The following is a 230686-nucleotide window of genomic DNA, read 5'->3' on the forward strand; positions in this document are numbered from 1 at the left end:
ACGCCCGGCCACCGGCTTCCACACCACCCGGTAACGCCAGCCGTCCACCACCGACCGCTCACGCACCTGCCGCCGCCACGCCGACAACGCCGGCACGACCTCACTCAACGGCTGCTCGGCACCAACCTCCAACTCCGAAGCCAGCGACTGCACATCCCCCAGCTCCACCGCCTCCCAGAAACGCGCGTCCACCGAACCGGCTTCGACCGCAGCTGCGGAGTTGACAGCAGGAACGGCCGGAATCTCCAGCCAGAACCGCTCCCGCTGAAACGCGTACGTCGGCAACTCCACCCGACGCGCACCCGTCCCCGCGAAATACGCCGCCCAGTCGACTCCGAAGCCCCTGACCTGAACCTGGGCAACAGCCGAAACAAACGCTTCCGCCTCAGGACGGCTCCTGCGCAGCACGGGCACGAACACATACCCGGCCCCACTCACACAGTCCTGAGCCATCGCCGACAGCACACCGTCCGGACCCAGCTCGACAAACGCCGTAACGCCCACGGCCTCCAGCACCCGGACACCGTCCAGGAACCGCACAGCCTCCCGCACATGCCGCACCCAGAACTCCGGCGCACAGATCTCCTCGACACCCACCACGGAACCGGTGAGGTTCGAGACGAGCGGAATGCGGGGAGCCTGGAACTCAAGGACCTGCGCGATGCGCCGGAACTCCGCGAGCATGTCGTCCATGTGCGGCGAGTGGAACGCGTGACTGACCGTCAGGCGCTTGATCTTCCGGCCCTGCGCCTCGAAGCGGCCCGCGATCTCCAGTACCGCGTCCTCGTCACCCGCGACCACCACAGACGCCGGACCGTTGACCGCCGCGATGCTCACCGCGTCCGTCAGATACGGCACCACCTCGTCCTCGGCAGCCTGCACCGCCACCATCGCACCACCGGACGGCAACTCCTGCATCAAACGGCCACGCGCCGCCACCAGCGTGCACGCGTCCTCCAGCGACAGCACACCCGCACAATGCGCCGCAGCGATCTCACCGATCGAATGACCGGACACGAAGTCCGGGCGCACACCCCACGATTCGAGGAGCCGGAACAGCGCCACCTCCACCGCGAACAACGCAGGCTGCGTATACGCGGTGTCGTCGATCAGCCCGGCGTCGGACGAGCCCGGCTCGGCGAACAGTACGTCGCCCAGGGGGCGTTCGAGCTGCTCGTCCAGGTACCACAGCGCGTCGTCCAGCGCGTCGGCGAAGACCGGGTACTCCTCGTACAGCTCCCGGCCCATCCCCAGCCGCTGGCTGCCCTGCCCGGTGAACAGGAACGCCAGCTTGCCGCCGACGCGTGATCCCCTGATCGTGCCGGCGGACGAGTCGGCACTCGCCAGGGCGCTCAGCTGCCGCAGGAACTCGTCGCGGTCACCGGCGACCAGCACCGCCCGCTCGTCGAAGGCGGCACGACCGGTGGCGAGGGAGTAACCCACGTCGACGAGGTCCACGTCCTCGTCGGCCAGCAGTTGTGCGCGCAGACGGGCAGCCTGGTCCCGCAGCGCGTCCGCGTCCTTGGCGGACAGCACCCACGGCACGACCGAGGGGACACGGGCCGACGGGGTCTCGCCCCGCTCCGCCTCGGCGATCGCCGGCGGCTCCTCGAGGATGGTGTGGGCGTTGGTGCCGCTCATTCCGAAGGAGGACACGCCCGCCCGGCGCGGGCGGCCGGACTCCGGCCAGTCCTGGGCCTCGGTCAGCAGCTCGACCGCGCCCGCCGACCAGTCCACATGCGGCGTCGGCTCGTCGACGTGCAGCGTGCCCGGCAGTACGCCGTGCCGCATCGCCATCACCATCTTGATCACGCCGGCCACACCGGCGGCCGCCTGCGTGTGACCGATGTTCGACTTGATCGAGCCCAGCAGCAGCGGCCGGTCCTCGGGGCGCTCCTGGCCGTAGGTGGCCAGCAGCGCCTGCGCCTCGATCGGGTCGCCGAGCCGGGTGCCCGTTCCGTGGGCCTCGACCACGTCGACGTCCGCCGCGGAGAGCCCGGCGTTGGCCAGGGCCTGGCGGATGACGCGCTGCTGGGAGGGACCGTTGGGGGCGGTCAGGCCGTTGCTGGCGCCGTCCTGGTTGATGGCCGATCCGCGGACGACCGCCAGCACGGGGTGGCCGTTGCGGCGGGCGTCGGAGAGCCGCTCGACCAGGAGCATGCCGACGCCTTCGCCCCAGGCGGTGCCGTCGGCCGCCGCGGCGAAGGGCTTGCAGCGGCCGTCGGGGGCGAGGCCGCGCTGCCGGCTGAAGGCGATGAAGGAGCCGGGGTTGGCCATGACGGCCACGCCGCCGGCGAGGGCGATGGAGCATTCGCCGCTGCGCAGCGCCTGGACGGCGAGGTGCAGGGCGGCCAGGGAGGAGGAGCAGGCGGTGTCGACGGTGACGGTGGGACCCTCGAAACCGAAGGTGTAGGCGATGCGGCCGGAGGCGACGCTCGCCGCGTTGCCGGTGACCAGATAGCCTTCGATGCCTTCTTCGGCCTCGTGGAGGCGGGGGCCGTAATCCTGGTTCTCCGCGCCGACGAAGACACCTGCCTGATGGCCGCGGAATTCACCGGGGTCGATTCCGGCGCGTTCGAACGCCTCCCAGGAGGTTTCCAGCAGCAGTCGCTGCTGGGGGTCCATTGCGAGTGCCTCGCGCGGGGAGATCCCGAAGAATGCGGGGTCGAACCGGTCGGCGTCGTGCAGGAATCCGCCTTCGCGGGCATAGCTGGTGCCGGGGTTGTCGGGGTCGGGGTCGTACAGGCCGGAAATATCCCAGCCGCGTCCGGCGGGGAATTCGGAAATCGCGTCGGTGCCGGAGAGTGCCAGCCGCCACAGGTCCTCGGGCGAGTGCACGTTTCCGGGATAGCGGCAGCCGATTCCCACGATGGCGACGGGCTCGTCGTCCGCGGCGCCGGCGGCGTGGATGCCGGCGCCGGCGGGCTGCGGGGTCAGGCCGAGGATCTCGGTGCGCAGCAGGCGGGCCAGGGCCGCCGGTGTGGGGTGGTCGAATGCGAGGGTGACCGGCAGCTTCAGGCCGGTGGCCGCGGTGAGCCTGCTGTGCAGGTCGACGGCGGCGAGCGAGTCGAAGCCGAGGTCGAGGAAGGGGCGGTGGGGGTCGAGGGCCTGCGGGGCGTTGTCCCGCAGGGCGGCCCGCACCAGGGTGACGACCCAGTCGGTCAGCTGCTGTTCCTGCTCGGCCTCGGCCAGACCGGTGAGCCGCTCCCGCCAGGACGGCCGGTTCTCGCTCGTCCGGTCCGGCGCGTCGTTCGGACCCAGGTCCTTCACGTCGCTGTGCTCGGGCGTGAAATCCTCGGATCCACTCATCAACGCGCTCCATTACCCTGACAGACAGAATCCAACGACCATTTCACAGCCTGCCATGGGTGGGGTGCGCGAGAAACCCCTCCAAACCCCCTATGAACCCCTATCTTCGGGTGCCGGACAAGGGTTCTGCGTCGGTGCGCAACGGGAGTTCCCTGCGTTTCGCGACGATCACCGAGGGGGGTGTTCCGGAGGTATTTCCGTTGCCTTGACGGCTTCCCGGCACCCCGTCGAGAATGCGCTCGACAAGGACGAAAAGTCAAGAATACGACTGCAATTCACCAGTCAGAAGGGAGCGCGTGCTCATGCGCGTCCTGTTCGTCGCCTATCCGGCCATCGGCCATGTCTTCCCGACGGTTCCGCTTGCCTGGGCCCTGCGTGCGGCCGGTCACGAGGTGCTGGTCGCGACCGGGTGCACCGGTCTGGAAGCGGCCAACGCCGGTCTGCACGTGGCGGATGTCGCCCCGGGCCTGGACATGGAGAGCTTCTTCCAGGAAACCGTTCCGGACCTGCTGACGCGGGTGCGGAACCCGGAGGGTCCGGATCCGATCGCCGGCATCCAGCTGTTCGCCCACCTCAACGACCATCTGACCGACGCGATCGTACGCACCGCGGAGGACTTCCGCCCCGATCTGGTGGTCTACGAGCAGATCTTCGTCTCGGCGCTGATCGCCGCTCGCAAGCTGGGCGTGCCCGCCGTGCAGCACAACTTCGGTTTCGCGCGCGGGGCGGACATCCGTGCGATGACCGTCGCCCAGCTCGGTGAGACCATGCGTCGGCACGGTGTGGAGGGGGTGCCCGAGCGGGTCACGACCCTCGACATCGCGCCGCCGAGCATGGTGGAACCCGAGTTGGACGGCTGGTCGATGCGGCCGGTGCCGTACAACAGCGGTGCGGTGCTGCCGGACTGGGTGCTGCGGCGGCCGGAGCGGCCGCGCATCGGTGTCACTCTCGGCACGGCGTCGGTCCATGTCACAGGGCTGGGTCCGGTCCAGCGGCTGCTGGCCGCGGCCGAGTCGGTGGACGCGGAGTTCGTGCTGGCCCTCGGTGACGTCGACACCACTGCGCTCGGTGAACAGCCCGCGAACGTGCGGGTGGTGGGCTGGGTGCCGCTGACGATGCTGCTGCGCACCTGTGTCGGCGCGGTGCACCACGGCGGTTCGGGGACCACGCTGGCGGCGCTGAACGCCGGTGTGCCGCAGATCGTCCTGCCGGACGGCGCGGACCGTTTCGTCAACGCGGCCGCGGTGCACGAGCGCGGCGCGGGCATCAGTGCCCGGGCCGAGGACATCGACGCGCAGTTGCTGCGGCAGCTGGTGGCGGACGACAAGATGCGCGCGGTCGCGGCGGAGGTGCGGGAGGAGATCGAGGGCATGCCCACTCCCGCGCTCGTGGTGCCGCGGCTGGAGGAACTGGCCGCCGGCTGAGTCCTGCGGGCACCGGAAGCGGAGGGGCGACGGGGGAGTCGCCCCTCCGGTTCCCGGGGGAGGGACAGATGGTCTGTGGGGTCAGCGGCGCCGGTGGCCGCGCCGGGGGGCGGGCTGTCGCTCCAGGAAGGGCGCGAGCAGTCCGGGTACGGCCTCTTCGGCCAGGGTCAGCCCGTCCGGCACGGCCACGTCGCGGACCTTGTAGCAGTGGTCGCCTGCCGCCGTGGCGGCTCCCAGGGTGAGCAGGCCGGCGCGCCGCTGGAAGAAGGACCGCGACACGCTCCAGCCGATGATCGCCTCGCGCTGCAGAGCGACCGTGCGGTGCGAGAAGGTGCCGTAACGGGTCACCAGGTAGCGGCCGTGCAGACCGTGGCCGAGGGTGCGGTAGGCGTCGCGGGCGAGCGTTACGGTGACCGGGAGGAGCAGCACCGCGCAGGCGGCGGCCACGTAGAGCAGCGGTGTCCACAGCAGCGCGCCGAGCACGGCGGGGACGGCGGTGATCAGCGCCGTGACGGTCAGCCCGCGATTGACGCGGCGGCGCAGGGCGACGCGCGGATGCGGCCGGAGGCGGGTGACCGTGGTGGGCGACTCGTTCTCGCCGAGTACGTCGGCGGCGACCCGGAGTGCCTCGGCGCGCGGTGCGGGGGGTGTGAGCATCCGCCGTTTGCGGTTCTCGTCCCGGTCGCCCAGGCCGCTGGCGACGGCGTTGAGCCGGGCGCCGCCCGCCCAGCGCAGCAGCATGGTCTCGCTGAGCTCCACTCCGCGCAACCGGCGTTCCTCGATGGTGACGGACCGGGTGACGAGCAGTCCGCGCAGCACTCGGAGGGTGCCGGGGTCCTCCCGCTCGAGGCGGTATCCGTACCAGCCCTCGGTGAAGGTGGCGGTGGAGCCGATCATGCCGAGGACGACGAGGATCAGCACGGTGACCAGGATTCCGAACCACAACGGGACGGACCCGTAGCGGTGCTCGATGCCCTTGACGAAGCCGAGTTCGAGCGGGTCGATGCGCATCTCGTGCAGCGTGCGGTAGACGGTGCCGACGCCGAGCAGGACACCGCCGACGCCCCAGATGGTCAGGGGCGCGTAGCGGATCCAGGACCAGTCCAGGTCGGCGATGGTCGCGTCGTGTTCGTCGGCGACGTGTCCGCGCACCGCGTCACGGCGGCTGAGCAGCCGTTGCCTCAGTTCGGCGCCCTGTGCCCGGCTGACGCCGTCGAGGGAGAGCCGTCGGCTGGAGGCGGAGGTCTGGTCGCCGGTGCCGATACGGACCGAGGTGAGTCCGAACAGGCGGTGGACCGGGTTGGCGGTCAGGTCGACGCCGCGGATCCGGTCGAGCCGGACGGAGCGGTGGCTGCGGAAGAGCAGTCCCGAGCGCAGTTCGATCTTCTCGTCGGTGATGCGGTAACGGGTCGTCAGGAACCGCATCAGACCGATGCCGGTGATCACCAGGGCGGTGATCGCCAGGGAGCCGAGAGTGATCAGTGCTTGCAGGTTCAAGGTCCCGCCGGAGACCAGCAGGGTGCCGGCGCAGGACGCGACCGGCGCGGCCAGGACGCTCAGGTGGACCAGGATCAGGCGGGCGTTGAGCCGCTGCCAGGAGTCGGCCGGTTCCATGGCCGCCGTGCGGTCCACCGCGGTCTGCTGGGTCATGTGGCGTCTCCGGGCGCGGCCTGCGCGTACTTGGTGAGGTGCTCGACGACGTCGGTGGCGACCCGCTGGTCGAGCCCCTTGATCTTCACCGCTCCGGCGCTGGAGGCGGTGGTCACCGTCACGCCGGACAGTCCGAACATCTGCTGGATCGGTCCGCGCAGGATGTCGACGGTCTGGACCCGGGCGAGCGGGACCACGCGCCAGCGCTGCCACAGCCAGCCCGAGGCCGCGTAGACGGCTTCGTCGGTGGTCTCCCAGCGGTGCACCCGGTAGCGCCAGGCCGGCATGATCGCCATGTAGGCCAGGCCGGGGACCAGCGTCGCCGCCAGGCACCAGCCGAACCAGGTGCGGGCCGGCGGGATGAAGAGGTAGAGCACCGCGAACACGATCGGCAGGGGCAGTGCGAAGATCGACGACTGCGTGGTCCACCAGGCGATGGCTCGGCGCTCGACGCGATTGCGCGGCGGCCGGAGCCTCACGTCATCCATGTCTTTCTGCTTCCAGTCCGGGAGGGGCGGCCGGCCGTTGGGCGGCGGTCACCGCGTGGCGGTGTCGGCGCGCTGTTCGGGCCGGCTGGGGACGGTGGTTTCGGCGCCCTCTGCGTTCAGCCGGCGGCGACGGGCCAGCAGGACTCCGGTGCGGGCCAGCACCATGGCGAGCGACATGAACACGAAGGCGTTGGCGTAGACGTCCTGCCCGCTGAGCTTGTAGTCGATGCTGAACTTGATGATGCCCTGGGGGAACCAGTGTTCCGTGCCGTAGGCGAACAGCACGCGGCTGCTGGACAAGACGATCCAGAGCACAGCGTATCCGATGCCTCCGCGGGTGTAGATCTCGCCCGAGGCCTCACGGTGAGCGGGGAGGAGTGCTCCGGCGATCAGGCCGCAGATGGCGCCCACTCCGATACCGGCGAGCTGCAGCGACACGTCGTTCCCGGCCGTCGGCAGCGAGTGCACGAACAGCGCGATGACGATGGCGACCGCGAGGAGCGAGCGCAGCATGCGCATGTTGGTGACTTTCCTGCGCCCCAGGTCGGTGGCGAGAATGATGGTGAGGATCGTCGCGCTGGCGATGAGCGCAGTGAGGAACGGGCTCATGTGAGGTGTGGCCTTTCGTGGTGGCGCTCGTCTGCCTGCGCCGTTGCATCCAACGTAGGCCGGGGTGGTGCGTCGCCGGGACGACCGACCGGTTGAACCGGCTGTCCGCCGACCGGTGGACACGGCGGGGGGCCGCAGGTGGTACGACTTGTGCTGTGCGCACTCACACCCAGGTGAACGTGGCGGAGCGACGTGGCGGCCGGCCGCCCGAGGCGGGCAACCGGTGGTTCGCCCTGTGGGACGGCTACTTCGCCATCAGCTACGCCGTGACCACCGTGCTGCTGTTCGCCACCAGCGGTGACCAGGCCTACCGGGCCATGGCGATCGGCGCCCTGACGCTGGGCGTGCCGTGGTACGCGGCGCTCGGCCGTGGCCTGATGGTGCACAACACGGGCCACCGGAGCTTCGGCCCGCGCAATGTGGTCTTCGGGGTCGGTCTGTTCCTGCTGTTCACGGTCGCCACCGCGTGCGACATCGCCGCGTCGTTCGCGTTGTTCGCCGTGGTGCCCATGCTGATGATGGCGCTGTCCACCACCCCGGCGATCGCGGTGGTGCTGCTGGCCAACCTGGTGCCGGTGACGGTGGTGTGGCTGACCGGCGGGCAGATCGGCGCGGTGCTGCCCATCTCGCTGCTGGGCATCGCGCTGTCGGTGTTGCAGGGGCTGTGGATCACCCGGGTGGTGCGGCAGAGCAGGGAACGCGCCGAGCTGATCGAGGAGTTGCGGCAAAGCCGCGAGCAGTTGGCTCAGCTGTCCCGCGAGGCGGGGATCGCCGCGGAGCGCGAGCGGCTGGCCCGGGAGATCCACGACACGCTGGCTCAGGGGCTGACCAGCATCATCAGTCTGGTGCAGGCCGCGGAGTCGGAGGTGGCCGAGTTGCCCGAGCTGGCCTGCAGGCACCTGGAGTTGGCCGGGCGGGTGGCGAAGGACAGTCTGGTGGAGGCGAGGGAGTTCGTCGCCGCGCTGACGCCTCCCTCGCTGCGCGAGAGTTCGCTGGCGCAGGCGGTCCAGCGGCAGGCGGACAACCTGGTGGCGCAGACCGGGCTGACGGTGCGGTGCCGTGTGGAGGGTCCGGAGGTGCCTCTGCCGATGGCGGTCGGCGTGGTCCTGCTGCGCACGGTGCAGGAGGCCTTCGCGAATGTGCGCAAGCACGCCTCGCGGGCCCGGTGCGTGGACGTGGTGCTGAGCTATGCGCCGGACAGGGTGGGGCTGCTGGTCCGTGACGACGGTGAGGGTTTCGAAGTGCGCCTGGACGACAAGGGTTTCGGGCTGAGCGGCATGCGGGCACGGGTGCAGGAGATCAACGGGGAGGCCACCGTCAGGAGCCGGCCCGGCCGGGGCACGGCCATCGAGGTGACGGTCCCGTTGGCGGCTGCCGGGGAGCTCGCCGATGAGCGATGAGAAGGCGGACGGCAAGAAGATGACGAAGCACACCGAGCCGGCGGCCGGGGACGGCCTGCGGGTCCTGCTCGCCGACGACCATCCGGTGGTACGGGAGGGACTGTGCGCCATCCTGGAATCCGCGGACGGCATCAGCGTCGTCGGTCAGGCCGGCTCCGGGGAGGAGGCGGTCGCGCTCACGGCCCGGCTGGAACCCGACATCGTGCTGCTGGACCTGCGGATGGGCGGCATGGACGGGGTGGCCGCCACCGGGCACATCCTGCGCCAGTGCCCGCGCACCAAGGTCGTCATCGTCACCACGTACGAGAGTGACGCGGACATCCTGCGCGCGGTGGAGGCGGGTGCCGCCGGGTATCTGCTCAAGGGCAGCAGCCGGGCGGAGCTGATCAACGCGGTGCTGGCCGCCGCCCGGGGTGAGACCGTGCTGACGCCGTCGCTGGCGGGCAAGCTGGTCCGGGCCCGGACGGTGGACGTCCCGCAACTGTCGGAGCGCGAGTGCGAGGTGCTGCGCCTGGTCAGCCAGGGACTGACGAACGCGGAGATCGGGCGGAAGCTGTTCATCGGCGAGGCGACCGTGAAGACCCACCTGCTGCGGGCCTACCGGAAGCTGGACGTGACCGACCGGACCGCCGCCGCCGTCACCGCGTTCGAGCGCGGGCTGTTGTGACGGCGGCGAGGTCCTGGAACGGCCGGCCCCGGCGGTGGGCCGCGTGGCCCGGGCGGGGGTCAGGCGATACCGGCGAGACTGCTGTCGGAGAGCTTGGACGGCAGATCACGGCGCCGTTTTACGTTCAACTTCCGGTAGATGCGGGTCAGATGCTGCTCCACGGTACTCACCGTGACGTAGAGCTTGGTGGCGATCTCCCGGTTGGTGTGCCCGTGTGCGGCGAGGACGGCGACGCGCGACTCGGCCTCGGTGAGGGCCTCGGCCTCGCGCGAGATGTCACCGTCGCGGCCGCCGGCCGGATCGGCGTCGGCGTCGCCCGGCATCAGCTCCTGGCACAGCGGTTCCGCGCCGCATGCCTTGGCCACGTGCCACGCCTTGCGGACCAGCAGCCGGGCCCGGTTGAAGTCGCCGAGCGACCGGTAGCTGTTGCCCAGTTCGCCCAGGGCAGCGGCCAGGTGCAGCCGGTCGTCGCTGTTCTCCAGGATCTCCACGGACTCGTTGAGCAGCTGCAGCCGGCGCTTGACCTCCACGGTGCGGGCCAGGACGAGGAGCTGGGCGCCGCGGGTACGGCTGGGGGCCGCACCGCCGCGGCGAGGCTGCCGTTCGGCCAGGGCACGGGCTCGCTCCGGCTCGCCGAGGGCCAGCCACGCCTCGGCGGCGTCGACGCGCCAGGGCACGAGTTCCGGGGCGTCGAGTCCCCACTTCTCCATCAGCCTGCCGCAGGTCAGGAAGTTCTCCACGGCGGCGTGGTAGCGGCCGGTGGCCAGATGGCAGCGGCCCCTGGCGCGGATGTACTGCAGGCCCAGCAGGGTGTCGAACAGCGCTTCGGGCACGGGCTGCTCCAGCAGGACCACGGCCTCGTCGTGCCGGCCCATGCCGACTTCCGCCTGGATCAGCGTGCTGAGCGGGAGCGCGATGCCAATGCCCCAGCTCTGCAGCGAGATCAGCGACAGGGCGGCGCGGGCGTGGTGCGCGGCGCCGGGGAGGTCGCCCTGGCGCAGCGCGATGTCGCCCCGTACCGCGGACAGCAGCGCCTGCCAGCCGGGCGCGCGCCGCGTGGAGCACTCGCCGAGCAGCCGCTCGCACCAGGCCAGCGCCAGGTCGGCCCGGTCGGCGTAGATGAGCGCCAGGAGCGAGAAGACCAGCGGCTGCAGGGAGTTGTCGCTGATGCGGTGCCGCTGCAGCAGGCGCTGGGCCTCGGCGACAGCGTTGTCGCCGAGGGTGCCGGTCAGTGCGGCGGAGATGGCCGAGGCGGCCAGAGCGTGGGCGTCATCGACGGTGCCGCGGCCGCCGGGGCCCCGGTCCCGGCGCGGTTCGGCTTCCGGGAGAACCGGTTCCAGCGAGGGGCTGATCATCGTCAGCCAGCGGCGCGCGGACTCCAGGGCGGCCGCCTGGTGCGCGGGCGGCTGCTCCGGGCCCTGGGACAGGGCGTGCACCACGTCACTCGCCTGGCCGAGCCGTCCGGACCATCCGAGGTAGGACACCGACGTGGCGAGGTCGCCTCCGGGCAGCCGCTCCGGGTCGAGTTCGGCCGTCAGCTGCGGCAGATGGGCCTCGGCGGCTGCGGGGTTGAGCCGCCACACCAGGCTGACGAGCCGGGCCTTGATCGCCGTCCGCGTCACGCGGTCCCGGCAGGCCTGGTGGGCCAGTTCCAGACAGCGCAGCGCCACCTCGATGTCGTCGTCGATCAGCGCGTACTCGGCCGCCTCCTGCAGGACGGGGATCATGCCGGGGTCGACGTCCTGCCGACCGCACAGCAGGTGCTGGGCCACCTCCAGGGCCGAGGCGCCGTCGCGGTGCAGGAGGGCCGCGGCCCGCTGGTGCAGCGACGCGAGGGTCTGGGGCGGCGTGACCTCCAGAACGGCGGCGCGGGCCGACGGATCGCGGAAGGCTCCGCCGTGGAGCACCGCGCACCGGACGAGGTCCTGCACACCCTGCTCCGCCTGCTGGGCCTGGATGCCGAGGACCTGGCCGAGCAGGGTGGGCGAGCCGGCGTCGCCGAGCACGGCGACGCCCCGGGCGACGATCAGCATGTCCGGCTCGCCGCGGTGCAGACAGTCCCGCACGGCCTGGGCGTACTTGTCGGCCGGTACGACGCGCTGGAAGGGTTCGTTGCGATCGGCGGTGCCCTGGCAGTCCTCGAGCAGCGCACGCAGCAGCAGCGGGTTGCCGCCGGTCATGGCGTGGAACTCCGGGGCCAGCCGGGCGGCCAGCGCGGGAACGAAGTGGCCGGCGATGACGCCCGCGGTGCCCTGCGGGGACAGCATGCCGACGTGGATGCGGCTGCAGTGCGGCTGGCGCAGTAGTTCGGCGTGGAACACGAGCTGTTCCTGGCGCAGCCGGGTGGCCTCGGTGAGCACGATCAGGATGTGCGCCTGCCGTATTCGCCGGGCCAGATAGAGGAGAAATTGCAAAGATTCTTCGTCGGAGCAGTGGACATCGTCGATCGCGATGACGATCGGATGTTCATGGGCGAGTTGCAGAAGGGCCCAGGCGGCATAGGGCATGGGCCGCATTCGGTCACGCTGGCTCGTTTCGTGCGCGGCCTCGTCCATCAGTCGCAGCGCCTCGGCGCGGACTTCGGGGGCCATTGACGTGTGGTCAAAAATCTTTCTCAGGATGCCGAAGGGCAAAGCGCTTTCGGCGCGAGAAGCAGTCGCGTCGAGCAGTATCGCGCCCTCGTCGATCGCCTGCTCGGTAAAGGCTTGCAGTAGTTCGGTCTTGCCACTGGCGACCGGGCCGCTGAGCAGGGCGACGCGGCCCCGTCCGGTGCCGGCGCTGAGCAACTGCTCGTTCAGTGCGCTCAGGTGGCTCTCTCGTTCGACCAACTTCGATGACAAGGTCATTTTTATCCCCCGAAAACCGCTGTCCGCCCGAATCACTGAGTGGGGCAGGACGCGGCGGTGGTGTGCTGAAGAGCGGTGACTTCTGGGGCGGCGGAATGCATGCGAATCGGGCATCGCGGGCCTGATCGCAGCCGGGGACCGCTGGTCAGCGCGGTCCCCCGGGGTCAGGTAAGGGAAGCGCCCGCGCTGGGAAGGGAGGTGCTGAGCGTTTCCGAGACGATCTTCAGGATCTCTTCCTGGTGGTTCGCCAGGAAGAAGTGACCGCCCGAGAACACACGCAGGTCGAAGGCCCCGGTGGTGTGACCGCGCCACGCCTCGGCTTCCTCCAGGCTGGTCCTGGGGTCGTTGTCGCCGGTCAGCACGGTGATTGGGGCGCTCACCGTGAGCCCGGGAGCGGCGCGGTAGTTCTCGATCGCGGTGTAGTCGCTGCGGATCGCGGGCAGCACCATCCGCAGGATCTCCTCGTCGCCGAGGATCTGGGCGTCCGTTCCGCTCAGCAGCCGCATCTCCTCGACGATTCCGTCGTCGTCACGCCGGTGGACGTTTTCGTCACGGTACCGTGAAGGGGCCCGGCGGCCCGAGGCGAACACGGCGAGAGGCACGAGGCCGAGGTCCCGTTCCAGACGCCTGGTCACCTCGAAAGCAAGCACTGCTCCCATGCTGTGCCCGAACAGCGCCACCGGGCGGTCCAGCCACGGCTTCAGCTCGGCCGCGATCGCGTCCGCGTATTCACCGATGTCCTCGACGGCCGGATCCATGCGGCGATCCTGTCGTCCCGGGTACTGCACCGAGACGACATCCACCTCGGGAGACAGCGCACGTGACATCGGGAAGTAGAAGGGTGCCGACCCGCCGGCGTGCGGGAGGCATACGAGACGCACTCCGCTCTCCGCAGCGGGGTGGAAACGGCGTATCCATCGGCTGGGGTCCTGGAATTCACCCACTGCACCAAAACTCTTTCCTGAGATTGTCTGTCAGCGACAAGGACGACCCTCCTGTGCCGGTCTCGAACACGGTCATCGCTGCCGAATCTTTTCCGGCACTTCCTGCCGTCGCCTCGACCAATCCATGTCTAGCAGAGGGCTTGATCTAGGGGGTACCCCTAGGTTTGGGGCCGCGCTCCGCGGGAACCGACCGGGGCACTGGGGCTACTGGTGGTTCCATTTGGCGACCCGTGTTCGATGTAGCGTTACTCACACCCCTGTCGGCTCGATGCACGCCTGCCGGACGAGCGCGGTGACGCGTTCCAGCGTCGGTTCCCGGAGAATTTCGGGCAGCCTGGCCATGAAGGCCTCCTCGGCGGCGGTGTCGAGCAGTTCGCGGCCCACGCCGGCGAGCATCGCCAGGAACGACAACGAGTCACCGCCCAGTCGGTGGAAGTCGGACTGCCCGTCCAGCCGGGACCGTTCGACCCCGAGCGTGCGCGCCCATGTCTCGGCCACCGCCTCCGCGACCGGGTCGGCGGGGAAGGCCGCGTGCGGGGCGTGCACGCTGCCGTCGGGTTCGCCCCCGTGCGGGTCCGGCAGAGCCCGTACGTCCACCTTGCCGCTGACCGTGTATGGCAGTTCGGGCACCACGACCAGGGCGGCGGGAATCATGTGGGCCGGCAGCCGCTCGGCCAGGTACCCCCTCAACTCCCCAGCACCGACCGCTTCGTTCACCAGCAGGTAGCCGTACAGTGCCTTGCCCGTGTGGCCCGCCGCTGCTCGCGCAACCACCACGGCCCGGTCCACCGCCGGGTGCTCCTCCAGCGCCCGCGCCACCTCGGCCGGCTCCACCCGATGACCACGTATCTTGACCTGGTCGTCGATGCGCCCGACGAACTGCAGCTCTCCTGACGGCAGGACGCGGGCCAGATCGCCGGTGCGGTAGACGCGGGTGCCGTCGGCCAGGCTGGGGAAGCGTTCCCGGTCGAGGTCGGGCCGGCCGAGGTAACCGCGGGCCAGCTGGGCACCGCCGAGATACATCTCGCCCACCTCGCCGGGTGCGACGAACCGCCGCTCGGCGTCGAGCAGGAACACCGTGGTGTTGTCCGCGGGCAGGCCGATGGGTACGACCGTCCCCTCGAGGTCGGTCTCCTCGTCGTAGGTGTGCGCGGTGCAACCGATGGTGGCCTCGGTCGGCCCGTACAGGTTGATGATCCGGCACTTCGGCCCGAACATCTCCTGGGCCCGGGCGGCGACCTCCACGCGCAGTTGCTCACCCACCACGACCACGCTGCGGTAACCGTCCGGCGCGATGTCCAGCCCGCCGATCAGGTCGAGGTGGGAGGGGGTCAGGTTCAGCATGTTGGCCCGCGTCCCGGTCAACAGGCGGCGCAGCGACAGGTGATGGGGGTCGTCCCGCATCAGCACCACCTCGCCGCCCGTCAGCAGCGGCAGGAAGACGGAGGTGCCGGAGACGTCGAAGGAGGGGGAGGTGAGCAGCGGCAGGCAGGTGTCGGCGTCGACGCCGAACTCGCGGGTGGCCCAGTGCACGTAGTTGAGCAGATGGCGGTGCTCGATCTGCACCCCCTTGGGCCGGCCGGTCGACCCGGAGGTGTAGATGACGTAGGCAAGGTCGCCGGGGTGGGTCTCCGCGTCATCCGGCCGCGGGTCGTCCGCCGGGGCACCGCCTGCGGCGAGGGCGTCCAGCGGCAGCGTGCGGCAGCCGACCGGGAAGCAGTTGCGCTCCTGATAGGGGGCCTCGGCCAGGCACAGGGTGCTGCCCGCGTCCGTCAGCAGCTCGGACAGGCGCCTGTCCGGGTGTCGCACGTCCAGCGGGAGATAGCAGGCGCCCGCCCTCAGGACGCCCCACAGGCCGGCGATCGACGCCACCGTGCGGCCGGCGAGCAGTCCGACCACCGTGCCGGGCCCCGCGCCCAGGCGGCGCAGCTCGGCCGCGACCGCGTCGGCGCGGCGGCTGAGTTCCAGGTAACTCACCTCGCCCTCCGGGCCGCTCAGTGCGGTGCGGTACGGCGTGCGCTCGACCTGCTCGCGGAAGAGCCGTACCACCGAATCCTCGCCGGGCAGCGGCTGTTGCGGGCGGTTGCCGGCCCAACGGCGGTGCGCCCGGGGCGAGAGCGCCTCCTCGACGGTGTCCAGCAGCGCGTCGGCCCGGGCCGCGACGTCAGGACCGTCGTACCAGCTCACGGTGATCTCCGTGCGTCCGGGAAGTTCCACGAGGCCGATCTCGGGCGGGCCGCCGGGAGTCATGCCGCCCAGCGCGTAGACCGCGGTGGCCCGGAATCCGTCGGCGCTGAAGTCGTCGGGGTCGACGGCGCCCAGGTGCGAGACGCAGGCCCGACCGCTGTACCGGTCCGCGTCGGCGGCGGCGCGGTCGAGGTGAGCGATGCCCTCGCGCAGCACCGGCAGCGGCAGCTCCATGATCGCCGGATCGGTTCCGCCCGCCAGGTCCCGGTGGTCCGCCAGGGCGGCCAGCAGCCGGCTCTGCACCTGCTCCCAGCCGTCACCCGCACCCACCTCCAGGTCGACGGCGTGAGAGAGGACGGCGGTGGACCGCAGGTCCGGCAGGTGACGGCGCAGATCCACCGGGATGTGGAACCGGCCCGGGCCATGGGCGGCCGCGACGGCCGCCGCCACCTTGGAAGTGGCCGCGAGATGGGTGCCGTCAACGGTGCGGCGGCGCCACAACAGGCCCCCGTGCTCCCGCGGTCGGGGACCGAGCGGCGAGCGGAACGACAGTGCGCGGTCGGTGGCGCGGGGCGGTTCGCCGTCCGGGTGCAACCGCCGCAGCAACTCCTCGACGCCGTCGTCGGCAGCACCCATCGGGTCCTCGCCGCGCAGCGCACGGAAGACGTCGCGCGCCCACATCAGCAGGCCGCGGCCGTCCATCACGGCGTGGTCGGCACGGAACACCACGGTGGCCGGGCTGCCGGGCACCAACAGCACCTCGCCGGTCGCGGTCAGCTCGTCGAAGGGCTCTCGCAGCGCCGGAGCGTCGAGCCGTGCCGGGTCGAGGGAGCCGGCCTCCAGCACGCGTACGGCGGGGGCCACGCCGCCGTCCACCCAGCGATCTTCGTGCCGGACCAGCCGGACCCCGCGATGCACGCGGGCCGCCGCGGCGACAGCCGCCGTCAGCCGCCTCGGCGAGATCGTCCCGTCGCCCTCGACGAGGTGATGCATCACCCTCAGCTCGGGCTCGATGCCGAGAAAGGCCCACTCCAGCGGAGCCACTTTCCTCACGAAAGATGCCAACTCAATCACTTCTCCCCCATTCGACGGCGCCGGATGCGCACGGCGAAGGCGCCCCGCCCGCCCAGGACAGACGCGAGCGGTTCTCCATACATCCACGTCTAGGCCATCACCGCAGCCACGACAGCCCCTAGCGCCCGCCGTTTCCCGCACCTGCCACCCCTGTGATCCCCTGTGGAGGCGCCTCACACCCGAACGCAGCCTTCGGCGCCACTTCCCCCTGCCGGTCCCCCTTCCCGGGGGCGGCTGCAGCCCGTTGACAGCCGCTCACCCCGTTCCTACAATCCGCCTGGCCGTGCCCTCCGCCGGGGTCATCGCCACCGCCACGTACGGCAGCGGCAAGGCGTCGGCCGAGCGGATCCTGCGCACCGGCCGGCTCGACGGCCCGGCCCGGCGCGAGCGGCACGCGGCCCGGCGCCGACCGTGCCCCGAAAGCGACCGCCTCCGCCGCCGCCCTGGCCGGCACCGCACAGCCCGGCGCCTACACCGGCAAGGGCTTCGACACATGCGCCGCCCCGAGCACCTCCACGATGAACGCCTGGGGAGCCTCCCCCTACCGGGCCGTGAGCGTGTACATCGGCGGCAACACCCGCGCCTGCGACCAGCCTTCTCTCACCTCGTCATGAGAGAGCACCGTGACCGGCAACGGCTGGCACCTGATCCCGACGTACGTCGGCTCGCAGGCGCCCTGCACCTCTTTCGGCCACACGGCCTCCACCGATCCGGCCACCGCCCGCAGCCAGGGCACCGCGGAGGCCGACGACGCCGTCGCCCAGGCGCAGGCGCTCGGGATCCCGGCCGACAGCGTCCTCTACAACGACATGGAGGGCTACGGCAACACCAACTCCTCCTGCAGCACCGGCGTCCTGAACTAGCTCTCCGCCTGGACTGGCGAACTGCACGCGCGCGGCTACCGCTCCGGTTCCTACTCCAGCGCCGGCTCCGGCATGCGCTACCTGGCCGCCCAGTACACCATCGGCGCCTACACCCTGCCGGACCACCTCTGGTTCGCCTGGTGGAACGGCGTCGCCGACACCGACGCCGGCACCTACGTGCCCGCCGCCGACTGGGCCGGCCACCAGCGCATCCACCAGTACTTCGGCGGGACCGACGAGACCTGGGGCGGCGTCACCGTCAACATCGACGGCGACTGCCTCGACGTCGACGGCGGAGGCAGCGTTCCCCCGTAGTCGGCCAAGTCCTGAGTGGGCACCTTCGCCACCGCGCCGGTGTATGCCTCGCCGACCGGCACCGCCCGGACCGGCACCCTGAACGCGGGCACCAACCACGTCTACTGCAAGATGTGGGGCCGTCGGATCGGTGAAGCCACGAGCTACGACCACTGGTGGCTCAAGACCGACCCCGGCGCCGGACCGGCGGCCCAGTACGTCGCCGCCTACTACCTCACCCGCTGGGGCAACGACGAGGCCAAGGACAACAACGGCACCTTCATCCCCGACTGCTGACCACCGCCTGCTCCGGCGGTCCACCAGTGCCCGCCGGAGCAGGCGGAAGAGTGATATCCATCACAGCGGTCTCGGCATCTAGGCATCCTGCATAGTAGATGCGGCTTCGATGACATAGGGGATTTGTCCGGCTTGCCGTCGGCGCGAACGGTTCGTCGGGCCAGGATGCGACGCCCGCTCGGCGCCTCCCCCTATCCGCCCGATCTGCCTCTTTTCTGACGGGGCGCCAGACATCAGCAAACGTCGCGGAAGCGAACCCGACATCTCTTCGCTCGGCTGACAAGAGCCCTCTGGGCCTACTAGGCGCGGTAGTGGAAGCCGCCCTTTGCGCTCCTTGTGAAGCCCTCCCGAAAATGAGCGCCCCGGCATCCACGAACGAGGTTGACGAATGGCCAAGCATCGCAAGACGCAGCACTACCGGCGCATAGTCGTCGCCGCCGTCGCCATCGGAGCCGTGGGCGTGCCCTCCGTCGCCCTGGCCTGCTCCGACTGGCCGCACGGCGGAACGGACCAGGCGGACGTCGCGGCGACGAGCACGTCCCCGCAGCCGGAGCACCACGGTCACCGGCACCACCACCATCACCACCGCAACGGCCACCACCACACCGGCACCCCGCAGGCCACCGCGTCCCCCACGCACCGGCCCACCGCGCAGCCGAGCAGCAGCACGCACAAGCCCCAGCCGACCGCTGCGCCCAGCACCCCCGCGGCCCCCAAGCCCACCGCCACGCCGAGCACCCCGAAGGCCACCCCCACCGCCTCCTCGGCCACCGCGCGCGTCGTGCAGCTCGTCAACGCCGAGCGCGCCAAGGTCGGTTGCCATCCCCTGACCGTGAACGCGGAGCTGACCAAGGCGGCGCAGGCCCACAGCGCGGACATGGCGGCCCACCAGAACATGTCGCACACCGGGTCCGACGGATCGTCCCCCGGTGACCGCATCACGCGGGCCGGCTACAGCTGGAGCGCCTACGGCGAGAACGTCGCCTACGGGTACGCCACCCCGGAGCAGGTCATGACGGGCTGGATGAACAGCCCCGGACACCGGGCCAACATCCTCAACTGCTCGTACAAGGAGATCGGAGTCGGTCTCGCCCAGCCGGGCAGCTACTGGACGCAGGACTTCGGCACCGCCCGGTAGCCCCATCGCCCGATAGCCCCATCGCCCGGTAGGCCCACCGCAGGTCAGCCGCCCGCCAGCGGGTTCGGCAGCGGCAGGTAGCGGGCGTCCGCGCCGTCCGCGCCGGTCCAGCGCAGCAGCAGGTTGGTCTTGCCGGGCAGCGTGGGCGAGCCGAGCAGCGCGGGGATCTCGGGCAGATCGTGCCGGGCGAACTCGCGGCGGACGGCGGGCCAGGGGTCGAGTGCGGGACGGTGTTCGGCGAGGGCGGCGGCGATCTCGGTGAGATGGTTGACGACCAGGCAGTACACCAGCCGCTCCCAGCCCGCCGCCCGGGTCACGTCCGGCAGCAGCTTGGCACCCTCGGCGTCCCGGTACAGCACCTGGACGGGCATACCGGCCGCGTCCACGGCGACGAGGGTGTTCTGCAGATGGGCCTCCAGGACGACCCCGTGGTCGTCGAACGCCGTGAGGGCGGGCGGCACGACCTGGCGCAGATAGGCCTCCCACCAGGCCGCCGGGTCGGCCGCGGTGGCCGGCGGACTGCCGTCGAAGCCCTCGGCGAGCCCGGCGGCGAGCAGCGGGGTGGTGCCCGGCAGCAGATGGCCGCGCAGGCCGTCCCGGACCAGGACGGCGAGCTCCTCGAAGGCGAAGGAGGCCGTGCGGTAGCCGCGGTCGCTCAGCCAGGCGGCGGGCGGTCCCATGGCCGCGAAGGCGTGCCGGGCGGCCATGTCCGTGCGGCGCAGTCTTCGCAGGTCGTGGCGCCACAGCCGGCGGATGTCGTTGGTGATGCGGACGTCCAGGCTGAACTTCAGGAACAGGTCGCGCCGGGGCTCGTACACCGTGCGGATCGCCGCCGTCGGCCAGGTGTCGAAGGCGGTCGTGCCGAGACGGAGCAGGCGGCCGTCGGCGAAGGCCTCCGTCAGCTCGCTGCCCACCAGGTCCAGCTGCCAGGGGTGGGCCGGCAGCATCCGGTAGCCGGGCGGGACCGGGCCGAGCGCGTCCAGGGCGCTGGTGTCGCCCTCCTCGGCCACCTGGTCCTCGCGGACGCCGAGCAGCACCAGTGGGAAGCGGGCGTGCGTCTCGGGGGCGTACGGCAGCCAGGAGGCGACCGGGCCGCCCCCGCGCGCCTTGGGCGCCGGGTGGTACGGGTGGCCGGTGATCAGGGACTGCTCGGAGCGCAGATACGGGTCCGCGGGCGCCGTGGCCCGGGCGCGGGCGGTGAGCAGGGCCGCGACCGCGTCCCGGCTGTCGATCATCTCGGCGGGCAGGTCGCCGCCCGGCAGCCCGGTGTGCCGGCGCAGCTCCTCGGCGACCAGTTTGACCAGCTCGGTGTGGCCGACCCGGTGCCAGGTCCCGGCCGCGCACACCTCCGGGTCTGCGGGGCGCCGGCCGGCCCGCACGCGCAGCAGCCGCCCACTCGGCAGCCGGTGGACCCGTGGGTCACCGGGGTGGCCGAGCGGCTCGGCCACCTCGCGCAGCAGGCAGTTCAGCAGGGGCGCGGCCGCGTAGGCGTCGGCCAGGCGGCCGACGGATCCGGTGGGGTCTGTGAGGTCCACGCGATCCATTCGTTTCGTCCGGGGTGGTCGCGATCAGCCGGGGTGGTCGCGATCAGTATGTCTGTCGTCGCCGACAATCATCCTCCGTGCCGCGTGTACCCGAGGAGCCGACCGTGCACCGTCCCCCCACCGCCGAGACCCGGGTCGCCGAGGAGCTGGCCGCCGTCCGGCCCGGTCTGCTACCCCGGTACACGGCGGAGCTGCCGGGCGCCCGGGCCGCGGTGCTGACCCGGCTGTGGCGGGCGCTGGCCCATGAGCCGCTGCCGTGGGTCACCGGCCGGGTGCACGGCGCCCACAGCCTCGCGCTGCGGCTCGCCGACGGCCGGACGCTGTACGGGCCGCACGCGGACCCGTACGCCACGAGCGCGTACGTCACCGGCGTCCGCCTGGACCGGGAGCGCCAGGTGGATCCGGCCGGGCTGATGACCGCCCTCGGGGTGCCGCACGGTGCCGCGTTCGCGGCCGAACTGGACAGCAGCGTCGCCTCGTTGGCGCTGTCACGGGCCGACGCGGATCACCCGAAGGAGTGGCCGGTGGGGGTCCCCCCGGCCGCAGGGTGGGGGAGGGACTGGGAGTGGGAGCAGCGGGTGACCGACGGGCATCCGTACCACCCGGGCTGCCGTTCCCGGCCCGGTTTCTCGGTGGCGGACGAGCTGGCGTACGGCCCGGAGCACCGGCCCGTCGTGGGGCTCGGGACGGTGCCGGTGCCGGCGGACGGGTGCCTGGTGACCGGCAACTGGCCGCAGGAACTGCGGGACGGCGAACGGCTGCTGCTGCCGGTGCACCCGTGGCAGGCGGACCACGTCATCAAGCGGTCGCACACCCCCTGGCGCCCGGCCCGCCCCCTGCTCTCCCTGCGCACCCTCGCGCTGCCGGACGGCGCGCATGTGAAGACCGCGCTCAGCGCCCGGCTGACGTCCTCCGTGCGGGACATCTCCCGCTATTCGATCGAGGCCGCCGCGCCCCTGTCCGCACTCGGCGAGGAGCTGGCCGCCCGCACCGACGGCCTGCTGCACATCACCCGCACGCTGGCCGCGGTCTCGGCCCACTCCCCCGACCTGGCCGCGCTGCTGCGGGAGTCGCCCGAGGTGTACGCCGGTCCGGGCGAGCGGGTGGTCCCCGTGGCCGCGCTCGCCACGACCGACCTGCCCGGCTCCCCCTGCTGGCTGGCCGCGTTCACCCGGCTGGCGCTGACCGTGGGGCTGCGCCTCCTCGACCTCGGCGTGGCCCTGGAGGCGCACGGCCAGAACCTGCTGGTGATCCTGGCGGCCGACGGCACCCCGCTACGGCTCGTCTACCGCGACCTGGCCGACATCCGGATCAGCCCGGCCCGCCTGGCCCGGCACGGCATCACCCCGCCGCCGCTCACCGGCCGGCTGATCACCGACGACGAAACGGCCCTGCGCCGCAAGCTGTTCGGCTCCCTGGTGGCGGGCGCCCTGGCCGGTACGGCGGGTTCGGGCCCGGCGCTGGGAGCGGCCCTGTCGGCCGCCGTACCGGACCTGCCGGACACCCCCGATCTGCGCGCCCTGCGCGAAGGGCCGCTGCCGGCGAAGGCGCTGACCCTGATGCGGCTGTCCCCGCAGACCCCGGGCGACCAGTGGACCTCCCTGCCGAACCCGCTCGTTTTGGAGCCCGGCGCGTCTGATCAATAGGATCCGGCGATGATCACAAGACAACGGCTGGCGGCGGGCGTCTGTGCTCTCCTCGCCGCCCTGGCGGCCGGGATCGCGTTCCCCGGCGGAGCCGTCGCCGATGAGACGGAGCAGCCCGCTCCCAAGGTCGAACTGGTGCTGGACGTCAGCGGTTCCATGCGGACGCGGGACATCGACGGCGACTCGCGGATGGCCGCGGCGAAGCAGGCGTTCAACGACGTGCTGGACGCCACCCCGCAGGAGGTCCAGCTCGGCATCCGCACCCTGGGCGCCAACTACCGCGGCAACGACCGCAAGGAGGGCTGCAAGGACACCGCGCAGCTCTACCCGGTCGGCCCGCTGAACCGGACCGACGCCAAGACGGCGGTGGCCACGCTGCAGCCCACCGGCTGGACGCCGATCGGGCCCGCGCTGCTGAAGGCGGCGGACGACCTGAACGGCGGTACCGGCACCCGCCGTATCGTCCTGATCAGCGACGGCGAGGACACCTGCCAGCCGCTCGACCCCTGCGAGGTCGCCCGCGAGATAGCGGCCAAGGGCATCGGTCTGACCATCGACACCCTCGGTCTGGTGCCGGACGCCAAGACCCGCGACCAGCTCAGCTGCATCGCGGACGCGACCGGCGGCACGTACACCGACGTACGGCACAAGCAGCAACTGTCCAGCCGGGTCGGGCAGTTGGTGGACCGAGCGGCCGATCCGGTCGTGACGCCGGTGGCCACCCAGGGGGCCGCGCAGTGCGCGGCGGCGCCGACGCTGAAGTCCGGGCTGTACACGGACCGTGAGGAGTTCGGGCAGCAGCGCTGGTACAAGGTCGACGTCGACCCGGGCAAGGAGCTGCGCGCCTCGGTGAGCGTGGCCGACGACCGCGCCGTGAACCCGGACTACGGGGTGCTGTTGCGGGCGGTGACCGTGCACGGACGGGAGATCGTGCGCGGCGAGGCCGCGGGTGACGGCCGTACGGACGTGATCTCGACGGGTCTGCGGTACCCGAAGCCGGAGAGCGACGACGACACGGCGACGGCGGAGACGGTGTGCCTCCAGGTCACCAACTCCTTCTCGGCCGCGGCGGGCGTGAAGACCACGCCCGGCCTGCCGCTGGAACTGACCGTCGATGTCGTGGACGGGCCGTCGGGGCACCATGACGTGGCCTCCTTCGGCCTCGGGCGCGGCTGGTGGCTGCTGGGCGCGCTGGTGCTGGTCGGCTTCCTCGCCGGTCTGTTGTGGGGCTGGCTGTCGCGCTGGCGGGTCTCGGTCTGGAGGACGAACTGATGCGGATCACACATGTGCTGGGTGCCGCGCTGCTGGCACTCGGGATGGCGGCCGGGCCGGCCGCGGCCGACTCCTCCCCGTCTCCCAGTGCCTCCGCCGACGGGACGGCACCCACCCAGGCGGGCACGTCCTTCCGCACGGCGACGGAGATCGAGCAGGGGCAGCGGGCCACGGCGTCCGGTTCGACGGGTGACTACCTGTACTGGTCGTTCCCCGCGGACACCGGGCAGCGGCCCACCGTCAAGGCGACGGTCAAGCTGCCCGCCACGCACGGGGCGCAGACCTGGCAGATCGACGTGTACGACGGGCTGCGGCGCCGGCAGGCCTGTCAGTACGGCGCGGCGAGCCGTACGGCCGAGCAGGACGCGTCCTCCGTCGAGCTGGCCTGCGTCCTGCGGACCGTGCGCGGCTGGTCGGAGCCCTGGGCCAACGACCCGCTGCCGGGCACGTACTACATCCGGCTGACCGTGGTGGACCTCGGCTCCGCCGACCTGGGCAAGCCGGTCGGCGTCGAGGTCCGCGCCAACGCCGAGGACATCGGCGGCGCGGCGGCGGTGGACGGCTCGCTGGGCAAGCCGCTGGTTCCCGGCATCGCCGTCAAGTCGCAGCACAGCGGGGGCGGTTCGAAGGCCGCGGTGCTCTCCAGCTTCGGTTCCGGCGACGGCTGGTCCTCCGGCTGGTGGTCCGACCGATGGGTGTGGACCGCGATCGGGGGCGTGCTCGCGGCTCTCGCCGGTATCGGCGGGTATGCGTTGACGCGGGGGTCCGGTCGGCCGTCGCGAGTGCCGACCGACGTGTGACCCGATGTGCACGAAGGCCCGCCTCCGGCGGGCCTTCGCCTTTCCGTGCTCAGATCTCCCGCAGCGCCTTGGCCAGTGTGCCGTCCCCCGTCACCGTCACGCGTCGCGCCCGTACGGCGTCGGCAAGACCCAACTCCCCCCCGGCCACGGCCTCGCAGGTGGCCGCGTCCATGGTGAGGCGGGCGTCGGGCTCGCCGGGCGCGGGCCCGTCGCCGTACACCGGCCCCTCCTCCGCGCCGACGCGCAGATGGAAGTCCCCTTCCTCCAGCCGGACTTCGACCAGGCCCTCGCCGTGCAGACCCCGCAGCAGCGGCAAGGCGAACCAGTGGGCGCGGACCGCGTCGGTCGGCCGCCGCTCTCCCAGGTCTGCCTCGCCCCATCGCCCGAGCGCCTGGAGCACCGGCAGCAACTCGCGTCCGCGTCCCGTGAGTTCGTACACGTAGGCCGCGCCGGGCGGAGGCAGCTTCCGGCGGGTCGTGAGGCCGTCGCGCTCCATGTCCTTCAGCCGGGAGGCGAGTACGTCCGTGCTCACGCCGGGCAGGTCCGCGTGCAGGTCCGTGTAGCGGCGGGGGCCGGCCAGCAGTTCGCGGACGATCAGCAGGGTCCAGCGGTCGCCGACGAGATCGAGGGCGCGGGCTGCGGAGCAGTACTGGTCGTAGCTTCGGCGTGGTGACATGCGACGCAGTCTAGACAAGATGTTGGACTTTCCAAGCGCCTACTTGGTAAAACCAAGCAACACCAGTTTCCGGAGGGGCGCATGGAGTTCCGGCAGTCGAACAAGCTCAGCGAGGTCTGTTACGAGATCCGCGGCCCGGTGATCGAGCACGCCAACGCGCTGGAGGAGGCGGGGCACAGCGTGCTGCGCCTGAACACCGGCAACCCCGCGGCCTTCGGCTTCGAGGCGCCGGAGGAGATCCTCCAGGACATGATCCGGATGCTGCCGCAGGCGCACGGCTACACCGACTCCCGCGGCATCCTCTCCGCCCGCCGGGCGGTCGCCCAGCGCTATCAGAACCTGGGACTGGAGGTCGGGGTCGACGACGTGTTCCTCGGCAACGGCGTCTCGGAGCTGGTCTCCATGGCCGTACAGGCACTGGTCGAGGACGGCGACGAAATCCTCATCCCCGCACCGGACTTCCCGCTCTGGACCGCCGTGACCACCCTCGCCGGCGGCAAGGCGGTGCACTACCTGTGCGACGAACAGGCCGACTGGAACCCGGACCTGGCCGACATGGCGTCGAAGATCACGGACCGCACGAAGGCCGTGGTCATCATCAACCCCAACAACCCCACGGGCGCGGTGTATCCGAAGGAGGTCGTCGAGGGCATCCTGGACCTCGCCCGCCGACACGGCCTGATGGTGTTCGCGGACGAGATCTACGACCAGATCCTGTACGACGACGCGGTCCACCACTCGGCCGCGGCCCTCGCCCCCGACCTGGTCGTCCTCACCTTCTGCGGCCTGTCGAAAACGTACCGGGTGGCCGGGTTCCGTTCCGGCTGGCTTGTGGTGACGGGCCCCAGGCAGCACGCGAAGGACTATCTGGAGGGCCTGACCATGCTGGCCTCCATGCGTCTGTGCGCCAACGCCCCGGCCCAGTACGCCATCCAGGCCGCGCTCGGCGGCCGCCAGTCCATCCGTGAGCTCACGCTTCCCGGCGGCCGGTTGTACGAGCAGCGCAACACCGCCTGGGAGAAGCTCAACGAGATCCCGGGCGTGTCCTGCGTACGGCCCAAGGGCGCGCTGTACGCGTTCCCGCGCATCGACCCCAAGGTGCACAAGATCCACGACGACGAGAAGTTCGTCCTCGATCTGCTGCTGCGCGAGAAGATCCAGGTGGTCCAGGGCACCGGCTTCAACTGGCCCTCCCCCGACCACTTCCGCATCCTCACCCTGCCGCACGCGGAGGACCTGGAGGCGGCGATCGGGCGGATCGGCCGGTTCCTCGCCGGGTACCGGCAGCATTAGCCCGTCCGGTCGCGCCTGTGCGAAGATCACCCGGCATGATCAGGGGGATCCGGCACGGGGGGGCGGGTGCACCGGCCTTCGGGTGCGCGTCTGACCAGCGCCGCGCCGCTGTTCTCCCTGTCCGGGTTCCATATATGACCAGGGGGAGCAGGATCTTGTCGTACCGAATACGTTGGACGGCCGTCGCCGTGGCCATGGTGTGCGGGGCGGCGGCCGGGCTCGCGACGCCGGCCGCGCAGGCGGCGTCGCCCTCGCCGCCGGGGCCGGCCGCCGGGCAGGAGGCCCGGCAGGCCGCGCGGTTCTGGACCGCACAGCGCATGGCGGCCGCCCGGCCACTGGACGCGGCGCGGGTGCGGCCGAGCGGGCCGGGGCAGTCGGCCGCGGCGGCCGGCCGGCCGCAGGGCACGATGTTCGGCGGGAGCCGCCTCGTCGGAACCTTCTTCGGTTCCGACGGTCCCGGTGGCACCACCTGGCACTGCACCGGCAGTGTGATCGACACCCCGGCGCGCGACGTCGTCCTCACCGCGGCCCACTGCGCCCTGAGCATGAAGGGCGACTATGTCTTCGTCCCGAAGTTCGTGAAGGGCGCGGGACCGGACCAACAGCCGTACGGCATCTTCCACATCCAGCGGATCTTCATCGATCCCCGGTACGTGCCCGACAAGGGGTCGTCGACCACGAAGAACCCGGTGTCGGACCTGGACACCGCGTTCGCCAGGGTCTCGGCCAACCAGCGCGGCCAGAGCCTCCAGGACGCGGTCGGCGGCGGACTGACCTTCACCCGCGCGAACGGCTACACGCACAAGAACGTGACCGTCGTCGGCTACCCCTCCTACGGGCACAACAGCGCGGGAAGCGCCATCAAGTGCACGGTGCCGACCAGCCAGCTTCCCGGTTACCGGCAGATGTCGATGACCTGCGGCGGCTACTACGGCGGCGTGTCCGGCAGCCCGTGGATCACCGACTACCAGGACGACGCGGGCACCGGCCATGTCATCGGCGACCTCGGCGGCTACAACGGCGGCGGCAACGACGCGGACGTCGACTACATCAGCTACGCCCCGGCGTTCGGCGACGACGCCGCGAACCTCCTCGCCGAGGCCGTGGCGAACCAGGATCCGCCCGCGGACCTGCCGCCGTACCAGGGCCTGCAGCTGCCCGGTGGCGCGGCCCGCTGGCAGAAGGCCGCGCTGCTGGCCTCGGCCGACTACACCGGCGACCACCTCGGCGATCTGCTCGTCGTCTGGTCCGACGGCGGGGTCACGCTGTATCCCGGGGACGGACAGGGCGGGTTCGGCTCCGAGCAGCGGCTGCTGAAGGCCAACTCGACCTGGACGCACGCCCGGAGCATCACCGGCGGGACGTTCGGCGGCGGCAGCCGACCGGGCCTGCTGGTGCGCTGGTCCGACGGCGAGGTCACCCTGTACCCGGACCTCGGCGCCTCGGGGGTGGGCCGCGAGGTCCAGATGGCGAAGCCCAACTCCGACTGGAAGAACGTCGTCCAGCTCACCGCCGGGCAGTTCCACGGCGCCCAGGGTGCGACCGATCTGCTGGCGCGCCGGTCCGACGGCAGCCTGATGCTCTACACCGGTATCCGCTCCGGCTCCTTCGGCACCGGCAAGCGGATCCTCGCGGCGAACGGCACCTGGACCAAGGCCGCGCTGCTGACCGGCGGCGCCCTCAGGGGCACGGCCGGCGCGGACCTGCTCGTGCGCTGGTCCGACGGCTCGCTCGACGGCTACACCGGCGTCTCGGCCGCCGGGCTCGGCACCCGCTCCCGGCTGATCGGCCCGAACGGCACCTGGCAGCACGCCCAGGTCATGACCGCTGGCGACCTCACCGCCGACCACACCGGCAACGACCTCGTCGTGCGCTGGTCCGACGGCGAGACCTCGCTGTACGCCGACACCGGTGCCAAGGCCCTCGGCACCGAGAACACACTGGTCCCACCCGGCACCTGATCGAGCCCGCGGGCTCGTGCACCGATCCGGGAATGCCCGGCGACGACCGTCTGTTGACGGTCTCCGCCGGCCATCACCGAACAGGGGGAACGACACATGCCGATCGACGTGCACGGAACGGTCGCGGAGGGATTCGAGGGCGTACGCGAGGAGTTCGCGGCGGTGCTCGCCGAGGAGCGGGACGACCCGGGCGCACAGCTCGTGGTGTACCGGCACGGGCGCCGGGTGGTGGACCTGTGGGGCGGCGACGGCATCGACGGGGACTCACTGACGAACCTGTACTCCATCGCCAAGGGTGCCGCGCATCTGGTCGTCGCCCTGCTGGTGCAGGACGGGGTGCTCGACCTGGATCGAAAAGTCGCCGCGTACTGGCCGGAGTTCGGGGCCCACGGCAAGGACCGGCTGACGCTGGGCGAGCTGCTGGAGCACCGCGCCGGACTCGTCAGCGACCCCGAACGGGCCTTCACCGTCGAGGAGTTGGCCGACGACCGGATCACCGCCGCGCGGCTTGCGGGACGCGCGCCGCTGTGGCAGCCGGGCACCGCCTGGGGCTACCACGCCTTCGTCATCGGCGCCCTCACCGGCGAGGTGGTGCGCCGGGTGACCGGCCGGTCCATCCAGGAACTGTACGAGGGGCGGATCCGGGCGCCGTACGGCCTCGACTACTACCTGGGTCTGCCGGCTCGGGCGGAGCCGCGCTGGGTGGACGTGCAGCCGCTGGTGCCGACCCCGGAGGAGGCCGTACTGCTGAAGGAGCGGGTGGCGGCCCCGGACAGCATCAGGGGCATCGCCTTCAACGCGCACGGGCCGGAGCCGACCGACCTGGTGGCCTTCGGCAATCACCCCCGGGTGAAGGCGCTCGGGCCGGCCTCCTCGGGCGGCGTGGGCAACGCGCGCGGGGTCGCCGGGATGTTCGCGGCCGCCATCAGCACCGTCGACGGCAGGCCGCCGCTGCTCACGCCCGCGACCGCGGCCCTGTTCGGCGCGCTGCGCACCCCGGGCGGCCCGGACCTGGTCACCGGCAGCGAGAACCACTTCGCGCGCGGCTTCGAGTACATCCCCGCGCTCTATCCGTTCCTCGACGCCGGCACCTTCGGGCACAGCGGCGCGACCGGCTCGCTTGGCTTCGCCGACCCGGCGAACGGCATCGCGTACGCCTACACCCGGCGCCGGTTCGCCTTCCCCTCCGGGGTGGGCGCCGCTCCGGAGAACGGCCGTCTGGCCGAGTCCGTCCTGCGGGCGGCCGGATCCCTGTGACACCGTGCTGACAGGCGAGCGGGAAGGGCGCTGACGTGGGTGACCTCTTTCTCGTCCGGCACGGTGAGACCGAGTGGTCGCGGTCCGGACGGCACACCGGCTGGACCGATGTACCCCTCACCGAGCACGGGCGGATGGAGGCGCGCCGGCTGCTGCCGCTGATCCGCTCGCAGCGGATCGGGGCCGCGTTCGTCAGCCCCCTCCAGCGGGCCCGGGAGACCGCCGAGCTGATCGGGATCCCGGACGCGCGGGTCGACGCCGACCTGCGCGAGTGGGACTACGGCGGGTACGAGGGCGTGACCACCGTGGAGATCCAGCGGAGCCGGCCGGGCTGGTTCCTGTTCACGGACGGGGTCGCGCCGGGCCCGCCGGACCATCCGGGCGAGACCCCGGAGCAGGTCGGCGAGCGCGCCGACCGGGTGCTGGGCAAGGTCGACGCCGCCCTCGCCGACGCCGAGGGCGTCGTCGTGCTGATCGCCCACGGCCACTTCCTCCGTGTCCTCACCGCCCGCCGCCTCGGCCTGCGGCCCCAGCACGGGGCGCTGTTCCAGCTGGCGACGGGGACGCTGTGCCGGCTGGGCACCGAGCACGAGCGGCCGGTGGTGGCGGGGTGGAACATCCGGCCGCCGGAGTAGGCCCCGACAGGCCCCGGGTACGAGGCCCGATGCGGGCTGCGGCCGCGTTGTCGGACCCGGGTCGTACTCTGCGAAATGGGCCGTCCGGCGAGCGGCCCCGGACAGGGACGGGACCGGAAGGAGCGCGCTGTGAGCCGACCGCCGACCGCCGCGCAGCGGCGGGTGATCGAGGCCGCCGATCCGGTCACCGGGCGGCTGCGCGGTACGGAGGCGCAGCTGGCGGCGCTGGTGAAGCGGGGGCTGGCCTTCCGGCATCCGCGGCCGCCGCACGAGCACTTTCTCACCCGGGCGGGACATCGCCTGCGCGAGGCGGTGCCCGAGGCGCCACAGGAGTCTGCGCAGCCCGGCCCGGACGCGGGGGTGTTCGCGGCGCGGGTCGGCGGCGAGGAGGAGCCGCCCGCGGACGGTCCGGCGCGGTTGCGTGAGGTGCACAGCGCCTGGCAGGGGCTGCTGGAGCTGCGTCGGATGACCAACCCCGGCGGCGCGGCGGACCGGCCGTGCGGCTGGGAGCGGGCGCATCTGGTGCGGGCGGCGGCCCTGGCCCTGGAGGCGGCCGGGCACCCTCCGGCGAGCGGGAGCGCGGACGGTTACCGGGTGCGGGCGACCCCGCAGCCGGAGGCGGTCGCCGTGTACGCGCCGGACAAGGAGCACCTGGCGGCCTGCGCGGCCACGCTGGAGCGCGCGGGCTGGCAGGCCGGCGAGTACACCGAGCCGCGTACGAGGGTGCGCTATCTGCTGGCCTCGCCGCGCCGGGTGTGAGCGGCGTGCCAAGATCGATCGACCCGAGATTCGAACGCGAGAAGGGCAAGCAGTGTCCGAACCGTTTTCCGTCCGTGTGACCGTCCGCGGCTATGAGACCGACACCCAGGGACACCTCAATCAGTCCGTGTACCTCAACTACGCGGAGCACGCCCGCTGGTCGCTGCTCCAGGCGGCCGGCATCAGCCAGGCCCGGCTGGTGGGCCGGGGGGTCGGTCCGGTGGCGCTGGAGACGACCATCCGTTTCCGGCGCGAACTGCTCGCCGGTGACGAGGTCGATGTGACCTGTGAGTTCGAGTGGGGCGGCGGCAAGACCTTCCGGATCGTGCAGGAGATACGCAAGGCCGACGGCACCCTGGCGGCCGAGGTCAGCGCGGTGGGCGGTCTGCTGGACCTCAAGGAGCGCAAGCTGGTCGCCGACCCGCGGGAGGTGTTCAAGCAGCTGACGACGGACCTCGCCCTGTTCGGCTTGTAGGCCGGTTCAGACCTCGCCGAAGGCCTCCTTGTGCTCCTCGGCGGGGTAGGCCATGCCGGTCAGGACTCCTTCCACCCGAGCCCTGTCGATGCTCCACGCGGTGCGGAGGAAGTCGCGGGTCTCGTCCGGGGACAGGTTCCGGACCGTGACCGGGCGGCCGAGGACCGCGGCGAGGACGGCCGCCTGGTCCGGGACACTGATCGCCTCGGGGCCTGTCAGGGTGTAGGTCCGGCCCGCCGGCCCCACGTCGAGCAGGGCCCGCACCGCCACCTCGGCGACGTCGCGCGGGTCGATCACGCCGGACGCCGGGCGGAGTTGCCGGCGAACCTCATGGCGCGGCCCGGTCCGGGTTCTGACGTGTCGGTACCGCGATCTGGTTGAAGCCGTAGTACAGGGCGAGCAGACCGTGCGCGGCGAGGGTGAGGGGCGCGGAGACGAAGGCGAGAGCCACGGTCAGGGGGTAGCCGAGGGAACCGAGGGCGAAGCGGGCCCGGGTGGCCCGGGCCGCCGCGGTGTCCACGCGCGCGTCGAAGAGGTGGCCGGTGCGGGTGAGGTGCCACCACAGGGCCTGGAAGGTGAGGGCCATGGCGACCATGACCAGGCTGTAGACCGCGGCGGCCGCGTGCGAGGCGGCGCCCTCGCGCAGGTACTCGGCGAGCATGGCGGTCGGCCAGGGCACGGCGGCCACGACCATCAGCACCAGCAGGTTCAGGAACATCAGCGGCCGGTCGACCTTGGCGACGTAGCTGAACAACTGGTGGTGGTTGACCCACATGATGCCGATGACCAGGAAGCTGACCACATAGGCGGCGTACGACGGCCACTGCGCGCCGATCGCGTGCCACAGGCCGCCGTGGTCACCCGTCGTCGGCACCTTGATGTCCAGGATGAGCAGGGTGATGGCGATGGCGAACACGCCGTCGCTGAAGGCCTCGACCCGGCCGGACTCGTTCATGGCCCAAGACTGCCGCACACATCCGTGCGGGGCACGGCGATCGCCGTGCCCCGCACGGATGTTCAGCGGGTGTTCAGTGGGTGGGCGTGAGTTCCTGCCCCGCCTCCATCGGGTGCGTGACGTCCTCCGCCTCCTTGCCCTTGCCGATGTGGTTGAAGAGGAGGTTGAGGACGACGGCCGACACACAGCCGGTGGAGATGCCGGAGTCCAGCACGATCTTCGCGGTGTCGGGGAAGGCATGGTAGAAGTCCGGTGCGGTGATCGGGACGATGCCGACCGCGAGGGAGACGGCGACGATGAGGACGTTGTTGTCCTTCTCCAGGCCGGCCCGGACCAGGGTCTGGATGCCGCTCGCGGCGACCGAGCCGAACAGGACGACGCCGGCGCCGCCGAGGACCGGGCGGGGCACGACCGCGATGAGGGAGGCGGCCATCGGGCACAGGCCCATCAGGACGAGGAAGCCGCCGCCGACGGCGACGACGAAGCGGCTGCGGATCCTCGTCATGGCGACGAGGCCGATGTTCTGCGCGAAGGCGCTGCACATGAAGCCGTTGAACAGCGGGCTGAGGGCGGAGCCGAGGGTGTCGGCGCGCAGGCCGGCCGCGATGGTCTTCTCGTCCGCGGGGCGTTCGACGATCTCACCGAGCGCCAGCATGTCGGCGGTGGACTCCGTCATGGAGACGACCATCACCACGCACATCGACAGGATCGCCGCGATGTGGAAGGTGGGGGTGCCGAAGTGGAAGGGGGTCGGGAAGCCCACGACGGCGGCGTGGGCGACCGGGCTGAAGTCGGTCACGCCGAAGGGGATCGCGATGAGTGTGCCGAGGACCAGGCCGAGCAGGACCGCGATCTGTTTGACGAAGCCGCGGGTGAACCGGCGCACCAGCAACACGATGAGGAGGGTGATGCCGGCCAGGGAGAGGTTGGTCATCGAGCCGTAGTCGTGCGCGGCCGAGTTCGGTCCCTGGGCCCAGCCGAACGCGACCGGGAGCAGGGAGACGCCGATCAGGGTGATGACCGAGCCGGTGACGACGGGCGGGAAGAAGCGGATCGCCTTGCTGAAGAAGGGGGCCGCTATGAAGCCGAGGAGGCCGGCCACGATGACCGCGCCGAAGATCATCGGCAGGGCGTAGGACTTGTCCTTGGCGGACGCCACGATCGCCGTCATGGGGGCGACACCGGCGAAGGTGACGCCGTTGACGAAGGGCAGACGGGCGCCGATCTTCCAGAAACCTAGGGTCTGCAGGAAGGTGGCGAGCCCGGCGGTGAACAGACAGGCTCCGGTGAGGAAGGTGAGGTCTTTGCCGGACAGCCCTACGGCCGCGCCGACGATCAGGGGTGGGGCGACGACTCCCGCGTACATGGCGGCCACGTGCTGCAGGCCGCTGGTCGCCATTTTGAGGGCGGGGAGTTTCTCGTCAACAGGATGGGCGGCCACGGCGGCTCCTCCGAGCGGCTAACACGTCTTTGTCGACGTGGGTTTCATGGAGGTGGTGCGAGTGGTCGTGCGGGACCAGGACGGGGTCGAGCGGTGACCGTCTCCGGGGCGCGTGCGTCCACACGCACCCCGGAGACGGCTGCCGTGGACCCCGCTCGGGTCCACGGACCCCGGTCGAGAGCCGTCCCTCCCGACCGGAGCGTCCCGGCGATCCGCCCACAGGGGCGACCACCGCGTCTTCAGGCGGGCCACCCCGCGAGAGGTGACCGCCGTGGTGTCCGGCAGACCGGCCGCATGACCCGGTCCGCCGAGATCCCCGGCAAGCCGCCCGTGTGGGGCGACCTGCCAAGTCCTCCAGCACACCGCCCGTGTGGGCGACTAGCGAAGTCCTCCGGCGAGCGCCCCTACGAGGCGACCGCCAAGCCTTCCGGCGGGCCACCCCGCGAGAGGTGACCGCCGTGGTGTCCGGCAGACCGGCCGCATGACCCGGTCCGCCGAGATCCCCGGCAAGCCGCCCGTGTGGGGCGACCTGCCAAGTCCTCCAGCACACCGCCCGTGTGGGCGACTAGCGAAGTCCTCCGGCGAGCGCCCCTACGAGGCGACCGCCAAGCCTTCCGGCGGGCCACCCCGCGAGAGGTGACCGCCGTGGTGTCCGGCAGACCGGCCGCAGGTCCGGTCCGCCGAGGGTGGTGGCGCGTCGGCTGTGGGGCCGCCGGCCGGGGGCCTCGGCGGACCGCCCGTACGGGGCGACCGCCAGGTTTGTCGGCGGGCCGCTGGGGGCGGTCGCCGAAGGTGTGCGGTGGGCCGGGCGTAGGCGGGGCCGGCCCACCGGCGTATGGGTGGGGATCAGGGCTGGGCCGCGATCCGGGCGAGGCGCTGGGCCTCCTCGCGGGTGCTGCGGGCGATGGCGTCCTCGTCGACGGTGGTCAGGCGGCCGTCCGTGACGATCTGCCGACCATTGACGAAGGACGCGGTGACCGGCGCCGCCGCGCCGAAGACCAGTGCGGTCACCGGGTCGGCGATGGACGCGTGGGCCAGGGTGTCCATCTTCCACAGCACCACGTCGGCCAGCTTGCCCGGCTCCAGCGAGCCGATCTGGTCGGCCCGGCCTAGGACCTGCGCGCCGCCGTAGGTGCCGAGCCTGAGCGCCTGGCGGGCGTTCAGCGCGGCCTCGCGGTGGGCACCGAGCCGGTTGATCAGCAGGGCGTTGCGCAGCTCGGTGTGGAGTTCGCCGGACTCGTTGGAGGCGGTGCCGTCGACGCCGAGGCCGACCGGGACGCCGGCGGCCAGCATGTCGGGGACACGGGCGATGCCGGCCGCGAGGCGGGCGTTGGAGGACGGGCAGTGGGCCACACCGGTCCTCGTCCGGGCGAACGCGGCGATGTCGGAGTCGTTCATGTGGACGCAGTGCGCCATCCACACGTCCGCACCGAGCCAGCCCGTGGACTCGAAGTAGTCCGTCGGGCCCATGCCGAACAGCTCGTGGCAGAACTTCTCCTCCTCCACGGTCTCCGAGCCATGGGTGTGCAGCCGTACACCCAGCCGACGCGCCAACTCCGCACCCTGCTTGAGGAGTTCGGTCGACACCGAGAACGGCGAGCAGGGGGCCACGGCCACCTGGGTCATGGCGTCGAAGGAGGCGTCGTGGTGCTCGCGCACCGTCTCCTCGGTCGCCGCGAGCGCGCCCTCCAGCGTCTCCACGGCGAAGTCCGGCGGCAGGCCGCCGTCCTTCACGCTGCGGTCCATCGAGCCGCGGGCCAGCGTGAAGCGGACGCCCATCTCGGCGGCGGCCCGGATGATCGAGCCGGACAGGTCGCCGGAGCCGTGCGGGAAGACGTAGTGGTGGTCCATCGCGGTGGTGACACCGCCGCGGGCCATCATGGCGAGGGAACCCTGTGCGGCCGCGTACGTCATCTGCTCGTCGATGCGTGCCCAGGTGGGGTACAGCGCGACCAGCCAGTTGAACAGGTTGTGGTCGGTGGCGAGGCCGCGGGTGATCCACTGGTAGAAGTGGTGGTGGGTGTTGACCAGACCGGGCGTGGCCAGATGGCCGCGTCCGTCGATCCGGCGCACCACGTTCTCAAGGCCCTCGGGGGCCTGGCCCGCGCCGACCGACTCGATGCGGTTGCCGGCGAGGACCAGGTGCCCGGAGGCGTATTCGGTGTCGCCCGTGTCCACGGTCGCGATCGCGCAGTTCTCGATGACGATCCGCTGGGCTGCCGATGGTGCCATCGTGCTTCCTTGTCTGTCAGTGGCGGTCCGTGGGCGGAGAGGTGTCCACGGGGAGGGCACGGCAGGACCCTAGGAGGATTTGAGTGCCGGGGCCGGATGGCGGCTCCGGGTGCCGAGATGGTGCAAGAACAGGTTGAGCAGGACCGCGACGAGCGCGCCGGCGCTGATGCCGGAGCCGAGCACGGTCTGCGCCCAGGCCGGGAAGCCGGCGTGGAAGGTCGGTGCGGTCACCGGGCGCACGGACCCGACCGTGTCCTCGGTGTGCACCGGCGGGGTGGAACAAAGAGCGTGGGCCGGCCCCTTCGCAGGCTGTGCCATGGTGTTCCCTCCGGTGTGGCGTGCCCCCGGCCGGCGGACCGGGGACACGCGTCCCGCGTCAGAGGTTGGTCATGTCGACCGGGATCCTCGGCTCACAGCCGTCCCGGAGGATGGTCGCCTCGATCAGGCCGTAGGGCCGGTCGGCGGCGAAGTAGACCTCGTTGTCGTTCTTGAGCCCGAAGGGCTCCAGGTCGACCAGGAAGTGGTGCTTGTTCGGCAGCGAGAAGCGGACCTCGTCGATCTCGCTGCGGTTGTTGATGATGCGCGCACCCATCTGGTACAGCGTCTGCTGCAGGGAGAGGGAGTAGGTCTCGGCGAAGGCCTGGAGCATGTGCTTCTTGACCTGCTCGTAGGACTTCTCCCAGTTGGGCATCTTCTGCTCGTCGTCGGTCCAGTTGAACCGCCAGCGGCCGGAGACCGAGGTCGCCAGGATCCGGTCGTACGCCTCCTGCAGGGTGGTGTACCTGTCCTTGACGTAGCCCCAGAATTCAGAGTTCGTCGAGTTCATGACCGTCAGGTCCTTCAGGCCGGAGACGACCTCCCACTTCTCACCGTCGTAGGTGACCTGGGTGAGCCGGGTCTCCTGGCCCTTCTTCACGAACGAGTGCTTGACCTCGTCCGCGCCGATGAACCTGGAGTTGGCGTCGGAGGTCTCGATCCGCTCCCAGGCGTACTCCTCGATGCGGATCCGGGCGCGGTGGATCGGCTCCTGCGAGGTGACGAAGTGGCGGGCGAGGTGGATGCCGAACTGCTCGGCGGACTCGATGCCGTACTCCTTGGCGAACGCGAACACCGTGTTCTTGGTGGTGTCGGTCGGCAGGACGTTGGCGTTGGAGCCGGAGTAGTGGACCTCGTCCATGTCACCGCTCAGGGCGACGGAGACGTTGAGGTCCTTGATGTGGTGGGTGGCGCCGTCCCGCGTGATCTTTACGACTCGGTTCTCGGCCTTGCCGTACTGGTTCTGACCCAGGATCGTGGGCATTTCTGCTAGCTCCCTCGGTAAACGGAGTAGCCGAACGGGTTGAGCAGCAGCGGTACGTGGTAGTGCTCGCCCGGTACGACGGCGAACGTGATCGCCACCTCCGGGAAGAACACGGCCGGTCCGCTGTCCCGATTCGCGGGGGCGTCCTGCTGCGCATCGGCTTGCTTCTTCTCGAAATACGGCTCCACAGCGAAGTCGAGCCGTACGTGTGTGGTCCCCTCCGGCAGTGCCGGCAGGTCCTTGCACCGGCCGTCGGCGTCGGTCGCGGAGCCGCCGAGCGCCTGCCAGTCCGCGCCGCGCCCGGCGCGGGCGGAGAGCTGGACGGCGACGCCCTCGGCGGGGCGGCCGATCGAGGTGTCCAGGATGTGGGTGGACACGGAGGCGGTGGTGCTGGTGCTCATGGTGTCAGGCGTCCTCTTCGACGAGTCGGGCCAGTCGGATGCGGTTGATCTTGCCCAGCTCGGTGCGTACGATCTCCCGCTCCTGCTCCGGTGCGTTGCCGATCCGCTCCTTGACCGCGTCGCGCATCTGCTCACCGGTGCGGCCGGTGGCGCAGATCAGGAACACATGGCCGAACTTCTCCTGGTAGGCCAGGTTGAGTTCGAGCATCTCGGCCTTGAGGTCCTCGGACGCGCCGGCCATGCCGCGCTGTTCGCGGGCGGAGGTCGGGTCCCCGGGCCTGGGGCGCCCGATCGGCGGGTGCCCGGCCATCGCCTCCTCCAGGTCCGCGGTGCCGAGCGCGGCCATGGCGGCGTCACTGGCGGCGTAGAGCGCGTCGGGGGTGGCGTAGGGGCGGGCGGCGAGCAGTCGCCGGGCCCACTCGGTGGAGGCACACGCCTCGTGGAGGGCGGCGAGGGCCGCGCGCTCCTCCAGGTCGTTGAACCGGGCCAGGCCCGGGGGCGTGGAAGTCGAAGTCACGGGAGCCTCCGTGGCCGGTTTCGGCCTTCGTGCTGAACGGGCTGCGAACAGCTAACGCCCTCCGAAACACGGCGTCAACACTTTGTTGAAAATTCGGCCGCGCCGCTACGGAGCCCGTGGCGCCGGCTCAGTCGCCCTTCTCCCGGTTGAGGTAGTTGTAGACCGTGAAGCGGCTGACCCCGAGCGCGCTCGCCACGGTTTCCACACCGTGCCGCACGGCGAAGGCGCCGCGCGCCTCCAGTACCCGTACGACCTCCTGTTTCGCCTTGCGGTCCAGGTCGGCCAGCGGCCGGCCCCGTCTGCGCTCCATGGCGGCCAGGATGTGGTCGAGGGAGTCGGCGAGCTGGGGCAGGCGTACGGCGACGACGTCGACGCCCTCCCAGGCGAGGACGACGTCCTCGGCGCCGGCCTCGTCGGGCGGGATCATCTCCCCGCCCATGGCGTCGACCAGCGGTTTCACGGCCGCGATGAAGGGCTCGTCGCCGGTGCCGGTCATTCGCCCGCTCCGATCACGTTGACCTGCAGCGAGATCCGGGTGGCACCGGCTTCCAGGGACTTGCGCAGCAGCGCCGACACGGCGGTCAGCACCGCGTCGGCGCCGCCCTCCGCCGTGTTGCCGAAGGGACCGACATCCACCGCGTCCAGCTCTGCCGCCTCGATCACCTCGCGGGCCGCCAGCGCATGCGCGGGCGCCTCGTCCAGGTCGAAGGGCTCGGTCGTGAACTCCACTCTCAATCGCATTAAGCCCCCAAAGCACCCGTCTGACCTGCGCCTTTACCCCGAGCTACGCCGCAACCACGATGCACCGCAGGCCGATCGATTTCACGGCGACGGAGCCGGTTCGCCCGTCACGAGGCGACCATAACCGACCAGCGCACGCCTCCGCGCTCAACAAGGAGATCCGCCGGCCGCAACCGGCCGAGCAGAACGACGACCGAGTCGGAAACCTGACCGCCCCGGCGCAGGGGGTGCGTCGGGGCGGTCCGTGATCGTGGTTGGTCAGCCGAGTGAGGTGAGGAGGGTGTTGAGTGCCTTGACCTCGGTGGCCTTGTCGGGGTTCGGGGCGCGCAGCGCCTTCAGGACCTGGTCGATCTCGCTGTCGAGGAAGTGCCAGGACTGCTCGCTCTTCGGCTCGAGGGTGGGCTGGCCGTCGTCCCAGGCGGTCTCGAGGTCGGTCACGCGGGTGGTCGCGGCGGACTGGTTGCCCGCATTGAGCTTTGCCAGGGTGTCGGCCGTGATCGTGCGGAACTTCGCGATCTCAGCCGGAGGGAACGGTGACGTCGCCTGCTTCGGGGTGAGGTGGGCGGTCACAGGTGCGGGGCTGTCGGCCTCGCTGGCCGCGGCCGCGTGGGGCTGCTGGTGTGCCCAGATGAGAAGCGCCGCGGTGGCGACCGCTACGACGCCGTAGTAACCGAGCATGATCCGCTCGCGCGCCGGGTTCGGCGTCCGTGGGGTGTGGGTCATGTCCTGGGTCTCGATGACATCGCTGCGGCTGAGCGTGAGGTACACGACGGTGGCGAGGATCGCGGCCAGGAAGATCACGCTGGTCACGGCGGTGCCGAGGCCCAGGCCGCCGTCGCCGCTGGGCGAGCCGAGCCAGTCGCCGAGGTTGGCGCCGAGCGGGCGGGTGAGGATGTAGGCCAGCCAGAAGGAGAGCACCGCGTTGGCGCCGAGGCGCCATGCGAGGACGATCGCGACGATCAGCCCGAGAGGCAGGAGCACGGAGACGCCCGGGGTCCAGCCGGTCAGGTCCAGGGTCCAGTCGCCGGTCGCGGTGCCGAGGGCAAAGGTGACCAGGACCGCGAGCCAGTAGAAGAGTTCACGCGGACGGGTGGTGATGGTGTGGACCGACAGGGTCCGCTCGCGGGCGTACCAGATCCCGAAGACCACGGCGAGGACGACGGCGAACACGCTGCTGCTCAGCGCGAGGGGAACGCCCTGGCTGTCGGTGAGGATGTCGGTGTAGAGGGTACCGGTCACGCTCACCACCACGACGGTGAGCCAGTACACGAACGGGATGTAGCGCTTGGTGGTGAGCTGCCAGCCCAGGACGCCCGCCAGAACGACGGTGAAGATCAATGCGGTGTTGATCAGGCCGACGCCGAGGTTCATATTGATCCAGTCGGCGAAGCTCTCGCCGACCGTGGTGCACAGGATCTTGATGATCCAGAACCAGATCGTGACCTCGGGAACCTTGTTCAGCATGTGCCTGGCAGGCGTCCGAAGACTCTCGGGCGTCGTCGCAGTTGTCATGTATCCCTCACATAGAACGAGCGGCAGCACGGAGGGACACCCCTCGCATCTGCGGAACGGTAACTGTCTACAAAGGCGTAGACAACCTAGTCACCGGGTCATGCTTCCCGACTGTGCCAGCGGGAACCTGAACACATCCTGACTGCGACCATGTATCACTCGCCCCACTCGTGCAGCATGAGCAGCATGGCTCGAGTCACCCGGGAGCGAGGGTGCCTGTCACGACCGCACGAACAGGAGCAGAGTTGTCCAGCGCGCAAGACGGGGCGGTTACGGTGGTGGTCATCGCCTACAACGACGCGGAGCACGTCGCGGAGGCGGTGGCCTCGGCTCTCGCCCAGGGCGATCCGGTCGGCGAGGTCGTCGTCGTGGACGACGCTTCCACCGACGACACACCTCACGTACTGGAACGGCTCGCGGCCACCGAGCCGCGCGTGCGCGTCGTACGCCGCGCGGTCAACAGCGGCGGCTGCGGCACCCCGCGCAACGACGGTATCGACGCGGCCCGCCACCCGTGGCTCGTCTTCCTCGACAGCGACGACGTGCTTCCGCCGAAGGCCGTGGACACGCTGCTCGCCGTCGCACGCCGGCATGGCGCCGATGTGACGGCGGGCCTGTGCGTTCGGCGCGAGCTGCCCGGCGGACGTGAGATCCCCTGGCAGGAGCGGTTGTTCACGACGGAGTCGGTGCACGAGGGGGTGGCCGGGCGCCCGCAGACGCTGTGGGACACGCTGTCGGTGAACAAGATCTACCGCCGTGACTTCCTGCTGTCCCGGCGGATCCGTTTCCCCGACGGCGCGGCACACTACGAGGACTTCGTGTTCACCGCCCGTGTCTACGCGGCCGGCCCGCGTTTCGCCGTCACTCCCGAAACCGTCTACGTCTGGCATGTGCGCTATGGCACCGGCCGGGCCTCGATCTCGCTGCGCCGGGACCGGATCCAGAACTGGCAGGACCGGGTCACCGCCCATCAGCAGGTGCTGGAGATCATGCGGGACAGCGGCGACCAGGATCTGCTGATCGCCGCGCAGACGAAATTCCTCGAGTTCGATCTCGCCGTCTACCTGAGCGAACTGCCGCAGCGTACGCCGGAGTACCAGGACCTCTGGTGGCGGATCGCCCGCGAGCACGTGGGCGCCTTCGACGCGGAGGCCGTGCGCCGGGCCACTCCCGCTGCCCGTTGGCGCACTGGGGTGCTGCTCGGACGCGAGCGGGAGGCCGTGGACATCGGGCGGCTGGCCGAGCTGGCGGCCGACCCGCCGCGGCTGACGCCGCCGTACGCCGGTGACGCGCGGCGACCGCTGTGGGACGAGGCGGATTCCGCCCCCGGGGGACCGGACGCGATCGTGCTCGACGGTCTCGACGACGCCCCTGTCGCACTGCTGCCCTTCCACGTCGTCGGGAACGTGGGTACGGGTCGCCGGCTCGTGCTCGAACTGCGACTGGCCGACCTCTACGGCAGGACCGCGCACGCCGGCCCGGTGCGGGCGACCGTCGAGTTGCGGCACCGGGTGACGGGCGCGGCACACCGGTACGAGGCCGAGTGGGAAGCCGAGCCGGGCGGAGAGGGCTGGCGTGCCGTCGTCGCCGCGGACGTGGCGGCGCTCTGTGCAGGCGGCGCGATCACCACCTGGGATGCCTGGGTGACCCTGACCTTCCGGGACGGCGAGTCCGCCACGAGGCCGCTTCGCGCGGGATCCGGCCTCAGACGGCTGGTGCGGATGGGGCGTCGGGGACGGGTGCTGCTGCTCCAGCCGTACGCCACCAACAGCGGCTGCCTCGCCGTGCGCGTCGCGGACGGCCTTTCCGGGGTGCGCCGCGTGGTCGCGGGACGGGTCGCCCGCCGCGTGCGGAGCTGAGCGGCGACGAGGTCAACTGCCCGCCTTTGCCGGCTCGTTCTTGTCGGCCCGCTCGCCCAGGAAGACACGGCGCACCACGCGTTCGGCCGCGTGCCCGTCGTCGTGGGGGCAGAAGCGTGCCCGGAATCCGGAGCGCCGCTCGGCGATGTGCGGCCCCGTGTACTCGCCGCTGAGGAAGATCTCGGCGAGTTGCTCCTGCGTGGTGGCGACCACTCCGGGCGACTCGGCGAGGAGGTCGAAGTAGACGCCTCGTGCGCGGCGGTACGTCTCCCAGTCGGGCGCGTAGATCACGATCGGCCGGTCCAGGGCGGCGTAGTCGAACATCACTGACGAGTAGTCGGTGATCAGCGCGTCGGCAGCGAGGCACAGGTCTTCGATCGACGGGTGGGACGAGACGTCCAGGACGCCCCGCGGGGGGACGGCCCGAGGGGCGTCGAAGTAGTGCGCACGCACCAGCAGGACATGGTCGTCACCGAGCTGGTCGGCGAACCGCCGCACGTCGAGCAGGGGTGCCGCCTGGTCCTGGTGGTCGCGGTGGGTGGGCGCATAGAGCACGGCGGTCTGCCCAGGGGTGATGCCCAGTTCGGCCCGGACACGGTTCACCTCGTCGAGCGAGGCGTTGACCAGCCGGTCGACGCGCGGATAGCCCGTCTCGAGCACCTCGTAGGTGCCGGGGTAGACCCTGGTGAACACCTCGGTGGTGTGCGGGTTCGGCGAGACCAGGAAGTCCCATCGCCCGCACTGCTCCACCAGCCGGCCGAAGTTCATGCCGCGTGCGGCCGCTGGGTGGTCCCGCAGGTCGGTGCCCATCTTCTTGAGGGGGGTGCCGTGCTGTGTCTGCACCAGCACCGTGCCGCGCCGCTTGGGCAGCTCATAGGGGAAGTTGACGTTGTTGACCAGGTACTTGGCCCGCGCCATGGTGCGCAGGCAGCGTGCCGAGCCGTCCACCACGTACTCCACCCCTGGCGGGATGGATCCCGTTCTGTCCTTGGCGACCACCCACACCCCGCGGACGCCCGGCGCGAGCTCGCGGGCCTTCTCGAAGACGGCCGCGGGGTTGCAGGCGTAACCGCGGTTCCAGTAGGCGGCGTAGACGGCAAGGCCGTCGTCGACGGGGAGCAGCAGACAAGCGCGGTAGTAGGCCCGCCGCAGCGCGGTTGCCACGAGCCGGGGTGCCCGCCGTGCCGTACGGCGGGCGCGGCCGAGGGCGGTACGAAGTGCGAGACGAAGCCGGTTCACCGGTTCCAGGGCCGCGTACGCGGAGTAGGCGCCCCGCTCCACCAGCCGGTACTGCAGGCCGCGCAGCCCGGACGGGTGGGCGTAGTCACGTGGCCGGAATCTCCGGAAGTGCTCCGACGCCTGCCGGAAGAAGTCGCGCCGCATGGCCTCCGGCACGAGCCCGGGGGTGGCGAGCACCGTCGTCGCGTGGCGTACGGTCCGGTCGAACACCGCCCTGCGGAAGGGCTCGGCGATCTCGGCCTCGCGGTCGATGAACGCGAAGATCCGCTCGTACTGGCCGAAGAGATCGAAGTGTTTCGGGCTGGAGGTGTTGGTGATCGCTCCCGCGCGCCCGCGCCGGTAGTGGTAGCAGATCCGGTCGAGCACGCTGAGCCGGCGCGCTGCGAGCAGGACGGGGTAGGTGACGGAGATGTCCTCGTAGTACCCGTGCCCGAACTCCAGGTTCAGGCCCAGCAGGAAGTCGCGGCGCACCACCCTGCTCCACGCGGTCATGATGAGGTCCAGGGTGCTGGGACGCTCCGCGAGCGTGAACGTCCCGGGGGCGTCCCGGAACAGATGCGCACGCGTATTGCGCTCCATGCCTCCCTCCGGGTCGAGGAGGGCGTGGTCGACGAGAAGCACGTCGGGCTCGGTTCGCTTCAGCCGCTCCGCGACCGCGGCGAGTGCCCCGTCGGCCAGCCGGTCGTCGCTGTCGACGAACCACACGTACTCGCCCCTGGCCCGGGCCAGTCCCTCGCCGCGGGCTCGGCCGAGGCCGACGTTCTGCGGCAGGTGGACCACGCGCAGCCGCTGGTCCTGGGTCGCGTACTCGTCGAGCAGGGCACCGCTGGCGTCAGGGGAACAGTCGTCCACGGCCACGACCTCGATACCCCGAAGGGACCGCGACGCCCCGAGGATCGAGTCGAGGCACTCCGGCAGATACTCCTGCACCTGGTAGACGGGCAGGACGATACTGATGAGTACCTCTTCGGACGGTTGCATGGCCCGTGTGTCGGTCGTCACCACATGGTCTCCAGTCAGGTGTCGGTGTGTATGTGTTCCATGCTCGGACCCCGGTCAGCGGATGTCGGGGTGCTCCGGTTCGGCGGCATCCCTGCGGGTGACGGGGAGGTGGACGACCAGTCCGAGGATGACCGCCAGGAACAGAGTGCCGGTCACGACGGTGCCCAGGGCGAGGCCGCCGTCGCCGGTGGGCTGGGAGAGATAATCGCCGAACGACGCGCCCAGCGGGCTGGTCAGGACGTAGGCGATCCAGAAGCTCCACACCGCGTCCAGGTCCAGCGCGCAGTGCGCGATGGCCACCGCGGCGATGGCCGCCGCGAACAGGACGGCGGACAGCCCGTGGCCGAGGGCCATGCGCTCGGACACCAGGTCACCGGCCGCGGTGCCGAGGGCGAAGGTGAACAGGACCGCCGGCCAGTAGAAGGACTCGCGGCCGGTGGTGTCGATGTGGTGGATGGACAGGGTCCGCTCGCGCCGGTACCAGACGACGAACACGACCGCGAGGACGATGGCGAAGACCGCGGTGCTCGTCACCAGCGGCACGCCCATGTCGTCGGTGAGGTTGTCGCTGATCAGCGTGCCGACGACGCTGACCAGCGCCACCGCGAGCCAGTACACGCCCGGCCGGTGGGCACCGGAGCGGAACTGGACCACCAGGACGACGGCCAGCAGGGCACTCATCAGCACCGACGCACCGGTGAGCCCGAGACCCGCCTTCTCGTCCAGCAGGTCCGCCGCGCTCTCGCCGACCGTCGTGCACAGCACCTTGATGATCCAGAAGTGGACGGTGACCTCGGGCACCTTGTTCCGACGCAGGCCGCTCCGAGCAGCGAGGGCGCGACCGGCCCCCGGAACCGCCTGGCTCACAGACACTCCATAGGTCACACTGCCCGACTATGCCACCGGGCACCTGAACGCATCCTGACTGCCGGCGCGCTTCGCCCGACCCCGCCCGAGGCTGGTACGGCGGGATCAGCGCGCCGCACCTCTGCGGATGCCGGCCTGGGCCGGTGGGCTGGTCGTGGGCGCGGGGGTGGGTGAGGTGCCACCACCGGTGGTGCCGCCGAGCAGCCCGCCGTCACCCGCACCGCCGGTGGTGCCGCCGGTCGTGGTGCCGGAGGTGTCGGTCGGACTCGGGGTGACGCAATGCTTCTTCTGCCCGTGACACGGTCCGGTGCTGCGGCTCGGTGTGACCGGTGCGGTCGGGGTGGCCGCGGGCGTGCTCCGGGTGACGGTGACCGAAGGGGTGGGTGAGGGTGCGCCGTGTTCGTCGGTGCTCTGGCCCGGTTGGGGAGCGGGCGGGAACTGCCGTACGGGCTGTCCTTCGAGGGCCGCGGTCATGTAACCCGTCCACACCTCGGTGGGCATGTCGGCGCCGAAGACCTTGGAGTAGCCGCCGACGCCCTGCATCGACTGCAGGCCCGCCTTCTTCGGGTCCTCCTTGAACATGCTGACGGCCGTGGTCAGCTGCGGGGTGTAGCCGATGAACCAGGCGGACTTGTAGTCGTCGGTCGTACCGGTCTTGCCGGCCGTCGGGCGGCCCAGGGCCTGGGCGTTCGTGCCGGTTCCGCTCTTCACGACCCCTTGCAGGACGTCGGTGACGGTGTCGGCGGTGGACGCGGGCATGGCGGTGGTGCCCTTGGGTGCGTCGAATCCGGGCAGCTCCCGGCCGTCGGCGACGACCTTGGTCACCGAGTACGGCTCGTGCTGGACACCTTCGTCGTCGAAGGTGGCGTACGCGTCGGCCATGCGGATCGCCGAGGGGGTGGAGGTGCCGATGTAGAAGCCGGGGGTGTCGTACTGAAGGCTCTTGCGCAGCAGACCCGCCTTGAGGGCCTCGGCCTCCACGTTGCTGTAGCCGACGTACTCGCCGAGCTGGACGTAGGGGGTGTTGACCGACTGCTCCATCGCCTTGCGCAGGGTGATGTAACCCCACTTCGTGGGCACGTCGTTGCGCTGGTGGAGGAGTCCGGTGGGGTCGCCGGGGTCCGGCATTTCCTGGCCCTGCTGGTTCTTGATGGTGATGCCGTCGTCACCGTTGAACTTGGAGTCCGGGGTGATCGGTGAGGCGGGCTGCCCGGGTGAGAGGACGGCGCCGTGATCGAGGGCGGCGGCCAGGTCGATGGGCTTGAAGGTGGAGCCGACCGGCACACCGGTGGCGTCGGCGTTGTCCGTCCAGTGGCCCTTGTCCCAGCCCGCGCCGCCGTACAGCGCCACGACCGCGCCCGTGGAGGGATCGATGGACGCCGCGCCGACCTGGACGTCCTTGTCGGCCGAGCGGTGTCGCGGGTCGAGGTGCTTGTGCTCCATCGCCGCGACGGACGCCGACAGCGCGTTCACCCTCTTCTTGTCGAAGGTGGTGTAGATCTGGTACCCGCCGTGGCCCAACTGCTGGTCGGTGAGGGACGTGTGGGCCTCGACGTACTTCTCCGCCGTCTGCACCAGGTAGCCGGTCTGCCCGGACATCCCCGCCGACGGCGTGTAGGGCTTGGGCGTGGGGAACCCGGCGGCGAGGTACTGCTGCTCCTGGGCGCTGGTGATCTTGTTGATCTTGACCATGCGGTCCAGCACGTACTTCCAGCGCGCCGTGGCCTGGGCCTTGGCCTGCGGGTCGGTGTCGGCGTGCATCAACAGGCTCGGTTCGTTGACCGTGGCGGCGATGAAGGCGCCCTGGCTGACGGTCAGCTGGGAGACGGGCTCGTGGTAGTAGGTGCGCGCCGCGGCCTCGATGCCGTACGCGTCGCGGCCGTAGTAGCAGCTGTTGAGATACCCCTGGAGTATCTGCTGCTTGGACATCTGGCCACCGATCTTCAGGGAGATCATGATCTCCCTGAGCTTGCGGGTGACCGACTGGTCCTGGCTGAGGTAGGTGTTCTTCACGAACTGCTGGGTGATGGTGGACCCGGACTGCACCTCGCCGCCCGTCGCCATGTGGTAGACGGCGCGGAGCATGCCCTGCATGTCGACACCGGGGTCGGTGTAGAAGGTGGCGTTCTCCGCGGCCAGGAAGTCCCACTGGACCAGCTTCGGGACCTGGGCGAGGTCGACGTTCTGCCGGTTGGTCGACCCCTGCGTGGTCATCACCGAGCCGTCCGACCAGTAGTACGTGTTGCTCTGCGCCTGGGTGCTGGGGTTCGCGCTGGGGATCGTGGTCGTGGCGTAGGCGTAGCCGAAGAGGCCCAGCAGGCCGGCCAGGAACAGCAGGAAGGTACCGGTCACCAGCTTCCACGACGGCAGCCACCGCCGCGGGCCACGCTTGCCCGCCCGCGGGTAGTCGATGAGACCGCGCCGGGCGGAGTTCCCGGCCTGCGCACGACGCATCTCCGCCCGGCCGGAGCGTCTGGCGTCCGCAGGTCGCGCGTCCGCCGCGCGGCGGCCCCGCCCGTCCCCGGCCCGGGCAGCCCTGCGCGCCGCTGCCCGGCCGCCGTGCGGCATGCCGTCCGAGCCGGACGGTCCGGTCCTCCCCGACGATCGGCGCCGGTGTTCACTCATACTCGCCACTCCTCGGCCAGGCACACGGGCTGACGCTCCTGGCAACTCCTACAAGTTGTAAGAGTAAGCCGGGTGCGCAATACGCCGGCGACCGCCCCCGCCCCGAAAACTCACGGCGGAGAATCGCGCGGGACGCGAGTGCGGGGGCCTGCCGGACGCCGACCGCACCCGACCTGAGCCCGATGCCGCCGATCCGGTCGAAGTGCCCGCCTTCAGGCTCTCGGACCGCACCGCCTGAGGCGGTGGCGAACCGCGCCGGGCCCGCGACGGTACTACCGGGGAGCCGTGCACCGGGTTGCGTGGTGCACAGGAGGGCGTGACACACTCGGCGGCACGCTGACGTCTACACGGACTGTAGACAATGAGGGGAGGGAAACCAACCCGTGAGTTCCGGGTGGCGACCATGCTGTCCCATGCTCGACCAGGGAGTGCCGGCTGGAGGAGCGGCGATGTGGCGGCGACCGTGATGCCCGACAGTGCAAGGGCCGCAAGGTCGCGAGCAAGGCGGTCACGGCAGTCCACGCCGGGAGCTGAAGCAACGCCTCGGAGAATGAGTTTGACGACCAACCATATTCACTGGGCTCTGCGTCTCACGGGCCCGATGCGGAGAATTCCCTCACCGAAGTTGATGGTCGTCGACCGGCCGACACCGCGCCCGGCGGTGTGGATGGCCGGGGCCGGTATCGCACTCTTCGCGCTGGTCGGCGCGAGCGCGCCCAACCACAACACGCTCAGGGCACCGATCCCGTGGCTCCGGCTGCCCGCCATGTCCGACACCGTCTCCCAGACGGCCACGATCGCGGCGATCGTCCTGTCCTGCTGCGGTTCGCTGGGCATGCTCAAGGCCCATGAGCAGGGCTGGAGACCTGATGCCCGGCTCCTGTTCCGGCTCGGCGCGCTGACCGCGCTCGCCGTCGCCAACCTCACCCCGGTCGGCTCCTCCGACATGGCCAGCTATGCCGCGTACGGCCGTATCGCCGCGCTCGGCGGTGACCCGTACGTGACGACTCCGGCCCGGCTGGGGGGCGCGTACGCCCACCTGGTGAGCAAGGCGTGGCGGGACACACCTTCCGTGTACGGGCCGGTGGCGACGTGGTGGCAGGGCGCCGCGGCATTCATCGGCCAGGAGCGGCCGTGGCTGACGATATGGGCGCTGATGCTCGCGAACGCCGCCGTCTTCGTGGCCACCGGGTACCTGTTGCTGCGTACCGCCGACGATCCGGTCCGCGCGGGCCTGCTGTGGAGCGTCAACCCGCTGCTGATCACCGTGCTGGTCGCGGGCGGGCACCTCGACACCCTCGTCGCGGGCCTGGCCGTCTGCGCGATCCACCTCGCCCGCAGGACGACCCGGTGGCACCACGACCTGTTCGTGGGCATGCTGGTCGGCCTTGCCTGCGGCGCGAAGATCAGTGCCTGTCTGCTGGGTGCCGGGCTGGTCTGGCCGCTGCTGCGTTCAGGCACCTGGCGACCGGCCGCCCGGCAGGCGTGCGCGGCCGCACTGACCCTGGCCGCGCTCTACGCGGTCTACGGCGCGCACGCGCTGACCCCGCTCTCAGCGGCCTCCCGACTGGTCTCCACACCGTCCTTGTGGGCGGTATTCGACCAGTTCGGCACCGCGGTCCTGGGCCCACGCGCGACTGCGTCGATCGTCAGCGTGCTGTGGCCGGTGGTGATGCTCGCGGTGGCATGGGCACTCCGCCGCCACGCCGCCCCGGACGCTCCCGCTGTCGCCGCCCTGCCGTTCGCGCTGGCCTTCGCCTGGGTCCTCGCCGCACCGTGGTCGATGCCGTGGTACACGGCTCTCGCCTGGGCCCTGGCGGCCCTGTTCAGCCAGGGCCGCGCGACTGAGTACCTCACCATGGCCACCGCCGTCCTGGCCCTTTCCCACAACAGCGGCGGCCACGGCTGGACATGGTGAGAGAGGGTGACGGCGGCGGCGCGGCGGTCGGACGCCAGCCGTCTCCCCGCTCCTCCCTCTCCCCCCACTCCGTGCGACGGACCGGCCGTCCGCCCGCGTAGAGCGGACGACGGATCCGTTTCGGGGAGGGGACTGAGCAGTGACAGCGCGCGAGCTCAAGGGAGTGTTGAGGGGTGCCAGGGGTACGGCGATCGCGGCGGTGGCGATGGCCGCGCTGACCGCGTCGCAGGCGCCGGGGGCGGTGTCGGCGCGGGTCGCGGAGTCCGCGCGGTCGGCGGCACCCGCCGCCGAGCAGGGGCCCAGCGTGTCCGGTGACACGCCCTACCGCACCGATCTGCCCCCACTGCGCACCCGTGAGCGGGCCTCGGCACAGGCCGTGCCGGGCGGCGCCCTCCCCGCGACCGTGTTCGACGCGTACCGGCGGGCCGAGGAGGAGCTGGCGCGCACCGCGCCCGGCTGCCGGCTGCGCTGGCAACTTCTGGCCGCGATCGGTCAGGTGGAGTCCGGGCAGGCGCGGGGCGGCCGGGTGACCCCGGACGGTACGACCGTGACGCCCGTCCTCGGTCCCCGGCTGACCGGCGGCGCCTTCGCCGTCGTACCGGACACCGACGGCGGCGCGTACGACGGGGACGCGGTGTACGACCGTGCGGTCGGCCCGATGCAGTTCATCCCGTCGACCTGGGCCCGCTGGGGCGCGGACGGCAACGGCGACGGGCGCGCGGACCCGAACAACGTGTACGACGCGGCGCTCGCCGCCGGCCGCTACCTGTGCGCGGGCGGCCGGGACCTGTCGAACCCCGCCGACCTGGACCGGGCGATCCTCGGCTACAACCACTCGGACGCCTATCTGCGCACGGTCCGGGCCTGGTACGCGTACTACCTGACGGGACACCGGGTGGTGCCGGACGCGCCCGCCGCGTCCGGGGCCCGGCCGGAGCCGTCCCGCCCGAAGGCTCCGGAACCCTCGCCGAGGCCGTCGGACGACCGGAGGCCGGGCCGCCCGGGTCCGTCGCGCACGCCGTCGGCACCGCCCGCCTCGCCCTCCCCCGCCCCGTCCCGTACGGTCGCTGCCCCAACGGAGTCCGGGACGCCGCCGGTTCCCGTCCCCGAACCGACTCTCACTCTGCCCGGCGGCGGTGTGCTGTCCGACACAGCCCCACTGACCACGGGCAACAGCTCGAACACGATGGGCGCCTCCCCCTCCACAACCGCGGATACCCGGCGGTAATGTCGCCACCCGCCGGGAGCACCGAACCGGCGGGTGAGCGCGAAGGGGCCCTCATGGCGACGGACATGCCTGCGGACACAGCTGCGGCCGACGAGCGCTGGCAGCGCATGTGGAGCCATCGCGAGCAGTTGCTCAAGGTGGCCCGGCGCCGCTCGATGAGCCTGGAGGACGCCGAGGACGCCGTGCACGAGGCGATGCTGCGGGCCGCGGAGCGCCCGGACCTCGACGACGAGCGGCTCGGCGCCTGGCTGACGACGGTGACCATGCGGTTGTGCGTCGACCGGTACCGGCAGGTCAACCGCGAGGCCGAGGTGGGCAGTCGCCCCACGCTCGTCGCGCCGGGCCCGGTGCCGGTCGAGGAGGTGGTGTGCGACCGGGCCGAGGCGAAGTGGCTCGCCGTGCGCAGCGGGGAGCTGCCCGCGCGGCAGGCGGAGGCGCTGCGGCTGAAGTCCGAGGACCTGGACGTGAGCCAGGTCGCGATGCGGATGGGGCTCAGCTACCGCACCGTCGAGTCGCTGCTCGCCCGGGCCCGGCGGACCCTGCGCGCCTCGCTGGCCGGCACGCTCGGGCTCGTCCTGTTCCTGTTCGGGCGCGGGCGGCTGCGCGGGAGCGGCAAGGCACAGGCGGTCGCGGCCACCTCGACGGCGGCGACCCTGGTGGTGGCGGGACTCGTGCTGCCATACGCGCTCCACGCGGGCGGAAACGGCGGCGGTCCCGCGCCCCGGCCGGCCGTGTCCGGCGACGCCCACGTCCTGCGGACCGGGGCCACGGGCCGGGAACGCGCCCCGCAGCCGCGCACGACGCCGGCCGGGGCGGCGAGGGCGGCCGGCCGGACGCCCTCGCCCACCGCGGGCACGGCCCTGCCGCTGCCGGTGTCCGTACCGTCCCTGCCGGACGTGTCCTCGTCCTCGCTCCCGGACCTGCCGGCACCGCACATCCCGCGGGTGCCCGGGGTGCCGCAGGCGCCGGGCCTGCCCACTCTGCCGGACCTGCCGACGAAGTCCCCCGCCGCCGCAGCGCCGCCACCTCCCCCACCCCCGGCCCCGCCAACCGCTCCACTCCCCGCCTCCGCCCCGACACCCTCAGGCACGCCCTCGCCACACCTGCCCTAGCGCCCGTACACGCCCCCGGAAAGACGGCGAAGCCCGCACCCACCGCGCCGTCGCCTCCCCACCCCCGGCCCCGCCAACCGCTCCACTCCCCGCCTCCGCCCCGACACCCTCAGGCACGCCCTCGCCACACCTGCCCTAGCACCCAGACACGCCCCAGAAAAACGACGAAGCCCGCCGCCGCCACGCCGTCGCCTCCCCACCCCCGGCCCCGCCAACCGCTCCACTCCCCGCCTCCGCCCCGACACCCTCAGGCACGCCCTCGCCGCAGCTGCCGTAGCGCCCCGTACACACCCCGGAAAAAATTCGGGGTCGCCGCGACGGACGCCCCGCCCCTCCCCGTAGAGCAGGTGTCGCAGCTGCTTCCCGGGCGAAGGGTGGAACCGGATGGGTGTCGAGATCTGTGTGGAAGGGCTGAGCAAGTCCTTCGGTCACCAGGTCATCTGGGAGGACGTCTCGCTGACGCTGCCCGCCGGGGAGGTCTCGGTGATGCTCGGGCCGTCCGGGACGGGCAAGTCGGTGTTCCTCAAGACGCTCGTCGGACTGCTGAAGCCTGAGCACGGCTCGGTGCGGGTCGCGGGCCGGGACGTCACCCGGCTGCGCGAACGCGACCTGTACGAGGTGCGGAAGTTGTTCGGCGTGCTGTTCCAGGACGGCGCGCTGTTCGGCTCCATGGACCTGTACGACAACATCGCCTTTCCGCTGCGCGAGCACACCCGCAAGTCCGAGAGCGAGATCAGGCGGATCGTGCTCGGGAAGATGGAGATGGTCGGGCTGATCGGCGCCGAGAAGAAGCTGCCCGGCGAGATCTCCGGCGGTATGCGCAAGCGGGCCGGGCTCGCCCGCGCCCTGGTCCTCGACCCGGAGATCATCCTGTTCGACGAGCCGGACTCGGGTCTGGACCCGGTGCGTGTGGCCTATCTCAACCAGCTCATCGTCGACCTCAACGCACAGACGGACGCGACCTTCCTGATCGTCACCCACGACATCGCCTCCGCCCGGCAGGTCCCCGACAACATCGGGCTGCTCTTCCGGCGTGAACTGGTCATGTTCGGGCCCCGCGAGCAACTGCTGACCAGCGACGAGCCGGTCGTACGGCAGTTCCTGAACGGCCGGATGCAGGGGCCGATCGGCATGGCGGAGGAGAAGGACGCGGCCCAGGTCGAGCAGGAACTGGCCCAGATGGACGAGCCCGGGTCGGCCGAGGGCCTGACCCCTCGCCTGCTGCCGAGCCCCGGCATCGCCCGCCCGCCCCGCTGGGAGGCGATCGCGCGCCGGGAGGCCGAGCTGCACGGGACGGGGGTGACGGGCGGATGAGCCTCTCCCCGACCGGTGCCCTCAGGCACTCCGGCAACCTGTTCGCGATGGCGCTGGACGTCGTCCGCACGCTGCCCCGACGGCCCTTCCAGGCACGGGAGTTCATCCAGCAGGCGTGGTTCGTGGCGAGCGTGACGATCCTGCCGACGGCGCTGGTCTCGATCCCGTTCGGGGCGGTCATCGCGCTGCAGATCGGCAGCCTGACCCGGCAGCTCGGCGCCCAGTCGTTCTCGGGCGCCGCGTCCGTGCTCGCCGTGCTGCGCGAGGCCTCGCCGATCGTCACCGCGCTGCTGATCGCGGGCGCGGGCGGTACGGCGATCTGCGCGGATCTCGGGGCGCGGAAGATCCGGGACGAGATCGACGCGATGCAGGTGCTCGGCATCGACCCGATCCACCGGCTCGTCGTTCCGCGTGTGCTGGCGTCCATGGTCGTGGCCGTGCTCCTCAACGGCCTCGTCTCGGTGGTCGGCGTCGCGGGCGGCTATTTCTTCAACGTCATCCTCCAGCACGGCACCCCCGGCGCCTACCTGGCGTCCTTCACCACCCTCGCCCAGCTGTCCGACCTGTGGGCGGCCGAGATCAAGGCGCTGGTGTTCGGGGCCATCGCGGCGATCGTCGCCTCGTACAAGGGGCTGACGGCGAAGGGCGGGCCGAAGGGCGTCGGCGACGCCGTCAACCAGTCCGTGGTCATCACCTTCATGTTGCTGTTCGTGACCAACTTCGTGATGACCGCCGTGTACTTCCAGGTCGTCCCGCAGAGGGGTTAGCCAATGAGACTTCTCGACCGCCCCTTGCGCTCACTCGAAGAGCTGGGCACCCAACTCTCCTTCTACGGCCGCTCGCTCGCGTGGACCGGCCGCACCCTGCGCCGCTACAAGAAGGAGATCCTGCGGCTGCTCGCCGAGGTCAGCTTCGGACGCGGTGCACTCGCCGTCGTCGGCGGCACGGTCGGCGTGATCGCCTTCCTGTCCTTCTTCACCGGCACCGAGGTCGGCCTCCAGGGCTACGCGGCCCTGAACCAGCTCGGCACCTCCAACTTCGTGGCGTTCCTGTCGGCGTACTTCAACACCCGGGAGATCGCCCCGCTGGTGGCCGGACTCGCCCTGTCCGCGACGGTCGGCGCCGGGTTCACCGCACAGCTCGGCGCGATGCGGATCAGCGAGGAGACCGACGCGCTGGAGGTGATGGGCGTGCCGTCGCTGCCGTTCCTGGTGACGACCCGGATGATCGCCGGCTTCGTCGCGGTGATCCCGCTGTACGTGATCGGGCTGCTGTCGTCCTACTTCGCCGCGCGAACCATCACCACCGGCTACTACGGGCAGTCGACGGGTACCTACGACCACTACTTCCAGCAGTACCTGCCGCCGGTGGACGTGCTCTGGTCCTTCGGCAAGGTGATCGTCTTCGCGGTGCTGATCATCCTGGTGCACTGCTACTACGGCTACCACGCGAGCGGCGGTCCGGCGGGCGTCGGGGTCGCGGTGGGCCGGGCGGTGCGGACGTCCATCGTCGCCATCAACGTCCTGGACTTCTTCCTGAGCCTCGCGATCTGGGGGGCCAGCACGACCGTACGGATCGCGGGGTGAACCGGTGAGACATCTGAGGCTCAGGCTGTACGGCATCGCGTTCATCGCCGTCCTCGCGTCGCTGCTCTCGCTCGCGGTGGCCGTCTACCAGCAGGCGTTCACGCCCGTCGTACCGATCACCCTGGAGGCGGACACTCTCGGCAACCAGCTCGATCCGCGCGCCGACGTCAAGCTGCGCGGGGTGCTGGTCGGCGAGGTGCGCGAGGTGCACGCCGACGGCACGAAGGCGACCCTCGACATCGCGCTCAAGCCGCAGTACGTCCCGTACATCCCCGCGGACGTGCATGCGCGGCTGCTGCCGAAGACCCTGTTCGGCGAGAAGTACGTCGACCTCGTGGCGCCCGGCCGTTCGGCGCAGTCGCCGGCCCGGTCCATCCGCGCCGGGGACGTCATCACCCAGGACCGCACGAAGGTCGGCATCGAGGTGCAGCAGCTGATGAACGACCTGCTGCCGCTGCTGCGGACCGTCCGGCCCGGTGAACTCAATGCCACGCTCTCGGCGTTCGCCACCGCGCTGGAAGGCCGCGGCGACCGGATCGGCGACAACCTCACCCGGGTCGAGGGCTATCTGCGCCGCCTCAACCCGCACCTGCCGTCGCTCAAGGAGGACATCTCGCGCTTCGCCGACGTCGCCGAGGTCTACGGCGATGCCGCACCCGACCTGATGCGGATCCTGCGCAACACGGTCACCACCAGCCGGACGATCGTCGAGAAGAAGGACCAGCTGGCCGCGGGCCTCCGCTCGACCGCTGCGGTGGCGGGCACGGCGGACGACTTCCTGTCCCAGAACGGCGACCGGCTGATCGCCCTGGGCCGGGTCTCCCGCCCCACGCTGCAACTGTTCGCCCGCTACTCCCCCGAGTACCCGTGCCTGCTGAAGGGCCTGGTCCGGCAGGAGCAGGCGTCGGAGGACGCGTTCCGGGGCGGGGAGATGCGGATCACCCTGGAGGTCGTCCGGCCGCAGGGCGCGTACCGGCCCGGTGAGGAGCCGGTGTACGGCGAGCGGTCCGGCCCGAACTGCCGTGGGCTGCCGGATCCGCCGGTGCCCGGGCCCAAGCCTCATCTGAACGACGGTACGTCCGCCCGGAGTTCGGGCGGACCACTCCCCGGAGGTGTCGACGTGTCCGCCACCGCGGCCGAGCAGCGGGCCGTCGGCTCGCTCGTGGCCCCCGTCATGGGCGTCCCCGCGGACCAGGTGCCGCCCGTCGCGACCCTGCTGTTCGGGCCGCTCGCACGCGGAACGGCGGTGAGCGTCGCATGAGCAGGGCAGGAGCCCGGCAGACCGCCGGTCCACTGATCAAGTTCAGCCTGTTCGCGCTGGTCACCATCGCGGCGACGGCGCTGCTCGCCGCCACCATCGTCAACATCTCCTTCACCCCGAAGGACACCTACCACGCGGTGTTCTCCGACGTCACCGGGCTGGAGACGGGCGACGACATCCGGGTGGCCGGAGTGCGGGTCGGCCAGGTCGAGGGCATCCGGATCAAGGACCGGACCCTGGCCGAGGTCACGTTCACCGTCACCGCCGACCGGCCGCTGTTCGCCGGCACCCACGCGGTGGTCCGCTACCGCAACCTGGTCGGGCAGCGGTACATCGCGCTGACCGAGGGCACCGGCGGCAGCGGGCGGCTGCGGCCCGGCGGCACCATCCCGCTGTCCCGGACCCAGCCGGCGCTGGACCTCAACGCCCTGCTGAACGGCTTCAAGCCGCTGTTCGCGGCGCTCAGCCCGAGCGACGTCAACCAGCTCGCCACCGAGATCGTCCAGACCCTCCAGGGCGAGGGCGGCACGGTGAACAGCCTGCTCGCGCACACGGCCTCGCTCACCACGACCCTCGCCGACCGCGACCAGCTGATCGGCTCGGTGATCGACAACCTCAACACCGTCCTGAAGACGCTCGACAAGCGCGGCTCCCGCTTCTCCGATCTGCTCACGCAGTTGCGCCGGGTGGTCTCGGGGTTGTCCGCCGACCGCAAGCCCATCGGGGAGTCCCTGGTGAGCATCGGCGATCTCACGGACGCCACGGCGGGGCTGCTGAAGGACGCACGTCCGCCGCTGAAGGACGACATCGCCGGGCTCGGCGATCTCACCGGAACGCTGAACAAGAACGAGACCACCGTGGAGGGTGTCCTGAAACGGCTGCCGAACAAGCTCAACAAGCTGACCGGGACGGCGTCCTACGGCTCGTGGTTCAACTTCTACCTCTGCGACTTCGACGGCCGGATCGTGCTGCCGAAGACGAAGCAGGTGATCACCCCGGACCTGCACGTGGCACGGGCGAGGTGCGGCGGATGAGCATGCGCGTCCCGCGGCGCAGGGTCCGCCGCCCCGAACCGCTGGTGAAGGTACGGGTCCTGCCACCGAGACTGCCGAGGCTCCTGCCCCGGCTGCCGAGGCGCGAGGCGCGCCCCGAGCCCTTGGTGAAAGTGCGCGTCCTGCCGCCCCGGTTGCCGAGGCTCCTGCCGCGGCTGCCGAAGCGCAAGACCGGTCCCCAGCCCCTGGTGAAGGTGCGCGTCCTGCCACCGAAGCTGCCCAGGATCCGGCTGGGGCGCCCTCGGCTGAAGCCGTTCCGGGAGCGTAACCCGGTCGTCGTCGGCGCCGTCGGTCTCACCGTCCTCGCGCTGCTCACGGTCGCCGCCTTCAACGCCGACAGCCTGCCTCTGATCGGCGGCGGCGACACCTACAGCGCCGCCTTCTCGGAGGCCGGCGGGCTCAAGCCGGGCGACGAGGTGCGGATCGCCGGGGTCAAGGTCGGCAAGGTCGAGGACGTCGGCCTGGACGGCGACCACGTCAAGGTCACCTTCAAGGTGAAGGGTCACCCGGCGTTCGGCACCGACACGGGCGCGTCGATCCGGGTCAAGACGATCCTCGGAGCGAAGTATCTGGCCCTCTCCCCCAGGGGACCCGGGCAGTTGAAGCCGGGCAGTGAGATCCCGATCGGCCGGACGGTGTCGGCGTACGACGTCGTCCAGGCCTTCAGCGACCTCACGACCACCACCGAGGAGGTCGACACGGACCGGCTCGCGAAGGCGCTGGACACGATCTCCGTCACCTTCCAGGACTCGCCCGCGGAGGTGCGGGCGTCCATCAAGGGACTGTCGCGGATCTCCCGGACCGTGGCCTCCCGTGACAAGGCGCTGCGCGGGCTCCTCGACCACGCGAACGGGGTCACCAAGGTGCTGGCCGGCCACACCAAGGACTTCTCGGCGCTGGTGAAGGACGGCGACGCGCTCTTCAAGGAGATCGGCCGGCGCCGTACGGCGATCCACGACCTGCTCAAGAGCTCCGCCCTGCTGGGCATCGAGCTGTCGGGCCTGGTCGACGACAACAGCAAGGACATCGGGCCCGCACTGAAGAACCTCGACACCTTCGTGAAGATGCTCGAACGCAACCAGGCGAGCCTCGACCGCAGCGTCCAGCTCCTCGCGCCGTACGTGCGGCTGTTCACCAACACCCTCGGCAACGGCCGCTGGTTCGACTCCTACGTCCAGAACCTGGTCGCCGCCCCGGTCACGCCCCGGACGGGAGGCACCCGATGACCCGCAGACTCCTGGCCCTGTTCACCGCGCTCGCGGTCGTCGCGGGCCTCGCCGTGCTCCTGTGGCCCGGCCCCGACCCCGTCCGGGTCACGGCGTACTTCCCGCGCACCGTCGGCATCTACCCCGGCTCCGACGTCCGGGTGCTCGGTGTCCGCATCGGCGAGGTCAGGAAGATCACGCCGGAGGGCGGCCGGGTGCGGGTGGAGCTGGAGTACGACCGGGGCCGCAGGGTCCCCGCGAACGCCCAGGCCGCCATCGTCAACTCCTCGGTGGTCAGCGACCGTTACGTGCAGCTGCTGCCGGTGTACCGGACGGGCCCGGTCATGCGGGACGGCGACGTCATCCCCGAGTCCCGTACGGCCGTCCCCGTCGAGCTGGACCGGATCTTCGACAGCCTGCACACCACGGCGGAGGCACTCGGGCCGGTCGGCGCCAACAAGAAGGGCTCGCTGTCCCGGCTGCTGGGGGTGAGCGCCGACAACCTCCGGGGGCAGGGCGAGAACCTGAACCAGACGGTCGGGGACCTCTCCGAGGCGGTCACCACGCTGTCCGACGGGCGCGGCGACCTGTTCGGGACCGTGCGGAACCTGCAGGTGTTCACGGCCGCACTGGCGGCGGACGACACCAGCGTGCGGTCCTTCGACACCGACCTCGCCGACGTGGCCGGGCAGCTGGCCGGGGAGCGCAAGGATCTCGCGGCCGCGCTGAAGTACCTGGCCGCGGCCCTCGGCGACGTCTCCGGCTTCGTGAAGGGCAACAAGAAGGCGCTGACCTCGGACGTACGGCGCCTGGCCAGGGTCACCAAGGTGCTCGTCACCCAACGGGCCGCACTGGAGGAGCTGTTGACCGTCGCGCCCACCGGCCTGTCGAACCTGCAGAACGCCTACAACCCCGCAGCCGGCACCCTCGACACCCGCAACAACGCGCAAGCCCCGCAGGACCCCGCGTCCCTGCTCTGCTCGATCCTGAGGACGACCGGGGACGAGGGCGGCAAGAACCCCGACTGCACCGACCTGAAGAAGCTCTTCCACTCCCTGCCCGAGGTGCCGTCGGCCCCTGCGGGGACGGGCACGGTCGACAAGACCCTCGGCGGAATCCTGGGGGCCCGGGCATGAGCGCGCGGCGCTTGGGGCGGGTGGCCGCCTGGACGGCGGTCGGCTCACTGCTGCTGACCGGCTGCGAGTTCAACGGCTGGTACGACGTCCCGCTCCCCGGCGGCGCCGCCTCGGACGGCCGGGCCTACCACGTCACCGTCGACTTCCGGGACGTCCTGGACCTGGTGCCGCAGTCGGCGGTGAAGGTGAACAACGTCACCGTGGGCACGGTCGAGAAGGTGCAGCTGGACGGCTGGCACGCGCGGGTGCGGCTGCGGATCGCCGACTCGGTGAAGCTGCCCGGCAACGCGGTCGCCGACCTGCGGCAGACCAGCATGCTCGGCGAGAAGTACGTGGCCCTGTCCGCACCGGCCGGCACGCCACCCGTCGGGCGGCTCCGCGACGGCGACCGCATCCCGCTCTCCCGCAGCGGCCGCAACGCGGAGGTCGAGGAGGTGCTGTCCGCCCTGTCCGCGCTGCTCAACGGCGGCGGGGTGGCCCAGCTGAAGACGATCACCGTGGAGCTGAACAAGGCCCTGAACGGCCGTGAGGACCGGGTCAGGTCGCTGCTGAAGCAGCTCGACACCTTCCTCGGCGGCCTCGACGACCAGCGGGGCGAGATCGTGCGCGCGCTCAAGGGCGTCGACCGGCTCGCCGAGCGGCTGAAGAAGGAGAAGAAGACGATCGCCCTCGCCGTCGACACCATGCCGCCGGCCCTGAAGGCCCTCGCCGACCAGCGCCGCGACCTGACGAAGATGCTCAGCGCCCTGTCCCGGCTCGGCACGACCGGCACCAAGGTGGTGAACGCCTCCCACGCCGACACCGTCGCCGACCTGAGAAGTCTGCAACCCGTCCTGCAGGAGCTGAACAAGGCGGGCGACGACCTGCCCAACTCCCTCGAACTGCTGACCACATATCCGTTCCCGCGCAACGCCACGGACGCGGTCAAGGGCGACTACGTCAACCTGAGGATCACCGCCGACCTCGACCTGGCGGGCATCTACGGCAACCTGAACGGCAAGCCCGGCAAGGGCAGGAGCACCCCGGCGCCCGGGACCCCGCGTCTTCCGGGGGTCCCCACGCCGGTCCCCCTGCCGTCCCTGCCGGCCACCCCGCCCCTCCCGGTGCCCTCCGCACCCGCCGTGCCCTCGAAGCCCTCCGACGGAAGCACCCTGCTGTGTCCGCCGGTGTGCACCGCGGCCTACGGCACGGGGGACGGCTCCCGTCGCCTCCCACCCGGGATCGACCTCGGCCTGGCCGAGCTGATGCTGAAGGGGATACTGCCGTGATCACACGTACGGTCAGGGCCCAGTTGCTCGCCTTCGCGACCGTCACCGCCCTCGGGGTGTCGTACGTCGGCGCCCGGTACACGGGCCTGGTGGACGACGTGCTGCACCGTGGATACACCGTGCGCGCCGACTTCGCCGAGTCCGGGGGTGTGTTCCCCGGCGCGGAGGTCACCTACCGCGGGGTGCCGGTGGGCCGGGTGGATGATCTGCGGCTGAACGGGTCCGGGGTCTCGGTGGCGCTGAAGATCGAGGACGGTGCCCCGAGGATCCCGGCCGACACACTCGCGGTGATCGCCGACCGTTCGGCGGTGGGCGAGCAGTACGTCGACCTCCAGCCGCGCGGGTCGGGCGGGCCGTACCTCATCGACGGCAGCCCGATCCCACGCAGCCGCACCCGGACCCCGCTGCCGGTCACCGACCTGGTCCTCAGCCTCGACCGGCTGGTCAACTCGGTCGGCAAGGACGATCTGCGGGTCACCGTCGACGAGTTGGGCAAGGCGTTCGCCGGCACCGGGCCGAACCTGAGCCGTCTGGTCGACTCCGGCAACTTCCTGGTGGAGTCGGCGTCCGCATCGCTCCCGCAGACCGTCTCGCTGATCGAGGACTCGCGGAAGGTGCTGAAGACCCAGGCCGACCAGGGCTCGGCCATCAAGTCGTTCTCCCGTGATCTGGCTACGCTCACCGCGCAGCTGAAGTCGAGCGACGGCGATCTGCGCCGGCTGATCGGCAACACGGTGCCCGCCACGCAGGAGCTGGACTCCCTGCTGAAGTCCACCCGGCCGCACGTGCCGGTCCTGCTGGCCAACCTCATCAGCGGCGGCCAGATCACCGTGGCCCGGCTGCCCGGCGTCGAGCAGGCCCTGGTCACGCTCCCGCTCACCGTGGCGGGCAGCTACACGGTGATCCCGGGCGACGGCACCACCCACTTCGGGCTGACCGTGAACGCCGACGACCCGCCCGCCTGCACCCAGGGGTACGGCACCCAGCGCCGCGACCCGGCCGACACCGGCCCGCGCCCGGCGAACACCGACGCCCGTTGCACGGCGCCGCGCGGCAGCAAGACCTCGGTACGCGGTGCGCAGAACACCCCCGGCGCGAGGACCGGCGCGGACGGCGCGAACCAGGCCGCGTTCGTGGCCCCGTACGACCCGGAGACCGGCACCCTGACCGGCCCGGACGGAACGCCCGTCGAGATCGGCTCGGCGGGCGGCGAACAGAGCGTGTTCGGAAAGGAGTCGTGGCAATGGCTGCTCGTGGGACCGATGGCATGACAGGGGGGCGCATGCGGCTGCTGTCGGCCGGCCTTGTCGCCGCGACCGTGCTGACGACCGTGCTCTGCGTCTGGCTGGGCCTGAAGCTGGCCGACCAGCGCGGGACGGAGCAGCGCCGCCAGGAGGTCCTGGCGGCGGCCCGCCAGTCGGCGCTGAACTTCACCTCGCTCGACTACCGGCACTACGACCAGGACAGCCGCACTGTGCTGGAGAGTGCCACCGGCGACTTCAAGAAGCAGTTCGCGGCGCAGACAGCCCAGTTGACGAAGCTGGTCGCGCAGAACAAGTCGGTGTCCGAGGGACAGGTGCTGGATGCGGGCATCGTGCGGTCCGACGCGCGCTCGGCGCGGGTGCTGGTCGTGGCCGACAGCAAGGTGACCAACACCGCCGCGCCCGAGGGCCAGGCGCGCACCTACCGGCTCCAGCTCGACCTCGTGCGGGTCGGCGACCGCTGGCTGACCTCCGACGTCACGTTCGTGGGCTGACCCGCCGGTGAGGCCATCAGTGAGGAGAGAGACCATGGCGAACCCGACCCGAACCCGCGGCAGCGGCTCCCCGGCCCGCCGTACGCTGACCGCGGCCGCCCGCGCGGCGGCCAAGCGCGCCGGGCGGCCGGAGCGCGCTCCCCGCCGGGAGGAGGAGGTCTCCCCCAGGCGCACGCTGCTCATCGATCCCCCGGCGGACGGCTGGGAGGACCCGCCGGAGCCCGAGCCGTCCGACGCACCCGAGTCGTCCGACGCACCCGAGCCGTCCGAGAACGAGCCGCAGGAGAGTGGGTCGCAGGAGAGCGCGTCCCCGCGCAGGGCCGGACGGCACGTGCTCATCGCGGTACTGGGCGTCGTCCTCGTGGCGGCCCTGGTCGTGGCCGCCGTACTCGGCTGGCGGTACCGGGAGGGGCGGCAGGCGGAGCAGGCCCGTGGCGAGGCCCTCGCGGCCGCGCAGAAGGCGGCGCCGGCCGTGCTGTCGTACGACTACCGGCATCTGGACCGCGACTTCGCCCGGGCCCGTGCCCTGCTGACCGGGCACTTCCGCGACGAGTACGGAAGGACCACGAAGACGGTGGTCGCGCCGACCGCGACGAAGTACCACGGCGTGGTGAAGGCGACCGTGGCCACGCCCGCCGACGGCGGCGCCCCCGCGGCCTCCGTCGTGTCGGCGACACCGGACCGGGCCGTCGTCCTGCTCTTCGTCAACCAGGTCACCGAGAGCACCCAGGTCCCGGAGCCCCGGCTGGACCTGAACCGGGTGCGGATGACGCTCACCCGCACCTCCGACGGCTGGAAGGTGAGCGGCGTCGACGCCCTCTGACCAGGCCTTCCCATGTGCCCCTGCGCGATCGCGCGGGGGCACTTTTTCGTGGGCTCTCTTGACAGTCCTCCACCCCCGCAGGCAATCTTTCCATACAGCAGAAAGCAACTTCCACAATACGGAATTACAGCGAAAGGAGCGCCGTCCCCGTGGGATTCGCAGACCAGCGCTTCAACGTCAACCTGTCGATCCTCTTCACGGAACTCCCGCTCCTGGAGCGCCCCGCGGCCGCCGCCGCGGCGGGCTTCACGGCGGTCGAGCTGTGGTGGCCCTGGGTCGACTCCCCCACTCCCGAGCAGTCCGAGCTCGACGCCCTGAAGAAGGCGATCGAGGACGCGGGCGTCCGGCTCACGGGGCTGAACTTCTACGCCGGACAGCTGCCGGGCCCGGACCGCGGCGCCCTGTCGATCCCGGGCGAGGAGTCGGAGAGGTTCCGCGCCAACATCGACGTGGCCGCCGACTTCGCCGGCTCCCTCGGCTGCACGGCGCTCAACGCCCTGTACGGCAACCGCGTCGAGGGCGTGGACCCGGCGGAGCAGGACGCGCTCGCCCTGGAGAACCTCGTCCTCGCGGCCCGGGCGGCCGACCGGATCGGCGCCATCCTGCTGATCGAGACGCTGAACCGGCCGGAGTCCCCGCTGTATCCGCTGGTGAGCGCGCCCGCCGCCATCGAGGTCGTGGACAAGGTCAACGAGGCGACGGGCCTCGGGAACGCCAGGTTCCTGATGGACCTGTACCACCTGTCCATGAACGGCGAGGACCTGCCGTCGGTCATCGAGCAGCACGCGGCGAAGACCGGCCACGTCCAGATCGCCGACAACCCCGGCCGCGGCGCCCCCGGGACGGGTTCGCTCCCACTGGAGGAGCTGCTCGACCAGCTCAGGAAGGCCGGTTACGACGGCTGGGTCGGCCTGGAGTACAAGCCGGGCGACCGCCCGAGCGCCGAGGCCTTCGGCTGGCTCCCGCGCGAAGCCCGCGCGGCGCGCTGAACCCCCTGACTTCACAAGGCAGTTGAGAGAGGCACCCCCATCATGAGCAGCAATCTCCCCAAGATCGCGTGGATCGGCCTCGGCATCATGGGCTCCCCCATGTCCGAGAACCTGATCAAGGCGGGTTACGACGTCACCGGCTTCACCCTGGAGCAGGACAAGCTGGACCGCCTGGCCGCCGCCGGCGGCACCGCCGCCCCCTCGATCGCCGAGGCCGTGCGCGACGCCGACGTGGTGATCACCATGGTCCCCGCCTCACCGCAGGTCGAGGCCATCTCCTACGGCCCGGACGGCATCCTGGAGAACGCCCGGCAGGGCGCCCTGCTGATCGACATGTCCTCGATCACCCCGCAGACCTCCGTGGACCTCGCGAAGGCCGCCGGGGACAAGGGCATCCGGGTGCTGGACGCCCCGGTGTCCGGCGGCGAGGCCGGCGCCGTCGAGGCCGTGCTGTCGATCATGGTCGGCGGTGAGCAGGCCGACTTCGACCAGGCCAAGCCGATCTTCGAGGCACTCGGCAGGACCATCGTGCTGTGCGGCCCGCACGGCTCGGGCCAGACCGTGAAGGCGGCCAACCAGCTGATCGTCGCCGTGAACATCCAGGCGTGCGCCGAGGCCGTCGTCTTCCTGGAGAAGTCGGGCGTGGACCTGGCGGCCGCGCTGGACGTCCTCAACGGCGGCCTCGCGGGCTCCACCGTGCTGACGCGGAAGAAGGACAACTTCCTGAACCGCGACTTCAAGCCGGGCTTCCGGATCGACCTGCACCACAAGGACATGGGCATCGTCACCGACGCCGCCCGCAACGTCGGCGCCGCGCTGCCGGTCGGTGCCGTGGTCACCCAGCTGGTCGCCTCGCTGCGCGCCCAGGGCGACGGCGGCCTGGACCACTCGGCCCTGCTGCGCGCGGTCGAGCGCCTCTCCGGCGCTCGGCTGTAGAGACTTCCGGGCCGCGGCGCCGCTGACACCTGTCCTGTCGCGCCCAGGCGGCGCCGCGGCCCGGAATCGACTTCAACAAACTGTTGACGCTCGGATCGCCAACTTTTAGGCTCCACGAAGCGGAAACAGGTTTCCGCTGACACCCGCACGGAAGGTCCCCGATGTCGAAGCGCGTGCTCACGACAGAGTCCGGCGCCCCGGTCGCCGACAACCAGAATTCCGCCTCCGCCGGCGTCGGCGGCCCGCTCCTGATCCAGGACCAGCACCTCCTGGAGAAGCTCGCGCGCTTCAACCGCGAGCGGATCCCGGAGCGTGTGGTGCACGCCCGCGGCTCCGGCGCGTACGGCCACTTCGAGGTGACGGACGACGTCACCGGCTTCACCCACGCCGACTTCCTGAGCACGCTCGGCAAGCGCACCGAGGTGTTCGTGCGCTTCTCCACGGTGGCCGACTCCCTCGGCGGCGCGGACGCCGTCCGTGACCCGCGCGGCTTCGCGGTGAAGTTCTACACCGGGGAGGGGAACTACGACCTCGTCGGCAACAACACCCCGGTGTTCTTCATCAAGGACCCGATCAAGTTCCCCGACTTCATCCACTCGCAGAAGCGCGACCCCTTCACGGGCCGTCAGGAGCCCGACAACGTCTGGGACTTCTGGGCGCACGCCCCCGAGGCCACACACCAGGTGACCTGGCTGATGGGCGACCGCGGCATCCCGGCTTCGTACCGGCACATGAACGGCTACGGCTCGCACACCTACCAGTGGACGAACGCCCAGGGCGAGGCCTTCTTCGTCAAGTACCACTTCAAGACGAACCAGGGCATCCGCTCGCTGAGCAGCGAGCAGGCCGCGGAGCTCGCGGGCAAGGACCCGAACTCCCACCAGACGGACCTGCTGCAGGCGATCGAGCGCGGCGTCCACCCGTCGTGGACCCTGTACGTCCAGCTCATGCCGGCGGCCGAGGCGGCGGACTACCGCTTCAACCCGTTCGACCTGACCAAGGTGTGGCCGCACCAGGACTACCCGCTGCAGCGGGTGGGCCGCCTGGTGCTGGACCGCAACCCGGACAACGTCTTCGCCGAGGTCGAGCAGGCCGCGTTCTCCCCGAACAACTTCGTGCCCGGCATCGGCCCCTCCCCCGACAAGATGCTCCAGGGCCGCTTGTTCGCCTACGCGGACGCGCACCGCTACCGCCTGGGGGTCAACCACACCCTGCTGCCGGTCAACTCCCCCAAGGCGGTCCCGGGCGGTGCCCGGAACTACGGCCGAGACGGCTACATGGCGTTCAACGCGCAGGGCCGCGGCGCCAAGAACTACGAGCCGAACTCCTACGACGGCCCGGTGGAGACCGGCCGCCCGCTGTCGGCACCCCTGGCGGTGTCGGGCTACACGGGCAACCACTCCGCCCCGCTCCACACCAAGGACGACGACTTCTACCAGGCGGGCGAGCTGTACCGCCTGATGTCGGCGGAGGAGAAGTCCCGCCTCGTCGCGAACATCGCCGGCGGCCTGTCACAGGTCTCCCGCGACGACGTGATCGAGAAGAACCTGGCCCACTTCCACGCCGCCGACCCGGAGTACGGCAAGCGCGTGGAGGAGGCGGTCCGCGCCCTGCGCGAGGACTGAGATCAGGAACCAGCGAGCAGCGTACGGGAGCTGACGGGAAGTCAGGATCCCCGCACGCGGCCCGCGCCCACCGCCGTACGGCCCGGATGAGGGGTGGTGGTGCGGCGGTGGGCGCGGGCAGGGCGCGGGCCGTGGCGGCATGCGAGCCAGTGCGGTGGTCAAGGACCGGGTCCTCTTCTCGACCAGAGGGAAGGGTCCCCGGCTCCGTCGCACGCCCCACGGTCCCACCCAGCCCCCTCCGACGGGGGCCACCCGCTCCGTCCGGCGGCGCGAACGACCTGTCGCGCCCAGCCTCGCGCCGTCGGACGGTCATCATCGAGAACGCTCCCCACGCCGGCTCGCCGCCCGCGCAGAGGGAGCGTTCGGCGTTGCGGGGCGCCTTCTCCGCACGCCCGGCCGTCAGCCGGAGCGGTCTCCTGCCACCGCCGCACCGCCGTCTGTACGGCCTGCTCGTCCTCGACGGCATGGGCCCCGGACGCACCCGCGGCACCGGGGATCACATCGTCGTCGGTGACCAGCACACCGCCGGCCCACGGCACGAAGTCGCCGCCGTAGAGGTGCTGAAGGCTGTCGACGATCCCTCCGGGCAGCTTGATCAGGCCGGAGGACCGCAGGGCGAGCAGCACGGTGCGCGCCTTGACCACGGCGATGCGGCTGGTCATCGGCATCCCGCCGTCGGCTCGGCGCAGGACCACCACTTCACCGGTCAGATCGACCACGGCCACCGCCGGCGGAGGAAACCCCGCTCCGCGCCGACCGCCGGCGCGGCCTGCACGAGCCGGTCCGCCTCGGCCGCCGTCGGACCGGGTAGGCGTGGGGTGTCGGACATGATCCCGAAACCAGCGGCGGCGGCTCAGGGCCGTCAAAGCACCCGCCCCCGCGCCCCGAACCGCCGGGCGGCGACCGACGTGCGAGAACCCGGCCGGCGCAGGACGCTGAACCCATGGGCAATCCGACGCACCACCCGCACATCGTGGTCCACTCCCCGGCACTGGACGGCTCCCGGCGGGTCACCGAGGGGGAGGTGACCCTGGGGATCGCCTCGCATCTGGACGATGTCGTGGAGATCCTGCGGCTGGCCGATCTGGACCGGATCGAGGTGGAGGAGAGCGATCTCATCGAGTGGCAGGGCGGCGGGCCCGACGACTGGCCGGGACTGTCGGAGCACGAGCTGTAGCGGCTGGTGTACGGCAGCGGTCGTAGCCGGACTACGCCATCCTCAAATCATCCTCTGAACACCGCGGCTCAGGCTTCAACCGCCCCCGCGGTCGGGCATGTTACGGGCACGGGGCCCGCCGGCACGGGGGCGGCGGGCCCCGCAACGGGGGAGGCACGGGGGACGCGTAAGGGCGGCCCGTCCTGCTGGACGGGCCGCCCTTGGTGTGCGTGGCGGGGGGGTCAGACCTTCAGCGGCTTGATCGACGTCGGCGCGTGGCCCGGCTCGGTGGCCAGGTCCTCGAACTCGGAGATGTCGCTGATGTCCATGGTGCGGCTCATCGAGATGTTGGTGATCCGCTCCAGGATCGCCTCGACGACGACCGGCACCCGGTACTCCGCGGCCAGCTTCTTCGCCTGCTCGAAGGCCGCGCCCAGCTGGTCAGGCTCGGTGACCCGGATCGCCTTGCAGCCCAGGCCCTCGGCGACCTTCACATGGTCGACGCCGTAGACGCCGATCTCCGGCGTGTTGATGTTCTCGAACTCCAGGTTGACCTGGAAGTCCATGTCCAGGCCGAGCTGCGCCTGACGGATCAGGCCCAGGTAGGCGTTGTTCACCAGCACATGGACGTACGGGATCCTGTGCTGGGCGGCGACCGCCAGCTCCTCGATCAGGAACTGGAAGTCGTAGTCGCCGGAGAGGGCCACCACCGGGCTGTCCGGGTCGGCCTTGGCGACGCCGATCGCGGCCGGGATGGTCCAGCCGAGCGGGCCGGCCTGGCCGCAGTTGATCCAGTGCCGCGGCTTGTAGACGTGCAGCATCTGCGCGCCGGCGATCTGGGAGAGGCCGATGGTGGTGACGTACCGGGTGTCCCGGCCGAAGGCCTTGTTCATCTCCTCGTACACGCGCTGCGGTTTCATCGGCACGTTGTCGAAGTGCGTACGGCGCAGCAGCGTGGCCTTGCGCTCCTGGGTGTCGGCGACCCAGGCGGAGCGGTCGGGGAGCCTGCCCTCGGCCTTCAGCTCCTTCGCCACCTCGACGAACAGCTCCAGCGCCACCTTCGCGTCGGAGACGACACCGTAGTCCGGCGGGAAGATCTTGCCGATCTGGGTGGGATCGATGTCGACGTGGACGAACTTGCGCTCGCCGCGGTAGACGTCGAGCTTGTAGCCGGTGTGGCGGTTGGCCCAGCGGTTGCCGATGCCGAGGACGAAGTCCGACTCCAGGAAGTTGGCGTTGCCGTAGCGGTGCGAGGTCTGGACGCCGACCATGCCGGCGTTCAGCTCGTGGTCGTCGGGCAGCGCGCCCCAGCCCATCAGGGTGGGGATGACCGGGGTCCGGGTCAGCTCGGCGAACTCGACGAGCAGGTCGGCGGCGTCGGCGCCGATGATGCCGCCGCCGGCCACGATGACCGGGCGCTCGGAGCTCAGCAGGAAGGAGATCGCCTTCTCGATCTGGGCGCGGGTCGCGGCCGGCTTGTAGACGGGCAGCGGCTCGTACGTCTCCGGGTCGAACTCGATCTCGGTGAGCTGGACGTCGATCGGCAGGTCGATCAGGACCGGGCCGGGACGACCCGAGCGCATCAGGTGGAAGGCCTGCTGGAAGACGCCGGGGACCTGCGCGGCCTCCAGGACAGTGACCGCCATCTTCGTCACCGGCTTGGCGATCGAGGCGATGTCGACGGCCTGGAAGTCCTCCTTGTGGATCACATGGGTGGGCGCCTGGCCCGTGATGCACAGGATCGGGATGGAGTCGCCGATGGCCGAGTACAGGCCGGTGATCATGTCGGTGCCGGCGGGACCGGAAGTGCCGATGCAGACGCCGATGTTGCCCGGCTCGGTGCGGGTGTACCCCTCGGCCATGTGCGAGGCGCCCTCGACATGGCGGGCGAGGGTGTGGCTGATGCCGCCACCCTCCTTGAGAGCTTTGTAGAAGGGGTTGATCGCCGCGCCCGGCACACCGAAGGCGTCGGTGACGCCCTCGCGCTTGAGGATCTCAACTGCCGCGCGGGCAGCGGTCATACGAGCCATCGAGTACTCCTGCTTCGGCTTCTCGGATGCGTACTCCCGTCGCGCCCCGCGGTGAGCACAGTCTCCAGATTGTCGAAGTTCCGCGAGCCTATTTCCGTATCACGGAACTTAACTTCTACTATCTGGAATCAATGTAGAAGTGCGCGCCAAGTGTCGTCAAGAGAGGGCGAGACATGGCAAGAGCCGGACAGGCGGGGCGGGAGAGGAGGACCATGGGAGCCGCTGTCCCGACGCGACGGTTCCGACGTGACGCCTGGGGGTGGGCCATGCCCGAGAGCGTGCCGGTGCGCTGCCCGGCCTGCCGGCGCGAGCACGTCTACACCGCGCCGTCGTATCCGTGCGCATGCGGCGCGCCCACCGCGCCGCGGCTGGATCCGGCCGCCGAACCGGCCGTGGCGGCCCACCGGGCCTGGGACGATGAGTGGATCTCCGTGCCGTGCGCCGTTTGCGGGCGCAGCAATCAGTGGCCGCGCCCGGAACTGGGCTGTACCTGCGGCACGGTCCTGCGCATCCCGGTGGGGACGACGCCTCCGGCGGACCGCGGCATGCCGTCAGCGGCGGCCGGCAGAGCCCCGTCGGACAGCGGTAGGCGGTCGGCGGTGGCCCAGCCGGGATCCCCCGCCCACCGCCCCGCCTTCCAGCCGCGCGCCATCCGCACCGCCTGCGACGCCGTCACCGCCGCCGCGCTCTATCTGCGCTGGCTCGGTTACCGGGACCTCCGCCGCGCCGAACAGCGGCCCCCGAACGGCATCGGGCTCGCCGCGCACGGACTCCTCGCCCAGGTGGACCCGACCGTGCGCCCGGCGGCGCCGCGGGACGTGGAATGCCTGTGGCTGACGGCGATGACGGAGTCCGCGGACTGTGTGTACTTCTCCCTCGCGGGCTACACCGACGACGCCCGGGCCCGTGCGAACACCCTGGGCATCCCCCTCTTCGCCCTGGACCTCGCGGGCGTCCCGCAGCCGGTGAACGACGCGGCCGACGCCCTGAACGAGGCGGGCGCGCCGGGCGGTCGGCCATGGACGCGGCGGCGCCTGCAGTAGTACAGGGTGCCGGCGCCGAACAACGGCGGACAGCAAGCGTTCAGCACCATTGCCCCCCACGGGGTGATGTCCATCCGCGCGCAGGGTCGTCCGCACGAACAGCACCCCGTGGACCGAGCAGGCCGGCGCACCGAGTCCGGCGGGCACGACGGCCGCGGGGACGGCAGCAGCGGCGGCCCACCGGGCCCAGCGGGGGACCTGCGGTGCGGTCCGGGGGCGGGGCGGGTGGTGGCGGGCGCGGCCGTGGCCATGGGAGGGGCCCCTTCGCAAGCGGGCCCTTCTCGACAGGCCCGATGCCGTCCCGCGGGGCCGGCCGGCCGCGTCCGGCTGCACGGGGAACCCGCCTCCGCCGTGCGGCGGAGACGGGCTCACCGGTCGTGCCGCGACGGGCTCACCGCCCGTACCGAGCGGGACTCACGCCCCGTACGTCTCGCGCAGTTCGACCTTGCGCACCTTTCCGGACACCGTCATCGGGAAGGAGTCGAGGAGCTGGAGCCGGCTGGGGATCTTGTAGTGCGCGAGCCGGCCCCGGCAGAAGGCGCGCAGTTCCTCCAGGCTGAGCGGGTCGGTCGCGTCGTGCGGGATCACACAGGCCAGGACCTCCTCGCCGTACGTCCCGTGCGGCACTCCGACGACCTGGACGTCCCTGATCTTCGGGTGGGCGTAGAGGAACTCCTCGATCTCGCGCGGGTAGATGTTCTCGCCGCCCCGGATGATCATGTCCTTGATCCGGCCGACGATCTCGACGTACCCGTCCTCGCGCATCACCGCCAGGTCCCCGGTGTGCATCCAGCGGCCCGCGTCGACGGCCTCGGCGGTCTTCTCGGGCTCGTTCCAGTAGCCGAGCATCACGCTGTAGCCGCGGGTGCACAACTCCCCTGCGGTGCCGCGCGGTTGGGTGACCCCGGTGGCCGGGTCGACGACCTTGACCTCCAGGTGCGGCAGCACGCGGCCGACGGTGCCGGTGCGGTGCTCCAGGTCGTCGTCCCGGCGGGTCTGCAGGGACACCGGCGACGTCTCGGTCATCCCGTAGCAGATGGAGACCTCCGCCATGTGCATCTCGGCGACGACCCGCTTCATCACCTCCACCGGGCACGGCGAGCCCGCCATGATGCCGGTGCGCAGCGTCGAGAGGTCGTACGTGGCGAAGTCGGGGAGGTTCAGCTCGGCTATGAACATGGTCGGCACGCCGTACAGGGACGTACAGCGCTCCTGCTGCACGGCCTCCAGGGTGGCCCTGGGCTCGAAGGACGGGGCCGGGATGACCATGCAGGCGCCGTGCGAGGTGGCCGCCAGGTTGCCCATCACCATGCCGAAACAGTGGTAGAACGGGACGGGAATGCAGATTCTGTCCTGCTCGCTGTAGGCGATCAACTCCCCCACGAAGTAACCGTTGTTGAGGATGTTGTGGTGGGACAGGGTGGCGCCCTTCGGGAAGCCGGTGGTCCCCGAGGTGTACTGGATGTTGATCGGGTCGTCGCAGGACAGTTCCGCGTACGGGGCGTCACCGGTGCCCCGCCCGAGCAGCGCCTCCCAGCTCGGGTCGCCGATGTACACGACCTCGCGCAGCGCCGGGCACCGGCCGCGCACCTCCTCGACCATCGCGTGGTAGTGGCTGCTCTTGTGGCTCAGCGAGGCGAACAGCAGGGAGATCCCGGCCTGGTTGAGCACGTACTCGACCTCGTGGGTGCGGTAGGCCGGGTTGATGTTCACCATGATCGCGCCGATGCGGGCGGTGGCGTACTGGACCAACACCCACTCCGGGCAGTTGACCGCCCAGATGCCCACCCGGTCGCCCTTGACGACTCCGCTCGCCATCAGCGCCTGGGCCAACTCCTCGACGGCCGCGCCGAATTCGGCGTACGTCCAGCGCCGCCCCGACGGCACGTCGACCAGGGCCTCGCGGTCCGGCCAGGCGGCCACGGCGCGGTCGAGGTTGGCGCCGATGGTGTCCCCGAGCAGGGCGGTGGAACCGGTTCCGTGGGTGTACGACAGCGATGCGGTCACCGGAAGTCCTCCTCGCGGTACTCGTGCTCCGAGCCCTGGGCGGTCGCCTCGCGCAGCTCGATCCGGCGGATCTTGCCGGAGACGGTCTTGGGTAGCGCGCCGAACTCCAGCCGGCGGATGCGTTTGTAGGGGGCGAGCACCTGGCGGGAGTGCTCGAAGAGAACCTTCGCGGTGTCCGGTCCGGGCTCCCAGCCTTCGGCGAGCACGACGTAGGCCTTCGGCACCGCGAGCCGCAGCTCGTCCGGCGCGGGCACCACGGCGGCCTCGGCCACCGCCTCGTGCTCCAGCAGCGCGCTCTCCAGCTCGAACGGGCTGATCTTGTAGTCGGACGCCTTGAAGACGTCGTCCGCGCGGCCGACGTAGGTCAGATAGCCGTCCTCGTCACGGGAGGCGATGTCCCCGGTGCGGTAGTAGCCGCCCGCCATGGCGTCCGCCGTGCGGTCCGGGTCGCCGTGGTAGCCGGTCATCAGGCCGACCGGGCGCTCGGAGAGGTCGAGGGCGATCTCGCCCTCGGTGGCGCCGGGTGCACCGGAGACCGGGTCGAGGAGCTCGACGCGGTAGCCGGGGCTCGGGCGGCCCATGGAACCGGTCTTCAGCGGCTGGCCGGGGCTGTTGGAGACCTGCACCGCGGTCTCGGTCTGCCCGAAGCCGTCCCGGATGGTCACGCCCCAGGCCCGCCGGACCTGTTCGATGACCTCGGGGTTGAGCGGCTCTCCGGCGGCCACCACCTCGCGGGGCGGGGTGGCGAGGAGGCTCAGGTCGGCCTGGATGAGCATGCGCCACACGGTCGGCGGGGCGCAGAAGGTGGTGACTTCGGCCCGGTCCATCTCGGCCATCAGGCGGGCCGCGTCGAACCGTGTGTAGTTGAAGAGGAAGACGGTCGCCTCGGCGTTCCACGGCGCGAACAGATTGGACCAGGCGTGCTTGGCCCAGCCCGGCGAGGAGATGTTCAGATGCACATCACCGGGTTTCAGGCCGATCCAGTACATGGTGGCCAGATGCCCGATCGGGTACGAGGTGTGGGTGTGCTCGACCAGCTTGGGGCGGGCGGTCGTGCCGGAGGTGAAGTAGAGCATCAGCGGGTCGTCGGCCAGGGTGGGGCCGTCGGGCACGAACTCGGCGGGGGCGGTGTACGCGTCCTCGTACGGCTCCCAGCCCTCCTGCGGCGGGCCGCCGACCGTGATCCGGGTGTATCCGCCGGGCACCTCGGCGAACTTCGCGGCGTCCTCGGCCCGTACGATCACGTGCTTCACCCGGCCCCGGTCCACGCGGTCGCGCAGATCGGCCGGACCGAGCAGCGGGGTGGCGGGGATGACCACCGCGCGCAGCTTCATCGCGGCCAGGGCGGTCTCCCACAGCTCGGCCTGGTTGCCGAGCATGACCAGGATCCGGTCCTCGGCGGCGACACCCCGCGCCCGCAGATGGTTCGCGACCCGGTTGGACCGCTCGGACATCTCGGCGAAGGACAGTCGCGTCTCGACGCCGTCCTCCTCGACGATGTGCAGCGCGGTCCGGTCGTTGTCGGCGGCGATCGCGTCGAACCAGTCCAGCGCCCAGTTGAACTGCCCGGGCCGCGGCCAGACGAAGCCGTCGTAGGCGGCGGCATAGTCCTCTCGGTGCGCCAGCAGAAAGTCCCGGGCCTTCCGGAACGACTCGGTCGCCGTTGTCATCACACACTCCTCGCATCACCGGCGCGCCCTGGGCCTGCGGCTCACTCCCGCTGTTCCGGACCATTGCCGGGCGGCTCTCTGGCATCGTCTAATCCGTGATGCAGGTCTCACTACCCCCGAACGGGGGTGTGGACGGCAGAAGGGGCGAACACGTGACGGCGGACGCGGCGGGAACGGTGGAGATCGGCGGCGCACTGGTCCGGCTGCGGCGTGCCACGGGGCTTCCCGTCGCCTTCGGCGGCCTGGTCGAGTCCGGCCGGCCGCAGATCCGGATCAGCGAGCTGAGCGGCACGACCACGGCCGCCCTGCGCTCGCTCGCGGTGACCTCCGGAAACGGACTCGGCGGCAAGGCGGTGGCGCTGGCCCGGCCGTGCGCGGTCACGGACTACTCCAGCTCCCGGCAGATCAGCCACGAGTACGACGTCCCGGTGGCCGCGGAGGGCATCCGCTCGGTCGTCGCGGTGCCGGTGGTGGTACGGCGCCGGGTGCGCGGCGTGCTCTACGGCGCGCTGCGCACGGCCCAGCCGCTGGGTGACCGCACGCTGGGCGCGGCCATGACCGTCGCCCGGGACGTGGAGCAGGCGCTGGTGGTGCGGGACGAGGCGCGCGGGCTGCTGGCGGCGGCCCGGCCGGAGCCCGCCGGGGGCGACCAGGGTGCCGCCTGGGAGCAGGTGCGCGAGGCGCATGCGGCGCTGCGGGCCCTGGCCCCCCGGATCACCGATCCGGAGCTGCGGGCCGAACTGCTGGCGGCCTGCGGAATGCTGACGGCGCCGGCACGGTCCGGCGGCGTGGCCCTGGCGCCACGCGAGCTGGACGTGCTGTCCTGGGTGGCGGCGGGGGCGACCAACGCGGCCGTGGCCGAACGGCTGGGACTGCGTGCGGAGACGGTGAAGGGCTATCTGCGCTCGGCGATGCGGAAGCTGGGCGCGCACACCCGGGGGGAGGCGGTGACCGCGGCCCGCAGGGCGGGGCTGCTGCCATGACGGCGGACCGTTGGGAAACCTGCCCATTCAAGCGGGTCAGTCTTGAATTTCGTTATGCTTGATCATTTGTTATTTCCCTCACCACGGTTTCCGTCCGAATTTCAGCGATCGTTGCCTAGAATTTGGCCAGGACACGACACACGAGGGGAGCGGTGACCGTGCGACGGGACTTCCAGGAGCCTGCCAGGTGCCGCCCCGACCTGGTCATCGGCCGCGAGGACCTGCTCGCCGGCGCCCGGGACCAACTCGCCTCGGGCGGCAGTGTGCTGCTCCACGGTCCCGCGGGAATAGGGAAATCCACCGTCCTGCGGGAGTTGGCCGAGGAATACGGCGCCACCGCCCGCACCGTCCTGCGCTGCTCCGCCACCGAGTCCGAATCCCATCTTCCCTTCCTGGCCCTCGCCGACCTGTTCGGCCTGGTCCTCGACGACGTCTCCCCCCGGCTGCCTGCCGCGCAGCGCACCGCCCTGGAGTCGGCGCTCACCGGCCGCGGCGAGTCCAGCCTCCAGCGCGACGGACTCGCCCTGCGCCTCGCGGTGCTCTCCGCGCTGCGCGCACTGGCCGCGCACGGCGGTGTCCTCGTCGTCGCCGACGACCTGCAGTGGCTGGACCCGGCCAGCGCCGAACTGCTCGGCTTCGCCGCCCGCCGGCTGGAGGGCACCCCGGTGCAGCTGCTGTGCGCGGTACGCACCGAGGGCCAGGAGAGCCAGGAGTACGACCGGCATCTGCGCGCCTGCCCGCCCGGCACCCTCGCGGTCCGGCTCGGACCGCTGTCCCGCGCCCAGGTCGCCCAGCTCCTCGACCACCGCGGCCACGGCGGCCTGCCCCGCTCCACCGTCCGCGAGATCCACCGCACCAGCGGCGGCAATCCGCTGTTCGCCCTGGAACTCGGCCGCGCCCTCGCCGACAGCCCCACCCCGCCCCGGCCGGGCGAACCGCTGCCGGTGCCGACCAGCCTGCGCGCCCTGGTGCTCAGCCGCCTGGACATGCTGTCGGTCGAGGCCCGCCGCACCCTGCTGGTGGCCAGCGCAGGCGCCCGCCCCACCCCGGCACTGCTGCACGCCGCCGGCCGGGAGAACGCCGAGGCCGAGTGCGCCCAGGCCGCCGAACTCGGGCTGCTGGCCACCGAGCCCGACGCCCCCGCCGTACGGTTCGCACACCCGCTGATATCGGCCGCGCTGTACGCGGAGGCGCCCGCGCACGAGCGGCGTGCCGCGCACGCGGCCCTGTCCACGGCCGCCTCCGACCCGATCGAACGGGCCCGGCACCTGGCCCTGGCCACCACCGGCACCGACCCGGACGTCGCCGCCCGGCTCGCCGAGGCCGCCGCCCTCGCCCGGGACCGCGGCGCCCCCTCGGTCGCCGCCCACCTAGGACTGCTCGCCGCCCGGCACACCCCCGCCGACGGGGCGCCCGGCCCGGAGGAGCGCCGGCTGCAGGCCGCCGAGGACGCGATCACCGCGGGCGAGATCGACCTGGCCCGGGACATCGCCCGTGAGGTGCTGTCGCGGGCGAGTGTGCCCGCCGAACGGGTGCGGGCCTGGATCATCGTCATCGACACCGCCGGTCACACCATGGCCGAGGTCGATGCCGTCTTCCCGCAGGCTCTCGCCGACGCCGGCGACGACCCCCGGCTGCTGGCCCTGGTGCACTATCAGCTGGCCTGGCGGGCGCTGATCGTGGAGGGTGACTTCACCGAGGCCCGCGAGGCCGCCGCGCACGCCGCCGAGCTGGCCGCGCGCGGCAAGGACCGGCGCACCGAACTGCTCTCCCTCGCCTTCCAGGCCCAGACCGAGACCCTGATGGGCCATCCGGAGGCGCCCCGGACCATCAAACGCGCCCTGAAGGAGCCTCAGGACCCCAGGGTGGCCTGGCACCACAACGGGGCGGGCAGCGCCCGGTTCCGCTGGCTGGTGATGAGCGACCAGCTGACGGAGGCCCGGGTGGCGGTCACCGCGCTGCTGCGGGAGGTGCGCCGGCGCGGCTCGGTGGAGAGCGAGGTGCACTTCCTGCGCGGCATCGCCGAGACCGAGCTGCGCGCCGGGCACTGCGGACGCGCCCTGGAGCTGGCCCGCGAGAGCCTGCGGCTGGCCCGGGACTCCGGGATCGGCGAGACCGCCTCGGCGATGCTCACCTCGCTCGCCGAGGCCTCCGGCGGCGACGTGGACCGGGCCCTCGCCCTCGCCCGGGAGGCGGTCGAGCACGCCGAGGAGGACGGCGACCAGATGTACCTCTCCCGGGCCCTGGGCGCGCTCGGGTACGCCCAGCTGGTGGCCGGGGACCCGGCGGGCACGGTCCGCTCGCTGCGCCGGGTGCGGACCCTGGAGCTGGGGCTCGGCATCACCGACCCGGCGCGCGGCCGCTGGCACGGCGATCTCGCCGAGGCGCTGGTCCGGATCGGTGAACCGGCCGAGGCGCAGGACGTCATCGACGTGAGCCGCGAGCACGCCCTGAGGCTCGGCCGGGAGAGCGTCCTCGCCGTCCTGGACCGCTCCGAGGCCCTGGTGCGGGCCGCCCGGGGCGAGCTGGAGGCGGCGATCGCCCAGCTGACGTCCGCTCAGGACCGGCTCGGCAAACTCGGCTACGGGCTGGAGGAGGCGCGCGCCGCGTTCGCCCTCGCCCGGCTGCGCGGCAGGGGCCCCGGCTCCGCGGCGTACGACGAGGCCACCCGGATGTTCCGCCGCTGCCGGGCACTGCCCTGGCTGCGCCAAGTGGACGAATCCCTCACCGCCCCCGAGCCGGAACCCGCGCGTCCCGTGCCGGGCGCCCTGGACGCGCTGGACGTGCTGGCCGCGATGGAGCGTCAGGTCGCCGCGCTGGTCATGGAGGGCGCCACCAACCGGGAGATCGCCGCCCGGCTGTTCATCAGCGTCAAGACGGTGGAGGCGACCCTGACCCGGGTCTACCGCAAGCTGGGGATCCGGTCGCGGGTGGATATCGTCCGATTGGCGGCGGCTCGCCGCGCGAAGTGAGAACGCGGCCGGTTAACTGAACCGGACCGAGGGTTTTCCCTCACCCAACCCCCTAGGGGGTTCCCTCATTGGGAGCCGAGGGTGCCGGGTCCTAGCGTAATGGGCGTGCCGCTCGCCCGGGCATACGGGGGTCGGTCCCGCGACCCCCGTGCAAACCCCACACCCGTGCGATCCCCCACCGGTGCAACCCACTCAGGAGACTCATGTTCGGGCCCAGACGCGCAAGACAGGCCGCCGCGACCCTGGTGGCCGGCGCCGCCGCCGCGGTGACCGCGCTGCTCGCCTCCCCCACGGCGAGCGCCGCACCCCAGCCCATCGTCGGCGGTACGACCACGTCGACGGCGGCGTACCCGTTCGTCATGCAGATCACCGACGCGTCCGGCGGCCTGTTCTGCGGCGGCACCCTGGTGTCCGCCACGAAGGTGGTGACGGCCGCGCACTGCATGGCCGGCCAGCCGGTGAGCAACGTCCGTGTGGTCGGCGGCCGGACCGAACTCAACGGCACCGACGGCACGGTCAGCAACGTCAGCAGGATCTGGGTCAACCCGGACTACACGGACGCCACCGGCGGCCACGACGTGGCCGTACTGACCCTGTCGACGGCGATGCCGTACCAACCGGTGTCGTACGTCTCCTCCTCCCAGACGGGCGTGTACGCGGCCGGCACCACGGCCCGGATCCTCGGCTGGGGGACCACCTCGGAGATCGGCGGCCCCTCCAACCAGCTGCGGACCGCGACCGTCCCGGTCGTGTCCGACTCCAGCTGCCGTTCCTCCTACGGTTCGGACTTCGTCCAGTCCGACATGGTGTGCGCCGGATACTCCTCCGGCGGCGTAGACACCTGCCAGGGCGACAGCGGCGGTCCCCTGCTCATCGGGGGCGTCCTGGCAGGGATCACTTCCTGGGGCGAGGGGTGCGCGGAGGCGGGTCACCCGGGTGTGTACACCCGGCTGACCGCCTTCTCGGACCTGGTGACCGCGCAGGTCAACTCGTGACCCGGAAGAAGGACACCTGAGCACCCCTCAGGTAGATGCCAGGGGGGCGCTGCGAGCCACCACGAGCGGCCCGCAGCGCCCCCCTCTCCACGTTCACCCCCGTGGAACGCGGGGGCTACTTGTCGGCCGTGAGCTTCCCGGCCGCGCCCCAGCTGTCCGCCGGGACCTCGTGGTGCCGGGCCGGCCGCTGGTCGCCCCGGAGCCCATGCCGCATCGCGCGGGCCCTGCTGGATGGTGACGATCGGCATGCCTGGACTCCCTCGGTACCAGCCCCGCCGGGCGCCAGCCCCCGAACGCCGTACCCGCCACGCCGACCCACAAGCCGGCCCTGGCTCAGCGCCGGGCGCCGCACCCACCCCACCGTGGGCCGGGCCGCGTACTCGCCGTCCCCGGCCGGCCCTCCGGGGGGGTCCGCACGGGAACCCGCGGTCTCTCCGGGTCGGTCATGGTGTGTGGTCGCAGACCGAGGGGAGCCAGGTCAGGCCCTGGGTGCGGGTGAGGGTGTCCAGGGAGGCCAGCAGGGTGTTCAGATGGCCGGGGTGGGCGAGGAACTCGATCGTGGCCTCCGCGAACGCGTCCCGTACCGAGGGCGGCATCGCGTCGGAGGCGTCGAAGCAGTGCACTGCCCGGCCGTCGAGGAGGATCGCGGCGAGGGAGCGGTGCCAGGCCGGGCCGGCGGCGGAGGGCGCCGGCTGCGCCCCGGGGCTGACCGAGAAACCGGATTCCCTGGCGTTCCAGGCACGTTGGGCGTCCGCCGAGGCGAGGTGCCGGATCAGCGTCTTGGCCTGCGGGGTGTCGTGCAGCAGGGCGACCAGGTCCCCGGAGACCTCCCAGGCGTCGCTCGCCCGCGCACCGGGGATCCGCCGGGCCGAGGGCTCGTAACGGCCGTCCACGCGTTTCCAGGAGTCCTCGTTGCGGATGAAGGACGCCTGGTGCTCCAGCGTGCAGCCGCGCGGGCTGGTGGTAACCGGTTTCGACGCGTCCTGGTACGGCGTCTTCAGCACGCGCCGGACCAGTTCGGGGTCCCCGCCGGCCCCCACCAGCCGCCCCCAGGTGGTCCAGGCCGACCGCACCTCCTTGGACGTCCAGGGCAGCTCGCCGCGCGCCCAGCGCTGATACGTGCCGGGGCCGTACTGCTGGAGCAGGATGTCCTCGACCCAGTCCGTGCCGGGCCAGCCGCTGGTCGCCCCGGAGCCCATGCCGACGCACCACTGGCCGGGCTTGCCCGCCGCCTCGGCGCGCTGCCGCTCGCTCGTGCTCGCCGGGTACCAGACGACGGACTTCAGGTCGGCCTTGAGCGGGAACCAGTAGACGTGCCCGTCCAGCGGCGTGGTCCAGGACGCGCCGAAGCCCGCCCGGGGCACGAGGTCGTCGAGGGGTTTCAGCTGTCCCCGCCCGGCGTAGTCGGCGAGTTCACCGGGACCGGTCAGCACCACCACGTCCGGTGGCGTCCCGGCCTCCACGTCGGCGCCGAGCACCTGGCTCTCGGCAGAGCTGCCCTGGTAGTCGACGTGGATGTGGTACTTGCGCTCGAAGGGTTCGATCACCGACTCCCGGAAGTTCCGCTCGTCGGTGCCGGTCCAGTTGGCGAGCAGTGTGACGGTCGGCTCCTGGCCGAGGGCGCGCACGGCGAACACGACGGCCGCCGCCAGCAGGACCAGACAGCTCGCCAGCACGGTCAGGGTGCGGATGCGGCGGGCACGGGAGGCGGTGGGCGTCGCGGCGCCGCCCTGCGGGGCGCTCACCGGGGCCTGAACCGGTAGTCGTCGATGTGCCGCCGCAGCCCCGTCTCGGCGAGGGCCATGAGCAGGATGCCTCCTATCAGGATCCACACCGCGGCCGAAGCCCGGAAACCGGTGTGCGCCAGGTACGACGCGGTGTGCCGCCCGGCGTCGGTGATGAGCCGCCCGGTCAGCGGGCGGTCGAGCAGCTTGCGGGTGTGCGCCATCCCCTGGTGCGTCCACACCGTGAACAGCAGCGTGGCGACGAGCCCGGCGGCCAGCAGGGCGCCGGCCGCGAGGAGGCCGCGGTTGTACCGGCGCCGGAAGCGCCGGCGCAGCAACAGCTGGGTCTCCAGCAGGGCCGCGCCGAGGGAGAGGGCCAGCAGCAGGGTCGTACCCCAGCCGAGCCACAGCAGCGGGCCGAACGAGGTCTGCCGGTGCACCGCAGCGCGCTGCTGCCGTTGCAGAGCCGTCAGCCGGGCCTGGATCCCGGAGCCCTTGTCGGTCAGGATGCTGGTGGCGTAGCTGAGGTAGGCCTCGCGCAACACGTTGTCGTCGGGCTGGAGTTGGGCCTGCTGGACCTTGACGGCGTACACCGTGATCAGTCCGGCGACCGTCTGCAGGGCCTGTCGGCCCGCCGGCCCCCCGACGTCGTCTGCGGCGGCGGCCGCGAGGCTCTGCGCGGCGACCGAGATCTGCTTCTGGAAGTCGCTGGTCGGTGCCGCCGCGCCGGCGTCCTGCTGGGCCTGGCCGAGCGCGTACAGCGCGGTGTCGATGGACAGCACGGCCGGAGCGCTGGAGGTGCGCAGCGGGTTCGCGTCACCGTGCACGCCCTCGTAGGACAGGAACAGCGACAGCGTCAGCAGCGCGGACAGGGCCAGCAGCAGGCGGTGGCGTACGGCGAGATCGTGGGCGGTCGTACTGCCGCCGCCCGCCGGACGCCGAGCGGGAGGGAGCAGCCGGTGGCGGAGTCGGGCCGGTCTTCCGGCGGGGGCGCGTCGGTCGGCCGGAGCGCGTCGGCCGTCCGGGGTGGCAAGGGACGTACCGGCGGGCAGGCCGGCGTCGTGACCCGGTTCGCCGCCGGAAGGCGTCGCGCCCCTGCCGGGGGTCATGAGGTCGGCTCCCTCAGCCGGCGGCCGCAGTCGCCCCCGCAGTAGACGGAGTCGGCGGGGCCGAGCCACCTGCAGTGCGGGCACTCGACCAGGGCGTCGGCGTCCGGGGGCGTGGCGGTGCCGGGTGGGGGCGTGGCCGGCGGGCCGGGGCTGGGGGGCTGCGGCGGGGTCGTCAGGGCGCTGGAGAGGATCAGGTGCTGCCAGTCGACGTCCTTCAGGCCGGCCCGGACCCGGCCGGTGCCCGGTTCCTCCATCCGCCGCAGTGCGCCGAGGAACTGGGCGTCGCCCAGCTCACCGGCGAGGGCCAGGGCGCGCGCCAGATGCCGGTCCGCCTCGGTCCGGCCGCCGGCGCCGCGCAGCCAGGCCCGGTAGGCGCCCGCGACGGCGGCGCTCGCCTGCTGGTACAGCTCGTGCCGGCGGACTCCGGGATGCTGCCGGGAGGCGTCGAGCGGGTTGTCGGTCCAGCGGACCAGGACGGGCCGCGGCGCGGGCAGCCGTACCGGGCGCCCGAAGTGCGGTACGGCAACCTCCACAGCGGCGAGCTGAAGGTCCTCGCCGGTCTCGCGGCCGGCCGGGTCGGCGGTCAGGACGACCTGGTAGTGCCGTGTCTCGTCGCCCCAGGCGCGGGTGACGTACTCGGCGCCGCGGCCGCCGGAGCCGGCCGGGACGGCGGCCAGTTCCTGCTCGCCGGGCACCACCTGCTTGACCCGGCGGATCACCGTGCCGGGGGTGGGGGTGATCCTGATGCGCAGCTCGGGGATCGCGGTGCCGAGCAGTCCGGTCACCAGCTCCTCGTAGGCGGCGGGAAGTTCGGATTCCTCGCGGACCGCTCCGGCGCGGCCGTGCAGCCGCCGGGCGATGCGCAGCAGCAGCTCGGCGTCCCAGTCGTCGCCGATGCCCCAGGCGTCACAGACGAACCGGCCCTCGCAGGCGTCCAGGGCGGTGTCCAGCGACATCGCGGCCCGGTGGTCGTGCTCGTTGCGCCCGTCGGTGAGGAGCAGGACGTGCTTGACGGGGGCGGGCTGCTCCTTCAGCAGCCGCCGGGCGAGGTCGAGCCAGGTGCCGAGGGCGGTGCCGCCGTCCGCGTCCAGGATCCGTACGGCCCGCTCGGCGGCCTCCCGTTCGGCGGGTCCGGCGACGGCCATCGGGGCGCGGCCGGGGCCGGGATGGACCACGGTGGCGTCGAACCGCCCGGAGAGCACGGCGAATGCGGTGCCGTCGGGCAGCAGCCGGACCGCCGCGGCGGTGGCGTCCTTCGCCGCGTGCAGTTTGGCGGCGGGGTGGAGCATGGAGCGGGACGTGTCGACGATCAGCACCTCGGCGAGCGCGGGGCCCGCCCCGTGCGCGGGGGCGGGGCCGGATCCCGGGCCGCCGGGGCCGCCGTGGCTGCGGACACCGATCTCCAGGATGGCGTGCATCTCGCGGTCGGCGGACTGGCCGGGCGCGGGCGCGGCAGGCAGTTCCTTCTGCTGACCGACCGCGAGTGTCACCTCGATCTCCTCGGCGATCTCCCCTGCCTCGGTCATCGTGTGTCCCCCAGGTGCTCACGGGCGTGCTCGGTGTCAGAAGGTGGTGACCGGCCGGACCGCGTGGGCCAGGTCGAGCAGCCGGCCGTGCTCGTCGGCGGTGCGGGCCTGCGCGGCCAGCAGGCGGAAGGAGTGCTCCAGCAGGCGGCGCAGGCCGTCCTCGTCGCCGGGTCCGAGGAGGTCGCCGGTGGGGAACTCCGGCCCCCAGCCCTGTTCCGGCCGGCAGCGCAGGGCGTTCTCGCGGACCTCGGCGACCAGCCGGGCCCGGGACTCGCCGTCGGCGGCGCCGCCGTCCAGGCGCAGTCCGGGCAGCCGCCGGGCGGCGTCGCGCAGGTCGGCCGGTGTGGGCGGGCCGCCGCGCAGGATGCCGGCGCGGACGCGGACGGCCGCGATCCGGGCTGCGTCGTGGTGCCGGGAGGTGGCGGGCACGTCGTCGAGGACGCGGACGGCGGCGTCCCGGTCACCGCCGGCCAGATGGCCGCGGGCCAGCCCGAAGGCGGCGGCGGTGTGCGCGAAGTCCCGTTTCCAGACGGCCTCGTAGAACCGCATGGCCCGCTGGACGCGCTGCGGTCCTGCGGCCCCGGCCTCGTGTTCCGCGCAGTAGGCGAGGGCGAGCTTGGGCACGTACTCGCCGGGCAGGGCCCGGTAGACGGCGTCGAAGCGGCTGCCGGCCCGGCGCACCTCCCCTCTGCTGAGGTGGAGGACGCCGCGGTGCCAGGCGATGCGCCAGTCGTGTGCTGCGGCGTGTTCGCCGAGCTGGGTCTCGGCCTCGGCGAGCCAGCTCTCGGCCTGGTCCCGCTCGCCTCGTCTGAGATAGGCGCGGCACAGCCACAGCGCGGTCTCCGGGGTGCCGAGGCGGGACTCGCGGGGCCACTGCCGGGCGACCCGGTCGGGGGCGTCGGGCGGGAAGGTGTCCAGCAGCAGGGCGGCGCCGTCGTCGGGGTCGGGGACCGGCTCCGGCAGGGCGCCGGCGACCTCGGCGGCGGAGGGCGGGGAGACGTCGAGGCCGGGCGGCTGCCCGCCGGGGTGGGCGGGGAAGTGGTCCAGGGCCGGGATCGCGCCGAGTCCGGCGTCGAGGCTGGCGCCGGTGGCGCGGAACCGGGTGGAGCTCTCCGGCAACTGCTCGCCGAACTGGAGGGAGCGGAACTCCCGGAGGACTTCCCAGAGTTGCCGGGACATCTCGGCTGCCGAGCGGAACCTGGCTCCCGGCTCCGGGTGGGTGGCGCGGTCGATCAGCCGGCGGAAGGAGTCCGGGGCCAGGCCGCGGGCCGGTTCGGTGCCGTGACAGAGCGCCTGGAGGGTCATGCCGACGGTGTAGAGATCGCTGTCGACGTGCCAGCCGCGCCGGCCGATCTCCTCCTGGGGCGGGGCGAACGGGGCCGTGCAGACGTAGGCGGAGGTGCGGTCGCCGATCGCGCGGACCGCGCCGAGGTCGATGACCTTGATCGCCCGGCCGAAGTGGATGACGTTGGCGGGCTTCATGTCGCAGTAGAGCAGCCCGCGTTCGTGCATGTACTGGAGGGCGCCGAGGATCTTGCAGCCGTAGGTGAGGACGTGGTCCAGGCGGGGACGGCCGTGGAAGATCCGTTCGACGTCGTCGGCGGCGAACAACTGCTGCAGGGAACGGCCGCCGATGTAGTCCATGACCAGGTATCCGGTGGGTGGACGGCCCGGGACGTGGTGGTCGGCGTAGGTGATGAGCCGGACGATGTCGGGGTGGTGCAGGTCGGTCAGCGAGCGGCGCTCCTCGACGGCGGTGCGGCGGGCGAGCGCGTCGTGGGCGTCGATCTGGCCCTTGAGGACGACACGGTGGCCGTCGGCGCGGGTGTCCTCCGCGAGATGGATCCAGCCGAGCCCGCCGCCGCCGAGGCAGCCGAGGACGCGGTAGTGGTCGTCGACCAGGTCACCCTCGCCCAGCTGGGGCAGCAGGGAGTAGGGCGTGCCGCAGCGGGGGCAGTGGCCGGTGGCGGGGGCGGGCCGGCCGCCGTAGCCGACGCCGATGGTCATGGTGCAGCCGTTCGCACCGCAGCGGCGGCCGCCGGTGGGCGGGCGGGGGTCGGTCACGAGCACGTCGTCGGGCGCGGGCACCTCGGGCAGTACGACCAGTCCGTGCTGGTCGAGGTCCCCGACCCCGGCGACGGCGTGCACGGCCGGCGGGCCGGGGCTCTCCTCGGCCGGGGTGCCCGGGGGCGGGGTCCGCGGTTCGGTGCGCGCTCCGGCCGGTGCCGGTGGCTCCGGGTGTGTCGCGGGGTTCGGTTCGGCGTGGCGGCGGCCGCAGGTGTCGCAGTAGCCGGTGCCCATGATGTGGCCCGAGCAGCCGGGCCGGAGGCACGAGGTCACGGTGCGCTCTCCTTCCGGGGTGCGCCGGGGGCGGCGGGCCGCGGCGGCGTGGCCGGGGCGGGCGGAGCGGAGGCCGAGCAGAAACCGACGAAGCGCTCGACGGCGGTCTCGGCCCGCTCGATGTCGCAGGGGGTGTGCCGCAGCAGGGACAGGGCGTGCTCGTAGAGCCGGTAGGCCTCCATGACCCGGTCGCCGTGCGCGGCGGCCCGTCTGCGGCACAGCGGCCACTCGGCGCTGACCCGGCCGAGGAGTTCCTCGCGGCGGCGCAGCCGGGCGTCGAGGACGCCGATGGCCTGTTCCAGGCGCTGTCTGCGGCGGTCGGCGGCGGCCTCGAAGGTGAACAGCAGGTCGGCGCGGCCGGGTTCGCGCTCCCGCTCGGGGGTGTGGGCGACCCAGGCGCGCAGCATCCGGGTCCGCCGTACTCCGGCCTCGGCCTGCTCCACCAGCTGCCGGGTGCCGGGGCCGGGCAGCACCCGGTCCCGGAGCCGGTCCAGGCCCGGCCCCAACTCGTCCACGATCCGGTCGAGTTCGCCGTGCAGTCGGCTCCAGCGGTCGCGCAGCGGGCGGTGCACGAGGGACTCGGCGGCCTGCTCCGCGCGCTCGCCCCGGCGGCGGAAGACCAGCAACAGCCGGGCCCCCTGCCGGGCGAGCCGGTCCAGCAGGCCGAGCAGGGCGTCGGGTTCGGCGGCCTGGTCGACGCCGACCAGGACGGCGGCGAGCGGGACGCGCAGGGCGCCGAACCGTTCGGGCCGGATGTCGTCGCGGATGCCCAGCCGGGCGGCGATGCGCTCCATGACCTGACCAGCCGTCAGCCCCTTGACCTCCAGGGCGAGATCGTGCGCGCCGGCCGGGGGCACGGTCTCGGGCGGGTCATGGCTGAAGCCGCTGGTGTTGCGGTCGGTGCGCAGCTCCCGGTCGGCGAGGGTGACGGCCCGGTTCAGGGTCCAGGCGCGGTCGCCGCGGGCGGGGGCGACGGTGACGAGGACCGGCCAGCCCTCGCCGCGGAACCAGGAGGCGAGCTCGGTGGCGAACGGCACGTCCAGCGCGCCGGCCGCCTCCGCGGCTCCGGTGCGCAGTCGGGGGTCGACCGCCTCGGCGCCGTCGGTCCAGGCGGCGACCTGCGGCAGATGCCGGAGGATGGTCTCGGTGGGACTCATATAGCTGAAGGCCCACCCCGGCCCCTCGTCCACGCTGAGGACGATCCCGATGACCTGGTCAGTGGCATGGTCGACCACTCCGCCGCCGCTGAAGCCGGGTGCGGCCAGCTCGCCCGGGGCCAGCGGGCGCAGCTGCACCTGGCTGTCCCGGCCGCGGGCGGCGACCAGGGTGGCGCCGTGCCAGCGGCCGCCGTCGTCACCGGCCGGGAAGCCGTACATGCTCACCGGTCCGTGCGGTGAGGCGAGCCGGTAGAGCCGGGTGGTGTGCGCCGCCGGCAGTGGTGCGGCCAGCCGCAGCAGGGCGAGATCACCGCTGCGGTCACCGAAGGCGTCCTCCTGCTCCGGCACGTACTCGTCCTCGCGGACCGTGGCGGGTACGGCGCCCAGGCCGGGTACGCCGATCAGGCGGACGGTGTAGTGGCGGCCGGGCCCGGCGACATGCCCCGCGGTGAGCACCCGGTCCGGGGCGAGCAGCACCCCGGCACCGAGGACCTGCCCGTCCGGCGCCTCGATGCGCGCGATCCAGGACGGCGTCCGTAACCGCGACTTGACGGCTCGCTCCCCCGTGCGCGTCATGGCCCCGAGGTTACTCCGAGTACCGGCCCGGTACTACTGGTGTGCACGGGAGTGTTACGGAGGGGCGGTGAACGAGCGCCCCGAAGGGGCGCGGGGCACTGCGCGAGAAACCACACCGAACCCCCCACCCGGCAACGGCGGAACACTCCGACGGCGCCCCCCGTCACCGCCCCAGTGCGGCCAGCACCTCCGTGTCCGTCAACTGCTCGAAGTCCTCGTACCACTGCCCCACCGCGGTGAACCCGGCCGGCCGGTGCGGGCACACGATCGTGTCGGCCTCGGCGGCGAGTTGGTCCACGGAGTCCGGCGCGCCGACGGGCACGGCCAGCACCAGGTGCGCGGGCCCGCGCCGCCGTAGGTGCCGCAGGGCCGCGCGGGCCGTGGCGCCGGTGGCCAGGCCGTCGTCGACGACGATCACCGTGCGCCCGGCAGGGTCCGGCGCCGGACGGTCGCCGCGGTACCGCTGCTCGCGGCGACGCAGTTCCCGCCGCTCTCGTTCCACCACCGGGGCCATGGACTGCTCGGTCAGGCCGAGCCGGTCCAGGGTGCCGGCGTTGAAGAGGGGCGGGTCGTCCCCGACGAGCGCGCCGACGGCGAACTCCTGGTGGTGGGGGGCGCCGATCTTGCGCACGATGAGCACATCGAGCTGGGCGCCCAGGGCGCGGGCGACGGGCTCGGCGACGGCGATGCCGCCGCGCGGCAGGGCGAGGACGAGCGGATCGACGAGGGCGCCCTGTTCACGCAGGTCGCTCAGCAGTCCGGCGAGTTCCCGTCCGGCTTCGGCACGGTCCCGGAAGCGCATGGTCGTCCTCCTCCGCGGTGCCTCTCCTTCCATGGTGCTCCCGGTCGGGCGTCGTGGAGATATTCGAACCTGCGCTCTATATACGCGGAAAGTAGCAGGGCCCTTCATTGCCTACGATCGTGCCGTGCCCACCTTCTCCTTCGAACGTACGGCCCCGCTCGCCCTGGACGAGGCCTGGCGCCGGCTCACGCAGTGGCCCCGCCACGCCGACGTGGTCCCGCTCACCCGGATCACGCTGCTCACGCCCCCGCCGACCCGTGTGGGCACGCGTTTCGTGGCCCGGTCGGGCATCGGCCCGCTCGCCTTCGACGACCTGATGGAGGTCACCCTCTGGTGCCCCCCGGCCGACGGCGAAGCCGGGCTGTGCCGCCTGGAGAAGCGCGGCCGGGTGATCCTCGGCTGGGCGGAGATCGAGGTGCGGCCGGGGCCGGGCGGCCGTAGCCGGGTCGTGTGGCGCGAGGAGGTGCGCCTGCGCTTCCTGCCCTCGGCCTTGGACGGCCTGGTGGAGCGCACGGCCCGTACGTTGTTCGGGCGGGCCGTGAACCGGCTGCTGCGGCGGGAGTGAGCGCCCGGGGGCGAGGAGCGGCGCAACCCCTCGGCCTTGGACGGCCTGGTGGAGCGCACGGCCCGTACGGTGTTCGGGCGGGCCGTGAACCGGCTGCTGCGGCGGGAGTGAGCGCCCGGGGGCGAGGAGCGGCGCAACCGGCCACGACGGTGCCGCGGACGCCGGACGGCCCCGCACGGCACCCCGGGGAGCGCTCAGTCCTTGCGCCCCGTCACCGCCACCGTCACCCCGAGCCCGACCATGGTCAGCCCGCCGATCCCGCCGACGGCGGCGAGCCGCCGGGGCGAACGGGCGAACCAGTCGCGGGCAGCGGAGGCCACCAGTCCCCACAGGCTGTCGGAGGCCACCGCGATGGCGTTGAAGACCAGGCCGAGAATCAGCATCTGCACCGGCACATGGCCCTGCTCGCGGTCCACGAACTGAGGCAGCACGGCGGCGAAGAACACCGCCGTCTTGGGGTTGGCCACGCCGACCGCGAACCCCTCCCAGAGGGTGCGCAGGTTGCCGTGGGCCGGTCCGGACTCCGTGAACGCGGCCCGCAGGGAGCCCCGCTGCCACCATGCCTTGATCCCGAGGTGCACGAGGTAGGCGGCGCCGGCGAGCTTCAGGGCGGTGAAGACGAGCACCGAGCGCTCCACGATCGAGCCGATGCCGAGCGCCACGGCCGCCACGAGCACGTACGCCCCCAGGGTGTTGCCGAGGACCGTGGTCAGCGCGGCGCGCCGCCCGTGCGCCAGCGCCCGCCCGACGACGAAGAGCACGCTCGGGCCGGGGATCACGATCAGCAGGAAGGACAGGGCGGCGAACGCAGCCAGCCGGTCGGTGGACGCCATGCCCTCATGCAATACGGCGGCCGCGGCGCCCGGAAACCGTTTTCCCGGCGCGGTCTCCCCGGGCGGCATGGAGGACGGCCGAAGCGACCTCAGGCCACCGAGCCGATGCGGCCGACAGGTGCCGGGTTCGTGTCATGGTGGATCGGCGTGTGCGCACCGGTCAGCGACACGCCCGAGCCGCCCCGCCGGCCGGCGACGATCTCCGCGCCGATGGACAGGGCCGTCTCCTCCGGCGTACGGGCGCCGAGGTCGAGGCCGATCGGCGAGCGCAGCCGGGCCAGTTCCAGCTCGGTCACGCCGACCTCGCGCAGCCGCTCGTTGCGGTCGAGGTGGGTGCGGCGGGAGCCCATCGCGCCGACGTAGGCGACCGGCAGCCGCAGGGCCAGCTTGAGCAGCGGCACGTCGAACTTGGCGTCGTGGGTGAGGACGCAGAGGACCGTACGGCCGTCGGTCTCGGTGCGCTCCAGGTACTTGTGGGGCCACTCGACCACGATCTCGTCCGCCTCCGGGAAGCGGGCCTTCGTGGCGAACACCGGGCGGGCGTCGCACACCGTGACGCGGTAGCCGAGGAACTTGCCGACGCGGACCAGTGCGGAGGCGAAGTCGATCGCGCCGAAGACGATCAGGCGGGGGGCGGGGACGGAGGACTCGACCAGTACGGTCAGCGGGGCGCCGCAGCGCGAGCCCTGTTCGCCGATCTCCAGGGTGCCGGTGCGGCCCGCGTCCAGGAAGGCGCCGGCCTCGGCGGCGACCGTGCGGTCCAGTTCGGGATGGGCGCCGAAACCGCCGTCGTAGGGGCCGTCGGGGCGGACGAGGAGGGCCCGGCCCCGCAGCTTTGCCGGTCCCTCCACGATCCGCGCGACCGCCGCCGCCTCCCCGCGGGCGGCGGCGGCCAGCGCGGCGGCGAGCACCGGCCGGGCGGGACCGTCCGCCCGGACCGGCGTGACGAGGATGTCGATGACGCCGCCACAGGTCAGGCCGACGGCGAAGGCGTCCTCGTCGCTGTAGCCGAAGCGTTCGAGCACGGTCTCGCCGTCCTCCAGCGCCTGTCGGCACAGCTCGTACACGGCGCCCTCCACGCACCCGCCGGAGACCGAGCCGATGGCCGTGCCCGCGGCGTCCACCGCGAGGGCGGCGCCGGGCTGGCGCGGGGCGCTGCCGCCGACGGCCACCACGGTGGCGACGGCGAAGTCACGGCCCTGCTCGACCCACCGGTTCAGCTCTTCGGCGATGTCCAGCATCTGTCGGTCTCCTAACGGGATTGCGTGGAAGGGACGTTCAACCGGCTAGTGCACGCCCAGCAGGGATCGGAGCGGATGCAGGGAGAAGTAGACGAGGAAGAGCACCGTCAGACCCCACATGAAGGGACCGATCTCCCGCCACTTGCCCTGGGCGAGCCTGATGACCACGTAGGAGATCACACCGGCGGCGACACCGGGGGTGATCGAGTACGTGAACGGCATGATCACGACGGTGAGGAAGACCGGGATCGCGACGGAGCGGTCGCCCCAGTCCACGTGCCGGGCGTTCATCATCATCATCGCGCCGATGGTGACGAGGGCGGCCGAGGCCACCTCGCGCGGCACGATCGCCGTGATCGGTGTGAAGAAGAGGCAGAGGGCGAAGAACCCACCGGTGACGACCGAGGCCAGTCCGGTGCGGGCGCCCTCGCCGACGCCGGTCGCGGACTCGATGAACACGGTCTGGCCGGAGCCGCCCACCACGCCGCCCATGGCGCCGCCGGCACCGTCGATGAACAGCGCCTTGGACAGGCCCGGCATCCGCCCCTGGGCGTCGGCGAGTCCGGCCTCGGTACCGATGCCGATGATGGTGGCCATCGCGTCGAAGAAGCCGGCGAGCACCAGCGTGAAGACGATGAAGGTCACCGTCATGTAGCCGACGTCGCCCAGGCCGCTGAAGGACACCTTGCCGATGAGCGAGAAGTCCGGCATCGACACGGCGCTGCCGTGCAGCGCGGGGCCCTCGCCGTTGGCCCAGCCCTTGTCGCCGACGAGGCCGGCCGCGTTGACGACCACCGCGAGCACGGTGCCGGTGACGATGCCGATGAGGATGGCGCCCGGGATGTTCCGGGACTGCAGCGCGAAGATCAGCAGGAGCGTGACCGCGAAGAGCAGGACGGGCCAGCCGGAGAGTTCGCCCGCGTCGCCGAGGGTGACCGGGGTCGCCGTACCGGCGTGCACGAAGCCGGCCTTGACCAGGCCGATGAACGCGATGAACAGGCCGATGCCGATGGTGATGCCGTGCTTGAGCGGGAGCGGGATTGCGTTCATGATCATCTCGCGGAGTCCCGTGACCACCAACAGCATGATCACGGCGCCGTACGCGACACACATGCCCAGCCCCTGACCCCATGTCAGGGTCTTGGTCCCCAGGACCAGTCCGGCCAGCACTCCGGAGACGGAGAGTCCGGCGGCCATGGCGAGCGGCACCTTGCCGATCCAGCCCATCAGGAGAGTGGTGCCCGCCGCGCCGAGCGCGGTGGCCGTGATGAGGGCCTTCTGGGCCAAGGAGTCGCCCGACTTGTCCGCGCCGCTGAGGATCACGGGGTTGAGGAGAAGGATGTACGCCATCGCCATGAAGGTGGTGACGCCACCGCGGACCTCGGTCGCGACGGTGGATCCTCTTTCGGATATGTGGAAGTACCGGTCGAGCCACGACCTGCCGGCCGGCGGGCGCGAACCCGCGCCCGCGTCTTCGGCGGTGGTCGTGGGCTCCACTGACTGCTGGGTCATGGTGCCATCTCCCAAGGTTCACAGGGGCACCCGTGCAACCGCCTTGACGGTCACGGGATTTGGGGAATGGACGACCCGGGGGACGGCCCGAGACGAACGAATTTCCTGGTACTTCAAGGACCGCGAGCGGTGCGGAACTCAAAGGGGTTCCTCCGGGCGGCGCGGCGGAGTGTGTGACGTTCCCTGCGCCGCCCGGAGAGCTGTGGGGTGCTACGCGGTTCCCGTGAGGTGCTCGGGCCGCACCGGCGTGCGGTTGAGCTCCAGCCCGGTCGCGTTCCGGATCGCCGCGAGGACGGCCGGGGTGGACGACAGGGTCGGGGCCTCGCCGATGCCGCGCAGCCCGTAGGGGGCGTGCTCGTCGGCGAGTTCGAGCACGTCGACCGGGATGGTCGGCGTGTCGAGGATCGTGGGGATCAGATAGTCCGTGAAGGAGGGGTTCCGGACCTTCGCGGTCTTCGGGTCGACGATGATCTCCTCCATCACCGCCACGCCCAGGCCCTGGGTCGTACCCCCCTGGATCTGGCCGATGACGGAGAGCGGGTTGAGCGCCTTGCCGACGTCCTGGGCGCAGGCCAGCTCGATGACCTTGACCAGGCCGAGCTCGGTGTCGACCTCGACGACCGCGCGGTGCGCGGCGAAGGAGTACTGGACGTGGCCGTTGCCCTGGCCGGTGCGCAGGTCGAAGGCCTCGGTCGGCCGGTGCCGCCACTCCTCCTCGACCTCGACGACCTCGTCCTCCAGCACGTCGACCAGGTCGCCGAGGATCTCGCCGCCGTCGGTGACGACCTTGCCGCCCTCCAGCAGGAGTTCGGCGGTGGCCCAGGCCGGGTGGTAGGTGCCGAACTTGCGCCGGCCGATCTCCAGGACCTTCTCGCGGACCAGCTCGCAGGCGTTCTTCACGGCGCCGCCGGTGACGTACGTCTGCCGGGAGGCCGAGGTCGAACCCGCCGAGCCCACCTGGGTGTCGGCCGGGTGGATGGTCACCTGGGTGACGCCGAGCTCGGTGCGGGCGATCTGCGCGTGGACGGTGACACCGCCCTGGCCGACCTCCGCCATCGCGGTGTGCACGGTGGCGACGGGCTCGCCGCCCACGACCTCCATGCGCACCTTGGCCGTGGAGTAGTCGTCGAAGCCCTCGGAGAAGCCGACGTTCTTGATACCGACCGCGTAACCGATCCCGCGTACGACGCCCTCGCCGTGCGTGGTGTTGGACAGACCGCCGGGCAGCTGCCGAACGTCGGCGCCCTCGCTGGACTCCCACTGACGCTCGGGCGGCAGCGGCATCGCCTTGACGCGGCGCAGCAGTTCGGCGACCGGGGCGGGCGAGTCGACGGGCTGGCCCGTCGGCATGATGGTGCCCTGCTCCATCGCGTTGAGCTGCCGGAACTCCACCGGGTCCATGCCCAGCTCCTTGGCCAGCTTGTCCATCTGCGCCTCGTAGGCGAAACACGCCTGGACCGCGCCGAAGCCGCGCATGGCGCCGCAGGGCGGGTTGTTGGTGTAGAGGGCGATGGCCTCGATGTCGACGTCGTCCACCACGTACGGGCCCACCGACAGGGACGAGGCGTTGCCGACGACCGCCGGGGAGGCGGAGGCGTAGGCGCCGCCGTCCAGGACGATCCGGCACTTGAGGTGGGTCAGCTTGCCGTCGCGCGTGGCCCCGTGCTCGTAGTACAGCTTGGCCGGGTGGCGGTGGACGTGCCCGAAGAAGGACTCGAAGCGGTTGTAGACGATCTTGACGGGCTTGCCGGTGCGCAGCGCGAGCAGGCACGCATGGATCTGCATCGACAGGTCCTCGCGGCCGCCGAACGCGCCGCCGACACCGGCCAGCGTCATGCGCACCTTGTCCTCGGGCAGACCGAGGACGGGCGCGATCTGGCGCAGGTCGGAGTGCAGCCACTGGGTGGCGATGTAGAGGTGGACGCCGCCGTCCTCCTCGGGCACGGCGAGCCCGGACTCGGGGCCGAGGAAGGCCTGGTCCTGCATGCCGAAGGTGTACTCGCCCTTGACGATCACGTCGGCCCGCTTGGCTGCCTCGTCCGCGTTGCCGCGGACGATCGGCTGGCGGTGCACGATGTTCGGGTGCGGGACGTGCCCGAAGTGGTGGTCGTCGCGGTTCTCGTGGACGAGGATCGCGTCCGGGGCCAGCGCCGACTTCTCGTCGGTGATGACCGGGAGTTCGCGGTACTCGACCTTGATCTTGGCGGCGGCGCGGCGGGCCGTCTCCGGGTGGTCGGCCGCGACGAGGGCGACCGGCTCGCCGTGGTGGCGTACCTTGCCGTGGGCGAGGACCGGGGTGTCCTGGATCTCCAGGCCGTAGTTCTTCACCTCGGTGGGCAGGTCGTCGTACGTCAGGACGGCGTAGACGCCCGGGGTCTTCAGCGCCTCGCCGGTGTCGATCGAGACGATCTCGGCGTGCGCGACGGTGGAGCGCAGGATCTGGCCCCACAGCATGTCCTCGTGCCACATGTCGGACGAGTACGCGAACTCGCCGGTGACCTTGAGGGTGCCGTCCGGGCGGAGCGTGGACTCGCCGATGCCGCCCTTGGTCTGGGAGCCCTGCGTGATCTTCGTAGGAGCGCCGTTGGCCGGCATGGTCAGACCCCCTCGGACTGGCGGGCGGCCGCCAGGCGGACCGCGTCCATGATCTTCTCGTAGCCCGTGCAGCGGCACAGGTTGCCCGACAGCGCCTCACGGATGTCGGCGTCGGACGGGTTCGGGTTGCGCTCCAGGAGTTCGTCGGAGGCGACGAGCAGACCCGGGGTGCAGAAGCCGCACTGGACCGCGCCGGCGTCGATGAACGCCTGCTGGATGGGCGAGAGGGCTGCGCCCGGGGAGATGGCGCCCTCGCCGGTCTGGGAGTCGGTGCCCTTGGCCTGCCTCTTCCAGGCTTCGCCCGGGGGGACCCCCAGCTGGGCGTCCTGGAGGGTCGTACCGCACGCGCCGGAGGCGCAGCCGCCCTCGGCGCGCTGCTTGGCGAAGTCCGCCAGGCCCTCGACGGTCACCACGTCGCGGCCCTCGACCTGGCCGGCCGCGACCAGGCAGGAGCACACCGGCACGCCGTCCAGGCGGACGGTGCAGGAGCCGCACTCGCCCTGCTCACAGGCGTTCTTGGAACCCGGCAGGCCGAGGCGCTCGCGCAGGACGTACAGCAGGGACTCGCCCTCCCAGACGTCGTCGGCCTCCTGAGGGCGACCGTTGACGGTGAAGTTGACGCGCATCACGCAGCTCCCTCAGTGGTGCGGCGGGTGCCGCGGTACGACTCCCAGGTCCAGGTCAGCGTCCGGCGGGCCATCACGCCGACCGCGTGGCGGCGGTAGCTCGCGGTGCCCCGGACGTCGTCGATCGGGTTGCAGGCGGCCGAGCACAGGTCGGCGAACTGCTTGGCGACCGACGGGGTGATGATCTTCCCGTTGTCCCAGAAGCCCCCCTCGTCGAGCGCCGCGTTCAGGAACTCCTCGGCGGCCTTGGCCCGGACCGGGGTCGGGGCGGCCGAGCCGATGCCGGTCCGGACCGTACGGGTCCCGGGGTGCAGGGCGAGGCCGAAGGCGCACACGGCGATGACCATGGCGTTGCGCGTGCCGACCTTCGAGTACTGCTGCGGTCCGTCGGCCTTCTCGATGTGCACGGCGCGGATCAGCTCGTCGGGCTGGAGCGCGTTGCGCTTGACGCCCGTGTAGAACTCGTCGATCGGGATCAGCCGGGTGCCGCGGGCCGCCGACTCCACCTCGACCTCGGCGCCCGCCGCGAGCAGGGCGGGGTGGGCGTCACCGGCGGGCGAGGCCGTGCCGAGGTTGCCGCCGACGCCGCCGCGGTTGCGGATCTGCGGGGAGGCGACCGTGTGCGAGGCGAGCGCGAGGCCCGGCAGCTCGGCACGGAGGTTCTGCATGATGCTGGTGTACGGGACGGAGGCGCCCAGCCGCACGCTCTCCTCGCCGACCTCCCACTCGTAGAGGTCACCGATGCGGTTGAGGTCCAGCAGATACTCGGGCCGGCGGTGGTCGAAGTTGATCTCGACCATCACATCGGTGCCACCCGCAATCGGCACAGCGGTGGGGTGCTCGGCCTTCGCGGCGAGCGCCTCCTCCCAGCTGGCGGGGCGAAGGAAGTCCATGACCGGCTCTCTTCTTCGTCTCGTGGGTCGTACAGATTGAGCCAATCCGTGTGCGGCGGGCGCGGCTCGTTCATGTGCTGTTAACGCGCAGTGGACTCAGTACACCGCCCGGTGCTCCGGCGGGGTCAGTCACCGAAACCATGAAGGAGTTCGCTGGCCACGGCGAGCATCTTGTAGATTCGTATGAACGGAGGTCATCGGTAACCTCTCCGTTTTCCTGGAGAAACGCAGGAAACAGCAGGAGGACCGCCGAACGCGTTCCCGGGCGGCAGGTTCCGGGTGACTTCCCCGTCACCCTCCAAGATTCATCGTAGGTTTCGAGACATAGAACGGCGGCGACGAGATGCGGCTGCGCGCACTTCTGGACACCGATGCGCTGGGCCTGCGGCTGCTCGGCGGCGAGGAGGAACTGGACCGGTCGGTGCGCGGGGTCATGACCACGGACCTGCGCGACCCGAGCCGCTATCTCTCCGGCGGCGAGCTGGTGCTGACCGGCCTGGCCTGGCGCCGGGACGCCGCCGACTCCGAGCCGTTCGTACGGATCCTGGTGCAGGCCGGGGTGGCGGCGCTCGCCGCCGGTGAGGCGGAGCTGGGCGATGTGCCGGACGACCTGGTCCTGGCCTGCGCCAGACACCGGCTGCCGCTGTTCGCGGTGCACGAGTCGGTGGCTTTCGCCACGATCACCGAGCACGTCGTCCGGCAGGTCTCCGGCGAGCGCGCCGGAGACCTGGCGGCCGTGGTCGACCGGCACCGGCGGATGATGACCTCGGGCCCGGCGGGCGGCGGCCCGGACGTGGTCCTGGACCTGCTCGGCACCGACCTGGACCTGCGCGCCTGGGTGCTCGCCCCGACCGGCCGGCTGATCGCGGGCTCCAAGGTCGCGGGCCCGGCGCTGCCGGCCGAGACCTGCGCCAGGCTCGCCGCCGAGCACCTGGCGGCCACCCGCACCGGCCGCCGCGGCCCGCACCGCGTCCTGCTCGGCGGCAGCACCTACTCCCTCTTCCCGATCCGCTCCTCCGGCCGCTCCCCGCAGGCCGCCCGCGATGTGCGCGAGTCGGTGCTGTCGGACTGGCTGCTGGCCGTCGAGGCGGACGCCGGCGACTGGCCCGAGGAGCGGCTGGACCTGCTGCAGGGCGTCACCCAGCTGATCTCGGTCGAGCGGGACCGCCGGGACGCGGCGCGCACGGTGCGGCGCCGGCTCGCCCAGGAGGTGCTGGAACTGGTCCAGACGGGCGCGGCGCCGGCCGAGATCGCGGCCCGCCTGCGGGTGGCCGCCCCGGTGCTGCTGCCCGGGCTCGGGGCGGCCCCGCACTGGCAGGTCGTGGTGGCCCGCGTGGAGTGGGACGGCGGCGAGGTCGAGGGCGGCCCGGTCGCCCAGTCGCTCCTGGAGGAAGTGCTGGTCGACCCACAGGCGACCGGGCCGGAGCCGTCCGACCGGATCGCCGTCGCGCACACCGGCGACGAGGCGATCGCCCTGGTGCCGCTGCCGGCGGTCTCCACCGAGCACGACGGCTCGGAGACCGGGCTGCTGGCCGACTCCCTGCTGCGGTCGGTGCGGGAGACGCTCTCGGCGGGCCTGCACGACGACGGACGGCTCACCCTCGGCGTCAGCGCGGCCGTGCACTCCGCGGAGGGGCTGCGCGGCGCCCTGGAGGAGGCCCGGCACGCCCGCCGGGTGGCGGCCGCCCGCCCCGGCCGGGTCTGCGCGGCGGGGCACCAGGAGCTGGCGTCGCACGTCCTGCTGCTCCCCTTCGTCCCGGACGACGTGCGCCGCGCCTTCACCGCGCGCCTGCTGGACCCGCTGACGGACTACGACCGCCGCCACCGGGCCGAGCTGATACCGACCCTGGAGGCGTTCCTGGACTGCGACGGCTCCTGGACCCGCTGCGCCACCCGGCTCCACCTGCACGTCAACACGCTGCGCTACCGGGTCGGCCGGATCGAGCAGTTGACGGGACGGGACCTGTCGCGCCTGGAGGACAAGCTCGACTTCTTCCTCGCCCTGCGCATGAGCTGAGGCCGGCGGGGGCGCGCGGCGGCCAAACCCGGTCACGCCCGCGCCCCACGACTTTGTGAAATCTTTCACCCACCCTCTTGGCCCCGCCCCGCGATTGGTGCTGGAATGCCGCCACCACTCAACAGCTCGATGGCGTGCTCGGGGAGGGCAACGTGGCGCATCCCGCCATGTCTGGCAACGGAACGACCGCCGGTGACGATCCGCTCCAGACCGCGGTATGGCGGTTGCGCTCGCGGGCCTGCTGGGCGGACGCGGCGGCCCTGCTGCCGCCGGACACCCCCGCCGCGTCCCTGCAACGGGCCGCGCTGCTGGTCGAACGGTGCCTGTACACCGAGCGGGGCTGGGAGCACGCGGAGGACGCCCTGCGGACGGCGGAGGCGCTCGCGCACACCGACGAGGAGCGCGGCGCCGCCGCCTGTGAGCGCGGCCAACTCGCCTACACGGCAACGCTGCACGGCGTCCGGGACCGCGCGGACGAGGCGCGGGCCGCGCTGGGGCGGGCGGCGGCGCTGATCCCACCGGGGGCACCGGGCCGGGCCCTGCTGGACTTCCGCCGGGGCCTTGTCGCGGAGAACCTGACCCGTTCCCCGCAGGCGGCGCGCGCCGCGTACCGCCGGGCGCACGCGGGCGCCGCCGCGCACGCGGATCAGCTGCTGCTGTCCTTCACGTGGCGCCACCTCGCCGGACTCGCCCTGCGCGACGGCGAGCTGCCCGAGGCGCGGCACGGCTTCGCCGAATCGCTGCGGATCCGCGAGGAGTTGGGCTATCTGGTGGGCACGGCCCCCGCGCTGGCCTCGCTGGCCGACGCGGAGTCCGAGCCGGAGGCTTCGCGGTTGCGGGAGGAGGCGCGACGGTTGTTCCGGCTGCTCGGGGGTGTACCGACATGGCTGGCACGGCAGCTGGCGCCGCCGGCTCCGGGGGTGGCTACGGCGTAGGGGCGGGTGGGGCCGGTCTCGTGGGCCGGCGCGGCGCCACTGCCGCGGGCGGTCGTGCCTCCCGGCAATCCCTCATCCGGCCCCGGCGAAGTGCTGGGACACCAACCCCCGCACCCCATCCACATCCCCGGAGATCAGCGCGTCCAGCAGAGCCATGTGCTCAGCCGCGTCCGCCACCAGGTACGCCCGGCCCCGCCGAACCGGCGGCCACTGCGAGCGCCGGTGCAGATCGGCCGCGATGCCGACCAGCTGCTCGTTGCCCGACAGCGCGAGCAGGGCGCGATGGAAGGCGCGGTCGGACTCCGCGTACGTCGCCGGGCAGCCGGTGCCCGCCGCCCGTACCGTCTCCTCGGCGAGCGGCCGCAGTTCGGTCCACCGCTCGCCCGGTACGGTCCGGGCGAGCCGCAGCATCACCGGCACCTCGATGAGCGCCCGCACCTCCGCCAGCTCGGCCAGTTCCCGCGCCCCCCGCTCGACCACCCGGAACCCACGGTTGGGCACGACCTCGACGGCCCCCTCCAGGGCGAGCTGCTGCATGGCCTCGCGCACCGGCGTGGCCGAGACACCGAACCGGTCACCGAGGACCGGCCCCGAGTAGACCTCGCCCGGCTTCAGCTCCCCGGTCACCAGCGCCGTACGCAGCGCGTCCAGGATCTGCCCGCGCACCGAGGAGCGCTGCACCGCCGGCCGGGGCTCCGGAATCGGGCGCTCACTGTGCGTGTGCTCCCCGCGGGCGGCGCGCGCGGCGGGCACGGCGGTGTCCCGCTCACGGAAGCCGTCGGGGGCGTCCGCCGGGCGCGGCTGCGCGGGCACCCGGGCGTCACCGGGCGGCGTCCCCGCACCGGCGGAGCCCTGCGCGCGCTGCTTCACGGGTCCCTCCTGGCGGCTTGTCGGCACTTGGGTCATTAACGGTGGGTTGTCACTTGTCCGTCAAGCACCATAGGCGCCCGAGCCGGTAGTTCAAATTCACCGATGAGTAGCCAAGGCCAGGCTTACCTAGCCATGGCGGAGCCTGGGTGTCCCCGCTGCCCGTGACACACGTCTCGTACGACCGCACCGCCGGGCGTACGGCCGTACGCCGGTCCGCCGCCTTCGCCTGCCGCCGGGCGACCCGGCCGCGGCGCCGCCAGGCGCCGTCGTCGTACCGGACGCGGAGGCGCTGCGGTCCGAGGTGCGGGCGGCCGTCGCCGGGCATCCGGAGCCGTGCCGGCCGCCTTCGGGCCGCGGGTGCGGCGGGGGCAGGAGTACGGGAGCCCGAGCGGCCGCTGCCCAGCGCGGCCCGGCCGTACGCCGGCTCGCCCCCGTTGCGCTCGCCGACCGGCCCGCGCGGCGAGCGGCTGCCCACTCGGGACCGGACGAGCTGCCGCGCGTTCCACACCGTGCGCGCCGAGGGCACCTGTGCCACTGGCCGCCCACCAGCCACCGCGAGCGGATCGCGAAACTCGGGGCCCACGCGGCGGCTTGAGGCCCCCTCAGGGACTGAGCACGGTCCCGGGTCCACTAGGATCACCGGGGCGGACCGGCCACCGACGGGCGGGCCCCGCGGGCAGGTGATTCACAACTTCCTCACCTGTCGCGGGAACTTTCCGAGGAACCACCCGTACGGGTAGTCTTATTCGAACTCAACTCCCGCCCCTCATGCGGCAGTTCGAGCAGAACGCCGCCCAGGGCATTCCCTTGCACTTCCTTGGCGGCCTCTTGCCCCGAAACCCCCTGAGGGCCGTCGGGAGTGGGCCACTATGGCGGGCGTTACGCCCTATCCCAATGCAAGGGACCCCTGATGAGACTGACCGACATATCGCTGAACTGGCTCCTACCGGGCGCCGTACTGCTCCTGGGAATGCTGGCGGCGGTGGCGGTGCTCGCGCGCGGCAAGCGCTCCTCCGGGGAGAACGCGAGCGCGGACGACTCGTGGGAGCGCAGCGAGGAGCGCCGCAGACGCAAGGAGGCCATCTACGGCACAGCCTCCTATGTGCTCCTGTTCTGCTGTGCGGCGGTCGCGGCCGCCCTGTCCTTCCACGGCCTCGTCGGCTTCGGCGAACAGAACCTGGGGCTGACCGGCGGCTGGCAGTACCTCGTGCCGTTCGGCCTGGACGGCGCGGCGATGTTCTGCTCCGTCCTCGCGGTGCGCGAGGCCAGCCACGGTGACGCGGCCCTCGGCTCCCGGATCCTCGTATGGATGTTCGCCGCGGCGGCGGCCTGGTTCAACTGGGTGCACGCGCCCCGGGGCGTCGGCCACGCGGGCGCGCCGCAGTTCTTCTCCGGTATGTCGCTGTCGGCGGCCGTCCTGTTCGACCGCGCGCTGAAGCAGACCCGCCGGGCCGCGCTGCGCGAGCAGGGCCTGGTGCCGCGTCCGCTGCCGCAGATCCGCATCGTGCGCTGGCTGCGCGCCCCCCGCGAGACCTACCGGGCCTGGTCGCTGATGCTCCTGGAGGGCGTGCGCAGCCTGGACGAGGCGGTCGATGAGGTTCGCGACGACAAGCGGCAGAAAGAGGAGCAGCGGCAGCGCCGGCGCGAGCAGCAGCGCATCGAGCGCGCCCAGCTGAAGGCCATCAGCCGGGGCCACCGCGGCTTCGTCAACCGGGGCGGACGGCAGGTCGAGGTCGAGGTGCAGGCGGTGGAGCGCGGCCCCGCCCCGGCGACCGCGGAGCCTGCCATATCGACCGCGGAACAGCTGCCCGTACGCGCCCGACCCTCCCTGCAGCCGGTCCGCAGCGGGTCCGCTGAGCAGGTGACCGTCGACCTCACCGCCGAGGACGACACCATGGCCCTGCCGCGCCTGGACTCCCTTGAGCGCAAGCTGAAGGACTTGGAGCAGCAGTTCGGCTAGGACCGCCGCGCAGGGCAGTCCAGTCGGAATCACCGCTCATGACGGGCCGGGGGTGTGACCGCACGGGTCGCACCCCCGGCCCGTTTCGGAGCGTCACGCCGCCTCGGCGCCCAGTTCGAACCACACCGCCTTGCCCACCCCGTGCGGCCGTACCCCCCAGGCGTCCGCCAGGGACTGCACCAGCACCAGGCCCCGCCCATGGGTGTCGTCGTCCGAGTCCGGGCCTCTCAGCTCCGGTCTGCGGGCCAGGAAGTCCCGTACCTCCACGCGCAGTCCGCCCGGCTGCACGACCGCCGTGAGGACCGCGTCGTCGTCGGTGTGGACGAGCGCGTTGGTGACCAGTTCGCTGGTGAGGAGTTCGGCGATCTCCGAACGGCCCGGTTTCCCCCAGTGCCGCAGCAGTTCTCGCAGCTCCCGGCGGGCCTCGGGCACCGCCTTCAGATCCGCCCGCCCCAGCCTGCGCCGGAGCCGGTGCGCGTGTTCCGTGATGGTGCCGGCCTCTTCCCCCGTCGTCGCCGAGGAGCCCCCGACGACCGCGGGACCGCCCCCTCGTGCCTGACTCTTCATGACCCCCGCCCGCACGCCGCTGGACCCTGCCCCTCCTGGTCGAACACGTTCACGGGGGATCCATGCCCAGCACGCACACGGGCAGTCATCACACATGCCCGACGACCGGCGGTTCGGCCACGGCTGTACGGCGTACGAGCCGGCCGCCGGGCCCTGCCGCACCGGGGTGGCCGGCTCCCCGCAGGGCTCTGCCCGCCACGGACGTCCCGGGACGGCAAGGCAGATGCGCCCGGCACCGGCCGTCGGCACACCGTCACACGCCGTGAAAGTGGCCGAAATCCGCCCCTCCGCCTCCGGATTCGGGGACGCGGCACGTTGCCCATATTGGAGCGGGCCATCCGGACCGTACGGCCGACGCCGCCGGTCTCCTGGAAGTAGCCGAGGCCCATCTCGCTCGACGGGATGTGCGAGGCGAGCGCGAGCACCGGGGCCGTGGAGCGGTGCGCGTCGTACAGGCCGTTGATCAGGCGCAGGTTACGCCTCCCACACGGCCGCCGCCGTACGGTCGTCGGCGTAACCCTTCACCCGTACCTGGGCGTCGGCGAGGAACGCGGCGAGCCCGGGCGGGGTACGGCCGGACCAGCGGCGGGCCAGGTAGGCGCAGAGGGCGGCCTCGCCGCGCAGCGGATCGGCCAGGCCCCCGGTGCACATCACCAGGGCATCACCCGGGCGGGCCACCGAGGCACGGAAACGGAACGGCTCGCGGGGCGGCTCGGGCGCGGGTTCGTACGGGCTCGGCGGGGTGGGGATGCCGAAGTCCATGGTGAGCCGGTCGCCCTCGGGAGTTTCGGCAAACGTTTTCAGGGGCGGGGAGCCGAAGCCGACGACGGGATCGCCGGTGGTGTCGGCGGGCGACGCCGTCGGCTCGATGTCCTGCCACGCGCCGTCCCGCAGCCGGAACAGGCCGCCGTCGCCCACGCCGAAGAACACGCGCGTACGGCAGTCGGGGTCGGCGGGCAGCAGCAGACAGCGCAGGCTCGCCGTGTACTCCTCCGGGTCGATGCCCTGCTCGTCGGCGCTCGCCCGGAGCTTGCCGAGGCTGCGGTCGGTCAGCCGGTGCAGACCCGACTTCAGGTCGCCGCGCCGGGCCGCCCGGATGTCCTCCACGAGCCGGTGATGACTGCGGCCCACGGCCCGCCCGATCCACCGGCACGCATCGGCCGCCGCCAGATGCGCGGCCGGGGTGCCCCGCACTCCGGTCGCCATCGCGACGAGCACCAGCGCCTGCTCCCCCGACCCGAACCGGGCGGTGAGCAACGAGTCCCGGCGCGGCTCGCCCCGATACCGCGCCGAGTCCCCGCGCAACGACACGGCCCGCAGCGTGCAGGCCCCGTACCGGGCACCGTCCAGCACGGTGTCCGCGACCAACTCCCCCAGCCCGTCCGGATCGGCGACCGGCAGCGCGGTGGGCTCGGGGTCGTAGGTGGGCGGACCGGAGCCGACGTAGTCGACGGCGGAGGGGGGTGGGGGCGAGGGGGGTGCCGACGGGGTCTGCGGCTCAGGGGAGGCCGCTTGCGCCGACGGGAACTGGTCGGGGCGGTCGGGCGCCGGGGCCGGGGGGACGGGATGTGGGGGGACAGGTGGCGGTGGGACGGGTGGTGGGGCAGCGGGGTCCTTGGCCGCGCGTTGCGTCGGCACCGCGGGCTCCCGGGACTCCGTTCCCGGCGCGCCTTCCGCGCCTTCCGCTCCTCGGTCCGTCACCCCCGCGCCTCCGGCGTCCCGGGCCGAGCCACCGTCCGCACTGCGCGCGTCGCCGTCTCCGTTCCGCCTGCCCGGCGCCGGATCGCGCGGCGGCACCGGATCACGCGGCGGCACGGCCTCGTGCGGTGGTGTCGTAGCCGGCGGCCCCGTCACCGTGTGCTTCGCGGAGGCGAAGCGGTCGTCCAGGGAATCGGGCCCGGCCGTGGGTCCCGTGTCCTCGGTGGAGTCGTCGTACAGCTGTCCCCACCAGTCGTCCTCAGGACGGGCGGGCCTTCCCCCCTGCTGGCTCATGCCCCCAATTGTCCACCGCACGGGCCGTATGAAAACGGGGCATCGGGAAAATCCGGCGCACCCGGCGGCGTCGAACGGCGTGTCGGGTGAGGGAGTGAACAGCCGTACGGAAGGGGGCGGATGGCCGCCGGGCGGCCCCACCCCCCACGGGAGGACCGCCCGGCGACATCCCAAGTGGCCCCTGGTGGGCGCCACCGCGGTGCTGCTGCTGTCGCCGGCGGTGCGCGCGGCCCTGCCCCCGCGCCGGCTCCGCCGGAGCGGCGCCACACCGCGGATGGGGGTGTACGCGGGCGCCGGGGCGTTCCTCGGCTTCGTCCTGCTGCCGGTGCTGGGCGCCCTGCTGGGCTTCGTGGCCGGGTCTATCTGCACGAGCGGCTGCGCCTGGGCGGGCACGGCGAGGCGACGGCCGCCCTCCGTACGACGATGCGCTCGGGCGGCTCCAGCGTGCTGGCCGAACTGTTCGCCTGCCTGCTGATCGCGGGCGCCTGGCTGGGGGCGGTGCTGTGGGGTTGAGCGGTGACGAGGGAGCGGTCACGAGGGGGATCCGGCGAGGGCCCGCCGTACCGTCTCGGCCACCACGGCCATGCCGGTGTCGTTGAAGTGCAGGTGGTCGCCGGGGTCGTAGGCGGGCAGGAGGCGGGTCGGGGCGACCGGGTCGCGGAGGGCTGCGTCGGCGTCGGCGACCGCGTCGAAGGCGCCGCCGGTGCGGATGAAGGCGTTCACCTGCTGCCGTACGGCCTCGCGGGCGTCCGTGTAGGCGGCGAAGCCCCGGTACGGGGTGAGGGTGACACCGACGACCCGGATGCCCCGGGCGTGGGCGCGGGCGACGAGGGTGCGGTAGGCGTCGGCGTAGGCGGTGACGTCGCCGGCCGTCGGTGTGCCCTTGATGTCGTTGATGCCCTCCAGGACGACCAGGACCCGTACCCCGGCCCGGTCCAGGGCGTCTGTGTCCAGGCGGGCGAGGGCGCTCGGTCCGACGCCGTCGCGCAGCAGCCGGTTTCCGGAGATGCCGGCGTTGAGGACGCCGAGCCGGTCCGCGAGGACCTGTTCGGCCAGGCGGTCGGGCCAGCGGTGGTTGGTGTCGGGGGTGGAACCGTTTCCGTCGGTGAGGGAGTCGCCGAACGCGACGATGCTGCCCGCGGCGGAGCCGAGGACGTCGACGCCGGTGACGTAGTACCAGCGGCTGATGAGGATGGTGTAGGCGGCGCCGTCCTGGTCGGCGGCCCGGCCCGCGCCGTGCGGGGCGACGTAGCTGGTCTGCAGGGCGGTCCGGTGGGAGGTGGCGGGCCCGCTGTCGCCGGGGGTGTACACGGTGACGAGGAGGTCGGCGGCGGCCGGGACGGGCAGCGGCACCGGGTCGGTGACCGTGTCCTGGCCGGGCGGCACGGTGGCCGTCGCGGTGCCGTGGAAGGTGGCGGTGCGCAGGGTGCCGGGCACGGCGTCCGGGCCGGTGCCCCGGCGCAGCGCGACGGTGACCGCGCCGAGCCGCAGGGGCCCGGTGCCGAAACGGTTGCCGAGGCGGATGCGCACGGCCGTACCGCCGACGCTGAGGTGGACGACGTTGCGGATCGCGGCGCCGGGCAGTGCGGAAACGGTTCCCGACGGCGCGGTCTCCCAGCTGCCCGTCCAGTGCGGCGCCGCCGGCTCCGCCCCGGCCGGCACCGTCGTGGCCGGCAGCATCGTCAGCAACAGCACCGCGAGGATCCGTCCGGCCCCGGCCATCTCCGCACCCGCCCTTCCCCGTTGCCCCTCGGAGCAGACCGTGCCACACGCCCGGGCCGCGCCACCGCATCCGCGACGGCGGTCCACCCGCTCGGCGCAACCGGACGCGGCACGGCGGCCCTGGGACACGCAGTCGAAGTGCGGGGGGGGCGGGTGTGCTCGGCCGGCCTCATGACCGCATTCGGCGAGGCGGAACGCGCCTGTCCGGCGTCGCAGCGGCCGGGCCGCAGGCCACGGCCGACCCGCACGGCCGGCCGCAGGCGGACCCCGTGGGCTTCCTCGTCCAGGACGACGGCACGACCCTGACCGGCGGCTGCACGACGAGGCCGAACTCCTCGGCGGACCTCACGACTTGGGCCCGCACGTTCAGCGAGGAGGCGATCCCGGCCGGCCGGGGAGGTGTTGTAGTCCGCCGGACCGGGCCGAGCCGGTGAGCCCGCCCTCCAGGGTCAGCAGCCACACCTTCCGTTCGACTCCGCCCGCGTACCCGGTCATCGAGCCGTCCGCGCCGATGACCCGGTGGCACGGGCGCACGATCAGCAGGGGGTTGGCACCGATCGCTCCGCCGACGGCGCGAACCGCCGCGCGGGAGGCGCCGATCCGTGCGGCGATCTCCCCGTAGGTGACGGTGGCGCCGTACGGCACCTCGTCCAGCGCGGCCCACACCCGCTGCCGGAACTCGGTGCCGCGTGGACTCGACGGCACCCGGAATTCCTTGAGTTCACCGGCGAAGTAGGCGGCGAGCTGGTCCGCTGCGGCGCGGAACGGCCCGGCGTCGTGCCGCCATCCGTCCTGCACGCTCTGCCCGCCCTTCTGCCCGGGCACGGACAGCGAGGTGAGCGCCCCGTCCGCGTCTGCGGTGAGCAGCAAGTGGCCCACGGGGGCGTCGAGTCCGGTCCAGTAAACGGTTGTCATCGGTCGTTCCACTCTCCTGCCACACGCAGATGCTGGACGGCGTACGAGCGCCAGGGCCGCCAGTCGTCCGGCACCTCGGCGCCGGGCGGGGCGACGTCCGGATCGCCGAGGGCGCGTACGCGTAGGGCGGCGATGGTGACCGGGTCCAGCGCGGGCAGGGCGAGCAGGGCCTGCTGGGCGTCGTCCCGGTCGGCGCCCGGGTCCAGCCGTACGGTGCCGTCGGCGAGGGCAGCGGTCAGTGCGCCCAGTGGCCCGTCCGGCTCGGCCTCGGCGAGGACGGCCGGCTCGGGGAAGAGATGGGTGAGGCTGCCGCAGGGCGCGTCGAGGGCCTTGCCGTACCGCCGTACCAGTTCCTGCGCGCCTTCCTTACCGACCAGGGCGCGGACGGCGGCCTCCGGCGGGTCCACGGCGCCGGGCGAGCGCAGTCCGGGCCGCGCGGCGACCAGCGGGCCGAGCCGGGGGTCGGCGCCGAGCCGCTCGTCGACGGCGTACGGGTCGGCGTCGAGGTCGAACAGGCGGCGCAGCCGCTGCACGGCGGTGGTGAGATCCCGGGGGTCGGTGAGGTGCAGCCGCGCGTCGAGCCAGCCGCCCGGACGGGTGCCGGTACCGGTCCTCGGCGCCCCGGTGCGCTCCTCGACGGCGACGATCCCGGTGCCGTACGGCAGCCGCAGCGTGCGCCGGTAGGTACGGCCGCCCGGCGCGCCGGAAACCTCCTCGACACCGGTTACCGCCTCCGCCGCGAGCTGGTCGAAGACGGCGGCGGCCTGGTAGGGCCCGCGGTGGGCGAGACGCAGCGGTATCCCGGCGCCCGGAGCGGCCCGGCCCCGGGAGGCGCCCCTGCCCCGCGGGGCGGCGGCCCGCAGTTCGGTCGGCGTCGAGGCGTACACCTCCCGGACGGTGTCGTTGAACTGCCGCACGCTGGCGAAGCCGGACGCGAACGCGATCTCGGTGACCGGCAGCTCGGTGGTCTGCAGCAGCACCCGCGCGGTGTGCGCCCGCTGGGCCCGGGCGAGCGCCACGGGGCCGGCGCCGAGTTCCGCGGTGAGCTGCCGCTGGACCTGCCGCGCGCTGTAGCCGAGCCGCGCGGCGAGCCCGGCGACGCCCTCGCGGTCCACGACGCCGTCGGCGATCAGCCGCATGGCCCGCCCGACGGCGTCCGCCCGCACGTTCCACTCCGCCGACCCGGGCACGGCGTCCGGCCGGCACCGCCGGCAGGCCCGGAACCCGGAGCGCTGCGCGGCGGCGGCCGTCGCGAAGAACCGCACGTTGTGCCGCTTCGGCGTCACCGCCGGGCAGCTGGGCCGGCAGTAGATGCCGGTGGTCTCGACGGCGAAGAAGAACACTCCGTCGAACCGCCCGTCCCGGCTCCGCACCGCCTCGTACCTGGTCTCTTCGTCCATCACGTGTTCCAGTGTGGACCGGGGCGAGGGATGGGGCTGGCGGGAATCGGACATGGCGATGGTGGGCTTGCCCGGTGCGCCCTACATCCGACGCCTCCGCTTGATCTCCATCGCCGCCCTCCCCTCGGCGCCCTTCCTCCGCCAGTCCCGCCGGAGCTCCGCACGGACCCGCGCATCGGTCTTGGCCACGATCCACTGGTTCTCGCGCACCAGCTTCCGGTAGCTCTCCAGCCGGCGCTGGGGGAGCTCGCCGCTCTCCACGGCGGAGCGCACCGCGCAGTCCGGCTCGGTCTCGTGGGCGCAGTCGTGGAAACGGCACCGCTCGGCCAGTTCCTCGATCTCGGAGAACACCTGGCCGACCCCGCTCTCGGCGTCGTACAAGCCCACACCCCGCAGTCCGGGGGTGTCGATCAGCACCCCGCCCGAAGGCAGAGTGAGCAGATTGCGGGTGGTCGTGGTGTGCCGGCCCTTGCCGTCGACGTCCCGCGCGGCCCGCACATCCATGACGTCCGCCCCGACGACGGCGTTGGCCAGTGTGGACTTGCCCGCGCCGGACTGGCCGAGCAGCACGGACGTACCGGAGCCGACCAGCGCCACGAGGACGTCGAGCCCCTCGCCGTGCAGGGCGCTGACGGTGAGCACCGGCACGCCGGGCGCGCTCGTCTCCACGTCCTGCACCAGGTGGGCGAGGGTGAGCGGGTCCGGCACCAGGTCGGCCTTGGTGAGGACGACGACGGGCTGGGCGCCGGACTCCCAGGCCAGGGCGAGGAAGCGTTCGATCCGGCCGAGGTCGAGGTCGAGGGCGAGCGACACGGCGACCACGGCGTGGTCGACGTTGGCGGCGAGGATCTGCCCGTCGGACCGCTTGGAGGAGGTGGAGCGGACGAAGGCGGTGCGGCGCGGCAGATACGCGCGGACGTACTGCGGATCACCGTCGGGGTCTACGGCGACCCAGTCCCCGGTGCACACGACCTTCATCGGGTCACGGGGCACGACGAACTCGGTGTCGGCGCGGACGGTCCCGCCGGCGGTGACGACGTCGCACTGGCCGCGGTCGACCCGGACGACGCGGCCGGGCACCAGCCCTTCGGCGGCGTACGGGGCGAACGCGTCGGCCCAGGCCTCGTCCCAGCCGTAGGGAGCCAGCGCGGAGGACACTGCAGAGGTGGAAGTCAAGGGAGACCCTTCACAAGGGTGGCCCCGGGCAGGCGCGTTCGATGCGCGGTGAGTTCAGCCGGAGACCACGGAGATGGAGTGGATGATCTTCTGGTTGCGGGCAGCGCCCATCACAGAGACGGTCATCGGTCACACCTCCCGTTCCTCACTCGGCCGACAGCGGCGACCAACGGCCACCGCGCGAAGCAGTCCACACCCTAGAGCGGCACACACCCGAGTGCCACCGATTTACAGGTCAGTTCTTTCGAAGATCGCGTCGCATCGGCAGGCCGGGCGTGGCCGCGAACCACAGCGGTGTCCACTTGCCTCCGGGGCCCTGAGGGTGCCCCTGCCCCGCCGTTGACGGGGCAGGGGCACCCTCGTGAACCCTGGTGATCTCCCGCCGGCCAACGGGAGCCGGTCAGTCCGTGCCGAGTGTCTGCAAGTAGTCCCGCAGCAGCGAGAACAATGCCGCCACCGCGTCTTGATGTTGCTCGGGAGAGAACGAGCGGACGTCGGACACCCTCAGTGCCGGGTCCACTTCACACAACACCAGGCCCCACCACGTCAGTTCCCTGCTGCCGGTCCCGCGCTCGGCCAGCCAGGCGCGGAATTTCTTCATCGTGGCTGACTCCGAGCACATGTCGAACCCATCCAGAAAGGCACAGACCTCACTGAACGACTGGGTCATCGTGTACATTCCGACGCGACGCTCGAGGATGTCGAGCACTTCTTGAAGCTTGCTCACAGGTCTGCCAATCTCAAGGGCTTGGGGAGACGAGGGTCCAGTCGTGGTCCTCTGGATATGACCATTCGGTCTTCCAGCCATCGAGCGGCATCCAGTCGGGGCCCGTGAACTGGTCGTACACCCGGCAAAAATAAGTGGTCGATCGCGACCCTAAAACGACGTCAGATACGGAAACAAAATGAGCGCCATCACAGGGAATTCACGGAACCTGCACAGCTGATTGGCGATCAGGCGCCCTTCTCCCCTGGACGGCCCTACATGCGGTTCACCGTGGTTTCACTATGAATGAGTTTAGCGAAGTCTTACTCAACACCAGGGTGGCGAAAAGGGCAGTCAAAAATGCGAGAGGGTTGCCGCACGGACGTACTGCGGATCACCGTCGGGGCGACAGCGACCCAGTCCCACGACGAACGACACGGCCGGGCGCCAGCCCTTCGGCGGCGTGCGGGGCGAACGCGTCGGCCCAGCCTCGCCCCAGCCGCAGGGAGCCAGCGCGCGCTCACCCACCCGTGCAGGACGCCCCGTTGAGCGTGAAACCGTACGGCGTGCGGTTTCTGCCCTGCCAGGTGCCGATGAACCCCAGGGACAGCGTGCCGTGCGCGGCGACGGTCTTGTTGTAGTCGGCGGCGGTGGCGGTGACCCGGGCGCCGCTCTGGTGGACGGTGGCGTCCCACATCTGGCCCACCTGCTGCCCGTCGCGGAAGGCCCAGGACAGGGTCCAGCCGTCGAGGGGCCGGTCGGTGGTGACGGTGACGGCGGCCTGGAAGCCGTTGGACCACTGGTCGACGAGGTCGTAGGCGACCCGGCAGCCGGCCGTGGGGGCGCTGGAGCGGGCGGGGCCGGGGTGGTGCGCGGCCGAGGAGGTGCTGCCCTGTGGTTCGGGGTCGGGCTGCCGGTGGCCGGAGCCGGATGCGGCCCGCGTGGCGGAGGGGGTGGGGGCGGATGCCGTCGGCGAGCCGGACGGGGTGCCGGTCCGGGAGACGCTGGGCTCGGCGGCGACCGGCTGCCGGTCGTCGCGGGCGGCGGCGCTGTCGTCGCCGGAGCCGCCGAACGGCATCATCGACACGCCGAGCGCCAGCGCGGAGAGCAGCACCGCGGCGGCGAGCAGGCCGCCGCGCAGCGCACGGCTGCGGCCGGTGCCCTCCTGCGGATCACCGGCGGCGGGGTCGGCGGGGCGGCCCGCGCCGAGGCGGACCTCGGCGGCGCGGCGGCGGCGTTCCAGGTAGGCGAGGCCGCCCCAGCCGATGACCCCGCCGGCCAGCGCTGCGGGCAGCCCGCCGCCGTGCAGCCGCAGGCACGCGGCGGCCTCGGCGCACCGCACGCAGGTCGCGAGGTGCCGGGAGAGGTCTTCGGGGGTGTCGGCGGCCGGGGAGCGGGTGACCGCGTCCAGCAGGCGGGCGTAGGAGCGGCACCGCGCGTCCATCGGGGTGTCGAGATGGGCGCGGTGGCAGCGGTCCCGGAACAGGGTGCGGACCTGGTCGAGTTCGTCGGCGACCGTGGCCGGGTCCAGGCCGAGCCGACGGGCGACGGTGGGCAGGGGCAGCGCCTCCACCTCGGCCAGCCACAGCAGCGACGCGTCGGCCTCCTGCATGTCCCTGAGGCCGCGCAGCGCGACCGGCCGCTCCAGCGGTGGTCCCGTATAGCGTGCGGCGCTGCCGGAGTTGAGCCACAGCCTGAGGTCGGGGTCGAGTTTGTGGCCCTGCCCGTCGGCCTCCCAGGCGGCGGCGGTGTCGCGCACGGCCGTGAGCAGCCCCGGGATCGTGGGCAGCCGGGCTGTGCGGCGGCCCGCGCCGCGCACATGGGTGCTCGCGGCGGCGCGGATCTCGCGCATGCCGAGCGCGAAGGCCTCGGTCGCCAGTTGATGGGCCGTCAGGGACCCGGAGGTGCACAGGTCCGCGTGACTGAGCACCGCGTCCCAGCCCTCCGAGAACAGCGCGGACTCGGTGGCGTCCTTGGGGGTCGGCAGGTCGGGCATGGGACTCCTGCATCCACGAGCGAGGTCAACTCACCACAGACGGAAGGGAGTTGCGGGGAACCTCGCGGCAGGGCACAGAGCCTTTCACGTCCTGGACACAACTGACAAGCGGCCTGTTCACATCCGGTTACCGATGGTGGCGGGACGGATGCGTGACGCGACGAGCCCACGACTCCGGCCTGAAGTACGGATGCGGACTCCGTCGCGCTCAACGCGGGGCGGGCCCGGTGCGCTGGATCACACCTCGGCCGGCGTCTCCGCCTCGGCGGGTTCGACCGCGGGCAGGCTGTCCATGAAGGAGCTGACGGAGAAGACGGCGCGGCCGGGTCCGGGCGGGCCGTAGCCGGGCGGGGAGGAGAGCCCGAAGTCCTCCATCGTCTGCCGGTAGGCCTGGAGCAGCCTGATGTGGTACTCCAGTGGCGCGCCCTGGGGGTTGGCCTTGCCGAGCGGAGTGGTGGGCTCCGGGCACCAGGTGGTGAAGCGGGGCGTGATGCCGTGTGACATGAAGAAGCGCAGGCCCTCGGTGGTCGACGCGATCGCCTCGTCCACCGTCGTGAACCCGAACGGCTCGGCCATCTCCACGCCCGCCACGAAGTTCGGGATCACATTGCGCGCGCCGAAGACCTCGGCGGAGTCCAGGATGCGCTTGTGCCACTCGTCGCGGCCGACGTACCGCTCCTTGCCGGGGCAGTACAGCTCGAACAGCCGGCGGTCCCACACCTCGAAGTTGGGGTGGTAGATCTGCACGCCGTAGTCCTTGAACCGCTGCACGTCCGCCTTGGGCAGCGCCTGGGCGACGACCTTGCCGATCCAGCGGCCCGGGAAGCGCTCCTCGATGGCCTTGGCGTAGTGGCCGTAGAAGTCGGCCTCGTCGCGCCCGGCAACCGTTTTCGTAATGGCGCCGCCGGTCAGTGTGTAGGCGGTGGAGGCCTTCTGGGTGTCGTACCGGTCGATGATCTCCAGGGCCTCCAGGACCTCCTCGACGTCCTTGACGCCGGTGTACGGCCGGCCCGCCGCCTTGTGCTGGCGCCAGTTGTGGTTGATGTCGCAGTACTGGCACTCCTCCTTGGCGCCGAAGTACTGGCAGACCCGGAAAACGGTGAGATAGATCAGGTAACCCCACTGGATGGTCGGGGCCACCTCCATCACGGACTTCCCGTTGGAGAGGGTGTGCCGGTAGTACTCCGGCATGGGCGGCACGCCGACGTCCGCGATCCGCTTCCCGTCGAGGTAGAGCCCGAGCAGCCCCTCCTCGTCGGCCGCCACCCGGTACGGCGAGGCCGGGTTCACCCGTACGGAGACGACGGTACGGCGCAGGTCGTACGGGCCGCCGGTGAGGATGATCTCCTCCGGCGGGCGCCGCAGCGCCGCCTCGCCGAGTTCGGGCAGGGTGCCGTGGTCGAAGGAGAAGATGAAGTACGACTTCGGCTTGACCTCGCCGTTCTCGTTGTCGCTGAGGGCGGACGGGTCGAAGGCGACGCCGCCGCGGAGCAGGTCCTCCTTGAAGACGGCTTCCCGTGGCACGTGCGGGAACCGCTCCATCAGATCCTCGACCAGCGCGGTACGACTGCCCATCCGTCTGTCTCCTCCCGGTTCAGGCGTACGTCTCACACCGTATGCCCCCGCCCGCGGCTCAGCCGTGCCGGGTCCCCGCCCGGCGCGCGATGTGGTCCGGTACGGCGGCCCGGGCCGGCAGCGCCGGGTCGGGCTCCGGAGTGCCCCAGACCGTGGTCAGCGGCAGGACCCCGGCCCACAGGCCGAGCGCCGCGTCGGGGCCGTCACCGTCGTCCGGGGCGCCGGTGCGGATCTTGACGGAGGCCTCTTCGAGGGAGAGGGCGAGGAGGGTGGTGGCGGCCAGTTCCTTGCGGCTGGGGCGGCGGGCGTACGACCACTGGCCCGGCGCGGAGTGCTCGGTGAGCCGGCGCAGACCTTCCAGCTTCTCCTCGGGGTCGGTGACCTTGCGGGCGGTGCCGTGGACCATGGCGCTGCGGTAGTTGACGCCGTGCTCGAAGACGGACCGGGCGAGCACGAGCCCGTCCACATGGGTGACCGTCACACACACCGGCGTGTCACCGGCGAGGCTGCGGCTGGCCACCGAGCCGTGCAGATACAGCCACCGCTCGTCCCGCCCGTACACCGTGGGCACGACGACGGGCCGCCCCTCGACCAGCACCCCGAGGTGACAGACGAAGGCGGCGTCGAGGATCGCCTCCAGCTCCGCCCGCTCCCGGCTGCCCTGCTCGCGCAGCCGGCGGTGGCGGGTGCGGTCGGTGACGGGCAGGCGGGCGGGAAGCGGTTCCTGAGTCATGGAGCGAGAAGGTACCGATATCGCATTCATGAGAGCAATGGAATTTCGGATACGTTGATGAATGCGATTTCGACAACGAAATCCGCAGCCGACCTCCCTCCTGGGCCATGCCGGATGAGAGGGTCGGGGCACACGGACTCTCCGGGAGGGACGCAACTGTGACAGGGACGGCCGAGACCGCCGGGACGGTCAGCAACTGGGCGCGCACCATCACCTATGCCGCGCAGGACGTCCACCGTCCGCGCGACCTCGACACGCTCGCGGCGCTGGTGGCGGGCAGTGCGCGGGTGCGGGTGCTGGGCAGCGGGCACTCCTTCAACCGGATCGCCGACCCCGGCGCGGACGGGGTCCTGCTGTCCACCGCGGGTCTGCCGCCGGTGATCGAGGTCGACACGGCCGCGCGCACGGTCCGGGTCGCGGGCGGGGTCCGTTACGCCGAACTGGCCCGGACGGTCCACGCGCACGGGCTCGCCCTGGCCAACATGGCGTCCCTGCCGCACATCTCGGTGGCCGGGTCGGTGGCGACCGGCACCCATGGCTCGGGCGTCGGCAACGGGCCCCTCGCCTCGGCCGTGCGGGAAGTGGAACTGGTCGTGGCGGACGGCTCGACGGTGACGATCGGCCGGGGGGACGAGCGCTTCGACGGTGCCGTGACCTCGCTCGGCGCGCTCGGCGTCGTCGCCGCGCTCACGCTCGATCTGGAGCCGGCGTACGAGGTCGAGCAGCACGTGTTCACCGAACTGCCGCTGGAGGGGCTGGACTTCTCCGCCGTGGCCGCCGCCGGATACAGCGTGAGCCTGTTCACCGACTGGCGGCAGCCGGGCTTCCGGCAGGTGTGGGTCAAGCGGCGTACCGACCAGCCGGCGGTGGACTTCCCGTGGGCGGCGCCCGCGAAGGTGCCGCTGCACCCGGTGCCCGGCATGCCCGCGGGCAACTGCACCGAGCAGCTGGGCGTGCCGGGTCCGTGGCACGAACGACTGCCGCACTTCCGCGCGGAGTTCACGCCGAGCAGCGGGGCGGAGATCCAGTCGGAGTATCTGCTGCCACGGACGGCAGCGGTGGAGGCTCTGGAGCGCATCGACGCCATCCGGTCGGCGATCGCCGGTGTCCTGCAGACCTGCGAGGTACGGACGGTCGCCGCCGACACGCAGTGGCTCAGCCCCGCCCACGCGCGGAACTCGGTGGCGCTGCACTTCACCTGGGTGCGGGACGAGGCGGCCGTACTGCCGGTGGTACGCCGGCTGGAGGAGGCGCTGGTCCGGTTCGATCCACGGCCGCACTGGGGGAAGGTGTACGAGATCCCACCGGCGGTGGTCCGTCGGCGGTATGCACGCGTCCACGATTTCCGCGACCTCGCCCGCTCCCTGGACCCGGCCGGCAAGTTCACGAACACCTTCGTACGGGATCTTCTGGACGACTGACTGACTCTTTCGCGACCTCGCCGCGGCGGACTTTCTCCAGCCCCTTTCCTAACTCCTTGTCGAAACGTCGTCCCGGCCCCTAGCCTGGCGCCCGTGCCGGTGCCGATGTCGCCCCGGCCAGGTCCGGCTGGACGGGATGGGAGGGGCAGCCGCATTGAAGCGCACATCACGTGACATCCGCACCGCGAACCGCTACGAGGTGCTGCGCCAGATCATCGCCGAGTCTCCCACCTCCCGGCAGGAGTTGGCCGCCGCCACCGGACTGAGCCTGGCCACGGTCGCCACGCTGGTCGGCGAACTGCTCGACCTCCGCATGATCACCGAAGTGGGGTTCGAGGACTCCGCCGGCGGCCGGCCCCGGGGCCTGGTCGCCGTCAACGCGTCGGGGGGCGCGTTGATCGGCGTCGACATCGCGGAGACATACGTCCATGTCGAGCTGTTCGACCTGGCGTTGAACGTGCTGGCCCGGGCCGACGAGGACATGCGGCCCGGAGAGAGCCGCCCGGAACAGGTGGTCGGCCATGTGGCCGCGGCCGTCGGCTCGGTGGTGGCGCAGGCCGGGGTCGAGGCGGCCCGGGTGCTCGGCGTCGGGGTGAGCGTGCCGGGCCAGGTGGACCGGGACACCGGCGTCGCCGAGTACGCGCCCAACTGGGACTGGCACGACGTGCCGTTGCTCGACCTGCTCGCCGAACACATCGCGTACCCCCTGCACTTGGACAATCCGCTGCGCGCCTGCGCGGTGGCCGAGCTGTGGTTCGGAGCCGCACGGGGCCGCGGGGACGCGCTCGTGGTCAATCTGGGCACGGGGGTCGGCGCCGGTCTCGCCCTCGGCGGCGGCCTGCACCGCGGCGTGAGCAACAGCGCCGGCGAATGGGGCCACACCACGCTCGTGCTGGACGGGCGGCTGTGCCACTGCGGCAATCACGGCTGCGTCGAGACGTACGTCGGCGCGCCCGGCATCATGCAGAACCTGCGCGAACTCAGCCCGCAGTCCCCCCTGTTGCACCCCGAGGACCAGACCGCCACCGTCGACGCCCTGGCCCGCGCGGTCACCGCGGGCGATCCGGTGGCCCTCAAGGTGGTCCGGGACACCGCCCGTTACCTGGGCGCCGGCATCTCCGACCTGATCAACCTCCTCAACCCCGAAGTGGTCGTGCTCAGCAGCTGGGTCGCCGCCCGGCTGGGCGAGCCGCTGCTCGGCGAGGTCCGCCAGGCCGTCGCCCGGCACGCGCTGCGCCGGCCGCTGGCCGCCACCGAGATCGTCCTCTCCCCGATCCCCACCGACCCCGTGTCCCTCGGCGCGGCCACGTTCGCGCTGGAGGGGGCGCTGCAGTCCGTCGGGCAGAGGTCAGCAAGAGGCAGCAACGCAAGGAGCCGTACCGCACCGCCTTCATGACGACGGAAGGGATGCACGTGTCTCACCCCCGCAAGAGATTCCTGCTGCTGACAGCCTCCGCCGCACTTGCCGTCACCGGGGCCCTCCTCAGTTCCCCGACCGCGAGTGCCGACGCCGCCGCCCCGGCCGCCGCCGAGGTCTCCCCCCACGCCGCGCAGACCATCGACAACATCGGCGCGTCCGGCGCCTGGTGGGTCAACGACCTCCAGCACTTCGCCCCCGAGGTCCAGGCACGGGTCGGCCGACTCCTCTTCTCCCAGCAGGGGTTGGCCCTCAGCTCGTACCGGTACAACATCGGCGGCGGTGGTGTCGCGGTCACCACTCCGGCCCGCGCCGCCCAGGACTTCCTCGCCTCCGACGGCTCCTACGACTGGAGCAGGGACGACGGCGGCCGGACCTTCCTGAAGTACGCCGCGCGATACGGCGTGCGGGATCTGATCGCCTTCGTCAACAGCGCGCCCGCCCAGTGGACGACCAACGGCAAGAGCTGCGGCGGCCGGTTGAAGGCGGAGAACGAGAGCGACTTCGCGAAGTACATCGCCGACGTGACCGATCACTTCGCGCGGCAGGGCGTGCGGCTGGACTACATCAGCCCTTTCAACGAGCCGGACAACAGCTTCGCCGACTGCGGTCAGGAGGGCATGCCGGTGCCCGTCGACCAGCGCGACGACATCGTGCGCGCGCTGGGCGCCGAGCAGCGGGCCCGGCACCAGAAGACGGGCATCATCGCGGACGAGTCCAGCAAGACCACGCAGTTCACCAGCGAGGTCCCGCAGTGGATCACGCAGCCCGGCACCGCCCAGTACGTGTCCAAGCTGGCCCATCACACGTACAACAACCCGGACGACGGCCAGCTCGGAAACGTTTACGAAACGGCGAAGTCGCTCGGGAAGACGCCCTGGGCCACCGAGATCTGCTGCTTCGGCAAGGGCACCACGGGCTGGAACCAGGAGTACGACCCGACCATCGACAACGCCCTGCTGATGTCGCGGATCATCTACAAGGACTTCGCGGTCGCCCACGACTCGGCGTTCCAGTGGTGGGTGGCGCTCGCCAGCGGTTACGGCACCGATCCGAACACCAGGAACGACCAGGGCTGGAACGACGGCCTGATCTACTACGACCCCGACTACGCGACGAACGGCAACCAGAAGCTGTACTTCACCAAGCGGTACTACGCGCTCGGCCAGTACAGCCGGTTCGTCCGGCCGGGCGCGGTCGCGCACAACGTGACCGGCGCCCCGGACGGGGTGGAGGTGTCGTCGTACGACCGGAACGGGCAGTGGGTGGTCGTGGTGAACAACCACAACACCACCGACACCGCGCTGAACCTGCACTTCAACAGCGAGGCGCCGGTGCGGGCGACCCAGGCGGTGCGGACCTCGGCGGACGAGAACTGGGCAAAGGTCGCGAAGCCGGCCGTCAGCGGCGCAACGGTGTCCACGACCCTGGCCGCCCGCTCCATCACGACCTACGTCCTCGACCAGAAGGGCCAGGGCAGTACGGCGCTCACCGGCTCCCTGGTCGGCAAGCAGTCCGGCAAGTGCCTGACCGCCGGCGCCTCGGGGGCCACGCTCGCCTCCTGCACGGGCGCGTCGGGCCAGTCGTGGTCGTACGACGCGAAGGGCACCCTGAAGGGCGCCAAGGGCTATCTGACAGCGAGCGGTTCGGGCCTGACCACCACCGCGGCCGCCAAGGACGACGGCACTCAGCAGTGGCTGCTGAACGGCAACGGGCAGATCGTGAACGAGGCCTCGGGCAAGTGCCTGGACGTCAGCGGACAGGCGACCGCCGACGGCAGCAAGGTGATTCTGTACAGCTGCAACGGCGGCGCCAACGAGGCCTGGGCCCGGGGGTAACCGCCACTCTTCCCTGACCGAGGGCCGCCGGCCACTCCCCTGCCCCGGCGGCCCCCGACAGACAAGGACGTCACCATGTCGGCACAGAGCAACAGCACCTGAGACCACCGCTCGATACTCCGGGCCGCCGCCGCGCCGCTCGCTAGGAGACCGATGTCGTTGAGCAACCGCACCGTCGCCGATTACGTCGAGGACGTCTCGCCGGGCTCGGGGACGCTGCCACCCCGTGCCTGGTACGCGTCCTCGGACGCCAAGTCCCTCACCCTGAACGGCAGCTGGCGCTTCCGGCTGTCACCGACGGTCGACGCCGAGGACGACTCCTTCGCCGAGGAGGGATACGACGCCGGAGACTGGGCGGAGATCCAGGTCCCCGGCCACTGGGTCCTCCAGGGGCACGGCGCCCCGATCTACACCAACCACCTCTACCCCTTCCCCGTCGACCCGCCCCGCGTGCCGACCGAGAACCCCACCGGCGACCATCTGCGGGTCTTCGACCTGCCTCAGAACTGGCCGGACCGCACCGACGGGGGCGCGGTGCTGCGCTTCGACGGGGTGGAGTCCTGCGCCCGGGTGTGGCTGAACGGCACGGACCTCGGCGAGTTCAAGGGCTCCCGGCTGCCGCACGAGTTCGCCGTCGGCCATCTGCTCAGGCCCGAGGGCAACGTCCTGGCGGTCCGGGTCCACCAGTGGTCGGCCGGCTCCTATCTGGAGGACCAGGACCAGTGGTGGCTGCCGGGCATCTTCCGTGACGTCACCCTGCTGCACCGCCCGGCCGGCGCCGCCCTCGACTTCTTCGTGCACGCCTCCTACGACCACCGGTCCGGCACCGGCACCCTGCGCGTCGACTCCGACGTGGACGGCCGGGTAACCGTTTCCGGGCTCGGTATCGACATCGCGACGGGCGAGAGCGTGACCATGCCGGTCGAGCCGTGGTCGGCGGAAACACCCAGGCTGTACGAGGGGGAACTGGCCACCGAGGGCGAGCGGGTGCCGCTGCGCATCGGTTTCCGCACCGCCGAACTGTCGGACGGGCTGATCAAGGTCAACGGCAGGCCGGTCCTCTTCAAGGGCGTCAACCGGCACGAGTGGCATCCGGAGAAGGGCCGCGCGCTGGACCTCGCCACCATGCGCGAGGACGTGCTGCTGATGAAACGGCACAACGTCAACGCCGTCCGTACCTCGCACTACCCGCCGCACCCGGCCTTCCTCGACCTGTGCGACGAGTACGGGCTGTGGGTGATCGACGAGTGCGACCTGGAGACCCACGGCTTCACCGAGCAGGGCTGGCGGGACAACCCCGTCGACGACGACCGCTGGACCCCGGCCCTGCTGGACCGGGCGTCCCGCATGGTCGAACGGGACAAGAACCACCCGTCGGTCGTCGTCTGGTCCCTCGGCAACGAGGCCGGCACCGGCCGCGGCCTGACCGCGATGGCCGAGTGGATCCGCGGCCGGGACTCCTCCCGGCTGGTGCACTACGAGGGCGACCACAACTGCCGTGACACGGACATGTACTCACGGATGTACGCCGGCCACGCCGAGGTCGAGCGGATCGGCCGGGGCCTGGACGGCGGCGCCCTCAAGCGACGCCGCCTCCCCTTCATCCTGTGCGAGTACGCGCACGCCATGGGCAACGGCCCCGGCGGGCTCGCGGACTACCAGCGGCTGTTCGAGTCGTACGACCGGCTGCAGGGCGCCTTCGTGTGGGAGTGGATCGACCACGGCATCGCCCATCCGGAGCTGGGCCACGCCTACGGCGGCGACTTCGACGAGGAGCTGCACGACGGCAACTTCGTCTGCGACGGCCTGCTCTTCCCGGACCGGGAGCCGTCCCCCGGCCTGGTCGAGTTCAAGAAGGTGATCGAACCGGTGGGCATCGCCGGCGACTTCGGCGACGGCACGGTCCGGGTCACCAACAAGCAGGACTTCGCCGATCTGTCGGCGCTGGCGTTCTCGTGGTCGTACGAGGTCGACGGGGAGACGGTGGAGTCCGGCACGCTGTCGGTGCCGGCGCTGGCGCCCGGCGAGTCCGCCGACGTCAAGCTGCCCGCGCCGCCGGCCGGGGCGCCGGCCGGCGAGGCCCTCTGGACGGTCCGGGCGGTGCTCGCGACGGACAGCGCCTGGGCGCCGAAGGGCCATGTCGTGGCCTGGGGGCAGGTGCCGGTGGCGGAGCGCCGGGTGCCCACGGTCGCGGCGACCGCCCGGCCGGTGTCGGGCGACCGGGTGATCACCCTAGGCCCCGGTACCTTCGACGCCCGCACCGGCGCCCTGACGGCCGTGGGCGACGTGTCCGTCTCCGGGCTGCGGCTGGACGTGTGGCGGGCCACCACCGACAACGACGACGGCGCCCCCTGGCAGCCCGACCTGCGCTACGGCCTGCTGTGGCGGGGGCTCGGCCTGCACCGGATGCGGCACCGGCTGGACGCGGTGGAGACCGGCGAACACACCCTGACGGTCCGTACCCGCGTGGCGCCGGCCGCACGGGAGCTGGGGCTGTCGACCGTGTACCGCTGGACCTCGGACGGAGATCGGCTGCGGCTGACCGTGCGCACCACCCCCGAGGGCGACTGGACCGTCCCCCTGCCCCGGCTCGGCATCCGCTTCGGACTGTCCGCGGCCGACCGTGTGCGGTGGTACGGCGGCGGCCCCGGCGAGGCGTATCCGGACACCAGGGCGGCGTCGGCGGTCGGCCGCTGGCAGTCGACGGTGGACGGTATGCAGACGCCGTACGTCCGTCCCCAGGAGAACGGCGCCCGTATCGACGTCCGCTGGGCCGAGCTCGGTGGCCTGCGCATCGAGGGCGACCCGGCGTTCTGGCTCACCGCCCGCCGCTGGACCACGGAGCAGTTGGACGCCGCCGCGCACCGCACCGATCTCACCCCCGGTGACACGGTGTGGGTCAACCTGGACCACGGCCAGCACGGCATCGGCTCCCAGTCCTGCGGCCCGGGCCCGCTGCCCCAGTACCACCTGCGGGCCGAACCGGCGGAGTTCTCCTTCGTGTTCTCCACCGCCCCCGCCCCGGAGGCCGACTGACCACACAACCCGGACACCCGGCCTCCTCGCCCGCGAGGAGCGCCTGTCGTGGGGCGTTCGCCCCGTCACCGGACCAGGCTCCGGGACGGGGCGTGCGCGCCGTGTGGGTGTCGTGAAGCGGGGTTCGCGGATCCGGCCCTCGCGGCCCGGCAGTTGCGCGGGGGACGATCTCGATGCCGGGGCCGAGCAGGTCCGGCCAGCCGCGGAAGGCGCCCGCGGTGCCGCCGGCGTGGTGGAATTCCTGTTACGTCTAGGGTATAGCCTAGAGTGACTAGGGAAGGGGGGCTTCCCATGGCCCGAGCTGGCCTCACCGCCGACCGTGTCGTCGCGGCCGCCGCCGAACTCGCCGACGAGGCGGGCTTCGAGAACGTCACCCTGTCCGCGCTGGCCCGCCGCTTCGGCGTGAAGGACGCCAGCCTGTACTCGCACGTCCGGGGCCTCGCGGACCTGCGCACCCGGCTCGCGCTGCACGCGGGCGGCGAGCTGATCGACTGGATCGCGGCGGCCGTGGCGGGCCGCGCGGGCAAGGACGCGCTGGCCGCCTTCGCCGGCGCCTACCGCGCCTACGCCCTGGAGCACCCCGGCCGGTACGCGGCCACCCAGATCCGCATCGACCAGTCCCTGATCGCCGGCTCCCCGGCGATGCGCCGCACCGCTGAGATCACCCACGGCATGCTGCGCGCCTACGGCCTGGAGGAGCCCGACCTGACCGACGCCGTACGTCTGCTGCGCAGCACCTTCCACGGCTACTGCGCCCTGGAGTCCGCCGGCGGCTTCGGCGCGGACCGGGACGTACGGGCCTCCTGGGACAAGGCGATCGACGCCCTGCACCTGGCCCTCACCCACTGGCCCCGGGAGAGGAACGATGACTGAACCGCTGCACTACGACGTCTCGGGCCGCGGTCCGGTCTTGCTGGTCCTGCCGGGCGGGGCCGGGCATCCGATGGGGCTCGGGCCGCTGACCGAGCGGCTGGCCGCGCACTTCACCGTGGTGACGTACGATCCGCTGGGCCTCGCCCACGGCCGGCTCGGCCTGCCGGTTGCCGGGCAGCGGGTGGCGGACTGGAGCGAGCGCGCGCACCGGGTACTGGAGGCCGTGCTGCCGGAGGGCGGATCCGCGTATGTGTTCGGGACCAGCTCCGGCGGCATCACCGCCCTGGACCTGCTCGCCCGGCACCCCGGGCGGCTGGCGCACGTGGTCGCGCACGAGCCGCCGTGCGTGACGGTGCTGCCGGACGGTCAGGAGCGGCGGGCCGAGCTGATCGGGCAGCTGGACGGCCCCGGACGCCCGCCCGCGGAGGGCGAGTCGGCGACGCCGTTCGGCGTGTTCCTGGCCCGGGTGCTGCGCCCGTTCACGTCGTACGTACCGGCCTTCACCGCCGCACCGGGCACGCTCACGCTCGCCGCCGGCGCCGACTCGCGCGACGGGGTGCTGCACCGGACGGCCGTGTCGCTCGCCGGGCGGCTGGGCGGTGCGTTCACGGAGTCCCCGGGCGGGCATCTGGGCACGTTGGATCACCCCTCCGCGTTCGCGGACCTCCTCGCCGACACGCTGCGCTCCAGTCCGCAAACCTCGGCGTAGGTGGGGGTGGTGCCGCCCGGGGCGCGTCCGGCGGCGATGTCGGTCACCGCGTCCAGGGCCGCGCCGAGCGCCCGCCGGTAGAGCAGCGAGCCGAGGCTGATTCGGCGTACGCCCAGGTCCGCGAGCTGGGCGACGCCGGGCCCGGTGGGCTGGTAGCGGATGTTGAGCGGGGCGTCGAGGTGCCGGACGAGCCCGGCGATCCGGTGGGGGTCGGTCAGCGCGGGCACGAACACCCCGTCGGCACCGGCCTGTCGGTAGGCCTCCAGGCGGCGCAGGGTGTCCCTCCCGTCACCGTCGCCCAGCCAGCAGGTGTCGTGGCGCGGCGGGACGCTCACCAGCCGGACTCCGGGGTCCGCCGGCGTTCGGCGTCGACTAGCGTCGTGACATGACCAGCGACACCTCCCCCAGCCTCGCCTCCGCCCTCGCCGCCGGGACGGTCGTGCTCGACGGCGGCATGTCGAACCAGCTGGAGTCGGTCGGACACGAGCTCAGCGACGAGCTGTGGTCGGCTCGGCTGCTCGCCGAACGGCCGGAAGCGGTGACGCAGGCGCATCTCGCCTACTTCCGGGCGGGCGCGGACGTGGCCATCACCGCGAGCTACCAGGCCACCTTCGAGGGTTTCGCACGGCGCGGGATCGGCCATGACGAGGCCGCGCGGCTGCTCGCGCTGAGCGTGGACCTCGCCCGAGAGGCCGCCCGGCGGGTCGGGGACGAGGGCGTCGACCGGCCGCTGTGGGTGGCCGCGTCCGTCGGGCCGTACGGCGCGATGCTCGCGGACGGCTCCGAGTACCGCGGGCGGTACGGGCTGAGCGTGGCCGAGCTGGAGCGCTTCCACCGGCCGCGGATGGAGGTGCTGGCCGCCGCCGCGCCGGACGTCCTCGCGCTGGAGACGGTGCCGGACGCCGACGAGGGCGCCGCGCTGCTCAGGGCGGTGCGCGGACTGGGGGTGCCGGCCTGGCTGTCCTACACGGTCGACGGTCGGCACACGCGGGCCGGGCAGCCGCTGGAGGAGGCCTTCGCCCTGGCCGCCGACGTGGACGAGGTGATCGCGGTCGGCGTGAACTGCTGTGCGCCGGAAGACGTGGAGCCCGCGGTCCGGATCGCGGCGCGGGTGACCGGCAAGCCGGTGGTGGTCTATCCCAACAGCGGCGAGGCCTGGGACGCCGAGGCGCGCGCCTGGACGGGGCGGACGAGCTTCGGCGCCGACCGGGTGAAGACGTGGCGGGACGCGGGAGCGAAGCTCGTCGGGGGGTGCTGCCGGGTGGGGCCGGAGGCGATCGCGTCGATCAGGCGGGCCCTGGGCACGGGCTGAACGTGACACCGGCCCCGCCTCCTTCCGGGCGCCGGCCTCCCGCGTGGGAACCGGTTTCTATGGTGTTGCCGCAGTTCCCGACGGTGCGGAGGGGCTGGGCATGACCAGGAGGAGCGAGGCCGCCGGGCGGAGCACGATCCGGGATGTCGCGGCGCGGGCAGGGGTGTCCGCGTCGACGGTGTCCCGGGTGCTGGGCGGGGTGTGTCCGGTGAGCTCGACGACCCGGACCCGGGTGATGCGGGCCGTGCGCGAGATGGACTACGTGGCCGACGCGCGCGCCAAGGCCGTCGCCGGGGTCGGCACGCCGACCCCGGCGTTCGTGCTGGAGGACATCACGGGGCCGTCGTTCGCGCACATGGCACGGGGGGTGGAGCGCGAGGCCGCGCGGCTCGGGCATCTGTGCCTGGTCTGCAGCACGGACGGTGGCCTGCGGCAGGAACGGGACTTCATCGAGACGATGCGCGCCCAGCGGGCGGCGGCGGTGATCCTGGTCGGCGGTGCGGCGGACACGCCCGAGTACCGGGAGCGCGCACGTCGTATCGCCGGTGCCCTGACCGGACACGACCGACAACAGACGGCCGACAACCGCCGATCGGCGCCTGACAACCGGCCACCGTGGACGATCAGCTCGTCGCACCCCGCGTCGGTCGGCCGGCGACGACCGGCCGTCGCCCGTCGGCCATCACCGCCGCCGGGCCCCCACCGACCGCCGCAGGCGCCGTACCGCCCCCGCCAGCTCCGCTCCCGGGGCCCGGATGTCCGAGGCGGGGCCGGGTTCCGGGACGGTGGGGGCGGCCGACCAGAGGGCGATTTCCGCGTCCCGCGGACCGTGTGCGGTATACGGTTCGCCGTCGCCAAAGATCCGCACCGGATGGGACGCGTCCCAGGCCTGCCAGCCGGGGTCCCCGCTCGTCGCGAAGCGTACCCAGGCCGCGTGCATCGCCTCGGCCAGCTCCCGCGGGGCGCCCTCGCCCGCGAGTTTCTTCGACTCGGGCAGGTCACCGGAGTCGAAGACGAACCCCAGTTCCAGGGCGTGGCAGGCGCCGAGCTCGGGGACGTTGGACGGCCAGGCGAACTCGTACACGTAGGAAGCGCCGGGGCGGGCGTCGGCGAGGCGGTGCAGCGGGAGGCGCAGCAGGTGGTCGGTGACCATCTGGCCGACGATCTCGGCGGCGCCGGCGTCGGGGCGCAGGGCCCGGTAGCCGCGGGGCACCTCGTGGCCGGCGCGGCAGCGGGCCATGGCTCCGGCGAGGGCGACGGGCCCGAGCCGGTCGACGCGTTCCAGCAGCCCGCCGGGCACGAGCCAGAGCCGGTACTCGTCCCGGGTCCAGCCCATGAGCAGCTCGACGCCCTGGGCCGCGTCGCCGTCGATCAGGGCCTGGAGGGGGTCGCGGGGCACGAGGTCGCCGTCCACGACGATGCCGAACGCGGGTCCGCCCAGTACCGGGCTGCTGAGCCGCCCGACCTCGGCCTGGGTGCGCAGCAGCAGGTCGCGGTCGACGGCGGCGAAGGCCTCGGCGGTGGCGGGGATCTTCAGCCGGGTGGCCATGCGGCGCACCATGCGCCGTACCTTGTCGCGTTCGGACGCCTCCGGTGGCCCGCTCTGCAGCACCGCGCGCCGGATCAGGCCCCGGCTCGCGGGTGCGGCGAGCAGGGCACCCGCGCTGATGGCGCCGGCCGACTGACCGCACAGGGTGACCTGGTCCGGGTCGCCGCCGAAGGCGCCGATCGCGTCGTGCACCCAGCGCAGAGCGGCGAGCTGGTCGCACAGGCCGGGGTTGGGCGGTGCGTCGGGGAAGAGCCCGTAGCCCTCGACGCCGAGCCGGTAGTTGACGGAGACACAGATGACGCCGTCCCGGGCGAAGGTGGCGCCGTCATAGACGGGCACGGCGGAGGATCCCCTGGTCAGGGCGCCGCCGTGGAGCCAGACCAGGACCGGTAGGCGGGCGCCGGGGTCCGGCTGCGGGGTCCATACGTTGAGGTTGAGGCAGTCGTCGCCGGGGATCTCCAGGTCGGACAGGTACTGGGCGAAAGCCTCGGAGTACGGCGGTTTCGGCGCGGTGGGACCGAAGGCGCCGGCGTCGCGCACCCCGTCCCAGGGCTCGGGCGGCTCGGGCGGACGGAACCGCCGGGGGCCGAAGGGCGGGGCGGCGTACGGGATGCCCCGGAACACCGCGACACCCTGCTCGTACCGGCCGCGTACGGCCCCGTACGGCGTTCTGACCACGGGGTTCGCCTGGTCCGCCGTCATCGCCCACCAGCCCTTCGCCGCGCGCTCGTGCACCGTGCACCATCAGAGCATCACAAGAGCGCCCGGTATTCCGGCGCACGTGCGCGCGGGAGGGCCGTTCGGGCTACCCCGGTACGGTAGGTGAGGGAGCTGTCGCTTTCCGTGCGGCGGCCAGCTGGGCGCCGGTGCCGATGGCCCCGGCCGCCTGGTCGAAGGGTGACGGGGACTTGGCCATGAGCAGCCCGACCCGGTCGCCGCTCGCCCCGCTGCGGTAGACCAGCCCGGAGGTGATCTCGCAGTCGCCGGTGACGGGCCGCCGTACGAACTGGCCGGTCATGGCCTGGTCGTTGACGCCGAGGTCGGTCCCGGCGCCCCGCACCACGAAGGTCCCGTCCTGGTGGGCGGTGCTGCCGGGTGTCCGGACGGCGACCACGCCGAGCGTGCCGTGGGCGCGGTCGTCGAGGATCACGTCGCCGAGGTCGCCGTAGGTCCGCGGCGCGCGCGGGTTGCCGACGGTGAGGGTGAGGGCGCCGCCGGTGTCGCCGGCCGCGTTGCCCGCCGTGGTGGTGACGGTGAACTCGCCGGTGCCGGTGGGTGTTCCGGAGATCAGGCCGGTGCGGGAGTCGAGGCGCAGGCCGTCGGGGAGACCGTCCGCCGTGAACCGGGTAGGTTCGCGCGCGGCCCGCAGGAGGTGCTGGAAGTAAACTCCCTTGCTGGCGAAGGCAGTTGTGGCAGAGGCGAGTCGGGGTACCGACGGGGTCGGCATGGCGGCGGAGGCGGTCTGCGACAGCGGGCCCCGGCCGGCGGGGTTGGTCTTCGTGACGAGGAGCGGCCCACTGCGTGATGTGCGGCGCCCTTTCGGGCGCAGGACGGTGACGGCGTCCAGCGCGGAATCGTTTTCCGGGCATGGACCTCACCACGCGCACCGCAGCGGGCCTCGCCGTGGCCGCAGTCGCCCTGGTCACCGCCTACGGCGCGGCCCACGCCGCCTGCCACACCGTGGCTCCCGGACCGCACCGGGCCACCGTGGCCACCCGGCGACGAGCAAGACCCGAAGGAGGACGTGGAGCTCGACCAGACCGGTCGGCCCGACCTCGGCGAGGACTGAACAGACCCCGGCCCGCCGGGACCACACCACGGCGACGGCCGGACACCTCCCGCAGGGGTGCCCGGCCGCCGTCGTATGCCGTCTGCCGTGTCCGGTCGTGGTGAAGGAGTGACGGGCGCCGGTCAGTCCTCCCCGCGGTGGCGGTGGGCGGCGCCGACGAGGGCCTCGATCGCGTCCACGGCGCTGCCGTCGTGGTCGCTGCCGGCGGTGCCCTCGCCGGTCTGGACATTGGCCGTGCGGTCGACCTCCAGCCAGGAGTCCGCGCGCGAGTTGTCGATCACGGTGATCAGGCTGCCGGACGCGGCCGCCGGTGCCGCACCGGCCCCGAGCACCGCGGCGGCGACCGCCGCCACCATCCCGAGCCGGGATACGGCGCCGGTCACACGCCCACCCCCTCGGGGGTGAGCCGCTCGCGGGCGATGTTGCGCTCCAGCAGGGTGGTGGAGGCCTTCACCCCGATCCCGCTCGCCGGGTCCACCTCCGGCAGCCGGCCGTCGGCCGCCTTCAGGCCGGCGAGCGCGGAGTCCATCGCCTGGTGCGCGGCGAACAGGCACGGGGTGCTGTAGATCGCGACGTCCACGCCGAGGTCGGACAGCTCACCGAGGGACAGCCGGGGCGACTTGCCGCCGGCGATCTGGTTGAACAGCAGCGGCTTGTCTCCGACGACCTCCCGGATGCGCTTGATCCACTCGACGCTGCGCACCCCGTCGACCAGCACCACGTCGGCGTCGGTCGCGGCCAGCCGCTCGGAGCGGTGCAGGATGTCGTGCTCGTCGGTGGCGTCCGTACGGGCGACGACCACCAGGTCCTTGCGGGTCCGCAGGACCTGGTGCAGCTTCTCCAGGTACTCCTCCAGCGGCAGCACCTGCTTTCCGTCGGCATGACCGCAGCGGCGGGGCCGTTTCTGGTCCTCGAGGATCACACCGGAGGCGCCGATGCGCTCCAGCCCCTCGACGACGTGACAGGCGACCTCGGGGTCGACATACCCGTCGTCGATGTCGACCAGCAGGTGATGGTGCGGGAACGCGCCCCGCAGCCGCTGGACGAAGGCCACCATGTCGGGCCATGCGATGAAACCGATGTCCGGCAGCCCGTAGTACGAGGCCGCGAAGCCGAAGCCCGAAACGAACATCCCGTCGTAGTGCTTGGCCGCGATCGACGCCGAGTACATGTCGTACACGCCGATCAGCGGTGTGGTCCCGGGCCCGGCGATGCGCTCGCGCAGCTTCTTACCGTAAGTCAAGGTCCGGCTCCTCCTGTGGGTGGGTGACGCTGGGCCGGATGGCCGACGCGTCTCGACGCCCTTTGCCAAGGCAAGAGCATCTCTAGATATTCACGTGACTCTCTGCATACGCGAGCTTTACTCACTCCAATGGTCGAACCGGTTCACCGGAGAAACGTCACGCATGGAGCCGTCCCGCCCATCCCGCCGCCGTCGTACGACGCCGGCGGGCGCCGAGGAGTTCGCCGTAGTACGGCCGGCCGTACTCGGTGCAGGGCGCCGCCGTGGCGGTAGTCCGTGGTGCGGGTGCACAGCAGCAGTCGCGCGGCCAGGCGACGTCCCCAAGCCGCCGTCGCCCGCGTCCGCTCCAACTCCCCTTGAAGCGCAGGGCGGCTGACCGTAGCCTCGCCGGGCATGAGCGCCGTTCCCCCGTTACTGGACCATCTCGTCCTCGCCACGCCCGATCTGGCGGCGACCGTCGCCGACTTCGCGCGGCGGACCGGGGTGACGCCCGTGCCCGGCGGTGCGCATCCCGGCCTCGGCACGCGCAACCATCTGGTGGGGCTGGGCGGCCGCAGCTATCTGGAGATCCTCGGCCCCGATCCCGAGCAGCCCGGGCCCGACGGTCCGCGGCCGTTCGGGGTCGACGGGCTGACCGGCCCGCGCACACTGACCTGGGCGATCAGCCCGCCCGACCTGGACGCGGCGATCACGACGGCCCGCGAGCGGGGCTACGACCCCGGGCCCGCACACCCGATGAGCCGCCGCACCCCCGACGGCACCGTACTGCGGTGGCGGCTGACCGACGGCGGACCCGCGCACCCCTCCGGTCCGGTCCCGTTCCTCATCGACTGGGGCGAGTCCCGCCACCCCACGGCGTCGGGGCTGCCGGTCACCCCGCTGCTGGCGGTCTCCGCCACGGTGCCGGACCCGGAGGAGGTACGCGGCCGGCTCGCGGCCCTGGGCACGGCGCTGGCCCTCACCGCGGGCCCCCTCGCACTCTCCTTCACGGTGGACACCCCCAACGGTCCGGTCACCTTCGGCTGAGGCGGGCCGCGTGTCCGATTCCTTCAAGACCGGCCGACGGCCGCCCGCCTACGGTGACGGCATGACTCCACGATTCGCGCTGATCGGCGTGGTGACGTCCGACATGGCCGCCGCGCTCGCCTTCTACCGTCTCCTCGGACTCGTCTTTCCCGAGGGGTCCGAAGAACAGCCGCACGTCGATGCCGAGCTGCCCGGCGGGCTGATCTTCGCCCTGGACACCGAGAAGACCGTCCGCTCCTTCCACTCCGGCTGGCAGCCGCCCGTGCGCGGTGGCCGCGTCGGGCTCGCCTTCCGCTGCGACTCGCCCGCCGAGGTCGACGCCCGGTACGAGGACCTGGTGGACGCCGGCTACCACGGCGAGCTGAAGCCCTGGGACGCCTTCTGGGGCCAGCGGTACGCCACCGTGCACGACCCCGACGGCAACGGCGTCGACCTGTTCGCCCCGCTACCCACCGCCGAGTAGCTCGCCGAGCGGCATGCCGGTCAGCTCCCGCACCTCGCGGGCGAGGTGGGGCTGGTCCGCATACCCGGCGCGCACGGCCGTCTCGGCGTACGGCGTCCCGGAGCGGGCCAGTGCCAGCGCCCGCTGCAGCCGCAGGATGCGGGCCAGGGTCTTCGGGCCGTAGCCGAACGCGCCCAGGCAATGGCGGTGCAAGGTCCTTGTGGCGATGCCTAGTTCGGCGGCCGTGGCCGACACCGGGCGGCCCTCGTCCAGGCGTTGGACCAGCCGGTGCAGCAGCCGGTCGGGGGCCGCGGTCCGCGCTGCCCGGTCCAGGGCGATGTCCTCCAGCGCCGTCGCCGGGTCGGCCGCCGCCTCGACGCACTCGCGCAGCCGCCGGACCCGGGCGGCGGGCCAGAGGTCGGCCAAGTCGACGCGCAGGTCGAGCAGTTCGTGCGCGGGTACGCCGAGCAGGGCGGGCGCGGTGCCGGGGAAGAAGCGGACGCCGGCCCAGGAGCGGGGCGGGCCGCCGGGGACGTACGGGCCAGTGTCGGGGCCCGCGACCAGCAGCCGGCCCTCGCTCCACAGCAGGTCCATGCAGCCGTCGGGCAGTACCGGCCCGCCACCGGCCCCGTCCGGGGTGTTCGTCCACACGACCGCGCCGGTCAGCCGGGACGCCCGCTCCCTGTACACGGGGGCCAGCCTACGTCGCCGACGCCGCCGGGCCCCACCTCCCGCATCGGCCCGGCCCGGTGCTCCTGCCGGCTCACTCCGTACTCGCGCTTGAACGCGGTGGACAGGGCGAAGGCGCTGCCGTAGCCGACCTGGCGGGCGATGCTGCCGAGGGTGAGGTCCGTGTCGCGCAGGCGGTCGGCAGCGAGCGCGGCCACCGTCCACGGGTGCGCGGGGTCGTCCTGCGGCAGGCGCACTTCGCCAGGGAGGCGGCGGCCGGGGCATGTCAGGCCTGACGCCGGCGGGCGCGGGGCCTCTCGGCCGCCTCCCTCTCACATGCCCACCCCTACGCCCTGCCCTGCCGCCCTGCACACCCCGGACCCGCGCCCCGTACACCCGGATCCCCTCCCCGACGACCCGCGGGCCCCTCCCCCCACCAGGTCAGTACTCCTACCGCGCCGTCCCGCCGTCGCCGTTGGTCTCGTGCGGATGCCGGTCGTCGGTCTTGTGCGGCGGTCTGCCGCCGTCGGCCTCGTGCGGGTCCCGGCCGTTCGCCTTGGGCGCCTGGTGGGTGTGCTTGGCGTGGGTGCGCAGGCGGGCCGTGACGTCCTCCGGGGGCAGGAAGCGGGACCAGCGCTCGGGAAACTCGGAGGGCATGTCGGGGTCGTCGGGGTCGGCCTCGCGGGCCGCCGCGGCCCGGGCGACGTACTCGGCGACCTGCACCTCCCGCAACCGTTCGTTCGCGGCGCGGGCGGCCGCCGTGGCCGCGGCGGGCCAGACCCGGTCGATGGCGGCGTTCACCGCCGCGCCGACAAGGACCGCGAAGGCCGACACGCCGATCCACAGGAGCACGGCGACGGAGGCGGCGAGGGAGCCGTAGATGGTGGCGCCCTCGATGGTGTGCACGAGGTAGATCCGCAGCAGGAAGCTGCCGAGGACCCACATGGCCAGGGCGACGAGGGCGCCGGGCACGTCCTCGATCCACGGGGAGCGGACCGGCACGGACACGTGGTACAGGGTCGTCAGGAAGGCGATGGACAGGACGATGACGACCGGCCAGTACAGGACCTGCACCAGCGTCGCCGACCATGGCACCACCCGCACCACCGCGTCCGGGCCCGCCACCATCAGCGGCAGGGCCACCGAGCCGATCAGCAGCGCCACGATGAACAGCAGGAACGACATCATCCGGGTCTTGACGATGCCCCGGACGCCGTCGAGGCCGTACATCACGGTGATGGTGTCGATGAAGACGTTCACCGCGCGCGATCCCGACCACAGGGCGAAGACGAAGCCGATGGAGATGACGTCGGGCCGGCCCTTCATCACGTCGTGCAGGATCGGTTCGGTGATCTCCTTCACACCCTTGTCGGACAGGACCGTCCGGGAGGCGTCGAGGATGTTGTTCTCGAGGCTGCTGATGGTGTGGGCGCCGGTCCAGGTGTCCACGTAGGCGAGCAGCCCGATGAGGCAGAGCAGCAGCGGCGGCACGGACAGCAGCGTGAAGAATGCCGCCTCGGCCGCCAGGCCCAGGATGCGGTACTCCATGCAGGAGTTGACGGTGTCCTTGAGCAGCAGCCAGGCCGTCCTGCGCTTGGAGACGTTCCGGTAGAGGGCTCTGGCCCGGTGGAGGCGACCGGCGGGCCGCTCGGGGGGTTCACTTGCTGGCTGCACGACCCAAAGGTATCCGCAGCACCGGACCGCCCTCACCTTCCGGGGCCGGCGAGCAGATCGGGCGCGCCCGGCGGGGCCGCTGTGCCACTCTGGAGTCCATCACCGCCGCTGTCCCGGGTAGGTTCGCAATCATGGCAGGCACCTCCACCCACACCGTGACGAACCAGCCGCCTCCCCTGGTCGGCTACGACGTCTTCGCCGCCGACCGGGCCCTCGTGGCGGCCGTCGAGCGGCACACCGCTCCGGACGTGCTGGACGAGGTGCGCTCGGAACTGTCGGCGCTGGGCCGCGCCGCGGGCTCGGCGCAGGTGCAGGAGTGGGGGGTGCAGGCGAACGAGCACCCGCCCCGGCTGCGCACCCACGACCGCTACGGCCACCGGATCGACGAGGTCGACTTCCACCCGGCCTGGCACCGGCTGCTCGGCAAGGGGGTCTCGGCCGGGCTGACCGGCGCCTGGACCCGGCCGTCCGGGCACGTCCGCCGGGCGGCCGGCTTCGTGCTCTGGACCCAGGTCGAGGCGGGCAACTGCTGCCCGCTGTCGATGACCCACGCGGCGGTGCCGGCGCTGCGGACCGACCCGCTGCTCGCCGCCGAGTGGGAGCCCCGGCTGACGTCCACGGTGTACGACCGCGAGCTGCGGCCCGCCGTGCGCAAACCCGGTGCGCTCTTCGGCATGGGCATGACCGAGAAGCAGGGCGGCAGCGACGTCCGCGCGAACACCACCGAGGCCCGGCCGCTCGCCGAGGCGGGCACGTACGAACTGACCGGGCACAAGTGGTTCTGCTCGGCCCCCATGTCGGACGCCTTCCTGGTGCTGGCGCAGGCCCCGGAGGGCCTCACCTGTTTCCTGGTGCCGCGCGTCCTGCCGGACGGCAGCCGCAATGTGTTCCTCATCCAGCGGCTGAAGGACAAGCTGGGCAACCGGTCCAACGCCTCGGCCGAGGTGGAGTTCGCCGGCACCTGGGCGCGCCGGGTCGGCGAGGAGGGGCGCGGGGTGCGGACGATCATCGAGATGGTCGCGGCCACCCGGCTGGACTGCGCGCTGGGCTCGGCGGGCCTGATGCGGCAGGCGGTGGCGCAGGCGGTCCACCACTGCGCCCACCGGGAGGCGTTCGGCGGCAAGCTGATCGACAAGCCGCTGATGCGCAACGTCCTCGCCGACCTCGCGCTGGAGTCGGAGGCGGCGACCGCGCTCACGCTCAGGCTGGCGGCCGCCTACGACGACGGAGGTGAACCGGAGCGCGCCTTCCTGCGGCTGGCGGTGCCTGCCGCCAAGTACTGGATCAGCAAGCGCTGTGCGCCCGTTGCGGTCGAGGCCGCGGAGTGCCTGGGCGGAAACGGCTATGTCGAGGAGTCGGGCCTGCCCCGGCTGGTACGGGAGTCGCCGCTGAACTCGATCTGGGAGGGCGCCGGAAACGTTCAGGCACTGGACGTGCTCCGGGCGCTGCAACGCGAGCCGGGCGCACTCGACGCCTGCCTGACCGAGATCGGCCGCTCACACGGCGCCGACCACCGCCTCGACCGCGCCGTGAAGGACCTCTTCACCGAACTCGCCGACCTGGACGCGGTCGAGGGCCGCGCCCGGCGGATCGCGGAACGCCTCGCACTGGTGCTCCAGGGTTCGCTCCTGGTCCGGCACGCCCCGCCGGAGGTGGCGGACGCGTTCTGCGCGTCCCGCCTGGGCGGGGACCACGGAGCGTCTTTCGGCACGCTGCCAACAGGCCTGGATCTGGCGCCGATTGTGGAACGGGCGCGCCCGGCACTGTGAAACGCGGCCTGCCGAGCCGAGCGAAGTCGGCCGAGCCCCCGGTGGGGGTGGTGCTGCGCCGACACGGCACCACCCCCACCTCATGGGCCCGTTAAGCCCGCGGACGCGACACCGCGTCGGGGTCAAGTCTCGGCCACCCCCCGACCGTCCACCAGGGTTGCAGGGGGTTGCAACTTGTGGGGGCACGTGCGCGGAGTGTGTGCCTCCGGCCTGCCCGGAGCGGCAGTATGGGAGATAGCAGCCGGACCGGAAACCGCCGCCAGGACGGCTTGACAAAATATGTTCGACGCCCCGACCGGGAGGACCCCCGTGGTGAACCCGCCGATGAACGTGGCGCGCCTGGCCGCCGTGGACGCGGCACAGGCGGCGCGGCTGCTGAGCGAGGTACGTGACGCCACCCTTGCCGGTCAGCGGGCGAGAATAGCGCCCCGGCCGGTGATCGAGCAGTCCTGGGGACGGATGCTGCGCAGCGGTGTCGATCCCGACCACGACTTCAGATCCGGGCTGCTGCCCTCCGACGAAGTGCTGCGCAGGCGCGAGGAGTCGCCGCTCAGGCACGTCCTGCCGGTGCTGCGGCAGGGTCTGCTTTCGGTCGCCGACATAGCCCAGCACATCATGGTCGTCGCGGACGCCGACGGCCGGGTGCTGTGGCGGGAGGGGGCCTCGCCGGTGCTGCGCAAGGCGGACGGCCTGGGCTTCGAACTCGGCGCGGACTGGCGGGAAGACGTCGTCGGCACCAACGGGGTGGGCACTCCGGCGGTGGTACGGCGGCCCGTGCAGGTCTTCGCCGCCGAGCACTTCGTCCGCTCGCACGCCTCCTGGACCTGTACCGGCGCGCCGATCACCGACCCCAGGGACGGCCGGCTGATCGGTGTGGTGGACGTCAGCGGCCCGCTGGAGACCATGCATCCGGCGACCCTCGCCTGGGTGGACTCGGTGGCCAAGCTGGCCGAGGCGCGGCTGCGGGAGTTGCACCGGGACTCGCTGGAGCGGCTGCGGTCGGTGGCGGCGCCGGTGCTGGCCCGGCTGGACGGGCGGGCGCTGGTGGTGGACCGGGACGGCTGGTCGGCGGCGGTGTCCGGGATGCCGTATGTGCGGCGGGTCGCGCTGCCCAAGTCGCTGGCGCCGGGCCGCCGGTGGCTGCCGTCGCTCGGGTCGTGCGCGGTGGAGCCGCTGGCCGGGGGCTGGTTGCTGCGCGCGGCCGAGGAACCGGCCGGCACGGCTCCCCGGATCGTGCTGGATCTGGCCAGGCCGGGACGCAGTACGCTGACGGTGTCCGGTGCGGCGGGGTCCTGGTCGCATGAACTCAGTCCCCGGCATACCGAGTTGCTGTATCTGCTCGCCGCGCACCGGGCCGGCCGCGGGGCGGCGGCCCTGGCCGAGGACCTGTTCGGGGACTCCTCACGCACGGTGACGGTGCGGGCGGAGATGTCCCGGATCCGGCGGTACTGCGGGGAACTTCTGCAGCATCGGCCGTATCGTTTCCGCGAGGACGCGGAGTTCGAGGTGCTCCTCCCCGACGACCCGCGTGACCTGCTGCCTTCCTCGACGGCGCCGGCGATCGCGCGGATGCGGACGGCCGCGCAGCGCGGCGGTCCCGCGGACCGGTGAGCGTGTCTTCCGCATATTTGCGGGGTCTTCGCCCTGCGCGGGCCGTTGCTGCCGTAGCATCCCATGAGGGCCTCCCCAGCCGCTTCTCGCGTCAACATAAAGATCATCAGGCGCAGTTGGCCCGCCACCGGCCGGCGAGCCCCGGCGGCGAAGGAGCCCTGGAGAAGGGGACGAGATGAAGCATCGCGGCAGACACCGCCGGCGCAGGCGGGGCGCGGCACTGCGCGCGGTCCTGACCGGGACCGCCTTGGCGCTCACCGCGGCCGCCACCCTGATCAGCGTCTCCCAGGCGGACGTCACCGACAGCCCCGGCGCGCTCAGGCCGCTCTCCTCCCCCACGGACACGGGCCGGCTGCGGCTCCAGGAGCGGCTGGTCCCCGCCCGCACACTCGACCGGCTCTCCGCCGCGATGGGCCGCCCGGTCGGCGTGGACGCCGTGCTGGCGAGCGCCGACCGCGGGATGCGCGCGTCCGCCGACTGTTCCTCGGCCGACCGCGCGTCCCTGCCCGTCACCCCGGCCGCCACCCGCGCCTACTGCTGGGACCCGGCCGACTCCGCCGGCACCGCCTGGCGGCCGGCGTCGGTGACCACGTCCGGGGACGCCGACGACGACGGTGTCTGGGGCGCCCACCGGGTCGTGCTGGCCGGCTGGACCCACAGCACCACCGCCGGCCCGGCCGCCGAGCGGGGGCTGGCCCGGGTCGCCTTCGTGAACGCCGACGACCCCGCCCGGCTCGCCTACCGCTGGGTGCTGCTGGTGGTGCCGGTCGACGGCGGCCGTGACTACCGGGGGCTGACCTCGGGGATCTCCGGGATGGTCTGGTACCAGGACAAGCTGCTGGTCACCGCCAGGACCGGCGGCGTCGACGCGCTGTACGTCTACGACCTCGACCGGATCCAGCGCGCCGGCGTCGACGGGCCCGCGATCGGCCGGGTGCCCGGCGGCTGGTCCGCCGACGGCTACCGCTATGTGATGCCCGCGGTCGGCTCGTACCGCTTCACCGGGGGCCGCTGCCATCGCTCGGGCCCGCCCTGTCCCGGCGCGCTCGCCCTCGACCGGAGCAGCGTGCCGGACAGCCTGGTCGCCGCAGAGTGGACCGCGCCGGACGGGGAGCGGAACGCCCGGCTGTGGCGGTATGCGTTCAGCAGGGATCCGGCGCGCGAGGGGCTGCTCGCCACGGACGCCGTGGGGCGGGTGACGGCCATGGACGCCTACCGGACCCGGGCGGCGGGGATCCGGGGCGTGCTGTCGTACCGGCAGCCCGGGGCGCAGGACGCGTCCTGGTATGTGGGACGCCTGCCCGGCTCACGGGACGGACATGGCGGGCTGTGGCGGCAGGACGCCGGCGGCGCGAAGGCGGCGCACTGCGGCGCGGACGGCACGCATCGCTGCTGGGCGGAGGCGGCGGGCTCCCTGTCGTACTGGCAGGAGACGGGCGAGGTCTGGTCGCTGTCGGACCGGATGCTCTTCGCCGTGCCCCTGGCAGGACTGGACCGGTCGCTGGGCTGACCCCGCAGCCCCCTGAAGGCGACCGGCTGTCCACAGGGTGCCCGGGGCGATCGACAGACCGGGCGGTGGGATGATTCCCTGGCCCGCATGAGCAGCGTCCCTGTCACCACCTGGTCCCTGGAGCAGACCTCGCCGGCCGACCTCCGGCCGGCCGCCGCGCCCGAGGGCGATGTCCGGATCGTTCGCGCCGAGGTTCCCTCCCCCGAGTTCAGCCGCTTCCTGTACGCCTCGGTCGGCGGCGACATCCGCTGGACCGACCGGCTGGGGTGGACGTACGCCCGGTGGCAGGAGTACCTGGACCGGCCCGGCGTGGAGACCTGGGTGGCCTACGACCGCGGCACCCCGGCCGGCTATGTGGAGCTGGACCCGCAGGACGAGGGCACGGTCGAGATCGCCTACTTCGGGCTGGTCCCCGCCTTCCGCGGCCGGCGCATCGGCGGCCATCTGCTGTCGTACGGCACGGCGCGCGCCTGGGACCTGGCCGACCGGTGGCCCGAGCGGACGCCGACGAAGCGGGTGTGGCTGCACACGTGCAGCAAGGACGGCGAGTTCGCCATGGACAACTACCAGCGGCGCGGCTTCAAGCTGTTCGACACCAAGGTGGAGCTGGAGCCGGACGTGGCGGAGCCCGGTCCCTGGCCAGGCGCCTACCCGGCCTGACCTGCCGGGACAAGCCTTCCCGCACGGCATGTGAGCGACGACACCCTGTCCCAAGATTCGGGACAAGGGTGTCCGCATATTGGATAAAGCTGGACTGTGTCCAGATCGCCATGACACGCTTCCGTCATGTCTGGAACTGGAATTGCCTTGGTGAGTCGGCGGCACGTCGACCTCGGCCGCATGTCCAGCGCCATCTGTCCGGCGAGCTGACCGCTCCAGCACCGCCGCGAACCCCCCCTACCTGATGTTCCTTGCGCAATGACGCGCACGCCTGCCCGCGTGCGCGCATCTGTGCAGGTCAGAGCCGATTCCCACCGGTCCCGAAGGACGTAGAACCATGGCCGCCACTCCGCCGAACCCCGCCGCCTCCGCGCCCCGCCGCAAGGTGAGCCGTCACCGTGGTGAGGGTCAGTGGGCGGTGGGCCACTTCACTCCGCTGAACGGCAACGAGCAGGTCAAGAAGGACGACGACGGTCTCAATGTGCGGACGCGCATTGAGACGATCTACTCCAAGCGCGGTTTCGACTCGATCGATCCCAGCGACCTGCGCGGCCGGATGCGCTGGTGGGGGCTGTACACCCAGCGCAAGCCCGGGATCGACGGCGGCAAGACGGCGGTGCTGGAGCCGGAGGAGCTCGACGACCGCTACTTCATGATGCGGGTGCGCATCGACGGCGGTGCGCTGACCACCCAGCAGCTGCGCGTCATCGGGGAGATCTCCCAGGAGTTCGCGCGCGGCACCGCGGACATCACCGACCGGCAGAACGTGCAGTACCACTGGATCCGGGTCGAGGACGTGCCCGAGATCTGGGAGCGGCTGGAGGCCGTGGGCCTGTCCACCCTGACCGCCTGCGGTGACACCCCGCGTGTGATGATCGGCTCCCCGGTGGCGGGCATCGCCGAGGACGAGATCATCGACGCGACGCCGGCGCTGGAGGAGATGAAGCGCCGCGTCCTGAACAACAAGGCGTACTCGAACCTCCCTCGGAAGTTCAAGACGGCCATCTCGGGTTCGCCGCTGCTGGACGTCGTGCACGAGATCAACGACGTGGCGTTCGTCGGCGTACGGCACCCCGAGCACGGCCCGGGCTTCGACCTGTGGGTGGGCGGCGGCCTGTCCACCAACCCCAAGCTCGGTGTGCGACTGGGCGCCTGGGTGCCGATCGACGAGGTCCCGGACGTCTACGAGGGCGTCATCTCGATCTTCCGTGACTACGGCTACCGCCGGCTGCGCAACCGCGCCCGGCTGAAGTTCCTCGTCGCCGACTGGGGCGCGGAGAAGTTCCGTCAGGTGCTGGAGGACGAGTACCTGGGAGGGCGCAAGCTGATCGACGGGCCCGCTCCCGAGCAGCCCGTGCAGCAGTGGCGCGACCACATCGGCGTGCACCGGCAGAAGGACGGCCGTTACTACGTCGGTTTCGCCCCGCGGGTCGGCCGCGTCGACGGCGCCACGCTGACGAAGATCGCCGAGCTCGCGGAGGCGCACGGCTCGGGCCGGGTGCGCACCACCGTCGAGCAGAAGATGATCGTCCTCGATGTCGCGCAGGACAAGGTCGACTCGCTGGTCGAGGGCCTGGAGGCGCTGGACCTCACCGCCCGGCCGTCCTCCTTCCGGCGCGGCACCATGGCCTGCACCGGCATCGAATTCTGCAAGCTCGCCATCGTCGAGACCAAGCAGCGCGGCTCGTCGCTGATCGACGAACTGGAGCGCCGCCTGCCGGACTTCGACGAGCCGATCACCATCAACCTCAACGGCTGCCCGAACGCCTGCGCCCGTATCCAGGTCGCGGACATCGGTCTCAAGGGCCAACTGGTCCTCAACGACCGGGGCGAGCAGGTCGAGGGCTACCAGGTGCACCTCGGCGGCGCGCTCGGCCTGGAGGCGGGCTTCGGCCGCAAGGTGCGCGGACTGAAGGTCACCGCGGAGGAGCTGCCCGACTACGTCGAGCGGGTCCTGAAGCGGTTCCAGGCCGAACGCGAGGACGGCGAGCGGTTCGCCACCTGGGCCGCGCGCGCGGACGAGGAGGCACTGTCGTGAGCGAACGTGCCGCACCCTTCTACTGCCCCTACTGCGGCGACGAGGACCTGCGTCCGCACGAGCAGAGCCACGGCGCCTGGGAATGCGGGGCGTGCAACCGCGCATTCCAGCTGAAGTTCCTCGGGCTGCTCGCCCGGGGCCTTCAGCGAGCCGACAACGGAGGGGACCCACAGACATGACGACGGCTCAGGAAGACCGCACGACCGACGAGTTGAGGGCGCTCGCCGAGCAGGCGGGCCGCGACCTGGAGGACGCCTCCGCGCTGGAGATCCTCCAGTGGGCGGTCGACACCTTCGGCGCGAAGTTCTGCGTCACCTCGTCCATGGAGGACGCCGTCGTCGCCCATCTCGCCTCGCGCGTGCTCAAGGGCGTGGACGTCGTTTTCCTCGACACCGGTTACCACTTCCCGGAGACCATCGGCACCCGTGACGCCGTCGAGGCCGTGATGGACGTCAACGTCATCACCCTCACGCCGAAGCAGACGGTCGCCGAACAGGACGCGGAGTACGGCCCGAGGCTGCACGACCGCGACCCCGACCTGTGCTGCGCGTTGCGCAAGGTGAAGCCGCTCGAAGAGGGGCTGAAGGGCTACCAGGCGTGGGCGACCGGCCTGCGCCGTGACGAGTCCCCGACCCGGGCGAACACCCCGGTCGTCGGCTGGGACGAGAAGCGGCGGAAGGTCAAGATCTCCCCGATCGCCCGCTGGACGCAAGACGACGTGGACGCCTACGTCACCGAACACGGCGTGCTCACCAACCCGTTGCTGATGGACGGCTACGCCTCCATCGGGTGCGCCCCCTGCACCCGCCGGGTCCTGGAGGGCGAGGACGCGCGCGCCGGCCGCTGGGCGGGTCGTGCCAAGACCGAGTGCGGGCTGCACGGATGACGACGAACACAGCCGCTCACACGGCAGCCACAGCTCCCGCTGCTACTGCTGTGACGGAAGCGAACATTGCGACCCAGGAGAACCACGTGACGACCGGAGCCACCGTCTGGCTCACGGGTCTGCCGAGCGCCGGCAAGACCACCATCGCGTACGAGCTGGCCGGCCGGCTGCGCGCCGAGGGCCACCGCGTCGAGGTGCTCGACGGCGACGAGATCCGCGAGTTCATCTCGGCGGGCCTCGGCTTTTCCCGCGAGGACCGGCACACCAACGTGCAGCGCATCGGTTTCGTCGCCGAACTGCTCGCCCGCAACGGCGTCAAGGCGCTGGTGCCGGTGATCGCGCCGTACGCGGACAGCCGGGAGGCGGTGCGGGGGCGGCACGCGGAGAACGGGACGTCGTACCTGGAGATCCATGTGGCGACCCCGGTCGAGGTGTGCAGCGTGCGCGATGTGAAGGGGCTGTACGCCAAGCAGGCCGCGGGTGAGCTGTCCGGGCTGACGGGTGTCGACGACCCGTACGAGGAGCCGCGGACGCCGGATCTGCGGATCGAGTCGCAGCACCAGACCGTGCAGGAGTCCGCGGCGTCGGTGTACGCCCTGCTGAGCGAGAGGGGACTGGCATGACGACGACCGTGGCGAAGGCCGAGGAGGGCACGGACAGCCCGTACGCCCTCTCCCACCTGGACGCGCTGGAGTCCGAGGCGGTGCACATCTTCCGCGAGGTGGCGGGAGAGTTCGAGAACCCGGTGATCCTGTTCTCCGGCGGCAAGGACTCGATCGTCATGCTGCACCTGGCGCTGAAGGCGTTCGCCCCGGCGGCGGTGCCGTTCTCGCTGCTGCACGTGGACACCGGGCACAACTTCCCCGAGGTGCTGGAGTACCGCGACCGTACGGTGGCGAAGCACGGGCTGCGGCTCCATGTGGCCTCCGTCCAGGACTACATCGACCGCGGTGTGCTGAAGGAGCGTCCCGACGGCACCCGCAACCCGCTGCAGACGCTTCCGCTGACGGAGAAGATCCAGAGCGAGAAGTTCGACGCGGTGTTCGGCGGCGGGCGCCGGGACGAGGAGAAGGCCCGTGCCAAGGAGCGGGTGTTCTCGCTGCGCGACGAGTTCTCCCAGTGGGACCCGCGCCGCCAGCGCCCGGAGCTGTGGAACCTGTACAACGGCCGGCACGCGCCCGGTGAGCACGTCCGGGTGTTCCCGCTGTCCAACTGGACCGAGCTGGACGTGTGGCAGTACATCGCCCGTGAGGGCATCGAGCTGCCGCAGATCTACTTCGCGCACGAGCGCGAGGTGTTCAAGCGCAGCGGCATGTGGCTGACCGCCGGCGAGTGGGGCGGCCCGAAGGACGGCGAGGCCGTCGAGAAGCGCCAGGTCCGCTACCGCACCGTCGGTGACATGTCCTGCACCGGTGCCGTCGACTCCGACGCCACCACGCTGGACGCCGTGATCGCCGAGATCGCCGCCTCCCGGCTCACCGAGCGGGGCGCGACCCGCGCCGACGACAAGCTGTCCGAGGCCGCGATGGAAGACCGCAAGCGCGAGGGGTACTTCTAGCATGAGCACGACCACGACCGAGGCGCTCTCGGCCACCACGCTGCTGCGGTTCGCCACCGCCGGCTCCGTCGACGACGGCAAGTCCACGCTGGTGGGACGGCTGCTGCACGACTCCAAGTCGGTCCTCACCGACCAGCTGGAGGCCGTGGAGCGGGCCTCCGCGAGCCGTGGCCAGGACGGCCCGGACCTCGCGCTGCTCACCGACGGCCTGCGCGCCGAGCGGGAGCAGGGCATCACCATCGACGTCGCCTACCGCTACTTCGCCACCCCGCGCCGCCGGTTCATCCTGGCCGACACGCCCGGGCATGTGCAGTACACCCGCAACATGGTCACCGGCGCCTCCACCGCCGAGCTGACCGTGATCCTCGTCGACGCCCGCAACGGCGTGGTCGAGCAGACCCGCCGGCACGCGGCCATCGCGGCCCTGCTGCGGGTCCCGCACGTGGTTCTCGCGGTCAACAAGATGGACCTCGTCGGCTACGCGGAGTCCGTGTTCGCCGCGATCGCCGAGGAGTTCACGGCGTACGCCACCGAGCTGGGCGTGCCGGAGGTCACCGCGATCCCGATCTCGGCGCTCGCCGGTGACAACGTGGTGGAGCCGTCCGCGAACATGGACTGGTACGGCGGCCCGACCGTCCTGGAACACCTCGAAACCGTTCCCGTCAGCCATGACCTGGCGCACTGCCACGCCCGGCTGCCCGTGCAGTACGTGATCCGGCCGCAGACCGCCGAGCACCCGGACTACCGGGGCTACGCGGGCCAGATCGCGGCCGGCACCTTCCGGGTCGGCGAGGAGGTCACGGTCCTGCCGTCCGGGCGGACCACCCGGATCTCGGGCATCGACCTGCTGGGCGAGCCGGTGGACGTGGCGTGGACGACGCAGTCGGTGACGGTCCTGCTCCAGGATGACATCGACGTCTCGCGCGGCGACCTGATCGTGCCGACGAAGGACGCGCCGGCCACCACCCAGGACGTGGAGGCGACCGTCTGCCATGTGGCCGACGCGCCGCTGACCGTCGGTCACCGGGTGCTGCTCAAGCACGGCACCCGCACGGTCAAGGCGATCGTGAAGGACATCCCGTCCCGGCTCACGCTGGACGACCTGTCCCTGCACCCGCACCCGGGGCAGCTGGTCGCCAACGACATCGGGCGGGTCAAGATCCGTACTGCCGAACCGCTGCCGCTCGACTCCTACGCCGACTCGCGGCGCACGGGCTCGTTCATCCTGATCGATCCGAGCGACGGCACCACGCTCACCGCGGGCATGGTCGGCGAGTCGTTCGCCACCCCCGAGCCGGTCAAGGACGACTCCGCGGACGACGGCTGGGACTTCTGAGCATGAGGACGACCGACGTCTACTCGACGTTCGCCAAGGAGGGCGGCCGCATCGGCAGCGGCGCTCTCGGCAGCGGGCAGGGCGGGGTGGCGCGATGTGTGTGCTGACGTACGCGCACCGCTTGCGCGCCCTCACCCCCTACCGCCGTAGACGAAGACCTGCCGACCTCCCGGCCACGACCTGAGAGACGTGACCGCCGGGCCAACGAGAGGAACCCCTCCCGTGCCTGCCAACCGCTCGAAGCTTTTCCGAGGCGGCATAGCCGCGCTCGCCGCACTCCCCCTCCTCACGCTGGCCGCCTGCGGCTACGGCTCCCAGGCCAAGAGCGACGACACCACCAAGGTCGCCGCCGGCGCGAAGAAGATCGACGGACTCGACTCCGTCAAGATCGGCTACTTCGGCAACCTGACCCACTCGACCGCGCTGGTCGGCCGGGAACAGGGCCTGTTCCAGAAGGAACTGGGCGCCACCAAGGCGGACTACGCCACCTTCAACGCCGGTCCGTCCGAGATCGAGGCGCTCAGCTCCGGTTCCATCGACATCGGCTGGATCGGCCCCTCCCCCGCGATCAACGGCTACACCAAGTCGAACGGCAAGAGCCTGAAGATCATCGGTGGTTCGGCCTCCGGCGGGGTGAAGCTGGTCGTGAACCCGAAGAAGATCTCGTCCCTCAAGGACGTCAAGGGCAAGCGGATCGCGACCCCGCAGCTGGGCAACACGCAGGACGTGGCGTTCCTCAACTGGGCCGCCGAGCAGGGCTGGAAGGTCGACGCGCAGAGCGGCAAGGGTGACGTCACGGTCGTCCGCAGCGACAACAAGGTCACCCCGGGCGCGTTCAAGGCCGGCTCGGTCGACGGCGCCTGGGTGCCGGAGCCGACCGCGTCCAAGCTGGTCGCCGAGGGCGGCAAGGTGCTGCTGGACGAGTCGGCGCTGTGGCCGGACAAGAAGTTCGTGATCACGAACATCATCGTGCGGCAGGCCTTCCTGAAGGAGCACCCGAAGGCGGTCGAGGCGGTGCTGAAGGCCTCGGTCGAGGCCAACAAGTGGATCAACGCCAACCCGGACCAGGCGAAGGCCGCGGCGAACAAGCAGCTTGAGGCGGACTCCGGCAAGGCGCTGCCGGCGAACGTCCTGGACCCGGCGTGGAAGTCCATCCAGTTCACCGACGACCCGCTGGCCGCCACCCTCAGCACCGAGGCGGCGCACGCGGTCAAGGCCGGACTGCTGGACAAGCCGAACCTCGATGGCATCTACGACCTGACGATCCTCAACAAGGTCCTCAAGGCTTCAGGTGACAGCCCGGTCGACGCGGCCGGTCTCGGCACCAGCTGACGCCTGTTCCCGATGAGTTCCCAGGAGGTGACGACCATGGCGACAACCCTGGCCAAGGCCGCTGAGTCGGTCGACTACGCCGCACGCCTCGAGCATGTCTCGAAGTCCTTCGCGACACCCGGCGGGCAGCAGCTCGTCCTGGACGACATCAGCATCGATGTCGCGCCCGGCGAGTTCGTCACCCTCCTGGGGGCCTCGGGCTGCGGCAAGTCCACGCTGCTCAACCTGGTGGCGGGCCTGGACCGGCCCACCGCCGGGTTCATCACCACGGACGGGCGCCCGGCCCTGATGTTCCAGGAGCACGCCCTGTTCCCGTGGCTGACCGCGGGCAAGAACATCGAACTCGCGCTGAAGGTCAGGGGGGTTGCCAAGCCCGAGCGGCGCGGCAAGGCCGAGGAGCTGCTGGAACTCGTCCGGCTGAAGGGCGCGTACGGCAAGCGCGTCCACGAACTGTCCGGCGGTATGCGGCAGCGGGTGGCGATGGCCCGCGCGCTGGCACAGGAGAGCAGTCTGCTGCTGATGGACGAGCCGTTCGCGGCGCTCGACGCCATCACCCGGGACGTGCTGCACGACGAGCTGACCCGCATCTGGTCGGAGACCGGGCTGTCCGTGCTGTTCGTGACGCACAACGTGCGCGAGGCGGTGCGGCTCGCGCAGCGTGTCGTACTGCTGTCCTCCCGTCCGGGCCGCATCGCCCGGGAGTGGGAGGTCGACATTCCGCAGCCGCGCCGCATCGAGGACGCGCCCGTGGCGGAACTGTCCCTGGAGATCACCGAAGTACTGCGTGGGGAGATCCGCCGCCATGGCCAGCACTGAGACGACGACCTCTCCCGAGACGGGGAGCGTGGAGGCGGGCCTCGACGCGCTGGAGACCGCGCAGCAGGGCCGTACGCCGTTCCGCAAGACCCTCGTCGACAAGATCGTCCCGCCGACCACCGCGATCGTCGTGGTCCTGGTGGTCTGGCAGGGTCTGATCGCCCTGAAGATCGTCGACGATCCGACCAAGCTGCCGTCCCCGTCGGCCGTCTGGCAGGCGGTCCGGAAGGACTGGCTGGAGGGCAATCTCCTCGGTTACATCTGGACCAGCATCTCGCGCGGTCTGCTCGGCTTCTGCTTCGCCCTGCTGATCGGCACCCCGCTGGGCCTGCTGGTGGCGCGGGTGAAGTTCGTGCGCGCGGCCATCGGCCCGATCCTGTCCGGTCTGCAGTCGCTGCCGTCGGTGGCATGGGTGCCGCCCGCGGTGATCTGGCTGGGCCTGAACAACTCGATGATGTACGCGGTGATCCTGCTCGGTGCCGTGCCGTCCATCGCCAACGGTCTGGTGTCCGGCGTGGACCAGGTGCCGCCGCTGTTCCTGCGGGCGGGCCGCACGATGGGCGCCACGGGTCTGAAGGGCACCTGGCACGTCACCCTGCCGGCCGCCCTGCCCGGGTATGTGGCGGGCATGAAGCAGGGCTGGGCCTTCTCCTGGCGCTCCCTGATGGCCGCGGAGATCATCGCGAACTTCCCCGACCTGGGCACGGGGCTCGGCCAGCTGCTGGAGAACGCCCGCACCGCCGGCGACATGGCCATGGTGTTCGAGGCCATCCTGCTCATCCTGTTCGTCGGCATCGCCGTCGACCTGCTGATCTTCAGCCCGCTGGAGCGGTGGGTGCTGCGCAGCCGCGGCCTGCTGGTGAAGGGCTGAGGCACGACATGCACGACTCGGTCCTGCTCGTCATCGCCCACGGCAGCCGCGACCCGCGGCACGCCCAGGCCGTGCACGCCCTCGTGGAACGGGTACGGTCGCAGCGGCCGGGGCTGCGCGTGGAGACCGGCTTCCTGGACTTCAACGTCCCCTCGGTTCCCGGGGTGCTGGAGTCACTCGCGGCGCAGGGAGTCCGGGACGTCGTCGCCCTGCCGCTGCTGCTGACCCGCGCCTTCCACGCCAAGGCCGACATCCCCGCGGTGCTGCGGGAGGCGCCGGCCCGGCTGCGGATCCGGCAGGCGGATGTGCTCGGTCCGTCACCCCTGCTGCTGTCGGCGCTGGAACGGCGGCTGTACGAGGCGGGGTTGACGCCCGCCGACAAGTCCTCGACCGGGGTCGTGCTGGCCTCGGCGGGGTCCACCGACCCGGAGGCGATCGCAGTGATCGCCGACATCGCGCGGGAGTGGTGGCACACCGGTTGGTGCGCCGTGCGGCCTGCGTTCGCCTCCGCATCTCTCCCCCGCACGGAGGACGCCGTACGGGAGCTGCGCTCCCTCGGCTGTGAGCGGGTCGCCGTCGCGCCGTACGTCCTGGCCCCCGGCTTTCTGCCGGACCGCATCGCGCGGGGCGCGGCCGGGGCGGACGTACGGGCGGACGTGCTGGGTCCGGCGCCGGAGGTGGCGCGGGTGCTGCTGGAGCGCTACGACGCGGCACGCCGGCCGGCGCTGACGGCCCTGGGCGCCTGACCGTTCCCCGGCTCTTCCGGGGTCACAGGTCGAGCGCGTGCAGGAGGTGCTGGGTGAAGGTGAGGCTGGCGGTGCCCGCGCCCGCCGTGATGGCGACGTTCTCCAGTGCCGTGCGGATACGGCCCCGGTTGGGCGGCAGGCCGTCCTCCGCGGACAGCGCCAGCTCCGCCTGGACGACCTCCCCGTTCCCGGCGATCCGCGGGTACTCGGCCCGGAGTGCCTCGGTGAGCCGGTCGGCCACCGCCATGAGGGTTTCGAGGTCGGGGGTGCCGTTCCTGGGGTCGATACGGGCGAAATCGATGGGCCCGTTCCCGAAGTTGTAGGTGCTCATGTCCTGTCCTCGCTTGTGATCCGAAGGAGCCTTCGGGGATGGGGGCTACGGCTTCGGCGCGGGCGACCAGGCTCTGGTTGCCGAAGTTGCCGGTGCGGCTGAGGTTACCGACGTCGAGTAGGCCGAAAATCGCCACCCATCCGGATGACCGGTGTCCCTTGACCGGGCTCCGGAGGGCGACGTGGGCGGTCTCCGGCGACCGGGTCGCCGCGGTGGGCGAGGACGTCGCCGGGGCACACCGGGGCGCCCGGTCGCCGGGGCGCTCCCTCCCCGCGGTGCCGCACCGGGGCCGGCGACCGGCTGCCCGCGCGGTACGGGGGCAGTGCCCGCGATGCTCTGCCCTTCACGCTCATCCGTCCCCTCGCCCCTTCCGGCCGTCTGCGCGCTTCACCCTAGGGACAACGGGACGAGTTTGTCGCGAGGTTCGGTGAGGGCTGGCCCTGGGGGACGGGCATGTGGTAGAGGGCCGCCGGGGTCCGGCGCTCCCCTGTGACGTCGGACCGCGGCGGCTCTTGGTTCTGCGTCGATCCCGACCCGCGTGTCACAGTCGACGGGGGCGAGCGATGCATATCGGCCAAGCCGGTTCCTGGTCAGTCGAAGCGGAGGGCTCCGGTGCGGGTGCGCTTGAGTTCGAACAGGTCGGGGTGGCGGGCCAACGCTTGGAAGCTGTCGAAGAGTTCGGCCGCCTCCTCGCCTCGCGGGACGGCGCGCAGCACGGGACCGAACCACACCGTGCCGTCGACGTGCAGGGTCGGCGTGCCCACGTAGCCGCCCGTCTCCGGCTCGGCGCCGGCCACGTGACTTCGCCGCACCGCCTGGTCGTACGACGGGTCGTGGGCTGCGGCCGACAGGTCGGCGGGGAGCCCGAGTTCGGCCAGCGCCTCGGTGACCACCCGGTCGAAGTCCTCGATGCGGCCTTCGTGGATCCGGGTGCCGAACGCCGTGTACAGGTCGCGCAGCACCTTGTCGCCGTGCCGTTCGGCGGCGGCCACGGCGACCCGTACCGGGCCGATCGAGCGGTCCACCAAGTCCCGGTACCAGTCAGGGAGTTCGTTGCCGATGTTGTGCAGGTACAGGCTCATCACCCGGAACCGGAGGTCGAGCGGGCGCAGGCGCTCGACCTCCAGCAGCCAGCGGGAGGTGATCCAAGCGAAGGGGCAGGCCGGGTCGAAGAAGAAGTCGACCCGGGTCGGGGCGGACTCGGTGGCGGTGTCGCGGTGCGTCATGCCAGTGACCCTAGGGCCGCATTGGTGCACTGTCCCGGCCCAATTCCCTCTCATTTCACTGGTCCAATTCTGCGTCGGCGCCCCCGGCCCCGGTCCGCCCCGGGTCGACCGCCGCGATCTCCGTCGCGCGCAGGCGTTCGGGTTCCGCCACGACGTCGATCCGGGCGATCCGGGCGTCCGCGCCGAAGGCGAAGGCCCGGACCAGCCGGAGCCGCCCCCGCTCCGCCATGACCAGGACGAACTCGCCGTCGAGCAGGGCGAGTCCGGTGAGCTGGGCGCGCGCCACGGCGGCCATCGCACCCTGGGCGACGGGTGCGGCGCCCCGCACGGTGATCGGTTCGGGGGTGGGTACGACCAGCGCGTCGGCGTGCAGCACCACGTCCGGGTCGAGCAGCGCGACCAGGGCCGTGAAGCCGCCGCCGCGGGTGGCGGCCAGGAACGCGTCGACGGCCCGGCGACGGCGTACGGCGGCGGCGGGCGCGGCCGGCCGGCTCTGGACACGGCGCCGGGCCCGGCCGGCGAGCTGCCGGGCGGCGGCCTCGGCGGCCGAGCCGAGCAGCCGGTGGGCCACGGCCGTGAGATGCCGCCGGTCCGCCTCGAACCGCTCCGCGAGCCGCCGCCCCGTGTCCTCCGTGACGTCGTCCGCGCCGGTCCCGCCCAGGACGTCGTCCACCGTTCCCCCGTCCCTCTCCCTTACGCTCCAGGTCCTACGAAACGCCGAACCGCTCGGAAGATCAACTGCCGTGCGGTGCACCGGCGTCGGCCGCCACCGCACCCTCGGCCGCGTCGGCCCTGCGCACCAGTTCCGCGACCGGCATCGACCCGGCGGCCCGGCGCTCCCGTGCGAACCGGTCGGCGAGCCGCTGGAGCAGTTCGTTCAGCGGCGTCGGTACGCCGTGCAGCCGGCCGAGGAGCACGATCTCCCCGTTGAGGTAGTCGGCCTCGATGGTGCCGGTGCCCCGGACGAGGGACTGCCAGGAGGAACCGCCGCCGCGCGGGGCCCCGTCCAGCGGCACCAGGGTGACCTTGTCGCCGCGGGCCGCGCGCTGCTCCTCCAGGCTCGTGTACGCGATCCCTGCGGCGTCCAGCACGGCCTCCCCCTCGGCCCGCACGCGCTTGTACAGCGCCTGGGCGGCCCCGGTGTCGCGGGTTCCGGTCAGCGCCTCGACGGCGTTGCTCAGGTTCGCGAGCAGCTTGGCGTACTGCCAGCGGGCCACGTCGGGCACCACCGGCGCCTCGAAGTGGGAGGCCTCCAGGTCGGCGGCGATCCGGTGGGCGGTGTCGTCGGTGCCGTGCGGGAGGCGCCCGAGGTGGAGGATGCCGGTGAGCGGAGTGCCCGCGGCGGAGACGACGCCGGGCTCCACGAAGGTCGAGGGCAACCAGACACAGACGCCGTACACATGACGGAAGCGGCGCAGCGCGAGCCGTCCGCCCTCGACTCCGTTCTGCAGCAGGACGAGCGGCAGCCGCTCGGCCGCGGTGCCCCCGCCGGCCACGGGCACGTCGCCCCAGGTGTCCAGGACGGCCAGGGCGTCCTGGGTCTTCACGGCGAGCACGAGAACGTCGTCGGGGCGCAGTTCGCCGAGCGGACCCGGCCCGTCGACGGCCGTCAGCCGGTACGTCAACTCGCCTTCCGGCACCCGCAGTCGCAGCCCCCGCTCCGCCAGTGCCGCCAGATGCTTGCCGCGTGCCACGAGGACGACCTCACGCCCGGCCTGGGCCAGCCGTCCGCCCACGGTCCCGCCGACCGCTCCGGCCCCGATGATGATGTAGCGAATGGGGTAGAGCCTCGCACAGGCGTACGCGGCCCTTCCGATGCGGTCCATCACGCTCCCGGAGCGGTCAACTCGACCAGTTTGACCACCGTGTTCCAGTTCCGGCTCGTGGCGATCAGGCTCTTGGTCCGGGGGCGGCGGGACAGTACCTCGGCGAGCTTGGAGCGGCCGAGGCCCTCGGGGGCGTACAGGTACAGGCAGCGGTCGCCGAGGCGGAACTCCTCGGGGAGATGGACGGCGGGATCGATGTCCGCGAAGCGGTCCGGGGTGACCGGTGCGGAGAAGTACGTGACGTGCAGCTGCTTGGGCGCCAGGTCGGCGGCCGGGAACGGGCAGGCCTCGGCGACCGCCTTCAGATAGGCGTGGTCGCGCACGATCACGTCGACCGGAAAGCCGAACCGCTCCTCGATCGCCCGGCTCAGCTCCGCCGCGAGCGACTCCTCGTCGCCGTGACCGGCGGTGAACACGGCCTGGCCGCTCTGCAGATGGGTCCGTACGCCGGTGTGGCCGAGGCCGGTCAGCAGCGTACGGAGGTCGGCCATCGGCAGCTTCTTGCTGCCGCCGACGTTGATTCCGCGCAACAGCGCCGCGTAGGTCGTCATCCGGCCAGCTTAGAGCGGCCGTCGTGCCCCGTGGGGGTGGGCACGACGGCCGGGCCCGCACAGGGCGGGGCTGCGCGAAACTCTCGCTGATCGGCGGGCGGCGGATCAACCTCTACACGCAGCTGTGACTTGTTCAACAAGGTTTCGCAATCACAAACCGCCGCGCCGGCGGCAGAACGGACAACCCATGTCCGGCGGTGAGCGGGACAGGCCGGTGAACCCCTAGACGCACCCCCGAGAAGTGCGGATAGGTGTAAGGGGCCGCTGTCCTCCCCAGTGCTGACCGGCGGGTCGCCGAGTTCACCGGGCAGCACGAGGAGACGCGTTTATCCGGCTCATACGGTCGTACCGGAGCAAGCGCAGACGTGGCGGCAGGGGGCCGCCACCGCACACGAGGGGTAGGACCCGCGATGGGGAACAGGGACGTGCCGGTGCGGGGGCTGGCCGCCCGCGCCGGTGGCTGGAGCGCCCGGCACCGCTGGGCGGCCGTCGGCATTTGGGTGTTGTTCGTCGTGCTGGCCATGGGGCTGGGCTCGGCGGCGGGCCGGGTCGACGTCGACGAGAACAACCAGCTCAAGGGCGAGACGCACACCGCCGCCCAGATCATCGACGACGCGGGGATCAAGGAGCCGGCCGGTGAGACCGTCCTGATCCAGTCCAAGGACACCGGCGTCACGGCGACCGGCACCGAGTTCCACAAGGCCGTCGCCGACGTGGTGAAGGCGGTCGAGGGCACCGGGAAGGTCACGGCCGTGACCTCGCCGTACGACACGCACACCATCTCCCGGGACGGCCGCAGCGCGCTGGTGCAGTTCGACATGCGCGGTGACGCCAAGACGGCCGTCGACCGGATCGAGCCGGTGCTGAACGCGGTCGCCGGGGTGCAGAAGGCGCATGACTCGCTGCGGATCGAGGAGATCGGCGGCGCCAGCATGCAGAAGCAGTACAAGGACGCCTTCGGGAACGACTTCAAGCAGGCCGAGTACTCGGCGGTGCCGGTGGCCCTCGGCATCCTGCTGATCGCTTTCGGGGCGCTGGTGGCCGCGCTGCTGCCGGTGGCCCTCGCGATCACCGCGATCATGGCGACGATGGGTCTGATGGGCCTCGTCAGCCATCTGCAGCCGATGAGCGACACCGCCAACTCCGTGATGCTGCTGGTCGGTATGGCCGTCGGCGTGGACTACTGCCTGTTCTATCTGCGCCGTGAGCGCGAGGAGCGGCAGGCCGGCCGGGACGCGGGCACCGCTCTGCGGATCGCCGCCGCCACCAGCGGCCGGGCGGTCATCGTCTCCGGGGTCACGGTGTGCGTGGCGATGGCGGGCATGCTCTTCACCGGGCTCGCCCAGTTCGAGGCGATGGGCCTGGCCTCGCTGATGGTGGTCGCGGTCGCCATGGTCGGGTCGGTGACGGTCCTGCCGGCGCTGCTGTCGCTGCTCGGCGAGCGGGTAGAGAAGGGCAAGATCCCGTTCCTGAGCCGCCGCGACCGGAGCCGGAAGCGGGCCGCGGGCGAGGGCAGCCGGGTGTGGACCGCCGTCCTGCGCGCGGTGCTGGCCAGGCCGCTGGTCTCCGTCGTCGTGGCGGCCGGTGCGCTGCTGGCTGTGACGGCGCCCGCGCTCGGCATGAAGACCCAACAGCTCACCCTGGACCAGGAGTTCGGAAAGTCGCTGCCGATCGTGCAGACGTACAACCGCATCAACGACGCCTTCCCGGGCGGCAGTGAGCCGGCCCAGGTCGTCGTCAAGGCCAGGGACATCAACGCACCCGAGGTGCGGCAAGCGCTGGCCGACTTCAAGAAGGAGGCGATCGCCTCCGGCGCCTCGCGCGGCCCGGTCGACATCCGGGTGCACGACGCGCAGAACGTCGCCCTGGTCTCCGTGCCGCTGGTCGGCGGCTCCGACATGGACCGGGCGGTCAAGAGCCTGGACAAGCTGCGCGAGGAGGTACGGCCCGACACGCTCGGCAAGGTGGCCGGCCTGCAGGCGCCGGTCACCGGGCAGGTGGCCGGCAACCACGACTTCAACGACCAGCTGCTCGGCTCCGTCGTCCCGGTCTTCGCCTTCGTGATCGCGTTCGCCTTCCTGCTGATGCTGCTGTCGTTCCGCTCGCTGACCGTGGCCATCACCTCGATCGTGCTCAACCTGCTGTCGGTGGGCGCCGCGTACGGCATCCTCGTCGCCGTCTTCCAGCACGGCTGGGGTGCCTCGCTGGTGGGCGCGGCGGGGGTCGGCGCGATCGTGACCTGGCTGCCGCTGTTCCTGTTCGTGATCCTGTTCGGGCTGTCGATGGACTACCACGTGTTCGTGGTGTCCCGGATCCGCGAGGCCCGCATGAACGGCCGTACGACGAAGGACGCGATCCGGCACGGCGTGGTGACCACGGCCGGCGTCGTCACCAGCGCCGCGGTCATCATGGTCGCCGTGTTCGCGATCTTCGGCACGCTGTCGATGCAGTCCATGAAGCAGATGGGAGTGGGCCTGGCCGCGGCGGTCCTCATCGACGCGACGGTCATCCGCGGTGTGCTACTGCCGGCCGTGATGGCCCTGCTCGGCGAGCGCAACTGGTACCTGCCGAGGTGGCTCCACTGGCTGCCGGACCTGACGCACGACGAGACGCCGGCCGCGGTTGCTTCCCCGCCGGCGCGCGAGGAGGGGGAGCGGCTGCCGGTCTGATCCGGCGAGCCGGATGGGCGCCTACCCGACGGGCGGTTGAGAGCGCGCGGGTGCGGGGGCGCGGGGAGCTGGTCGCACAGTTCCCCGCGCCCCTTCGGGCGCTGCTCCCCCGTACGAAGCGGCAGTTCGGCCTCGATCGGGTCCCCGCGCCTCAGGTGCCGCATCCAGGGCCGGCGGGAGCCCGGGCGGTGACGGGTCGCGGTCGGCCGACCTGGGCGAATGCGAGACTGGCCGGAGCGACCCGCCCGGCACCGGCATGCGTCCGGCACCCGCACGGCGGCGGCCGGGTCCGCTCAAGGCACGGGACGACAGTGGGGCACGGAGGCACGATGGACGAGGCACGGGCACGGGACGTACTGGCCGCGGCGGGAGTGCTGCCGGGCCGCGCCCGGGACGCGGCTCTCCTCGCCCTCGGGGAGAACGCGGTGTTCGCCGCCGGTGATCTGGTGGTGAAGGTGGGCCGCGACGCCGAGCTGCTCGACCGGGCCCGGCGCGAGCTGGACATCGCCGGCTGGCTGGCCGAGGCCGGCGTGCCGGCGGTACGGGCGGCCGAGCCGAAGCCGCGGCTGGTCGAGGGCCACCCGGTGACGGTGTGGCACCGGCTGCCCGACCCCGTACGGCCCGCCGAGCCGCGGGACCTCGCGAGGCTGCTGCGGATGGTGCACGCACTTCCCTCTCCACCCTTCGCTCTGCCGCCCCGCGAACTGCTGGGCGGTGTGGAGCGCTGGCTGCGGCTCGCGGGCGACGCGATCGACCCCGAGGACGCCGCCTGTCTCCGCGCGCGCCGGGACGGGTTCGCGACGGCCGCGGCCGCGCTGACGCCCCATCTGCCGCCGGGGCCGATCCACGGGGACGCGCTGCCCCGCAATGTGCACATCGGCCCGGACGGGCCGGTCCTGGTCGACCTGGAGACCTTCTCCGCCGACCTGCGCGAGCACGACCTGGTGGTCATGGCCCTCTCCCGCGACCGGTACGGGCTGCCCGCCGAGGCCTACGACTCGTTCACCGAGGCGTACGGGTGGGACGTGCGGGAGTGGGACGGGTGCGGGATGCTGCGCGGGGCCCGGGAGACGGCCAGTTGTGCCTGGGTGGCCCAGCATGCGCCGAGCAATCCGAAGGCACTGGCTGAGTTCCGGCGGCGGGTGGGGTCGTTGCGAGATGGGGACGAGACGGTGCGCTGGTACCCGTTCTGAGGCTGTTTCGCGCCCCTGAGGGGCGGGCTAAGCGGGCTGGCTCTGGGTCAGCTCCCGCAGCGGCCACGCCCCGTCCACCACCGCCCCCGCCTCCCCCTTGCGGCGCAGGAACGCCTGGAAGTCCGCCGCCCACTCCGCATACCACTCGATCTGCCGCTGGTGCAGGTCGGCCGGAGCCAGGGACGCGATCTTCGGATGGCGGTCGGCTATCGCGGACGCGAGGCGCGCGGCGGCGAGGGCGTCGGCCGGGGCCGTGTGGGCCGCGTCGAGGACTATGCCGTACTCGGCGCAGACCGCTTCCAGGTTCCGTTTGCCACGGCGGTAGCGGTCGACCCAGCGGTCGATGGTGTAGGGGTCGACGACCGGGGCGGGGGCGGCGCCGCCCAGGCGGTCGGCCAGGGACGGCAGGGCGTGGCGGCGCAGCTCGGCGGAGAGCAGGGTGAGGTCGAACGCGGCGTTGTAGGCGACGACCGGGACGCCCGCCTTCCAGTACCCCACCAGGACGTCGGCGATGGAGTCGGCCACCTGGTCGGCCGGACGGCCCTCGGCCGTCGCCCGCTCGTTGCTGATGCCGTGCACCGCCACCGCGTCCGCCGGGATCTCCACGCCCGGATCGGCCAGCCATTCCCGGCGTCCCATGGGCTCACCGGCCCTGACCTCGATCACCGCGCCGGTGACGATGCGCGCCTCCCGCGGATCGGTCCCGGTCGTCTCCAGGTCGAAGCCGATCAGCAGCTCCCGGTGCCAGCCCATGGGCGGCCCCCCCCTTCTTGGTGGTGCTTTCCCCCAGTGGCCTCCACCCTCGCACGCGGCACTGACAATCAGGGGATCGCGTTCCGCTTGCGCCGGCGGACAGTTCAGGACACGGGGCGCGAATCCGCCCAGGCGAGCTCGAACTCCTCGCGGTATGTCGGGAAGAGACCCGCTTCACCCACGTCGTCCGACTTGACCAGCTTGCCGCCGTTGCGCAGCACCAGTACCGGCGACTCCATCCCCCGCGCGCCTCGCAGATAGGACTGCACCACGCCGATGCCGTCGGCGCCGTCGGCGTCCACCAGGTAGGCGGTGAAGCGCGGCGTCTCGTCGTAGACCTGGATCTCGAAGGCACCCGGGTCGCGCAGCCGGGCGCGGACCCGGCGCATGTGCAGGATGTTCATCTCGACGGACCGGCTCAGTTCACCCCGTTTCATCCCGAGTTCGCGCTCGCGGCGCTTGACCGAGCTGGAGGCGGGGTTGAGGAAGAGCAGCCGTACCCGGCAGCCGGTCTCGGCGAGCCGGACCAGACGGCGGCCGGAGAAGTTCTGCACGAGCAGGTTCAGGCCGATGCCGATGGCGTCGAGCCGGCGGGCGCCGCCGAACAGGTCCTCGGCGGGAAACTGGCGCATCAGCCGCACCCGGTCGGGGTGGACCGCGACGACATCCGCGTACCGGTCGCCGACCAGGTCCTCGACCGCGTCCACGGGCAGCCGGCGCGCCGAGGGGACGTCACCGCCCGCGCCGAGCGTCTCCAGCAGCCGCGCGGAGGCGCGCTCGGCCTGGCTCAGGACCGCCTCGGACAGCGCCCGGTTGCGGGAGACGACATTGCGGGTCACCTCCAGCTCGTCCAGGGCGAGTTCGAGGTCGCGGCGCTCGTCGAAGTACGGCTCGAAGCACGGCCAGTGCTGCACCATCAGTTCGCGCAGCTGGGGAAGGGTGAGGAAGCTGAGCACATTGTCGTCGGCCGGGTCGAGCAAGTAGCCCTTTCGACGGCTGACCTCACGGACGGCGACCGCGCGCTGCACCCATTCCTGCCCGGCCGGGCCGGCCGCGGCGACCACCCAGTCGTCCCCGTGGACGGGTTCGTAGATGGGCCGCAGTACGGCGGCCACGACCGCGCGCAGCCGCTGCTCGACGAGGTTCAGCCAGATGTAGGCCCGGCCGGCCCGCTGGGCGCGGGTGCGCACCTCGCGCCAGGCGTCGGCGTCCCAGTCCAGCTCCGGCCCGATGGACCCCGCGTCCATCGGGCGGGCCAGGGACACCGCGCCGGGCGGGACGTCTGTGGAGTTCCCCTCGTGACCCTCGTCACCAGGGGGCAGCTCCAGGCCTCCCGAGCCCACCCGCGCACCGCCTTCCGATCCCCCGGGCCTTTCCCGTCTCAACGATCAAGGAAGGGTACTCCGCGAGGGGTGGGCGGTGCAGCCGGATGGACAGGTCGGTTTCCCGGTTGTTCTCGTCAACTGCGCGGTTCCCAATGACCGTTCTGCCATGCCAGGTCACCCGGAGTGAGCGGATTCATAGCGGTCTCGTCCCGGGGGGCGATGGCGAAGCCCTGCCAGTGCACCGGCATGGGCTGCTGGTCCTCGTCCCGCGCGATGTGGTGAAAACCGACATTCATCCAGATCACCGGGTGGGTCAGGGTCTGTCCGCCGACCCATCGGTCGACGGATGCGGGGTGCCCGCGGTCGAACTTCGGGTTGTTGCTGGCGAACAGTTCGCAGGGGTTGTACTCGGTGACGTAGAGGTCGTGCCCGGTGAAGCCGCGGCCGGGGTATTTGGTGGTGGGTCCGGGGACGATCTCGTACGAACGTGCGTGCCCGTCCTTGTTCTTGCCGGTCGCGCTGACCACCCGCCACCAGCGGTAGTCCTTCAGGTCGCCGGCGAGCTCCCTGCCCACCTCGGTGCGCGCGGTCCTCGTGGTGGGGCCCTGCTGTCCGCCGGTGCGCGGGCTGACTGTCGAGTCGTACTGCTCGACCTTCGTCTTCGACGAGCCATCGAGGCCGAAGTCCAGCCGCCAGAAGACGTTGTGGCTGTGGCTGGTGGCATAGGCCCTGGCGCCCTTGCCGATGGGCCAGCCGCGTCCGTCGCCGGAGTCGTAGTCGTCCCAGGAGAGGCTGCCCGTCGCGCCGACGTTCATGGCGATCAGGCCGTCGTCCTGGAAGCGCCACTCGGTGATGTACTCGTACCAGCCGACCTGGTTGTCTGTGTAGACGAGGAAGTCCTGGCCCTGGGCCTGGTGGACCTTGTCGGTGCCGAAGTCGTGCATGCGGTAGGCGTGGCCGCGGGCACGGGTGGTCGTGCACAGTCCCTTGACGTCGGGGTGCTGGGGGTCCACGGCGTCGGGGACCTGGACGGTCTTGATGGTGCCGCCGGGGCATTCGGCGGGCGACAGGTTCTGCAGCGACTGGGCGAAGTCCTCGTCCGTCAGGTCGCTGTACTCGTTCTTGCCGTCGTCGTAGGGGACATGGATCTGGGCGAGTCGGGCGCTGTTCAGGACCTTGATGGGCTTCGGTTCGCCCTTGGGCTGGTAGCTGATGTCCTCCAGGACGAGACCGGCCTTGCTGTCGTAGTGCCAGCACATGCGCCAGGTCGTGCCGCCGGAGAGCTTCTGCTCGATCCGATAGGCGGGGCTGCAGTCGGCGGCGGGCGCGGCGGCGGCCGTTGCCGGCCGGGCGGCGGCCGGTCCGGCGGCGGTCGTCGCGCCGGCGGCCAGCGCGGCCACGGTCAGACCGACGGCCGCGGCTCCGCGGGCCCGGCGGGTTCCGTACTCGGGCATGACGAAATGGCTCCCTGTCAGGAGATACAGGTCTGGGGAAACGTGCGGTCAGCCGCGGTCGAGGGCCGCGACCTTGCGCGCACTCAGGTCGATCACCAGAGACCTGGTGTCGATCCACGGGCCGTTCCTGACCATGGTGAACAGCCGGACGCACCGGTGCAGACCGCACTGGCCGAGGACCGCCGGCCGGGCGCCGGGAGCGGCCCGGTAGATGCCGCCGCTCAGCAGCAACTGGTCCGGGGAGGTGAGCTGCTTGCCGGTGGCGTCCCTGTAGTCCGCCTTCAGACCCGCGCCGAGCGGGGAGGCGATCAGAAGCCGGGCTGCCTCGGTGTTCTCGTCCCGGCTCGGCGGCGGCTGGACGCCGCGCTGGGTGCCGGCCCGCTCGACCTTGCCGGTGTCCAGGTCGACGGTCCTGGTGACGAGGGTGTCGTTCCTGTAGTCGTAGAAGGCGATGTCGGCCCGTCGCGGCGCGTGCGGGTCGTCCGCCTCGCCGGGCTCGGGTTCGGCGAGGTCGACGCTCAGGCGCTGCGGTCCGCGGCCGCCGTCGACGTTCTCGCCCGTGGTCAGCAGCTGCTGGTTCAGGGCTGCCTTCCCGGCCCGCCGGATCTCGTCGTCGGTGAGCGGATCCCGGCCGGTGCCCCTGCCGCGCTCGGGGGGCGCCTGTTCGACGACCCCGGGCCGGACCGCGCACCGGCGCCTCGCGCGCCCGCCGGGGTGTCGGCCCCCGCCGTGCCCGGCAGGGTGATGGCGACCATCGCGGCGGTCCCCACCGTCGCGAGGGCCACTCCCGCCACCAACTTGCCCAGATGGCGATGCACTGTCTCACGCACATTGTCCCCCTGCTCCCCGCGGTGCTCCGGGAGTACGTGTTGCCCCACTGGTTCGGCACACGGCCGGTAGGAGAGCCGCCGTGTGCGCCGGTCGGTGGGTAAGAGGGACGCAAGACACGTGAGGTTCCGTCGATTCGGGGCGACTCGGGCGCAAACGCGGCCCCGGGGCGGCGGCACACCTGGGAGAGTCATAGCCATGCAGGTCTGGCCTGGACAGGCGTATCCGCTCGGCGCCACCTATGACGGCGCCGGAACCAACTTCGCGGTCTTCACGGAGGCCGCGGACCGAGTAGAGCTGTGTCTGCTGCACGACGACGGCTCGGAGACGGCGGTGGAACTCCGCGAGACCGACGCGTTCGTGCGGCACGCGTACGTGCCGGGCGTGATGCCGGGGCAGCGGTACGGGTTCCGGGTGCACGGCCCGTACGACCCCGGGCGCGGACTGCGCTGCAACTCCGCGAAGCTGCTGCTCGACCCGTACGCGAAGGCGGTCAGCGGGACGGTCCGGTGGGGCGAGGAGGTGTACGGCTACCACTTCGGCGCTCCGGACAGCCGCAACGACCTGGACTCGGCCCCGCACACCATGGCCTCGGTGGTGATCAACCCCTACTTCGACTGGGGCGACGACCGGCCACCGCGCACCGAGTACCACCACACGGTGATCTACGAGGCCCATGTCAAGGGCCTGAGCATGCGTCATCCCGGACTGCCGGAGGAGCTGCGCGGCACGTACGCGGCGCTGGCGCATCCGGCGCTGATCGAGCACCTGACCAAGCTCGGGGTGACGGCCCTGGAGCTGATGCCGGTCCACCAGTTCGTGCACGACCACCGGCTGGTCGACATGGGACTGAGCAACTACTGGGGCTACAACACCATCGGCTTCTTCGCCCCGCACAACGCGTACGCCTCCTGGGGCGACCGCGGCCAGCAGGTGCTGGAGTTCAAGTCGGCGGTCCGGGCGCTGCACGAGGCCGGGATCGAGGTCATCCTGGACGTCGTCTACAACCACACCGCCGAGGGCAACCATCTGGGCCCGACGCTGTCCTTCAAGGGCATCGACAACCGGCAGTACTACCGCCTCACCGAAGACCCCCGCTACTACATGGACACCACGGGCACCGGGAACTCGCTGCTCATGCGGTCCCCGCACGTGCTCCAGCTGATCATGGACTCGCTGCGGTACTGGGTCACCGAGATGCACGTCGACGGGTTCCGCTTCGACCTCGCGGCGACCCTGGCCCGGCAGTTCCACGAGGTGGACCGGCTGTCGTCGTTCTTCGACCTGGTGCAGCAGGACCCGGTGGTCTCGCAGGTGAAGCTGATCGCGGAGCCCTGGGACGTGGGTGAGGGCGGCTACCAGGTGGGCAACTTCCCGCCGCTGTGGACCGAGTGGAACGGCAAGTACCGGGACACCGTGCGGGACCTGTGGCGGGGCGAGCCGCGGGCGCTGGCGGAGTTCGCGTCCCGGCTGACCGGATCGTCCGATCTGTACCAGGACGACGGACGCCGGCCGCTGGCCTCGATCAATTTCGTGACCTGCCACGACGGCTTCACGCTGCACGACCTGGTCTCGTACAACGACAAGCACAACGCGGCCAACGGCGAGGACAACAGGGACGGCGAGAGCCACAACCGGTCCTGGAACTGCGGGGCGGAGGGTGAGACCGACGACCCGGACGTGCTCGCGCTGCGCGCCCGGCAGATGCGGAACTTCATCGCCACCCTGATGCTGTCCCAGGGCGTGCCGATGATCAGCCACGGCGACGAGTTCGCCCGCACCCAGCAGGGCAACAACAACGCCTACTGCCAGGACAGCGAGCTGTCGTGGGTGCACTGGCCGGAGGAGCCGGAGAGCGACCTGCTGGAGTTCACGCGCGCGATGGTGTGGCTGCGCCGCGACCACCCGGCCTTCCGCAGGCGCCGTTTCTTCCACGGCCGCCCGGTGGAGGGCACCCACGACGAGCTGTCCGACATCGCCTGGTTCACTCCGGAGGGCGCGGAGATGACCCAGCGGGACTGGGACTCGGCGCGGGCGTCCGCGCTGTCGGTGTTCCTGAACGGCAACGCGATCTCCGAGCCCGGCCCGCGCGGGGAGCGCATCACCGACGACTCCTTCCTGCTGATGTTCAACGCCTCCCCGGGGCCGCTGGACTTCCTGGTGCCGGTCAACCACGGCAGGCAGTGGCAGGTCATCGTCGACACGGCCCGTCCGGACGGGGTGCCACCGGGATCCGGGCCGAAGGTCGGCGCGGGCGACCGGCTCACCCTGCCCGACCGCAGCCTGACGGTGCTGCAGCGGCCGACGTAGCCGGGGTCCGCGCGCGGCGGCAGCCCCCGTCGGCGGGGCTGCCTGTCCGGTACGCGTGCGTGGAGGACGTTTTCGCCGCGTCGGCCTGAAGGGGCGAGCATGAGCCGTTCGGGGCGAGCATGGGTCCGTTCGGGGGCCGATGACACGAAAGGCGGCGGGCTGGGTACGTAGGTTTCCATGACTTCTGCGCGACTCGCACCGGAGGTGCCCACCGCCACCTACCGGCTGCAGCTCCAGCCCGCGTTCCCGTTCGCCGCCGCCGCGGCGGCCGTACCGTACCTGGCGTCGCTCGGCGTCTCGCATCTGCATCTGTCCCCCGTCCTGGAGGCCGTGCCCGGCTCGCTGCACGGCTACGACGTGGTGGACCACGCGCGCGTACGCGAGGAACTGGGCGGTGAGGAGGGTCTGCGGTCGCTGGCGCGGACCGCGCGGCAGCACGGTCTGGGCCTGGTGGCCGACATCGTGCCGAACCACATGGCCGTGGTGCCCCGGCACAACCACGCCCTGTGGGAGGTGCTGCGCGAGGGCCCCGACTCGCCGTACGCCCGGTGGTTCGACATCGACTGGGAGGCGCAGGACGGACGGCTGCTGCTGCCGGTGCTCGGCGGTCCGGTCGGCTCGCAGCTGGAGCACCTCGTGGTGGACGGCGACGTGCTGCGCTACCACGAGCACGCCTTCCCGCTGCGCGAGGGCACCCACGGCCTGCCGCTGCCGGAGCTGCTGGACGCCCAGTGGTACCGCCCGGTGTGGTGGCGGCTGGCCCGCACCGAGCTGAACTACCGGCGGTTCTTCAGCATCTCGGAGCTGATCGGGCTGCGCGTGGAGGACCCGGAGGTGTTCCAGGCCACCCACGCCAAGATCCTCCAGCTGCTGCACGAGGGCGTGCTCGACGGGCTGCGCGTCGACCACCCCGACGGGCTCGCCGATCCCGACGCCTACCTCGCGCGGCTGCACGAGGCGACCGGCGGGCGCTGGACCGTGGTGGAGAAGATCCTCGCCGAAGGCGAACGGCTGCCGGCGTCCTGGCCCGTCGCGGGCACCACCGGCTACGACGCCCTGCGCCAGGTCGACGGCCTGTTCACCGACCAGACGGGGGCGTACGAACTGCTGGGCCGCTACCGGGCGTTCGCGGCGCCGCAGACGGACCGGGGCGGCAACTGGGAGGCGACGGCACGGCGGGCCGCCTACAAGGTGCTCACGCACGAGCTGGCCACCGAGGCCGACCGGCTCACCCGGGTGGCCACCCGGCTGTGCGCGTCCTCGCCGGATCTCGGCCTGCGCGACCGGGCTCCCTGGGCGCTGCGCACGGCCGTGGAGGAGCTGCTGGTGCGGATGCGGGTGTACCGGCCGTACGCCTCCGGTGACGCGGCCGCCGTCGTAACCGAGGACGCCGCCGAGGAAGCCCGGCTCGCGTTCGTGGTGCCCGAGGAGGCGGAGGCCGTCGGCATCGTGCGCCGGCTGCTGGTCGAGCCCCCCGGTGACCCGTCGGCGCCGGACCACGCCGACCGGGTGGAGTTCCGCACCCGGTTCGCGCAGACCGCGTCGGCGCTGCGCGCCAAGTCGGTGGAGGACACGGCGTTCTACCGCTATGTGCCGCTGCTGTCGGCGACCGAGGTGGGCGGCGATCCGGGCCGGCCGGGGGTGTCCCCGGAGGACTTCCACGCGTACTGCGCGCGCGTGCAGCGCGACTGGCCGGCCACCGGCACGGTGGTCTCCACGCACGACACCAAGCGCAGCGCCGACGTACGCGCGGCGCTGGCCGTGCTCACCGAGTGCCCCGGCCGGTGGGCGGAGCTGCTGGCCGAGGTGAACCGGCCCGAGGAGGGCGTGGGCGTCCCGGACGGCCAGCTGGCCTGGGCGGCCTGGCAGACGGTGTTCGGGCTGGGGCCCGCCGAGGAGGAGCGGGTGCAGCAGGCGCTGCTGAAGCATGTGCGCGAGGCGGGGATGTACACCAGCTGGACGGAGCAGGAGCCGCCGTACGAGGAGGCGGTGGCCTCGTTCGTCGCGGCCGGGCCGTGCGGGCCGCCGGGCGAGCGCGTGGCGGCCTTCCGCAAGGCGCTGGAGCCGCACATCCGGGCCAATGTGCTCGGCACCGCCCTGGTCCATCTGACGATGCCCGGGGTGCCGGACGTGTACCAGGGCACGGAGGGCGAGTACCGGGCTCTGGTGGACCCGGACAACCGGCGTCCGGTGGCGTTCCCGCCCGAGGTGCCCGGCGAGAAGGACGCCCTGACGGCGGCGGCGCTGCGGCTGCGCGCCCGCCGTCCCGGCGCCTTCGGCGCGGCGGCCTCGTACGATCCGCTGACCGCCGAGGGCCCGGCGGCCGGGCACTGTGTGGCGTTCGCGCGCTCCGGCGAGGTGGTGACGGCGGTGACCCGGCTGTCGCTGCGGCTCGCGGAGGCGGGCGGCTGGCGGGAGACCCGGCTGGCACTGCCGCCCGGACGGTGGGCGGACGTGCTGGCCCCGGAGCGGGAGTTCACCGGCGACGCGCGCGTGGCGGACCTTTTCGACCGGTTGCCGGTGGCGTTGCTGGAGCGGGTCGCCGAGGAGTGAGCGGCAGGGCGGAACGCTGAGGAGCCTCAACGGACCGGAGGGGCTCCCGGGGCGGCCCAGGTGGCGCGCAGGAGGTCCGTGAAGGCCTCGGCGGCGCCGGTGGGCGGCACGCGCGCGTAGACGGTCAGGGGGCGCTTCCAGGCCGGGTCGGGGGTGAGGATCACACAGTCCTCGCCCACGGCCCCGCGCACGACGTCGGCGGACGCGGCGCACACGCCGACCCCGGCGGCGGCCATGCGTACGGCCGTCGAGGTGTGCTCGGTCCACACGGCGGTCCGCGGCCGGAACCCGGCCTTCCCGCACGCCCAGTCGAGGAAGCGCTCGCCGTGGACGACGGGTTCCAGCGCACAGCGGACCCAGGCGCGGTCGGCGAGCTCGGGCAGCGTCACCGTCGTACGACCCGCGAGCCGGTCGTCGAACGGGACCACCAGGACGAGCTCCTCCTCCCCGACCGGTACGACGGTGCCCGGCGGGTCGGCGGGCTCCGGGCCGAAGGCGAGGTCGGCGGTGCCGCGCAGGACGGCCTCCTCCAGCGCCTCGGCGGTGGCGTACTCGTGCAGCCGCAGCAGGACCCGGGGATGGTCCGTGCGCCAGCGGGCGAAGACATCGGGCAGGACGCCGACGGCGAGGGAGTGCAGGGTGGCGACGTGCAGTTCGCCGCCCTCGGCGCCGGCGGTGGCGCGGGCCGCGCGGCGGGCCTGCGCGGCGCTGCGGACGGCGAGTTCGGCGTGCGGCAGGAAGGCCCGCCCCATCGGGGTGAGGCGCACACCGCGGGCCATGCGCTCCAGCAGGGCGCCGCCGACCGACTTCTCCAGGGCCTTGATCTGGTGCGAGAGCGCGGGCTGGGTGACGTGCAGGGCGTCCGCCGCGCGGGTGAAGGACGCCTCCTGGACGACCGTCACGAAGTACTCCATCTGCCGCAGGCTCAACTCCGCGCCCTCCCCCGCTCCTCATAAGCATCCTGCATGGCTTCCACAAGAACATTGCCTTGGACTCATGGCAAAGGGCAAGCGGAGGGTGGGGGCATGAGCACACGGGGCATGAGCACACAGGTCACGAACACAGCGGACGTCATCGTCATCGGCGGCGGCACGGGCGGTTACAGCACCGCCCTGCGCGCCGCCGCGCTAGGTCTTGACGTGGTCCTCGTCGAACGCGACAAGGTCGGCGGAACCTGTCTGCACCGGGGCTGCATCCCGAGCAAGGCGATGCTGCACGCCGCCGAACTGGTCGACGGCATCGCCGAGGCACGCGAGCGGTGGGGCGTGAAGGCCACGCTGGACTCGGTCGACTGGGCGGCGCTGGTGGCCACGCGGGACGACATCGTGGCGCGCAACCACAAGGGGGTCGAGGCGCATCTGGCGCACGCGGGAGTGCGGGTGGTGCGGGGCAGCGCACGGCTGACGGGGGCGCGCACGGTGCACGTGGAGGGCGTGCGCGCGGATTCCGCGCTGGGGACGCAGAGCATGTACGCGCCGGGCGCGCACGCCTCTGCCACACGCCCGCTCACCGATCCCGCGCCTGGCGTACAGCCGCAATCCGCGCCGGGCGTTCACGACTTCGGGACGCGCCGGGGCATCGTGCTCGCGACCGGTTCGCGACCGCGCACGCTCCCGGGGCTCCAACCGGACGGGCGGCGGGCGGTGACCAGCGACGACGCGCTGTTCGCGCCGGGGCTGCCGGCGTCCGTGCTGGTGCTGGGCGGGGGCGCGATCGGTGTGGAGTACGCCTCCTTCCATCGGTCGATGGGCGCGGAGGTCACCCTGATCGAGGCCGCGGACCGGATCGTTCCGCTGGAGGACGCCGATGTGAGCCGGCATCTGACGCGCGGGCTGAAGAAGCGCGGGATCGATGTGCAGGCCGGCGCGCGGCTGCTGGACGCGGAGGTGCTGGAGAACGGCGTACGCGCGCGTGTGCGCACCGGGCGGGGCGAGACACGCGCGGTGGAGGCGGAGCGGCTGCTCGTGGCCGTCGGCCGGGCGCCGGTCACCGAGGGCCTGGACCTGGCCGCGGCCGGCCTCACGACGGACGAGCGGGGATTCGTCGTACCGGCGGACTGGAACCGGCTGGAGACGGCCGTGCCGGGGATCCATGTCGTCGGGGACCTGCTGCCGCCGCCCTCCCTGGGCCTCGCCCACGCCTCGTTCGCGGAGGGCATGCTGGTCGCCGAGACCCTGGCGGGCCTGCCGTCGGCCGCGGTGGACTACGCGGCCGTGCCCCGGGTGACGTACTCCTCGCCGCAGACCGCCTCGGTGGGGCTGAGCGAGACGGAGGCACGCGCGCGTGGGCGTGCGGTCGAGGTGAACACGATGCCGCTGACGGCGGTGGCCAAGGGCATGGTGCACGGCCAGGGCGGCATGGTGAAGGTCGTCGCCGAGGCCGGCGGGCCGGTGCTCGGCGTGCACCTGGTCGGCCCGAACGTGTCGGAGATGATCGCCGAGAGCCAGCTGGTCGTCGGCTGGGACGCCGAGCCCGCGGACGTGGCCCGGCATGTGCACGCGCATCCGACGCTGTCGGAGGCGGTGGGCGAGGTGTTCCTGACGCTCGCGGGACGCGGCCTGCATCAGCAGTGAACGCACGGCACGCACCGCACCCGCCGCGCCCCCGGGATCCCGCCCGGGCGCCCCCGGGAGCCTCCCCCGCCGAATACTTGACAGTTCACCCTTCTCGTGCGGGACTTGGAGGGCGAAGCCGGGCGGAACAAGTCGGGGGTGAGTCTTCTGCCGGAGCTGCGCTACCCCAGCGTTCCCGAACTGATCGCCTCCGCGAAGGCGTTGGCCGCTCAGGAACCTGGGCTGTGCTCGCTCAGGCGGGTGGGCGTCTCGCGCGCGGGAAGACCCCTGCACCTGCTGTCGGTGGGGCACGCCCGGCAGGCGGTGCTGGTGGTCGCCGGCGCCCACGCCAACGAGCCGACCGGGGGCTCCACCCTGCGGGTGCTGGCCGAACGCGTACTGGCCGAGCGGGATTTGCGGACGAACACGTCCTGGCACTTCCTGCTGTGTGCGGATCCGGACGGCGCGAGCCTGCACGTGACGCCGGCGCCGCGCAGCCTGCTCGACTACCACCTCGGCTTCTACCGGCCGACGGGCGCCGAGCAGCCGGAGTGGTCGCCGTCCGTGCTGCCCCCGGACCGGCTGCCGCCCGAGACCCGGACGCTGACCGGGGTGATCGACGAGCTGCGGCCCTACCTCCAGGTGACCCTGCACGGCACGGACCTGGGCGGCAGCTGGGTGCAGCTGACCAGGGACGTGCCGGGGCTCGCGGAGCCGTTCGCCAAGTCCGCGGCGCAGCTGCACATCCCGGTGGAGACGGGCGCCTCGGACGCCGCCGGCTGGCCGGCCTCCGGCCCCGGGGTGCATGTCATGCCCGGCCCGGAGGCGGGCGTGGCCTATCCGAGCATGCCGGACGACGCCCGGCACAGCACCTGGTACCACGCGCACCGCTACGGCGGTCTGACGGCCGTGGTGGAGGTGCCGATGTGGGCGAGCGACCTGGTGGACGATCCGGCGCCGCACCCGGCTCCGGCGGCGGCGATGCGGCGCCTGGCGCAGCGGCTGCTGCGGGACTCGCTGGAGGTGGAGCGGATCCTCGCCGATGCGCTGCCCCGCCTCGACGGCGCGGACGGCCCGCTGCTGCGGGCGTCGCGCTGGGCGCTGGAGCTGATCCCGGGTCTGGCCGAGGACTGGACCCACACCCCGCCGGCCGCCACGACGATGGCGTACGTCGGCAGTGTGGACGCCTTCGGGCGGCGGCTGCCGCTGCGCGCGGCGGCGATGCTGCTGCGGGTGCTGCGGGAGACGGACGACCTGGCGGCGCCGCGGCTGGAGCAGCTCGTCGCCGACTGGTGCGACGCCTTCGCGGCCCGTTTCCGGGCCCGCTGGGTGCCGTTGGAGCACCAGGTGGAGCACCAGTCCCGGACGGTGCTGGTGGCGGCGCAGCAGGCCCGGGAGCGGGCGGTGTGAGCCGGCTGGGCCCCCACCGCCCACCTGATCGGCGGTCAGCCGTCCAGGGCGAACACCGCGCCGGTCCGCGCCTTCATGACGCACGTGTTGGCGTACGTCTGCCGGAAGTGGACCGGCCGGCCGTTCCAGCGGCCGCTCGCGTGGGCGGTCACCGGGGCGTAGATCATCGGGCAGAAGACTCTCTTGGGCGGGACGCGGCCGATGTCTCCGTCGGCGGCGGCGAGTTCGGCGCAGGCCTCGGCCGCGTGCCGTTGACCCAGGGGCGGGTCGCACAGCAGCAGGGTGCCCCGGGCGCCGCCCGAACTCGCCTCACCCTTGGTGACGGTGAGGTGGAGCCAGTTGCCGGGGACGAGATCGCGGGACGCCGCGTGGGCCGGGCCCGCGGCGAGGAGCCCGGCGGCCGCCAGCAGGACGCCGGCCGCCGCTGTCGCTCTGGTGAAGTACGTCATGCCCCCTTGCATCGGCACGCCGGCGCGCGTTCCCCAGCCCGGCTCACCCGATCGGGACCCCACGCGCCCGTGCCGGGAGCATCCGTTCGAACGGGACCGGCCGGCGCCGCTCAGCTCGCGGCGAGCCGGAACGCCATCCTGCCGAAGGCGACCTGGTCGCCCTCGCTGACGACGACCGCGCCGATCACCCGGCGGCCGTTGACGGTGGTGCCGTTGGTGGAGCCGAGGTCCCTCAGGACCCACACGCCGCCCTGCCGGGTGAGCTCGGCGTGCACGCGGGAGACGGTGTCGTGGTTCAGGCGCAGCCCGTTGGCCGGGTCGCGGCCGATGCGCAGCGGATGGGTGCGCGCCGGGTGCGGCAGCAGCAGCTTGGGCAACCGCTCGGCCTGCCAGGCCCGGCGCAGCCGTACGGTGAACCCGGAGACGGCCTCGACGGTGCCGAGGACCGCGCGGGAGAAGCGGTTCTCCCGGGGCAGGTCGGCGACGAGGGCGGCCAGTTCGTCGGCGCGGCGGGCGGCCAGCGCCAGCTCCATGCGGCGCACGAACGTGTCGTGGGAGAGCCGGCCCATGGCGACGCCGTCACGCAGCACCTGCAGCGCCTTGTCGCGCTCCGCGTCGGACAGCCGCGCGGGGTACGTGGAGAACTCGAAGGACGACGTCACGCAGGTGATTGTCGGGCAGTGAACCCCGGGTGTCCAGAAAACGGGGAATCGACGCCGATCTGCGGGTACTTCCGCGACACCCACCGGGAAAGGACGGATTCGAAGGCGGATTGATCGTCCCGGCGGGCACGATGGGAGCTCGGGACATCACGGTGAGCAGGCGAGACATCACAGACGAAGGGGAACCGTCCGTGCAGTTCGAGGTGTGGGCACCGCAGGCAGACCGAGTGACGCTCCATTGCGAGGGCGGCACGCGCGCGTTGGCGCGCGATACCGAGCGAGCGAGCTGGTGGACGGGGGAGGCGGAGGCCGGGGACGGCGCCCGGTACGGCTTCGCGCTGGACGACGGCCCCGTCCGGCCCGACCCGCGCTCACGCCGCCAGCCGGACGGACCCGACGGGCTGAGCGCGGTCGTGGACCACGGGCGCCACGCGTGGCGCACCGAGTGGGCGGGGCGGGGCCTGCCGGGTGCCGTGCTGTACGAGATGCACGTGGGCACGTACACCGCGGAGGGCACCCTGGACGCGGCGGCGGCCCGGCTGGAGCACCTGGTGGAACTGGGCGTCACTCACGTGCAGTTGCTGCCGGTGTGTCCGTTCCCCGGCCGGCACGGCTGGGGCTACGAGGGGGTGTCGCCGTGGGCGGTGCACGAGCCGTACGGCGGCCCGGAGGCGCTGAAACGATTCGTGGACCGGGCGCACGAACTCGGTCTGGGTGTCGTGCTGGACGTCGTGCACAACCACTTGGGGCCGTCCGGCAACTATCTGCCGCTCTTCGGGCCGTACTTCACCGACGCCCACCACACGCCGTGGGGCTCGGCGGTGAACCTGGACGGGCCCGGCTCGGACGAGGTGCGCGCGTTCTTCGTCGGCAGCGCGCTGGCGTGGCTGCGGGACTACCGGATCGACGGGCTGCGGCTGGACGCGGTGCACGCGCTGTACGACACGCGCGCGTGCCACTTCCTGGAGGAGCTGTCGACGGCCGTGGACGCTCTGGCCGAGGAGCTCGGCCGGCCGCTGTTCCTGATCGCCGAGTCGGACCTGAACGACCCGCGGGTCATCACCCCGCGCGCGGAGCACGGCCTCGGGCTGCACGCCCAGTGGAACGACGACTTCCACCACGCGCTGCACACCGCGCTGACCGGTGAGTCGCAGGGCTACTACGCGGACTTCGCGCAAGGACCGTTCGCCGCGCTGGCCAAGACACTCACCGGTGGCTACTTCCACGACGGCACGTACTCCACCTTCCGCGGCCGGCACCACGGCCGGCCGCTGGACCGCGCGCGGGTGGCCGGGCACCGGCTGCTCGGCTACAGCCAGACCCACGACCAGGTCGGCAACCGCGCCCAGGGCGACCGGCTGTCCGCCCGTCTCTCCCCCGGTCTGCTGGCCTGCGCGGCGACGCTGACGCTGACCTCGCCGTTCACGCCGATGCTGTTCATGGGCGAGGAGTGGGCGGCGGGCACGCCGTGGCAGTTCTTCACCGACCACACCGATCCGGAGCTGGCCGAGGCGGTACGGCGGGGCCGGCGGCGGGAGTTCGCGGCGCACGGCTGGGCCGAGGAGGACGTACCGGACCCGCAGGACCCGGCGACCCGCGAGCGGTCCTGCCTGGACTGGTCGGAACCGGAACGCGAGCCCCACGCGCGCGTGCTCGCCTGGTACCGCCGGCTGATCGCCCTGCGGCACGAGCAGCCGGACCTCACCGACCCGGACCTGGCCGACACGAAGGTGGCGTACGACGAGGACGCCCGCTGGCTGGCCTTCCGGCGCGGTGACGTACGGGTGGTGGTGAACCTGGGCAAGGCCCCGGCGGCGATCCCGCTGGGCACCCGCCCCGCGGTGGTCCTGGCGGCCTGGGAGCCGGTGGAGCTTCCGGGCCCGGACGGGGTGCTCCAGGTGCCCGGGGAGTCGTGCGTGGTGCTGGCGCAGCCCTGAGCGGGTCTGCGCCAGGTCTGCGACTCCCGCCGCGCGGGCGCCCCCGTTGTGCGCCCCGCGGCGGGCCGGAGCCGGTGCGCTACGGCTCCGGGCCGTCCTCCTTGAAGTCCGACAACCGCTCCAGGAGGATCGGCTCCCACGCGCGCCGCAGCTGCGTCCGCAGCAGCGCCGGGGAACCGCCCGCGCGGCCTTCCAGGTGGCCGGCGAGGTGGATGACGGCGTCGCAGCGGGCGAGCCACAGGCCGCGCAGGCAGGGGCGGGTGCCGTAGCCGGCGAGGGTGGCGGCGCGGACGGCGGCCGGGGAGCCGACGGCGAGGGCCAGGCCGGCGATGTCCTCGGCGGGGTCGCCCAGGGCCGCCCGTGTCCAGTCCAGGATGCCGCGCACCCGCCCGTCGGCGCTGACCACCACGTGCTCGCCGGTCAGACCGTGGTGGGTGAGGACGGCGGTGCCGGGCTGCGCGGCGAGCTGGGCCGCGCCGGGCGGGGTCAGCTGGCGCATCCGGGCGGCGTCGAACTCGTCGGCGACGGCGAGCCGTTCGGCCGCGTGCACGGCCATGCGGCGCAGCGCCTCCAGGGAGCGCGGGGCGGTGCGCGGCACGCCGAGCGCCTCGGCCTGCCGCGCGGGCACCGCGCGCAGCCCGGTGAGCAGCCCGGCGAGGTCGGCCTCGCCGACGGCGGAGACGTCGTGCTCGTCGGCAGTGCCGCCGGGCACCTTGGTGTCCAGGGTGTAGGCGAGGCCGGGCGCCCAGTCGCCGTGCGCGACGCTGGTGGGGACGGCGACGGGCAGGTGCGGCCGGAGCAGGTCGCGCAGGCGCAGTTCCCGGCGGCGCCCTACCGAGGCCTCGCGGTCGGGGGCGAGGCGCAGCACATGGCGGGTGCCGACCCACCAGGTGTACGCACGACCCTCCGTCACGGGCCGCACATCGGGGCCCGCGGTGTCGTCGCCGCCCTCCTTGAGCAGCGAACGGACCAGTCTGCGGACGGTGTCCGCGGTGGGTGTCGGTGCCTGGGTCATGGGTCGCGCGTCGCCGTTCCTGAATGTCCGTCGCGGGTGTGTCTGCGGGGTCGCTCAGTGCTCTCTCAGTCCACTATGACCAGGTCGCGCGTGGTGTTGTTGAGGCGGCGGCCGCCGTCCTCCGTCACCGTGACGATGTCCTCGATGCGCACCCCGAAGCGGCCGGGCAGGTAGATGCCGGGCTCGACGGAGAAGCACATCCCGGGCACGAGGGGCTGTTCCTCGCCCTCGATCATGTACGGCGGCTCGTGCGTGGTGACGCCGATGCCGTGCCCGGTGCGGTGGATGAAGTACTCGCCGTATCCGGCGTCGGTGATCACCGCGCGGGCGGCGCGGTCGACGTCCTGGCACGCCGCCCCGGGCCGTACGGCCTGGTAGCCCGCCTCCTGGGCCTCGCGCACGATGTCGTGCACCCGGCGCTGCTCCTCGGTGGGCTCGCCCACATGGACCGTACGGGTGGTGTCGGAGCCGTAGCCGTCCTTCAGGCCGCCGAAGTCCAGGACGACCATGTCGCCGCGCCGGATGACGCGGTCGCCGACCTCGTGGTGCGGGTTGGCACCGTTGGGGCCGGAGCCGACGATGGTGAAGTCGACCTGCTCGTGGCCGAAGCGGCGCAGCAGGCCGGCGAGATCGTGGCCGACGTCGGACTCGCGGCGGCCGGCCAAGGGAACTTTGCGGATCTCCTCGAACGTTGCATCGGCAGCCGCTCCGGCGGCGGCGAGGAGTTCCAGTTCCGCGGCGTCCTTGACGGCGCGCAGCATGGGGAGGGCGTCGGTGAGAGAGGCGTAGGAGGTGTCCGGCAGGGCCCGCTGAAGGCCCAGCAGGTGCATGGCCCAGGTGTTGTCGCTGATGCCGAACCGGCCGTGGCCGTCGAGGAGGGCGGCGGTGACGGCGTAGGGGTCCTTGCCGTCGGTCCAGTCGCGCAGGGTGAGCGCGGACGCGCCGGTCGCGTGCTCGGCGTCGGGGGCCTCCAGGGTCGGCACCACGAGCACGGGGTCCCGGCCGGGGGTGAGGACCAGCACGGTGAGCCGTTCGGTGACGGCGGTGGGCGTGTAGCCGGTGAGCCAGACCATGTCGGGCCCCGGTGCCACGAGCAGCCCCGCGAGGCCGGCGTCAGCCGCGGAGCGCGCGGCACGCTCCATGCGGGCCCTGTAGTCGGCGGCGGTGAAGAGCGCGGGCGTACTACCGGTCATCCGGGCCTCCGGGCGGGTGGGGATACGGGCGACGGCGTCTCGGGCAGCATCCTGCCCGGCCGGACAGGGTCACGCGAGCCGATCGCCGGTGCTCCCCGCAGGGCGCGGTCGGCTCGGAAGGGACTCGGCATGGGGCCATCATGGCGCGCGGGGCGCACGGTGACCAGCGCGTTTCCCGGGGTGACCGAGAGGTCGTGGGCCGGTGGCCGCGCCGGCCCGCCGAAGTGTCTTGAGACGGGCCCGCGCCGGCCCGCTCAGGTCGCCATGCCCGGTACGACCGTCAACTGCTGGCAGACCCCGCCGCTGTGACGCACGGTGAGGAGCACCTGCTTCCCGGGGCGGGCCTGGGCGACGGCCCGGGCGAGGTCGGCGGCGGTGTCCACGCGCGCGGAGCCGAACCGCAGCAGCACGTCCCCGCGGACCAGGCCGGCCGCGTAGCCGGGGCCCGGCACATGCACGCCCACGACCAGCGCGCCCGCCTTCTCGGCGTCGACGACCTCCACGCCCAGGGTCGCCCCGGTCGCGGCGGCAGGGGCGGGGCTCGGGGTGGCGCCGGGGGCGGCGGGGACGGTGGACATGCCCCTGGCCGGGGGTGCGCTCGGCGGGGCCTGGCGTTGCAGCTCGGCGAGCCTGCTCATGCCGATCACCGTGGCGCCGACGGTGCCCATGCCGACGCCGGACAGCACCAGCAGGGTGCCGGTGCACAGGACGAACAGCAGGGTCCGCAGCCGCCGTCCGCGCCGTGGCACGGCGTGCGGGCGGTGGGGCGGGCCGGTGGTGCCGCCCTCCCGTGGGTCCTGACCGGGCATCGGCTTGGGACGCAACGCAGTCTGTTCCATGGTTCGCTCGCCTCCGGCTGGTGCTCTACCCGGGGCGCCGGGCCGCGACGTGACACGAACGAGTGAGAATGGCCGGAGCGTGGCGGAGGGTAGCCATGGCCTGAGGAGGCGGCCGCCGGGGGAGCGCCCGGACCACCACGCCCTCCGCGTGAGGGGGTGATCACACCGCTCCCACCAGCCTCCGCACCACCTCCTGCGCCGCTGCCCCGGGACTCCCGCCGTGGACGAGTTCCGTGCGGTGGACGACCCGGGGCGCGGTGAGCGGGACGGCGACCGCGTCGGGTACGGCGGTGACGGCCGACCGGGGCAGCAGGACGAGGCCGTGTCCCGCGGCCGCGAGGGCGGTGAGGGCGCGCAGATCGGTGCCCTCGTAGCGCAGGGCGGAGCGGAACGCGCGGCCGCCGGTCGCGGCGCGCAGCTGGTCGAGCGGGAGGGCGGCGTCCGGCGCGTCGAGCCAGCGGGCGTCGGCGAGGTCGTCGAGGCGCAGGCCGGCCCGCGCGGCGAGGGGGTGGCGGGCGGGCAGCAGGACGCTCAGGGGTTCCTCGGCGAGGCCGTGCGTGGTCAGCGGCGCCACGTCCGGCAGGCGTAGCGGGTCGCTGGGTGCGGCGAGCCCGTCGACGAGGCCGAGATCGGCGGTGCCGATGGCGACGGCGGCCGGGATCTCCTCGCGGGTGAGGACACGCAGGGTGACGCCGGCCGGCGGGAGGGCGGCGAGGACACCGGCACCGAGCGCGGTCGGGGTGGTGACGAGGGTCAGGCCCCGCTGGGGTGCGGCGGCCATGCGGAGGATGTCGGCGCGGGCCGCGTCCAGCCGCAGCAGCAGCGGGGCCGCGTGCTCCAGCAGCCGCTCGCCGGCCGCGGTGGGCGCGACCGGCCGCCGGGTCAGCAGGGATGCGCCCAGGTCCTGTTCGAGCGCGGCGATGTGCTGAGAGACCGCGGACTGGGTGTAGCCCAGCTCGCGGGCGGCCTCCGAGAAGGAGGCGAGGCGGGCCACGGTGACGTAGGTGCGCAGCAGATGCGGGTCCATACGGCCCAGGATCCCATCACCATCAGCTGCGCTTATCGACAGTGCAGGAATCATCGTTGGACGTGAACTGACGCCGGCCCGGAGGATGGCGGCCATGACGAACAACGCAACCGTCGCCCTGGTCGGCGACCGCTCGCCGCATGTCCTGTCGCACACGCGCGTGCCGCTTCTGCTGGAGGCCCTGGCCGAACGCGACCGGCTGGTCCTGGACGCGTACTGGATCTCCTCCGACGACGCCGCGGCCGAGGACGCGGTCCGCGGCTTCGACGCCGTGTGGGTGCTGCCGGGCAGCCCGTACCGCAGCGAGGCCGGTGTCCTCGCGGCCGTGCGCACGGCGCGCGAGGAGGGCATTCCGTTCCTGGGCACGTGCGGCGGCTTCCAGCACACGCTGCTGGAGTTCGCCCGCGATGTGTGCGGACTGACCGAGGTGGCGCACGCCGAGAACGACCCGGACGCCGCCGACCCGCTCATCGAGCCGCTGGCCTGCTCGCTGGTCGGCCATGAGGCGGCGGTGACGATCGAGCCGGGCTCGCTGGCGGAGTCCGTGATCGGCTCGCGGCGCACGGTCGAGCGGTACTTCTGCGCCTACGGCCCCTCCCGCCACCTCGACACGCTCCGCGCCCACGGACTGCGGTTCTCCGGGCACGACGAGGACGGTCAGGTGCGGGTCGTCGAACTGCCCGGCCACCCCTTCTTCCTGGCGTCCCTGTTCCAGCCGGAGCTGTCCGGCGACGGCTCGCGCCCGCACCCGATGATCCGGGCCCTGGCGCGAGCCGCGGTCGGCCACGCGGTGTCCGGGCTCGCCCGGCCGGCGTGACCCGCTCCACGAGAAGGTCCGCCGAGGCCGAACTGCGCGGGGCGGCCCGCACGGTGCTGGACAGGGCCGCCGGGGAGCCGGCCGAGCGGCTCGGCGAGTCCGGCTGACGAGTGGCTCGGTCAGCCGACGAGCTGGACGGGCGGCGCCGGGGCCCGGTCGGGCAGGAAGCCGTGTGCGCGGCGCCCCAGCCACTCGGCCCTGTAGCGGTCCACGTTCCGGTGCCAGTTCAGGATGCCGGCCATCCAGTTCTGCAGGTCGAGGACATAGCCCTCCATGGCGGCCCGGCCCGCCTCCGAGAGCTGGAAGTCGTCGTGGAGCGCGGGCAGTTCGTGCTCCACGACGTGCTCGAACTGCTGCATGCGCTGGGTCGTCAGATCGTGTACGACCCGGAGGGCGGTCGGGTAGTCGACGCCGAAGAAGTTCTGCACCACCAGGACGGAGTTGTGGATCTCGCCCTCGAACTCGATCTCCTTCTGGTACGAGAAGATGTCGTTGACCAGACAGGCGTAGTCGATGGCGGCGTTCTCCAGGGAGCGGACCGGGCCGCTGCGGTACACCTCCGGCGGGACGGCGGGGCCGTGACCCATGCGGCACAGGCTCAGGGTGAGGTCGGAGCCGAAGGTGGCGCGCCGCATCTCCAGGTAGTCGACCGGGTCGGGGATGCGGTTCTGCAGCTGGTTGGACAGCTCCCACACCCAGCTCTCGGTCATCGTGTCCACGGTGGCCTTCAGGGTGCGCCGCTGGTCGGCGGTCATGCCGGCCGTCGTCCGCGCCCACAGGTCGGTCAGCCCCCGCTCCATCGCGTCGGCCGGGACCAGGGCCGGCTCGCCCTCGACGGGCATGCACCGCGACAGCCGGGCCGTGGTCAGCCGGGCGGCGGCGAGGTTCCGGCGGTGGCCGTGGACCAGCGGGTAGTAGTCGTCACCGTAGGTTCCCCAGGCGAGCCACTGGGCGCTGAGATCGAGCGCCTCGGGCGTGGCGTCCGGGTCCAGGCCGGCGGAGCACAGTGCGAGGTCGTAGGCGGCGAGCTTGTCCTCGTCCCAGACGCCCTCCTCCAGGATGCCCATGCGGTGCGACCAGTCCACGAGGTTGCGGCGCGCGGCGTCGAGGTGGGGGCTCAGTCCGAGCCGGTAGGGCATGTGGAACTCGGGCAGTACGGACGGGCCGACCTTCTGGTACGGCAGGTGGGTGTAGGCGCGCAGGCGTTCCTGCGCGGCAGCGGCGAGGAGTGCGCCGACGTCGGCGGCCGAGACGCCGGGGCCGCTCGGCAGCTGCCAGGGCGAGCCGGGCCGCGCCCCCTTGTTCATGTAGCGGCTGGAGCGCATGTGCCATTCGTGGCCGCCGGACTGCCAGTCCTGCAGTCCCTTGGTGTACGCGGCGACCGCGGCGACCTGGTCCGGGGTGAGCCCCTTCTCCAGCGCCACGGCGGGGACTTCGGTGAGCGCGGTGTGCTCGAACTGGTGCAGGCGTGAGGTGAGGATGTCGTTGACGGTCTCGGCGGCCTCCTGGGTCGTACAGCCGAAGAAGGTCTCCAGCACCAGCACGCCGTTGCTGTTCTCGCCCTCGTCCTCGACCTCTCGCTGGTAGGAGAACAGGTCGTTGCGCAGGTGGACGGCGTCGGAGAACGTCTCCATGAGGACCCGCAGCGGCCGGGTGCCGGCGACGGCGGCGGGCACCTCGGCGGTCGCGTACTCCACGAGCCCGGCCGACCAGGGGGCGCCGCCCACCTTGCGGCGCATCTCGATGTACTCGACGGGGTTGGCGATCCGCCCCTCGTTGATGTTCGACAGCTCCCACATCGACTCGTTGAGCAGATGCTCGGTGGCCACGGAGAAGCGGCGGCGCCAGTCCACGGACATCGACGGCACCGTGCGCGCCCACAGGTCCTTCAGCCCCGCCTCGACGGGATTCTCCGGTTCCGGCACGGGGGTCGCCGGGTCGAGCGGCATGAACAGCGGCAGGCGGTCCAGGTGGGCCTTGCCGGCGGCGCGGTCGGGGGTGCGCTTGTACATGTCGAGGAAGTGGTCGTCGAAGAAGAACACCCACACGTACCAGTCGGTGATCAGCGAGAGAGCGGGGCCGTCGCAGTCGGGGTGGGTGTAGGCGCACAGGAGTCCGTAGTCGTGCGCCTCCAGGTCGGCCTGCTCCCAGATCCCGGAGCCTTCCAGCATGCCCGTCTCGCGCGCCCACTCGGTCGAGTGGGCGCGGGCCTCGTCGAGGTGCGGGTTGAGCCGCGCGGGATACGGCATGTAGAAGTGCGGGAGTTGGAACGGCTGTGTCATGGCCGGGGCCCTACCCGCGGTCTCCGACGCCCATCCGCCGTGCGGGACATGATCACACCATCGCGTGAACCGCCCCTGAATCGGGGAACTCCCGCCGCCTGCCGCGGGCGGGGCGGCAGAAGTTCCGCGGCGCTTCGGAGCCGGCCGTTGGGAGGGCCGGTCGAGGGGCGGTCTGGTGGGCGAGGAGGACCGGGTCGTGCAGCGCCGCCGCCAGGACGCTGGTGACCAGCCGGATCCTCCGGGTCGCGCCGGCCATCGCGGAGAGCAGGACCAGCGGGGCCGGGGTCACCTCGACGTCTCCGGCCCGGGGCAACACCGCCGCCCCCGCCCCTGTGCCACCTCCGGGCCCTTGCCGTGCCCCCGCGCGCGGGCCACGGTAGGCGCATGACCTCCTTTGTGCTGCCCCATGAGGTGCACGGCGACGGCGCCCACAAGGTGTTCGCCGTGCACGGCTGGTTCGCCGACCGGTCCGCCTACACCGCCGTCCTGCCGGATCTCGACCGCACTGCCTTCAGTTACGCGCTGGTCGACCTGCGCGGCTACGGCGAGGCCCGGGACGCGGCGGGCGCGTACACGACGACCGAGGCGGCCGGGGACCTGGTGGAGCTGGCCGACCGGCTGGGCTGGGACCGGTTCTCGGTGATCGGGCACTCCATGGGCGGCGCGGTGGCACAGCGCCTTGCGGCCACGGTCCCGGACCGGCTGCGCCGGATGGTGGGCGTCTCCCCGGTGCCGGCCTCGGGGGTGCCGCTGGCCGACGGGCAGGGCGCGCTGTTCACGGACGCCGCGTACAAGCCGGAGAACCGGCGCGCGATCCTCGACCTCACCACCGGGGGCCGGCGTCCCGCCGCCTGGCTGGACCGGATGGTCGCCCGCTCGCTGGAGCGCAGCGACGCGAAGGCGTTCCGGGCCTGGCTGGACTCGTGGGCGGGCGAGGACTTCCACGCCGACGTGGCGGGCAGCGAGGTTCCCGCGCTCGCCGTGGCCGGGGAGCTGGATCCGGCCCTGTCGCCGGAGGTGATGCGGCAGACCTGGATGTCCTGGTATCCGCGTGCCGAGCTCGTGGCACTGCCGTTCGCCGGGCACTACGCCATGGACGAGGCCCCGCTGGACCTCATCCGCGTGGTCGAGGACTTCCTGCGCGCGGACGCCGAAAGCCCGACGGACGCCGAAAGCCCGACGGACGCCGAAGGCCCGGCGGACGCCGAAAGCCCGACGGACGCCGAAGGCCCGGCGCCCGCCGTGGACCCGGCGGCCGCCGTGCCCCACGTCGACGCGAGTGAGCCGGCGTGAGCGTGCGTGGGACCCGGCCGGTGCCCGACGTGTTCGACCCGCGCCGGTACGCCGTCGGTGTGCCGCACGACGACTACCGGCTGCTGCGCGACCGCCATCCGGTCGTCTGGCAGGAGGAGCCGGAGGTGCTGGGCTGGCCGGCCGGGCCGGGCTTCTGGGCGGTGACCCGGCACGCGGACGTCGTCCGGGTGCTGAAGGACGCCACGACGTACTCCTCGCATCTCGGTGCGACCCAGATCCGCGACCCGGATCCGGAGGATCTGCCGTTCATCCGGCGCATGATGCTCAATCAGGATCCGCCGCAGCACCGGCGGTTGCGGCGGCTGGTGAGCCGGGCCTTCACCCCGGGCCGGGTCGACCGGTTCGCGGCCGTCGCCCGGGAGCGGGCGCGCACCCTGCTCGACGGGGCGCTCGGGCAGGCGCGGGAAGGGGACGGCACGGTCGATCTGGTGGCCACCGTCACCGACGAGTACGCCCTGCTCAACCTGGCGGATCTGCTGGGCGTGCCGGAGAGCGACCGGCGTTTGCTGCTGCACTGGACGCAGCGGGTCATCGGTTACCAGGACCCGGACGAGGCCGGTCCGGCGGTGCTGGACGAGGCGGGCAAGCCGGTCAATCCCCGGTCCCCGGCGATGCTGAAGGACATGTTCGCCTACGCCGGACAGCTGGCCGCACACAAACGACGGCATCCCGCCGACGACATCATGACCACGCTCGCCCAGGATCCCGAACTCGCTGACGGGGAACTGGAGATGTTCTTCTTCCTGCTCACCGTCGCGGGCAACGACACCGTGCGCAGCGCGGCCCCCGGCGGGCTGCTGGCACTGGCGGAACACCCGGAGGCGTACGCGGCATTGCGCGCGGGCAAGATCGAAGTCGCCACCGCCGTGGAGGAGTTGCTGCGCTGGCATCCGCCCGTGCTGACCTTCCGCCGGACCGCCGCACGGGACACGGAACTGGCGGGTCGGCGGATCCGGGCCGGGGACAAGGTCGTGGTCTTCCACGCCTCGGCCAACCGGGACGAGCGGGTCTTCACCGATCCGGCCCGGCTCGACCTCGCCCGCTCCCCCAACCCGCACGTGTCCTTCGGTGACGGCCCGCATGTCTGCCTGGGCGCCCACTTCGCTGGGCTGCAACTGCGGCTGCTCCACGAGGAGGTGCTGCGTGTGCTTCCCGAGCCGCGGCTCGCCGCACCGGCCGGGCGTCTCGTCTCGAACTTCATCAACGGCATCAAGTCACTGCCTGTGCAGGTCACTTGAGGTCCACGCCCGACACCTGGATCAGCGCGTGCGTGCCGCTGGTGCGCCAGCGCCCGTCCTCGGCGGCCACCAGCGCGGCCTCGGTCGTCGGGGACAGGCCGGTGATCACGTCCGACTTCAGGGTGCGCAGTGCGGCGACCGGGCTGGGGAAGTAGGCGGTCGTCTCCTGGAAGGGCGTGGTCGGCGGCCAGAGCCGGTCGCCCACCAGACGCCGGTAGTTGAGGTCGCCCTTGAAGACGGTCAGGGTGGCCGCGGCGAACTCGGCGCGCAGGTCGTCCGGCATCTCCGCATACGGCAGCGGGGCGCAGGAGAACGGGTGTGCGCGCACGGTGAGGCGGCCGTCGGCCATGGCCGACCAGAGCACGCGCGCGTACTCGGCGGCCGCGCCGGACGCGGCCCGCAGCCGGTGCAGCGCGTCGACGACGTCGGCAGTGGTGGCGTCGGAGACGTAGTACGGATACGGCTTGACATGCAGCACCGCCCGCGCGGCCCGGCCCTCGGCGAGAAGGTGGCCGAGCAGCAGCAGGTCCGGGACGAGTTCGCGGCCCGCGTTGTCCGCGACCAGGACGAGCGTGGCCGCGTTGCCGGGCGGCAGCAGCGACCACAGGGCCGCGCTGTCGTCGGCGACCAGCGCGGGGGCCGGGTCCCGGGCCTCGGCGCCCTCGGCGGAGAGCCGGAAGCCGAGGTCGGCGCGGTTGCCCCACAGCGAGCCGTGCAGCAGGGCACGCGCCCGCTCCTCCTCCGGCAGGCCGGGCAGGGCGTCCAGCGCGGCCAGTTCCCCGTCCGTCTCCGGCGCGTCGAGTTCGGCGCGCTTGAACGGGCGGAAGGGGTCGATGCCCTGCCAGGCGCCGGGGCCGAACCAGCCGACGGCGTCCAGCAGCCGGCGGTAGAAGTAGCTCTCGGACCACAGCCACGGCACGTCGTACCAGGAGAGCCCGGCGCAGCCGGCCAGGCCCCAGTCCTGCCACCGGTCCCGGTCCGGGGCGTCGGTGGGCAGCGGCTGGACCGTGCCCTCGGTGCAGCTCTTCAGCAGCTCGTCCAGCGCCCGGTGCTGCCCGGGGCCGTACGGGAAGGCGTCCCGTACCCGGCTGATGATCGCGGGGTGCCGCTCGGCCAGCACGCTGTGCGGGAACGAGCCGGGTTCGTTTCCGAGGATCACGGGTGCGAACGGGGTGGAGGGCATGTCCGTCACCGTATCGCGTGGGTCAGGCGGTTCTGATCTCCCGCTCCAGCTGCGTGGCGAGGGTGACGTAGCGGGGGCGGCGGTGGACCGGGACCAGGCCCCGGATCAGGAGGTGCCACATCTCGGCGACCCGGCGCGGAAGCCGTCCTACCGGTTCGAGTGAGCGGCCGGCGACCCGGGTGCCGACGAAGAAGGAGACCAGGGAGTGCGCGACGATGCCGATGTCGAGATCGCCGTGCACATCGGACTCCCTGACGGCCCCGTGGAACTTCCGGTTGGCGAACTCCAGCCATTCGGTGAACGGGTGCCGCAGGGGCGGCCGTACGGCGACGCCGGCGGTGGCGAGGCGGAGCGCGGCGCGCGGCACTGGGTCCTCCACGGCGAGTCTGGCGATCCCGAACGTGGCGCGCATCAGGCCTTCCAGCGAGGAGTAGCCGCGGCTCTCGACCTCGGCGACAAGCGCTTTCGCGGCGCCCGCGTTGAGTTCGAGGATGGCGTGGGCGAGGTCCTCCTTGGCGGCGAAGTGGAAGTACAGCGCCCCCTTGGTGACCTTCGCGTGCGCGACGATGTCGCTCAGGCTCGTGGACTCGTAGCCCTGCCGGTCGAACAGATCGGCGGCGGCCGTGATGATCGTTGCCCGGGTCTGTTCGGCGCGTAACTGCCTCGCCATCCTGGGACCCCTCCTCGCGACTCGTACGAACGGGACATGCGGTTTGTTTTTGACCCCTTGCACACGATAACTCACCGTCCGGCAGCGGCAGTCCGGGGTGCGGGCCGGCGTCGGGACACGTGTCATCGGCGGAGCCGGCCTCGGGCGGGCCCTCGGCGGTCCGTGAACGACGAGACCAGAACGGTTCCCCCCTTCCTTGCCCGGCTGTCCTCGGCAGCCGCGGGGCGGCGGGTGCCGGACCCATGATCGCCACGATACGAGGACGACCGCCGGCTCCTCAACGGGGTCGCGAATCAGGCGCGAAACGTCCGTACCGGTCGGTGGTTTCGCACCCCCCGGGCCATCGATGCGCCGGTCGGCTGAACGCGGGGAACGCCTGCGCCGTACTGGACCGCGCAGACCCCGTTCCCGCGCCCGCCGAGGAGACATCCCGGATGACCCGGATGACCGCCCGCCCGAGCGTCACGGTGGCCGTCGCCGCGGCCCCGCTCCTGCTCCTGTCGTGGGCGGCGGGGTCCGCCGAGGCGCACGGGGCCCCCACGGATCCGGTCAGCCGGGTCTACGCCTGCTCCCCTGAGGGCGGCGACGCCGGCCGCTCGGCGGCCTGCCGGGCGGCCGTCGCGGCGAACGGCGCTCCCTTCACCGCGTGGGACAACCTGCGCGTGGCCGGGGTGAACGGCCGTGACCGGCAGGTGATCCCGGACGGCAGACTGTGCAGCGGCAGCCTTCCGGCGTACCGGGGCCTGGACCTGGCGCGGCGGGACTGGCCGGCGACCCGGCTGACACCCGGCGGCAGACTGACGATGACATACGCCTCGACGATCGCGCACACGGGCACGTTCCGGCTGTACCTGACCGAGCCCGGCTACGACCCGGCGAGACCGCTCACCTGGTCCGAGCTGCCGGAGCGGCCCTTCGCGCAGGTCACCGATCCACCGCTGCACGGCGGGGCGTACCACATCGCCGCGACACTGCCGAAGGACCGGACGGGGCGTCAGGTGCTGTACACCATATGGCAGAACAGCAGCACGCCGGACACCTACTACTCCTGTTCCGACGTGGTCCTCGCGGAGAAGGGGGCGGGGACGGCGGAAGCCGGACCTGCCGTCTCGGCAGGTCCGGCTTCCGCCGCGGGCAAGCAGGCCACCCGGGAGACGGGCCCCTCGGCGCCCGTGCTGGCGAGCGGCGCCGCCGCGGTGCTGGTGCTCACCGGAGGCGCCGCCCTCGCCGTACGGCTACGGCGGCGCTGAACTCGGCGCCGCCGCAGTCCGGTTGACGGCTCAGTTGACGTAGACCGGGGTGCCGCCGTCCGTCACGGGCGCGTACTTGGCGGTGAAGTAGCCGCTGGAGAAGCACAGCGACGAGCCCGAGGTCTTGGTGAACTGCTGGTTGGTGAAACTGATGCTGTTGTCGGTGTTGTCGGCCTTCCCGGTCAGGGAGGGCGCCTGGTAGACGCAGGTGATGGAGCCCAGCAGGGTGCGCAGCTTGACCGTGGTCTGGATGGTGGAGCCGCTCGCCGGCGAGACGGTGAGGGTGCCGTCGGAGGCGACCGTCGCCGCGTAGGGCAGGTTGTCGACGGTGATGCTGCTGACGCCGAGGACGCCGGTGACGTTGCTGGTGCAGGAGCTGCTGTCGAAGGTGTGCCCGATGACGGACTCGGTGGCCGTGCCGGGGGCGGTCGGGTTGCCCGTGACCGTGGCGGTGAACTGGGAGGTCTTGCAGGTGACGCCGCTGGTGCCGGTCGCGCTGGAGTAGAGCGTGGCCGACGTTCCGGAGGCCAGCGGCGCGGTGAGGGTGTCGCCGGTCGCGACGGCGGTGCCGCCCGCGCTGCCGGTGGTGAGGACGGCGCTGCCGTCGGCGGAGGCGGGGGCGGCGACCGCGAGGGCGAGTGCGGTGGCAGTGCCGGCGAGGGCGAGAAGGGATCGCGTACGCATGCGGGTGCCTCTTTCCTGGGTGGGGTCCGGGTGAGGTGGGGATGGGGGGTGGCGGTGCCGCCGGCGCAGGGCCGTGCGCCTTCTCCGTACGCGACGGTCCGGCGACGGCGGCGGTCCGGGCACCGGCCGAAGGCCTCGGGGGAAGGCCTTCGGCCGGGCCGGCAGGGGGGCGGCCGGCACGGCCGGGGGAAGGAGCCGTGCGGTGCCGCACTGAGGTGAACGGTTTCTTTCGGCCGCGATGAGCGGTCGGCGTGAGACGCCGGGCAACGCATCCGGTGCCGCTCGGCGGATCCGGCGCCACGGATCCGTGAAAACAGGGGAAGTTGTAGACCTGATCAACCATCAACGTCAAGCGCTGCAAAGGGAGTTGTAGGGTGCGATCGCAGCTCGGGCACATCCGACACTCTTTTTTCACATCCGCCTTGACCCCCCGGAGTAACCGGCGGTAACTTCCCCGCAGGCTGCTGACGCGTAACGAGAAAGCCCTTGCTCCGCCGGGGTGCGAGGAGGCGTACGCGACAGTCGCTGTCCGCGCCAGGACACCGCGCCGCTGAAGCCCAACCCGCATTGATCCATGCCCATGGGAGCAGACATGGCCTCGTCCCCGGACGCCCCGTCCGTCGGAAACACCCCCGAGAACCCGGGAAACGGTTCGCCCTCCGAAGCCTCCGGATCCTTGGCAGCCTCCGGAGCACCGCACACGGCCGGGACCGCCACCGGCGAGAGACGGGGCCGGGTCCGGGCCCGCCGGGCCGCGGTGATGGCCGTACCCGCCACCCTGATAGCCGCCGGTCTCGCGGTACTCACCGCCCAGGGGGCGCTGGGTGTGCAGTTCGCGATCTCCGGCATGCCGTTCACGGTCACCGCGACGGAACTGAACGGAACCGGTTTCGAGCAGTTCGGCGGCCTCGACAACATGGCCGACGGCAGCCCGAACGCCGGGGACACCGGGGGCCAGGAGCTCGTGGTGACTTCCGCCATCAAGAACGCCACGCTCGACCATCTGTGCCAGAGCGTCGACCTCGGCGGCACCAACATGCTGATCACGGCGGGCGCCGGCGCGGACAAGGTGCAGGCGAGCCAACTGACCACGGACTCCACGCAGCTGTCCGGCGACGCCGCGTTCAACAACATCGAGATCGGCAACGACGCCAGCACGCTGACCAAGGCCGGCGTGAAGGGCCCGATCGGTGTGTTCAGCCAGCAGGCCGACACCGTGCACATCGCCAACCTGCGGCAGACCAACTACGCGACGACCGCTGGTGTGTTCAAGCTTCCCGGTCTCAAGCTCCGCTTCAGCGACTCGGGTTGCTGATCGCGGTGACCGACCGTCCACGCTGGGGAGCGCGGGCCGCCTTCCGTGGCTGGCGGGCCCGCCGGCCGTTCTGGGGCGGGCTGCTGCTCGCGCTGGCCGGCGGCGAGATCCTGCTCACCGAGAAGGCCTCGCTGAAGGTCGTGATGCACATCGGCATGCAGGGGGTGGCCGGCTATCTGCTGCCGACGCTGATGGCGCTGCTGGGCCTGCTGATCCTCTTCAACCCGACGCAGCGGCTGTTCTACTCCATCACCGGGGTCCTGCTCTCCCTGGGCAGCTGGGTCACGTCCAACCTGGGCGGCTTCTTCATCGGCCTCCTGCTGGGCGTGACCGGCAGCTGCCTCGCCTTCGGCTGGCTCCCCGACCAGGAACCGCGCGTCAGCCGCCGCCGACGTCGGACGCAGGCGAAGGCGGCGGCGCATGCACCGGCCGCAGGGGCCGAGGGTGCGGAGGGTCTGCCGGCCTGACGAGCGGGCTCCTTCGCCTCGCTCTTGAGGATGCGCATGGACTTGCCCAGCGCTCGGGCGGTGCGCATCACGGCCGGCGCCGCGCGTGGCGGGTCGTGGCCACGGCGAGGGCCAGGGCGCACAGCCCGAGGACCGCGGAGAGCAGCAGGTGGTACGGCGCGGGCAGGGCGGTCATGCCGAGCCCGGCGAGCGGCTCCGGCAGATCGGCGGCGGCCTTGGCCACGGGCGCGGACTCGCCGGTGAGCGCGGACTCGGACATCGTCAGCGGCGCAGCAGTCGTACGTCGGCGGGCACGAGGTCGCCCGGGCCGAGCCGTACGACGTCGCCGGGGACCAGGTCGGCCACCGGGACCTCGTGGGGGCGCGGGGCGCTGTGTCGTCGGTGCGGCGCAGCACGGTGGCCGTACCGGCGACGAGTTCGCGCAGGGCGGCGGGCGAGCGGTCGGCGCGCCGCTCGCCGGCCGCGCGCAGCTGACGGCTACCAAGGGGTCGCGAAGGCCCCGCAGACAGCGCCGGAGCGGGGAGGGGATGTGCGGGCGGGGCGCGCGTTCTCGCCGTGGGTGGCGAGCCGGGCGGCCGCCTCGGCGTCGGTGAGTCCGCACGGGCCGGTGTCCAGATGCCGCAGCACCTGGAGCGACGTACCGCTCGACGGTCCGGTCCAGGGGCCCGTCGACGGCTCACAGGCCACGGAAGCCGCGGGCCGGGGCCGGTACGTCCGCGGCCCGTTCGGCGAGCCGGCCGACGAGGAGGCGTACGACGTCGACGACGGCGGCCTGTCCGGCGGCGTACAGGCCGGACAGGCCGCCTGGCGGCGGCAGGAACTTCCCGGTGGTCCCAGGAGTTTCCACGGTGCTGTAGAAGCTGCGGCCGGTGCGCAGAGGGGGCACCCGTCCGAGGATCACGAGCGATACGAGGAGTGCGCATGGCCCTGTGGGACCGCGTCAAGGAGTCGGCGTCGCAGATGCAGACCCAGTTGGTGGCGAAGAAGAACGACCTGAAGAGCGGCGCGTTCCGCGATGCGAGCATGGCGATGTGCGCGCTCGTGGCCGCCGCCGACGGCACCGTGGACCCCTCGGAGCGGCAGCGGGTGGCCCAGCTCATCGCGACGAACGAGGTGTTGCAGAACTTCCCGGCGGACGACCTCAGGCGCCGCTTCGAGGAGAGCCTGAACAAGCTGACGACCGACTTCGCCTTCGGCAAGGTGAGCGTGCTGCAGGAGATCGCCAAGGCGAAGAAGAAGCCGGCCGAGGCGCGCGCCGTGATCCAGATCGGCATCGTGATCGGCGGCGCGGACGGCGACTTCGACAAGACCGAGCAGGCCGTGGTGCGCGAGGCGTGCTACACGCTGGACCTGCCGCCGCACGAGTTCGACCTCTGAGCCGACCGGGAGCGCGCGAGGATGGGGGCATGCTCGACGATCTCGACCGTGCCCTCATCCACGCCCTGCATCTGGACGGCCGGGCGCCGTTCAGCAGGATCGCCGAGGTGCTCGGGGTCTCGGCGCAGACCGTGGCCCGTCGCTACCGCCGGCTGCGTACCGAGGCCGGGCTGCGCGTGGTGGGCCTCGCCGACCCGGACCGGGCGGGCCGCGCCCAGTGGCTGGTCCGGCTGACGGCGACGGCGCGCTCGGCGCAGGACATCGCCGGGGCACTGGTGCGGCGGCCGGACACGTCCTGGGTGAAGCTGACTTCGGGGGGCACCGAGATCACGGCGGTGATTCACGCCCCGGCCGAGGACGCCTCCCCCGGCTCCCTCCTGCTGCACGACGTCCCGCGCACCGGCGGCATCACGGCCGTCTCCGCGCACTGCCTGCTGCACGCCTACCTGGGCGGCCCCGCCAGCTGGCGGCGCAGCGCCCAGGCCCTCGACGAGCGGCAGCAGGCGGCGCTGGAGTACCGGGAGAGCGCCGAGGGGGTACGGCAACCCGGCCCAGAGGACGCCGAGTTGCTCGCGGCGCTGGAGCGGGACGGGCGGGCCGGGCAGGGGGATCTGGCCCGCGCGACCGGCTGGTCACCGGCGACCGTGGCCCGGCGGCTGGCCGAACTGCGCGCGTCGGGCGCCCTGTTCTTCGACGTGGAGGTGGACGCCGGCCTCTTCGGTGTCCGCACCCGGGCCCTGCTGTGGCTGTCGGTGCGCCCGGCGCACCTGGAGCGGGTCGCGCTCGCCCTGGCCGGCCATGACGAGCTGGCCTTCGTGGCCGCGACCACCGGCCGCACGAATCTGGTCGCCCAGGCGCTGTGCCGCGACCCGGCCGACCTGCACCGGTATCTCACCCGGCGGCTCGGGGCGCTCCGGGAGATCGACGCGCTGGAGACCAGCCCGGTGCTGCGCACGCTGAAGGCGGCGAGTCCGGTGCTGAAGGCCGGGTACCGGGTGGCGCCCACCCGGCGGGGTGGTTGAGGCCCTACGCGGCTGCGCGAGCGGGTGGGTTGCTCGCGCCCACGCGGCGGAGCCGTACACCGACACAGCCTCGCACCCCTTCGGGGTGCCTAGGCTCCCTCCCCCGTCCCCACCCGCGCGCTCGCCACCCAGGCCACCCCCAGCAGCCCCGCCGCCACCCAGCACGCGCCCTGGGGTGCGCTCGGGCCGGTCCCCGCCAGGTACGCGCTGCCGAGGACCGCCACCCCCAGCGTGGCGCCCAGCTGCTGTACCGCGTTGAGCAGCCCGGCCGCCGAGCCGACCTCCTGGGGACGCAGGGGGCGCAGGGCGAGGGTGAAGAAGGCGGGAGTGAACAGGCCGGCGCCGAGGCCGACCAGGGCGAGGGCCGGCAGCAGCGCGACCGGGTAGTGCCCCGGCGCGGTCGTCCGGTACGCGGCCGCGGCGGCGAGCAGTCCGGCCAGCAGCAGCCCGAGCCCGTACGGCATGACCCGCCGCCCGTGCCGCCGAACCAGCCGCGACCCCGCCCACCAGGAGGCGAGGGCGAGCCCGGCGGACCACGGCAGCAGACTCAGCCCGGAAGCCAACATGCCTGTGCCTGCGTCGAGTTGGAGCTGAAGGACAACCACGACGGTCAGCCCGTTGGTCACCGCGAAGAAGGCCGTGGAGGTGACGAGGGCGGCCGGGAAGCCGCGGCGGGTGAACAGGCTGGGCTCCAGCAGCGGGCGGGCCGTACGCCGCTGGTGCAGGGCGAAGCCGCCGAGCACGAGCAGCCCGCCGCCGAGCAACAGCCAGTCGACAGCGCGCAGTTGGCGGAGGTTACCGCCGATCAGCGGGTACACCAGGAGCCCGGTGCCGAGGGCGGCCAGTGCGGTGCCGGGCCAGTCGAGGGACGGGCGGTGCGGGGCACGGTTCTCCGGCAGGTTGCGGGCGAGGGCCAGCACCACCGCGGCCACCGGCACGTTCACCAGGAACGCGGACCGCCAGGACGAGCCGAACAGGTCGGCGTGGGTCAGCACGCCGCCGACGACGGGTCCGCAGACCGCGGCGAGGCCCATCACCGGTCCGATGCTGCCCAGCGCCTTCGCCGTCTCCTCACCCGAGAACATCGCCTTGATCAGCCCGATGGTCTGCGGGATGATCAGCGCCGCCGCGGCACCCTGCACCGCCCGGAAGGCGATGAGCAGCCCGGGGGACGGCGCCAGCGCGCAGGCCATGGACGCCGCCGTGAACAGCGTGACGCCGAGGACGAACATACGGCGCCGCCCCACGATGTCCCCGAGCCGCCCGCCGGTGAGGAGCAGCACGGCGAACGGCAGGGTGTAGGCGGCGCCGAACCACTGGACGTCGGAGAGCGGGCCGCCCAGGTCGGCATGGACGGCGGGCGCGGCCACCTGTACGACGGTCGCGTCCAGCAGGTTCATCGCCTCGCCGAGGAGCAGGGCGGCCAGGGCGGGCCACCGCCTGCGGTACGGGGCGGCGACAGCCACGTGTGCTGTGGTCATGGGTGTTCAGCTGTTCCTCTCGCGCTCGGTGCGGGGGCCGGGGCCGGCCCGGGGCCAGCGTGCGAGAGCGAGGGAGCGGGGCTCCAGCGGGAGCGGTGTGCATGCGGATTTCTTGCATCGGCCGCGCTGTTGGTGAAGAAATCCCACAGCGGGACGCGGGTGCTCCCGGTCTTCGGGGGCACCCGCGTCGGCTGTGCGGGGTCGTACCGAGGGACGTCAGGCGAGACCGGCGGACTGCAGCCAGGTCTTGGCCACGTCCAGCGGATCCTTGCCCTGGACCTGTACCTGGGTGTCCAGGTTCAGCAGGGTCGCGGTGTCGAGCTTGGCCGAGACCGCGTTCAGCGCGTCGACGCCCTTCTGGGACAGGGCTCCCTTGTGGACGAGCGGCTGGACGTTCTCGAAGCCGAAGAGGTTCTTCGGGTCCTGCAGGACGACGAACTTCTCCTTGGAGATGGTCGAGTCCGTGGTGAAGATGTCCGCGGCCTGCACGGCGTTCTTCTGCAGCGCGGCCTGGGTGAGCGGGCCGCCCGCGTCGAGCGCCTTGAACGACTTGAACTGAAGGCCGTAGACCGACTTCAGGCCGAGCAGGCCCTGCTGCCGGGTCTGGAACTCCGGCGAGGCGCCGATGACCAGGTCCTTCGCGATGTCCTTCAGATCGGCGATGGTCGACTTCTCGGTGAGGTGGTACTTGTTCGCGGTGGCCGCGTTGAGCGTCACGGAGTCCTTGGACTCCGCCGCCGCCGGCTGGAGCAGGGTCAGCTTGGAGTCGAGCTTGGCCTCGATGGCCGTCGTGGTGGCCTCGGCCGTCGTCGGCTTGGCCTTGGGATCGAGGTAGGCCAGCAGCGCGCCGTTGTACTCGGGCAGCACGTTGATGGAACCGTTCTTGATCAGCCCGTAGGTGGTCTCGCGGCTGCCGATGTTCGGCTTGTAACTGACCTTGATTCCCTTGGTCTTGAGGGCCTCGCCGTAGATGTCGGCGAGCAAGGTGCTCTCGGGGAAGTTGTTGGATCCGACGACCACGGTGCCGCCGCTCGCCTTGCTGTCCGTCAGCGGGTTGCCGCCGGACTTGTCGTTGGAGGAACAGCCCGCCAGCAGAGCCGTCGCCGCCGCGAGGGCGACCACCGCCGCGCCTCGGTTCCTCCGGATGGACCTGCTGATGTGGTTGTTGGAAGTCACCCACCGATCCAATCCAGCCGGTTCTCGGTCAGTCAAGGTCCGCAGATCACCGATTGGCCTCGATCTGCGGTCACTTGGGGGCACGGCCCGCCGGCCCGCGACGACCGGCGGGCGTCAGCTGCTCCGCCGCACCCCCGGCGAAACGGTGATCCGGGAGGCCGCCCAGAAGATCAGGAGGGTGGCCAGGGCCAGTCCCGCGACCAGGGTGGCGCCGCCGACCACCTTCTCGTAGTTCCTCTGGTAGAGCCCGTCGATGATGTACCGGCCGAGTCCGCCGAGGCTGACGTAGGCGGCGATGGTGGCGGTGGAGACGATCTGGATGGCCGCCGTGCGCAGGCCGCTCAGGATCAGCGGGAGCGCGACCGGCAGCTCCACCTGGAACAGCACCCGCGCCTCGGGCATGCCCATGCCCCGGGCGGCGTCCACCGGCGAGGGGTCGACGGAGCGGATCGCCTCGTAGGTGGTGACCAGGATCGGCGGTACGGCGAGCACGACCAGCGGGATCATCACCGGCAGCAGGCCGAAGCCGATCCAGATGAACATCAGGACCAGGAGACCGAAGCTCGGCAGGGCCCGGCCCGCGGTGGCGATCAGCGCGAGGGCGTTGCCACCGCGGCCGTAGTGGCCGGTGACCAGGCCGACGGGCAATCCGATCAGGGCGGCGAACAGCAGTGCTTCCAGGGAGTACCTGACGTGTTCGGCGAGCCGGGTGGGGATGCCGTCGTAGCCGTGCCAGTGGGCGCTGTCGTTGAAGAAGGCGTGTGCGAAGTTCAGGACGTTCACCGGGTGGCACCCTTCCTCGGCATCCAGGGGGTGAGCAGGCGGCGGACGAGGACCAGCAGGGCGTCGGCGAGGATGCCCAGCAGCGCGGTCGTCAGCACCGAGTTGACGGCCAGGGCGGGCCGGTGGTAGGTGGTGGCGTCGTTGAGCATGTTGCCGAGCGCGCCCTGGTTGCCGATGAGCATGCCGACGCTGACCAGGGAGAGGCTGGAGACCACGGCCACCCGCAGGCCCGCGATGATCGCGGGGGCGGCTATGGGCAACTGCACCTGGAGGTACCGGCGTACCGGGCCGAATCCCATGGCCTGCGCGGCGGCCAGGGTCTCCTGCGGCACCGACCGGACGCCGTCCACGATGCCCGGCACCAGCACCACCAGGCTGTAGACCGCGAGCGGGATCATCACCGTGGTCTCGCTCTGCCCGAAGTAGTCGATGAGGACGACGAAGAGGGCCAGCGACGGGATGGAGTAGAGCACGGTGGTGATACCGAGGACGGGTGGGTAGACCCAGCGGAAGCGCACGCAGAGCTGGGCCACGGGCAGCGCGACGAGCAGCGCGGCCAGCACCGGCAGCAGGCCCTCGCGCACATGCAGGCCGACGAGCCCGAGATAGCTGTGCTGGAGATCGCTCGGAAGGTCGAAGAAACCGTTCATCGGCCGGCCTTGAGATCGACGTCGCCGTCCGTGTCCCGACCGGGCATGGCGCCGCTGTCGTCCGCGCCCTGGCCGGGTGCGGCGCCGGTGTCGCCCGCCGCCTGGCCGGGTGCGGTGCCGGTGTCGCCCGCCGCCTGGCCGGGTGCGGTGCCGGTGTCGTACTCGGACTGGGCAGGTACGGTGCCGGTGCCGGTTCCGGCCGCTGGTCGGCCGTGCTCGGTGTCGGTGCCGGTCGCGACGCGGCTGTGCGCGGCGCGGATGGCCTCGCCGATGACCTGCTGGGAGACGACACCGACGGCGCGTCCCTCGCCGTCCACGGCGACGGCCCAGCCGGTCGGCGAGAGCACCGCCCCGTCGAGCGCGGTGCGCAGCGAGTCCCTGCCGGGCACGAACGGTCGCCCGTGGTCGAGGAGTTGCTCCCGGTCGACGGCCCCGGCGGTGAGCCGGCCGGGCTCGCTCCAGCCGAGCGGTCTGCCGTCGGGGTCGGTGACGAGGAGGTAGGGGGCGTCGGCGTGGGCGGCGAGCCGGCCGGCGTCCGCGTCGACGCCCACGATCGGCCCGGTCTGCAACTCCAGCCCGGCGGAAGGGAAGAAGGACAGCCGGCGGATGCCGCGGTCGGCCCCGAGGAAGTCCTCCACGAAGGCGTCGGCGGGCGCGCTGAGCAGGTCGGCGGGCGGGGCGAACTGGGCGAGCCGGCCGCCGGTGCGCAGGACGGCGACCATCGTGCCGAGCTTGATCGCCTCGTCGATGTCGTGCGTGACGAAGACGATCGTCTTGCCCAGCTCGTCCTGGATGCGCAGCAGTTCGTCCTGGAGCCCCTTGCGCACCACCGGGTCGACCGCGGAGAACGGCTCGTCCATCAGCAGCACCGGCGGGTCGGCGGCGAGCGCCCGGGCCACGCCGACGCGCTGCTGCTGACCGCCGGAGAGCTGGTACGGGTAGCGCTTGGCGAGCGCGGTGTCGAGCCCGACCCGCTCCATCAGCTCGGCCGCTCTCGCACGGGCCTTCTGCTTGCTCCAGCCCAACAGCCGGGGCACGGTGGCAATGTTGTCGAGGATGGTGCGGTGCTGGAAGAGTCCGGCGTTCTGGATGACGTAACCCATCGAGCGACGCAGGGTGTTGACCGGCTGCTGCCGGATGTCCGTGCCGTCGAGGAGGATGCTGCCCTCGGTGGGCTCCACCATCCGGTTGATCATCCGCAGGGTCGTCGTCTTGCCACAGCCGGAGGGTCCGACGAGGACGGTGATCGCGCGGTCGGGTATCTCCAGCGACAGCCGGTCGACCGCGACCGTGCCGTCCGGATACCGCTTCGTGACTGACTCTATCCGTATCAAAACGCCGAATGCCCCTCGGGTTTGGCGGATTTCCGCCCGCTTTCGGCCACGGTCGTCGGTGCGCAGGCCGTTGCGGGGAGAGTCTAGACCGCGAGTGTTTCAGCGTTCTGGCGGGCGAGCGGCCCTTCAGACCACCGGAAGTCCCGGTGAGCGCAGCACGCCGCGTGCCGCGTCGACCGCGAACACCTCACAGCCGGGGCGGGCGGCGGCCCAGGCCGGCCCGTGAGCGCCCAGCGCGAAGGCGGCCGTGGCGGTCACGTCCGCCTCGGTCAGGGTCGGGGCCAGCACGGTGAGGCTGAGCAGCTCCGTCGCGGGGCGTCCCGTGCGGCCGTCGAGGATGTGGTCACCGCGCTCGTACCGCCCGGAGGTGGCCACGGCCGCGTCGGTGACCGCCAGCACGGCACAGACCCGGTCGGCCTGTTCCGGATGCCGTATCCCGACCCGCCAGGGCCCGCCGGAGACCACCACGTCACCACCGGCGTTGAGGCAGAACCGCCGCGCCCCGGCAGCCGCCAGCAGCCCGGCCGCCCGCTGCACCGACCAGCCCTTGACCACCGCGCAGGGATCGAACCCCCGGCCGGGCAGCCGCACGTCGAAGGCACCGCCGGTGGCGGCCCGGTACCGCTCGCCCAGGCCGAGCACCTCCGTCAGGTCCGGGCTCAGCTCGCCGTCCGCCAACTCGCCGCGCCCGTACCGGGACACCTCGCTCCCCGGCCTGAACGGGCTGAAGCGGGCGTCGACCTGGCGCAGCCAGGCGAAGGCCTCGTCCGCGGCCGCGCCGAAGTCGCCCTCGTCGTCGATCCGCAGGGAGACCGGGAGACCCATGACGTGCTCGACACGTCGCACGTCAGGAGCCCTTGGCGTCGAGCGCGGCCTGCAGGGACGCCCGGTATCCCTGGCTCGTGATCGTGGCCCCGGACACCGTGTCGATGTGCGCGCTCTGCGCCTTGAGCGTCTCCGCGATCAGCTCCGGTACGGCCCACCGGGTCTGCGGATGGTGGGGCGCCTGGAGCATCCGCACGGAGGCGATCCGGTCGCCCCGGAAGGTCACCTCCACCTGGAACACGCCCTTCGTGGTGCTCACCGCGGTGCCCGGGACGACCTTCGAGGCCGACGGCGCGGAGGGCGCGGCGGACGAGGCGGTGGAGGGCGCGGTACTCGGCGTCGCCGCGGGCCGTGCGGTCTCGACGGCCCCGGTCGACGGGTGGTAACGCCACACCGGTACCAGGCCGGCGACGGTCAGGACGAAGACGGGAATGGCTCGCTTCACGGTCGACGCCCTCTCTCAGCCCGCGAGGCTGAAGCGCTCGAAGTGGATCTGCCGCTTGGGCACGCCCAGCTCGGCCAGGCTGCGCAGCACGGCGGACATCATGCCGGGCGGCCCGCACAGGAAGACGTCCCGTTGCCCGATGTCGGGTACGAGCCGCTCCAGTTCGGGCGGGGCGAGCCGGTCCGGGAGGACCGGTCCGGTCACCAGGTGCAGCTCGGCGCCCTTGGTGAGGGCGAGGTCGCTCAGCTCGTCGTAGAGGACGGCGTCGCGGTCGGTGGTCACCCGGTAGATGACCACGGCGTGCCCGTCCAGGTCCTCCAGCAGTGCCCGGATGGGCGTGACGCCGACGCCGCCGGCGATCAGCACGGACTCCGGGCGGGTGCGGTGCATCGTGGTGAAGGCGCCGTAGGGGCCCTCGGCGAAGACGCGGGTGCCGGGCTTGAGGTGCCGCAGTGCGGCGCTGCCGTCGCCGGACGCCTTGGCGGTGAGCCGCAGGGTACGGCCGTCGGGGGCGGCGGACAGGGAGAACGGGTTGGCCTGCCACCAGCGGTCCCGGGTGAGGAACCGCCAGAGGAAGAACTGGCCGGCCCGGGCGGGCAGCCGGTCCAGGTCGCGGCCGGTGATGTAGACGGAGACGACGTCGTCGGACTCCGGGACGACCGCCGAGACCCGCAACCGGTGCCGCAGGTTCCGCCACAGCGGCAGCATCAGCCGGCCCACGAGCAGCGAGCCGAGGGCGCAGCCCCACAGGGTGTACCAGTACGTCCGCGCGAGGGGCGAGGAGGTGAAGGTCGTACCGGCCGCGACCTGGTGGGTGAAGGCGAGGACCACCGCGGCGTAGGTGTACAGGTGGATGAAGTGCCAGGTCTCGTAGGCGAGTCGGCGGCGCGCCCAGCGGCCGGAGACGGCGCCGACCACGACGATCAGCGCGAGCGCGACGATCGCGCGCAGCACGCCCTCGACGGTCTCGGCGAGGTTCACGATCTGGCTCACCGGGTCCATGGCGGACGCCTGGGCGTAGCCGAAGGTGATGAACACGGCATGCGTGAGCAGGGTCCACAGGATGCCGAAGCCGGTGCGGCGGTGCCAGGAGGTCAGCCGGTCCATGCCGATCCGGCGGTCCAGCCAGGGCAGCCGGGCCACCAGCAGCAGCTGGAAGGCCATGAGAAGGGCGCCGTACAGACCGCAGAGGCGGCCGAGCACGATCAGGGGGTTGGAGGCGAATCCGGCCTGGACGAAGAACCAGGCCACGACGGCCGCGTTGGCGGCGAGCAGGGTGTACAGGCCGGTGCGGGCCACGGCCTTGGGGCGGATCGTCGCGGGGGATGCGGGACGGGTCTGGAGGGTCGTCACGGACGTGGCTCCTTGATCGGCTCCTGGGTGACGAGCTTCGCCCGCGGACGCTGTCGACTTCCTGCCGGACGACTTTCACTCGAGTATTGATGCGGCCGGTGGGCGCCGGCAGCTCGGACGGGGCCGGACGGGTGGCGCCGGCCCGGTGGCCACGGTCGCCCGCTACGAGGGCTGGGAGGCGGTCACCGCTTACCGCGGGGAGGAGGCGCCGGTCGGGTGGCTCCGCGGCGCCGCGCCGGCATCGGCCCGACCGAGCCGGTGCGCGAGGCCGCGGACGCCCGTACCGCTACCGCGCGACACCCGTACTGCCGGCCGCGACCCACTGCCGGCTGTGCGGCCGTGCGGCCATGGCCGCGACGTCGTCCTCCGCATGCCGCGCGTCCAGCCGGCCGAGGATGGTGTCCAGGACGTCGTCCAGCCCGTCCCCACCGGGGAAGCGCAGGGCGGACAGCCGGGCCATGGACCGGTCGATGTCCTCACCGCGGCGCTCCACCAGGCCGTCGGTGAACAGCACCAGGGTCTGCCCCTCGGCCAGCGGATGCGTGGCCGACTCGTAACCGCCGAACCCGGTGCCCAGCGGCGGTCCGACGGGGACCGGCACGATGGAGGTCTCGCCGTCCGTCGTGATGCGCACGGGCGGCAGATGCCCGGCGCTGGCCAGCGTGACCTGGTGGCGCCCGGGGTCGACGCGGGCGAGCAGGCAGGTGGCGGGCCTGAGGTCCGCCTCCCGGGAGGCGATGTCGTCCATCTGCCGCAGCACCCGGTGCGGGGGGAGGTCGGCGGAGGCGATGTAGCGCAGGGAGGAGCGGTAGGCGTTCATGTCGACGGCGGCCTCCAGGCCGTGGCCCATCACATCGCCGACGACCAGCAGGGTCCGCCCGAAGTGCAGCCGTACGGTCTCGCACCAGTCGCCGCCGACCAGCACGCCGCCACCGGCCGGCAGGTAGCGGACGGCGATGTCGAGGTTGGGGTGCGGGCGGCCCGGCTCGGCGAGCAGGGCGCGCTGCAGGTCGCCGGCGGTGCGGTTGATGCTCTCGTAGGCGCGTGCGTGCCGGATGTGGGAGGCGGCGCGCTCGGCGAGCAGGCTGAGCAGCTCGGCCTCGGCGCGGCGCAGCGGCTCCCCGGTGCGGGCCCACACCAGGATGCCGTACCGGTCCGAGCCGCTGATCAGCGGCGCGCACAGCGCGATCCGGGTGGCGCCCACGTACTCCAGCCAGGGCTCCGGCTGTGCGCCGAGCGCCGGTGTCCCCGCCTCGCGGGCCGCCGCGGTGGCCCACCGGGCGTCGGGCAGCGCGTCGGCGTCCCCGGTGATCGCCTCGTATGCGGATATGGTCTCGCCACTGCGGCGCATCACGGCGGCCGTGCCACCGGCCAGCCGTACGGCGAGCCGGGTCAGCTCGGCGCAGGTCGTGCCCTCGTCGAGGGTCGTGCCGATTCCGGCCAGCGCCTCCCGCAGCACGCTCAGTCCCGCGCCGGCCACCGTGGCATCGGCGGCCGGCCTGCCCTCCGCCGCCTGTGCGGAACCGGCGCCAGCCGCGGAATCCTGGGCCCGCGCGGACTTCGCCGTCGCCCCGCCTTCGTCCTCGCGGTGGCGGCCGCTGTCGGCGGGCACAGGCCTGCGACGGGACTGGATCCAGCGCGCCACACCCAACACCCTCACAGAATCTCAAACCGGAGCAAGTGGGGCACCAGCCTCAGCCATCCCAGCGCCCTCGGCAGACCCAGGACGAACCTTGAGTCACGCTCCGGTGTCCGATGACGTTCATCCTCGACCGGATGATGCCCGGTCGCGGATGCCTTTTGCCAGATTCGGAGTGTCGATCGATCGAGCGGGGGTCAGTCCTCGGCGGGCGTCAGCCGCAGGGAGATGGAGTTGATGCAGTACCGCTGGTCGGTCGGGGTCGGATACCCCTCCCCCTCGAAGACGTGCCCGAGGTGGGAGCCGCAGCGGGCACAGCGCACCTCGGTGCGGACCATGCCGTGGGAGCGGTCCTCGACCAGTTCCACCGCGTCGGTGTCCTTCGGATCGTAGAAGGACGGCCAGCCGCAGTGCGACGCGAACTTCGTGTCGGAGGTGAACAGTTCGGCGCCGCAGGCCCGGCAGGAGTAGACGCCCTGGGTCTTGGTGTCGGTGTACTCACCGGTGAAGGCCGGCTCGGTGGCGGCCTGGCGCAGCACGGCGTACTCGGCCGGATTCAGCTCCGCCCGCCACTGCTCGTCCGGCTTCTCGACGTCGTACGACATGTGCCTCAGCCCCTCTACTGCGACAGGCGGTCCAGGATCAGCGGGCCCAGGTCGGTCACGTCGCCCGCGCCCATGGTGAGAACGAGATCGCCGGGCTTCGCCATTCCCGCGATCACCGACGGGATCTCGCCCTTGTCGCGGACGGCGGTGACGTCGGCGCCCGCGGCGCGCGCGGCCTCGATGATCAGCTCGCTGGTCACGCCCGGGATCGGGTCCTCGCGGGCCGGATAGATGTCCAGCACCACGGAGGCGTCGGCGAGGGCGAGGGCCTGGCCCATCTCCTTGCCCAGCTCCTGGGTGCGGGAGAAGAGGTGCGGCTGGAAGACGACGAGGATGCGGGAGTCGCCGGCGGCGGCGCGCATGGCCTCCAGGTCGGCGGTCATCTCGGTGGGGTGGTGGGCGTAGGAGTCGATGACCTGCACCCCGGCGGCCTCGCCCTTGAGCTGCAGGCGCCGCTTGACGCCGGTGTAGGCGGCGAGCGCGGGCGCGAGCCCGTCGGCCGGGATGCCGAGGGCGGCACCGGCGGTGAGCGCGGCGACCGCGTTGAGGGCGTAGTGGCGGCCGGGCACGGAGACCGCGAAGGTCAGCTCCTGCCCGTCCAGGACCACGGTGACCTGGCTCTTCAGCCCCTGCGGGACGATCGACAGGACCCGTACGTCGGCGTCCTCGGCCTCGCCGTACGTCACCGTCTTCACCGAACCCGCGAGCCGCCGGGTCAGCTCCCGTGCGCCCTCGTGGTCGGCGGAGATCACCAGCGTGCCGCCCGGGACGATCTTCCCGGCGAAGGTCTCGAAGGAGTCGTAGATCTCGTCCATCGACGCGTAGTTGGCGTGGTGGTCCAGCTCGACGTTGAGGACGATGGCGACCTCGGGCGCGTACTTGTGGAAGCTGCGGTCGCTTTCGTCCGCCTCGGCGACGAAGATGCCGCCCGCGCCGTGCAGCGCGTTGGAGCCGGGCGCGTCCAGGTCGCCGCCGATGGCGTACGACGGCTTCAGGCCCAGCTCGGTGAGGCAGACGGCCAGCATCGAGGTGGTCGTCGTCTTGCCGTGGGTGCCGGCCACGGCGATCGGGCGCAGCCCCTCCATCAGCGCGGCGAGCGCGTCGGAGCGGTGCACCACCGGGACGCCCAGCTCGGCCGCGCGGGCCAGCTCGGGGTTGTCCTCGCGGATCGCCGAGGACACCACGACACAGCTCGCATCGTCGGCGAGGTGCTCGGCCGCGTGCCCGATGTGCACGGTGACCCCGAGCGCCCGCAGCGCCTCGGCCGTCGCCGACTCCTTGGCGTCACTGCCCACGACCTCGGCCCCGCGCTGCGCGAGGATCTTGGCGATCCCCGACATCCCGGCGCCGCCGATGCCGATGAAGTGCGGTCGGTCCATGGCGGTAGGAAGGCCGGGTGCCATGTGGTTCTCCCCAGAGACGGTACGTACGAGAGCGGGCCTAGCCTATGCGCTGAAGCACCGGGCTCCTTGCAGCGAGGGGCAGGGCCGCCGGCCTGAGGGGCGCGGGGCCGTGTCCCGACGGCGCTCATCGGCCGAACCCGCGGAGCGGCTACGCCTTGCTGTGCGAGAAGAGCTTCAACACCGGCACCCCCACCTTGTGCCGCGCCCGGGAGGCCCAGTCCCGGTGGAAGAACTCCTCCACGTAGTGGGGGTCGGTGAGCACGATCACCTCGTCCGCGCCCACCTCGGCGACGAGGGACTTCAGCGCGTCCAGCGGATGGTCCTCCACCATCTGCCCCTCCGCCCGGCTCCCCGCGGCCCGCAGCGCCTGCACCGACACGTCCAGGGCCTGCTGCCCGACGCTTCGGGCGTCCTCCCCCTCGGGCGTCTCGTGTTCGCGGACCGCCTCGTCGAGTTCGCCGAGCGCGATGTCGTCGATGGCCCGCAGCAGGCGGTCCGCCTGGTCGCCGCGCGGCTGGAGGAGCACGTGGAAAGCGACCGGCTCGTCTCCGTGCAACGTCGTGACGAACTCCACGTCGGCGGACGTCAAAGCCTTCTCGATCATCAGAACGCTGGTGAACACCAACCGCCTCTTCTCCTTCGTGGGCCCTGGCAGGGCCCCTGCGGAAACCATCCTGCCCCGGGATCGCACGGGTTGTGCCGGACTAAGTCTGCCCTCCGGAAGCTAAACGGAACGGCACATTCCGCTCATTTCAGGACCATCGGTACCGACCGAACAGAAATCCGGCGTCCTCGAGGAGGGACACGAGCTCGAACCGGTGCGGCACGGCGACCGACGGCCCCCCGGCGATGCGCTGTGCGTCGCCCGCCGTGAGCATGGGCGACAGGGTCAGGCACAGCTCGTCCAGCACTTCGGCGGCCACCAGCTGGCCGAGCAGCCGGGGACCGCCCTCGGTGAGCAGCCGGGTGTGGCCGAGGCCGGCCAGGGCCCGCACCGCCCGCGCGGGGTCGATGCCGCTGCCCTCGCCCGCGGTCACCACCGTGGCGCCGGCCTTCCGGGCGGCGGCGACACGGTCGGGGGCGGCCGCGGATCCGGTCAGGACCAGCGTCGGCACCAGGGGCGAGGTGAACAGCGGGAGCGAGAAGTCCAGGTCCAGGCTCGCGGTGACGACCGCGATCGCCGGCGCCGGGCCCTGTCCGGCGGCTTCCCGGGCCTCGGCGAACTCGGCACGCGCGCGTGCGGGGCGGTACCCCTCCTGGCGCACCGTTTCCGCGCCCACCACGACCACGTCCGCGAGCGCCCGCAGCGTGCCGAAGATCCGCATGTCGGCGGCGCTGGAGATGGGCTGGGAGCGCCCCTCGTGCTGAGCGGCGCCGTCGAGCGTGGAGACCATGTTGGCCCGCAGCCAGGGCCGCGGGGGGCCCGGCGGCTCCGGGTAGGCGTAGGCGGCGGCCAGCTCGGCGAGACTCCACTCGCGGTCGACGTGGGCGTCATGCTCGACGTGGGCGCCGTGGTCGACGCGACCGCCGACACCACTGGGCGCATGGGCCACCAGAGTCCCGGCACCCCCCCTCGCCCCCTCCCTCTCGGCCGTCCCGCCGGAGGCCCGGGCTGCTGTTTCGTCGGTCACAGGGAACAGGCGTCGCATGTCGTGCAGTGTGACACGGCGCTTAGCATGGACAACCGTGTCGTCCTCCACCACCGCCCCCGGATCCAGCCCTCTGACCGACGCGGGCCCCCTCTCCCTGTGCGCCCGCGAGCCGCATGTGCCCGCGGACCGGCTGGTCGCCGAGATGGTCCCGCCTCCGCGCTTCGACTCGGTCCGCTTCGCGACGTACATACCGGACCCGAACCAGCCCAGCCAGAGCGAGGCCGTGACGGTGCTCGAAGGCTTCGCGGGCGGGCTCGGCGGGGCGCACGCCTCCGGCGCCGGCCGGCGCGGCTTCCTCGGCTTCGGCAGGGCCAGGGCGCCCAAGGCCCCGGCCGGCCCGCGCGGGGTCTATCTGGACGGCGGCTACGGCGTCGGCAAGACCCATCTGCTCGCCTCCCTGTGGCACGCCACCCCGGCCGAGCCCGCACTCAAGGCCTTCGGCACCTTCGTGGAGCTGACGAACCTGGTCGGCGCGCTCGGCTTCCAGAAGACCGTGCAGACCCTCTCCGGCCACCGCCTGCTGTGCATCGACGAGTTCGAGCTGGACGATCCGGGCGACACGGTCCTGGTGTCGACCCTGCTCGGCAAGCTGGTCGAGGCGGGCGTGGCGCTCGCCGCCACCTCCAACACGCTGCCGGGCAAGCTGGGCGAGGGCCGGTTCGCCGCCGCCGACTTCCTGCGCGAGATCCAGGGCCTGTCGGCCCACTTCCGCACCCTGCGCATCGACGGCGAGGACTACCGCCACCGCGGCCTGCCCGAGGCACCGCGGCCCTTCACCGACGAAGAGGTGACCAAGGCGGCCTACGCCACCCCGGGCGCCTCGCTCGACGACTTCCCGCATCTGCTGGACCACCTGGCCAGGGTCCACCCGAGCCGGTACGGCGCGCTGACCGACGAGGTGAGGGCGGTGTGCCTCACCGATGTGCGGCCGGTGCCGGACCAGTCGACGGCGCTGCGGCTCGTGGTGCTGGCGGACCGGCTCTACGACCGTGAGGTCCCGGTGCTGGCCTCGGGGCTGCCGTTCGACAAGCTGTTCAGCGAGGAGATGCTGAACGGCGGCTACCGCAAGAAGTACTTCCGCGCGATATCCCGGCTCACCGCGCTGGCCCGCGACGCGAAGGGGCTCGTCGGCTCCTAGTCAAGAGCGAGATCGCGCCACGCGACCGGCACTTTTCACGCTCTCTTGCGCTCGTAACGCGTAGTTAACCCTGCAAAGGACTTTGCAGGGTTAACGTGCTTCTTGACCAAGCATTGACCAATGCTTGGTGCCCGCGAGAGCTGTGAGACGTCCGGGAGGAGGGCGCATGTTGCGAGGTACGACGGCCCGGACCGTGCTCGTCGCCGCGACCGTCGCCCTGCTCGCCCTGCTGTTCCCGGCATCCGCGGAAACCTTCACACCTGCGCACACTCTCAGTGAAGCAACGGCCAAGGCCGAGGCCGGAACCACATCGCCCGAACAGCCGGAGGGCGACGAGCCGGACGTGTTCCGCGGCTCCGCCTCCCGCTGCGCGCGGCAACACCCGCCGATAGCCGGCCGGGCAGCCGGTACCGGCCCCGCACACACACCCGGCACCGCGCACGGCCCGGCCCCCAGAGCCTCCAGAGCCCACGCCCCGGCAGCACTTCAGGTCTTCCGCTGCTGACAGGCGCTCACCTTTCCCCCCACAACCGCCGTTCAGGTCCGACGCGCCGCTCCGACGCGCCAGGAGGAACCACATACATGCAGCCCCTCATCGACAACGCCCGTACCTTCGGACAGCGCCCTGAGGAGTTCGCCAAGCTCGCCGAAGGCCAGTCCCCGCAGGTGCTGTTCATCACCTGCTCCGACTCCCGGGTCGTCCCAGCTCTGATCACGGGCGCCCGCCCCGGCCAGCTCTTCGAGCTGCGCACCGCGGGCAACATCGTCCCGCCCCACACCTCGCAGCACCCCACCAGCGAGGCAGCCACCATCGAGTACGCCGTGGAGGTGCTCGGCGTCCGGGACATCGTCGTCTGCGGTCACTCGCACTGCGGTGCCGTCGGCGCGCTCGTGCGCGGCGACGACCTGACCGCCGTACCCGCCGTGCGCGACTGGCTCGCGCACGCCACCCCGCGCCCGGCCGGCCAGGCCGAGGACCCGGAGGTCGCCATGGGCGTACAGGCCCACGTCCTGACCCAGCTGCTGCGGCTGCGCTCGTACCCGTGCGTCGAGCGGCAGCTGGCGGAGGGCCAACTCGGCCTGCACGCCTGGTACTACGAGGTGCACACCGGCGCCGTACGGGCGCACCGCCCGCAGACCGACACCTTCGAGTCCCTGTGAGCGCGCCGATGACCAGCAAGAACCTCATATCCCGGTTTCCTTGTGCGCGGCAGGACTTCGCCGCCTCCCTCGTGGTCTTCCTGGTCGCGCTGCCGCTGTGCGTGGGCGTGGCCGTCGCCTCCGGTGTCCCGGCCGAACTCGGCCTGGTCACCGGGATCGTGGGCGGCCTCGTCACCGGGCTGATGCGGGGCAGCAGCCTGCAGGTGTCGGGGCCGGCGGCCGGCCTGACCGTGCTCGTCCTCGAGGCGGTCAAGGAGTTCGGGCTGCCGGCCCTCGGCGTGATCGTCCTCGTCTCCGGACTCCTCCAGGTGGCGATGGGCCTGCTGAAGCTGGGCCGCTGGTTCCGGGCCATCTCGGTCTCCGTCGTGGAGGGCATGCTGGCCGGAATCGGACTGGTGCTCATCGCCGGGCAGTTGTACCCGGCATTGGCGGCCAAGGCCCCCGACTCCGGCCTGGGCAAGATCGCCGGGTTGCCCGGGGCGTTCCTGGACGCCCTCGGCGACGGCAGGGCGGTGGCCTCGCTCGCGGTGTGCGCGGGCACGATCGCGGTGCTGCTGCTGTGGCAGCACCTCCCGGCGAAGGCGCGGACGCTGCCCGGCCCGCTGGCCGCGGTCGGCCTCGCCACGGTGGCCGCGTTCGCGCTGGACCTGCCGGTGGCCACGGTCGAGGTGCAGGGCCTGCTGGGCTCGGTCCAGCCGCCGCCGCTGAGCGCGTTCGGCGAGCTGGCGAGTGCCGGCATGCTCGGCACGGTCGTCGCCTTCACCCTGATCGCCTCCGCCGAGTCGCTGTTCAGCGCGGCGGCCGTGGACCGGCTGCACTCCGGGCCGCGCACCGAGTACGACAAGGAGCTGCTCGCGCAGGGCGCCGGCAACGCGGTGTGCGGCCTGCTGGGCGCACTGCCGATGACCGCGGTGATCGTGCGCAGCGCGGCCAACGTCCAGGCGGGCGCCCGTACCAAGGCCTCCCGCGTCCTGCACGGCGTGTGGCTGCTGCTGTTCGCCGCGCTGCTGCCCGACGTGCTCGCCTACATCCCGATCCCGGCGCTCGCGGGCATTCTGATCCACTCGGGCGCCAAGCTGGTCCCGGTCCGGGCGCTGGCCGAGCTGTGGCGCGAGCACCGGGGCGAGGCGCTGATCCTGGCGGTGACGGCGGTCTCGATCGTCGCGGTCAGCATGTTCGAGGGCGTGCTGATCGGCCTCGCGATGGCGGTGGTCAAGACCGCCTGGCAGGCCTCGCACATCAGGCTGGAGGTCGTCGACAAGGGCGCGGGCCCGGTCGACGCCTGCCTCTCGGGCAACGCGACCTTCCTGCGGCTGCCGAAGATCCTGGACAGCCTGGAATCGCTGCCCCAGGACCGCCCGGTCCGCCTGGACCTGTCCGGCCTGCACCATCTGGACCACGCCTGCCGTACGGCCCTGGAGAACTGGGCCGCGCGGCACAGCGCCGCGGGCACGGAACCGGTGCGGGTCACGACGCCGGCCCGCTGACGTCCCCTGTCTCCGGGCCGGGGTGCCGACGCCCCTCGGCACCCCGGCCCGGTCCCCGGGCTTGTGGCTTCCGCCCCACCCCGGGGCATATGGTTACAGCAGCGGACGAAATCGGACCTCTCCGTGAGGAGGTCACCATGCTCCAGGAGCTGCTGGGCGCCGTGGCGGCGGCGGGTTCGGCCGCCGTGGTCTACCTGGCGATGGCGGCGCGGGTCGTCAAGCAGTACGAGCGAGGCGTGCTCTTCCGCCTCGGCCGGGTGGTGGGAGGCGAACGCCAGCCCGGTCTGACCCTGGTGATCCCGTTCGTGGACCGGCTGCACAAGGTCAACATGCAGATCGTCACCATGCCGATCCCGGCCCAGGAGGGAATCACCCGCGACAACGTCACCGTCCGGGTGGACGCCGTCGTCTACTTCCGCGTGGTCGACGCGGCGAGCGCCCTGGTGAAGGTCGAGGACTACAAGTTCGCGGTGTCGCAGATGGCCCAGACGTCCCTGCGGTCGATCATCGGCAAGAGCGACCTGGACGATCTGCTCTCCAACCGCGAGAAGCTCAACGAAGGCCTGGAGCTGATGATCGACAGCCCGGCCGTCGGCTGGGGCATCCAGGTCGACCGGGTCGAGATCAAGGACGTCTCGCTGCCGGACACGATGAAGCGGTCCATGGCCCGCCAGGCCGAGGCCGACCGGGAACGCCGGGCCCGGATCATCAACGCCGACGCCGAGTACCAGGCCTCCAAGAAGCTGGCCGAGGCGGCCCAGCAGATGGCCGACACCCCGGCCGCCCTCCAGCTGCGGCTGCTCCAGACGGTGATGGCGGTGTCCGCCGAGAAGAACTCCACGCTGGTCCTGCCCATCCCGGTGGAGCTGCTGCACTTCCTGGAACGGGGCAACCAGCCGGCCGCGCCGAACGGCGACGGCACACCCCGCCTGGAGAAAGGCGAACAGCAGGCCGTGCCGAACGAGGGCGGAGAGCCCCACTCCGGATAACGTGCCGGGCATGCGCAGAAGCTGGGTGATCGCCGTGGCCGCGATGGCCTTCGCCGCGGGCTGCGGGGACGGTGTCGAAACGGCCGCCGCGCCCTCCCCCTCCCCCGCCGCCGCCCGCCGGATGACCGTCACCAGTACGGCATACGCCGATCGCGGCACCATCCCGCGCCGGTACACCTGCGACGGCGCCGACGTCTCGCCTCCGCTGTCCCTCGCCGGCGTACCCGCGGGCACGGCCTCGCTGGCCCTGCTCCTGCGGGACGCCGACGCCGCGCACGGCAGGTTCACGCACTGGCTGGTGTGGGACATCGACCCGCACACCCGGCGGCTGTCCGCCGGGGAGCATCCGCGGGGGGCGGCCGAGGGCCGCAACGACTTCGGGAGGACCGGGTACGGCGGTCCGTGCCCGCCGCGCGGTGACCGGGCGCACCACTATGTCCTCACGGTCTACGCCGCGGACCGCCGTGTGTCGCCGGGCGCGGGAGCCACGTCTGCGGATCTGCTGCGGGCGCTGTCCGGGCACACGCTCGCCGTGGGCGTGTTGATGGGCCGGTACGGGCGGGGGTAGTCACCGGCGCCGCGCAGACGCACGACCAGGGATGCGGAGGGAAGGTGCCCATGGCGAAGAAGAACGGCAGGGACCTGCGGGAGGCGCTGCGTCTCCCGCCCGGTGAGCCCGTCGAACTGGACGCGTACGGCACGCGGGCCACACCCGGTGCCCCCGGTGGGAAGAGGACGGCCCTGCAGGACGCCGCGCGCACGGGAAAGCGGCTGGCCGAGTTCCAGGCGCGGTTGTGGGCGGCGAGCACGGCGGGGGACCGGCGGCGGGTGCTGGTGGTGCTCCAGGGGATGGACACCAGCGGCAAGGGCGGCACGGTCAAACACGTCATCGGCCATCTCAACCCGGCCGGCTGCCGGATCCGGGCGTTCAAGGCGCCCACCGAGGAGGAGCGGCGGCACGACTTCCTGTGGCGGGTGCGCCCGGCACTGCCCCGGCCGGGCGAGATCGGCATATTCGACCGCTCCCACTACGAGGACGTGCTCATCGCCCGGGTCCGGCATCTCGCCCGGCCCGCCGAGATCGGCAGCCGCTACGGCCTCATCAACGACTTCGAGCGGTCCCTCGCCGAGGACGGCGTGACCGTGATCAAGTGCTTTCTGCACATCTCCCGCGAGGAGCAGCAGCGCCGCCTGCTGCGCCGCCTGGACCGACCGGACAAGCACTGGAAGTTCGATCCCGGCGACATCGACGAGCGCGCGCTGTGGCCCGCCTACCGGGAGGCGTACCAGCTGGCCCTGGAGCGCTGCGCGGTGCCGTACGCGCCCTGGTACGTGATCCCGGCGGACCGCAAGTGGTACCGGAACTGGGCGGTCGGCCGCCTGCTGCTGGAGCATCTGGAGGAGCTGGATCCGCGGTACCCGAAGGGCGACTTCGACGTGGCGGAGTGCCGGGAGCGGCTGCTGAAGGGGGCATAGCGGGGTACCCGGCCGCCATGCGGGAACAGCGGCAGATCACCGACTCGTACTGGCTCCGGACCGCACCGGGGCCGCCCCGTCCCCGGCTGAGCGAGGACCTGGACGTGGATGTGGCCGTCGTCGGGGCGGGCATCGCCGGGCTGAGCACCGCGTACGAACTGGTCCGGGCCGGGCTGCGGGTGGCGGTGCTGGAGGCCGGGCGGGCGGCGGCCGGGGTCACCGGACACACCACGGCCAAGCTGACCGCCCAGCACACCCTCGTCTACGACCGGCTGCGGCGCACCCGCGGACCCGAGGGGGCGCGGCTGTACGCCCGCTCGCAGTCGGAGGCGATCGAGCACGCGGCGGCGCTGGTGGCCGAGCTGGGCATCGGCTGCGAGTGGGAGACCCGGGACGCGTACACGTATGTGCGGGACCGGTCGCGCGTGGACGAGGTGCGGGCGGAGGCGCAGGCGGCGCGGGAGGCGGGGCTGCCGGCCGCGTTCACCACGGAGACCGGGCTGCCGTTCCCGGTGGCGGGCGCGGTCCGGGTGACCGGACAGGCGCAGTTCCATCCGGTCAGGTATCTGCGGGCGATCACCGACGATCTCGTGGCGCGCGGCGGTCAGCTGTACGAGCGGACCCGGGTCGTCGGGCTGCAGGAGGGCGGAGTGCCGTGCCGTCTGACCACCGAGGCGGGCCACACGGTCACGGCGCGGGACGTCGTGATCGCCACCCACTACCCGGTGTTCGACCGGGCGCTGCTGTTCGCCCGGCTCGCCCCGCGCCGGGAACTGGTGGTGGCGGGCCCGCTGGGCGCGGGCCCCGACCCGGAGGGCATGTACATCACGCCGGAGGAGAACACCCGCTCGGTGCGCACGGCGCCGTACGGCGCGAACGGGCAGCGGCTGCTGGTCGTCACCGGGGAGCACTTCACGCCCGGCACCGGCGACGTGCGGGCCGGCTTCGACGGACTCGCCGCCTGGGCCGAGGAGCACTTCCCGGGTGTGGCCCTGGACCACGCCTGGGCCACGCAGGACAACGACTCCACCGACACCGTGCCGCTGGTCGGCACCTTCCACCCGGGCGCCCGGCACACCTACGTCGCCACCGGCTTCGGCGGCTGGGGCCTGAGCGGCGGCATCATGGCCGGGCTGCTGCTGACCTCGCTGATCACCGGGCGGGACTGCGCCTGGCGCGAGCTGTACGACCCGCGGCGGCTGAAGCCGGTGGTGCGCGAGGTGCCGTCGCTGCTGAAGACACAGGCGGAGGTGGCCCGGCACTTCGTCGGCGACCGGCTGAGGCCACCGGCCTCGGTGGACGGCCTGGCGCCCGGCGACGGGGCGGTGGTGCGGGCGGACGGCGGCCGGCTCGCGGTGCACCGGGACGACGAGGGCGCCCTGCACGCGGTGTCGGCCCGGTGCACCCACCTCGGCTGTCTGGTCGCCTTCAACCGGTCCGAACGCGCCTGGGAGTGCCCGTGCCACGGCTCGCGCTTCGACGTCGACGGCGCGGTGCTCCAGGGCCCGGCGGTGCGGCCGCTGGAACAGCGGCAGATCTGAGGGCCGCCGCGCGGGTGACCGTAATGCCGCGCCATGGAACATATCGCCATACAAGCGGTCATCGAGGCCTACGTTCATATGGTGACCACTCGACTACGCCGTATCAGCGCCCTCAGTGCCCTGGGCCTGGCCCTCGCCGCCTGCGGTACGGCGAGCCACCCGGACGGTGTCCACCGGACCCCGGCCAGGCCGTCCGTCGCCGCCCCGTCCGCCTCGCGGCCGCCCGTGCTGGCCCCGGGTCCCGGCGGCCTGACCCCGGTCTTCGAGCACGGCCCGCGCACCCTGGGCAAGACCGTCGCGCTGACCTTCGACGCCGACATGACCGCCGACCAGGGGCCCCGCGCCGCCGCCGGCGAGCACTTCGACAACCCGGACCTCATCGGCACCCTGCGCGCGCTGAAGGTGCCGGCGACGATCTTCATGACCGGCCGCTGGGCAGACCAGTACCCGACCGAGGCCAGCAGCCTCGGCCACGACCCGCAGTTCGAGGTCGCCAACCACTCCTACAGCCACTACGCGTTCACGGCCGACTGCTACGGCCTGTCCGCCGTCGCCCCCGACAAGATGCGCTCGGAGGTGGAGCGGGCGTACGCCTCTCTGCGCAAGGCGGGCGTGCCACACGCGCTGCCGTACTTCCGCTTCCCCGGCGGCTGTTACGACCGGCGGGCGCTGCGCGCGCTGAGCGGGCTCGGGGTGACCGCGATCCAGTGGGACGTGCTGAGCGGCGACGCGTTCGCCACCGACGCCGACGCCGTCACCAAGCAGGTGCTGGACGGGGTGAAGCCCGGCTCGGTGGTCGTCATGCACTGCACCCGCAGCGCCGCCCCGACCACCGAGCGGGTCGTCCGCGCGGTCGTACCGGAACTGCGCGGGCGCGGCTACCGGTTCGTGAAGGTCTCCGAGCTGATCGGCGAGGCCGGCGGGCACCGCTGACGGACCTCCGGAGCCCGCCGGGCCGCCGTGTGCCATGGGCGCCGGCTCGGGGTGACCGGCTCGCTCAGGGGGACCGCCGGGCGGCGAGCAGGCCGGCCAGGGCGAAGGCCACGGCCGTGAGCAGGGCCGCCGCGGACAGCGGCAGCAGCGGCACCGGCGTGCGGCCGGTCTGCGAACCGGTGACCGTTCCGGGGGTGACGGTGAGGTCGACGCCTCTTGACACCCAGGGGCCGCGGAGGCCGTAGCGGCGGCCTACGGCGGTCAGTCGCAGGTCACGTTGCATGCGGACATTCCGGTCCGGTCCCGGCCCCGGGCTTGGTCAGCTTGCCGGTCGGACAAAACCGGCCGCCCCTTAAGGTTGGCTGGTGTGAGCCATGTTTCAGCCTCCACCGGAGACAGCCCCTTCCAGTCCGAGCGCAATCCGCGCGACGAGGCGCCCCAGTTCGTGCTGCCCCTCGTCGTACGGATCGAGAAGAGCGCGCCCCCGGCGCGTACCGACGCGCTGGAGACGGCCGCTCGGGCGGTGCTGGTGCTGCTCGGGGACGAGCGGGCGCACGGGGACGGCGCGTGGGCCGAGGCGGTGCGGAGCTGGGAGGACGCACGGATCCGCAAGGTCGTGCGGCGGGCCCGGGGCGCCGAGTGGCGGCGGGCCGAGGCGCTGCCGGGGATCACGGTGACCGGCAAGTCCGCGCAGGTACGGGTGTTCCCACCGGTCCCGCTCGACGGCTGGCCCAAGGACCTGGCCAAGCTCCAGGTGTCCGGCACCGAGCTGGACGACCCGGAGCCGCCCGTCGCCGCCGACCCGGCCCTGCCCGTGCTGTGGCTGAACCCGGAGCTGGAGATGTCGGCCGGGAAGGCGATGGCGCAGGCCGGGCACGGTGCGCAACTGGCCTGGTGGGCGCTGTCCGACGCCGAGCGCACCGCCTGGCGGGACGCGGGCTGGGCACTGGCCGTCCGTACGGCCGACCCCGCCGACTGGGCACGGCTGGCCGGCAGCGGCCTGCCGACGGTGCGGGACGCCGGCTTCACGGAGATCGCCCCGGGCAGCTGCACGGTCGTCGCCGACCATCCGGCGCTGCCGACCGCACCCGACCGGCGCTGAAGCTCAAATGTTGCTCTGAACACGGCACGGAGGAGGTTCGGGTCCGGGCGCCGGGGCCATACCCCCGTCATTCGACGGCGGGGTTGGCTCGACGGAGGGGAGGCGCCATGCGGCGACTGGGCACGGGGATCGGCTGGCGGCCGGAGATCGCGGACGCCGTGGAGCACATGCCGGGCATCGACTGGGTGGAGGTCGTGGCGGAGAACGTCTGCCCCGGGCACCTTCCCGAGTCGCTGCTGCGGCTGCGCGAGCGCGGCGTGACCGTGGTCCCGCACGGCGTCTCCCTCGGCCTCGGCGGCGCCGACCGCCCGGAGGAGGCCCGGCTGACCGCGCTGGCGGAGCGTGCGGAGGCCCTCGGCTCGCCCCTGGTCACCGAGCACATCGCGTTCGTCCGCGCGGGCGGCCCGCTCACCGCCTCCCCGCGCCTGGAGGCCGGGCACCTGCTGCCGGTGCCGCGCACCAGGGACGCCCTGGACGTCCTCTGCGAGAACGTCCGCATCGCACAGGACGCCCTTCCGGTGCCGCTGGCCCTGGAGAACATCGCCGCACTGTTCTCCTGGCCGGGCGAGGAGCTGACCGAGGGGCAGTTCCTGTCCGAGCTGGTCGAGCGCACCGGCGTACGGCTGCTGATCGACGTGGCCAATCTGCACACCAACCACGTCAACCGGGATGAGGACCCGGCCGAGGCGCTGGCCGCGCTGCCCGTGGAGGCGATCGCCTACGTCCATGTCGCGGGCGGCTTCGAGCGGGACGGCGTCTGGCACGACAGCCACGCCCACCCCGTGCCGCGCCCGGTGCTCGACCTCCTGACCGACCTGGCCTCCCGCACCGCGCCGCCCGGCGTGCTCCTGGAACGGGACGAGAACTTCCCCGAACCGACCGAGCTGGAGGGGGAGTTGACGATGATCCGGGACGCGGTGGCGGCTGGGCGCACCCGGGCCGCCGGGAGTACGGGGACCGGTGCCGCCGGTGGCTCGGCGGGCGGAGGTGTCGCCGTCCTGGCGCGGCCTACGGTCCGTGCGCGGGAGCGGCTCGCCGTCGCCCAGGCCGCCGTGCTGTCCTCGCTGGTGGCCGGGACGCCGGTGCCCGAGGGGTTCGACCGGGTGCGGATGGGGGTGCAGGCACGGGCGCTCGCCTCGAAGCGGGCGGACGTGGTGGCGAAGGTGGCGCCCGAGCTGCCGGTGATTCTCGGCGCCGGGTACCGGGCGACGTTCCTGGACTACGCCCGGGTGCGGCCGATGACCGGGGGCTACCGACGCGACGCCCTTGATTTCGCCGGGCACTTGCTGAAAGTGAACCGACCGGAGGACCCGGGGGCTCGCCGACGGCTCCGTGCATGGTGGCTGGACCGGGCGGGTCCGGCACCGAGGTCGGGCGGACGGGTGGCCCGGGCGGCGCGGAGGGTGCTGCCGCGCAGGGCGTGACTGCCTCCAGCTACGGCGCGAGTGCAGGTGCGGCGACGGCAACTGTCCAGGGGCGCGGGGCCGTATCGATGTGCGGCTCCGCCGCATGGGCGCGACCAGTCACGACGCACCCGCGGTCGCCAACGCGCCGCATCCCCGACGGCACCCATGCGCACCCCCGAGCCCGGCGGCAGCCAACCGCAGCCGAGTAATATGCCGCCCGCACCCCACCCCCCTGCACAGTCGCGTGCGGTGCGCTACAGGAGGCGTCATGCGACCCCGACCCCCCGTCAAGGGCCGAGGCATATTCAGCGGCACGGGCCTCGTCATCGCGGCCCTCGCGGCGACCGCGGCGGCGCTGCTCTACCCCCTCTGGTCGTACGCCGACCACCAGAACCCGGCGGCCGGTGCGACCGTGCTGAGCACACAGACCGTGACGACCCCCTACGGCCCCCTGTCCGCACAGGACCGGGACTTCATCACCAAGGTCCGGCTCGCGGGGCTGTGGGAGCTGCCCGCCGGCGAACTGGCGGAGCGCAAGGGCACCACGGAGGCCGTCCGCACGGCGGGCCAGCACCTGGTCGACGGGCACACCTCACTGGACGCCCATGTCCGCACCGTCGCCACCCAGCTCGGCGTACCGCTGCCCAACGAGCCGAACGCACAACAGCAGCAGTGGCTCGACACCTTGAAGACGGCACAGGGCCAGGACTTCGACCGCCGGTTCGCCGGCATCCTCCGGCTCGCCCACGGCCGGGTGTTCGCGCTGGTCGCCGAGGTCCGGGCCGGCACCCAGAACTCCCTGGTCCGCGATCTCGCCGACGACGCGAACGCGACCGTCCTGGATCACATCAAGGTGCTGGAGGCGACCGGGTACGTCGACTTCGCGGCGCTCGCGAGGGAGCTGGCCGCCTCGCCCAGCCCCGTACCGACCCCGCCCGCCGTCAACCCGAGTGCCGCGGTACCGGTCACCCCGTCGCCGGGCGAGTCGTACTCCCTGCCGCCCGCCACCACCAGCCCGCCGCCGGTGACGAGCGGCTCCTGACTGCCTGACCTGGTCGCGAAACGGAATGTCACAGGCCGCTAACACTGTGTCCGGATGATGAGCAGGGCATGGCGCCCACCCAGGCCTCTGACATAGAAACACGTCATGTTCTGGGTCCTTCTCCTGCTCCTGGCCTGGGCTTTCGCCGGTACGGCGTGCACCCGGCTGTGCCTGGCGGCCGTCCGCGCGGCAGCCCTGGACGCGGATGCCGCGACGGCGGACCGGGAGCACGATCTGACGCTGTACGAGGCGGCCTTCCTCTCCGGCGGCCCGGCCCGGGTCGCCGATGTGACGATGGTCGCCATGGCCCGCCAGCGGCGCCTGCTGCTCGCGCACACCGGCTGGGCCACCGTGGTGGACCCCCAGGGGCGCGACGAGATGGAGCAGTCCGTCATAGGGGCCATAGGTCCGGAGGGGCAGTCGCGCATCGCACCCGCGCGGGCCCGGGCGGCCGGTGCGGAGGCGGTGCGGCGGCTCGCCGACCGGCTGGTGCGCGCCGGGCTCGCCGTCCCCGACGGCAGCGGTGCGACCGTGGGCGCCGCCGTCCGCCAGGTGCGCGCCGCCGTGCCGGCCGTGGCGGTGCTCGGGGTGACCGCGCTGCTGCTGCCCATCCAGACCGGGACGCCACGGCTGCTGGTCGCACTGTGGTTCGCCCTGCCCCTCATCCTGTCCCTGAGCTGCCTGGCCATCGCCCGGTTCGAGGTGCACCCGTACTCGCGCTGGGCCTCCCCGACCGGGCAGCGGCTGCTGGGCGCCCTGGTGCGCAGGCCGGCCGGCGACGAACGGTCGTTCCTGACCTCGGTCGCCGTACGCGGGATCCGTGCGATCGGCGAGCCGCAGCTGCGCGCCGCTTTCACCCACCGCGACCAGCCCTGGCGGGAGTGAGAGCGCCCGCGGGGTCTCCCCAGGGTCGTTCCAGGGGCGCATAGGGGGCATAGGTGCCGACACCGGCCGGATGGTGCTTGCCTTCTCCGAGAACCGAACGAAATATCCCTTTTGTTGTCGCCAGGGCGTGGCGGCCCTGCCATCGCCGCCGCCGCACCGAAGGGATACGCGATGAGAGCTGCCGCCCTGTACTCGGCCGCCGGGTCCTTGCTGCTGACCACCCTGGCCGTCGCCCCGGCGGGCGGTGCGGCCGGCGCGGTCGGGGAGCCCGCCGCCACGGCCGAGCTGCGCGGCACCGAGGTGGCCGCGGCCCGCGCCCGGGCGGCCGGCATCGACTTCGGCCCGTGTTCCGCCGCCGACGTACCGGAGGCGCCCCGCAGTGTGCGGTGCGGCACGGTGACCGTCCCGCTCGACTACGCCCACCCGGACGGCACCCGGATCAAACTGACCGTCAGCCGGATCCCGGCGACGCAGAAGGACCCGCGCAACAGCAAGCGGAAGGTCCCCCGGCAGGGCGCCCTCGTCTACAACCCCGGCGGCCCCGGCGCGTCCGGCATGTACTTCCCGCTGAGCGGCGCGGTCCCGCAGTGGCAGCGGATCTCCGCCGCCTACGACCTGGTCGGCTACGCCCCGCGCGGTGTGGGCCGTTCGGCGCCGCTGTCCTGCGACGACCCGAAGCGCTTCGTCAAAACGCCCACCGCGGCGCCGGCCCACCCGACGGAGGCGTTCAAGCGGCAGCGCATCGCCGAGGCCAAGGCGTACGCGCGCGGCTGCGCCCGGCGCTCGGGGAGCAAGCTGCGCTTCTACACCTCGCTGAACAACGCCCGGGACCTCGATGTGCTGCGGGCCGCGCTGGGTGAGGACCGGCTGACCTTCGTGGGAGCGTCGTACGGCACCTACTTCGGCGCGCTGTACGCGGCCATGTTCCCCTCGCACGTACGGCGCATGGTGCTGGACTCGGCGGTGAACCCGGACCCGGCGAAGATCTGGTACCGCGACAACCTCGACCAGTCGGCCGCCTTCGAGGACCGCTGGGCGGACTTCCGGGACTGGATCGCCCGCCACGACGACGTCTACAGGCTCGGGAACACAGCGGCGAAGGTGCAGCGCAGCTACGACACCGCGGTCCGGCGCCTGGCCGCGAAGGCGGCCGGCGGGAAGGTCGGTCCCGGCCAGCTGCAGAGCGCGTTCCTGACGGCCGGGTACTACGACGACTTCTGGCCGAGCCGGGCCGAGGTGCTCTCGGCCTATCTGCACGGCAACCCGAAGCCGCTGGTCCGGCTGGCCACGCCGAGCGCGGAGACGGCCGCCGAGGCGGAGAACGGCAGCGCGGTCTACACGGCCGTGGAGTGCAACGACGCGCCCTGGCCCACGGACTGGAAGGTGTGGGACCGGGACAACACCCGGCTGGCCCGGGTGGCGCCGTTCGAGACGTGGGCCAACGCCTGGATGAACCTGCCCTGTGCGTACTGGCCGGCTCCCCGGCAGCAGCCGCTGGACGTGCGGACCGGGCCGGGTGAGCTGCCGCCGGTGCTGATCCTGGCGGCCGAGCGGGACGCGGCGGCGCCGTACCCGGGGGCGCTGGAGATGAACCGGCGGCTGGCCGGCTCGGTGCTGGTGACCGAGCGGGACGCGGGGACGCACGGGATCGGGGGCGGGCCGAACCAGTGCGTCAACGGGCACCTCGACGCGTATCTGCTGGAGGGGCGGGTTCCGGGGCGGCGCGCGTCGTGCGCGCCGCACCGGTTGCCTCCGGCGGCCGGGCCGGCGAAAGAGGCTCGGCGAGGCTCTCCGAGGGCCGGGCGGCGCTAGGAGGGCGCGGTTCAGGCCAGGCCGGCCACCAGGTCCGCGATGTCCTTGCGGCGGCCGGTGAAGAACGGGATCTCTTCGCGGACGTGCATGCGGGCCTCGGAGCCGCGCAGGTGGCGCATGAGGTCGACGATGCGGTGGAGCTCGTCGGCCTCGAAGGCCAGGATCCACTCGTAGTCGCCGAGGGAGAACGAGGCCACCGTGTTGGCGCGCACGTCCGGGTAGCCGCGGGCCATCTTGCCGTGGTCGGCGAGCATGCGGCGGCGGTCCTCATCGGGCAGCAGATACCAGTCGTAGCTGCGCACGAAGGGGTACACGCTGACGTAGTCGCGCGGGGTCTCGTCGGCGAGGAACGCCGGGATGTGCGAGCGGTTGAACTCGGCGGGGCGGTGCAGCGCCATGTTGGACCACACCGGCGCGAGGGCGCGGCCCAGCTTGGTGCGGCGGAAGCGGTTGTACGCGTCCTGCAGCTGGTCGCTGGTCTCGGCGTGCCACCAGATCATGAGGTCGGCGTCGGCGCGCAGGCCGGACAGGTCGTAGGTGCCGCGGATCGTCACGTCCTTGGCGGCGAGCTGGTCGAACAGCTCCTGGACCTCGTCGGCGTAACCCGCGCGGTCCTCCGGCAGCACGTCCTTCAGCTTGAAGACCGACCAGAGGGTGTAGCGGATGACCTCGTTGAGGTCCTTGGCCAGCTTGCCCTTGTTCGGGATCCTGCCGGACTCGGTGGTGGGGGCGTCGTCACTCATGGTCCCTATTCTCCCGCTCCGCCGTGGAGGCTCTGCACCGGGTTGGCCGCTAGCTCCCGGATTCCGCTCAGGTCGCCGCCGAGCTGGTCGACGGCCGCGTACGCGCTCGCGATGCAGGCCGGGATGCCGACGCCGTCGTACTGCGCGCCGCACACCGCGAGGCCCGGCAGCTCGGCGACGTGCGCGCGGATGCGGGCCACGCGCGCGTGGTGCCCGACCGGGTACTGCGGCAGGCCGTCGGTCCAGCGGGTGACCCGGGTTCGCAGGGGTACGGCGTCCAGGCCGGTGGCCTCGCGCAGGTCGTGCCGGGACACCTCGACGAGGGCGGCGTCGTCCCGCTGGAGGATCTCCGTCTCGCCGTGCCGGCCCACGGAGGTGCGCAGCACGAGCACGTCCGGGTCCTCCTCGGCGATCCAGCCCCATTTGCGGGAGGCGAACGTGGACGCCTTGATGGTGCGGCCGTCGACGGGGGGCACGAGGAAGCCGCTGCCCTCCGGGAGGTCGGCGTCCGCACGCCGGTAGGCGAGGGTGACCAGGGCCATCGAGGCGTACTCGACAGCGGCGAGTTCGGCCGCCGCGGCCGGGGCCTCGGCGCGCAGCAGGCCGGCGGCCGCACCGGCGGGCACGGCGACGACGACCGCGTCCGCGTGCAGCACACGGCCGCCCGCGACCACGCGCCAGACCGTGTCCGGCCGCGCCGCCGCGAAGGGCTGCGCGAGCGGCGAGCCATCGGCGCCCGCGCCGTCCGCCTCCGGCCTGTGCACCCTTCTCAGCTCCGTCACCGTGGTGCAGGTCAGGATCTCCCCGCCCCGCGCCCGCACCGACTCGGCGACCGCGAGCGGCAGGGTGCCGACTCCGCCCTCGATGCCCATGAAGACCGGCCCGGTCTGCTGGTTCGCCGCGGCCTTGGCCTGGATCTCGCGGACTGCCTCCGTGAGGGAGGTGTGGGTGCGGGCGGCCTGGAAGAGCTGGGGGACGGCCGAGCGCATCGAGATGCGGTACGCGTCGCCGGCGTACACCCCGCCGAGCAGGGGCTCGACGAGGCGGTCGACGACTTCGCGGCCGAGGCGTGCGGCCACGAACTCCCCCACGGCCACGTCGTCGCCGACCTCGGTGCGCGGTAGGTCGGCGTCGCGCTCGATGCGGGCGAGGCCCTCGTCGGAGAGCACTCCGGAGAGCGCGGCGGCGGTGCCGGGAACGCCCATCACATGGCCCTTGGGCATGGGTCGCAGGGCGCCGCGGGTCCAGATCGAGGCGGTCGCGGTGGCCGGCGGCCGGAGCCGCTCGGTCAGACCGACCTCGCGGGCGAGGGCCACGGCCTCGGGGCGGCGGGCGAGCATCGACTCGGCGCCGAGGTCGACCCGCACGCCCGCGATCTCGCCGGGGAGCAGCTTGCCGCCGACCCGGTCCGCGGCCTCCAGCACGGTCACGCGCGCGCCGCGCCCGAGCAGCCGGTGGGCGGCGGCCAGCCCGGCGACACCGGCACCGATGACGACGACATGCCCCGTGGGCGTACCCGTTGCGCTCATGCCCCCACTTTCTCAGACCCCACTGACACTCCGGCCAGGGCCCGAGGTCCCCCGCACCGGGGACCGTCGGCCGAACGTTCCGGCACGTCCGGCCGTCGTAGGAACGTCACAGGCCCGCACAGCCCTCGGGGGTACCGCCCATGCGCACAGCACGTTCCGCACGACCCGCACGTCCAACCGGGGCCCTGGCGGGGATCCTGCTCGTCGCCTCCCTCGCCCTCGCCGGGTGCGGCGGCGCCGCCGACGACAACACGGGCGGCGGCACCTCGGCGAAGTCCGCGGCGAACGGCGCCGACGTGGCCGCCGGCCCGCGCACGGCCGACGGCGCCGAGCCCGCGGCACCGAGGACACCGCGGCTCACCCAGAACGCGATCGTCCGGACCGCGTCCCTCACCCTCCAGGTGAAGGACGTGCCCAAGGCCCTGGACCAGGCCCGGACCACCGCTCAGGGCGAGGGCGGCTACGTCGGCAAGGAGAGCACGAGCCGGGACGCCGGCGGCCATGAGCACACCCGGGTGGTGCTGCGGGTGCCCAGCGCGAAGTACGACGAGGTGCTCGCCGGACTCCAGGGCACGGGCCGGCTGATCGACCGCACGGCCCAGGCGGAGGACGTCACCGACCAGGTCGTGGACGTGGACAGCCGCGTCAGGTCGCAGCGGGCCAGTGTGGACCGGATCCGCGCGCTGATGGCCCGGGCGACCAAGCTGAGCGATGTCGTCGAGCTGGAGGGCGAGTTGAGCAGCCGTCAGGCCGACCTGGAGTCGCTGCTGGCCCGGCAGGCGTCCCTGAAGGACCGCACGAGCCTCGCCACCATCACGCTGTCGCTGTCCGAGACGCCGGTGAAGAAGGCGGCCGGTGACGACTCCCCCGGTGTCGTGGACGCCCTGTCCGGTGGCTGGCACGTGTTCGTGAGCATGCTGCGCTGGATCGTCCTGGCGCTCGGCGCCGCCCTGCCGTTCGCGGTGTGCGCGGCCCTGCTGACCGTGCTGTGGCTGCGGGTCGTACGGCCCCGGCTGCCGCGCCGGCCGGAGCCCGCGCCCGCGATGACCGCGCTGGGCCCGCTGCCGTCGGCCCGCCCCGCGCCGGAGTCCGCCGAGGAGCGGCCCGGCCGGGACTGACCTGCCCGCGCCCCGTAGCGTGGTGCCATGAGCGTGCGCGGTGGGCGTGGCGGGACGGAACGACTGGTCGTGATCGGCGGGGACGCCGCGGGGATGTCCGCGGCGTCGCAGGCACGCCGGCTGAAGGGGCCCGGCGAACTGGAGATCGTGGCCTTCGAACGCGGCCACTTCACCTCCTTCTCGGCGTGCGGCATCCCCTACTGGGTTGGCGGCGACGTCCCCGAACGGGACGACCTGATCGCCCGCACCGCCGAGGAGCACCGGGCGCGCGGGATCGATCTGCGGCTGCGTACCGAGGTCACGGAGATCGACGTGGCCGGAGCGCGGGTACGCGCGCGTGACGTCGATTCCGGCGCCGAGTCCTGGACGTCGTACGACAAACTCGTCATCGCGACCGGTGCGCGGCCGGTCCGCCCGGGCCTGCCCGGCGTGGACGCCCCCGGGGTGCACGGCGTGCAGACCCTGGACGACGGCCAGGCCCTGCTGGAAACGCTGGCACGCACGCGTGGCCGCAGGGCCGTGGTCGTGGGCGCCGGCTACATCGGCGTGGAGATGGCGGAGGCGCTGATCAACCGCGGCTTCGAGGTGACGGTCGTCAACCGCGGCAAGGAGCCCATGTCGACGCTCGACGCGGACATGGGCCGCCTGGTGCACCGGGCCATGGAGGGCCTCGGCATCACCATGGTGAACGACGCCGAGGTCACCAAGATCCTCACCGGGGAGGACGGCCGGGCCCGCGCGGTGGCCACGGAGGACGCCGAGTACCCGGCGGACGTCGTCGTCCTCGGCATCGGCGTCCGTCCGGAGACCGCCCTCGCGAGGGCCGCCGGCCTCCCCCTCGGCACGCACGGCGGCCTGCTCACCGACCTCGCGATGCGGGTGCGCGGCCACCGGAACATCTGGGCGGGCGGCGACTGTGTGGAGGTGCTCAACCTGGTCTCGGGCCAGGACCAGTACGTGCCGCTCGGCACCCATGCCAACAAGCACGGCCAGGTCATCGGCACCAACGCCGGCGGCGGTTACGCCACCTTCCCGGGCGTGGTCGGCACGGCGGTCAGCAAGGTCTGCGACCTGGAGATCGCCCGCACCGGTCTGCGCGAGAAGGACGCCGACCGGGTGGGCCTGCGGTACGAGACGGTCACCATCGAGTCCACCAGCCGCGCCGGTTACTACCCGGGCGCCTCCCCGATGACGGTCAAGATGCTCGCCGAACGCCGCACGGGCCGGCTGCTCGGCGTCCAGATCGTCGGCCGGGAGGGCGCGGCGAAACGGGTCGACATCGCCGCGGTGGCGCTGACCGCGCAGATGACGGTGGAACAGATGACGGCCCTGGACCTGGGCTACGCCCCGCCCTTCTCCCCGGTGTGGGACCCGGTCCTGGTGGCGGCGAGAAAGGCGACGGCGAAGGTCCGGGTCTCCTAGGCCGTTCCGCTGATGCGGGGCAGAGCCGAGACGGCCGCCGGCGGCTGCTCCCCCGCCGGTTTCGCGTGCGTGGCGGTGGGCCGGGTCGACCGCAGCCGATAGCTGACCGCCTCGTCCAGCGTCACGGGCCGCTGCATCTGCGAAGCCAGCCGTCCGGCCTCCTGGCCGAGCCGTGCGACGTCCTCCCAGGGGAGCCGTACGACCAGGGAGATCTCCGCCTCGCCGTCGGGCAGCGCATGCATCGGAGGAATGATTCGTTCACTCATCGCCTGTCCTCACGTCGGTTGACGAGAGATACGCACACTCGTCCCGCGCCGTTCACCGATTCGCCCGCCGCATCCCGGGCACTACTTCTGTGTGGTCATCCCCGTCCATGACGTGAACCCGGTGCGCCGCACGCCCTGGGTGACGTACGCCCTCATCGCCGCGAACGTCCTGGTGTTCGTCACCACGCCCGGCATAGCCGGTTCCGTGGCCGGCGGCAGCGACCTGGCGCAGTTGTGCCATCTGCAGGCCTTCATGGACCACTACGCGGCGGTCCCCCGAGAGCTGATCCACCATCAGGTGCCCAGGCTGGTCCCGACGGGCGGCGTCGGTGTGGGCCCGCACGGCCCGGGCTGTGTCGTGGCGCCGCCGGCCTACGACAAGTCGCCGCCGCTGTCGGTCTTCACGGCCATGTTCCTGCACGGCAGCTGGCTGCACCTGCTCGGGAACATGCTCTTCCTGCTCATCTTCGGCAACAACGTCGAGGACCGGATGGGCCACATCCGCTTCTTCCTCTTCTACGTCGTCTGCGGTTACGCGGCCGGATACGGTTTCGCGCTGCTCAACGACAGCTCGGGCGACCCGCTGATCGGCGCTTCCGGTGCGATCGCGGGGGTGCTCGGCGCCTATATCGTGCTGTGGCCGAGGGCGCGGGTGTGGGTGCTCGTCCCGTTCCTGGTGTTCCTGCCGCTCCGGCTGCCCGCCTGGCTGGTGCTGGGCTTCTGGTTCCTGCTGCAGGCGGTCTACTCGTCCGGGCACGGCGTGTCCGGGGCGGGCACGGTGGCGTACGCGGCGCACGTGGTCGGATTCGTGGCCGGCATGCTGGTGGCCTGGCCGCTCAAACCCGGCACGCCACCCCCGCCGGAGCCGCGCGGCCTGCTGTTCGGCAGGCGGGCGCGGCCCCGCTACACCTGGTGAGTGGGACGCGTCAGCGGGCCGTCGCGGTGTGGACGTACTCCACGAGCCGGGTCAGCGCGTCCGGGTCGGTGTTCGGCAGCACGCCGTGGCCGAGGTTGAAGACATGGCCCTCCAGACCGGCGGCCGCGTCCAGTACCTCGCGGGCCCTGGCCTCGACGGTGTCCTTGTCGGTGAACAGGACCGTCGAGTCGAGATTGCCCTGGAGCGCCTTGCCGGGTCCGACGCGGCGCTGCGCCTCGTCCAGCGGGACGCGCCAGTCGACGCCGACCACGTCCGCGCCGGCCTCGCCCATGAGCTTCAGCAGCTCGCCGGTGCCGACACCGAAGTGGATGCGCGGGACGCCGTAGCCGGCGACGGCGTCGAAGACCTTCGCCGAGGCGGGCATGGCCGAGCGCCGGTAGTCCGCCGGGGCGAGGGCGCCGACCCAGGAGTCGAACAGCTGGACCGCGCTCGCGCCGGCCTCGATCTGCACCTTCAGGAAGGCTGCCGTGATGTCGGCCAGGCGGTCCAGCAGGTCGGCCCACAGCTCGGGGTCGCCGTACATCATCGCCTTTGCGTTCTCGTACGTGCGCGAGGGGCCGCCCTCGACGAGGTAGCTCGCGAGGGTGAAAGGCGCGCCCGCGAAACCGATCAGCGGGGTGCTGCCCAGCTCCTTGGTGAGCAGTCCGATGGCCTCGGTGACGTAGGGGACGTCCTCGGGTGTGAGGTCGCGCAGCCGGGCCAGGTCGGCGCGGGTGCGGATGGGCTCCTCGACGACCGGGCCGACGCCCGGCTTGATGTCGAGGCCGAGGCCGACGGCCTTCAGCGGGACGACGATGTCGCTGTAGTAGATCGCCGCGTCCACGTGGTGGCGGCGCACCGGCTGCAGCGTGATCTCGGTGACCAGCTCGGGCCGCATGCAGGACTCCAGCATGGGGATGCCCTCGCGCACCTTGCGGTACTCGGGCAGGGAGCGGCCGGCCTGGCGCATGAACCACACGGGGGTGTGCGGCACGGGTTCGCGCCTGCACGCCCTGAGGAAGGCGCTGTCGTACGTCGCTGTCGGCTGCATGCTGGTCTTGGTCACAGGGGCAAGTTTCGCATGCCGTCGGACGCGGTTCGCCCCTGACCGGTGGCGGCCGGGAGTCGGGGCGCTCGCCCGCAGCCACGTGCGTCGCGGTGGTGTCTTGCCCTGCACGAAGGCCCGGTTCCCCTTACTCTTCCCCGCATGGCTGCGGCTCACGGACGAATGTCGGACAGCGCTGACGGAATGGACGACGTGAAGGACACCGAGGAGGCGGACCGGCGTTCCGGAACTTCGGGGCCGCCGGCGTTCCAGGCCGCTGTCGACGCCCTGCGCAGCAGCCGGCTGCGGCCGCAGGTCGAAGTGGAGCCCACGCCCGCCCCGCAGCGGCTCGCCCCGTCCGCGTACGCGCTGGAGGCCGTGGTGGTCGACGGCGAACAGGAGCTGGCCGACGGACGCCTGGTGCTGCTGCACGACCCGGCGGGGCACGACGCCTGGCGCGGCACCTTCCGGCTGGTGACGCTGGTGCGCGCGGAGCTGGAGCCGGAGATGGCCGCCGATCCGCTGCTGCCCGAGGTCTGCTGGTCGTGGCTGACCGGGGCGCTGCAGGCGCGCGGGCTCGGCTACGGCGAGCCGAGCGGGACGATCACCCGCGCGAGTTCGCACTACTTCGGCGGGCTGGCCGAGCGACCGGCGGCCTCGCAGATCGAGATCCGGGCGTCCTGGACGCCCCGGGAGGGTCTCGGCGGCGTGCCGGACACCGCCTCCCATCTGGCCTCCTGGTGCGATCTGCTGGCCCAGGTCGCGGGGCTGCCGCCGGCCGGTCCGGGCGACACCTCGGTGGTGACGCTGCCGCAGCGCAGGGGTCCGCAGTCACGGTGAGCGCGGCCGGCGAACCGGCGCTTCATCCGCATGGGCGCCTTATTGACCATCCCTTTGTCGATACGGCCACTTTCCGACCTCGAATGGCACCCTCTCGGACCGATTCGATCTTCGGATGATCGATCGCGTGTCCGAATTGCACGGATTGTTACTCACTAGATCGTGATCATTCTCTAAAGGCGGACGACTTTGCTGCCGAAGACGACTGTGACCTTGAAAGCACGGTTCGTCCCGGCTTCCTCCCCACAAGCCGGCCCCGTCCCCCCACCCAGGAGGCCTGGTGTCCGTTCTCCTCGAGCAGCCCGCAAGCCTGGTCGCCTACCGCCCGAACAAGCCGACCGCCATGGTGGTCGTGGCCGACCCGCGCGTCCGTTCCACCGTCACCCGCCACCTGTGGGCGCTCGGCGTGCGCGATGTCATCGAAGCCTCGTCCATCGCGGAGGCTCGTCCCCGCATCGGCAACCCGCGCGACATCTGCGTCGCCGACGTCCACCTGCCCGACGGCTCCGGCCTGACCCTGCTGTCCGAGACCCGCGCCGCGGGCTGGCCCAACGGGCTGGCGCTGTCCGCCGCCGACGACATCGGCGCGGTGCGCAACGCCCTGGCCGGCGGGGTCAAGGGGTACGTCGTCACCGGCACCCGTACCAACCTCGGCCTGCCCACCCGGCCCGGCGCCGCTCCCCTCGGCGCCGCCCGGATGCACCGCCGCCCCCCGGGTGCCCCGAGCCACCCGGGCGGCTACCGCGAACTGTCCGGCCGCGAGGTCGAGGTGCTGCGACTGGTCGCGGAGGGCCAGTCGAACAAGGCGATCGGCGTGTCCATGGGCCTGTCCGCCCTGACCGTCAAGAGCCACCTCGCCCGCATCGCCCGCAAGCTGGGCACGGGCGACCGGGCCGGCATGGTGGCCGTGGCCCTGCGCACGGGGATCATCCACTGAGCCCAGCCGAGCATCCGAGCGATCATTGTCCACCGAGCCGCCCATTGAGCCGTTCAGAGCAGCGGACGGTTCACTCACGTGAACCGCACCTTTCACCGACCTGACTGGTTTGCGACCCTCCAGCGCCCGCCGACGGAACGTTCCGTCGGCGGGCGCCGTCCACACACGGATACCCTTGACAGGTGACCGACGCCCAAGAGACCGCAGCAGACAGCTCCCTGCGCATCACCGGAGGCACTCCTCCGGATGACGCCGGATCTTCTGTGATGGGGGCGCCGACACCGCTTCTCGAACCGCGCGAGGGGATTCCGCCCGTCGTCGCCGACGAGGCCTCGCTCGCCAAGGTGGTCGCCGCCTTCGCCGCGGGCTCCGGCCCGGTCGCGGTCGACGCCGAGCGGGCCTCCGGCTACCGCTACGGCCAGCGCGCCTACCTGGTGCAGCTGCGCCGCGAGGGCGCGGGGACCGCGCTGATCGACCCCGTCGCCTGCCCCGACCTGTCCGGGCTCGGCGAGGCGCTGTCCGGCGTCGAATGGGTGCTGCACGCCGCCACCCAGGACCTGCCCTGCCTGCGTGAAATAGGCATGGTCCCGGCCCGGCTCTTCGACACCGAGCTGGCCGGAAGGCTCGCCGGGTTCCCCCGGGTCGGCCTCGGCGCCATGGTCGAGAACGTGCTCGGCTTCGTCCTGGAGAAGGGCCACTCCGCCGTCGACTGGTCGACCCGGCCGCTGCCCGAGCCGTGGCTCAGGTACGCCGCGCTCGACGTGGAACTCCTCGTCGACCTGCGCGACGCCCTGGAGAAGGAGCTGGACCGGCAGGGCAAGCTGGAGTGGGCCCTGCAGGAGTTCGACGCCATCGCGGCCGCGCCGCCGGCCGAGCCGAGGAAGGACCCCTGGCGCCGCACGTCCGGGATGCACAAGGTGCGCAGGCGCCGGCAGCTCGGTGTCGTACGGGAACTGTGGGAGACGCGGGACCTGATCGCACAGCGGCGGGACGTCTCGCCGGGCAAGGTGCTCAGTGACGCCGCCATCGTGGAGGCGGCGCTCGCCCTTCCGGCCAACGTCCACGCGCTCGCGGCGCTGAACGGGTTCGGGCACCGGGTGGGGCGGCGGCAGCTGGAGCAGTGGCAGGCGGCGGTCGACCGGGCCAAGGCCCTGCCGGACTCCGCGCTGCCCCAGCCGGGCCAGCCCGTGACCGGGCCTCCGCCGCCGCGGGCCTGGGCCGACAAGGATCCCGCCGCCGCGGCCCGGCTGTCCGCGGCCCGGGCAGGGGTCACCGCTCTGGCCGAGCGGCTCAACATGCCGCAGGAGAACGTGGTGTCCCCGGACACGGTCAGGCGCATCTGCTGGGAACCACCGAAGGTGATCGACGCCGG

Annotated in this window: 197 protein-coding genes and 8 pseudogenes (1 of these 205 cut by a window edge); 104 read left to right on the plus strand and 101 right to left on the minus strand. The window is 72.4% G+C overall.

The genetic code is table 11. The features are described from left to right. On the minus strand, window positions 1-3312 hold a 3312-nt coding region (locus tag ACFYOH_RS11375; protein WP_388623908.1), incomplete at its 3' end, for a beta-ketoacyl synthase N-terminal-like domain-containing protein. A 299-nt stretch (window positions 3313-3611) separates the two neighbouring features. Here ACFYOH_RS11375 and ACFYOH_RS11380 point away from each other — a divergent pair. After that, window positions 3612-4733 (plus strand): nucleotide disphospho-sugar-binding domain-containing protein, encoded by a 1122-nt coding sequence (locus ACFYOH_RS11380; RefSeq protein ID WP_388624938.1) that lies wholly within the window; start codon window positions 3612-3614, stop codon window positions 4731-4733. Between the two features lie 81 nt (window positions 4734-4814). Here the strand turns inward: ACFYOH_RS11380 and ACFYOH_RS11385 are convergent, their stop codons facing one another. The 3 genes from ACFYOH_RS11385 to ACFYOH_RS11395 are packed head-to-tail and all read right to left on the minus strand — an operon-like array spanning window position 4815 to window position 7480. Beyond that, entirely contained in the window at window positions 4815-6383 is a 1569-nt protein-coding gene (locus ACFYOH_RS11385) for a PH domain-containing protein (RefSeq protein WP_388623911.1), read from the minus strand. Next, a complete protein-coding gene (locus ACFYOH_RS11390) occupies window positions 6380-6871 on the minus strand; it encodes a PH domain-containing protein (RefSeq protein ID WP_228616055.1) in 492 nt (163 codons plus the stop codon). Before ACFYOH_RS11390 ends, ACFYOH_RS11385 begins: the two co-directional genes overlap by 4 nt. Before the next feature lie 48 nt (window positions 6872-6919). Next, window positions 6920-7480: a hypothetical protein gene (locus ACFYOH_RS11395; protein WP_388623914.1), complete on the minus strand. Its 561-nt coding sequence runs from the start codon at window positions 7478-7480 to the stop codon at window positions 6920-6922. 155 nt (window positions 7481-7635) lie between these two features. On the opposite strand from ACFYOH_RS11395, the gene ACFYOH_RS11400 reads away from it, so the two are divergent. Beyond that, entirely contained in the window at window positions 7636-8880 is a 1245-nt protein-coding gene (locus ACFYOH_RS11400; protein ID WP_388623917.1) for a sensor histidine kinase, read from the plus strand. A gap of 19 nt (window positions 8881-8899) precedes the next feature. After that, window positions 8900-9547, plus strand: a complete 648-nt coding sequence (locus tag ACFYOH_RS11405) for a response regulator (protein ID WP_388624940.1) — start codon at window positions 8900-8902, stop codon at window positions 9545-9547. A 59-nt stretch (window positions 9548-9606) separates the two neighbouring features. Here the strand turns inward: ACFYOH_RS11405 and ACFYOH_RS11410 are convergent, their stop codons facing one another. The 3 genes from ACFYOH_RS11410 to ACFYOH_RS11420 form a co-directional block, all read right to left on the minus strand. After that, window positions 9607-12393: an AAA family ATPase gene (locus ACFYOH_RS11410; RefSeq protein ID WP_388623920.1), complete on the minus strand. Its 2787-nt coding sequence runs from the start codon at window positions 12391-12393 to the stop codon at window positions 9607-9609. Window positions 12394-12557: 164 nt separating this feature from the next. Then, window positions 12558-13337 carry a thioesterase II family protein gene (locus ACFYOH_RS11415; RefSeq protein WP_388623923.1) on the minus strand — a complete coding sequence of 260 codons (780 nt, stop codon included), beginning with the start codon at window positions 13335-13337 and terminating at the stop codon, window positions 12558-12560. A 249-nt stretch (window positions 13338-13586) separates the two neighbouring features. Continuing rightward, complete coding sequence (locus ACFYOH_RS11420; RefSeq protein WP_388623926.1) at window positions 13587-16568, minus strand: amino acid adenylation domain-containing protein; 2982 nt, start codon at window positions 16566-16568, stop codon at window positions 13587-13589. Window positions 16569-17221: 653 nt separating this feature from the next. Between ACFYOH_RS11420 and ACFYOH_RS11425 the strand changes: the two are divergent. From ACFYOH_RS11425 to ACFYOH_RS11435, 3 genes and pseudogenes are all read left to right on the plus strand, one after another. Continuing rightward, a pseudogene (locus ACFYOH_RS11425) lies at window positions 17222-17776 on the plus strand (glycoside hydrolase domain-containing protein). Between the two features lie 15 nt (window positions 17777-17791). Continuing rightward, window positions 17792-18052 (plus strand): hypothetical protein, encoded by a 261-nt coding sequence (locus tag ACFYOH_RS11430; RefSeq protein ID WP_388623929.1) that lies wholly within the window; start codon window positions 17792-17794, stop codon window positions 18050-18052. A 388-nt stretch (window positions 18053-18440) separates the two neighbouring features. Next, entirely contained in the window at window positions 18441-19190 is a 750-nt protein-coding gene (locus tag ACFYOH_RS11435) for a CAP domain-containing protein (RefSeq protein WP_388623932.1), read from the plus strand. Window positions 19191-19234: 44 nt separating this feature from the next. Here ACFYOH_RS11435 and ACFYOH_RS11440 read toward each other — a convergent pair whose 3' ends face one another. Next, window positions 19235-20734, minus strand: a complete 1500-nt coding sequence (locus tag ACFYOH_RS11440; RefSeq protein ID WP_388623934.1) for an IucA/IucC family protein — start codon at window positions 20732-20734, stop codon at window positions 19235-19237. Between the two features lie 104 nt (window positions 20735-20838). Here ACFYOH_RS11440 and ACFYOH_RS11445 point away from each other — a divergent pair, with 104 nt between their 5' ends. The 3 genes from ACFYOH_RS11445 to ACFYOH_RS11455 are packed head-to-tail and all read left to right on the plus strand — an operon-like array spanning window position 20839 to window position 24452. Continuing rightward, on the plus strand, window positions 20839-22380 hold the full coding sequence (locus tag ACFYOH_RS11445; protein ID WP_388623937.1) for an IucA/IucC family protein: 1542 nt from the start codon (window positions 20839-20841) through the stop codon (window positions 22378-22380). Window positions 22381-22389: 9 nt separating this feature from the next. Next, entirely contained in the window at window positions 22390-23652 is a 1263-nt protein-coding gene (locus ACFYOH_RS11450) for a VWA domain-containing protein (RefSeq protein WP_388623940.1), read from the plus strand. After that, window positions 23652-24452, plus strand: coding sequence for a hypothetical protein (locus ACFYOH_RS11455; protein ID WP_388623943.1), 801 nt, complete (start codon window positions 23652-23654; stop codon window positions 24450-24452). The genes ACFYOH_RS11450 and ACFYOH_RS11455 overlap by 1 nt, the downstream gene beginning before the upstream one ends. 49 nt (window positions 24453-24501) lie before the next feature. Here ACFYOH_RS11455 and ACFYOH_RS11460 read toward each other — a convergent pair whose 3' ends face one another. Further along, on the minus strand, window positions 24502-25128 hold the full coding sequence (locus ACFYOH_RS11460) for a winged helix-turn-helix transcriptional regulator (protein WP_388623945.1): 627 nt from the start codon (window positions 25126-25128) through the stop codon (window positions 24502-24504). An 81-nt stretch (window positions 25129-25209) separates the two neighbouring features. Here ACFYOH_RS11460 and ACFYOH_RS11465 point away from each other — a divergent pair, with 81 nt between their 5' ends. The 6 genes from ACFYOH_RS11465 (at window position 25210) to ACFYOH_RS11490 (ending at window position 31508) form a co-directional block, all read left to right on the plus strand. After that, on the plus strand, window positions 25210-26421 hold the full coding sequence (locus tag ACFYOH_RS11465; protein WP_388623948.1) for a pyridoxal phosphate-dependent aminotransferase: 1212 nt from the start codon (window positions 25210-25212) through the stop codon (window positions 26419-26421). A gap of 155 nt (window positions 26422-26576) precedes the next feature. Next, entirely contained in the window at window positions 26577-28382 is a 1806-nt protein-coding gene (locus ACFYOH_RS11470) for a trypsin-like serine peptidase (RefSeq protein WP_388623951.1), read from the plus strand. 96 nt (window positions 28383-28478) lie between these two features. Further along, complete coding sequence (locus ACFYOH_RS11475; protein ID WP_388623954.1) at window positions 28479-29639, plus strand: serine hydrolase domain-containing protein; 1161 nt, start codon at window positions 28479-28481, stop codon at window positions 29637-29639. A gap of 35 nt (window positions 29640-29674) precedes the next feature. Beyond that, window positions 29675-30274: a histidine phosphatase family protein gene (locus ACFYOH_RS11480; RefSeq protein ID WP_388623957.1), complete on the plus strand. Its 600-nt coding sequence runs from the start codon at window positions 29675-29677 to the stop codon at window positions 30272-30274. Between the two features lie 129 nt (window positions 30275-30403). Then, window positions 30404-31033, plus strand: a complete 630-nt coding sequence (locus ACFYOH_RS11485) for a hypothetical protein (protein ID WP_388623960.1) — start codon at window positions 30404-30406, stop codon at window positions 31031-31033. A gap of 52 nt (window positions 31034-31085) precedes the next feature. Next, window positions 31086-31508 (plus strand): acyl-CoA thioesterase, encoded by a 423-nt coding sequence (locus ACFYOH_RS11490; RefSeq protein WP_388623963.1) that lies wholly within the window; start codon window positions 31086-31088, stop codon window positions 31506-31508. Between the two features lie 6 nt (window positions 31509-31514). On the opposite strand, the gene ACFYOH_RS11495 is transcribed toward ACFYOH_RS11490, so the two are convergent. The 11 genes and pseudogenes from ACFYOH_RS11495 to ACFYOH_RS11545 all read right to left on the minus strand — a co-directional run bounded on the left by ACFYOH_RS11495 (window position 31515) and on the right by ACFYOH_RS11545 (window position 40559). Further along, window positions 31515-31805: a hypothetical protein gene (locus ACFYOH_RS11495; RefSeq protein WP_388623966.1), complete on the minus strand. Its 291-nt coding sequence runs from the start codon at window positions 31803-31805 to the stop codon at window positions 31515-31517. A gap of 31 nt (window positions 31806-31836) precedes the next feature. Further along, window positions 31837-32463: a TMEM175 family protein gene (locus ACFYOH_RS11500; RefSeq protein ID WP_388623969.1), complete on the minus strand. Its 627-nt coding sequence runs from the start codon at window positions 32461-32463 to the stop codon at window positions 31837-31839. Window positions 32464-32536: 73 nt separating this feature from the next. Next, a complete protein-coding gene (locus tag ACFYOH_RS11505; RefSeq protein ID WP_388623972.1) occupies window positions 32537-33904 on the minus strand; it encodes a nucleobase:cation symporter-2 family protein in 1368 nt (455 codons plus the stop codon). An 846-nt stretch (window positions 33905-34750) separates the two neighbouring features. Beyond that, window positions 34751-36136 carry an 8-oxoguanine deaminase gene (locus tag ACFYOH_RS11510; RefSeq protein ID WP_388623975.1) on the minus strand — a complete coding sequence of 462 codons (1386 nt, stop codon included), beginning with the start codon at window positions 36134-36136 and terminating at the stop codon, window positions 34751-34753. 69 nt (window positions 36137-36205) lie between these two features. Continuing rightward, a pseudogene (locus ACFYOH_RS11515) lies at window positions 36206-36370 on the minus strand (purine permease); the annotation flags it as partial. Between the two features lie 142 nt (window positions 36371-36512). Further along, window positions 36513-37436: a factor-independent urate hydroxylase gene (pucL, locus tag ACFYOH_RS11520; protein ID WP_388623978.1), complete on the minus strand. Its 924-nt coding sequence runs from the start codon at window positions 37434-37436 to the stop codon at window positions 36513-36515. A 5-nt stretch (window positions 37437-37441) separates the two neighbouring features. Next, complete coding sequence (gene uraH / locus ACFYOH_RS11525) at window positions 37442-37837, minus strand: hydroxyisourate hydrolase (RefSeq protein ID WP_388623981.1); 396 nt, start codon at window positions 37835-37837, stop codon at window positions 37442-37444. 4 nt (window positions 37838-37841) lie between these two features. Next, on the minus strand, window positions 37842-38354 hold the full coding sequence (uraD, locus tag ACFYOH_RS11530; protein WP_388623983.1) for a 2-oxo-4-hydroxy-4-carboxy-5-ureidoimidazoline decarboxylase: 513 nt from the start codon (window positions 38352-38354) through the stop codon (window positions 37842-37844). Between the two features lie 127 nt (window positions 38355-38481). Beyond that, on the minus strand, window positions 38482-38850 hold the full coding sequence (locus tag ACFYOH_RS11535; protein ID WP_388623986.1) for a helix-turn-helix domain-containing protein: 369 nt from the start codon (window positions 38848-38850) through the stop codon (window positions 38482-38484). Next, window positions 38847-39095 (minus strand): hypothetical protein, encoded by a 249-nt coding sequence (locus tag ACFYOH_RS11540; protein ID WP_388623988.1) that lies wholly within the window; start codon window positions 39093-39095, stop codon window positions 38847-38849. The genes ACFYOH_RS11535 and ACFYOH_RS11540 overlap by 4 nt, the downstream gene beginning before the upstream one ends. 258 nt (window positions 39096-39353) lie before the next feature. Beyond that, window positions 39354-40559, minus strand: a complete 1206-nt coding sequence (locus tag ACFYOH_RS11545; protein WP_388623991.1) for a hypothetical protein — start codon at window positions 40557-40559, stop codon at window positions 39354-39356. Window positions 40560-40852: 293 nt separating this feature from the next. Between ACFYOH_RS11545 and ACFYOH_RS11550 the strand changes: the two genes are divergently transcribed. After that, window positions 40853-42466 (plus strand): glycosyltransferase family 2 protein, encoded by a 1614-nt coding sequence (locus ACFYOH_RS11550; protein WP_388623994.1) that lies wholly within the window; start codon window positions 40853-40855, stop codon window positions 42464-42466. A gap of 12 nt (window positions 42467-42478) precedes the next feature. On the opposite strand, the gene ACFYOH_RS11555 is transcribed toward ACFYOH_RS11550, so the two are convergent. The 3 genes from ACFYOH_RS11555 to ACFYOH_RS11565 all read right to left on the minus strand — a co-directional run bounded on the left by ACFYOH_RS11555 (window position 42479) and on the right by ACFYOH_RS11565 (window position 48199). Beyond that, a complete protein-coding gene (locus tag ACFYOH_RS11555) occupies window positions 42479-44707 on the minus strand; it encodes a CDP-glycerol glycerophosphotransferase family protein (RefSeq protein ID WP_388623996.1) in 2229 nt (742 codons plus the stop codon). Between the two features lie 54 nt (window positions 44708-44761). Next, entirely contained in the window at window positions 44762-45574 is an 813-nt protein-coding gene (locus ACFYOH_RS11560) for a hypothetical protein (RefSeq protein WP_388623999.1), read from the minus strand. Window positions 45575-45679: 105 nt separating this feature from the next. After that, a complete protein-coding gene (locus ACFYOH_RS11565) occupies window positions 45680-48199 on the minus strand; it encodes a transglycosylase domain-containing protein (protein ID WP_388624002.1) in 2520 nt (839 codons plus the stop codon). A gap of 601 nt (window positions 48200-48800) precedes the next feature. Here ACFYOH_RS11565 and ACFYOH_RS11570 point away from each other — a divergent pair. From ACFYOH_RS11570 to ACFYOH_RS11650, 17 genes are all read left to right on the plus strand, one after another. Beyond that, complete coding sequence (locus ACFYOH_RS11570) at window positions 48801-50117, plus strand: hypothetical protein (protein WP_388624005.1); 1317 nt, start codon at window positions 48801-48803, stop codon at window positions 50115-50117. Window positions 50118-50322: 205 nt separating this feature from the next. After that, complete coding sequence (locus tag ACFYOH_RS11575; RefSeq protein WP_388624943.1) at window positions 50323-51345, plus strand: lytic transglycosylase domain-containing protein; 1023 nt, start codon at window positions 50323-50325, stop codon at window positions 51343-51345. A 53-nt stretch (window positions 51346-51398) separates the two neighbouring features. Next, complete coding sequence (locus ACFYOH_RS11580) at window positions 51399-52457, plus strand: sigma-70 family RNA polymerase sigma factor (protein ID WP_388624007.1); 1059 nt, start codon at window positions 51399-51401, stop codon at window positions 52455-52457. 384 nt (window positions 52458-52841) lie between these two features. Beyond that, the gene (locus ACFYOH_RS11585) at window positions 52842-53771 is read left to right on the plus strand and encodes an ABC transporter ATP-binding protein (RefSeq protein WP_388624010.1); all 930 of its coding nucleotides are present in this window, start codon (window positions 52842-52844) and stop codon (window positions 53769-53771) included. Further along, window positions 53768-54538 carry an ABC transporter permease gene (locus tag ACFYOH_RS11590; protein ID WP_023545776.1) on the plus strand — a complete coding sequence of 257 codons (771 nt, stop codon included), beginning with the start codon at window positions 53768-53770 and terminating at the stop codon, window positions 54536-54538. Before ACFYOH_RS11585 ends, ACFYOH_RS11590 begins: the two co-directional genes overlap by 4 nt. Before the next feature lie 3 nt (window positions 54539-54541). Further along, entirely contained in the window at window positions 54542-55357 is an 816-nt protein-coding gene (locus tag ACFYOH_RS11595) for an MlaE family ABC transporter permease (RefSeq protein WP_388624013.1), read from the plus strand. 4 nt (window positions 55358-55361) lie between these two features. Beyond that, the gene (locus ACFYOH_RS11600) at window positions 55362-56618 is read left to right on the plus strand and encodes an MCE family protein (RefSeq protein WP_388624016.1); all 1257 of its coding nucleotides are present in this window, start codon (window positions 55362-55364) and stop codon (window positions 56616-56618) included. Then, window positions 56615-57652, plus strand: a complete 1038-nt coding sequence (locus tag ACFYOH_RS11605) for an MCE family protein (protein ID WP_388624018.1) — start codon at window positions 56615-56617, stop codon at window positions 57650-57652. Before ACFYOH_RS11600 ends, ACFYOH_RS11605 begins: the two co-directional genes overlap by 4 nt. Window positions 57653-57894: 242 nt before the next feature. Continuing rightward, window positions 57895-58896 carry an MCE family protein gene (locus ACFYOH_RS11610; RefSeq protein WP_388624946.1) on the plus strand — a complete coding sequence of 334 codons (1002 nt, stop codon included), beginning with the start codon at window positions 57895-57897 and terminating at the stop codon, window positions 58894-58896. Beyond that, window positions 58893-60011 carry an MCE family protein gene (locus tag ACFYOH_RS11615; protein WP_388624021.1) on the plus strand — a complete coding sequence of 373 codons (1119 nt, stop codon included), beginning with the start codon at window positions 58893-58895 and terminating at the stop codon, window positions 60009-60011. Before ACFYOH_RS11610 ends, ACFYOH_RS11615 begins: the two co-directional genes overlap by 4 nt. Next, entirely contained in the window at window positions 60008-61279 is a 1272-nt protein-coding gene (locus ACFYOH_RS11620) for an MCE family protein (RefSeq protein ID WP_388624024.1), read from the plus strand. The genes ACFYOH_RS11615 and ACFYOH_RS11620 overlap by 4 nt, the downstream gene beginning before the upstream one ends. After that, window positions 61276-62550 carry an MCE family protein gene (locus ACFYOH_RS11625; RefSeq protein WP_388624027.1) on the plus strand — a complete coding sequence of 425 codons (1275 nt, stop codon included), beginning with the start codon at window positions 61276-61278 and terminating at the stop codon, window positions 62548-62550. The genes ACFYOH_RS11620 and ACFYOH_RS11625 overlap by 4 nt, the downstream gene beginning before the upstream one ends. Window positions 62551-62561: 11 nt before the next feature. Beyond that, window positions 62562-63035 (plus strand): hypothetical protein, encoded by a 474-nt coding sequence (locus tag ACFYOH_RS11630; protein WP_388624030.1) that lies wholly within the window; start codon window positions 62562-62564, stop codon window positions 63033-63035. A gap of 34 nt (window positions 63036-63069) precedes the next feature. Continuing rightward, window positions 63070-63858 carry a hypothetical protein gene (locus tag ACFYOH_RS11635; protein ID WP_388624033.1) on the plus strand — a complete coding sequence of 263 codons (789 nt, stop codon included), beginning with the start codon at window positions 63070-63072 and terminating at the stop codon, window positions 63856-63858. A 149-nt stretch (window positions 63859-64007) separates the two neighbouring features. Continuing rightward, window positions 64008-64847: a TIM barrel protein gene (locus ACFYOH_RS11640; protein ID WP_388624036.1), complete on the plus strand. Its 840-nt coding sequence runs from the start codon at window positions 64008-64010 to the stop codon at window positions 64845-64847. A gap of 42 nt (window positions 64848-64889) precedes the next feature. Beyond that, window positions 64890-65783 carry a 2-hydroxy-3-oxopropionate reductase gene (locus tag ACFYOH_RS11645; protein ID WP_388624038.1) on the plus strand — a complete coding sequence of 298 codons (894 nt, stop codon included), beginning with the start codon at window positions 64890-64892 and terminating at the stop codon, window positions 65781-65783. A 161-nt stretch (window positions 65784-65944) separates the two neighbouring features. Then, on the plus strand, window positions 65945-67408 hold the full coding sequence (locus ACFYOH_RS11650; protein ID WP_388624040.1) for a catalase: 1464 nt from the start codon (window positions 65945-65947) through the stop codon (window positions 67406-67408). 158 nt (window positions 67409-67566) lie between these two features. Here the strand turns inward: ACFYOH_RS11650 and ACFYOH_RS11655 are convergent, their stop codons facing one another. Next, entirely contained in the window at window positions 67567-68133 is a 567-nt protein-coding gene (locus ACFYOH_RS11655) for a heme-binding protein (RefSeq protein WP_388624042.1), read from the minus strand. A gap of 218 nt (window positions 68134-68351) precedes the next feature. Here ACFYOH_RS11655 and ACFYOH_RS11660 point away from each other — a divergent pair, with 218 nt between their 5' ends. After that, a complete protein-coding gene (locus ACFYOH_RS11660; protein ID WP_388624045.1) occupies window positions 68352-68585 on the plus strand; it encodes a hypothetical protein in 234 nt (77 codons plus the stop codon). A gap of 221 nt (window positions 68586-68806) precedes the next feature. On the opposite strand, the gene gcl is transcribed toward ACFYOH_RS11660, so the two are convergent. Then, the gene (gcl, locus tag ACFYOH_RS11665) at window positions 68807-70594 is read right to left on the minus strand and encodes a glyoxylate carboligase (RefSeq protein ID WP_388624048.1); all 1788 of its coding nucleotides are present in this window, start codon (window positions 70592-70594) and stop codon (window positions 68807-68809) included. A 266-nt stretch (window positions 70595-70860) separates the two neighbouring features. Here gcl and ACFYOH_RS11670 point away from each other — a divergent pair, with 266 nt between their 5' ends. Next, window positions 70861-71637 carry a hypothetical protein gene (locus ACFYOH_RS11670; protein ID WP_388624049.1) on the plus strand — a complete coding sequence of 259 codons (777 nt, stop codon included), beginning with the start codon at window positions 70861-70863 and terminating at the stop codon, window positions 71635-71637. Between the two features lie 414 nt (window positions 71638-72051). Here ACFYOH_RS11670 and ACFYOH_RS11675 read toward each other — a convergent pair whose 3' ends face one another. Beyond that, complete coding sequence (locus tag ACFYOH_RS11675) at window positions 72052-73644, minus strand: AMP-binding protein (protein WP_388624051.1); 1593 nt, start codon at window positions 73642-73644, stop codon at window positions 72052-72054. Further along, complete coding sequence (locus ACFYOH_RS11680) at window positions 73641-75314, minus strand: AMP-binding protein (RefSeq protein ID WP_388624053.1); 1674 nt, start codon at window positions 75312-75314, stop codon at window positions 73641-73643. Before ACFYOH_RS11680 ends, ACFYOH_RS11675 begins: the two co-directional genes overlap by 4 nt. A gap of 152 nt (window positions 75315-75466) precedes the next feature. On the opposite strand from ACFYOH_RS11680, the gene ACFYOH_RS11685 reads away from it, so the two are divergent. The 3 genes from ACFYOH_RS11685 to ACFYOH_RS11695 all read left to right on the plus strand — a co-directional run bounded on the left by ACFYOH_RS11685 (window position 75467) and on the right by ACFYOH_RS11695 (window position 80264). Then, entirely contained in the window at window positions 75467-76297 is an 831-nt protein-coding gene (locus ACFYOH_RS11685) for a LuxR C-terminal-related transcriptional regulator (protein WP_388624054.1), read from the plus strand. Between the two features lie 152 nt (window positions 76298-76449). Further along, window positions 76450-79269 (plus strand): ATP-binding protein, encoded by a 2820-nt coding sequence (locus ACFYOH_RS11690; RefSeq protein ID WP_388624056.1) that lies wholly within the window; start codon window positions 76450-76452, stop codon window positions 79267-79269. Between the two features lie 203 nt (window positions 79270-79472). Next, window positions 79473-80264: a S1 family peptidase gene (locus ACFYOH_RS11695; RefSeq protein WP_388624058.1), complete on the plus strand. Its 792-nt coding sequence runs from the start codon at window positions 79473-79475 to the stop codon at window positions 80262-80264. Between the two features lie 443 nt (window positions 80265-80707). Here the strand turns inward: ACFYOH_RS11695 and ACFYOH_RS11700 are convergent, their stop codons facing one another. From ACFYOH_RS11700 to ACFYOH_RS11725, 6 genes are all read right to left on the minus strand, one after another. Then, window positions 80708-82009, minus strand: coding sequence for an ABC transporter substrate-binding protein (locus ACFYOH_RS11700; protein ID WP_388624061.1), 1302 nt, complete (start codon window positions 82007-82009; stop codon window positions 80708-80710). Beyond that, window positions 82006-83097: a hypothetical protein gene (locus tag ACFYOH_RS11705; RefSeq protein WP_388624064.1), complete on the minus strand. Its 1092-nt coding sequence runs from the start codon at window positions 83095-83097 to the stop codon at window positions 82006-82008. Before ACFYOH_RS11705 ends, ACFYOH_RS11700 begins: the two co-directional genes overlap by 4 nt. Next, complete coding sequence (locus ACFYOH_RS11710; protein ID WP_388624066.1) at window positions 83094-84623, minus strand: VWA domain-containing protein; 1530 nt, start codon at window positions 84621-84623, stop codon at window positions 83094-83096. Before ACFYOH_RS11710 ends, ACFYOH_RS11705 begins: the two co-directional genes overlap by 4 nt. Before the next feature lie 36 nt (window positions 84624-84659). After that, window positions 84660-86963 (minus strand): tetratricopeptide repeat protein, encoded by a 2304-nt coding sequence (locus tag ACFYOH_RS11715; protein WP_388624068.1) that lies wholly within the window; start codon window positions 86961-86963, stop codon window positions 84660-84662. Continuing rightward, a complete protein-coding gene (locus ACFYOH_RS11720; RefSeq protein ID WP_388624071.1) occupies window positions 86960-88696 on the minus strand; it encodes a trypsin-like peptidase domain-containing protein in 1737 nt (578 codons plus the stop codon). Before ACFYOH_RS11720 ends, ACFYOH_RS11715 begins: the two co-directional genes overlap by 4 nt. Window positions 88697-88859: 163 nt before the next feature. Beyond that, window positions 88860-89498, minus strand: coding sequence for a phosphoribosyltransferase (locus tag ACFYOH_RS11725; protein ID WP_388624074.1), 639 nt, complete (start codon window positions 89496-89498; stop codon window positions 88860-88862). Window positions 89499-89622: 124 nt separating this feature from the next. On the opposite strand from ACFYOH_RS11725, the gene ACFYOH_RS11730 reads away from it, so the two are divergent. Beyond that, on the plus strand, window positions 89623-90063 hold the full coding sequence (locus ACFYOH_RS11730) for an SRPBCC family protein (RefSeq protein ID WP_388624076.1): 441 nt from the start codon (window positions 89623-89625) through the stop codon (window positions 90061-90063). A gap of 194 nt (window positions 90064-90257) precedes the next feature. Here ACFYOH_RS11730 and ACFYOH_RS11735 read toward each other — a convergent pair whose 3' ends face one another. The 6 genes from ACFYOH_RS11735 to ACFYOH_RS11760 form a co-directional block, all read right to left on the minus strand. After that, window positions 90258-90896, minus strand: a complete 639-nt coding sequence (locus tag ACFYOH_RS11735) for a LysE family translocator (RefSeq protein WP_388624079.1) — start codon at window positions 90894-90896, stop codon at window positions 90258-90260. Between the two features lie 89 nt (window positions 90897-90985). Further along, window positions 90986-92137, minus strand: a complete 1152-nt coding sequence (locus ACFYOH_RS11740; RefSeq protein WP_388624081.1) for an XdhC family protein — start codon at window positions 92135-92137, stop codon at window positions 90986-90988. A gap of 45 nt (window positions 92138-92182) precedes the next feature. Next, window positions 92183-93649: an NCS2 family permease gene (locus ACFYOH_RS11745; protein WP_388624084.1), complete on the minus strand. Its 1467-nt coding sequence runs from the start codon at window positions 93647-93649 to the stop codon at window positions 92183-92185. Window positions 93650-93859: 210 nt separating this feature from the next. Further along, window positions 93860-96244 (minus strand): xanthine dehydrogenase family protein molybdopterin-binding subunit, encoded by a 2385-nt coding sequence (locus tag ACFYOH_RS11750; protein ID WP_388624085.1) that lies wholly within the window; start codon window positions 96242-96244, stop codon window positions 93860-93862. 2 nt (window positions 96245-96246) lie between these two features. Further along, a complete protein-coding gene (locus tag ACFYOH_RS11755; protein WP_388624087.1) occupies window positions 96247-96870 on the minus strand; it encodes a (2Fe-2S)-binding protein in 624 nt (207 codons plus the stop codon). Continuing rightward, on the minus strand, window positions 96870-97763 hold the full coding sequence (locus ACFYOH_RS11760; RefSeq protein ID WP_388624089.1) for an FAD binding domain-containing protein: 894 nt from the start codon (window positions 97761-97763) through the stop codon (window positions 96870-96872). Before ACFYOH_RS11760 ends, ACFYOH_RS11755 begins: the two co-directional genes overlap by 1 nt. A gap of 343 nt (window positions 97764-98106) precedes the next feature. Here ACFYOH_RS11760 and ACFYOH_RS11765 point away from each other — a divergent pair, with 343 nt between their 5' ends. Together ACFYOH_RS11765 and ACFYOH_RS11770 are read left to right on the plus strand one after the other, a co-directional pair. After that, window positions 98107-99780 (plus strand): PucR family transcriptional regulator, encoded by a 1674-nt coding sequence (locus ACFYOH_RS11765; RefSeq protein WP_388624092.1) that lies wholly within the window; start codon window positions 98107-98109, stop codon window positions 99778-99780. A gap of 167 nt (window positions 99781-99947) precedes the next feature. Further along, a complete protein-coding gene (locus ACFYOH_RS11770; protein ID WP_388624095.1) occupies window positions 99948-100715 on the plus strand; it encodes a hypothetical protein in 768 nt (255 codons plus the stop codon). Between the two features lie 72 nt (window positions 100716-100787). Here the strand turns inward: ACFYOH_RS11770 and ACFYOH_RS11775 are convergent, their stop codons facing one another. Then, entirely contained in the window at window positions 100788-101585 is a 798-nt protein-coding gene (locus ACFYOH_RS11775; RefSeq protein ID WP_388624098.1) for a GntR family transcriptional regulator, read from the minus strand. Between the two features lie 146 nt (window positions 101586-101731). Here ACFYOH_RS11775 and ACFYOH_RS11780 point away from each other — a divergent pair. Together ACFYOH_RS11780 and ACFYOH_RS11785 are read left to right on the plus strand one after the other, a co-directional pair. Continuing rightward, window positions 101732-102180: pseudogene (locus ACFYOH_RS11780) on the plus strand (iron-sulfur protein); the annotation flags it as partial. Window positions 102181-102495: 315 nt separating this feature from the next. Then, entirely contained in the window at window positions 102496-103545 is a 1050-nt protein-coding gene (locus ACFYOH_RS11785; RefSeq protein ID WP_388624100.1) for a DUF2637 domain-containing protein, read from the plus strand. A gap of 93 nt (window positions 103546-103638) precedes the next feature. On the opposite strand, the gene ACFYOH_RS11790 is transcribed toward ACFYOH_RS11785, so the two are convergent. Beyond that, window positions 103639-104112, minus strand: coding sequence for an ATP-binding protein (locus ACFYOH_RS11790; protein ID WP_388624102.1), 474 nt, complete (start codon window positions 104110-104112; stop codon window positions 103639-103641). A 474-nt stretch (window positions 104113-104586) separates the two neighbouring features. Further along, a complete protein-coding gene (locus tag ACFYOH_RS11795; protein ID WP_388624105.1) occupies window positions 104587-106104 on the minus strand; it encodes a protein phosphatase 2C domain-containing protein in 1518 nt (505 codons plus the stop codon). Between the two features lie 181 nt (window positions 106105-106285). On the opposite strand from ACFYOH_RS11795, the pseudogene ACFYOH_RS11800 reads away from it, so the two are divergent. Beyond that, window positions 106286-106617: pseudogene (locus ACFYOH_RS11800) on the plus strand (DUF456 domain-containing protein); the annotation flags it as partial. Window positions 106618-106635: 18 nt separating this feature from the next. On the opposite strand, the gene ACFYOH_RS11805 reads toward ACFYOH_RS11800, so the two are convergent. From ACFYOH_RS11805 to ACFYOH_RS11840, 8 genes are all read right to left on the minus strand, one after another. After that, window positions 106636-107826 carry an SGNH/GDSL hydrolase family protein gene (locus ACFYOH_RS11805; protein WP_388624108.1) on the minus strand — a complete coding sequence of 397 codons (1191 nt, stop codon included), beginning with the start codon at window positions 107824-107826 and terminating at the stop codon, window positions 106636-106638. Window positions 107827-108192: 366 nt separating this feature from the next. Next, complete coding sequence (locus ACFYOH_RS11810) at window positions 108193-108741, minus strand: methylated-DNA--[protein]-cysteine S-methyltransferase (RefSeq protein WP_388624110.1); 549 nt, start codon at window positions 108739-108741, stop codon at window positions 108193-108195. After that, entirely contained in the window at window positions 108738-110141 is a 1404-nt protein-coding gene (locus tag ACFYOH_RS11815) for a bifunctional transcriptional activator/DNA repair enzyme AdaA (RefSeq protein WP_388624949.1), read from the minus strand. Before ACFYOH_RS11815 ends, ACFYOH_RS11810 begins: the two co-directional genes overlap by 4 nt. Before the next feature lie 81 nt (window positions 110142-110222). Next, window positions 110223-111317: a ribosome small subunit-dependent GTPase A gene (rsgA, locus tag ACFYOH_RS11820; RefSeq protein ID WP_388624113.1), complete on the minus strand. Its 1095-nt coding sequence runs from the start codon at window positions 111315-111317 to the stop codon at window positions 110223-110225. A gap of 400 nt (window positions 111318-111717) precedes the next feature. Continuing rightward, complete coding sequence (locus tag ACFYOH_RS11825; RefSeq protein WP_388624114.1) at window positions 111718-112026, minus strand: hypothetical protein; 309 nt, start codon at window positions 112024-112026, stop codon at window positions 111718-111720. 517 nt (window positions 112027-112543) lie between these two features. Continuing rightward, entirely contained in the window at window positions 112544-114019 is a 1476-nt protein-coding gene (locus ACFYOH_RS11830) for a cellulose binding domain-containing protein (RefSeq protein WP_388624117.1), read from the minus strand. A 237-nt stretch (window positions 114020-114256) separates the two neighbouring features. Next, complete coding sequence (locus ACFYOH_RS11835) at window positions 114257-115594, minus strand: radical SAM protein (RefSeq protein WP_388624119.1); 1338 nt, start codon at window positions 115592-115594, stop codon at window positions 114257-114259. A gap of 58 nt (window positions 115595-115652) precedes the next feature. Further along, window positions 115653-116327, minus strand: a complete 675-nt coding sequence (locus ACFYOH_RS11840; protein WP_388624122.1) for a pyridoxamine 5'-phosphate oxidase family protein — start codon at window positions 116325-116327, stop codon at window positions 115653-115655. Window positions 116328-116485: 158 nt separating this feature from the next. Here ACFYOH_RS11840 and ACFYOH_RS11845 point away from each other — a divergent pair, with 158 nt between their 5' ends. The 6 genes from ACFYOH_RS11845 (at window position 116486) to ACFYOH_RS11870 (ending at window position 125621) form a co-directional block, all read left to right on the plus strand. Beyond that, a complete protein-coding gene (locus tag ACFYOH_RS11845; protein WP_388624124.1) occupies window positions 116486-117748 on the plus strand; it encodes an FAD-binding protein in 1263 nt (420 codons plus the stop codon). 154 nt (window positions 117749-117902) lie between these two features. Continuing rightward, window positions 117903-119144 (plus strand): ROK family transcriptional regulator, encoded by a 1242-nt coding sequence (locus ACFYOH_RS11850; RefSeq protein WP_388624127.1) that lies wholly within the window; start codon window positions 117903-117905, stop codon window positions 119142-119144. An 11-nt stretch (window positions 119145-119155) separates the two neighbouring features. Then, window positions 119156-121003, plus strand: a complete 1848-nt coding sequence (locus ACFYOH_RS11855) for a glycoside hydrolase (RefSeq protein WP_388624130.1) — start codon at window positions 119156-119158, stop codon at window positions 121001-121003. Window positions 121004-121162: 159 nt separating this feature from the next. Then, the gene (locus ACFYOH_RS11860; protein ID WP_388624133.1) at window positions 121163-124039 is read left to right on the plus strand and encodes a glycoside hydrolase family 2 TIM barrel-domain containing protein; all 2877 of its coding nucleotides are present in this window, start codon (window positions 121163-121165) and stop codon (window positions 124037-124039) included. Between the two features lie 291 nt (window positions 124040-124330). Then, window positions 124331-124912, plus strand: a complete 582-nt coding sequence (locus ACFYOH_RS11865; protein ID WP_388624136.1) for a TetR/AcrR family transcriptional regulator — start codon at window positions 124331-124333, stop codon at window positions 124910-124912. Continuing rightward, the gene (locus tag ACFYOH_RS11870; protein WP_388624139.1) at window positions 124905-125621 is read left to right on the plus strand and encodes an alpha/beta fold hydrolase; all 717 of its coding nucleotides are present in this window, start codon (window positions 124905-124907) and stop codon (window positions 125619-125621) included. The genes ACFYOH_RS11865 and ACFYOH_RS11870 overlap by 8 nt, the downstream gene beginning before the upstream one ends. On the opposite strand, the pseudogene ACFYOH_RS11875 reads toward ACFYOH_RS11870, so the two are convergent. Further along, window positions 125555-125950, minus strand: a pseudogene (locus tag ACFYOH_RS11875) (isocitrate lyase/phosphoenolpyruvate mutase family protein); the annotation flags it as partial. The gene ACFYOH_RS11870 and the pseudogene ACFYOH_RS11875 sit on opposite strands and share 67 nt — an antisense overlap. A 56-nt stretch (window positions 125951-126006) precedes the next feature. Between ACFYOH_RS11875 and mmuM the strand changes: the two are divergent. Further along, the gene (gene mmuM, locus ACFYOH_RS11880; RefSeq protein WP_388624141.1) at window positions 126007-126933 is read left to right on the plus strand and encodes a homocysteine S-methyltransferase; all 927 of its coding nucleotides are present in this window, start codon (window positions 126007-126009) and stop codon (window positions 126931-126933) included. Between the two features lie 100 nt (window positions 126934-127033). After that, window positions 127034-127138 (plus strand): annotated as a pseudogene (locus ACFYOH_RS11885) (LacI family DNA-binding transcriptional regulator); the annotation flags it as partial. A gap of 477 nt (window positions 127139-127615) precedes the next feature. Here the strand turns inward: ACFYOH_RS11885 and ACFYOH_RS11890 are convergent. The 4 genes from ACFYOH_RS11890 to ACFYOH_RS11905 all read right to left on the minus strand — a co-directional run bounded on the left by ACFYOH_RS11890 (window position 127616) and on the right by ACFYOH_RS11905 (window position 131514). Continuing rightward, window positions 127616-129184 (minus strand): carboxylesterase/lipase family protein, encoded by a 1569-nt coding sequence (locus ACFYOH_RS11890; RefSeq protein WP_388624952.1) that lies wholly within the window; start codon window positions 129182-129184, stop codon window positions 127616-127618. A gap of 103 nt (window positions 129185-129287) precedes the next feature. Then, window positions 129288-129929: a putative Ig domain-containing protein gene (locus tag ACFYOH_RS11895; RefSeq protein WP_388624143.1), complete on the minus strand. Its 642-nt coding sequence runs from the start codon at window positions 129927-129929 to the stop codon at window positions 129288-129290. 464 nt (window positions 129930-130393) lie between these two features. Next, window positions 130394-130654, minus strand: coding sequence for a hypothetical protein (locus ACFYOH_RS11900; RefSeq protein ID WP_388624146.1), 261 nt, complete (start codon window positions 130652-130654; stop codon window positions 130394-130396). Beyond that, window positions 130651-131514 carry an oxaloacetate decarboxylase gene (locus tag ACFYOH_RS11905; protein ID WP_388624148.1) on the minus strand — a complete coding sequence of 288 codons (864 nt, stop codon included), beginning with the start codon at window positions 131512-131514 and terminating at the stop codon, window positions 130651-130653. The genes ACFYOH_RS11900 and ACFYOH_RS11905 overlap by 4 nt, the downstream gene beginning before the upstream one ends. Window positions 131515-131907: 393 nt before the next feature. Between ACFYOH_RS11905 and ACFYOH_RS11910 the strand changes: the two genes are divergently transcribed. Beyond that, complete coding sequence (locus tag ACFYOH_RS11910; protein ID WP_388624150.1) at window positions 131908-132540, plus strand: VOC family protein; 633 nt, start codon at window positions 131908-131910, stop codon at window positions 132538-132540. A 61-nt stretch (window positions 132541-132601) separates the two neighbouring features. Beyond that, complete coding sequence (locus ACFYOH_RS11915) at window positions 132602-133003, plus strand: VOC family protein (RefSeq protein WP_388624153.1); 402 nt, start codon at window positions 132602-132604, stop codon at window positions 133001-133003. On the opposite strand, the gene ACFYOH_RS11920 is transcribed toward ACFYOH_RS11915, so the two are convergent. The 3 genes and pseudogenes from ACFYOH_RS11920 to ACFYOH_RS11930 all read right to left on the minus strand — a co-directional run bounded on the left by ACFYOH_RS11920 (window position 132986) and on the right by ACFYOH_RS11930 (window position 135325). Continuing rightward, the gene (locus ACFYOH_RS11920; RefSeq protein ID WP_388624156.1) at window positions 132986-133672 is read right to left on the minus strand and encodes a helix-turn-helix domain-containing protein; all 687 of its coding nucleotides are present in this window, start codon (window positions 133670-133672) and stop codon (window positions 132986-132988) included. The genes ACFYOH_RS11915 and ACFYOH_RS11920 overlap by 18 nt on opposite strands. After that, window positions 133645-133908 (minus strand): annotated as a pseudogene (locus ACFYOH_RS11925) (AraC family transcriptional regulator); the annotation flags it as partial. The gene ACFYOH_RS11920 and the pseudogene ACFYOH_RS11925, both read right to left, overlap by 28 nt. Window positions 133909-134101: 193 nt before the next feature. Further along, on the minus strand, window positions 134102-135325 hold the full coding sequence (locus ACFYOH_RS11930; RefSeq protein WP_388624158.1) for a YihY/virulence factor BrkB family protein: 1224 nt from the start codon (window positions 135323-135325) through the stop codon (window positions 134102-134104). A gap of 131 nt (window positions 135326-135456) precedes the next feature. Here ACFYOH_RS11930 and ACFYOH_RS11935 point away from each other — a divergent pair, with 131 nt between their 5' ends. From ACFYOH_RS11935 to ACFYOH_RS12005, 15 genes are all read left to right on the plus strand, one after another. After that, window positions 135457-137094: an acyl-CoA dehydrogenase family protein gene (locus ACFYOH_RS11935; RefSeq protein WP_388624161.1), complete on the plus strand. Its 1638-nt coding sequence runs from the start codon at window positions 135457-135459 to the stop codon at window positions 137092-137094. A gap of 324 nt (window positions 137095-137418) precedes the next feature. Beyond that, window positions 137419-138705, plus strand: a complete 1287-nt coding sequence (locus tag ACFYOH_RS11940; RefSeq protein ID WP_388624955.1) for a GAF domain-containing protein — start codon at window positions 137419-137421, stop codon at window positions 138703-138705. Window positions 138706-138880: 175 nt separating this feature from the next. After that, window positions 138881-140215: a hypothetical protein gene (locus tag ACFYOH_RS11945; protein ID WP_388624164.1), complete on the plus strand. Its 1335-nt coding sequence runs from the start codon at window positions 138881-138883 to the stop codon at window positions 140213-140215. 87 nt (window positions 140216-140302) lie between these two features. Further along, window positions 140303-140875 carry a GNAT family N-acetyltransferase gene (locus tag ACFYOH_RS11950; protein WP_388624166.1) on the plus strand — a complete coding sequence of 191 codons (573 nt, stop codon included), beginning with the start codon at window positions 140303-140305 and terminating at the stop codon, window positions 140873-140875. Between the two features lie 126 nt (window positions 140876-141001). Continuing rightward, complete coding sequence (locus ACFYOH_RS11955) at window positions 141002-141085, plus strand: putative leader peptide (protein WP_309486338.1); 84 nt, start codon at window positions 141002-141004, stop codon at window positions 141083-141085. Window positions 141086-141212: 127 nt separating this feature from the next. Further along, a complete protein-coding gene (locus ACFYOH_RS11960; RefSeq protein WP_388624169.1) occupies window positions 141213-142913 on the plus strand; it encodes a nitrite/sulfite reductase in 1701 nt (566 codons plus the stop codon). Next, the gene (locus ACFYOH_RS11965; protein ID WP_388624171.1) at window positions 142910-143092 is read left to right on the plus strand and encodes a hypothetical protein; all 183 of its coding nucleotides are present in this window, start codon (window positions 142910-142912) and stop codon (window positions 143090-143092) included. The genes ACFYOH_RS11960 and ACFYOH_RS11965 overlap by 4 nt, the downstream gene beginning before the upstream one ends. Continuing rightward, the gene (locus tag ACFYOH_RS11970; protein WP_388624173.1) at window positions 143089-143799 is read left to right on the plus strand and encodes a phosphoadenylyl-sulfate reductase; all 711 of its coding nucleotides are present in this window, start codon (window positions 143089-143091) and stop codon (window positions 143797-143799) included. Before ACFYOH_RS11965 ends, ACFYOH_RS11970 begins: the two co-directional genes overlap by 4 nt. 86 nt (window positions 143800-143885) lie before the next feature. After that, on the plus strand, window positions 143886-144422 hold the full coding sequence (gene cysC, locus ACFYOH_RS11975) for an adenylyl-sulfate kinase (RefSeq protein WP_388624176.1): 537 nt from the start codon (window positions 143886-143888) through the stop codon (window positions 144420-144422). Next, on the plus strand, window positions 144419-145357 hold the full coding sequence (gene cysD / locus ACFYOH_RS11980; RefSeq protein WP_388624179.1) for a sulfate adenylyltransferase subunit CysD: 939 nt from the start codon (window positions 144419-144421) through the stop codon (window positions 145355-145357). The genes cysC and cysD overlap by 4 nt, the downstream gene beginning before the upstream one ends. 1 nt (window position 145358) lies before the next feature. Continuing rightward, window positions 145359-146693: a sulfate adenylyltransferase subunit 1 gene (locus ACFYOH_RS11985; protein WP_388624182.1), complete on the plus strand. Its 1335-nt coding sequence runs from the start codon at window positions 145359-145361 to the stop codon at window positions 146691-146693. Window positions 146694-146915: 222 nt separating this feature from the next. Further along, on the plus strand, window positions 146916-148025 hold the full coding sequence (locus ACFYOH_RS11990) for an aliphatic sulfonate ABC transporter substrate-binding protein (RefSeq protein ID WP_388624184.1): 1110 nt from the start codon (window positions 146916-146918) through the stop codon (window positions 148023-148025). Window positions 148026-148037: 12 nt separating this feature from the next. Then, window positions 148038-148841 (plus strand): ABC transporter ATP-binding protein, encoded by an 804-nt coding sequence (locus tag ACFYOH_RS11995; protein WP_388624186.1) that lies wholly within the window; start codon window positions 148038-148040, stop codon window positions 148839-148841. Continuing rightward, the gene (locus tag ACFYOH_RS12000) at window positions 148828-149712 is read left to right on the plus strand and encodes an ABC transporter permease (protein ID WP_388624189.1); all 885 of its coding nucleotides are present in this window, start codon (window positions 148828-148830) and stop codon (window positions 149710-149712) included. The genes ACFYOH_RS11995 and ACFYOH_RS12000 overlap by 14 nt, the downstream gene beginning before the upstream one ends. Before the next feature lie 8 nt (window positions 149713-149720). After that, entirely contained in the window at window positions 149721-150458 is a 738-nt protein-coding gene (locus ACFYOH_RS12005) for a sirohydrochlorin chelatase (protein WP_388624191.1), read from the plus strand. Window positions 150459-150480: 22 nt separating this feature from the next. On the opposite strand, the gene ACFYOH_RS12010 is transcribed toward ACFYOH_RS12005, so the two are convergent. The 5 genes from ACFYOH_RS12010 to ACFYOH_RS12030 all read right to left on the minus strand — a co-directional run bounded on the left by ACFYOH_RS12010 (window position 150481) and on the right by ACFYOH_RS12030 (window position 154392). Beyond that, window positions 150481-150789: a hypothetical protein gene (locus ACFYOH_RS12010; protein ID WP_388624194.1), complete on the minus strand. Its 309-nt coding sequence runs from the start codon at window positions 150787-150789 to the stop codon at window positions 150481-150483. Window positions 150790-151379: 590 nt separating this feature from the next. Beyond that, window positions 151380-152015, minus strand: coding sequence for a DsbA family protein (locus ACFYOH_RS12015; RefSeq protein WP_388624196.1), 636 nt, complete (start codon window positions 152013-152015; stop codon window positions 151380-151382). Window positions 152016-152070: 55 nt separating this feature from the next. Beyond that, window positions 152071-152688 carry a hypothetical protein gene (locus tag ACFYOH_RS12020; RefSeq protein ID WP_388624199.1) on the minus strand — a complete coding sequence of 206 codons (618 nt, stop codon included), beginning with the start codon at window positions 152686-152688 and terminating at the stop codon, window positions 152071-152073. A 61-nt stretch (window positions 152689-152749) separates the two neighbouring features. Then, window positions 152750-153793, minus strand: a complete 1044-nt coding sequence (locus tag ACFYOH_RS12025) for a ketopantoate reductase family protein (RefSeq protein ID WP_388624958.1) — start codon at window positions 153791-153793, stop codon at window positions 152750-152752. 47 nt (window positions 153794-153840) lie between these two features. Continuing rightward, the gene (locus tag ACFYOH_RS12030) at window positions 153841-154392 is read right to left on the minus strand and encodes a DUF1697 domain-containing protein (RefSeq protein ID WP_388624201.1); all 552 of its coding nucleotides are present in this window, start codon (window positions 154390-154392) and stop codon (window positions 153841-153843) included. Between the two features lie 410 nt (window positions 154393-154802). Here ACFYOH_RS12030 and ACFYOH_RS12035 point away from each other — a divergent pair, with 410 nt between their 5' ends. Both ACFYOH_RS12035 and ACFYOH_RS12040 read left to right on the plus strand, forming a co-directional pair. Then, entirely contained in the window at window positions 154803-157061 is a 2259-nt protein-coding gene (locus ACFYOH_RS12035; RefSeq protein WP_388624204.1) for an MMPL family transporter, read from the plus strand. 329 nt (window positions 157062-157390) lie between these two features. Beyond that, a complete protein-coding gene (locus ACFYOH_RS12040; RefSeq protein WP_388624207.1) occupies window positions 157391-158254 on the plus strand; it encodes a phosphotransferase enzyme family protein in 864 nt (287 codons plus the stop codon). A 27-nt stretch (window positions 158255-158281) separates the two neighbouring features. Here ACFYOH_RS12040 and ACFYOH_RS12045 read toward each other — a convergent pair whose 3' ends face one another. The 4 genes and pseudogenes from ACFYOH_RS12045 to ACFYOH_RS12060 form a co-directional block, all read right to left on the minus strand. Further along, the gene (locus ACFYOH_RS12045) at window positions 158282-159007 is read right to left on the minus strand and encodes a 3'-5' exonuclease (protein WP_388624209.1); all 726 of its coding nucleotides are present in this window, start codon (window positions 159005-159007) and stop codon (window positions 158282-158284) included. A gap of 104 nt (window positions 159008-159111) precedes the next feature. Then, window positions 159112-160350 carry an SAV2148 family HEPN domain-containing protein gene (locus tag ACFYOH_RS12050; RefSeq protein WP_388624212.1) on the minus strand — a complete coding sequence of 413 codons (1239 nt, stop codon included), beginning with the start codon at window positions 160348-160350 and terminating at the stop codon, window positions 159112-159114. A gap of 116 nt (window positions 160351-160466) precedes the next feature. Then, on the minus strand, window positions 160467-161786 hold the full coding sequence (locus ACFYOH_RS12055) for a copper amine oxidase (RefSeq protein ID WP_388624215.1): 1320 nt from the start codon (window positions 161784-161786) through the stop codon (window positions 160467-160469). A gap of 48 nt (window positions 161787-161834) precedes the next feature. Beyond that, window positions 161835-162616: pseudogene (locus ACFYOH_RS12060) on the minus strand (Tat pathway signal sequence domain protein). 196 nt (window positions 162617-162812) lie between these two features. On the opposite strand from ACFYOH_RS12060, the gene glgX reads away from it, so the two are divergent. Further along, window positions 162813-164924, plus strand: coding sequence for a glycogen debranching protein GlgX (gene glgX, locus ACFYOH_RS12065; protein ID WP_388624218.1), 2112 nt, complete (start codon window positions 162813-162815; stop codon window positions 164922-164924). A 177-nt stretch (window positions 164925-165101) separates the two neighbouring features. After that, window positions 165102-167477, plus strand: coding sequence for a malto-oligosyltrehalose synthase (treY, locus tag ACFYOH_RS12070; protein ID WP_388624221.1), 2376 nt, complete (start codon window positions 165102-165104; stop codon window positions 167475-167477). Window positions 167478-167503: 26 nt separating this feature from the next. Here the strand turns inward: treY and ACFYOH_RS12075 are convergent, their stop codons facing one another. Continuing rightward, window positions 167504-168406, minus strand: a complete 903-nt coding sequence (locus ACFYOH_RS12075; protein WP_388624224.1) for a LysR substrate-binding domain-containing protein — start codon at window positions 168404-168406, stop codon at window positions 167504-167506. Window positions 168407-168517: 111 nt separating this feature from the next. Between ACFYOH_RS12075 and ACFYOH_RS12080 the strand changes: the two genes are divergently transcribed. Then, window positions 168518-170050, plus strand: coding sequence for an FAD-dependent oxidoreductase (locus ACFYOH_RS12080; RefSeq protein WP_388624227.1), 1533 nt, complete (start codon window positions 168518-168520; stop codon window positions 170048-170050). A 138-nt stretch (window positions 170051-170188) separates the two neighbouring features. After that, on the plus strand, window positions 170189-171439 hold the full coding sequence (locus ACFYOH_RS12085; RefSeq protein ID WP_388624230.1) for a M14 family zinc carboxypeptidase: 1251 nt from the start codon (window positions 170189-170191) through the stop codon (window positions 171437-171439). 35 nt (window positions 171440-171474) lie between these two features. Here ACFYOH_RS12085 and ACFYOH_RS12090 read toward each other — a convergent pair whose 3' ends face one another. Both ACFYOH_RS12090 and ACFYOH_RS12095 read right to left on the minus strand, forming a co-directional pair. Next, window positions 171475-171888: an SSI family serine proteinase inhibitor gene (locus tag ACFYOH_RS12090; RefSeq protein ID WP_388624233.1), complete on the minus strand. Its 414-nt coding sequence runs from the start codon at window positions 171886-171888 to the stop codon at window positions 171475-171477. Between the two features lie 110 nt (window positions 171889-171998). Further along, complete coding sequence (locus tag ACFYOH_RS12095) at window positions 171999-172550, minus strand: FHA domain-containing protein (RefSeq protein ID WP_388624236.1); 552 nt, start codon at window positions 172548-172550, stop codon at window positions 171999-172001. A gap of 191 nt (window positions 172551-172741) precedes the next feature. Here ACFYOH_RS12095 and treZ point away from each other — a divergent pair, with 191 nt between their 5' ends. Continuing rightward, window positions 172742-174487 (plus strand): malto-oligosyltrehalose trehalohydrolase, encoded by a 1746-nt coding sequence (gene treZ, locus ACFYOH_RS12100; protein ID WP_388624239.1) that lies wholly within the window; start codon window positions 172742-172744, stop codon window positions 174485-174487. Window positions 174488-174566: 79 nt separating this feature from the next. Here the strand turns inward: treZ and ACFYOH_RS12105 are convergent, their stop codons facing one another. The 4 genes from ACFYOH_RS12105 to ACFYOH_RS12120 all read right to left on the minus strand — a co-directional run bounded on the left by ACFYOH_RS12105 (window position 174567) and on the right by ACFYOH_RS12120 (window position 178561). Next, window positions 174567-175502, minus strand: a complete 936-nt coding sequence (locus ACFYOH_RS12105; RefSeq protein WP_388624242.1) for a phosphotransferase family protein — start codon at window positions 175500-175502, stop codon at window positions 174567-174569. A gap of 65 nt (window positions 175503-175567) precedes the next feature. Beyond that, window positions 175568-176695 (minus strand): aminopeptidase P family protein, encoded by a 1128-nt coding sequence (locus tag ACFYOH_RS12110; RefSeq protein WP_388624245.1) that lies wholly within the window; start codon window positions 176693-176695, stop codon window positions 175568-175570. 254 nt (window positions 176696-176949) lie between these two features. Continuing rightward, entirely contained in the window at window positions 176950-177534 is a 585-nt protein-coding gene (locus ACFYOH_RS12115; protein ID WP_388624248.1) for a PDZ domain-containing protein, read from the minus strand. A gap of 160 nt (window positions 177535-177694) precedes the next feature. Continuing rightward, on the minus strand, window positions 177695-178561 hold the full coding sequence (locus tag ACFYOH_RS12120) for a LysR family transcriptional regulator (RefSeq protein ID WP_388624251.1): 867 nt from the start codon (window positions 178559-178561) through the stop codon (window positions 177695-177697). A gap of 94 nt (window positions 178562-178655) precedes the next feature. Here ACFYOH_RS12120 and ACFYOH_RS12125 point away from each other — a divergent pair, with 94 nt between their 5' ends. After that, a complete protein-coding gene (locus tag ACFYOH_RS12125) occupies window positions 178656-179378 on the plus strand; it encodes a hypothetical protein (RefSeq protein ID WP_388624253.1) in 723 nt (240 codons plus the stop codon). A gap of 119 nt (window positions 179379-179497) precedes the next feature. On the opposite strand, the gene cyc2 is transcribed toward ACFYOH_RS12125, so the two are convergent. Further along, window positions 179498-181660: a germacradienol/geosmin synthase Cyc2 gene (gene cyc2, locus ACFYOH_RS12130; protein WP_388624256.1), complete on the minus strand. Its 2163-nt coding sequence runs from the start codon at window positions 181658-181660 to the stop codon at window positions 179498-179500. A 52-nt stretch (window positions 181661-181712) separates the two neighbouring features. Further along, window positions 181713-181949, minus strand: coding sequence for an LLM class flavin-dependent oxidoreductase (locus tag ACFYOH_RS12135; protein ID WP_388624259.1), 237 nt, complete (start codon window positions 181947-181949; stop codon window positions 181713-181715). A 95-nt stretch (window positions 181950-182044) separates the two neighbouring features. On the opposite strand from ACFYOH_RS12135, the gene ACFYOH_RS12140 reads away from it, so the two are divergent. Beyond that, complete coding sequence (locus ACFYOH_RS12140) at window positions 182045-182953, plus strand: alpha/beta fold hydrolase (protein WP_388624262.1); 909 nt, start codon at window positions 182045-182047, stop codon at window positions 182951-182953. After that, the gene (locus ACFYOH_RS12145; protein ID WP_388624265.1) at window positions 182950-184212 is read left to right on the plus strand and encodes a cytochrome P450; all 1263 of its coding nucleotides are present in this window, start codon (window positions 182950-182952) and stop codon (window positions 184210-184212) included. Before ACFYOH_RS12140 ends, ACFYOH_RS12145 begins: the two co-directional genes overlap by 4 nt. Here the strand turns inward: ACFYOH_RS12145 and ACFYOH_RS12150 are convergent. Together ACFYOH_RS12150 and ACFYOH_RS12155 are read right to left on the minus strand one after the other, a co-directional pair. Continuing rightward, on the minus strand, window positions 184205-185395 hold the full coding sequence (locus ACFYOH_RS12150) for a damage-control phosphatase ARMT1 family protein (protein WP_388624268.1): 1191 nt from the start codon (window positions 185393-185395) through the stop codon (window positions 184205-184207). The two genes, ACFYOH_RS12145 and ACFYOH_RS12150, sit on opposite strands and share 8 nt — an antisense overlap. Window positions 185396-185417: 22 nt before the next feature. Next, window positions 185418-186065 carry a ScbR family autoregulator-binding transcription factor gene (locus tag ACFYOH_RS12155; protein ID WP_388624271.1) on the minus strand — a complete coding sequence of 216 codons (648 nt, stop codon included), beginning with the start codon at window positions 186063-186065 and terminating at the stop codon, window positions 185418-185420. Window positions 186066-186499: 434 nt separating this feature from the next. On the opposite strand from ACFYOH_RS12155, the gene ACFYOH_RS12160 reads away from it, so the two are divergent. Beyond that, window positions 186500-187315: a lytic polysaccharide monooxygenase gene (locus ACFYOH_RS12160; RefSeq protein WP_388624273.1), complete on the plus strand. Its 816-nt coding sequence runs from the start codon at window positions 186500-186502 to the stop codon at window positions 187313-187315. A gap of 30 nt (window positions 187316-187345) precedes the next feature. Here ACFYOH_RS12160 and ACFYOH_RS12165 read toward each other — a convergent pair whose 3' ends face one another. Then, window positions 187346-187999: a Tat pathway signal sequence domain protein gene (locus ACFYOH_RS12165; RefSeq protein ID WP_388624276.1), complete on the minus strand. Its 654-nt coding sequence runs from the start codon at window positions 187997-187999 to the stop codon at window positions 187346-187348. A 592-nt stretch (window positions 188000-188591) separates the two neighbouring features. Between ACFYOH_RS12165 and ACFYOH_RS12170 the strand changes: the two genes are divergently transcribed. Further along, window positions 188592-189314, plus strand: coding sequence for a DUF6230 family protein (locus ACFYOH_RS12170; RefSeq protein WP_388624278.1), 723 nt, complete (start codon window positions 188592-188594; stop codon window positions 189312-189314). 5 nt (window positions 189315-189319) lie between these two features. Beyond that, window positions 189320-189781, plus strand: coding sequence for a DUF6114 domain-containing protein (locus ACFYOH_RS12175; RefSeq protein WP_388624280.1), 462 nt, complete (start codon window positions 189320-189322; stop codon window positions 189779-189781). Between the two features lie 67 nt (window positions 189782-189848). On the opposite strand, the gene ACFYOH_RS12180 is transcribed toward ACFYOH_RS12175, so the two are convergent. From ACFYOH_RS12180 to ACFYOH_RS12195, 4 genes are all read right to left on the minus strand, one after another. Beyond that, window positions 189849-190040 carry a hypothetical protein gene (locus ACFYOH_RS12180; protein ID WP_388624283.1) on the minus strand — a complete coding sequence of 64 codons (192 nt, stop codon included), beginning with the start codon at window positions 190038-190040 and terminating at the stop codon, window positions 189849-189851. Between the two features lie 2 nt (window positions 190041-190042). Then, entirely contained in the window at window positions 190043-190126 is an 84-nt protein-coding gene (locus ACFYOH_RS12185; protein WP_388624961.1) for a hypothetical protein, read from the minus strand. Between the two features lie 132 nt (window positions 190127-190258). Next, a complete protein-coding gene (locus ACFYOH_RS12190) occupies window positions 190259-190468 on the minus strand; it encodes a cation-transporting P-type ATPase (protein ID WP_388624285.1) in 210 nt (69 codons plus the stop codon). Further along, the gene (locus ACFYOH_RS12195; protein ID WP_388624288.1) at window positions 190458-190667 is read right to left on the minus strand and encodes a hypothetical protein; all 210 of its coding nucleotides are present in this window, start codon (window positions 190665-190667) and stop codon (window positions 190458-190460) included. Before ACFYOH_RS12195 ends, ACFYOH_RS12190 begins: the two co-directional genes overlap by 11 nt. A gap of 35 nt (window positions 190668-190702) precedes the next feature. Here ACFYOH_RS12195 and ACFYOH_RS12200 point away from each other — a divergent pair, with 35 nt between their 5' ends. Together ACFYOH_RS12200 and ACFYOH_RS12205 are read left to right on the plus strand one after the other, a co-directional pair. After that, window positions 190703-191158 carry a tellurite resistance TerB family protein gene (locus tag ACFYOH_RS12200; RefSeq protein WP_388624291.1) on the plus strand — a complete coding sequence of 152 codons (456 nt, stop codon included), beginning with the start codon at window positions 190703-190705 and terminating at the stop codon, window positions 191156-191158. A gap of 29 nt (window positions 191159-191187) precedes the next feature. Next, a complete protein-coding gene (locus ACFYOH_RS12205; protein WP_388624294.1) occupies window positions 191188-192180 on the plus strand; it encodes an Lrp/AsnC family transcriptional regulator in 993 nt (330 codons plus the stop codon). An 89-nt stretch (window positions 192181-192269) separates the two neighbouring features. Here the strand turns inward: ACFYOH_RS12205 and ACFYOH_RS12210 are convergent, their stop codons facing one another. From ACFYOH_RS12210 to ACFYOH_RS12270, 13 genes are all read right to left on the minus strand, one after another. Beyond that, window positions 192270-193661: an MFS transporter gene (locus ACFYOH_RS12210; RefSeq protein ID WP_388624297.1), complete on the minus strand. Its 1392-nt coding sequence runs from the start codon at window positions 193659-193661 to the stop codon at window positions 192270-192272. 216 nt (window positions 193662-193877) lie between these two features. Then, the gene (locus ACFYOH_RS12215; RefSeq protein WP_388624299.1) at window positions 193878-194837 is read right to left on the minus strand and encodes an ABC transporter substrate-binding protein; all 960 of its coding nucleotides are present in this window, start codon (window positions 194835-194837) and stop codon (window positions 193878-193880) included. Window positions 194838-194951: 114 nt separating this feature from the next. Further along, complete coding sequence (locus ACFYOH_RS12220; protein WP_388624302.1) at window positions 194952-195620, minus strand: ABC transporter permease; 669 nt, start codon at window positions 195618-195620, stop codon at window positions 194952-194954. Next, a complete protein-coding gene (locus ACFYOH_RS12225; RefSeq protein ID WP_388624306.1) occupies window positions 195617-196270 on the minus strand; it encodes an ABC transporter permease in 654 nt (217 codons plus the stop codon). The genes ACFYOH_RS12220 and ACFYOH_RS12225 overlap by 4 nt, the downstream gene beginning before the upstream one ends. Next, a complete protein-coding gene (locus ACFYOH_RS12230) occupies window positions 196267-197595 on the minus strand; it encodes an ABC transporter ATP-binding protein (protein WP_388624963.1) in 1329 nt (442 codons plus the stop codon). The genes ACFYOH_RS12225 and ACFYOH_RS12230 overlap by 4 nt, the downstream gene beginning before the upstream one ends. A 135-nt stretch (window positions 197596-197730) precedes the next feature. Continuing rightward, the gene (locus ACFYOH_RS12235; protein ID WP_388624309.1) at window positions 197731-198450 is read right to left on the minus strand and encodes an FAD:protein FMN transferase; all 720 of its coding nucleotides are present in this window, start codon (window positions 198448-198450) and stop codon (window positions 197731-197733) included. A gap of 1 nt (window position 198451) precedes the next feature. Beyond that, the gene (locus tag ACFYOH_RS12240; protein WP_388624312.1) at window positions 198452-198874 is read right to left on the minus strand and encodes an FMN-binding protein; all 423 of its coding nucleotides are present in this window, start codon (window positions 198872-198874) and stop codon (window positions 198452-198454) included. Between the two features lie 15 nt (window positions 198875-198889). Then, entirely contained in the window at window positions 198890-200227 is a 1338-nt protein-coding gene (locus ACFYOH_RS12245) for a ferric reductase-like transmembrane domain-containing protein (protein WP_388624315.1), read from the minus strand. Window positions 200228-200513: 286 nt separating this feature from the next. Continuing rightward, window positions 200514-201872, minus strand: coding sequence for a PP2C family protein-serine/threonine phosphatase (locus ACFYOH_RS12250; RefSeq protein ID WP_388624317.1), 1359 nt, complete (start codon window positions 201870-201872; stop codon window positions 200514-200516). Window positions 201873-202063: 191 nt separating this feature from the next. Continuing rightward, window positions 202064-202471, minus strand: coding sequence for a peptide-methionine (R)-S-oxide reductase MsrB (gene msrB / locus ACFYOH_RS12255; protein ID WP_388624320.1), 408 nt, complete (start codon window positions 202469-202471; stop codon window positions 202064-202066). A 14-nt stretch (window positions 202472-202485) separates the two neighbouring features. Continuing rightward, window positions 202486-203874, minus strand: a complete 1389-nt coding sequence (gene murC, locus ACFYOH_RS12260; RefSeq protein ID WP_388624323.1) for a UDP-N-acetylmuramate--L-alanine ligase — start codon at window positions 203872-203874, stop codon at window positions 202486-202488. Window positions 203875-204022: 148 nt separating this feature from the next. Next, window positions 204023-204496 (minus strand): indole-3-glycerol phosphate synthase, encoded by a 474-nt coding sequence (locus tag ACFYOH_RS12265; RefSeq protein WP_388624326.1) that lies wholly within the window; start codon window positions 204494-204496, stop codon window positions 204023-204025. A gap of 130 nt (window positions 204497-204626) precedes the next feature. Then, a complete protein-coding gene (locus ACFYOH_RS12270; protein WP_388624328.1) occupies window positions 204627-205523 on the minus strand; it encodes a pyrimidine reductase family protein in 897 nt (298 codons plus the stop codon). A 37-nt stretch (window positions 205524-205560) separates the two neighbouring features. Between ACFYOH_RS12270 and zapE the strand changes: the two genes are divergently transcribed. From zapE to ACFYOH_RS12315, 9 genes are all read left to right on the plus strand, one after another. Then, a complete protein-coding gene (zapE, locus tag ACFYOH_RS12275; protein WP_388624331.1) occupies window positions 205561-206664 on the plus strand; it encodes a cell division protein ZapE in 1104 nt (367 codons plus the stop codon). 166 nt (window positions 206665-206830) lie between these two features. Further along, window positions 206831-207169: a hypothetical protein gene (locus tag ACFYOH_RS12280; RefSeq protein WP_388624333.1), complete on the plus strand. Its 339-nt coding sequence runs from the start codon at window positions 206831-206833 to the stop codon at window positions 207167-207169. Window positions 207170-207246: 77 nt separating this feature from the next. After that, on the plus strand, window positions 207247-207825 hold the full coding sequence (locus ACFYOH_RS12285) for a carbonic anhydrase (RefSeq protein WP_388624335.1): 579 nt from the start codon (window positions 207247-207249) through the stop codon (window positions 207823-207825). An 8-nt stretch (window positions 207826-207833) separates the two neighbouring features. Continuing rightward, a complete protein-coding gene (locus ACFYOH_RS12290) occupies window positions 207834-209312 on the plus strand; it encodes a SulP family inorganic anion transporter (RefSeq protein ID WP_388624338.1) in 1479 nt (492 codons plus the stop codon). Between the two features lie 137 nt (window positions 209313-209449). After that, a complete protein-coding gene (locus ACFYOH_RS12295) occupies window positions 209450-210301 on the plus strand; it encodes a slipin family protein (protein ID WP_388624341.1) in 852 nt (283 codons plus the stop codon). A 10-nt stretch (window positions 210302-210311) separates the two neighbouring features. Next, the gene (locus ACFYOH_RS12300) at window positions 210312-210869 is read left to right on the plus strand and encodes a YbhB/YbcL family Raf kinase inhibitor-like protein (protein ID WP_388624344.1); all 558 of its coding nucleotides are present in this window, start codon (window positions 210312-210314) and stop codon (window positions 210867-210869) included. Between the two features lie 50 nt (window positions 210870-210919). Next, complete coding sequence (locus tag ACFYOH_RS12305) at window positions 210920-211777, plus strand: PPK2 family polyphosphate kinase (RefSeq protein WP_388624347.1); 858 nt, start codon at window positions 210920-210922, stop codon at window positions 211775-211777. Between the two features lie 17 nt (window positions 211778-211794). Continuing rightward, on the plus strand, window positions 211795-213318 hold the full coding sequence (locus ACFYOH_RS12310) for an FAD-dependent oxidoreductase (RefSeq protein ID WP_388624350.1): 1524 nt from the start codon (window positions 211795-211797) through the stop codon (window positions 213316-213318). Window positions 213319-213396: 78 nt separating this feature from the next. After that, entirely contained in the window at window positions 213397-214251 is an 855-nt protein-coding gene (locus tag ACFYOH_RS12315) for a polysaccharide deacetylase family protein (protein WP_388624966.1), read from the plus strand. Between the two features lie 64 nt (window positions 214252-214315). Here the strand turns inward: ACFYOH_RS12315 and ACFYOH_RS12320 are convergent, their stop codons facing one another. Further along, window positions 214316-214534, minus strand: coding sequence for a hypothetical protein (locus ACFYOH_RS12320; RefSeq protein ID WP_388624353.1), 219 nt, complete (start codon window positions 214532-214534; stop codon window positions 214316-214318). An 84-nt stretch (window positions 214535-214618) separates the two neighbouring features. On the opposite strand from ACFYOH_RS12320, the gene ACFYOH_RS12325 reads away from it, so the two are divergent. The 5 genes from ACFYOH_RS12325 (at window position 214619) to ACFYOH_RS12345 (ending at window position 220498) form a co-directional block, all read left to right on the plus strand. Next, window positions 214619-215353, plus strand: a complete 735-nt coding sequence (locus tag ACFYOH_RS12325) for a peptidyl-tRNA hydrolase (protein ID WP_388624356.1) — start codon at window positions 214619-214621, stop codon at window positions 215351-215353. Window positions 215354-215460: 107 nt separating this feature from the next. Continuing rightward, a complete protein-coding gene (locus ACFYOH_RS12330; protein ID WP_388624359.1) occupies window positions 215461-216777 on the plus strand; it encodes a DUF692 domain-containing protein in 1317 nt (438 codons plus the stop codon). Between the two features lie 250 nt (window positions 216778-217027). After that, window positions 217028-217801: a DUF4142 domain-containing protein gene (locus ACFYOH_RS12335; RefSeq protein ID WP_388624362.1), complete on the plus strand. Its 774-nt coding sequence runs from the start codon at window positions 217028-217030 to the stop codon at window positions 217799-217801. A gap of 105 nt (window positions 217802-217906) precedes the next feature. Then, the gene (locus ACFYOH_RS12340) at window positions 217907-218686 is read left to right on the plus strand and encodes a TIGR04222 domain-containing membrane protein (RefSeq protein WP_388624365.1); all 780 of its coding nucleotides are present in this window, start codon (window positions 217907-217909) and stop codon (window positions 218684-218686) included. Window positions 218687-218857: 171 nt separating this feature from the next. After that, window positions 218858-220498: an alpha/beta hydrolase gene (locus ACFYOH_RS12345; protein WP_388624368.1), complete on the plus strand. Its 1641-nt coding sequence runs from the start codon at window positions 218858-218860 to the stop codon at window positions 220496-220498. 11 nt (window positions 220499-220509) lie between these two features. On the opposite strand, the gene hemQ is transcribed toward ACFYOH_RS12345, so the two are convergent. Further along, window positions 220510-221241, minus strand: coding sequence for a hydrogen peroxide-dependent heme synthase (gene hemQ, locus ACFYOH_RS12350; protein ID WP_388624371.1), 732 nt, complete (start codon window positions 221239-221241; stop codon window positions 220510-220512). Between the two features lie 5 nt (window positions 221242-221246). Beyond that, a complete protein-coding gene (gene hemG / locus ACFYOH_RS12355; RefSeq protein ID WP_388624373.1) occupies window positions 221247-222770 on the minus strand; it encodes a protoporphyrinogen oxidase in 1524 nt (507 codons plus the stop codon). 140 nt (window positions 222771-222910) lie between these two features. Here hemG and ACFYOH_RS12360 point away from each other — a divergent pair, with 140 nt between their 5' ends. Together ACFYOH_RS12360 and ACFYOH_RS12365 are read left to right on the plus strand one after the other, a co-directional pair. Beyond that, entirely contained in the window at window positions 222911-223888 is a 978-nt protein-coding gene (locus ACFYOH_RS12360; RefSeq protein ID WP_388624376.1) for a DUF4349 domain-containing protein, read from the plus strand. Window positions 223889-223915: 27 nt separating this feature from the next. Next, window positions 223916-225310 (plus strand): FAD-dependent oxidoreductase, encoded by a 1395-nt coding sequence (locus tag ACFYOH_RS12365; RefSeq protein ID WP_388624377.1) that lies wholly within the window; start codon window positions 223916-223918, stop codon window positions 225308-225310. On the opposite strand, the gene ACFYOH_RS12370 is transcribed toward ACFYOH_RS12365, so the two are convergent. Next, entirely contained in the window at window positions 225307-225576 is a 270-nt protein-coding gene (locus ACFYOH_RS12370; RefSeq protein ID WP_388624380.1) for a hypothetical protein, read from the minus strand. The genes ACFYOH_RS12365 and ACFYOH_RS12370 overlap by 4 nt on opposite strands. A 91-nt stretch (window positions 225577-225667) precedes the next feature. On the opposite strand from ACFYOH_RS12370, the gene ACFYOH_RS12375 reads away from it, so the two are divergent. Continuing rightward, window positions 225668-226492: a rhomboid family intramembrane serine protease gene (locus tag ACFYOH_RS12375; protein WP_388624381.1), complete on the plus strand. Its 825-nt coding sequence runs from the start codon at window positions 225668-225670 to the stop codon at window positions 226490-226492. A gap of 10 nt (window positions 226493-226502) precedes the next feature. Here ACFYOH_RS12375 and hemE read toward each other — a convergent pair whose 3' ends face one another. Further along, entirely contained in the window at window positions 226503-227543 is a 1041-nt protein-coding gene (gene hemE, locus ACFYOH_RS12380; protein ID WP_388624968.1) for a uroporphyrinogen decarboxylase, read from the minus strand. 156 nt (window positions 227544-227699) lie between these two features. Here hemE and ACFYOH_RS12385 point away from each other — a divergent pair, with 156 nt between their 5' ends. The 3 genes from ACFYOH_RS12385 to ACFYOH_RS12395 form a co-directional block, all read left to right on the plus strand. After that, on the plus strand, window positions 227700-228377 hold the full coding sequence (locus tag ACFYOH_RS12385) for a DUF3000 domain-containing protein (protein ID WP_388624383.1): 678 nt from the start codon (window positions 227700-227702) through the stop codon (window positions 228375-228377). 280 nt (window positions 228378-228657) lie between these two features. Next, a complete protein-coding gene (locus ACFYOH_RS12390; RefSeq protein ID WP_055709811.1) occupies window positions 228658-229314 on the plus strand; it encodes a response regulator transcription factor in 657 nt (218 codons plus the stop codon). A gap of 182 nt (window positions 229315-229496) precedes the next feature. Continuing rightward, on the plus strand, window positions 229497-230686 hold the 5' portion of the coding sequence (locus ACFYOH_RS12395; RefSeq protein ID WP_388624386.1) for a ribonuclease D. Its footprint extends 103 nt past the window's final position; only the first 1190 of its 1293 coding nucleotides appear in the window; its start codon is at window positions 229497-229499; the stop codon falls past the right edge of the window.

Origin of the sequence: Streptomyces sp. NPDC007856 (assembly GCF_042868225.1) — a bacterium.
Lineage (GTDB): Bacteria > Actinomycetota > Actinomycetes > Streptomycetales > Streptomycetaceae > Streptomyces.

Coding starts and splice junctions, on each gene's coding strand:
- ACFYOH_RS11380 (WP_388624938.1), top strand. CDS start 3,612: ATGCGCGTCCTGTTCGTCGCCTATCCGGCCATCGGCCATGTCTTCCCG.
- ACFYOH_RS11385 (WP_388623911.1), bottom strand. CDS start 6,383: ATGACCCAGCAGACCGCGGTGGACCGCACGGCGGCCATGGAACCGGCC.
- ACFYOH_RS11390 (WP_228616055.1), bottom strand. CDS start 6,871: ATGGATGACGTGAGGCTCCGGCCGCCGCGCAATCGCGTCGAGCGCCGA.
- ACFYOH_RS11395 (WP_388623914.1), bottom strand. CDS start 7,480: ATGAGCCCGTTCCTCACTGCGCTCATCGCCAGCGCGACGATCCTCACC.
- ACFYOH_RS11405 (WP_388624940.1), top strand. CDS start 8,900: ATGACGAAGCACACCGAGCCGGCGGCCGGGGACGGCCTGCGGGTCCTG.
- ACFYOH_RS11410 (WP_388623920.1), bottom strand. CDS start 12,393: ATGACCTTGTCATCGAAGTTGGTCGAACGAGAGAGCCACCTGAGCGCA.
- ACFYOH_RS11435 (WP_388623932.1), top strand. CDS start 18,441: ATGGCCAAGCATCGCAAGACGCAGCACTACCGGCGCATAGTCGTCGCC.
- ACFYOH_RS11440 (WP_388623934.1), bottom strand. CDS start 20,734: ATGGATCGCGTGGACCTCACAGACCCCACCGGATCCGTCGGCCGCCTG.
- ACFYOH_RS11450 (WP_388623940.1), top strand. CDS start 22,390: ATGATCACAAGACAACGGCTGGCGGCGGGCGTCTGTGCTCTCCTCGCC.
- ACFYOH_RS11455 (WP_388623943.1), top strand. CDS start 23,652: ATGCGGATCACACATGTGCTGGGTGCCGCGCTGCTGGCACTCGGGATG.
- ACFYOH_RS11460 (WP_388623945.1), bottom strand. CDS start 25,128: ATGTCACCACGCCGAAGCTACGACCAGTACTGCTCCGCAGCCCGCGCC.
- ACFYOH_RS11465 (WP_388623948.1), top strand. CDS start 25,210: ATGGAGTTCCGGCAGTCGAACAAGCTCAGCGAGGTCTGTTACGAGATC.
- ACFYOH_RS11475 (WP_388623954.1), top strand. CDS start 28,479: ATGCCGATCGACGTGCACGGAACGGTCGCGGAGGGATTCGAGGGCGTA.
- ACFYOH_RS11500 (WP_388623969.1), bottom strand. CDS start 32,463: ATGAACGAGTCCGGCCGGGTCGAGGCCTTCAGCGACGGCGTGTTCGCC.
- ACFYOH_RS11510 (WP_388623975.1), bottom strand. CDS start 36,136: ATGGCACCATCGGCAGCCCAGCGGATCGTCATCGAGAACTGCGCGATC.
- pucL (WP_388623978.1), bottom strand. CDS start 37,436: ATGCCCACGATCCTGGGTCAGAACCAGTACGGCAAGGCCGAGAACCGA.
- uraH (WP_388623981.1), bottom strand. CDS start 37,837: ATGAGCACCAGCACCACCGCCTCCGTGTCCACCCACATCCTGGACACC.
- ACFYOH_RS11535 (WP_388623986.1), bottom strand. CDS start 38,850: ATGACCGGCACCGGCGACGAGCCCTTCATCGCGGCCGTGAAACCGCTG.
- ACFYOH_RS11540 (WP_388623988.1), bottom strand. CDS start 39,095: ATGCGATTGAGAGTGGAGTTCACGACCGAGCCCTTCGACCTGGACGAG.
- ACFYOH_RS11545 (WP_388623991.1), bottom strand. CDS start 40,559: ATGCTGAACAAGGTTCCCGAGGTCACGATCTGGTTCTGGATCATCAAG.
- ACFYOH_RS11565 (WP_388624002.1), bottom strand. CDS start 48,199: ATGAGTGAACACCGGCGCCGATCGTCGGGGAGGACCGGACCGTCCGGC.
- ACFYOH_RS11570 (WP_388624005.1), top strand. CDS start 48,801: ATGCGGAGAATTCCCTCACCGAAGTTGATGGTCGTCGACCGGCCGACA.
- ACFYOH_RS11575 (WP_388624943.1), top strand. CDS start 50,323: ATGGCCGCGCTGACCGCGTCGCAGGCGCCGGGGGCGGTGTCGGCGCGG.
- ACFYOH_RS11580 (WP_388624007.1), top strand. CDS start 51,399: ATGGCGACGGACATGCCTGCGGACACAGCTGCGGCCGACGAGCGCTGG.
- ACFYOH_RS11585 (WP_388624010.1), top strand. CDS start 52,842: ATGGGTGTCGAGATCTGTGTGGAAGGGCTGAGCAAGTCCTTCGGTCAC.
- ACFYOH_RS11590 (WP_023545776.1), top strand. CDS start 53,768: ATGAGCCTCTCCCCGACCGGTGCCCTCAGGCACTCCGGCAACCTGTTC.
- ACFYOH_RS11595 (WP_388624013.1), top strand. CDS start 54,542: ATGAGACTTCTCGACCGCCCCTTGCGCTCACTCGAAGAGCTGGGCACC.
- ACFYOH_RS11605 (WP_388624018.1), top strand. CDS start 56,615: ATGAGCAGGGCAGGAGCCCGGCAGACCGCCGGTCCACTGATCAAGTTC.
- ACFYOH_RS11615 (WP_388624021.1), top strand. CDS start 58,893: ATGACCCGCAGACTCCTGGCCCTGTTCACCGCGCTCGCGGTCGTCGCG.
- ACFYOH_RS11620 (WP_388624024.1), top strand. CDS start 60,008: ATGAGCGCGCGGCGCTTGGGGCGGGTGGCCGCCTGGACGGCGGTCGGC.
- ACFYOH_RS11630 (WP_388624030.1), top strand. CDS start 62,562: ATGCGGCTGCTGTCGGCCGGCCTTGTCGCCGCGACCGTGCTGACGACC.
- ACFYOH_RS11635 (WP_388624033.1), top strand. CDS start 63,070: ATGGCGAACCCGACCCGAACCCGCGGCAGCGGCTCCCCGGCCCGCCGT.
- ACFYOH_RS11645 (WP_388624038.1), top strand. CDS start 64,890: ATGAGCAGCAATCTCCCCAAGATCGCGTGGATCGGCCTCGGCATCATG.
- ACFYOH_RS11650 (WP_388624040.1), top strand. CDS start 65,945: ATGTCGAAGCGCGTGCTCACGACAGAGTCCGGCGCCCCGGTCGCCGAC.
- ACFYOH_RS11660 (WP_388624045.1), top strand. CDS start 68,352: ATGGGCAATCCGACGCACCACCCGCACATCGTGGTCCACTCCCCGGCA.
- gcl (WP_388624048.1), bottom strand. CDS start 70,594: ATGGCTCGTATGACCGCTGCCCGCGCGGCAGTTGAGATCCTCAAGCGC.
- ACFYOH_RS11670 (WP_388624049.1), top strand. CDS start 70,861: ATGCCCGAGAGCGTGCCGGTGCGCTGCCCGGCCTGCCGGCGCGAGCAC.
- ACFYOH_RS11680 (WP_388624053.1), bottom strand. CDS start 75,314: ATGACAACGGCGACCGAGTCGTTCCGGAAGGCCCGGGACTTTCTGCTG.
- ACFYOH_RS11695 (WP_388624058.1), top strand. CDS start 79,473: ATGTTCGGGCCCAGACGCGCAAGACAGGCCGCCGCGACCCTGGTGGCC.
- ACFYOH_RS11705 (WP_388624064.1), bottom strand. CDS start 83,097: ATGACCCCCGGCAGGGGCGCGACGCCTTCCGGCGGCGAACCGGGTCAC.
- ACFYOH_RS11710 (WP_388624066.1), bottom strand. CDS start 84,623: ATGACCGAGGCAGGGGAGATCGCCGAGGAGATCGAGGTGACACTCGCG.
- ACFYOH_RS11720 (WP_388624071.1), bottom strand. CDS start 88,696: ATGACGCGCACGGGGGAGCGAGCCGTCAAGTCGCGGTTACGGACGCCG.
- ACFYOH_RS11725 (WP_388624074.1), bottom strand. CDS start 89,498: ATGCGCTTCCGGGACCGTGCCGAAGCCGGACGGGAACTCGCCGGACTG.
- ACFYOH_RS11735 (WP_388624079.1), bottom strand. CDS start 90,896: ATGGCGTCCACCGACCGGCTGGCTGCGTTCGCCGCCCTGTCCTTCCTG.
- ACFYOH_RS11740 (WP_388624081.1), bottom strand. CDS start 92,137: ATGCTGGACATCGCCGAAGAGCTGAACCGGTGGGTCGAGCAGGGCCGT.
- ACFYOH_RS11745 (WP_388624084.1), bottom strand. CDS start 93,649: ATGACCCAGCAGTCAGTGGAGCCCACGACCACCGCCGAAGACGCGGGC.
- ACFYOH_RS11750 (WP_388624085.1), bottom strand. CDS start 96,244: ATGCCGGCCAACGGCGCTCCTACGAAGATCACGCAGGGCTCCCAGACC.
- ACFYOH_RS11755 (WP_388624087.1), bottom strand. CDS start 96,870: ATGCGCGTCAACTTCACCGTCAACGGTCGCCCTCAGGAGGCCGACGAC.
- ACFYOH_RS11760 (WP_388624089.1), bottom strand. CDS start 97,763: ATGGACTTCCTTCGCCCCGCCAGCTGGGAGGAGGCGCTCGCCGCGAAG.
- ACFYOH_RS11765 (WP_388624092.1), top strand. CDS start 98,107: ATGCGGCTGCGCGCACTTCTGGACACCGATGCGCTGGGCCTGCGGCTG.
- ACFYOH_RS11770 (WP_388624095.1), top strand. CDS start 99,948: ATGTCTGGCAACGGAACGACCGCCGGTGACGATCCGCTCCAGACCGCG.
- ACFYOH_RS11785 (WP_388624100.1), top strand. CDS start 102,496: ATGAGACTGACCGACATATCGCTGAACTGGCTCCTACCGGGCGCCGTA.
- ACFYOH_RS11790 (WP_388624102.1), bottom strand. CDS start 104,112: ATGAAGAGTCAGGCACGAGGGGGCGGTCCCGCGGTCGTCGGGGGCTCC.
- ACFYOH_RS11795 (WP_388624105.1), bottom strand. CDS start 106,104: ATGAGCCAGCAGGGGGGAAGGCCCGCCCGTCCTGAGGACGACTGGTGG.
- ACFYOH_RS11805 (WP_388624108.1), bottom strand. CDS start 107,826: ATGGCCGGGGCCGGACGGATCCTCGCGGTGCTGTTGCTGACGATGCTG.
- ACFYOH_RS11810 (WP_388624110.1), bottom strand. CDS start 108,741: ATGACAACCGTTTACTGGACCGGACTCGACGCCCCCGTGGGCCACTTG.
- ACFYOH_RS11815 (WP_388624949.1), bottom strand. CDS start 110,141: ATGGACGAAGAGACCAGGTACGAGGCGGTGCGGAGCCGGGACGGGCGG.
- ACFYOH_RS11830 (WP_388624117.1), bottom strand. CDS start 114,019: ATGCCCGACCTGCCGACCCCCAAGGACGCCACCGAGTCCGCGCTGTTC.
- ACFYOH_RS11835 (WP_388624119.1), bottom strand. CDS start 115,594: ATGGGCAGTCGTACCGCGCTGGTCGAGGATCTGATGGAGCGGTTCCCG.
- ACFYOH_RS11840 (WP_388624122.1), bottom strand. CDS start 116,327: ATGACTCAGGAACCGCTTCCCGCCCGCCTGCCCGTCACCGACCGCACC.
- ACFYOH_RS11855 (WP_388624130.1), top strand. CDS start 119,156: ATGCACGTGTCTCACCCCCGCAAGAGATTCCTGCTGCTGACAGCCTCC.
- ACFYOH_RS11865 (WP_388624136.1), top strand. CDS start 124,331: ATGGCCCGAGCTGGCCTCACCGCCGACCGTGTCGTCGCGGCCGCCGCC.
- ACFYOH_RS11870 (WP_388624139.1), top strand. CDS start 124,905: ATGACTGAACCGCTGCACTACGACGTCTCGGGCCGCGGTCCGGTCTTG.
- mmuM (WP_388624141.1), top strand. CDS start 126,007: ATGACCAGCGACACCTCCCCCAGCCTCGCCTCCGCCCTCGCCGCCGGG.
- ACFYOH_RS11890 (WP_388624952.1), bottom strand. CDS start 129,184: ATGACGGCGGACCAGGCGAACCCCGTGGTCAGAACGCCGTACGGGGCC.
- ACFYOH_RS11895 (WP_388624143.1), bottom strand. CDS start 129,929: ATGCCGACCCCGTCGGTACCCCGACTCGCCTCTGCCACAACTGCCTTC.
- ACFYOH_RS11910 (WP_388624150.1), top strand. CDS start 131,908: ATGAGCGCCGTTCCCCCGTTACTGGACCATCTCGTCCTCGCCACGCCC.
- ACFYOH_RS11915 (WP_388624153.1), top strand. CDS start 132,602: ATGACTCCACGATTCGCGCTGATCGGCGTGGTGACGTCCGACATGGCC.
- ACFYOH_RS11935 (WP_388624161.1), top strand. CDS start 135,457: ATGGCAGGCACCTCCACCCACACCGTGACGAACCAGCCGCCTCCCCTG.
- ACFYOH_RS11940 (WP_388624955.1), top strand. CDS start 137,419: ATGAACGTGGCGCGCCTGGCCGCCGTGGACGCGGCACAGGCGGCGCGG.
- ACFYOH_RS11945 (WP_388624164.1), top strand. CDS start 138,881: ATGAAGCATCGCGGCAGACACCGCCGGCGCAGGCGGGGCGCGGCACTG.
- ACFYOH_RS11950 (WP_388624166.1), top strand. CDS start 140,303: ATGAGCAGCGTCCCTGTCACCACCTGGTCCCTGGAGCAGACCTCGCCG.
- ACFYOH_RS11955 (WP_309486338.1), top strand. CDS start 141,002: ATGTCTGGAACTGGAATTGCCTTGGTGAGTCGGCGGCACGTCGACCTC.
- ACFYOH_RS11960 (WP_388624169.1), top strand. CDS start 141,213: ATGGCCGCCACTCCGCCGAACCCCGCCGCCTCCGCGCCCCGCCGCAAG.
- ACFYOH_RS11970 (WP_388624173.1), top strand. CDS start 143,089: ATGACGACGGCTCAGGAAGACCGCACGACCGACGAGTTGAGGGCGCTC.
- cysD (WP_388624179.1), top strand. CDS start 144,419: ATGACGACGACCGTGGCGAAGGCCGAGGAGGGCACGGACAGCCCGTAC.
- ACFYOH_RS11985 (WP_388624182.1), top strand. CDS start 145,359: ATGAGCACGACCACGACCGAGGCGCTCTCGGCCACCACGCTGCTGCGG.
- ACFYOH_RS11995 (WP_388624186.1), top strand. CDS start 148,038: ATGAGTTCCCAGGAGGTGACGACCATGGCGACAACCCTGGCCAAGGCC.
- ACFYOH_RS12000 (WP_388624189.1), top strand. CDS start 148,828: ATGGCCAGCACTGAGACGACGACCTCTCCCGAGACGGGGAGCGTGGAG.
- ACFYOH_RS12005 (WP_388624191.1), top strand. CDS start 149,721: ATGCACGACTCGGTCCTGCTCGTCATCGCCCACGGCAGCCGCGACCCG.
- ACFYOH_RS12010 (WP_388624194.1), bottom strand. CDS start 150,789: ATGAGCACCTACAACTTCGGGAACGGGCCCATCGATTTCGCCCGTATC.
- ACFYOH_RS12015 (WP_388624196.1), bottom strand. CDS start 152,015: ATGACGCACCGCGACACCGCCACCGAGTCCGCCCCGACCCGGGTCGAC.
- ACFYOH_RS12030 (WP_388624201.1), bottom strand. CDS start 154,392: ATGACGACCTACGCGGCGCTGTTGCGCGGAATCAACGTCGGCGGCAGC.
- ACFYOH_RS12035 (WP_388624204.1), top strand. CDS start 154,803: ATGGGGAACAGGGACGTGCCGGTGCGGGGGCTGGCCGCCCGCGCCGGT.
- ACFYOH_RS12040 (WP_388624207.1), top strand. CDS start 157,391: ATGGACGAGGCACGGGCACGGGACGTACTGGCCGCGGCGGGAGTGCTG.
- ACFYOH_RS12045 (WP_388624209.1), bottom strand. CDS start 159,007: ATGGGCTGGCACCGGGAGCTGCTGATCGGCTTCGACCTGGAGACGACC.
- ACFYOH_RS12055 (WP_388624215.1), bottom strand. CDS start 161,786: ATGCCCGAGTACGGAACCCGCCGGGCCCGCGGAGCCGCGGCCGTCGGT.
- glgX (WP_388624218.1), top strand. CDS start 162,813: ATGCAGGTCTGGCCTGGACAGGCGTATCCGCTCGGCGCCACCTATGAC.
- treY (WP_388624221.1), top strand. CDS start 165,102: ATGACTTCTGCGCGACTCGCACCGGAGGTGCCCACCGCCACCTACCGG.
- ACFYOH_RS12080 (WP_388624227.1), top strand. CDS start 168,518: ATGAGCACACAGGTCACGAACACAGCGGACGTCATCGTCATCGGCGGC.
- ACFYOH_RS12090 (WP_388624233.1), bottom strand. CDS start 171,888: ATGACGTACTTCACCAGAGCGACAGCGGCGGCCGGCGTCCTGCTGGCG.
- ACFYOH_RS12105 (WP_388624242.1), bottom strand. CDS start 175,502: ATGACCCAGGCACCGACACCCACCGCGGACACCGTCCGCAGACTGGTC.
- ACFYOH_RS12110 (WP_388624245.1), bottom strand. CDS start 176,695: ATGACCGGTAGTACGCCCGCGCTCTTCACCGCCGCCGACTACAGGGCC.
- ACFYOH_RS12115 (WP_388624248.1), bottom strand. CDS start 177,534: ATGGAACAGACTGCGTTGCGTCCCAAGCCGATGCCCGGTCAGGACCCA.
- ACFYOH_RS12120 (WP_388624251.1), bottom strand. CDS start 178,561: ATGGACCCGCATCTGCTGCGCACCTACGTCACCGTGGCCCGCCTCGCC.
- ACFYOH_RS12125 (WP_388624253.1), top strand. CDS start 178,656: ATGACGAACAACGCAACCGTCGCCCTGGTCGGCGACCGCTCGCCGCAT.
- cyc2 (WP_388624256.1), bottom strand. CDS start 181,660: ATGACACAGCCGTTCCAACTCCCGCACTTCTACATGCCGTATCCCGCG.
- ACFYOH_RS12140 (WP_388624262.1), top strand. CDS start 182,045: ATGACCTCCTTTGTGCTGCCCCATGAGGTGCACGGCGACGGCGCCCAC.
- ACFYOH_RS12150 (WP_388624268.1), bottom strand. CDS start 185,395: ATGCCCTCCACCCCGTTCGCACCCGTGATCCTCGGAAACGAACCCGGC.
- ACFYOH_RS12155 (WP_388624271.1), bottom strand. CDS start 186,065: ATGGCGAGGCAGTTACGCGCCGAACAGACCCGGGCAACGATCATCACG.
- ACFYOH_RS12160 (WP_388624273.1), top strand. CDS start 186,500: ATGACCCGGATGACCGCCCGCCCGAGCGTCACGGTGGCCGTCGCCGCG.
- ACFYOH_RS12165 (WP_388624276.1), bottom strand. CDS start 187,999: ATGCGTACGCGATCCCTTCTCGCCCTCGCCGGCACTGCCACCGCACTC.
- ACFYOH_RS12170 (WP_388624278.1), top strand. CDS start 188,592: ATGGCCTCGTCCCCGGACGCCCCGTCCGTCGGAAACACCCCCGAGAAC.
- ACFYOH_RS12180 (WP_388624283.1), bottom strand. CDS start 190,040: ATGTCCGAGTCCGCGCTCACCGGCGAGTCCGCGCCCGTGGCCAAGGCC.
- ACFYOH_RS12200 (WP_388624291.1), top strand. CDS start 190,703: ATGGCCCTGTGGGACCGCGTCAAGGAGTCGGCGTCGCAGATGCAGACC.
- ACFYOH_RS12205 (WP_388624294.1), top strand. CDS start 191,188: ATGCTCGACGATCTCGACCGTGCCCTCATCCACGCCCTGCATCTGGAC.
- ACFYOH_RS12210 (WP_388624297.1), bottom strand. CDS start 193,661: ATGACCACAGCACACGTGGCTGTCGCCGCCCCGTACCGCAGGCGGTGG.
- ACFYOH_RS12225 (WP_388624306.1), bottom strand. CDS start 196,270: ATGAACGGTTTCTTCGACCTTCCGAGCGATCTCCAGCACAGCTATCTC.
- msrB (WP_388624320.1), bottom strand. CDS start 202,471: ATGTCGTACGACGTCGAGAAGCCGGACGAGCAGTGGCGGGCGGAGCTG.
- murC (WP_388624323.1), bottom strand. CDS start 203,874: ATGGCACCCGGCCTTCCTACCGCCATGGACCGACCGCACTTCATCGGC.
- ACFYOH_RS12270 (WP_388624328.1), bottom strand. CDS start 205,523: ATGCGACGCCTGTTCCCTGTGACCGACGAAACAGCAGCCCGGGCCTCC.
- ACFYOH_RS12280 (WP_388624333.1), top strand. CDS start 206,831: ATGTTGCGAGGTACGACGGCCCGGACCGTGCTCGTCGCCGCGACCGTC.
- ACFYOH_RS12285 (WP_388624335.1), top strand. CDS start 207,247: ATGCAGCCCCTCATCGACAACGCCCGTACCTTCGGACAGCGCCCTGAG.
- ACFYOH_RS12290 (WP_388624338.1), top strand. CDS start 207,834: ATGACCAGCAAGAACCTCATATCCCGGTTTCCTTGTGCGCGGCAGGAC.
- ACFYOH_RS12295 (WP_388624341.1), top strand. CDS start 209,450: ATGCTCCAGGAGCTGCTGGGCGCCGTGGCGGCGGCGGGTTCGGCCGCC.
- ACFYOH_RS12300 (WP_388624344.1), top strand. CDS start 210,312: ATGCGCAGAAGCTGGGTGATCGCCGTGGCCGCGATGGCCTTCGCCGCG.
- ACFYOH_RS12305 (WP_388624347.1), top strand. CDS start 210,920: ATGGCGAAGAAGAACGGCAGGGACCTGCGGGAGGCGCTGCGTCTCCCG.
- ACFYOH_RS12310 (WP_388624350.1), top strand. CDS start 211,795: ATGCGGGAACAGCGGCAGATCACCGACTCGTACTGGCTCCGGACCGCA.
- ACFYOH_RS12315 (WP_388624966.1), top strand. CDS start 213,397: ATGGTGACCACTCGACTACGCCGTATCAGCGCCCTCAGTGCCCTGGGC.
- ACFYOH_RS12320 (WP_388624353.1), bottom strand. CDS start 214,534: ATGCAACGTGACCTGCGACTGACCGCCGTAGGCCGCCGCTACGGCCTC.
- ACFYOH_RS12330 (WP_388624359.1), top strand. CDS start 215,461: ATGCGGCGACTGGGCACGGGGATCGGCTGGCGGCCGGAGATCGCGGAC.
- ACFYOH_RS12335 (WP_388624362.1), top strand. CDS start 217,028: ATGCGACCCCGACCCCCCGTCAAGGGCCGAGGCATATTCAGCGGCACG.
- ACFYOH_RS12340 (WP_388624365.1), top strand. CDS start 217,907: ATGTTCTGGGTCCTTCTCCTGCTCCTGGCCTGGGCTTTCGCCGGTACG.
- ACFYOH_RS12345 (WP_388624368.1), top strand. CDS start 218,858: ATGAGAGCTGCCGCCCTGTACTCGGCCGCCGGGTCCTTGCTGCTGACC.
- hemQ (WP_388624371.1), bottom strand. CDS start 221,241: ATGAGTGACGACGCCCCCACCACCGAGTCCGGCAGGATCCCGAACAAG.
- hemG (WP_388624373.1), bottom strand. CDS start 222,770: ATGAGCGCAACGGGTACGCCCACGGGGCATGTCGTCGTCATCGGTGCC.
- ACFYOH_RS12360 (WP_388624376.1), top strand. CDS start 222,911: ATGCGCACAGCACGTTCCGCACGACCCGCACGTCCAACCGGGGCCCTG.
- ACFYOH_RS12365 (WP_388624377.1), top strand. CDS start 223,916: ATGAGCGTGCGCGGTGGGCGTGGCGGGACGGAACGACTGGTCGTGATC.
- ACFYOH_RS12370 (WP_388624380.1), bottom strand. CDS start 225,576: ATGAGTGAACGAATCATTCCTCCGATGCATGCGCTGCCCGACGGCGAG.
- hemE (WP_388624968.1), bottom strand. CDS start 227,543: ATGCAGCCGACAGCGACGTACGACAGCGCCTTCCTCAGGGCGTGCAGG.
- ACFYOH_RS12385 (WP_388624383.1), top strand. CDS start 227,700: ATGGCTGCGGCTCACGGACGAATGTCGGACAGCGCTGACGGAATGGAC.